This is a genomic window from Aggregatibacter sp. HK296 (assembly GCF_980469475.1).
Window position 1 is genome coordinate 287,145 of sequence record NZ_OZ413142.1, and the last position, 230,686, is coordinate 517,830.

The following is a 230,686-nucleotide window of genomic DNA, read 5'->3' on the forward strand; positions in this document are numbered from 1 at the left end:
CAAACTATTATGTATTTTCATGGTTTGTTTGATTTTCCAATGTCGGCGATTATTGAGGCACTCTAATTGACCGCACTTCCATCCCCATTGTTGGGTCAGCTTGAGCAGTTCGTCCAAACGCCAGTTAGTTTCCCCGGGGGCCACCTCATTTTCATGTACTTTGATATAAAAACAGCAACGTACAAAGTCCAACCGTTTGAATTCTTTTTGACGGGTTAAATAATCGGTAACCCGCTGTAACATGGCTAAATAAGCATCAAATTGGTGTTCGACGTTCATATCGCCATTCAGTAAGGCGTGCTTAAATTCGCGAGAAATCAAGAAGGTGTTTGGGTAATCCCAAGAATAAGCTTCGAGTAATAAAATTTTGAGCAGTGATTTATACGGATAATCAATGCCTTTATAAAGCTGCCACAAGCTTGCGCCAAAATATTCGTTTGCTGAGAACGAGCCTAAACCACCAAAGTCCACCCAATCGTTTAAATCCAGTTGTCCTTCTTGAGTTAAACGCTCAATTTCTGCTTCATAATTTTCTTCACGTTCAACCAATAAATGTAGCCATAACAAAGGTTTGCCGGCAAGGCGTATGGCAGAGCGGTAAAACTCGTCCAGCAGTAACATGTATTGTGTGGAACCACAATTTTCACCATCCATCGGTTCGGCATAACGAAAACAACGGAAACGTTTTTGATCCATTAAGTAGAAGTTAATTTCTACTTGAAAGCGTTTTGCCCATTGCTGAATTGCATTAGTTTTTTGTTGTAATAGGTCGAGCGCGCTTTGGCTTAAATCTTCTTGATGACAAATCCAAATATCCAAATCGGAAGATGGTGTTTGGGCGATGGAGGCAATACTGCCCATCACATATACGCCCAGTATGGCTTCTTGCTCAAAAGTGCGGTGTTTTTCTTGAATGTTTTGGCTTTGTTCTGCAGAAAGTGTTCGCGCAAGATAATCTTGTTGAAAACCTGTGAGAGAAAAACGAGCAATTCCGGTCGGCGCGTTAGCAACATAGCCAGGAAGATCAGGATGGTTAAAATGAAGTAATAAAGGAATGAGTTTAAAGACAAGTTGAAAGGATTCAGTCGTATCGGATAAAGCGCGATCAAGGCGTAATTTATCTAGAAAGTCCACGCGTTTTTTGGCTTCATTGACATCAAACTTCAATTCGTATCCTAACTTTTTTACAACAGTCATACTTGGCTGGTGGGTACTCTATCACCAGTACTTCAGGAAAGCAAAAAAATTAAATGGAAACTGACAATACGGGCTAACAATGGTAGGATAAAGCACATAAGATCACTTTCATATCTCGTTATTATGTTTAAAAAAACTTTAAAAATTGCCACTCGTCAAAGCCCATTAGCATTGTGGCAGGCAAACTTTGTGAAAGCGCGTTTACAACAACTGTATCCCGATTTATCAATCGAATTGGTGACGATGGTCACTAAAGGCGATGTGATTTTAGATTCGCCGTTGGCGAAAATCGGCGGTAAAGGTTTGTTTGTGAAAGAATTGGAAAATGCGTTGTTGAATAATGAAGCGGACATCGCTGTGCATTCTATGAAAGACGTGCCGATGCAATTTCCTGAGGGGCTAGGTTTATCCGTCATTTGTAAGCGTGAAGATCCGCGTGATGCATTCGTTTCAAATACTTACCGCACTTTAGCCGAGTTGCCTCCGGGAGCCATCGTTGGTACATCCAGTTTGCGTCGTCAGTGTCAGCTAAAAGCCTTACGTCCGGATTTGGAAATTCGCTCTCTGCGAGGCAATGTGGGAACGCGTTTGAGCAAACTGGATAACGGTGATTTTGATGCGATTATTTTGGCTTCTGCCGGTTTAATCCGTTTGGGATTGGCAGATCGAATTACTTCTTTTATTGAGGTAGAACAGTCACTTCCTGCTGCTGGGCAAGGCGCCGTAGGGATTGAATGCCGTACGAATGACGAACAGGTGAAACAATTATTAGCACCGTTGGCTGATGTCGAAACGACTTATTGTGTGTTGGCGGAACGCGCGATGAATAATCGCCTACAAGGCGGTTGCCAAGTGCCTATTGGTGGTTATGCCGTGTTGTGTGAGAGCATGTTGTACTTGCGAGCCTTGGTGGGGAGTGTTGACGGTTCAACGATTATTCGTGCGGAAGGTCAAAGTGCGGTAGAAAATGCTGAGGTTTTGGGCGTGCAAATTGCCGAGCAACTTTTGGCACAAGGTGCTGACAAGATTTTGCAAAATATTTACGCATAAGAGTTGAATATGGCTGTTTTGGTGACACGCCCTGACGAACGTGGAGAACAACTGGTTGAGATGTTGGTGAAAGCCGGCATCGTTGCGTTGCATTTACCCCTATTTCAAATTACTCGCGGGGCGGAACTGAACGAATTGCCAGCGAGATTAGCGAAGCTGAAACCTGGGGATTATGTCTTTGCTGTTTCTAAAAATGCGGTAGATTTTGCGGATAAAGCCATTAAAAACACCGGTTTCAAGTGGCGTGATGACTTATCCTATTTTGCCGTCGGGAAAAGTACGGCTCAGTATTTTGCTGCTATGACAGAAATGGCTGTTCACTATCCGACTACGCAAGAAAATAGTGAAGGATTATTGCAGTTATCCATGATGCAGGATTTGTCTGAGAAAACGGTATTAATTTTGCGCGGCAATGGTGGTCGCGAGTTTTTTGCCGAACAGGCACAACAACGTGGCGGTCGTATTGAAATTGTGGAATGCTATCGACGTGAACCTTTCGTTTACAATCAAGCGGAGCAAACCAGTTTGTGCAAACGAGCTGGCGTACAAACGATAGTCGTGACCAGTGCTGAAATACTCACCCAATTAGTGGATTTTGTTCCGCAAAGCGAACATAATTGGCTAAAAAGTTGTCACCTTATTACAATCAGTGAGCGTATTGCCCATTTGGCGCAAGCGTTAGGTTGGCAACAAGTGACGGTTTGTCCGTGTTCAGACAATAGAACGTTATTACAAACCTTATTACAATGTCGTTAAACCACATTTTTTCTTTATAGGTAAATATTATGGCTAACAAGAAATCTCACCCGTCGAAACGGAATGCAGAAGTGGAACAGAAAATTGATATCAGTGAAGATCTTGATTTAGCGACACAAGATGAGGCATTAACTGAACAAATTGAGGCTCCAATAGAGGATAAAGTAAACACTATGCAACAAGAACACAATGAAAAGACGATCTCTTCGGAACAGCAATCTGCTGCAGCGGAAATTGTTGCTAACGCTTCTACAATGAAAGAAACGCCTGTAAAAGAAACGGTAGTTGTAAAAAAAGGCGGTTCAGCATTGGGTTTGTTAGCAATTTTACTTGCGCTAGGTTTGGGGGGCGCGGGCTATTATTTTGGTCAGTTACAGGTTGAGGAAATACAACAAAAATTGACCGCACTTTCAGGGAAAGTACAACAGTCAGTGCCTGCAGTGGTAGCCGAAGGACAAAATTTTGAAGCCGAAAGAGCACAGCTTCAACAGCTTATTGCATTTTCAAAAACGGTCAGTGAACAAATTGGCGCATTACATCAGGAAATTGCTGTTAAAGAACAAAGCTTATCAGCGTTGAAACAAGAAGTTCAACGTTTGGCGAACCAAGCAAAAGCAGAGCAACCCAATGATTGGTTGCTTACCGAGGCGGACTTTCTACTCAATAATGCGTTGCGTAAATTGGTGTTAGATAATGACGTGGACACCAGCATCGCGTTGTTAAAAGTAGCCGATGAAACTTTATCGAAAGTTGCATTGCCAGAGGTAGCTTCGGTACGTAACGCCATTCACGCAGATTTGAAAAACCTATTATCGCTTAATAACGTAGACCAAAATGCCATCATGCAGGATCTATCGGAGCTTGCGAACAATGTTGACGAATTAACGGTGTTAAACGTGAATTTTGATGAAGATCCGAACAACGATAAATTGACGGATTCTTTGGATGATTGGAAAGAAAATGCAGAAAAAAGTGCGGTGAGTTTTTTAAATCATTTTATTCGTGTGACCCCAAAGAAAGCGAATGACAAAGCGTTATTAGCGCCAAATCAAGATATTTATTTACGTGAGAATATTCGTTTACGTTTACAAATTGCCATTTTGTCTGTGCCGCGCCAACAAGACGATTTATACAAACAATCTTTACAAACTGTGGCTTCTTGGATTCGGACGTATTTTGATACCAACACCGATGTAGCTCAAAACTTCTTGAAGAATTTGGATGAATTAGCGGAACAATCAATTTACGTGGATGTGCCGACTCAGTTAAGTGGGTTAAATGCCTTAGATAAATTGTTGAATAAGCCAACACAAGAAGTACAAAAAATCACCCTTTCTGTGGATAAAGAACTCGAGTCGCACAGCAATTCGGGAACGGAGTCGGCAGTAAAAGAAAATGAGGCTGCCACCGCGCCGGCGAATGAAACAAAGCCGGAAGTTAATCAAGGACAACAACAATAGGAGAAATAGATTATGTTACGAGTGCTATTTTTAATGTTGTTGTTACTGGCAAGCTTAATTGCCGGGCCGTATTTAGCCGGTAAGCAAGGTTATGTGCGGATTGAAACGACAGGTCATATCATCGAAATGTCCATTACCACTTTAGTGATCTTCTTCGTGCTCGCTTTAGCTTTGGTGTACAGCATTGAAGTCGTCATTAGCCGTTTTTTCCGTTTAAGCAACAATACATACAGCTGGTTCTCTCGTCGTAAACGCACGAAAGCGCAAAAGCAAACATTGGAAGGCTTAATGCGTATGGATGAAGGGGATTATTCTAAAGCGGAAAAATTAATTGGTAAAAATGCGAAGCATTCTGATGAGCCGGTGCTGAATTTCATTAAAGCAGCAGAAGCAGCACAACAGCGTGGTGATGAATTCAGTGCAAACCGTTATTTAATGGAAGCAACGGAAATTGCTGGTTCTGATAGCTTGGTTTTAGAAATTGCACGTACCCGCATTTTATTACAACAAAATAAATTACCGGCAGCGCGCAGTTCAGTTGACAGCTTATTGTTGATGGCGGGGAAAAATAAGGAAGTACTTAAATTAGCTGTTGAGATTTATTTAAAATCAAAAGCTTACCAGGCATTAGATAATATTTTAGAACAAATCGAAAAATCCGGTTTGTATGCCTCACAGGAATTTGTTGCATTACAAACCCAAGTGGAAGATGGATTGCTTGATGAGAAAATGAACGAAGAAGGCGTCGATGGTTTGTTGGATTGGTGGGATGAACAATCTCGTAAACGCCGCAATGATGCCCGTGTGAAACTGGCGTTAATTACGCGTTTAATTGATGCCAATGATCATGAGTCTGCTTATGAATTCATGTTGGAGTTAGTGAAAAAATTAGATAGTGACAATAGCCCGTTAACGCAAGAATTGTTTAAACAAATCAGCCGTTTGCAACCAGAAGATAATAGCAAGTTGGTGAAATTTATCAGCAAATGGTTAAAAGGCGCAAACACATCGGCACAATGTTGTGCTCATCGTGCACTCGGTTATTTATATGTGCGTAATAATGATTTTGCTAAAGCCAATGAGGTGTTTAAAGCGTTAATTGCCAATAAAGAAAAATTGGAACCGGCAGACATTACTATGGCGTCTTACGTATTTGAGCAAGTTGGCGATAAAGCAGCAGCACAACAATTACGTGAAGACGGTTTGAAGTCTGTGATGGCAGTGGAAAATCTCAACTTATCGGAAGAAACATCAGAAAATCCGACCGCACTTTTAGCGCAAAAATAATCTCTTCAAAAAACAAAATGCCCTGATGATTCAGGGCATTTTTTTATTCTTTCTTTTTTAAGAATTTTGGGGTAATTCCATGTCATTTTCGAGCGCTGCAGTCAGTTGCTGAATCTTACGCAGAATCATATTTAAGAACACACCGTAAGCCGGTACGAACAACAGTAACCCAATGAATAATTTAAATAAATAATCGACGAAACCGATTTCCATCCAATGTTCTGCCATAAAAGGATCGCTGCTGGCATAGAAGGCAATCGCGAAGAACAAATAAGTGTCTGCCATAGAGCCAAATACCATAGAGCTGGTTGGCGCTATCCACCAAGTTTTGAGTTGGCGTAAGCGATTGAATACCAAAACATCCAAGAGTTGTCCGAATACATAGGCGAAGAAGCTTGCGACAGCAATGCGGAACACAAACATATTAAATTCGCTTAATGCTTGTAGACCTTGATATTGGGTATCTGAAAAGAGGGTTGAGACCACATAGCTGATGATTAATGCCGGAATCATTACCACGAAAATGATCCAACGGGCTTCTTTTGCTCCAAAGATACGCACAGTTAAATCCGTCGACAAGAAAATAAATGGGAAGGTAATTGCACCCCATGTGCTATGGAACATAAAGTCTTCTTGTGCGCCGAAGAATGTCAGTGGCACATGAACTTCAAAAGGAAGCTGTACTAAATAGTTACTGACAGCAATGATAAAAATGTGAAAGAAACTGAGCAAAACTAATGCTCGACGTTTTTGGCGATCACTAAAGATCGAAAATGCGTGTGTCATTTGAATACCTTTTTAGTTTAAATTGGGGTTAGGGAACCCAGAACAGATTGTGAGTCTGCAAAAATGCAGGGCGCAAATAATACTGCATCAAAAAAATAATTCAACCAGAATTAAGTATTGAAACATAATCACAATATAAAAATACCAACCAAACAGAATGCCCTATAAATAGAATTAATTCGTATTTGCAATAGTGGGTGTTGTTTCGTTAGAATAAGCGCCCTATATATTACATATTTTTATCTAGGAGCATTTTATGCAAAAACAATCTATTTTCATGTTGAGTTTGCTCAGTACTGCATTATTTGTAAATAATGCAAACGCTGCGATGGCTACACAACAGTTGGATGAAATTCGTGTTACAGCGGAAAGTCAAGTAAAACAGTCGCTTGGTGTTTCAATAGTGAGTGAAAAAGATTTAGCAAAACGCCCCGTCACCAATGATATTTCTGATGTGTTACGAACAATGCCAGGGGTAAACTTAACTGGCAACTCTGCTACAGGGCAACGTGGAAATAAACGCCAAATTGATATTCGTGGAATGGGACCTGAAAATACGCTTATTTTAGTCGATGGAAAACCTGTGACTTCACGTAATGCGGAGCGTTATGGGGTGAGAGGAGAGCGAAATTCTCGCGGTGATAGTAACTGGATACCGATAGAGGCCATTGAATCCGTTGAGGTGTTGCGTGGTCCGGCAGCTGCACGTTATGGTTCGGGAGCAATGGGTGGTGTAGTAAATATTATTACCAAACCTGTCACCAATGATTTGCATGGGAGCGTAAGCTATTATACGAATCAACCGGAAGATAGAAAAGAAGGTGCGACGAATCGTGTAGGTTTCAATTTAAGCGGTGCACTAATTAAAGACATATTGCAATTCCGTTTATATGGTAACTGGAATAAGACTCAAGCAGACGATGTGGGCATTAATGGCGATCCGGCTATTGCAGGTCGTGAAGGCGTACGTAACAAAGATATTAACGGTCGTTTAGTATGGAATGTCAACAAAGATCACAAGTTAACTTTAGACAGTGGTTTTAGCCGTCAAGGCAATATTTATAATGGTGATACGCAAAATAGTTCTGGCGGACTTTATAATAATGCCAATTATCCTGCAACTAAAACATTGGCCGCCAATAAAGCAGAAACAGCGCGTTTGTACCGTCAAAATTATGCCTTAATTTATGAAGGTAAATTTGATCATTTTGATAATAAAACGTATCTCACCTTTGATAAAACGAAAAACAGTCGTTTGCCGGAATTTTTAGCCGGCGGTCCGGAAGGCAGTTATGCCAGCACCTCTGATTTTAAAGATTCCGTTTTAAAAAATACCCGTTTTAGTTCTGAATTTTATATTCCGTTTACTTTCGGCGTCGAGCATATGCTGACGGTTGGTTTTGAGGGAGCACACAGTAGCTTAGACGATGCTTCCTCTATGACACAATTGCTCGGGGGAAGACGTGTTGGCGGTAAAGTCGTTTATGATCTTCCAGAAACCTTACCGAGCGGCGTACAGAATGTTCGCGGTGGGCATTCTAGTCAAAGTGAATGGGCTTTCTTTATTGAAGACAATATTTCAGCTACTAAGTCAATGGTTTTAACGCCATCGCTACGTTACGATTACAATACTTATTCCGGTTCAAATATCAGTGGAGGATTAAACTTTTTACAAGGTTTAACCGAACATTGGAAAATAAAAGGTGGCATTGCTCGCGCTTATAAAGCACCGAACCTCTATCAAACCAATCCGAACTATCTTTTATTTACCCTAGGCCAAGGTTGTCCAACCTATGTGCCGAATAATAAGAGTTGTTATTTTCAAGGAAACAGTGAGATTAAACCGGAAACTAGCTGGAACAAGGAAATTGGTATTGAATATGATAAAGATGGTCTATTAGCCTCCATTGCCTATTTCCGCAACGATTACCGTAACAAAATTGTATCTGATGGCAAGTTCGTTGGTCTTAGTACTCGTGGAAACTATGTGTATAAATGGGGCAATGCAAACCGTGCGGTAATTGAAGGTTTGGAAGGAAACCTAACCTTGCCATTAATTGAAGATAAATTATCTTGGGTGAATAATTTCACCTATATGCACAAAACCAAAAATAAAGATACCGGCAACCCGCTTTCTATCGTGCCAAAATATACATTGAATTCCAGTTTGAACTATCAAATTACAGAGGCGTTAGATACCATGTTGACCTATACGCAATACGGCAAGCAAACTTCTCGTAAGAATCCGGAGAATCGAATGGAAAATGGTAAGTTAGCAAATTCTTCTGATATCGGTAGCTATGCAGTTTGGGGATTAAGTGCTGGTTATAACTGGAAAAATACCGTGAGTGTTCGAGTTGGTGTAAATAACTTATTTGATAAACGACTTTATCGCTCTTCGAGTAGTACCAATTATAATGCGCATACTTACAATGAGCCGGGTCGTGCTTATTATGCGACGTTGAAATATACGTTTTAATTTTTTCCCTTGATAAATAAAAGTGCGGTTAAAAATGACCGCACTTTTTTCATGAAACAGATTAAAAATGAAATTATCCGTTAATCCATACTACCGATGCCATTCTTCCTGTGACATTCTCTCGGCGATAAGAAAAGAATTTGTCTGCTTCAAGATAAGTACAGTATTCGCCACCGCTAATTTGGGTAATGCCGAGGGCATTGAGACGTTGCGTAGCGATTTGGTAAAGGTTGCCGAGGAATTTGTCTTTCGCTTTCGGATCTGCGATAAAGGCGGATGTGGCTTTGGGATCTTGGGCAACAAATTGATCGATAACCTCTTGTCCCACTTGGAATGCCGTTGGACCAATGGCTGGTCCGAACCAAGCCAAGATATCTTCATTTTTGCACTGAAATTTAGCGACAGTTTGCTCTAACACGCCATCGCATAATCCACGCCAACCGGCATGCGCTGCGGCCACTTCAGAGCCCTGTTTATTGGTAAATAATACGGGCAAACAATCGGCAGTCATCACTAAACACACTTGATTCGGCTGGCTGGTATAAACCGCATCGGCATTAAAATCTTCCCCGTCATAAGGCAGGGTTAATACGCGCGTGCTATGAGTTTGGTTTAAGAACAACGGCATTTGTGGTAAATGGAATTTTTCCACCAATAAAGTGCGGTTGATTTTCACAGCGTTTTTATCGTCCCCTACATGATCGCCCAAATTAAAACTGTCATAAGGCTCAAGGCTCACACCGCCATGGCGAAGCGTGGTGAATGCCCTCACGTTTTGAGGGGCTTTCCAGTTCGGTTTAATGGATTGCATATTAATAATCCAATTCGTCTTTGTGGAGGACATAATCTGTTTTTAAAGCCGTAACCAATTCCACAAAATCCTCGGGTAATGGTGCATACCACTCCATCATTTCGCCATTAATTGGGTGTTGTAAACGTAACATCACAGCATGTAGTGCCTGACGCTTAAAATTGCGTAGTACCGCCATGAGTTCTTCACTGGCATTTTTTGGGGGACGTGGACGACCACCATAGGTTTGATCGCCTAATAACGGGTGAGCGATATGTGCCATGTGGACACGGATTTGGTGGGTTCGGCCGGTTTCTAAACGCAAACGTAGGCGGGTGTAATCGCGGAAACGTTCCATAATACGATAGTGAGTGACTGCAGGTTTACCCATCGGATGCACGGCCATGTGGGTGCGTTTGGTTGGGTGGCGTGCCATCGGCTCATCCACTGTGCCGCCTTTGGTCATGATGCCACAAGCAACTGCTTCATATTCACGGGTAATCTTGCGTTTTTGTAAATTACGTACTAACTGAGTCTGTGCAGGTATGGTTTTGGCAATCACCATCAAACCCGTGGTGTCTTTATCTAAACGGTGCACGATACCTGCGCGTGGTACTTCAGCGATTTGTGGATAATGATAGAGTAACGCATTGAGAACGGTGCCTTTAGGATTGCCTGCGCCAGGGTGAACGACAAGATCTTTCGGTTTGTTGATAACGAGAATATCATCGTCTTCATAAACAATATTTAACGGAATGTTTTCCGGCTCGAAACGGGTTTCATCTTCAATTTCTACGATAATCTCAATCTGTTCGTCACCGTAAACCTTGGTGCGTGGTACATTTTGCACAGCGCCATTGACCAACACCAAATCCTCCTCAATCCATGTTTTTAAACGGGAGCGGGAATAGTCGGGGAACAATTCCGCCAGGGTTTGGTCTAAGCGCTGTCCCATTTGTTGCGGTTGCACGGTTGCCGAGAGAGTAATTTGTGCCATAAATAAAAAATCCGTTAATCAAGTTTGCTTATTTAGCAATGTTCTATACAATATCGGGCAATTGTAACTCATTTCTCATTTTTCGTAAAAATAAGGATTCTATTCAATGCGTAAACTTAAATCCTTTGCATTGCTTACCGCTATGGCGTTGGCGGTGACCGCATGTTCAAGTTCTAAACAAGATGTAGAACAAGCACCGGAACAAACCTTATACAGCACAGGGCAAACCTATTTACAGGACGGTGATTATTCTCAGGCAATCCGTTATTTAAATGCTGTGAGTAGTCGTTTCCCGGGGAGTTCTTATAGCGAACAAGTACAATTAAACTTGATTTATGCCTACTATAAAACGCAGGACTACTCCGAAACCTTAGTCACCATTGATCGTTTTATTCAACGTTTCCCAAACAGTAGTCACTTAGACTATGCCCTTTATATGGCGGGTTTAACTAATTCTGCATTGGGTGATAATTTCTTCCAAGATTTCTTTGGTGTGGATCGCGCAACCCGTGAAAATACATCCATTAAAACGGCCTTTGCTAACTTCCAAAATTTAGTGCAACATTTCCCTAATAGTCCTTATACGCCGGATGCCTTGGCGCGTATGACTTACATTAAAGCGAGTCTTGCTCGTCATGAGTTAGCGATTGCGAAGTTCTATTTCAAACGGGATGCTTATGTGGCAACGGCAAATCGCGTGGTTTCTATGTTGAAACTGTATCCGGATACGCAAGCGACTTTGGATGCGTTACCGTTGATGAAAGCATCTTATGAAAAGATGAACTTGACTCATTTAGCAGAGCAAACCGCAAAAATTATTGCGGCCAACGAAGGCAAGAAATTTGATGAACCGGAAAAACCAAAAGAACCGGAATTAAAAGCGCCACAATAATCCATAAAAAAACCTCCGAATTTTCGGAGGTTTTTTTATCCCGCTAAAATGTGTTCTAAGGGAATATCCCAGCTTTCGATTGGGAGTGCTTCTACTTGTTGGCATTGATGTGCTAAACCTACTGTGATGAAACGGCGTTGTGAGTTTTGTAACGTACGATCGTAAAATCCTCCCCCCATGCCTAGACGGTTTCCCTGCTTATCAAAGGCGACCAATGGCGTGAAGATAACATCTAATTGCTCAAGTGGAATTACATTTTGTACATTTAAGTGCGGTTCAAAAATGCCGAATTTATTGGCTTTCATCGGTGTATCGGGTAAATAGCGTAAAAATAATAAATGACCACGAACAAAAGGATGCAGCACCGGCAAATAAACATTTTTATCTTGTTGCCATAATTGCTCAATAAGTGGTTTTGTTGAAATTTCTCCGTCAAAGGCAAGATAGAGCGCAATGTTTTTCGCCTGTTGTTGTTCGATAAGTTTTAGCGCCTGCTCAGTAATATGTTGTGCAGCTTGTTGCTGTTGAAGTGTGGTCAGTTTTTGCCGAGTTTCTCGCATTTGCTGACGAAGTTGTTGACGAATAGAGGCTGTTGAGGGAAATGGGCACATAGTTATTGTTTGAGAGGACCCGAGGTGCCGTTGTGGATGGTCGGTCCTTGAACCCGACGGTTCAAGGGAATTAGTTGAAATCATTTTTAGGCTTCTTAGCGGAGCTAAGCCTGCACACCAATGACAGGAAACCAATTCATAAGATTAAAAGTATCGGCTCAGGGACATAACCCACTGGCGAACACCTCAGGAATTTCTTTTATTCAATACTACTCGAAATTAGGTTTAATGACTAGCATTAATTCTTTTTCTCAGATGACATTTAGTTATCTGAAATTATCAGGAATTGAGCTTTTGTGCCCCGATATTTTCAAGAGAATGATCGAGCGGACGCAAAATTCTGTTTTTTAGCACATCCTCAATGAGATGCGTTTTTTGTTGCTCTTGCATGAGTTCAAAACTTAAATTTAAGGCGACAATGGAAAGGACCTTTTCAACTTGTAACATGCCGGTACGCTCTTTCATTTCCAAGACGCGTTGATCTAATTCGCGGGCAGCGTTGCGTAAAGCTTCATGTTGTTCTTCCGGACAATTTAAACGTAATACCTGCCCCAAGACGGAAATTTCAATACTTTTTGATGACATTTTAGCCTCAAATTCCTTAATCAAAACTGCCTGTATTATGCCACAGGCGAAAAAACTTGCCAATTTCTAAACTGGTTGCCTGCGGTGTAGAATGATAAACTAAGCGCAATTTCAACAAGGATAATTTCAATGACAACAATTTCTTATCAACACCTGAATCAACAACTTCAACAAGCCTCTATTCCACTTTCTGCTGCTGAATTACACGGTTTTTTAAGCGGCTTAATTTGCGGAGGGATTCAAGATCAAAGTTGGCAGCCATTGCTCTATCAATTTACCAATGATAATCATGCCTATCCTACCGCACTTTTAACGCAAGTTAGCAACATTTATCAACAAGTTCATCGCCAATTGGCGGACAATGAAGCGTTTGATTTTGAGCTTTGTTTGCCTGATACGGAAAATGTCTTTGAACAGGCGGATGGCTTAGCGGAATGGTCGAATCACTTTTTGCTCGGTTTAGGCTTGGCTCAACCGCATTTGGATAAAGAAAAAGGCGACATCGGCGAAGCGGTGGACGATTTACATGATATTTGCCAGTTAGGTTACGAAGAAGACGATGATCCCGAGGAACTGGCACAAGCGGTGGAAGAGATCGTGGAATATGTGCGCACCATCGCCACCTTGTTTTTTACCCATTTCACCAAACAAGAAGACAAACAGCCAACGTTACACTAAGGATAAATGATGGATCTCGCATACATAGCAGCGTTACCGATAGAAGAATTTGCCCAACGCCGTGCCAAGGTTTTTGAACAAATGCAGGAAGATTCCTTATTTTTGGTATTTTCCGACATTGAACGTCGTCGCAATGACGGCTGTGATTATCCTTTCCGTCAGGACAGCTATTTCTGGTATTTGACCGGTTTTAATGAGCCGAATTCGGCATTGTTATTGCGTAAACAGCAAGGTGAACTGCAGGCGATCATTTTTGTACGTCCGTCCGATAAATTACTGGAAATTTGGAATGGCCGCCGTCTTGGCGTGGACAATGCACCGCAAACCTTGTTGGTGGATACCGCTTATGCCATCGACGAGTTTGTACCGCAGTTTAACAATTTAGCGCAAAAACAGACCGCACTTTATTATGCACCGAAGCAACAGCCTTGGGGCGATGCCTTGCTGGAACAAAGTGCGGTGGAATTTTTGAGTGTTTTTAATTGGAAGCCGATACTCGGTGAGATGCGCCTGTTCAAATCGGAAAATGAAATTGCGCTCATGCAACAAGCGGGGCAAATCAGCGCGCTTGCACACATTAAAGCCATGCAACAAACCCGCCCGAACCGTTTGGAATATGAGGTGGAAAGCGATATTTTGCATGAATTTAATCGCTTTGGTGCGCGTTATCCTTCCTATAACAGCATTATTGCCAGTGGTGAAAATGCCTGCATTTTGCATTATTCGGAAAATGATATGCCGTTGCGCGACGGCGATTTGGTGCTTATTGATGCGGGCTGTGAATTTGCCATGTATGCAGGTGATATTACCCGCACATTTCCAGTGAATGGTCAATTTACTGAAGCGCAAAAAGCGATCTATGAAATTGTCCTACAAGCACAAAAACGCGCCATTGAATTGCTGGTACCGGGCGGCTCCATTGCGAAAGCAAACGAAGAAGTTATTCGTATTAAAACCGAAGGTTTAGTGCGTTTAGGTATTCTGAAAGGCGACGTAAATCAATTAATCGAACAAAAAGCCTATCGTGAGTTTTATATGCACGGGTTAGGACATTGGCTCGGGTTGGATGTGCATGATGTGGGCGAATATGGTGAAAATCGCGACCGCACTTTGGAACCCGGCATGGTACTCACCGTAGAGCCTGGGTTATATTTATCTAAAGACGCGGATATTCCGGAGCAATACAAAGGCATTGGCATTCGGATTGAAGACAATTTGTTGATTACCGATTACGGCAATAAAAATCTGACGTCTGCTGCACCGAAAGAAATTGCCGATATTGAGAAATTAATGGCAGATGCGCAATCTTTTGAAGGGTAAAAGAGATCTTAAAAACGTTCTGAAAAACGACCGCACTTTATCTTGAATTTATCTGAGAAATTCCCGTTTTAACAAAGCCCAAACATGGATTTTAACTTGCTTTTTATGCGAAAAAGAGTACAATCCACGGGCTTTTTGTCTATATATACAGAGAAAAAAGTAAGTTTAACTCTCATTTAACTTTCGATATTTGAGGGTTTTCTTTTTGTAATCAAATAATTAGAGGAAGGTTATGGTAACCATTCGTTTATCTCGTGGCGGAGCTAAAAAACGCCCATTTTACCAAATCGTAGTTGCTGACAGCCGTTCACCACGTGACGGTCGTTTTATTGAGCGTGTTGGTTTCTTCAATCCAATCGCACAAGGCAATGCAGAACGTGTTCGTATCAATTTAGACCGTGTTAACCACTGGGTTAGCCAAGGTGCTTCATTGTCTGATCGCGTTGCGACTTTAGTAAAAGAAGCGCAAAAAGCTGCGTAATTTTACTTTTTTGAGGTGATGAATATGCAACAACAAAGAATCGAAACTGTCGGCAAATTAGGTTCGACTTATGGTATTCGCGGTTGGTTACGTATTTACTCATCCACAGAACAAGCTAAAAGTATCTTTGATTATCAACCTTGGTTTTTGAAAATCAAAGGGCAGTGGCAGCCAACCGAACTGGAAAACTGGCGTCATCATAATCACGAACTGATCGTTAAATTAAAAGGCGTAGATGATCGTGAAGCGGCGCAAATCCTTGCCAATGTGGAAATCGGTGTCGATTTATCGGTATTTCCAACCTTGGAAGAAGGGGATTACTACTGGCACGATTTAATTGGTTGTGCGGTGGTGAATCTGGAAGGTTATGCCATGGGAACCGTGACTGAAATGATGGAAACCGGTTCTAATGATGTATTGGTAGTAAAAGCCAATGTAAAAGATGCTTTCGGGAAACAAGAGCGGTTAATTCCGTTTTTGTATGAACAAGTAGTTAAAAGAGTCGATCCCGCCACTAAGACGATTACAGTGGATTGGGACGCTGGTTTCTAATCTCAGGTATGCCGTAGCGCTTTGCGGTAACATTAACATAAGGCTCAAAAGTTAAGGCTAAATTATGTGGATTGGGGTAATAAGTCTGTTCCCTGAAATGTTTAAAGCAATTACGGAATATGGGGTAACCGGCAGGGCTGTTAAGCAAAACCTGTTACAAGTGCGGTGCTGGAATCCAAGGGATTTTACGCACGATAAGCATAAAACCGTAGATGACCGTCCTTATGGCGGAGGTCCGGGAATGCTGATGATGGTGCAACCATTAAAGGATGCTATCGATTCAGCAAAAGAAGTAGCAGGCGAAGGCGCAAAAGTGATTTATCTCTCACCGCAAGGTCGTAAACTCGATCAACAAGGCGTAGAGGAATTAGCGCAGAATCACAAATTGATTTTGTTATGCGGCCGATATGAAGGCATTGACGAACGTTTGATTGAAACGGTCGTTGATGAAGAATGGTCCGTAGGTGATTATGTCCTCACCGGCGGTGAATTGCCGGCAATGACGTTAATTGACGCAGTTGCCCGTTTTATCCCCGGTGTGCTTGGTAAACAAGCTTCCGCAGAGGAAGATTCGTTTGCTGACGGATTACTGGATTGTCCGCATTATACGCGTCCTGAAGTGCTTGATGGATTAACCGTGCCACCCGTGCTGATGTCGGGACACCATGAGGAAATTCGCAAATGGCGGTTAAAACAATCGTTATTGAGAACATGGTTACGACGCCCTGAGCTACTGGAAGGCCTAGCTCTGACTGACGAACAACGTAAGCTGTTAAAACAGGCGAAAGCCGAATATGACAGTAAACTCAGTTAAATCTAGGATCAAAAAGGATCAAAAATGTCTAACATCATTAAACAACTTGAACAAGAACAATTAAAACAAAACGTACCTAGCTTCCGTCCGGGTGATACCTTAGAAGTTAAAGTATGGGTTGTTGAAGGTAGCAAACGTCGTTTGCAAGCATTCGAAGGCGTGGTTATTGCAATTCGTAACCGTGGCTTGCATTCTGCATTTACTGTACGCAAAATCTCCAACGGTGTTGGCGTTGAGCGTGTATTCCAAACTCACTCTCCGGCAGTTGATAGCATCGTAGTGAAACGTAAAGGTGCGGTACGTAAAGCGAAACTTTACTACTTACGTGCACTTTCCGGTAAAGCGGCTCGTATCAAAGAGCGTTTGGGCGAATAATTTCGCAAACCAGAAAAAAGAAAAGGCTTGGATTTCCAAGCCTTTTTTATTTGTGTTAATAAGCAATTAAATTTGCTTAATCCACATATTTGATTCGTACATTATTTGTGTTTTTTTAAAAACTCTACACCCGTATCCGGGAAGTCGGTAAAGACACCCGTTGCGCCTGATTTGTTTAACAAGGCATCATACATTTGGTTTACGTCAGTAAAGAATTCCGGTAAAGCATCTTTACGTACCGTGTATGGATGCAACTCAATGTTATATTGCGCGAGTTCTTTTACTAGAGGTGTATATTCAATTTTACCCGGTTTGGATTTTTCTTTATCGACTAACATATACCAGCCTGGACCAACACCATCAGCATATTTGACGACTTCTGCCATGGCTCCTGGTTTGAACATCCAATCATAGTCATAATTTACCCATTTGCCTTTGGCATTTTTTTCTTCCGTTTCATGCCAATCGGTATATGCCACTAACTGGACAAGTTTTAAATCCATGTCCATTTTCGGTAGTAATTCCGTTTTAATACGTTTTAACTCATTGAAATCGAAAGTTTGCAAATAAATTAGATCACTTTTCTTGTCATAGCCGTATTTTTTCAACACTTTGAGGGTTTCTACAGCAATATCTTTGCCATTTTGGTGGTGGAACCAAGGCGCTTTTATTTCAGGGTAGATACCCACTTTTTTACCGGTAGATTTTTCTAACCCTTGGATAAATTCGATTTCATCTTCAAAGGTATGTATTTTGAAATGAGATTGCCACAGAGGGAAACGTCCAGGGTAAACAGCGACCTGTTTTCCTTCCTTCGTTTCAAAGTTTTCTGTCATATTCAAACTTTGAATTTCTTTTAATGTAAAGTCGATAACGTAGTAACGACCGTCTTTACGATGACGATTTGGGAATTTTTTCGCAACATCGGTTAAACCGTCTAAGAAATGATCATGAATGACGACTAAGCGACCGTCTTTTGTCATCGCCAAATCTTGTTCTAAATAATCGGCTTGTTGTGCAAAAGCAAGCGCTTTAGATTCCAATGTATGCTCCGGTAAATAACCGCTTGCACCACGGTGGGCAATAATAATTTTGTCTGATTTCATCTTGTTTATGGAGGGTTGGTGACTACAACCGGCTAATACGCCTGCTGTAATTAATGTGACTGCTAAGGTTTTTAATTTCATCAGCATTTCTCCTTGAAAGTGCGGTTGATTTTTGAGGTGTTTTTAATTTCATCCAAAGACAGAGACAAAAACTTACGTTGGATAAAATCATTTAACTTATAAAATTTGGGTACAAAAAAGGCGCTAAGCTTTCGCTTGCGCCTTTGAATTGTTCAATTATTTGGTGCCGTAGGTGTCACCTAATTTCGCTTTGTGTTTGCCTTCTTCAATCATGACGATAAAGAGCAAGATCACGGCGAGAATACCACCACCGATCATGACGTAGAAACCGCCGTCCCAACCGTAGTGTTGTGCAGCCCAACCAATAACGGCAGACGCTGATACTGTACCACCTAAGTAACCGAATAAACCGGTAAATCCTGCTGCCGTACCTGCCGCTTTTTTCGGTGCAAGTTCAAGCGCATGTAGACCGATAAGCATAACCGGACCGTAGATTAAGAAACCGATTAAGGTCATTAAGATGAAGTCGGTTAATTGATATGGGTTTTCATACCATGCAGCATAATTTGCTAACTCTGCTTCCGGTGTAGCTGGGTTCATCCAGTAAGCAGCAACTGCTGCAGTGGTTAAGATCATGAAGATGAAACCGGTTAAACCACGTTTACCTTTGAATACATGGTCAGAAACCCAACCACATAATAATGTGCCCGGTACTGCGGCCAATTCATAGATCGTGTATGCCCAAGCGGTACCTTTAATGTTGAAGTGTTTCACTTCACTTAAGTAAACCGGTGACCATTTCAATACGCCATAACGGATTAAGTAAACGAATACGTTAGCAATCGCGATGTACCATAACAATTTATTTTTCAAAACATAGGTAACAAAGATTTCTTTTGCCGTTAAGTCGTTTTCATAGGTTTTTTCGTTATAGTCATCCGGATAGTCGTTGCGCCATTTTTCAATAGAAGGCAAACCACAAGATTGTGGTGTGTCACGCATCACAAAATATACCGGAATTGCACAGAGCATTGCCGCAATACCCGGATAGTAAAGGGATTGTTGCCAAATGTCTTTTGCTTGTGCTTCAACACCGTGAGTGCTGAAGAAGATTGCGCTGGCTAATAACACCATGGCGCCCGGCATCATACCACCGATATTGTGAGCGGTGTTCCAGATGGACACGATAGTTCCACGTTCGGATTTAGACCACCAGTGCACCATAGTACGACCACATGGAGGCCAACCCATACCTTGGAACCAACCGTTTAAGAAAATCATGACCCACATAATCGCGATACCGGAAGTTGCCCACGGGAACAAGCCCATTAGGGTCATACAAAGACCAGAAAGCAACAAACCGAATGGTAAGAATACACGTGGGTTAGAACGGTCGGACATCCCAGCCATGACGAATTTGGATAGACCATAAGCCAAACCTGCAGCAGAACCGATAACCCCTAATTCGGCTTTAGAGTATAAGCCGGCTTGAATTAAGCCCGGTTGTGCCAAGTCAAAGTTTGCACGTACGAAATAATAAGCGGCATAACCGAAAAAGATCCCTGCGAATACTTGCCAACGTAGGCGTTTGTAGGTGGAATCGATTTTGTCAGCCGGCAGCTCAGCAATATGTGGAGCTGGTTTAAATGGACCAAACATAAAATTCTCCAAGAGTTAAATAAGTAATATTGTCTTTATATGAAAAGAACGCAGGAATGATAAAGCAAATATAAAAACAGGAAAGCAAAATTATGAGGTTTTGTGAGAAATATCACAAAAATAAGCACTCTTTTGATTGAATGCGAAATATTTATTATTGATAAATGAACATCCACTGTTCATTTTCGCTCATAAATTGTAGGGGTAAATAAAAAATAAGCGCTGTTCTACGCGCTTATTTTTATCTGAATGAGAAAAAGTGCGGTTAAAAATTGCCTCACTTTTCCATGTGGAAACTGATAAATTAACCCAGTCGTTGTCGCACGATTTCAAATAAGCAAACGCCGGTGGCAACGGAGACATTGAGAGAAGAAACCGAACCGGCCATTGGAATGCTGATGAGTTGATCGCAATGTTCGCGGGTTAAGCGGCGCATGCCTTCTCCTTCTGCCCCCATGACCAACGCCAACGCCCCCGTGAGTTTGGTTTGATAGAGGGTTTCGGTGGCTTCACCGGCGGTGCCTACAACCCATACATTGTGTCGCTTTTGTAGATCACGCAGGGTACGGGCAAGGTTAGTCACTCGAATAAGCGGGACATTTTCTGCTGCGCCACAGGCGACCTTTCGTGCAGTAGAATTGAGTTGCGCAGATTTATCTTTCGGCACAATCACCGCACTTACACCCGCTGCATCTGCCGTTCGCAAACAAGCACCAAGGTTATGTGGATCCGTGACGCCATCTAAAACCAATAATAAAGGCGCATTTTGAGTTTCTAATAAGCGATCCAAATCATGCTCATTTAATTCCGGTAATGAGTGCACTCGCGCAATAATGCCTTGATGTACTTCGCCTTCTGCTTTTTTATCCAAGGTTTGACGATTTAAAAATTGAACGGAAATGCCCAACCGTTGAATTTCATTAATTAAGGGTTGTAAACGTTGGTCGTCTCGGCCTTTTAACGCCGACACTTCAATTAAACGTTCCGGGTAATTGGTCACAAACGCTTTTACTGCGTGGATGCCATAAATTGTTTCACTCATGTTTTTTCTTTACCTTTTTCGTTTTGGAGGCGGCGTTGGATTTCATTTTAGAAACGTGACTTTTTTTGACCGCACTTTTGTTTATTTTTGCCTTTTTGTTTGTCGTTGTTTTCTTAGGCGCTTTGACTTCCGATTTTTTCGCCTTGGTTCGCGCTGTTTTACCACTACGTTTCGGCTTGCGTTCACTTGAAATTAAAGAAAAATCAATTTGTTTTTGCTCTAAACTCACCGCTTCTATGCGCACTTTTACCGCATCACCGAGACGGAAAATCATGCCGCTGTTTTCACCGATCAGACGTTGTTTCGGCATATCGAATAAGTAGTAGTCATTCGCCAAACCGGAAATATGCACCAAGCCGTCGATAAACAGATCATTCAAACGGACAAAGAAGCCGAAACCGGTCACGGAAGAAATGACACCGTCAAATTCTTCGCCCACATGATCCTGCATATATTCACATTTCAGCCAATCGGCGACTTCACGGGTGGCATCATCAGCACGACGTTCTGTGGAAGAACAATGCGCGCCAAAGACATCCATTTCCTCAAGTGGATAATGATATCCACCGGTGTCGGTCGTTTTACGTTTAGAGCCCTTTTGTTTCGCCAATAAATATTTGATGCCACGATGTAACGTCAAATCGGGATAACGGCGAATCGGCGAGGTGAAATGGGCGTATTCTTCTAGCGCCAAACCAAAGTGACCGATGTTGTCGGCGCTGTAAACTGCTTGGCTCATAGAACGTAGCAACATGGTTTGGATCAATTCGTGATCCGGGCGTTGTTTAATCTGTTCAAGTAACTGTGCGTAATCCATCGGTGTCGGTTTATTACCACCGGATAGGCTCAAGCCACATTCAGCCAAGAAACTGCGAAATGCCATGAGTTTTTCTTCACCGGGCACGGCATGAATACGGTACAGCACCGGTTCTTGATGTTTCTCCATGAAGTTGGCAGACGCAATATTTGCCAAAATCATGCATTCTTCAATGATTTTATGGGCATCATTACGCACGACCGGCTCAATCCGCTCAATGCGACCTAAGGCATTGAAAATAAATTTGCTTTCAATGGTTTCAAATTCGATAGCGCCACGTTGTTGGCGAGCTTTTACTAACGCTTGATACATTTCATACAGGTCTTGTAAGTGAGGGACTAAGGATGCATAACGATCACAAAGTGCGGTGTCTTTTTCCAGTATTTTTGCCACTTTGTTATAGGTTAAACGGGCATGGGAATTCATCACTGCTTCGTAAAATTGATAGTCTGTCATTTTGCCTTTGGCAGAGATCGTCATTTCACATACCATACACAGGCGATCCACTTGCGGATTTAACGAACATAAACCATTGGAGAGTTTTTCCGGCAACATTGGCACGACGCGGTTTGGGAAATAGACGGAATTGCCTCGATTATAGGCTTCCGTGTCCAAGGCGCTTTTCGGTCGAACGTAATAGCTCACATCGGCAATCGCCACCCAAAGCTTCCAGCCTTTGCCTTGTTTTTGGCAAAATACCGCATCATCAAAATCGCGTGCATCTTCGCCATCAATGGTCACTAACGGCAAGCCACGTAAATCTACACGGCCACGTTTAGCCTCTTCAGGCACGTCTTCAGCCCATTTTTTAAGTTGTTTTTCCACCGCACTTGGGAAACTGTGGGGAATATCATGCTTACGAATGGCAATTTCCACTTCCATACCTTTCGCCATATTGTCCCCAAGTACCTCGGTGATTTTGCCGATAGGTTGGAAAAATGGCGCTGTGCGCGGATGGAGTTCCACCACGACGACTTGCCCCATGCGGGCACCAAGACGGGCGTTATCAGGAATTAAAATATCGCGTGTAATACGGCTGTCATCCGGCACTACATAACCGATGCCTTGCTCAAGGAAAAAACGACCGACAATTTGTTTTTTGTTCGCTTCCAACACCCGCACAATACGGACTTCTGGACGACCTTTGCGGTCAAAACCGTTTGCTTGTGCCAACACGTAATCGCCATGCATGACTTTCTGCATTTGCACGTTAGGAATGAAAAAATCTTCTTTTTTTCCTTCGACTTGTAAAAAACCGAATCCTTCTCGATGGCCTATCACCATGCCTTTGAGTAAATCGAGTTTTTCCGGTAGGGCATAGCATTTCCGTTTCGTGAACACCAACTGTCCGTCATTTTCCATGGCGCGTAAACGACGGCGCATAGCTTCTTGTTGTTCTTCATTTACGATGGCAAGGGTTTTAAAAATCTCCTCTTTGCTCATAGGAGAATTCTGTTTGCGAATCACTTGCAGAATAAAGTCACGACTCGGAACCGGGTTGTCATATTTTGCCAATTCCTTCGCATAATTCGGATCTTGCAATATCGCTTTGTGTGTTTTTTTCGCCATAATTTTCTTTTCATCAAATAAAGTGCGGTCAGTTTACACGCTGTTTTGCCTAAAGCAAGGGAAATTGAGGCTCAACAGCTTATGGAAAAGCATCAATGGCACCGATAAATTGTAATTTTTTGCGATTGAAACATAAAATTTTCTGTTATAGGCGCGCATTTTTTGGTACATTTAGCGCAATTTTTTAACGCTCGAAAATGAGCTTGTTTTATTCAATTTAGTTCAGTGGAATACGTATGTTATTTAAAAAAATTCGCGGTTTATTTTCTAACGATCTTTCAATCGATCTTGGTACAGCAAATACATTAATTTATGTGAAAGGACAGGGCATTGTTCTTGATGAGCCTTCAGTTGTAGCGATTCGTCGCGATCGTAGCGGCTCACTAAAAAGCATTGCGGCGGTAGGTAAAGAAGCGAAACAAATGTTAGGACGTACACCGAAAAGTATCGAAGCGATTCGTCCGATGAAAGATGGCGTGATTGCCGACTTTTTCGTGACCGAAAAAATGTTACAGTACTTTATTAAACAGGTACACAGCGGCAACTTCATGCGTCCAAGTCCTCGTGTGTTGATTTGTGTGCCGGCAGGTGCAACTCAAGTAGAACGTCGTGCCATTAAAGAATCTGCCATGGGGGCCGGTGCTCGCGAAGTGTATTTAATTGAAGAGCCAATGGCAGCAGCCATTGGAGCAAAACTACCGGTTTCGACTGCAACAGGTTCCATGGTCATTGATATCGGTGGTGGTACGACAGAAGTCGCGGTAATTTCTTTAAACGGCATCGTTTATTCTTCTTCTGTGCGCATCGGTGGTGACAGTTTCGACGAAGCTATCGTGTCTTATGTGCGTAAAAATTTCGGTTCCATTATTGGTGAACCAACGGCTGAACGTATTAAACAAGAAATTGGTATTGCTTACATTCAAGAAGGCGATGAAGTGAAACAAATGGAAGTGCATTGTTCCAATATTGCAGAAGGCGCACCACGTTCCATTACCTTAACCTCTCAAGATGTTTTAGAAGCGATTCGCCAACCGTTGAGTGGCATTGTTGCGGCAGTGCGCACCGCATTAGAGGAGTGCCAACCGGAGCATGCTGCGGATATTTTTGAGCGCGGTATGGTGTTGACCGGTGGTGGTGCCTTGTTGCGCAATATTGATATGTTGTTAGCGAAAGAATCCGGCGTGCCGACCATTGTGGCGGAAGACCCGTTGACTTGTGTTGCTCGTGGCGGCGGTGAGGCCTTGGATATGATTGATATGCACGGCGGCGATATTTTCAGCGACGAAATTTAAGCCTGATGAACAAGAAAAAGTGCGGTTAAAAATGACCGCACTTTTATTTAGTCGGAATTGACGACAATGAAACCTATCTTCGGTAAAACCCCTCCCTTAGGATTGAAACTCTTTTTAGCGGTTACCGCTTCTGTCGGTTTAATCCTATCTGACGGACAAACAAACGCGATAATTCAAGCCCGCGGCTTTCTGGAAACGGCGGTCGGTAGTCTCTATTATTTAGCTAATACACCGCGTGCGGTGTTAGATGGTGTTTCTGATAATTTGGTGGATACCAATAAACTGCAAATTGAAAATCGCGTGTTAAAAGAGCAACTGCGTGAAAAAAATGCTGATTTACTGTTGCTTGATCAGTTAAGAGTTGAAAACCAACGTTTACGTTTATTGCTAAATTCACCATTACGAACCGACGAATACAAAAAAATTGCAGAAGTGTTGACTGCTGAAACAGATGTTTATCGTCAACAAATCGTGATTAATCAAGGTGAAAAAGACGGGGCTTATGCCGGTCAGCCGGTGATTGATGAGAAAGGCGTCGTTGGACAAATTATTTCGGTGGGGGAAAACACCAGCCGTATTTTGTTGATTACCGATGTGACGCATGCGGTTCCGGTTCAAGTATTGCGTAATGACGTACGTTTAATCGCTAACGGAACGGGTCATAGTGATGAATTGACGTTAGATAATGTGCCGCGTTCCGTTGATATTCAAAAAGGCGATTTATTAGTGACATCCGGTTTAGGTGGGCGTTTCTTGGAAGGGTATCCAGTGGCGATCGTGGAATCAGTTTCCAGAAACGGAAAAAATTATTTTGCGACGGTCACAGCAAAACCGTTGGCTTCTATTGATAAATTGCGTTATGTGCTTTTATTGTGGCCAACGAACGAAGATATGCGTAAAGCGAAAACCATTACACCGGAAGAAGTGCGTAAAGTGGTCCAACAACGTCTTGATAATCAAGGGGCCGAAGCCAATAAAGTGAAGAAAACCGTTGTCCCGGTAGAGAATGACCCGAGCAATAATATGACATCACCATTACCAAGTGAATACATGCCGGCAGAAGCACCAACGGATTCACAAAATGAGATGAATCATCCACCGTTACCAAACCAATCTCACAGAGAGGAAGATTAATGCAAGGTCGATTTTTCTTTCAATGTTTTGTGCTGACGGCAATTTTTGCGATTGCTTTAGTGATGGAATTGGCGCCATGGCCGTCCGGTTTCCAGAGTTTTAAACCAGCATGGATTGTTTTGGTGTTTGCCTATTGGGCGTTGTCAATTCCACATAAAGTCAGCATTGGCTGGGCGTTTATTATCGGTATTATCTGGGATATGGTGCTTGGCTCAACACTCGGGGTACATGGCTTAGTGATGTCTTTATTCGCGTATCTTATTACTCGACATCATTTACGGTTGCGCAACCTTTCCTTATGGATGCAAAGTTTGTTACTGGTGGGCTTTATTTTTGCTATTCGAGTCAGTATTTTCTTGATTGAATCTGTTTTGCATAGCGCCAATTTTAACTGGCAAGAAATTTTCGGGGCGTTAGCCAGTGGTGTGCTTTGGCCTTGGATTTTCTTACTTCTCAGAAAAATCCGTCGTTATTTAAGTTTGAGTTAATGTGCGCAGAAAATTCACTGAATTTTCTGACCGCACTTTACCTTGGCTACCCCTTTTCATACCAAATACGATTTACATATAACTGGATTTTACCGGAAGGCGTTTCTACGGTAATTTCGTCGTCTTCTTCTTTACCAATTAAGGCACGCGCCACCGGTGAATCAATAGAAATCCAGTTTTTCGCTGGGTCAAATTCATCACAGCCCACAATACGATATTGTTTAACTTCTCCATCTTCGTTTTCTAGCTCCACCCACGCACCAAAAAACACTTTACCTTCTTGCTTCGGTGAATAATCCACGATTTGTAGCACTTCTAGCCGTTTAGTGAGAAAGCGTACACGGCGATCAATTTCCCGCAATCGGCGTTTACCGTAAATATATTCTGCATTTTCACTGCGATCGCCTAATGCGGCAGCGTCAGATACGGCTTGGGTGACTTGTGGGCGTTCTTCTTTCCATAAAAATTTTAATTCCCGATCCAGCACATTCCAGCCTTGTCGGGTGATGTAATTTGACTTTGCCATAATCCTGTCCTCAATTGCCGTAAAATTATACCGAAAAAGGAACAAACATTTGAGCCTCTTGCGCAAAAACAGTATGCTATGCCCGTTTTTTCATTCTTAAGAAAGAAGTACATATCATGTTAAATCAGCAAATTAGCCAACTTATTGCACAAGAGTTAAATGTTCGCGATAGTCAAATTCTTGCCGCTATTCAATTATTAGACGATGGCAACACCATTCCTTTTATTGCCCGTTATCGTAAAGAAGCCACAGGAGGTTTGGATGACACGCAATTACGTCATTTTGAAACCCGCTTAATTTATTTGCGTGAATTGGAAGACCGCCGCCAAACCATTCTGAAATCCATTGAAGAACAAGGCAAATTAACGGATGAATTACGCGATAAAATTCAAGCAACGCAAAGCAAAACCGAATTGGAAGATCTCTATTTGCCGTTTAAACCAAAACGTCGTACCAAAGGCCAAATTGCCATTGAAGCTGGGCTTGAGCCATTGGCAGATTTACTTTGGAACGAGCCAAAAACAGTGCCGGAAACCACCGCACTTGATTATGTGAATGCGGAGAAAGGCGTCGCTGACGTTAAGGCTGCATTAGATGGTGCACGCTATATTTTGATGGAGCGTTTTGCCGAAGATGCAGGATTGTTGGCAAAAGTGCGCGATTATTTAAGCAAAAATGCACTTATCGTTTCTAAGGTGATTGAGGGCAAAGAGGCAGAAGGCGCAAAATTCCAAGATTATTTTGATCACCAAGAACTGCTTAAAAATGTGCCGTCTCACCGTGCTTTGGCGATGTTCCGTGGTCGTAATGAAGGCATTTTACAATTAAGTTTGAATGCGGACCCGGAAGCGGAAGAGGGCAGTCGCCAAAGCTATTGTGAAGAGATTATTCGTGATTATTTAGGTGTTCGTTTTAATGGTCAACCTACCGATAAATGGCGTGAACAAGTGATTTCGTGGACATGGAAAATTAAAGTGGCCTTGCACTTGGAAACGGAACTCATGGCGACCTTACGTGAGAAAGCGGAAGATGAAGCCATTGATGTGTTTGCACGAAATCTGACCGCACTTTTAATGGCTGCTCCGGCGGGCGCTAAGAACACGATGGGGTTAGACCCGGGTCTGCGTACCGGGGTGAAAGTGGCAGTGGTGGATAACACCGGTAAGTTATTGGCAACCGATACCATTTATCCGCACACCGGGCAGATGGAGCGTGCGATGTTGTCTGTTTTCCAATTAATTAAACAACATAACGTAGAATTGATTGCCATTGGGAATGGGACAGCCTCTCGTGAGACAGAACGTTTTGCCAAAGACGTGATTAAGGAAATTAAAGAACATAAACCACAAACAGTGGTGGTGAGCGAAGCGGGTGCTTCCGTCTATTCCGCTTCCGAATTGGCTGCGCAGGAATTTCCTGATTTGGATGTGTCCTTGCGTGGCGCAGTATCTATTGCTCGTCGTTTGCAGGATCCGTTGGCGGAATTGGTGAAAATCGAGCCGAAAGCCATTGGTGTGGGCCAATACCAACATGACGTGAATCAAAGTCAATTAGCGCGTAAACTAGATGCGGTGGTGGAAGACTGTGTAAACGCTGTTGGTGTGGACTTAAACACCGCCTCTGTGCCGTTATTGGCGAGAGTAGCGGGGATGACCAAAACGATAGCGCAGAATATTGTGACATACCGTGATGAAAACGGGCGTTTTGACAGCCGTGAGCAACTGAAAAAAGTTCCTCGTTTAGGCCCTAAAGCCTTTGAACAATGTGCCGGATTTATGCGTATCGCCGCAGGCAACAATCCATTAGATGCGTCAGGAGTGCATCCGGAAGCCTATCCGGTGGTGGAAAAAATCCTGCAAGCAACAGAGCAGTCTATTCAGGATTTAATGGGCAATGCCGGTTTAGTGCGCCAGCTTGATGCAAAACAGTTTACCGATGAGCAATTTGGTTTGCCGACGGTTCAAGATATTTTCAAAGAATTGGAAAAACCGGGGCGCGACCCGCGCGGTGAATTTAAAACCGCCACCTTCGCTGAGGGCGTGGAAGAAATTACGGATTTGAAAGCCGGCATGATCTTAGAAGGTACGGTAACTAACGTGACCAATTTCGGTGCTTTTGTAGATATCGGGGTGCACCAAGATGGCTTGGTTCATATTTCTTCTCTCAGCGATAAATTCGTGGAAGATCCGCATCAAGTGGTGAAAACCGGTGATGTCGTGAAAGTGAAAGTATTGGAAGTGGATGTGGCGCGTCGTCGTATTGCATTAACAATGCGTTTAGATGAAAGTGCGGTGAAAAATGACGGAAAATCTGACCGCACTTTATCCGCAAAACCGCGTTCTGATAATGCTCGCCAAGATCGTAGCAATCCGCGAGCAAATAATACGATGGGCAATGCCTTTGCGGATGCGTTGAAGAATTGGAAGAAATAGTAAATGCTAGTTTACTAAAAATATTTAAAATTATGACCGCACTTTAATGCACTAAAGTGCGGTCATTTTTTATTGTATTTTCATCAGATTCGTTTTATCAACATGATGAAAACAAAAAGGCGTATCATTCGATACGCCTTTCTAATCAGGTTGATTATCAATTATTTGATGATTTTAGCTACCACGCCGGCACCTACAGTACGGCCACCTTCACGGATAGCGAAACGTAAACCTTGGTCCATCGCGATTGGGTGGATTAAGGATACGGTCATTTTGATGTTATCGCCAGGCATAACCATTTCCACGCCTTCTGGTAACTCGATTGTACCGGTTACGTCAGTTGTACGGAAATAGAATTGTGGACGGTAACCTTTGAAGAATGGAGTATGACGACCACCTTCTTCTTTGGATAATACGTACACTTCAGATTCGAAATCAGTGTGTGGAGTGATTGAACCCGGTTTAGCCAATACTTGACCACGTTCGATTTCTTCACGTTTAGTACCACGTAATAATGCACCGATGTTTTCACCTGCACGACCTTCGTCAAGTAATTTACGGAACATTTCAACACCGGTTACAGTTGTTTTTGCAGTTGGTTTGATACCAACGATTTCAACTTCATCACCGGTACGGATGATACCACGCTCAACACGACCTGTTACTACTGTACCACGACCGGAGATTGAGAATACGTCTTCAATTGGAAGAAGGAACGGTTGGTCGATAGCACGCTCAGGCTCAGGAATGTAAGTATCTAAGTGGCTTGCTAATTCAAGGATTTTTTCTTCCCATTCTGCTACGCCGTTTAACGCTTGTAATGCAGAACCACGTACGATTGGTGTATCGTCACCCGGGAAGTCATATTGAGAAAGAAGTTCACGAACTTCCATTTCAACTAATTCTAATAACTCTTCGTCATCTACCATGTCGCATTTGTTTAAGAATACGATGATGTAAGGAACACCTACTTGGCGACCTAATAAGATGTGTTCACGAGTTTGTGGCATAGGACCATCAGTTGCTGCTACTACTAAGATAGCACCATCCATTTGCGCCGCACCGGTAATCATGTTTTTAACATAGTCGGCGTGTCCCGGACAGTCAACGTGTGCGTAGTGACGAGTTGGAGTGTCGTATTCAACGTGGGATGTGTTGATGGTGATACCACGTGCTTTTTCTTCCGGCGCGTTATCGATTTGGTCGAATGCACGAGCTGCACCACCGTAGTGTTTTGCTAATACGGTTGTGATAGCTGCAGTTAAAGTGGTTTTACCATGGTCAACGTGGCCGATTGTACCCACGTTAACGTGCGGTTTTGTACGTTCAAATTTTTCTTTAGACACGATTAAGTTTCCTCAATGTATAAGTCCACAAGCCGGAATGGCTTGTGGATTTAGTTAAACAAAATTATTTTTTACGAGCTTCAATAACTGCTTCAGCCACGTTTTTCGGAGCTTCAGCATATTTCAATGGTTCCATTGAGTAGGAAGCACGACCTTGAGTTTGGGAGCGTAAGTCAGTTGCATAGCCAAACATTTCAGAAAGCGGAACTTCAGCGTCGATTTTAACAACGAATTCATTTGCTTCTTGACCGTTCACCATTGCACGACGACGGCTCAAGTCACCGATTACGTCACCCACATACTCAGGTGGAGTTTCTACTTCAACTTTCATGATTGGTTCAAGTAAAACTGGGTTTGCTTTTGCGAATGCTGCTTTAAATGCTAAAGAGGCTGCAAGTTTAAACGCCAATTCAGAGGAGTCCACATCATGGTATGAACCGAAGTGTAAACGAACACCGAGATCAACTACCGGATAACCTGCTAATGGACCAGATTTAAGTTGTTCTTGGATACCTTTGTCAACAGCCGGGATGTATTCACCAGGGATAACACCACCTTTGATTTCGTTAACAAATTCATAGCCTGGGCCTTCTGGCTCTAGTGGGTATAAGTCGATAACCACGTGACCATATTGACCACGACCACCAGATTGTTTTGCGTGTTTACCTTCCACATCGTTAACACGAGAGCGGATTGTTTCACGGTAAGATACTTGTGGTTTACCAATGTTAGCTTCCACTTTGAATTCACGTTTCATACGGTCAACGATGATATCCAAGTGTAACTCACCCATACCGGAAATAATGGTTTCGCCAGATTCTTCATCAGTATGAACACGGAATGAAGGGTCTTCTTGTGCAAGACGACCTAATGCAAGACCCATTTTTTCTTGGTCTGCTTTCGTTTTTGGTTCTACCGCAACAGAGATTACCGGCTCTGGGAATTCCATGCGCTCAAGGATAATTGGTGCTTCAATAGCACATAATGTATCACCTGTCGTTACATCTTTTAAGCCGATCGCAGCAGCGATATCGCCTGCACGAACTTCTTTAATTTCTTCACGTTTGTTAGCATGCATTTGAACGATACGACCGAAACGTTCACGTTTTTGACGTACGGAGTTCAACACGGTATCACCAGAGTTAATTACACCGGAATATACACGGAAGAAAGTTAAGTTACCTACGAATGGGTCAGTTGCAATTTTGAATGCTAATGAAGAGAATGGTTCTTCATCACTTGCATGACGTTCACCTTCTGTTTCATCTGGATTGATACCTTTAATTGCAGGAATATCCGTTGGAGCAGGTAAGTATTCAACAACAGCATCAAGCATTGCTTGAACACCTTTATTTTTGAATGCGGAACCACAAGTAACTAAGATGATTTCATTCGCTAATACGCGTTGACGAAGAGCTACTTTGATTTCTTCTTCAGTTAATTCTTCACCACCAAGGTATTTTTCCATTAGCTCTTCAGAAGCTTCTGCAGCTGCTTCAACAAGGTTTTGACGCCATTCTTCACAAGCTGCTTGCATATCTGCAGGAATGTCTTCATAAGTGAAGGTCATACCTTGGTCAGCTTCATTCCAGTTAATTGCTTTCATTTTGATCAAATCAACAACACCGGTAAAGTTTTCCTCTGAACCAACAGGTAGTTGAAGAGGAACTGCGTTTGCACCTAAGCGGGTTTTTAACTGATCAACTACGCGTAAGAAGTTTGCACCGGTACGGTCCATTTTGTTAACGAATGCGATACGTGGAACTTTATATTTGTTCGCTTGACGCCATACAGTTTCAGATTGTGGTTGAACACCACCAACTGCACAGTAAACCATTACTGCACCATCAAGAACACGCATAGAACGTTCTACTTCAACAGTAAAGTCAACGTGTCCCGGGGTGTCGATAACGTTAATACGATGTTGTGGGAATTGTTGTGACATACCGGACCAGAATGCGGTTGTTGCCGCAGAGGTAATGGTAATACCACGTTCTTGTTCCTGTTCCATCCAGTCCATGGTTGCTGCACCATCGTGTACTTCACCAATTTTGTGACTTACACCAGTGTAGAATAAGATACGTTCAGTGGTAGTAGTTTTACCAGCATCAATGTGCGCACTAATACCGATATTACGATATCTTTCAATAGGGGTTGTACGAGCCATTATTATTTCCTTGACGATTTCTTATTTAAAATTAAATACGAAATTTTATAAATGAATGAGGCTTCATCGCATAAAAAATGAGATGAAGCCTAAAAACGTAAGTGCTAACCGAATATTACCAACGGTAGTGAGCAAACGCTTTGTTAGCTTCAGCCATACGGTGAACGTCTTCACGTTTCTTAACTGCTGCACCTTTGTTTTCGGATGCATCAGATAATTCATTAGCTAAACGTAAAGCCATGGATTTATCACCACGTTTACGAGCGGCTTCAACGATCCAACGCATACCTAATGCGTTACGACGCACAGGGCGAACTTCAACCGGAACTTGGTAAGTAGAACCACCAACACGGCGGGATTTTACTTCTACAGTTGGACGTACGTTTTCTAATGCCGCTTCGAAAGCTTCTAAAGCTTCTTTACCGGTACGTTGAGCTAAAGTGTCTAACGCGTTATAAACGATAGATTCTGCGATAGATTTTTTACCATCTACCATGATGACATTGATAAATTTAGCAAGTAATTCTGAACCGAACTTCGGATCCGGTAAAATCTTGCGTTGTTCAATACTACGACGACGTGGCATTGCGAATTTCTCCGTTTTTATAATCTTCAGGGTATCCCAAAACTCGATAAAAATTAACCGCACTTTTAATTGAAGGGGCTAATTAGATACTGGAGTTTGCGATTTAAATAAGTTTTACTAATTTAGCGTTTGGCCTTACTTAACGGAGAACCATTAAGCTTTAGGACGTTTAACGCCGTATTTAGAACGACCTTGTTTACGATCTTTTACGCCTGCGCAGTCTAATGCGCCGCGTACAGTGTGATAACGCACACCCGGTAAGTCTTTAACACGACCGCCACGGATAAGCACAACACTGTGCTCTTGAAGGTTGTGACCTTCACCGCCGATGTATGAGGTTACTTCGAAACCATTGGTTAAACGAATACGGCATACTTTACGTAATGCAGAGTTCGGTTTTTTAGGTGTAGTTGTGTATACACGGGTGCATACACCACGTTTCTGCGGGCAAGCCTCTAATGCAGGAACGTTACTTTTTACAACCTTTTTCACACGCGGTTTGCGTACTAGCTGGTTGATTGTTGCCATTAAAAAACTCCAGTTTAATAAAAATTCATTAAAGAATGTTGTTTTACAAAATCTGTCCATACAAGAACAGACCGAAGATTTTAATCTTCAAAGCGTGTTCTGTCAACTGATTCTAGGTTTCCTATTTTGTTTTGACTGCGTAAAATTTTTTTTAAAAATGGCCTTGTTAACTTAGACTTTATTGTTGTTCTGTGTAGGTATTTAAAGTGGCACGATAATCATCAATATTAATTTCTTAAGAAATAAAAGCTATTAAATAATAAAGAATGTGTGCTTTTCTCAAATTATCTGGGGAGCTTACTAAAATGTAAGGGGAAACAGTGGATTTGTGAGGGCGTGGATATGATGGTTTATCAGTGAAGTGGGTAAGATTAGTACATAAGTAATGAGTTAATCTAAAAAAGAAAAATGCGCTTAAAATTAAGCGCATTTTTTATTTATTTTAAACTACCATTGGAAACGATAGACGGCTTGTACGCCAAATGGTTGCTTGATGTGTTTGCCGTCGGTGCGATTCACTTCTAAACCAATGCGGTGATTGCCCAAACCGGCATTAAAACCGACCGCACTTGTGAAACGACCGCGATAACTTTCTACATTGAGTTGGCTACCATTGTAGTTAATATTGCTATGGCGTGTGCGTGTCGTGATTGCATTCGCTTCGGCATAAGGTTGAAGTTTCCATCCTTGGCTCAACTCGAAGGTTTTGGCAAGGCGTAAACCGATTCGAGAAGAAATGGCAGATAAGCTATCTTCTTTTTCTTTACCGTTAATATGCGTCCAAGCCAATTGCGCTTGTGGGGTCACGGTCCATGCGCCGGCTAATTGGAATTGTTTGCCGATTTCACTACTTAACGTGTAAGCGTTGTAACGGTGTTTTTCCGTATGATTCGAGTTTGCGGTTAAGCGACTATATTGTGCGATGTTATCTAAATAGACACCATTTTCAGCCATGTAAGTCCCGTAAACCCCAATGGCTTGTCCTTTCACTTTTCCGTTGCCATAATGATTGTTGAAGTCAATATTGGCTTGGCTGTGTCCGACAAATCCGCCTAAACGTACCTTATCCGTTACCGCTGCATCCGCACCGATTTGTAAGCTATGTACGTTTTGCTTAAAGCCGGAAGTTTGACTTTCACCCGTTGAAAGTGCGGTGAGTTTTTGATGTGAATTGACGTTTCTCACCCAAATATTGCCTTTTTCACCAGTTCTGATTTCACCTAAACGTTGGTGAATGCCGTTTAATTCATTTTCGACCATCAGTAATTCCGCTTGGCGAAGAGACACTTGTGCGTTTGCGCTCTCAAGTAGTTGTGCAGTCACCGGTAACGATGGTGTAATACTTGGCTGTGGCTGTGGCTGTGGCTGTGGCTGTGGCTGTGGCTGTGGCTGTGGCTGTGGCTGTGGCTGTGGCTGTGGCTGTGGCTGTGGCTGTGGCTGTGGCTGTGGCTGTGGCTGTGGCTGTGGCTGTGGCTGTGGCTGTGGCTGTGGTGTGACTGTGCTTTGTGAGTGCGCTAACACCCAATTTTTTCCTTCAGGGGTTAAGAAGTATTTATAAGCACCGAGCGCCACATAACCATTGGCATTCGCTAAGTGAAATTTTGCATTTCCGCTATTGGTTTCAACTAAGGTTACTTTACCATTTGCTACATGAGCGCCGTGATCCGTCACATTAAGTTTATGATCACCTTCCGCTTTTCCTTTCACAACGATTTTATCGGCTTTATTTTCAGCGATATTGGTATTGAGATCAAATGTGGTGGAGCCGGAAAGATCACCTTTAATCGTTAACGTTTTATATTCCGATGTCGGTTCAAATTTGACCGTTGAATTTTGCGTATTCAAGTGATGAAGAATACTCGATAGATTAAAATTCCACTGGCTGTTGGCTAATGTGACGTTTACTTCGGTTTTTGCCGGTCTTTGTGGATTTTCAATAATTGCGCCAGTCAGTTTTGAGTTGTTATCAGCACTAAGGTGCAAATGGAATTTGCTTGCTGAATTTGCATCAATTTCTTCCTCGTCTTCCTCGTCAAGTGGGAAATTCGGATCATTGATGGAAATGAGTGCTCGAGTGGTATTTAATTCGCTATTATGTAAGTTCAGAGTAACGGTATGTTCGTCCCCAAACGGTACAGCATGCAATCCATAACCGGCTTTAATCTTAGAATCGCTTAAGGTAACCGTCTGTGTGCCGCTGTCATGGAGGTTCATGAAGATACTTTTATCGTTTAACGTAGCGTTTAACTTTTTAGCATTGACGATTTGTGTTTCAGAGAGATCATTTCCAATATCAAAAACAGATTGTAAATCTTTATTTCCAGTAATAGTGACGTTTTTAATATTTACAATGTCTTTTCCGAAAAGCGTGTATGCCCCGTTGTTTTCACCATTCATGGTGATTTGATGGTTAGAAGAGTTAATGGTAGATGTTTCTTGCGATTCAATTGCATTTGAACCGTCATTATTGAGCTCAATATCTGCTTCAGTATTGATTGTTGAATTACGGGATTCAATGGCAGCATTGCCATCAAAATGACCATTAGCATCAGGAATGTTGTGAATTTGAGAATAGTTTTTGTCAACGATGAGTTTTACACCCTGTTCTAAATTTGCTGTTGCACCATTGACATGAACTAATTGGCTGGACGTATAATCTTCTTTAAGCGTTGCTTTAACGCCTGATTTTAGTGTAATGACATTATCTTGTTTTGTTAGATCGAAAATATGAAATAAAGCATCAGATGATTGACTTGGTCGGCCTAGGTTATAACTAGCACCCGTTTCTGTTTTTGCTTTGTTTTGGTAATTTCCTGCTTCAACGGTGACATTTACAGCATCGGCGAGTTGAGTCGCTGTATTGTTGATATACCACGTATTGCCAGGTCCTTGAATATATTTACAACCTGTTGTTGTATTACAAGTGAGATCCGTTGCCCATCCCAAATTTGCTAAACTTAATGTTGTTGCAACCAAACTTAACTGAAAAGTGCGGTTAAATTTTTTATTGTTTTTCATACTGATTCCTTAATTTTTCCTATAAAAAAGCCGATCTAAAAAATCGGCTTAATATAATGATGTTTAATTAACCTTTCAATGAAACGCGTTTCATATCTTTCATGTAACCACGCAATTCTTGACCGATTAATTCTACCGGATGATTGCGGATTGCATCATTCACATCGCGTAAAGTGATGTTGTCGATTTCCACGGTTGGTGTTGGTTCACCGATATCGCCTTTGCGTAAAGTCGGCACCAATGCTTTTTGCATAATCGGGCCAGCAACGTTAGCGAATAAGTAGTTACCGTATTCCGCCGTGTCGGAAATCACTACGTTCATTTCATATAAACGTTTACGCGCAATCGTGTTGGCGATTAACGGCAATTCGTGTAAGGATTCGTAGTAAGCGGATTCTTCGTAAATGCCACTGGCCACCATGGTATCGAATGCCAATTCCACACCGGCTTTCACCATCGCAATCATTAACACGCCATGGTCGAAATATTCTTGCTCGCTGATTTTGCCCTCATATTTCGGTGCGTTTTCAAAAGCGGTTTTGCCGGTTTCTTCACGCCATTTTAAGAGGTTGGCATCGCCGTTTGCCCAGTCTTCCATCATCACACGAGAGAATTCGCCGCTGATGATATCGTCCATGTGTTTAGCAAATAAGAACGCCAATTCTTCTTTGATTTGTTCTGCCAACTCGAATGCACGCAATTTTGCGCTGTTGGACAAGCGATCCATCATCAATGTAATACCGCCTTGTTTTAAGGCTTCAGTGATGGTTTCCCAACCGTATTGTACTAATTTGCCTGCATAAGCCGGATCTTTGCCGTCAGCCACTAATTTATCGTAGCAAATGAGAGAACCTGCTTGCAACATGCCGCAAAGGATGGTTTGTTCGCCCATTAAGTCGGATTTGACTTCCGCCACGAAAGAGGATTCCAACACGCCTGCACGATGACCACCGGTTGCCGCTGCCCAAGCTTTGGCAATTTCTAAACCTTCGTCTTGTGGGTCATTTTCCGGGTGCACAGCGATTAACGTCGGCACGCCAAAACCACGTTTATATTCTTCACGAACTTCTGTACCCGGGCATTTTGGTGCCACCATCACGACGGTGATGTCTGGACGAATTTGCTCGCCCACTTCAACAATGTTTAAACCATGGGAATAGCCCAATGCCGCGCCTTTTTTCATCAACGGCATCACATCAGCAACGACCTTGGAATGTTGTTTGTCCGGGGTGAGGTTAATGACTAGGTCGGCTTTTGGAATCAGTTCTTCATAAGTGCCCACTTTAAAACCATTTTCACTGGCACGTTGGAATGACACACGTTTTTCTGCGATGGCTTCAGGACGTAATGCGTAGCTGATGTCTAGACCTGAATCACGCATATTTAACCCTTGGTTTAACCCTTGAGCACCACAACCTACGATCACGATTTTCTTGCCTTTCAAGAAATCCGCTTCCGTTGCGAACTCACTGCGATCCATAAAACGGCAACGACCGAGTTGGTCTAATTGTTGGCGTAAGTTTAAGGTATTGAAATAATTAGCCATGATGTTTTCCTTTTGTGTGGGAGTGTTTGTAGAGGTTTAAACGATTATAGGGTGTTGGTATGTTGCGTAAAGTGATATTATTGAAATGTTGCATTGCGTTTTTTGCAATTAAAATCCCCTTGCTTGCTTATGAATGGGTAAATTTAAACTCACCTTTATAAAATAAACCGCTATGACGTTTAACGATCTTAAAATCTTCATCACTCTCACCCAAACCCAAAACTTCGCCAAAACGGCAGCATTGCACCATATGTCGCCATCAACCTTGTCCCGTCAAATTCAAAAAATCGAAGAGGAACTGGGGCAGCAGCTTTTGTGGCGGGATAATCGACAGGTGTCGTTAACGCCGAATGGTGAGGCGTTTTTGGCGTTTGCACAGCAGCAGTGGCAGAATTGGATGCTATTTCAACAACAACTACATACCCAAGAGGAAGAGCTTAGCGGGGAGCTCAAGCTGTATTGCTCGGTGACGGCGGCGTATAGCCATTTGCCGGGGATTTTGGAGAAATTCCGTGCGCATTATCCGAAAGTGGAAATTCAACTGACCACAGGCGATCCGGCGCAGGCGGTACATTTGGTGCAGGCGCAACAGGTGGATTTGGCGTTGGCAGGGAAACCGCCGGTATTACCGAGTGCGGTGACGTTTCATTATATCGATGATATTGCGTTGTCGATGATTGCGCCCCGTGTGGCATGTTCGGCAACACAATTATTGCAACAAGAACCAATTAATTGGCAGCAGGTTCCTTTTATCTTGCCGTTAGACGGCATGGCACGGCAACGGATCGAAGAATGGTTTAAACAAAAAGGCATTAAACACCCGAAAATCTATGGCACCGTGGCGGGGCATGAGGGCATTGTGTCCATGGTGGCACTGGGCTGTGGTTTGGCATTATTGCCCGATGTGGTGATTAAAAACAGCCCGTTGAACAGCCAAATTTCCACCTTGCAGTTAGAGGAACCGATAACACCTTTTGAACTTGGTGTGTGTGCGTTGAAACCTGTCTTAGAGCGCCCTTTAGTACGTGCATTTTGGCAGTTATTAGCGTAAAGTGCGGTCATGATTTAAGGAGTTTTTATGCTAAAAGGCGTTGCGTTTTCATTATTTGCCTCTCTGCTGTTTGGCTACATGTATTATTTTTCTACGCTGTTGCTGCCTTTGAGTGGCACAGATATTTTCGGTTATCGCATTGTATTTACCTTGCCTTTTGTGGCGGTGGCTGTGTTTTTGTTTAAACAAAAAATGGCATTGATTGCCCATTTAAAACGGATTCAAAGACAACCGCACTTTGCGTTGGCTTTTCTCTTTACCGGCGCGTTGATGGGGTTTCAAATGTGGCTATTTTTGTGGGCACCTAATAACGGCAGCTCGCTCAGCGTTTCTTTCGGTTATTTATTATTGCCCTTGGTGATTGTGGCGGCGGCGCGAATAATCTTTAAAGAACGGATTTCTCGCATTAAGTTTTTAGCCGTATTGATTGCTGCCGTGGGGGTAATTTCCAACATCGCCTTAAAAGGGGAAATTTCTTGGGAAGCGTTGGTAATTTGCGTGGGATATACCACTTACTTTGTGGTTCGTCGAATGTGGAAAATAACCGATCTTGCGGCATTCTTCTTAGAAATGTTGACCCTTTTGCCATTTTGTATTTATTTCGCTTGGCAAGTGGATATTGCCCAAGTACAACAAAGTAATCCGAATATTTTGGTTTTATTGCTGCTGCTTGGCTTGATTAGCGGGACGGCGCTCAATTCTTACATTCTTGCCAGCAATCATTTGCCGATGAATTTGTTGGGCTTACTTGGTTATGTAGAGCCTTGCCTGATGGTGGGGGTTTCTTTGTTAATCGGTGAAGAAATTGATGCGCAAAGTTATCCGCTGTTTATTTGTTTGGTCCTTGCCATGCTTTTGATTATCACGGATGGCATTCTACAAGCGAAAACGCGACAATAGCTTTTTTATAACTGTTCAAATAACGGTGTAATGTTTGGCATTACGCCTCGCCATAAATAAAATGAATGCGCCGCTTGCGCCAATAACATCCCGAAACCATCACATCGATTTTGTACACCTAACGCACCACAGCGTGCTAAAAACGGCGTGTCTTTTTGTCGATCATATTGCATGTCGTAAACCGCTTTTGCTGCATGTAGAATCTCATCGTTAATTTGTATCGTACCGCCGTGCAGACCTGAGGAGGTCGCATTGATAATCACATCAAAGGATTGCGCGGGAAGTTGACTCAGTTCTACGGCACGAATATTGCCGTAAGGCGAAAATTTCTCTGCCAGCTGTTGCGCTTTGGCTAAAGTGCGGTTGGCAATCACAATGTTTTGTTGTGCTTGTAAAAGCGGTAACAACACGCCTTTTGTGGCACCGCCTGCCCCTAAAATGAGTAGGGTTTGATTCGGCTTAAGCCAATTCAATCGTTGCAAATCCGTCACCAATCCTGCGCCGTCAGTATTATCCGCATACAGCGTGCCATCGTCTAATTTCTTCAACGTATTGCAGGCTTCCGCCATCAGACAACGCTCACTGTGCGCATCTGCCAGCTTGAACGCCCGTTCTTTGAAAGGCGAGGTGATATTACATCCCGCCGCTCCCTGCGCAAAAAACGCCAATAATTGCCGTTCAAAATTCTGTTCGTCGCCTAACATGGCATCGTATTGCACGTCTTGGGGGGTTTGTTCGGCAAAAATACGGTGAATTTGCGGCGATTTGCTTTGAGCGATAGGATTGCCCCAAACGGCATATAACATGATTTATCCTTGACGAAAAACTTGGTTGGTGAAAATGTCGCGAATTTCGGATGGATTTACCGCACCGCCCACAGGCATATCCAGCACCGGAAAATCCGTGCCGAATTGCTGTGTCACTTCTTGTGCTGTGCGGCAAGGCGGCAGTCCGGTTAAGTTGGCGCTGGTGGAGGTGAGAGCAAAGCCCGCTTGTTCGCATAACAGCTTAACGGCAGGGTGTTGGCTGATGCGCACCGCAATACTGTCAAAATCGCCGGTAAGAAATTTGGGTGTCGTTGTTTTGGCCGGTACGACCCACGTCGTTGGTCGATCATATTGCGTAGTTAAGCGTTGCCAATGTTCTTCCATCAAACGGCTTTCATCCATAAAAGGCAACAAAAAATCCAAGCTCGGCGCAATTAAAATTAGCCCTTTTGACATCGGGCGCTGTTTTAAAATAAGTAAATTTTCCACCGCACTTTGGCTGTTTGGATTACAACCTAAGCCAAAAACCGCTTCGGTGGGGTAGGCAACGACTTGCTGATTTTTTAAATGGTTAACAATCTCTTGTAAATTCATGAGGTTACTCGGTCGTAAAAATATGGCGACAGGTTTTATTCACACATTGCCAAGTGCGTTGTTCGCCCTGTTGTTTTTTTAATAAGGCTAAATTGCCATAGCATTGTGGACAGTCCACTAAATAGGGTTTAGTTGGCACGGAAAACTTACAATGCGGAAAACGGTTGCAGGCGAAAAATAGCTTGCCGGCACGTCCACGCCGCGCCACTAACTGTCCTTCTTGACATTCCGGGCAAGGTACGTGTTCTTCCGTTTCCTCTTCTGTTTCCTCATGTACCACAAAATGACACTCAGGATAATTGCTACAACCGATAAACATGCCGAAATGCCCTTGTTTTAGCGCCAATAAATGTCCGCATTGAGGGCAGTTTTGTTCCAATATTTTAAGGATTTTTACTTCGTTGGAAGCCTGTAACGGTTTTAAATAATCACATTGCGGATAGGCAGAACAGCCGAGAAACAGCCCTTTTTTGCCTTGTTTTATTTGCAACAACGCACCGCACTGTGGGCAGTGTTCCTCGTGTTTGGTAGGCTGAAATAAAGGTTGGTTCATGGCATGCCCTAAAAGTGCGGTGATTTTTCTCGACAAATATGAAAATGCTTCAAGCGCCATTCTACCGCAAGTTTTGCGCCTTTTACCACCCACGAAATGAAAAAGCAAAAGGTCGGCAAAGGCTACGGATTTCCTTTATACTAACGCCCAATATTAGGAGGGAACATGTTTGCATTGGATATTGATTTAAATGTGTTATTGGGCGTTTGCGCCGCATTGGGCGTGCTTTGCCTTATTTTGCTTTTTGTCAGCGCGCGCCGGAAGCGGGATAGCCTGGAATTACAACAGGATTTAAATAAAAACATTGAGGATTTTAATCGCTTATTAGAAAAATTTGATGCCGTTACTGCCCGTAAAAATCAATTAGAACAAGAGGTGGTGAAAGCGCAAACCACGGCCGATGGGCTACAAATTCGCTTAAACGAACGGGATGAAAAAGTACAGTATTTGCAAACGGAACTGAACGAAGAACAGGCTCGCCATTCCGCCATCGCAGAACAAATAACGACGCTGAAAGAACGTTTTGGTGTGGCATCGGCACAGGCGGACAGCTTGCGCGGACAACTTGTGCAAAGCCAAGCACAGATTGTCCGCAAAGAAGAATCGCTGGCAAATTTAATGGAAAAACACACCGCACTTTCGCAGGAACTCGCGGAATTGAAAACCACGTTAACGGAAAAAGAAAAGTATTTTGTTGAGCAGCAACAACATGTTGAACAAACCAAACAGCAGCTCAATACGGAATTTCAAAACCTCGCCAATCGTATTTTGGAAGAAAAAAGCCAGCGTTTTCAGCAAACGAACCAAGCGTCCATGGACAGCTTGTTAAAGCCATTCCGTGAGCAAATTGAGAGTTTCCAAAAACGAGTGAATGAAATTCACTCGGAATCCCTCAAAGGCAACGCGGGCTTGGAAGCGGAAATTAAGAAAGTGTTAGAAATCGGTTTAAGTATGTCGCAACAAGCGAACAATTTGACTTCCGCTCTGAAAGGAGAAAAGAAAACTCTAGGCAACTGGGGCGAAATGCAGTTGGAGCGGGCGCTGCAATCTGCCGGCTTGGTGGAAGATGAACATTACACGGCACAGGCGCATTTTAAAAACGAAGAGGGCAAACGCAATTATCCCGACTTTATTCTTAACCTACCGGATGAGAAACATTTGATTATCGACAGCAAAATGTCGCTTAACGCCTATGAAAGTGCGGTCAGTGCTGAAGATGAAATAGAGCGGCAGGCGTTTCTGCGCGAGCACATTAAGGCGTTGCGTAATCACATCGACGACTTATCCCGTAAAGATTACAGCAACCTTATCGGCGTACGTAGCCCGAATTTCGTGTTGATGTTTATTGCCGTGGAACCCGCTTACATTGAAGCCTTAAAAATGGATCCGAGTTTATTCGGTTACGGTTATGACAAAAATGTCATTATGGTGTCACATACCACGCTGATGCCGATTTTACGTACGGTGGCGAACCTGTGGCGGGTGGAACGCGGTAATGCCGAAGCGCGTGAAATCAGCGAAAAAGCCGGCGACATTTACAACCAAATCTGCTTACTCGCAGAGCGTTTGGCGAAAGTGGGGAATAGCCTTTCCACTGTCAGTTCGCACTACAACAGCGCTGTTACTGCACTCGTGGGGCAACAGGGCTTGATAGGCAAAGTTGAACGCTTTAAAGCACTTTCTGCCAAAGCCAATAAAACCATGCCCGATATTGAGCCGTTACATCATGATTTTGAAACAGAACGGTTGTTGCTGAATAAAGAACAACAGTAATAAAAAAGTGCGGTAGAAAAACCGCACTTTTTGTTAACAGGGTAGATTCGAAAAATACTTACAAGATTGAACTATTTATATAATTTTTTAACTTGTTCAGGGGAGAGCAATCTTTGGTGTTTGGTAAATTCTTTCCCTAAATAGTAAGCACCAAAGTTTGTTAAATGGTCCTGATCTCCATAGAGATATTTTCCTTCCGCCATTACACTGTCTTTAGGAAGATATTGCTGTGCATCAACCCAATGTGCATTCGGGATATCTTTAATTAAATCATGAATGATTTGATTACTTGCATCAATATCGCCCATTCTACGAATTGGCTCGAGGTATTTATCTAGCCCATATTTAGCGAGAAGATGTCCTCGAATAGGGGAACGGTTAATCGAGCTGTTATTGGCAAAAACATAAACAGGTTTTTCTGTTGCGAGTTTTTCCACCATTTTTCTGAATCTGATTTCAAAGTCAGGGACTAAATAAGATTCAGCTTCAAATCGCGGAACCGGTTGACCTTCCATTCGAAGATCATAAAACTCAGAAATGAAAACGGCATCGTATTTGGCTATTTCATTCCATTGTGATTGGCATTCCGGTGTCACTTCTCCATTTTTATCTACCAATACTTGGCAATCTGGACCTGTATTTAGAATATCCGCCTTCCAGCCTTCTTGCGCACCGACATAATTTAAGAAATAAGCTAAATGGCCGGCATGTGAATCGCCAATTGTTAAGATTTTTGCTGGGAGGTGCGTATTCGTCTCTGCTAATGGCACTTCTTGCTCAATTTGTTCTTTCTCATTTTTGATCTGTTTTCTTTCATAGGTGTTATATCCAATCACTAAAACAGAAGGGATCACATAGAGATATAAAAATGCCTGTTTGAAACTTAATTTTGATTTTCTAATTGGCTGCTCAATTAGGTAATAACTCAAGATAGAGAAAAGTACGGTTAACGCCGTGACTAACAATACAATCTGATTATCTATTTGTTTGGTGCCCGTAATATAGTAGGCAAAAGAGATAAATATCCAATGGTATAAATAGAGTGAATAAGATATTTTTCCAATAAATACCATTGGTTTGGTGGAAAGCAGTTTTTTGACAATACTCTCTTGCGTTGTGGTGTAAATGACAAGGGCTGCAAGTAAACAAGGTAAAACTAAGCTTACTCCGGGAATAAAGACTAACTTGTTATGATAAAAATATAGGCAAGCTAGCAATAATAAAAAACTGAAATTCCCAATCAGCTTTTTATTAAATGTGTGATTTGCCGATAGATTAATATTATAAATGGCTAATAAAGATCCAATAAGCAATTCCGGAAAGCGTAAATTGGAAAGATAATAAGTATTCGGTTGATGTAATACATCTTTATAAAAAGTGTTAGAAATAAATGAGGTTAATAACAACAGGACAAAGAGTATTAGTGTAAACCTAAAAATAGATTTTAAATTCCCTGCTTTTTTGTAAACAAATAATAAAAATAAAGGGAAAATTAAGTAGTATTGTTCCTCAACGGCTAATGACCAAATATGTAAAACAGGGTTTTCTGTCGCATTAAGGTCAAAATAACCTTGTTTAAACCCTAGATAAAAGTTGGAGGAAAATACAGCGGCAAGCTCAATGGTCTTTCTGAGTTGGTTAAAATCATTATAGATAAATAATGCGGAAGCAACCAAAGACACAAGAGCCATGACGGCAATGAATGCCGGGTAAATTCGCTTTATACGGCGAGTATAGAAGTCTTTAAAAGAGAAACTATTTTCTTGAATCTCATTAATGATGATGCCGGTAATGAGAAAGCCAGAAATAACAAAGAAAATATCTACGCCAAGAAAACCACCCGGTAGCCAATTTGCATTGAGGTGATAGATGATCACTGAAATGACCGCAATGGCACGAAGTCCATCTATTTCAGCACGATATTTAATTGAAGAAGACATGTAAATTCCTTAAAAAAGAGATAAAAAAATCGCACTTTAGTTGCTTAAAGTGCGGTTCATTTTTTGATTGTTTTACACGTTGAAGCGGAAGTGCATGACATCGCCGTCTTGTACGATGTAATCTTTCCCTTCTAAACGCCATTTTCCGGCATCTTTGGCACCGTTTTCACCTTTGAATTGGATGAAATCTTCGTAGGCAATCACTTCAGCACGGATAAAGCCTTTTTCAAAATCGGTATGGATCACGGCAGCCGCTTTCGGTGCAGTGGCACCCACGGAAACTGTCCATGCGCGAACTTCTTTTACGCCCGCGGTAAAGTAGGTTTGTAGATTGAGAAGCGCATAACCGGCGCGAATGACACGGTTTAGGCCCGGTTCTTCAATGCCGAGATCTTGTAAGAATTCAAGTTTTTCATCATCATCCAACTCGGCGATTTCCGCTTCAATTGCGGCACATACCGGCACCACGACAGAGCCTTCTTTTTCAGCAAATTCGCGGACTTTGTCGAGGTAAGGATTATTTTCAAAACCGTCTTCGTTCACGTTCGCAATGTACATGGTCGGTTTTAAGGTTAAGAAATTGTAGCTTTTGATTGCCAATAACTCGTCTTTGTCTAACGGCACGGAACGAATCATACCTGCTTCAGAAAGTACCGGTAAGATTTTTTCCATCACAGACAGCTCGAATTTCGCATCTTTGTCACCGCCTTTAGCACGTTTTTGTAAACGTTGAATCGCACGTTCACAGCTGTCTAAATCGGCTAACGCTAGTTCGGTGTTGATGGTTTCAATATCGTTTAACGGATCAATTTTGCCCGCAACGTGTACGATGTCATCGTTTTCAAAACAACGTACGACATGGCCAATGGCGTCCGTTTCACGGATATTAGCTAAGAATTTGTTACCCAAGCCTTCACCTTTACTCGCACCGGCCACCAAACCTGCGATATCCACAAATTCCATGGTGGTTGGCAATACGCGTTCAGGTTTGACGATTTCTGCTAAGGCGTCTAAACGCGGATCCGGCATTGGCACCACACCGGTATTTGGCTCAATGGTGCAAAACGGATAGTTTGCCGCCTCAATGCCGGCTTTGGTTAAGGCGTTGAAAAGTGTGGATTTGCCCACATTTGGCAGACCCACGATACCACATTTGAATCCCATAATTTTTCCTTATTGGTGAAGAAAAGTGCGGTTGAAATTTACCCTGTTTTTTTACCGCACTTTTCGGTTAAATTTTAAAGCTATTCAGTCGATTAGTGGCTTTGACGATGCCGTCTTTGAAAAGCAGTTCCACACAATTTGCCGCTTCATCCAGGGCTTTTTCAAGCGCTTCACGCTCACTGGGTGACGGTTTGTTTAACACATAACCTGCCACTAAATCACGATGTCCCGGGTGGCCGATTCCAATACGCAGACGATAGAAATTGTTGTTATTGCCCAATGCGGCAACAATGTCTTTTAAGCCGTTGTGTCCGCCATGTCCACCGCCTAATTTCAGTTTAACGCTGCCGGGCGGTAAATCTAGTTCATCATGTAAGACTAAAATTTCTTCGGGTTTGATACGATAAAAATTCGCCAATGCGCCAACCGCTTTACCGCTTAAATTCATAAAGGTTGTTGGCACCAAAAAACGGATTTCTTTGCCGTTCATCAGCGTTTTTCCCACGTTCCCGAAAAACTTATTTTCCGCATTTAATGTGACATTAAACCGCCGTGCTAAACGCGCAATTAACCATTCTCCGGCATTGTGGCGGGTGTCTGTGTATTTATCGCCGGGATTGCCAAGCCCAACAATTAACTTAATTTCTGACATAGTCTGTTTACGTGAATAAAAATAGTGGCGTATTGTAGCGGAAAGTCGGTTTTTTCTCAATGAAGGGAAAAGGAAACCGCACTTTAATTATCCAAAGTGCGGTCGTTTTTGAACGCGTTTTTAATCGCGGAAATTATTGAATTGGAATGGTTGCCCCAGTTCCGCTGTTTTGACGAGTTGAATCACGGCTTGTAAATCATCGCGGGATTTTCCGGTAACACGGACTTGCTCGCCTTGGATTTGGCTTTGCACTTTGATTTTGGAATCTTTGATAAGCTTAGTGAGCTTTTTCGCCATGTCGGTTTCAATGCCTTGTTTCAGCTTGATTTCTTTGCTGTACGTTTTGCCGCTGTGTTCATAGTCAGCAGGGATGTCTAAGGAAGTGGATTCGATGTTACGTTTAATACAAGCGTTACGTAAGATGTCGATGAGTTGCTCCACTTGGAAATCCGATTCGCTGCTCACTTTAATGCTTTCGTTTTTTTCGTTAAATTCGATCGCAGCTTGTACGTTACGGAAATCCCAACGATTAGTGAGTTCGCGGTTGGCGTTTTCCACGGCGTTGCGGATTTCGTGTCCGCTGATTTCGGAAACAATGTCGAATGATGGCATGGTTTTCTCCTTATTTCATTTTGTCGTTTGCACTTAAAATACATAAAAGTGCGGTTAAATCGGTGAAGTTGATGATAACTTGCGCCAATTGTTGTACTTTTGGTTTGGCGTGATAAGCCACGCCGACATCGGCAACTTGCATCATGGCGAGATCGTTGGCGCCGTCGCCGATGGCAACGGTGTTTTCAGTGGCAATGTTAAATTGTTGTGCTAACTGTTGTAAGGTTTGCGCTTTGTATTGTGCATCCACAATGGCGCCTTGTACGTTGCCTGTAAGTTTGCCGTCAATAATCTCGAATTGATTGGCTGCAATGAAATCTAAGCCGAGTTTTTGTTGTAATACTTCGGCAAAATAGGTAAATCCACCGGAAGCAATGGCCACTTTCCAACCGTGATTTTTGAGTTCTTTGACTGTTTCGACTAATCCCGGCATCAGCGGTAAATGCTGTTTGACCTCTTGCAAAATGCCTTCCGGCGCATCTTTTAAGGTGGCAACCCGTTGGCGCAGGCTTTGGCTAAAATCGAGTTCACCACGCATGGCGCGTTCCGTAATGGCGGAAACCATCTCACCGGTGCCGGCAAGCTTGGCGATTTCATCGATACATTCAATTTGGATGGCGGTGGAATCCATGTCCATCACCAATAATCCCGCTTGCTTCAAACTGGCGTGAAAGTTTAGCGGCGCAATATCCAGAGCTAATTCATGGGCAATACCAATCCACTCCGCTTTCCACTCGCCTTTGAGCAATACCACGGTGTTATGCAACACATTCCACGCGGAAAAACACAAAAAATTTTCACCGCACTTTTGCTGAAAGGTTTGTAACTTTGTGAGATTTAGGCTGTTGGAATAGAGAATAAACGCCTGATCCGAATGATAGGGCTTGTCAGCAATAAATGGTGCAGGAAGTTCAGAAAAATGCGCCATAATGGCGTTAAGATTTTGTGTTTGCATAAAAATCCTGTAAATTGTGGCGGTTTTTAAAAGCACTGTATTCTAGCTTACTTATTAAACTTTGGGGAAAATAACTTGCATTTAACAAAAGAAAAAGTGATTAAATTTATGATGTTCTTTGGCATTGTTTTGTTATGCGCGGGCATCATGGCAGTCATTTTATTTGGCGTACAACAATTTAAAATCGGCTCACAGCTAGCCAGTGTAAATCAGGTCGCTAATATTTCTCATTTATTGGCACGCCAGCAAGCGAATCTATTTTCGATGTTGTTGGTGAATAATGCGAAAACAGAACGGTTAGTGGAGAATTTGGATAATTTCACCAAAGAAGAATTTGTACTGGATGCGGCAGTGTATGCGCGTAATGGTGAATTATTAGCACAAAGCACCAACTCGTCAGATATACGCAGTTTGTTGGGCTTGGATAAAGAAGAAAAGGAAGCGGATTCTCAGCAAATTGTGGAACCTATTTATTCCCCAAACGGCCTGGAAGGCTTTTTACGCGTCACTTTTGATGCCAAATACGGACAAACGACCCAAAGTAAAATCAATCAAATTTTTTATCGATTATATGGTGAAATTGTCATTGTTTTTCTCGTTGGAATTCTGTTTGCCAGCAGTTTTCATTATTTCCTCAGCCACTATCGCCGCAGCCGTAAGCATGTTCATGTTGTGGAAAAAACACCTACGCCAAGTAACAAAACAATGCCATCCACGAGCAAAGCGTTTCATCAGCGTCGAAGACGAATGCGATAGGGAAGTGCGGTGGCTTTTATGATTGTTTTCTCTTTGGGAAGAATCAAAAAAACACGAAAACAAAAAACCGCTCGTTTGAGCGGTTTTTTTATGATAAGGCAAAAATTAGGCTAATTTTTTGATTTGAGCAGCTAATTTAGATTTGTGGTTTGCTGCTTTGTTAGCGTGGATTAAGCCTTTAGAAGCCATGCGGTCAACAACTTTTTGCATTTCAACGAATGCTGCTTCAGCTGCTGCTTTCTCACCCGCTGCTACTTGAGCATAAACTTTTTTGATGTAAGTACGCATCATAGAGCGTTGGCTTGCGTTGTGTTGACGGCGTTTTTCAGATTGAACCGCACGTTTTTTTGCTGACTTGATATTAGCCAAGGTCAAACTCCTAAAAATTTCTGTTAGTTAATAGTGACAAAATAGGGGCGTAAATATGCCGATTTCTTATACTTTTGTCAACGGGAATTTTGTGTTGATTTCGGTGAGACACAACCGAACGTTGGCATCGTTATACTTAACAAGCTCTTTCTAAACGGGCTCACCAAACGATGTGCGCGGGATTTTAACAGTTTTTTCCCTTAGAATATAGCGTAAAAACGAAATTTCTATACAATTAGGCAAATTTTATCATTCAGAGTAATTCGTTTTGAGCAAAAGATTATTAAAATCCGGCATGATCGTGAGCGGTATGACGCTCGTTTCGCGTGTGTTAGGCTTGGTGCGCGATGTAGTGATTGCTAATTTAATCGGTGCCGGTGCGGCGGCAGACGTATTTTTATTCGCCAACCGTATTCCTAATTTCCTCCGCCGATTATTCGCCGAAGGGGCGTTTTCACAAGCGTTTGTGCCGGTGTTGGCGGAGTATCAAAAATCCGGTGATTTATCCAAAACCCGCGAGTTTATCGGCAAGGTGTCGGGCACCTTGGGGGGCTTGGTTACCGTCGTTACGTTATTGGCGATGATCGGCTCGCCGGTGGTGGCGGCAATTTTCGGAACAGGTTGGTTTGTCGATTGGCTGAATGACGGGCCGAATGCGGAAAAATTCACGCAAGCCTCGTTGCTACTCAAAATCACTTTTCCTTATTTATGGTTTGTGACCTTCGTTGCGCTGTCCGGTGCGATTCTAAATACCATCGGTAAATTCGGCGTGATGTCGTTCTCGCCGGTGTTGCTCAATATTGCCATGATTGCCACCGCACTTTGGTTGGCACCGCAGTTGGAAAATCCGGATTTAGGCTTGGCTATCGGGATCTTTCTCGGCGGGTTATTACAATTTCTGTTTCAACTGCCTTTCTTATATCAAGCTAAATTATTAGTAAAACCCAAATGGGCGTGGCATGACGAAGGCGTGAAGAAAATCCGCACACTGATGATTCCTGCTTTATTTGGCGTTTCCGTGAGCCAAATCAACTTGCTACTTGATACCTTTATCGCCAGTTTTTTAATGACGGGTTCCATCAGCTGGCTATATTATTCCGACCGCTTGTTAGAGTTTCCTCTTGGATTGTTCGGTATCGCCATTTCTACGGTGATTTTGCCGACCCTTGCCCGCCATCATGTAAACCGCGATGATAACGCCAAAAGTGCGGTGGATTTTCGCAACACAATGGACTGGGGCGTACGCATGATTTTATTGCTCGGCGTGCCAGCAATGATTGGTATCGCTGTGTTGGCGCAACCGATGTTGCTCGTGCTGTTTATGCGCGGCAGCTTTACCTTTAGCGATGTGCAGTCAGCCTCTTATTCCCTCTGGGGCTTTAACGCAGGGCTTCTGAGCTTCATGTTAATCAAGATTTTGGCGAATGGTTATTACGCCCGCCAAGACACCAAAACGCCGGTGAAAATCGGCATTATTGCCATGGTAAGCAACATGGCGTTCAATTTATTAGCGATTCCTTTCAGTTACGTAGGCTTGGCGATGGCGTCTGCCATGTCGGCAACATTGAACGCGTATCTGCTTTATCGTGGTTTGGCAAAAGCGGACGTTTATCATTTTAGCCGTCAAAGTGCGGTGTTTTTTCTGAAAGTTTTTTGTGCCGCTGCCATGATGGGACTGTTGGTTTGGTATAACAGCCCAACACTCATTGAATGGAATGCCATGAGTTTTCTTACCCGCGTGCATTGGCTAGCGTGGTTGATCGTTTTAGCCGCAATGGTTTATGGTGGAATATTAGTGTTGTTAGGTATTCGTAAACGGGATTTGATGGGCGTGCACACCACATGAAATTCGCTTTTGTGACGCCTTAATTTATGCGTATAATACCGAAATCTTTTTTCACTGAAATTAAATGGAACAAATTTAATAATGCAGCTGATTCGTGGCTTGGGAAATTTACCGCAAAATTTGCACGCTTGCGCGTTGACTATCGGCAATTTTGACGGAGTGCATTTGGGACATCAAGCCATTCTGCGTCATTTGCGGACAAAAGCCGATGAGTTGCATTTACCCATGGTGGTGATGTTGTTTGAACCGCAGCCACGCGAGTATTTCTGTGCTGAAAATGCGCCTGCACGCTTGATGCGTTTACGTGATAAATTGCGTTATCTCAAACAGGCAGGCGTGGACATGGTGATTGTGGCAAAATTCGACCGCACTTTTGCCAATTTACCCGCGCAACAATTTATTGAAGATTGTCTGGTGCGCAAATTAAATGTGAAGTTTTTAAGCATTGGTGATGATTTTAAATTTGGTGCTAAGCGCCAAGGCAATTTTGCACTGTTGCAACAAGCCGGTGAAAAGTTTGGTTTTACCGTAGAGGATAACCGTAGCTTTTGCTTAGATGAATTGAGAATCAGTAGTACAGCGATTCGCGAGGCGTTGGCAAACGACGATTTAACGTTGGCGGAAAAATTACTTGGACGTCCTTATCGTATTTTAGGTCGCGTGATTCATGGCAATGAGCTTGGTCGCACCATCGGCTTTCCGACCGCGAATATTCGCTTGCATCGTCAGGTGAATCCGGTCAAAGGCGTGTATGCCGTCAAAGTGCGGTTAAAATCCGGCGCGTTTTTTAATGGGGTCGCGAATATCGGCACCCGCCCGACCATCAATGGTGTGAATCAATTACTAGAAGCACATTTATTTGATTTTCAAGGCGATCTTTATGCCCAATGGTTGGATGTAGAACTCTGTCATAAAATCCGCAATGAAATGAAATTTCCCTCTTTTGACGATTTAAAAGCACAAATTGCGAAGGATGTAGAAACGGCAAAAAACGTTTTCAAAACTGACCGCACTTTATAGAACACAAATTTTAATTTTTACATAACACTGGAATATAAAATGACTGATTATAAAAATACCCTTAACCTCCCTGAAACGGGCTTTCCAATGCGCGGCGATTTAGCCAAACGCGAGCCTGTGATGTTGAAAAACTGGTATGAGAAAAATCTCTATCAAAAAATTCGTGAAACTTCAAAAGGCAAAAAATCCTTTATTTTGCATGATGGCCCTCCGTATGCGAACGGCAACATTCATATCGGTCATGCGGTGAATAAAATTCTGAAAGATATTATCGTGAAATCCAAAACCGCGTTAGGTTTTGACTCGCCTTATATTCCGGGTTGGGACTGTCACGGTTTGCCGATTGAATTAAAAGTAGAAGGCTTAGTGGGCAAACCAAACGAGAAAATTTCTGCGGCCGAATTCCGGGCGAAATGCCGTGAATATGCAGCGGAACAAGTGGAAGGACAGAAAAAAGACTTTATCCGTTTAGGCGTGTTGGGCGATTGGGATAACCCTTATTTGACCATGAACTTTGATACCGAAGCACACATTATTCGTACGCTTGGCAAAGTGATTGCTAACGGCCACTTATACAAAGGATCTAAACCGGTGCACTGGTGTTTGGATTGCGGTTCTTCTTTGGCTGAAGCGGAAGTGGAATACGAAGACAAAGTTTCTCCGTCCATTTATGTGCGTTTCCCTGCAGTAAGTGCGGTAGAAATTGAAGAGAAATTTAACGCAGTAGGCAAAGGCCATGGCAAATTATCTGCAGTCATTTGGACAACAACACCTTGGACAATGCCATCTAACCGTGCGATTGCGGTAAATGCAGAATTAGAATACAACCTAGTCCAACTTGGTGATGAGCGTGTGATCTTAGCCGCTGAATTAGTGGAATCGGTGGCGAAAGCCGTGGGTGTAGAACAAGTTGAAATTTTAGGGGCCGTAAAAGGTCAAGCGCTTGAGTTAGTACGCTTTAACCATCCGTTCTATGATTTCACTGTGCCGGTGATTTTAGGCGATCACGTGACTACCGATGGCGGTACAGGTTTAGTACACACTGCACCGGATCATGGTTTGGACGACTTTATTGTAGGACAAAAATATAATTTACCAATGGCGGGTCTTGTATCGAATGACGGTAAATTTATTTCAACCACTGAATTCTTTGCAGGTAAAGGCGTATTTGAAGCGAATCCATTGGTTGTTGAAAAATTGCAAGAAGTGGGCAACTTATTAAAAGTTGAGAAAATCAAACACAGCTACCCACACTGCTGGCGCCATAAAACCCCAATTATTTTCCGTGCGACACCACAATGGTTTATTGGCATGGAAACACAAGGTTTACGCCAACAAGCCTTAGGTGAAATCAAACAAGTTCGCTGGATTCCGGATTGGGGTCAAGCGCGTATCGAAAAAATGGTGGAAAACCGCCCGGACTGGTGTATTTCCCGTCAGCGTACTTGGGGCGTGCCGATGACGTTATTCGTGCACAAAGAAACCGAAGAACTTCACCCACGCACCTTAGAATTACTTGAAGAAGTGGCTAAACGCGTAGAGAAAGCCGGTATTCAAGCATGGTGGGATTTAGACGAAAAAGAATTATTAGGCGCCGATGCAGAAACCTATCGTAAAGTGCCTGATACCCTTGACGTATGGTTTGACTCAGGATCAACCTATTCTTCTGTGGTGGCGAATCGTCCGGAATTTAATGGTCAAGATATCGATATGTATTTGGAAGGTTCCGACCAACACCGTGGTTGGTTTATGTCTTCTTTAATGCTTTCTACCGCAACAGACAGCAAAGCACCATACAAACAAGTATTAACTCACGGCTTCACCGTGGATGGTCAAGGCCGCAAAATGTCAAAATCCATCGGCAACATCGTGACGCCACAAGAAGTGATGGATAAATTCGGTGGCGACATTTTACGTTTATGGGTGGCTTCTACCGACTATACCGGTGAAATGACCGTTTCTGATGAAATCTTAAAACGTGCGGCGGACAGCTATCGTCGTATTCGTAACACGGCACGTTTCTTATTAGCTAACTTAAATGGTTTCGATCCGCAACGTGATGCAGTTAAACCGGAAGAAATGATGAGCTTGGATCGTTGGGCGGTGGCTTGTGCATTAGAAGCACAAAACGAAATCAAAGATGCTTATGATAACTATCAATTCCACGCCGTGGTGCAACGCTTAATGCGTTTCTGTTCGGTGGAAATGGGCTCGTTCTACCTTGATATTATCAAAGATCGTCAATACACCACCAAAGCAGACAGCCTTGCGCGCCGTAGTTGCCAAACCGTTTTATGGCACATCGCGGAAGCATTGGTACGTTGGATGGCACCGATCCTTTCCTTCACCGCAGATGAAGTGTGGGGCTACTTGCCACAAACGGCAACTGCACGTGCAGAATTCGTCTTCACTGAAGAATTCTATGAAGGCTTATTCGGCTTGGGTGCGAACGAAAAATTAGATGATGCTTACTGGCAGCAACTGATCAAAGTACGTTCTGAAGTGAACCGTGTGTTAGAAATCGCCCGTAACGACAAAGTGATCGGTGGCGGTTTGGAAGCGGAAGTGACCGTTTATGCTAACGATGAATATCGTGCCTTGTTAGAACAATTAGGCAATGAATTACGTTTCGTGTTAATTACCTCAAAAGCGGAAGTGAAAGCATTAGCAGACAAACCGGCAGATGTGGCTGTTGGCGAGTTAGAGGGGATTGCAGTAAGTGTTGTACGTTCTAACGGTGAAAAATGTCCACGTTGCTGGCATTATTCCGACAAAATCGGCGTGAATCCGGAACATCCGACACTTTGCCCGCGTTGCGTAGAAAACGTTGCAGGTAACGGCGAAGTGAGACGTTTCGCTTAATCATGCAGTAAAGTCTAAATAAAAGTGCGGTCAAAATTGACCGCACTTTTTGATCGTAAAGCATTTATTTATTTTTTCAGTTCCGTGGCGTAATGTTCTACCGCCGTTTTCGATTTCAATAATCCTTGTTGCAACATAAAGTCCGCCATTTTTTCATAGTTCGCTTTATTAAAGCTACCCGGTTGTTTACTCAAATAAGGCAGCGTGTCTTTCCAGGCGCGGCGGTTAAGCTCGTTATCCAATTCTGTCGGTTTATAGCTGACAAAAAGCTGCCAACTTTCTTCCGGGTGTGCATAAAGGTAATCGGTGGCTTGTTGTAGCGCGCTGATAAAATCTTTGTATTTCGCTTCATGAATCTTGTCTTTATTGGCGACGATAATTAATTCATCATAGGTCGGCACGCCATGCTGTTCAGGGAAAAACGCCTTACCTTGATAACCTTCAATGGCTAATTGATTCAATTCAAAATTGCGGAATGAACCTATAACCACATCCACTTGTTTGCTAATTAAAGAAGGGGAGAGAGACCAATTCACGTTAATCAGTTGGACATCTTTATTACTTAAATTGGCCGACTTCAACATGGCATCCAGCAGTGCTGTTTCAAAACCGCTAACGGAATAGCCAATTTTCTTTCCTTTCAAATCCGCTAAGGTTTTGATGCCGCTGTTTTCTAACGTGACCAAGCTGTTTAGCGGAGAATCTGCCAATGTCGCAATACGCACTAAAGGTAGTTTTTCATCTATTTGAATATGCAGTTGCGGTTGATAATCTACGGCTAAATCTGTTTTGCCGGCGGCGACCAATTTAGGCGGTAGCGATGGATCGGCAGGCTCAATAATATCCACTTCCAGATTATGTTCGGCAAAAAAGCCTTTTTGCTGTGCAACGATCAACGCCGCGTGATCCGGGTTGACAAACCAATCCAGCATTAAAGATAGTTTTTGTTTTTCAGCGGCTTGAACGCTAAGTGAAAGCGCGCCGATAATCAATGTTGAAAGAATATGTTTTTTCATAGTAGCTCCTTTTTGTGGTTAAGCGAGATCCAACCCCATTTGCCAGAAGGCAATTTCCATGCGGGTGGCCGTCGTAAAGATGTGTTGAATCTGGTTTTGTTGGGATGGCGTAAATTCAGCACAAAGTGCGGTCAAAAAGTTAGACGTTTCTTCCGCTTCTTGTTGAAAAGCCTCCGAAGCATAGGTGTCGATCCAAGTTTGATACGGATTATTGGCTAAGCGCGGGTAGTTTTCTGTGATATAGCGTGCGATTTGTGCGTAGCCTACGGCACAAGGCGTAATGGCCGCATAAATTTCAGCTAAACCGCCGCTGGCACCGCAATCTAATAAATAGCGAGTATAGGCAATACAAGCGGCGCTTTCTTGGGTGGCAAATATTTCCGCTTCACTGATGCCCCATTGTCGGCAATAGGCCAAATGTAATTGAATTTCCTGACAAATACTTTCAAGGCTTTTTCGAGGTATTTCCATTTGGCTAAAGTTTTTGGCTTTAAAGATACCCAAGGCAAATGCACGACTGTAATGAAACAGGTAAAGGTAATCCTGTTTTAAATAATGACGAAAGCACTCTGCCGGCAAGGTGCCATTTGCCAACTGTTTGACAAAGTCATGTTCTACATATTGTTGCCAATAAGGCTGGGCGTTTTTAATCAGTTGGTTGAGCATTTTTCCTCCTAATGCACATAGCTTACCCACGGCAGGGCTTTGCGCAGTAATTTATCCACGATGAAATACAGGCAAAGCGCCATGAGTAAAAGTAAAAATAGCGCCGCAAACATTAAGTCGATTTGTATTCGGGCATTGGCTTGTAACATTAAATAGCCCAATCCTTCCGAAGAACCGACCCATTCCCCCACAATGGCGCCAATGGGCGCAATGGAGACGGCAATGCGTAATCCTGATGCTAATGCGGGCAATGCCGCCGGTAAACGCACTTTAAATAGCATTGCCGCAGGTGAAATACGCAAGGTTTGGGCAAGTTGAAGCCAGGGTTTCGGTGTGTTGCGTAGGCCGTCATAGCAGGCTGCCGTGACGGGAAAATAGATAATCAAAATCGCCATGGTGATTTTGGATGCCATGCCATAACCAAGCCACAACACCAGTAATGGCGCGATAGCAAACACCGGAATAGCTTGTGAAATCACTAATAATGGCATTAAGAAAGCCGAGATTTTGCGGGAAAGAGTAAGTAGTAGCGCAGAGGATAGCCCGAATAGAAAACCGAAAAATAAGCCTAACAAAATTTCCAGCAACGTAATTTGGGCATGCATGAAGAGCAAGTCCGCTTGCGTCATTAATCGTTGCCATACAGCAAGCGGGGTAGGCAATAAGTAGGGCGGCACATCAAACAGACTGATAATGCCTTGCCAGAACGCAATGAACAGGGCGCTTAATAAGATAAGACGGGCTATTTTTTTCATGTTGGCTCCGCCATTAATTGTTCGATAAGCTTATTTTGTAGCGACCACAGCGCCTCTTGGTGAAGCTGATGGGGCTTTATGGGATCTAATTGAGCAACCTGTTTTATTTGCACCGGTTGTCCTTGCAATACATAAATTTTTTCGCCTAAACGAATGGCTTCTTGCGGATCATGGGTTACCAAAATCACCGTTTTCCCTTGCAACAGTTCGCAGGCAAGATTTTGTAACTGTAAACGGGTGACCGCATCCAGGGCGGAAAAGGGTTCGTCCATTAAAATTAAATCGGCATCTTGCATTAAGGTGCGGGCCAGTGCCACCCGTTGACGTTGTCCGCCGGAAAGTTGATAACAAGGTTTATGCCAATGAGCCGCCATGCCGACGGCATGTAATAGTTCTTTGGCTTTCTCTTGGGTTTTGGCATTTTTCTGACCGCTAAGGTGCTGCGCCAACTGCACGTTATTCAACACAGAAAGCCATGGGAATAAACTGTCTTGCTGTGCTAACCAAGCCGCTTTGGTATGAGGGGCAAATTGGATATGCCCTTGTGTAATCGCTGCATTTTCCAATCCTGCAATGGCGCGAAGTAAGGTGGATTTCCCTACACCGGAACGCCCAAGTAGCACAACCCATTCCCCTTGTTCTACACGAAAATGAAGATCGACAAACAGCGGCTTGTGATCGAATTGCAAGCATAGATGTTGGATATCGAGACAATGCATCGCAGGCTAACTTAGCGAGGGAGGCAGAAAAGTGCGGTGGATTTTAAGAATGTTTTTAAAAAGAATGGCAATATAGACATGATTTAGTTTCCTACGTCAGTGTTAACTGTTTCAGGTTCACGGGTATTATCTCAGCCAATGGCACCCCGACTAATAATGGCGCAGAGTCTATCGAAAAAGAGCAGGAAAAACAAATTGCGCTGTTAAATTTTGTGATCCCCGTCATAGAGAAATTCTGTTCTTTCATGATGTTCCAAATCAGTTTTTCTGTATAAAACCTTGCCTTGTGCTAGAATGGCAACCTAATTTTGATAATGATTTTATTTAGGAAAAACTATGTCCCAACAAAAATCCGGACTCTCTTTTCTCTGGCTAAGTGCGGTCGCTTTTTTGCTTGATTTGCTGACGAAATATATCGTGGTACAAAAATTTGATTTGTATGAAAGCGTGAATGTTCTGCCGGTGTTTAATCTCACTTATGTACGAAATTATGGCGCGGCATTCAGCTTTTTGGCGGATCACGATGGTTGGCAAAAATATTTCTTTATTCTGTTGGCGATTAGTATTTCTCTGATGCTGGCGTATTTCATGAAGAAAAATCGTGCCGACCAAAAATTACAAAATTCAGCTTATGCCCTGATTATTGGTGGTGCACTTGCTAATATGGTGGATCGTGCCTACAACGGTTTTGTGGTGGATTTCTTTGATTTTTATTGGGACATTTATCATTACCCGGTGTTTAATGTGGCAGATATTGCCATTTGTATCGGCGCCGGTTTACTGGCATTAGATGCCTTTAAAGGTGATAAGAATAAACAAAAGAGCGGTCAAAAATGAAGATAATTTTAGCCAACCCACGCGGTTTTTGTGCCGGCGTCGATCGTGCCATCAGTATTGTTGAATTGGCGTTGGAAATTCATGGTGCGCCCATTTATGTACGTCACGAAGTGGTGCATAACCGTTTTGTGGTGAACGGCTTGCGTGAGCGTGGGGCTATTTTTGTAGAAGAACTGAGCGAAGTGCCGGATGGTGCCATTGTAATTTTCTCCGCTCATGGCGTATCCCAAGCAGTACGCCAAGAAGCCAAAGATCGTCGCTTGAAAGTCTTTGATGCAACTTGTCCGTTGGTGACCAAAGTACATATGCAAGTGGCGCGTGCCAGTAAAAAAGGCACGAAAGCGATTCTCATCGGGCACAAAGGCCATCCGGAAGTGGAAGGCACCATGGGGCAATACGGCAACCAAGAGGGCGGCATTTATCTCATTGAAAGTATTGAGGATATTGCTAACCTCCCGGTGAGCCACAACGATGATTTAACCTTTATGACGCAAACCACGCTGTCTTTAGATGACACGGCGGAAACCATCAGCGCGTTAAAAGAAAAATATCCTGCGATTCAAGGCCCGCATAAAAACGACATTTGTTATGCCACAACCAATCGTCAACAGGCGGTGCGTGAACTGGCAAAACAATCGGATTTAGTGGTCGTGGTAGGCTCCAAAAACTCCTCTAACTCTAACCGTTTGGCGGAGTTGGCTTCTCGAATGGGGGTGGCGTCCAAGTTAATTGATGATCCCAATGATATTCAGCCGGATTGGTTTAATGGCGTGCAAACCATTGGTGTCACCGCGGGTGCTTCCGCGCCGGAAGAATTAGTGCAATCGGTGATTGCGCGTATGAAAGAATTTGGCGTCACGGATGTAGAAGAATTGCAGGGGCTAGAAGAAAATATGTTCTTTGAAGTGCCAAAAGAATTGCGCGTAAAAGAGGTGAGTTAATTCTCTCCAACACTTGCTAAAGATGAAAAGAAAGTACGGTCAATATTTGAAACGTTTTGAATATTGACCGCACTTTTTCTTTGTTAAAAAGCGTAAAGAGACAAGCTGAAATAAAAAGCGGATAAATGTTATTGTCATTTATCCGCTTTAAATTAAGAGTAACTTACGTTAATTCACACTTGGATTACCAAGAATATTTAATGCCGACAGAGCCTTTATAGCCTTGACGTTTTGCGCCACTTAAAGAGTGTTCGTAGCGAACATCTGCATAAATATGTGAGTTAGCACTAGTTGCAAGTTGAGTACCTACACCAAATTCCCCCCAAGTTTTCGCAAATTTTTCATTGATATTATCTGCACCAATGTTGCTACCGGCAGTATTTCTGAAGTCATGCCATAAGTTTGCAGTGAAATAAAGGGTTCTGACTTTTTCACGAGCGGTTAGATCGTTGTAAGCAAGACGTGCACCTACGCGACCACGTAAACCGTGTTGTTTGTCTTGGTGTACAGAACGTAGATCATCGTTGAAGCGGCTTAATCCTAGGTATTGATAGATTAACTGTGCTTGCGGTTCAATGATCCAGCTGTCACCGTTATTCATTTTTTCTTTACCTAAAGCAAATGGATGACCAACTTCGCTTGATAATGCAACGCCGAAACCGTGGTTTTTAGCTTGTGAATCAAGAGCGTAATATTTATTTTTCACCCAAGAAAGTTGACCCACTAAGTCTAAGTAGCTGCCATTTTCAGCATAACGCGTATGTGTTACGCCGGCATGGAAGTTTTCGGTTTTCGCTTTGCCGGTGTATTTGTCATTAAGGACAACACCATTTTCAGCACGATATTCGTCATAGAATTTTGAATTTGCGTGCGTGTAACCCGCATAAATACCGGTTAAACGTTTTCCGCCGTTTTCAGTAGAAGTAACATCAAAGTCGTGACCGAATTGGAAACCGGAAAGGTTAGCCGTTAGGTTCAAACGCTCTTTACCATCCAAAGCAAGGTGTTTACCGATAATACGTCCCCAAGTTTGGTTGTTTGCTTGAGATTTTTCCCAAGAAAGCGCCTGATTTTCACCGCGACGTTGGTGTAATGTGCCGACTGTTTCATAGCCCACTTCTAAGTTCAATTTTGGCGCAAGTGTGTAGCCCGGTACGGAAGGTACATAAATTGCGTCACCATTTGTTGAAGTCACTGTCCAGAAATATTCGGTTGCGTTACCGACTCGTTTAGAAGCTAATTGTAGTTCACCTGCACCGGTGGTTCTTGTCATACCGGTAAAGTTATGTAAATTGCTTGAGCCTTGGACACGAATAACTGCGGTACTGTTTTTGCCTAAATCTGAAGCGATAGAGCCAATAGAACCGTCAACTAAGTTTTCCGCACCATTTGCTTTTAGGCTCACAACTTTTGTTACACCTTCTACATTGCCGGTGACTTCTAACAAGTCAGATTTGCCGTTATTCGGATCATTGGTATTCCACTGAGTATTCACTTTTAGAACGCCGTTATTCGCTGTGTAGTTGCCTTCCACAGTGAATTTGTCTCCGTAAGAACCATTGGCAAGTGTGATTTCACTATTATTATTGGTTAATGTGCCGTCAGAACCGTCTTGTTTAACCAGTTTGACTTTATAATCTGTTCCGGCAGAGCCTGTAGGGATGTGTTTAGAAGCATCCAATACACTACCATTATTTAGCGTTAACGCATTAATGGTAGAACGTTGTTCAGCTTCATCTTCTTTTTGGGCCAGTTCCCAAGTAGCTTGATTGTCTAATTTAACATCTAATTTAGAGTTCTCGTTGGCATTAGAACCTTGATGCATTAAACCAATAACTTTTGCTTGATTATCGATAGCAACACTGAGGTTAGATGTTCTCAATTGACCGGCTTTTGCTTCTACTAACCAACCATTTTTAGCAGCTTTCGCTTCACTTTCTTTACCCTTGAGGAGGAATTTAGCATCACCGTCTTTTGCATCGTCTAAATTTTCTTGTGCAACAATGAGGGAAGCGTCATCTGAAACCGTTTTGATTTTAGTATTATTTAAACGAACTTCTTGTTCTCTATATTTTTCTCCACGTAGGAGGACATCCATTGTGTCAAATACGATAGCCGAGCTGCCTGATTTAATTTCACCACTACTTGTGTCTGAATCAGCAATTAAGCGGGATTTTGTGCCAAAGAGACGAACGGCTGCAGAATCTTTCGTTGCTGTCGTATCAAGCACCATTTTTCCGGTAGAGTTGACTACAGCACCTTTATAATCGGCAGGTATATTATCACCAGGTTTGCCGATTTTTATAGCGGCGGAAGAAGTACCATTAGCTTTGATTGTAATCTCTGAATCTTTTAAATTGGCTTCTGCACCATTACCATTAATGTAAATGCCGACTAAATAACTGCCATTTTTGGCGGTTGTTTTATCTTCCACATTGATGGTGAGTTTTTTCTTGGAATTAAAAATTGGAACAGCCCCATTTTTTTGGAAAACTCTTACTCCGGATAATTGGTGACCAAATAAAGGTCTAGTACCTGGCCCGTTATCAACGTTGATTTCAGCATCATCATGTAAAGTCAATTTTGCTGTATCGGTTGGTGCACCACCACGCCAATCATAACCGACTGCAATGCCATAAGCTGCATTGGTATCAGCTGAGGCTAAATCAAGCCAGTTTTCATTGACAAAGGTGACATCAACATTGGTTTTACCTTGAATATCTAATGTTCTATCACCACGGACAATAATGCCTTTAGGACGAGTTTTGTCATGTTTGTTCTTATCTGCTGTGATATCAATCTTAACATCGTTGGTAATAACCGTGTTTTTATCTGTCGGTTCATATCCTACAGGCTCTCCCGTTTCTTGGGTTTTATCAATAGGAGCCAACGTGATATCAGCAGCAACGGCCAGTGTAGGAATTGATAAAGAAGAGACAATCAATGTGCTCAGAAATGTCTTTCTGAATTTTTCCTTGGTATTAAGTAACATAATGTGTTTCCTCCTGTTATGTTATATAGAAATAGAAAAGAACATTTTGTTGGTATAAAAATTATGCTAATTGTAGCAGGAAAATCAATTTAATGCATATGGAATGTTGATGTATAATTAATTGAAATCAAAAGAATAAATTAATTTTTAATTTTTTTATTATATTTAAAAAATGCAACAACCTTTAAACTCAATTTATTTGTTATGCAAACTGAAAATCATTTTCGTATTGTAAAAATGCAAATTCTCCGCCGTATTCAATATGGTTTACAGGTGACGGAAGAATATTTCAAACAAGTTTTTATACCTCCGCAAATTCATTATGAATTAAAAGGTGTCAAGGCAGGTGTTGCCTATTTGCAACGAAATACCATCAATTTTAACCGCACTTTATTGTTGGAAAATTCGGAAGAATTTATTCAGCAAGTGGTATTGCATGAGTTGGCCCATATTGTGGTTTATCAGCATTATGGCCATGTGCAACCTCATGGCAAAGAATGGCAATTTGTGATGCAAGAGATATTCCATTTGCCCGCAGAAACCTACCACCAATTTGATTTATCTTCCGTGCAGGGAAAAACCTTTACATATCACTGTGCTTGTCAAACTCATAAGCTCAGCGTCCGCCGTCATAATAAAATTCAGCGTGAAAGTGCGGTGTATTTCTGTCGCAAATGTAAAACCCAATTAAATTGGATTGGGGTGGAAAATGAAGAAAACTAACCGCTCCGTTTATTGCTTCGTTTCGGCTTATTTCCCATAAAAAAACACCTTCTTTTTTCTCGTTTCTCGATCTGCTTCACAAAAAAGTGCGGTCATTTTTCTGAACGTTTGTGCGGTGCATACAAAATCGCTAGATTAATGAAACCGAAATCAGTACAATCGCACCCTTATTTTTTCTATTGTTTAAAATGTAACCAAGAAATTTCGGTATCCGCCGTAATGTGTAATAACGAGGCTCCATGTCAGAACAAACAGTATCAGCGCAAGCTGTTGCCGAACCGGCAAAAAAAGTCAATTTAATGAATTTAACCCGTGCGCAGATGCGTGAATTTTTTGCCGAATTAGGTGAAAAACCGTTCCGCGCCGATCAGTTGGTGAAATGGATTTACCATTTTGGTGAAGACAATTTCGACAATATGACCAATTTAAACAAAAAATTACGGGAAAAATTAAAGTCCGTGGCAGAAATTAAAGCCCCGGAAGTGGCGGTGGAACAGCGTTCTGCTGACGGCACCATTAAATGGGCGATGCAGGTCGGCGATCAGCAAGTAGAAACCGTGTACATTCCGGAAGCGGATCGCGCCACGTTATGCGTTTCTTCACAGGTTGGTTGCGCATTGGCTTGTACTTTTTGTTCTACCGCGCAACAAGGTTTTAACCGTAATTTAACGGTGTCGGAAATTATTGGGCAAGTATGGCGCGCATCGAAAATCATCGGCAATTTTGGTGTGACAGGCGTGCGCCCGATTACCAATGTGGTAATGATGGGCATGGGCGAACCGCTATTGAATGTGGCGAATGTGGTGCCGGCGATGGAAATTATGTTGGACGATTTTGCCTACGGACTATCCAAACGCCGTGTGACATTATCCACTTCAGGTGTGGTACCGGCGCTCGATAATTTAAGCAAAATGATTGATGTGGCATTAGCGATTTCCTTGCACGCACCAAACGATGAATTGCGTGATGAAATCGTGCCACTAAACAAAAAATACAATATCAAAACCTTGATTGATTCGGTGAATCGCTATTTAAGCGTTTCCAACGCCAACCATGGCAAAGTGACCATCGAATATGTCATGTTGGATCATGTGAATGATCATGTGGAACACGCGCATCAATTAGCAGAAGTGTTAAAAAATACGCCATGTAAAATCAATTTGATTCCATGGAATCCGTTCCCGGAAGCACCTTATGCGAAAAGTTCTAATACGCGTATTGACCGATTCCAAAAAACCTTGATGGAATACGGTTTAACCGTGATTGTGCGCAAAACCCGTGGCGACGACATTGATGCTGCCTGCGGACAATTAGCCGGCGATGTCATTGACCGGACTAAACGTACTGCACAGAAAAAACGTTTTGGCGAGGCGATTGCCGTTCAAGTTCAGTAACCATTCAAACTCGGAGGAAAATAAATGGTTCATTTCTCGTTCTTTACTCGAATCATACCGTTTATTTTCCCCTTTCTGTTTTCTGCCTGTGTTTCCCAACAGGTATCATCTGATTTTGATAAACAACAGGCGGCAAAAGCTCGTGTTGAATTAGCGCTGGGCTATTTGCAGCAACGAGATTACAATCAAGCCAAGGCAAATTTAGATCGCGCGCTTTCTTATGCGCCCGATGACTATTTAGTGCATGCGGTGCGCGCTTATTTTTATCAGCAACAGGGCGATGTGATTCAAGCAGAGAAAGCCTATTTGACTGCTATTAAGTTAGACAAAAAGCAAGGTGATGTTTTCAATAATTTCGGTACCTTTCTTTGTTTGCAAGGTAAATATTCTGCCGCCTATGAGCAATTCCATAAAGCATTAAAGGCGCCTAATTATTATCGGCAGACTGATACTTACGAAAATCTTGCACTCTGTGCTTTATCAGCAAAGGATTTAACGGTTTATCAGGAAAATCTGTTAATGCTTGAAAAAATGGATCCGGAAAGAGCAAAAAAATTAGCTTTGCGGGCACAATAGTCGATCAAAGTGCGGTCATTTTTGCCAGTGTTTTTAGCCAATTATTTTGTGATTGCTTTTGTTCTCCGAAAATAGGTGAAAATGCCATTTAAAATTGATTTTGTACAGTGTGACAATTTCCATGTCAGATAACAATAACGCCATATAACTGTTGCAAAACCTGCCTTACCACCTTAAACTTTAGCACTTAATTTTTAGCTAAAAATACCATTCCTATGAATACATCTAAAACAACTCAAGAATCACAACATAGTGCACAAGAAATCACCATTGGTGATAAATTTCGTTTGGCAAGAGAAGCTTTAAATCTTTCATTGGAAGCCGTTTCTCAAGCCATTTCATTACGTCCTTCAATTCTGCAAGATATTGAAAATAATCGATTTATTCATGGCTCAACGCCTGCAACTTTTGTACGTGGCTATGTGCGTAGCTATGCAAAATTTCTCAAGATTGCAGACAGCGAATGGCTGAATGTGATTGATTTTGGTGACGAGCAACAAAATGACTTAGGTAAAAATGCTCGTGCGACCAGCTCTGTTAATCAATATTCCTCTCATAATCGTTGGGTAGGTTATTTGACCACCTTAGTTGTGCTTGTGGTGCTTGGCATGACAGGCATGTGGTGGTGGGAAAGCCATCAGCAATCCAATGCAGAGCGTGATAATTTAGTGAATTCTTATACCCAATTCTCAACAGAAACGCCAGCGACAGTAACCAATGTTGATAATGTGTCTGTGGTGACACAGCCGATTAGTCAGGCAGAAAATCATCTTGTTGAACCAGTATCGACTGAGGCTACTGTTGAAGTTAAGCCGCAAGAGAATGTGGTTGCTACACCAGTAGTTGTTGAAACAGAAGTCACACCGGCAAATGTGTTGCAATCGGAAATGACCAAAATCAACGGTGCAGAGCAAACGGCAGCCATGCCTGAAAGTTCACCAATGGAAACCGCCGCTACAACTACAACATCTTCTGTAACTGAAAGTGCGGTGGAAAATCCAAATGTTTCTGCGGTCGCGACAAATGATAATTTATACATTGAAGTGATCGGTAATTGCTGGATTAGTGTAAAAGACAAAAATCGTAAGGTGTTAGCACAAAAAGAATATAAGCAAGGCGATGTGTTAAGTTTTAACGAAGAAGAGCCTTATTCTTTAATTATCGGTGCGCCGGGGAATGTCAAAATTATTTATAGAGGCGAAGCTTTCCCATTAACACTTGACGGGCGTGTCGCAAAATTTAAATTACCTCAATAATGGGCGAACAATGTTAGAAAAGCCAAAAATTCAGCGTAGAGAATCCACGAAAATTTATGTGGGGAATGTACCTATCGGTGGTGATGCACCGATTGCGGTACAGTCTATGACCAACACAAGAACTACCGATGTTGAGGCCACGGTCGCGCAAATCAAATCGTTAGAGCGCGTAGGTGCCGATATTGTACGGGTGTCCGTGCCAACCATGGAAGCGGCGGAAGCCTTCAAATTAATTAAACAGCAAGTGAGCGTGCCATTAGTCGCTGATATTCATTTTGATTACCGCATTGCGTTGAAAGTCGCCGAATATGGTGTGGACTGTTTGCGTATCAATCCGGGTAATATCGGACGTGAAGATCGTATTCGCGCCGTGGTGGATTGCGCTAAAGATAAAAATATCCCAATTCGTATTGGGGTGAATGCCGGTTCACTGGAAAAAGACATTCAGGAAAAATACGGTGAACCGACGCCACAAGCCTTGTTGGAATCGGCATTGCGCCATGTTGAAATTTTAGATCGTTTGAACTTCGATCAATTTAAAGTGAGTGTTAAAGCCTCCGATGTGTATTTGGCGGTGGAATCCTATCGTTTACTTGCCAAGGCGATTAAACAGCCCTTGCATTTAGGTATTACTGAAGCCGGTGGTGCGCGTGCCGGTGCAGTGAAATCTGCCATCGGATTAGGTATGTTATTGGCTGAAGGGATCGGTGACACGTTGCGGGTGTCTTTAGCTGCGGATCCTGTAGAAGAAATCAAAGTGGGCTTTGATATTTTAAAATCACTGCGTATTCGTTCTCGTGGCATTAACTTTATTGCTTGCCCAACCTGTTCTCGTCAGGAATTTGATGTGATTGGCACGGTAAATGCGCTGGAACAACGTTTGGAAGATATTATTACGCCGATGGATGTGTCAATTATCGGCTGTGTCGTCAATGGTCCGGGAGAGGCGTTGGTGTCTGATTTAGGTGTCACCGGCGGCAATAAGAAAAGCGGCTATTATCTTGACGGTGAGCGCCAGAAAGAACGTTTTGATAACGATGATTTGATTAATCAATTAGAAGCAAAAATCCGCGCTCGTGTTGCGCAGCAAGATCCTAAAAATCGTATTCTTTAATTTTTAATAAACACAGGAAGTTATTGTGGCAAAAACTATTCAGGCAATTCGTGGAATGAACGATTGCTTACCAACAGAAACTCCCCTATGGCAATGGGTTGAGAATAAAGTGCGGTCTGTTTTAAGTGCGTATGGTTACGCGGAAATCCGTATGCCAATTGTGGAAAGCACACCGTTATTCGCCCGCGCTATCGGTGAAGTCACCGATGTGGTGGAAAAAGAAATGTTTACGTTTGATGACCGTGATGAAGAAAGTTTGACTTTGCGTCCGGAAGGCACGGCAGGTTGTGTTCGCGCCGGTATCGAGCACGGTTTGTTGTACAACCAAGAACAACGTTTATGGTATATGGGGCCGATGTTCCGTTATGAACGTCCGCAAAAAGGTCGTTATCGTCAGTTCCATCAAGTGGGCGTGGAGATTTTCGGGATTCCTAATCCGGAAATTGATGCGGAGCTTATCGCCTTAACCGCCCGTTTATGGAAGGATTTAGGCATTTTTGACCATGTTACGCTTCAACTTAACTCCATCGGTTCATTAGAGGCGCGTAAAAATTATCGTCAAGCCTTAGTCGATTTTTTACAAAATCACATCGATATTTTAGATGAAGACAGCAAACGTCGTTTAACCACCAATCCGTTACGGATTTTGGACAGTAAAGATCAACGTGTTCAAGAAGTGCTAAATGATGCACCGAAATTACACGATTATCTTGACGATGATTCCCGCGAACATTTTGCGCAATTATGCGCCTTGCTTGATAATTTAGGGATTCAATACGAAATCAATCAAAAATTAGTGCGCGGCTTGGATTATTACAACAAAACCGTATTTGAATGGGTGACATCCGCTTTAGGCGCGCAAGGTACCGTCTGCGGTGGTGGTCGTTACGATGGGTTGGTTGAACAGCTAGGCGGTCATGCCACAAGTGGTGTTGGCTTTGCTATGGGCTTGGAGCGTTTAGTCCTGTTGGTACAGGAAGTGAATACACAGATTACCTTGCCAAGTGCGGTGGATATTTACATCGTTTATCAAGGCGAAGGCACTACCGTAGCAGCCTTTAATTTGGCGGAAAAACTTCGTTCAGAATTACCGCACTTACGTACGCTTTTACACTGCAGTGGTGGGAATTTCAAAAAACAATTTAAACGAGCCGATAAAAGTGGAGCGAAGTTAGCCTTGGTCATCGGCGAAGATGAAGTGAAAAACCAACAAGTGGTGGTAAAAAACTTGTTGCAACATAGTGAACAAGCGGTTGTGGCATTAGGCGACATCATTAATCACATTCAAAACACATTCAAATAAGGAAAAAATATGGCGTATACCATTGAAGAAGAACAAGAACTCAGTGCTATTAAAGCGTGGTGGCAAGAAAACTATAAGTTTATTATTGTTTGTTTTGTCATTGCATTTGGTGGCGTATTCGGTTGGAACTACTGGCAATCTCATCAGTTACAGAAAATCCACAATGCCTCTGCCGAGTATGAGCAAGTGTTGTTTAACTATGCAAAAGATCCGAAAGCACAAGAAGAGCAGTTTTCTCAATTTATCAAAAATAATGAGAAAACCGGCTATGCGGTGTTAGCGTTGTTAGATAAAGCAAAGATTGCGGTAGAGAATCAAGATTTTGCACAGGCTGAAGACGCGTTAAAACAGGCAGTAGCACAATCAACGGATGATGTTTTATCTTCTGTCAGTGCATTACGTTTGGCTGCGGTGCAATTCCAACTTGGGCAATTTGATCCTGCGTTGGAAAGTTTGAAGTTAGTGAAAGATCAAGCTTGGAATGGCGCTAAGAATATGTTGGTCGGCGATATTCAGTTGGCGAAAGGTGATAAGGACGCAGCGAAAAGCGCTTATCAGCAAGCTCAACAGAATGCTACGCCGTTAGAGCAACAACTCATTCAAGTGCGGTTAAATAATTTATAGTTTTTGAGGCTTGGTTTTCCCAAGCCTTTCTTTTGTCCTGAATAAGGTATGCCTATGTCATTGAATAAATGTCACATCCCCGTTCCACCGCCATTAATTTTTGTTTTTTGTGCATTGTTGATGAAATTCCTTCCGCCTGTTTTGCAATTTCCCTCTTCTTTGTGGTTGGTGATTGTATTCGGCGGAATGGGTTGCGTCATTGGAGCAGCCAGTGTTTTGCAGTTTTTATTGGCGAAAACAACCTTGAATCCCTTTCAACTTGAAACGGCTTCTCAATTAGTCACCGGTGGTATTTATCGTTTGAGCAGAAATCCGATGTATCTCAGCCTTGTTTTTATTTTATTGGCTTGGATGGTTTATCTCGGTTCACTGTCGGCGTTGTTTGGTGTAGGGTTATTTATTTGGTATGTCACCAAATTCCAAATTAAACCGGAAGAAGAGGGACTCAAGCGTTTATTTGGGGCTGAGTTTACAGACTATTGCCAGCGTACGCGTAGATGGTTATAACAGCAATTATAAAGATAAAATTTCTTTAACGAAGGGAATCGTTAGTTTACGTTGCGCCTGTAATGAAGCTTGATCGAGTTTTTCTAACGCATTAAATAAGGTTTTCATATCCCGTTCTAAACGTTTGAAGAGAAAATTAGCCGTTTCGTCAGGTAATTCAATGCCGCGTTGATGTGCCGCCAGTTGTAAGACCGCTATCTTTTGTTGATCATTTACCGGCATTAATTGATACACTTCGCCCCATGTAAGACGAGACGCCAAATCCGGTAAATGGGCTGATAAATTGGTCGGAGATTGATCCGCGCTGATCACTAAAAGCGTTTTTCCGGTTTCTCGGATTCGATTAATTAAATCGAAAATAGCCACTTCCCAATCCGGATTGCCAATCACTTCTTGTAAATCATCCAAACACACTAATTCTTGTTGCTCTAGATTTTCCAGTACTGCCGGAGAGAAATATTGTGCTTTATTCAAAGGCACGTATAGCGCAGGTCGTTGATGCGTTAAGTAATGATGACAAATAGCTTTTAATAGATGGCTTTTCCCGTAACCACGCTGACCCCAAAGATAGAAAAAAGGTTGGCTGAGATGGGAAAAGTTTTTTTGTAGAGAGCTGAGCAGAAGCTGATTGTTTTCCGCGTAGAAATTTTCCAGGGTGTCATTATCAAATTGATGAATAGGGAGAGGAAGTTGGAAATATGGCTCGCTCAAATCAAATACCGAAAATGCTGAAAAGTCTGGTAAGAATAAACGAAATTTTTAAAATTAGAAAGTCATTAGCGGATATTTTTCCTTTCCGCTAATGACTGTTACATATGCCTTTTATGCGGCTTCGTTTTTCGCTTTAGGTAATACCAAGTTCAAAATGATGGCAACCACGGCACAAAGGCTGATTCCTTTTAAGGACACACCACCGACGTCAACGAACATGTTACCGATACCAAATGTCATGACCACCGCAATGATGCAAAGGTTACGTGCCTCGGTGACATCGACTTTGGCGCGGATCAAGGTGCTCATGCCCACAACGGCAATGGAACCAAACACCAACATCATGATACCGCCCATCACGATGGTTGGGATGGTAGATAAAAAGGCACCGACTTTTCCACAGAAGGAAATGGCAATTGCCCAGACCGCCGCCCAAGTCATGATATTTGGATTGAAATTACGGGTGAGCATGACTGCACCGGTGACTTCTGCATAGGTTGTATTTGGTGGACCGCCTAATAATGATGCTGCGCTCGTTGCGATACCATCACCCAACAAAGTACGATGTAAGCCCGGTTTTTTGATGAAGTCTTTGCCGGTGACGGAACTAATCGCCATAATGCCGCCTACGTGTTCCACGGCGGGCGCAATGGCAATTGGCAGTAAATATAAAATGGCTTCCAATTTAAATTCAGGTGTGGTGATGTTTGGCAGACTAAACCAAGGCGCCTCTAAAACCGGTTGGAAATTAATGAGCCCCATGAAAAGGCATAGAACATAACCGACGGTGATACCGAACATAATTGGGATAAGTTTCATTAGCCCTTTGGAGAAGACCGCCACGCACAAGGTTGTGATGAGGGTTACCATAGACACTAAAACAGCATCATTGTATTGGTAAGCGCTATTTTTACCGAGTGCCATATCGACAGCGACCGGCGCTAAGCCCATACCGATGATAATAATGACCGGACCCACGACTACTGGAGGGAAAATGCGTTCTAATGCTGCAGCACCACGTAATTTGACTAATGTACTCAGCGCTAAATAAACCAAGCCTGCACAGGCTAAACCGCCCATTGTGGCAGGAATACCCCAAGTGGCGACACCATATTGAATCGGGGCAATAAAGGCAAAAGAAGAGGCCAAGAAAATCGGCACTTGTTTGCCGGTACAAAGTTGGAATAATAAAGTACCGATACCAGCGGTGAGCAAGGCTGTATTGGCATCTAATCCGGTAATTAACGGTACTAAAACCAATGCACCAAAGGCAACGAATAGCATTTGTAAACCCACAAATGCTTGTTTAATGGAGCTCTGTTGCTCCGTGATTGCAGCTTGTGTTGTATGTGCCATGTAAGTTTCAACTCTCTGTCTGAATTAACTTAAAAAGTGCGGTCATTTTTCGAAACATTTTCATTTCTTTTGACCGCAAAAGAGGCGGATAAAAATCCGCCTAACGTGTTAATAAAATTTCCGGTTTCAGGATTATTTCGTACCGAAAATTTTATCTCCTGCATCACCTAAACCCGGAATGATATAACCGTTTTCGTTTAAGTGATCATCAATTGCCGCGGTGTATAATTCAATGTCCGGATGCGCTTTTTCTAATGCAGCAAGACCTTCTGGTGCGGCAACTAATACTAAAACTTTAATGTGTTTGCACCCTTTTTGTTTGAGCAAATCGATGGTTGCAATCATGGAACCACCGGTTGCTAGCATCGGGTCAACAACGATAGCTAAACGTTCATCTAAATCGCTGGCTAATTTTTGGAAATAAGGCACCGGCTCAAGGGTTTCTTCATTACGGTACATACCGACAACGCTGATACGCGCACTTGGAACGTGCTCTAACACACCGTCCATCATGCCAAGGCCTGCACGTAGAATCGGTACAACAGTGACTTTTTTACCTTTGATTTGGTCAATCTCAACCGGACCGCACCAACCGTCAATAATGACTTTTTCCGTTTCTAAATCGGATGTCGCTTCATAAGTTAATAGACTTCCGACTTCTGTTGCCAATTCACGGAATTTTTTCGTGTTAATTTCTGCTGCGCGCATTAAACCCAATTTGTGTTTCACTAAAGGGTGTTTGACTTCAACTAATTTCATTTTTATCTCCTTAATATTAGACGGTTCGCTGCGAAAAATAAATCGCGGAATAATATATCAAAGCCTGTTGCTTCTCAAATTTAGCTCAAAAATAATGCCTATGACATCATAGGCATTACGCTTGATTATTGCTCTTGGTTAATAAATGAGTCGTTTATCTCAATTTTCGCTTTAGTGCGTAGTGCATTTAATAAACTGTTTTGTAAGCTCACTTGAGAGAGTTGCTCAATTTGCACGGCAAATTGCTTTTGCTCTTGTTCGGTTAATTCGCCATCAACCACTTTATCTAATGCAATGATAACGACATCACCATTTGCATTGCTAGCGGCTTTATAGGTAGTTTTACCTTCTTCCGGCTTCGCCATGGAAAATACCGTATTGTTTAACACAGGATCTTTATTTTCGGCAAAGACCCAAGTTTGTTCTGCACCAAATTTTACGCCTTCAACAGACTTGCCTTCAGATAAATTTTGGACAATTTGTTCTGCTTGAGCTAATACGACTGCTTCTGCTTTTTGATGTTTTAAATGTGCGGTAATGTCAGCTTTGGCTTCATCTAATGTTTTGATGCTTTGAGGTTTATGATCAAGCACACGAACGACGACAGAATGTTGTTCACCCACGTTCATCGGTTCAGAGTTGCTACCGCCTTGGGAAAGATCAGAATCGAAAACCGCAGAAACGACATTAGGATAATTCAGTTCAGCAGGAATATCATCACGAGAAAAATATGCCGTTTCTTGTACTTTGACACCGCCTACTTCTGCAGCCGCATTCAATGAAGAAGGATCTTCAAATGCTTTTTCTGCAACACGTTTTTCAACGGAATAAAATTGTGTATTGACTAAGTTTTGACGGATTTGTGCCGCGATCTGCGCTTTTACGCTTTCTAATGGTTGTAACTGTGGCTCTTTGCGTTCTTCCACCAAAATAATATGGTAGTGATTGTCAAGATTTACCGGTTGGCTATATTGACCAACAGCTAAGGCATTTGCAGCATCTTCAAAAACTTTTGGAAATTCACCCGCACTTACCCAGCTTAAATCCCCACCGCGCTCTGCACTGGTTGGATCAATCGAGTGATTTTTTGCCAAATCTGCAAAATTTGCTCCATTTTGTAGCTGTTGGTATAGCTCTTGTGCTTGCTGTTCTGTTTTTACTTGAATATGGGCTAAGCGTTGTTGTCCTTGGGTTGTGAATTGGGGTTTATTATCTTGATAATATTGTGCAATTTCTACATCAGTAATGTTGATATTGTTCTCCATCGCCGCGCCGGATAAGTCGAGGTATTGTACTTTTACAGTTTCCGGAATGGTAAACTCAGCTTTGTGTGCATCGTAGTAAGCTTGAATTTCTTCATCGCTAACTTCTTGTTTGGCAATTTCATTGGCTAAAGGTAAATTTGCTAAACGAATTTGACGGCTTTGGAAGAAAAGTTTTGCTAATTTTTCTTGTTGAGCAGGGACGCTAAAGGTAGTAGTGCCTAAACCGCTTTGTAATTGTTCTAGGCGTAATGCTTCGCGAACATAACCGGCATAGGTTTCAGCAGAAATCCCATTATTTTGTAGTGTTTGTTGATATAGCGTATTGTCAAATTTGCCATTATTTTGGAAAGTTGGCGTGGTGACGATTTCTTGTTTAATACGTGCATCGCTAACACCTAATTTAAGTTCGTTAGCGTATTGGCGTAGTAGTTCTTGATCAATTAAAGAGGCAAGTACTTGACGTTTAAGATTGGCCACTTGTGCCGGTGAATCGATTTCTTGAGGCGTTAAATTACGTGATGCAATATTGTATTGATTTTGAAACGCTTGTTGTGAAATTTCTTCTCCGTTCACTTTTGCTGCTGAGTTATCCACTCGGGTATAAAGATAACCTGCCATCGAGCTGATAACAAATGTGACAGTAATAAAACCAAAAAGAAACTTGGAGGCCCAGTTAGTTGAGGCTCCGTGTAGTTTTTCCATTACCATGAAACGTATCCTATAAAAATAAAGCAAAAGTTTGCACGATTATAATCTAAAGCGCCTTTACACGCACTAGCAAAATAAAAAAAGCCAAATTATTCGATGATAATTTGGCTTTTTAAAAACGTTTAATTAATTGACCGCACTTGGAGAAATACTTTTCTTACGACGACTGCTTTTCACCGCAGAAATCGGTTCAAGCTTTACGAACTCAACACCGCTTGGTGGGTTTTCCAACGCAATGGTTAACACTTCATCGATGGTTTCTACCGCATGAATGTTCAAATCACGTTTGGCGTTTTCCGGAATATCTTCCAAATCTTTCACATTGTCTTTTGGAATAATCACTGTTTTAATGCCGCCACGGTGGGCTGCCAATAATTTTTCTTTTAAACCGCCAATTGGTAATACTTTGCCACGTAGGCTGATTTCACCGGTCATCGCCACTTCCGATTTCACCGGATTACCGGTTAAGCAGGATACCAATGCGGTGCACATGGCAATCCCTGCGCTCGGACCGTCTTTTGGTGTCGCACCGTCCGGAACGTGAATATGAATATCGCGTTTTTCGTGGAATTCCGGATTAATGCCTAATTTATCTGCACGGGCGCGTACGACAGTCATTGCCGCTTGAATGGATTCTTTCATTACATCGCCCAAGGAGCCTGTGTAACTGAGTTTACCTTTCCCTAGCACTGAGGCGGTTTCAATCGTCAGTAAATCGCCGCCGACTTCCGTCCATGCCAAACCGGTGACTTCGCCAACACGATTTTGCGTATCTGCACGACCAAATTCAAAGCGTTTCACGCCAAGGTAATCGTGTAGATTTTTCGCCGTCACTTTGATGGATTTTAATTTCTTATCTAACAGTAACGTTTTTACGGCTTTACGGCATATTTTTGAAATTTCACGTTCTAAATTACGCACACCGGCTTCGCGAGTGTAATAGCGGATAATATCCACGATCGCACTGTCATCAATGGTTAATTCACCAGCTTTTAACCCGTTGCGTTCCATTTGTTTGTTGATCAAATGGCGAGTGGCGATATTCAGTTTTTCATCTTCTGTATAACCGGATAAACGAATCACTTCCATACGATCTAATAATGGCGTTGGAATGTGCATGGAGTTTGAGGTCGCCACAAACATGACATCGGATAAATCGTAGTCCACTTCCAAATAATGATCGTTGAAATGGGCGTTTTGTTCCGGATCCAATACCTCTAATAAAGCAGAAGCTGGATCGCCACGCATATCAGAAGACATTTTGTCGATTTCATCTAACAAAAAGAGTGGGTTTTTTACACCGACTTTTGCCATTTTTTGAATCAATTTGCCTGGCAAGGAACCAATATAGGTTTTACGGTGACCACGAATTTCTGCTTCATCACGCACGCCGCCTAATGCCATACGCACATATTTACGCCCTGTTGCATTGGCAATAGATTGTCCTAAAGAGGTTTTACCGACACCAGGAGGGCCTACCAAGCAAAGAATTGGCCCTTTTAATTGATTTAAACGGGTTTGCACGGCAAGGTATTCCAAAATACGCTCTTTCACGCGCTCCAAACCATAGTGATCGGCATCTAAAATTTCTTGTGCTTTAGCGAGATCTTTTTTCACTTTGGTGCGTTTATGCCAAGGCACTTGAATCATCCAGTCAATATAACTGCGCACAACAGTGGCTTCAGCCGACATTGGCGACATCATTTTCAGTTTTTGCAATTCAGCTTCGGCTTTTTCACGTGCTTCCAAAGGCATTCTTGCCTCTTCAATTTTTTGACGAAGCTGTTCAATTTCACTTATCGCATTTTCTTCTTCGCCAAGTTCTTTTTGAATGGCTTTAATTTGTTCGTTTAAGTAATAATCGCGCTGACTTTTTTCCATTTGTTTTTTCACGCGACTACGAATGCGTTTTTCCACCTGTAATAGATCCGCTTCGGACTGCATTAAACCCAGCAAATACTCAAAACGTTCCACTACATTGGTCATTTCTAGTACGGTTTGTTTTTGGGCAACGGAAACCGGTAAATGGGAGGCTAAGGTGTCACTAACTTGTTCCAAATTTTCAATTTGTTGAAGTGCGGAAAGGATATCCGGCTGTACTTTCTTATTCAAATTCACATAGTTTTGGAATTCATCTAAGGCTGCTTTGTGAACAACTTGTAATTCTTTTTTATTACCAAGCGTGCTATTAAGCGGCTCTACCTGTGCTTGAAAATGTTCACCGGAATCTTCAATTTGATGAATTTTGGCGCGCTGTTGTCCTTCCACTAACACTTTCACGGTGCCATCAGGAAGTTTGAGCAACTGGATAATATTGGCAATGGTGCCGACATCATATAAATCGTCAATGGACGGTTCTTCTAATTCTGCCTGTTTTTGCGAAACCAATAACAGCTGTTTGCCATTATTCATGGCATCATCAAGGCTGCTAATGGATCTTGGTCTGCCTACAAATAACGGCATGACCATAAAAGGAAACACGACGACATCGCGCAATGGCAATACCGGTATGGTTTGTAATTCTGATTTTTTTGCTCTCATCATGTACTCTCTTATCTAAATTCCGTTGATTTCGCCTAATATTGGGGTGGATTCCGTAAATTCAAGCATCAAAAGGATATGCCAACACATAAAAGTGCGGTGATTTTTTAACGTGTTTTTATTGTTGAAAATGTTGCTCAGTATAACTGAAATAGATTGGAACAAATAAAGATTAAAAAAGAAAATTCATTAAGAATGGCGGTGAGAGAGGGATTCGAACCCTCGATGCAGTTTCCCACATACACGCTTTCCAGGCGTGCTCCTTCAACCACTCGGACATCTCACCGTGATTAGGACGTGCGAACTATAAGGATTTCATTGAGCCTCGTCAAGTATTTTTGTGATTTGCCCCATCAGACGATAAAAATTTCGCCAATAATCAGGTAAAATAAGCATCCACTCATGGTTATTCCATTCAATTTCTCATCTACGATTATGAATTATGTTAAAAAAATGGTTTCTTTCTAAAAATGTGTTTCTTGCGGTGAAACCTTTCAGTGCGTTGAAAGACAGCTTTCACGCGGGCTATAGCTCCCGTCATTTGGTTAAAGATATTATTGCCGGTTTGACTGTGGGGATTATTGCTATTCCGCTTTCCATGGCATTGGCGATTGCCAGTGGTGTGCCGCCGCAACATGGTTTGTACACGGCAATTATTGCGGGAATGATTATTGCGTTAACGGGGGGATCCCGTTTTAATATTTCGGGGCCTACCGCCGCATTTGTAGTCATTTTATATCCTGTGACGCAACAATTCGGACTAAGTGGCTTGTTGATGGCGACATTATTGTCAGGCATTATTTTAGTATTAATGGCGCTGTTCCGTTTAGGGCGACTAATTGAATATATCCCGTTGCCGGTGACACTCGGTTTTACATCGGGGATCGGTATTGTGATTGCCACGTTGCAAATTAAGGATTTTCTCGGTTTAAGTATTGAAAAGATGCCTTCTCATTACCTTGAAAAAGTACAAGTTATTTTGACCGCACTTTCAAGTATCAGCTGGGCGGATACCGCAGTAGGCATTATCACACTCATCGTATTAACCCAATGGCATAAACTTCGTTTACCGATTCCGGGTCATTTACCGGCAGTCATTATTGCGACTTTATTATCTTTAGGCTTAACTCATTTTGGCTTTTCTGTGGCGACGATCGGAACCGAATTCCAATATACGCTTTCCGATGGCAGCACAGGTTTTGGTATTCCAAATGTTTTGCCTGAATTTGTACTGCCGTGGAATATTCCTGATCTTCATGGCAACGTAATTGACTGGAATTTCGATACCATTCAACGACTGCTTCCTGCAGGGTTCTCAATGGCGGTTTTAGGTGCCATTGAATCTCTCTTATGTGCTGTTGTGTTAGATAACATGACGGACACCAAGCACCATTCCAATAACGAATTATTGGCGCAAGGATTAGGCAATATCGCATCACCGTTCTTCGGTGGTATTACCGCCACTGCGGCAATTGCCCGTTCAGCCGTTAACGTTAAATCTGGTGCGGTGTCACCACTTTCCGGCGTGGTGCATGCGCTATTAGTGCTGTTTGCCTTGTTATTTTTTGCGCCGGCGCTTTCTTATTTGCCGTTGTCGTCTATGGCAGCATTATTGCTGGTGGTGGCTTGGCACATGGCGGACTTGCCACAAATTATTCAGTTAATTCGTCGCTCCGGGCGTAATGAAATCACCGTGTTATTGGTTTGCTTGGTATTGACCGTGTTATTCGACATGGTGATCGCCATTTCTGTGGGCGTGTTGTTGGCAAGCTTGCTGTTTATTCGCACCATCGCTGAAATGACCAAATCCATCAGCATTGCTGTGCCGGAGGATTTAGATGATGTCTTAATTTATCGTATTAGCGGACCGCTCTTTTTCGCTGCAGCAGATAATTTATTTGCTGATTTACATGATAAGACCGTGCACACCGACCACGAAATTAAACACATTGTTTTACAATGCGATGCGGTGACGGTATTGGATACTGGGGGTATTCACGCACTTACACGTTTTGTGCAACATATGCTCCCACATCAACAGCTTTATATGTGCAATATGCAATTCCAACCGTTACGTACTATCGTGAAATCCGGTAGCTTGCCGGAAATTAAACAAATTAATTTCACGGCGGATTTGGCAGATGCGCTAAATAAAATTCGGGAGTTCGAAGGCATTGAAATTAAACAATAGCCGGTAATAAAAGATAAAAAAGGAGAGAGTATGTCTTTGACGTTAGCCCAAATTACCGAGCAACTTCGCGAACTTAAAGTCGTACCGGTGATTGCTTTGGATCGAGCAGAAGATATTTTGCCTTTGGCAGATACGTTAGCAAACAATGGTTTACCGGTAGCGGAAATTACATTTCGTTCATCTGCTGCTGCAGAAGCGATTTGTTTATTACGTCAACAGCGACCGGACTTTTTGATTGCTGCTGGAACAGTGTTAAACGCTGAGCAGGTTGTCGCCGCGAAAAACAGTGGGGCTGATTTTGTGGTTACACCAGGGTTGAATCCGAAAATTGTGCAATTATGCCAAGATTTAGACTTGCCGATCACACCGGGAGTGAATAATCCGATGGCTATTGAAGCAGCATTAGACATGGGGATCGAAACCGTGAAGTTCTTTCCTGCGGAAGCCTCGGGTGGGGTGAAAATGATCAAAGCCTTGTTGGGGCCTTATTCTCAGTTAGACATCATGCCTACAGGTGGCATCGGGATGCAGAATGTTAAGGCGTATTTGGCGATTCCAAATGTATTGGCGTGTGGTGGTTCTTGGTTTGTTGAGAAGAATCTGATTAATGCGAAAAATTGGCAGGAAATTGGGCGATTAACAAAAGATGTTGTGGAATGGGTTAATTCCTAGTTAAAGGCAACAAAAAAGTGCGGTGGATTTTAAATATGTTTTTAAATCCACCGCACTTTTTTATTTTTAGAACAATACGCGAGTGCGAATTGTGCCCTCAATATGACGCAATTTATCGATCAATGGTGCGGAATCGTCGGTTTCCACATCAATGACAACATAGCCGATTTTCGGATCGGTCTGTAAATATTGCGCAGCGATATTGACATTGGCTTCAACGAAAATTTGGTTAATTTTGGTCAAGATACCTGGGCGGTTTTCATGAATGTGCAACAAGCGTTTAGAGCCTTCGTGTTCCGGTAGAGACACTTCCGGGAAGTTAACGGAAGACAAGGTTGAGCCGTTGTCGGAATATTTCACAAATTTGCCGGCGACTTCAAATCCGATATTTTCTTGTGCTTCCGCGGTAGAACCACCGATGTGCGGCGTTAAGATCACATTATCGAATTTGCGTAATGGGGAAATAAATTCTTCGTTAATGGATGCCGGTTCTTCCGGGAATACATCGATTGCCGCACCGCGTATTTTGCCTTCTTCTAATGCTTTAGCTAATGCATCAATGTCTACGACGGTGCCACGTGCTGCGTTAATTAAAATGGCACCTTGTTTTAATTGGGCAATACGTTCTGCGCTGATTAAATTGCGGGTAGATGGCAATTCAGGTACGTGCAGGGAAATGACATCACAAGAACCAAGTAATTCTTCCAAGCTACGAACTTGTTTGGCGTTGCCAAGAGGCAGTTTGTTTTCAATGTCATAGAAGTGAACATCCATGCCCATGGATTCGGCAATAATACTCAGTTGTGAACCAATATGGCCGTAACCCACGATCCCTAATTTTTTGCCACGTACTTCGTGTGAACCTACAGCCGATTTATTCCATAAACCGCGGTGTACGTCCGCATTGGCTTGCGGAATGTTGCGCATTAATAATAGGATTTCACCTAACACTAATTCTGCCACAGAACGCGTATTGGAGAACGGCGCATTAAAGACCGGAATGCCGCGTACTTTCGCCGCATTTAAATCCACTTGGTTGGTGCCGATACAGAAACAGCCGATGGCGATCAATTTTGGTGCGGCTGCAATCATTTCTTCGGTTAAATGGGTGCGCGAACGTAAGCCGATAAAGTGGGCATCTTTGATGGCTTCTTTTAATTCATCGCCGTCCAACGCTTTTTTGTAATAATCAATGTTGGTGTAACCTGCGGCGTGCAAGGTGTCTAGTGTGCTTTGGTGAACACCTTCCAACAACACAAATTTGATTTTATTTTTATCTAATGAAACTTTTGATGTCATATTTGTCTCCAATTATTTTTTAAATGATTTTTGCACCGTCCGGTGTGCCGATAATCACGGTGTCTGCAGGGCGTAAAGCAAACACCCCGTTAGTGACGACGCCTGCAATGTTATTTAATTTTTTTTCCATTTCCACCGGATTCATAATGGCAAAATTATGCACATCTAAAATGATGTTGCCGTTATCGGTCACGACGCCTTCGCGGTATTCCGGTGCGCCGCCAAGTGTGACTAATTGACGTGCCACCTGTGAACGTGCCATTGGAATGACTTCAATCGGTAATGGGAAGGTTGAGCCTAACACATCAACTTGTTTGCTGCTATCCACGATGCAGATGAAATTTTTTGCAAGTGCAGCCACAATTTTTTCACGGGTCAATGCCGCGCCGCCGCCTTTGATCATCATTTTTTGCGGATTGATTTCATCAGCGCCATCCACATAAATATCTAAACCGGAGACATCATTTGTGCTGAAAACTTCAATGCCTTGCTGGCGGAGTAATGCTTCTGAATTTTTCGATGCTGCCACCGCGCCCTTAATTTGATCTTTTAATGTTCCCAAGGCTTTGATAAAGCAATTCACGGTCGAACCGCTCCCCACGCCCACGATCATATCCGGCTTCACAAATTGCAAAGCCGCTTGCGCGGCGATTTTTTTCATTTCAAGTTGATTCATTTTTTCTCCTTACATCACAAAATTACGCAGTTAAATCGCGTAAACGATTGCGTTTACTTTAATCAGTTTCCTTGGCATAAACAAGTAGAGATATGTTATTCCGGCAAAAAGGCTTCTAATAGCTCGTTTAAGAACAGTTTTCCGTGCTCGGTGACTTGCCAAGTGCGGTCGGTTTCCGTGATGAATTTTTGATCCAGCGCCCAAGCCATCGTCTTATCTACCGCACTTAATGACAAGCCGGTGAATTGTTCAAATTCGTTTTTTGGCACGGCCTCCAACAAGCGGAAACGGTTCATAAAGAATTCAAACGGGCGATCTTCGGCGCGGACTTCCCGTTCTTCATATAAATATTCGCCGCGCATGTAGCCTTTCGGGTGTTTGGTTTTGCTGTAACGCAAAATTTTCCCGTTTGGAAAACTGAGTTTGCCGTGTGCACCGCAACCAATGGCAAGATAATCGCCGAAGCGCCAATAATTTAAATTGTGTTGGCACTGAAAGCCCGGTTTGGCGTAGGCTGAAGTTTCATATTGTTGATAGCCCGCAGCCGTTAATAACTGATGGCCTTGCTCAAAAATATCCCACAATTCATCGTCATCAGGCAATTTCGGTGGATGGTAGGCAAACATCGTATTCGGCTCGATAGTGAGTTGATACCAAGATAAATGGGGTGGCGCCAGTTCAACGGCTTGACGCAAATCCGCTAAGGCTTCGTTTAAGGTTTGATTGGGTAAACCGTGCATTAAATCTAAATTAAAACTGCGCAGAGAAGAAACACGGGCAAAACTTACCGCACTTTTCGCCTCGGCGGCATTATGAATACGCCCCAATTTTTGCAATTTTTCATCAGAAAAACTTTGAATGCCCATAGAAATACGATTGACGCCGGCTTGTACGTAACCTAAAAAACGTTCGGCTTCAGCCGTACCGGGATTCGCTTCGAGGGTAATTTCAATATGAGGTGCAAAAGGAATGTGTTGCTCGATTTGATGTAATAAAAACGCGATATTTTCTGCGCTAAATAGGCTCGGTGTGCCGCCACCGATAAAAATTGAGTGCAGCGGACGCTGTTGTATGCTTTCCTGATAACGCGATAAATCCGCTGCTAAGTCAGCAAGTAAATGGCGCACATACGCCTGTTCGGGAATAGTGCCTTTTTGCGCATGCGAGTTGAAATCGCAATACGGGCATTTTTGCACACACCAGGGAATATGAATGTATAAACTCAGCGGTGGTAACCGCAACGGATTTAACGGCGGTGTTATCATTAGTGAACGACCACCGCAGTACCGCTTGCCACAATCATAAACATGCTTTTGGCATCGGAGGTGATGGTGGTGTAATTAACTTCTACGCCCACAACGGCATTAGCGCCTAATGCTTGAGCATTTTTTTGCATTTCATCTAACGCTTCTTTGCGCGATTTGGTAATGCGTGATTCATACATGCCTGAGCGTCCACCGATAATGTCGGTAATGCCGGCAAAAAAGTCGCGGATAAAATTCGAACCGGCAACCACTTCGCCGAACACCAGTTGTTTATATTCGACAATTTGTTTGCCTTCGATGTGAGGCGTAGTGGTAATAATCATCTTTTACTTTCCTTAAAATTCATTGTGAAAACTGACCGCACTTTAGGCGCCCAATTTGGCTTTAAGTACGGCTAATGCACGGGCACGGTGGGAAATTTTCTTTTTCTCGGCAGTTTCCAGTTCGGCAAAGGTGCAACCTGTCTCCGGGCTGAAAAAGAGTGAGTCATAACCAAAGCCATTGTCGCCTTTTTCTTCAAAAGTAATGACACCGTGACATGCGCCTTGCGCAATAATCGGGGACGGATCGGTTGGATGTTGTAATAACACGATGGTGCTAACAAATTGCGCACTGCGGTGCTCGGTTGGCACATTCGCCAATTCCGCTAACAATTTTTCACGATTTTTCGCATCAGCCTGTTCACCATCTACGCCGGCATAACGTGCGGAATATAAGCCCGGCGCGCCGTTTAACGCTTCAACCACTAAGCCGGAATCGTCAGCAATCGCCGGTAAACCGGATTTTTCCGCTGCATAGCGGGCTTTTAAAATGGCGTTTTCTACAAAGGTTAGGCCGGTTTCTTCCGGGCTGTCGATGCCTAAGTCGGTTTGGGCGATAACCTCAAAACCGAAATCTGCTAACACATCTGCCATTTCTCTGACTTTACCCTGATTGCCGGTGGCTAAAACAATTTTTTGTTTCATGCTTGCTCTCTTACTTGTTTTGTGAAGTGCATTTTGAAAAATGCCTCGTATTATAACGCACCCAATAAAAAAGACGAGGCGCATTGCCTCGTCTTACATAAAAACAAAGTAGAGGAGAGAGATTACAGTGCGATGCGATCGCGATTTTTTTCGAGCGTAGCTTTGCCGATGCCTTGCACTTCTAATAATTGCTCGATAGCACTAAACGCGCCGTGTTTTTCACGGTATTGCACAACGGCTTCCGCTTTTTTCGCCCCGATACCCACAAGCGCTTTTTGAATTTCAGCGGCGGAGGCGGTGTTGATGTTGACTTTCTGGCTAACGGTGGTCGTTGCGGCAGTTTGCTCTGTTTGTGCTGCAGGTTCTGCCGCCTTTTCTGTTGCCATGGCAGTGCCGGTAAACACCGTTCCTAACACGAACAGAGAAGCCAAAAGATGTTTCATTACTTTCATAGTGATTCCTTTTCAGACTAAAGTTAAATACACGTTGAATTAATCAACGGGCGTACTTTGCCGAAAATCGAAAAAATGCACGAGAAAACGACCGCACTTTTGGGAGCTTGATCGCAAAACAAAAAAAAGTGCGGTAGAAATAGGGGCGGTTTTGTCAGAGGTGATGATTTTGAATGCTGTTTTATTTGTTAAAAAAACGTTGAGTTTTTGGCTGAAAAAGGTTAATTTTGCCCACCTTTTATACTGATATTTGGAAGAAAATCGTTTATTCGTAAGTCAATCGTTACTATTTTTACTTTATGTTGAAAGGTAGTGCTTAAACATCGTTGTTGATATATACGGCTAAATACCTTACGACATAAGCTTCAATACGTATTAATGAATAAAATGTTATGACAGATTTTATTGAAATCACGCCACAACAAGCGTGGGAAATGTTACAAAAGGATGAAAATGCTGTGTTGGCGGATGTGCGGGATTCGGCGTGCTTCAGTTATTCTCATGCTCAAGGTGCGGTGAATTTAACAGAACACACTTGGCCGGATTTTGAAGCGGAATATGACTACGATCAGCCGATTCTGGTGAGTTGCTATCATGGCGTGAGCAGTCGCAGTGTTGCCACGTTTTTACTGCAACGTGGCTATGAAAAGGTTTACAGTGTGCAAGGCGGATTCGCCGCTTGGGTGGGCGCTAACTTACCGCTGGAAACGGCATATTAATTAAATCCAACGGCGATGATATAACCTAAAACGCCGTAAAATATGACCGCACTTAAGGCTAAACCTCGACGTGCAAAAGCTGGTTTACGTTGATGTAGTCGATAAAAAATCCGCGCTAGGATGACTAATGCCAATGGATAACACCAGAGAAAAATCGACATGACGCGGACTTGAATGTCGCTGAGGTGCGGATTGTTCAATAAATGCGGTGAAACCAATTGTGCCAAAGGCCAAAGTAAAATTGGCAAACAAAAGAGAGCAATTGCCCAACTGAACGGGCTAAATCCTTGAGGCAAATTTGAATTTCTCATTTTTTCTCCATCGGTTAAATTTTGGAAAAGGAATATAGCAAATGCAGCATTTGTTTGGTAGTGAAATCCCTGACTTAGTGCGTGATTTTCAGGCGCATATTCGTACGAAATATCACGCGGAAGTGCTTGTTGAAGAAAACCGAAATGCGCAGGGCAAGATCGTCTATGATGTTTTTCTATCGGAAAACACACCGCACTTTTTTGCGATTGAACAGGAAACCGACGTTTTTTTAATGGAATGGCTGGGCCGAAAAAATGCGCAAGCGTGGCAAAACGGCACCAGTCCACTCAATGTTTTTCATGAAGTGCCTTCCGCTAACTCTCAGGCAAATAGTCGCTTTTCTTTTTTATCTTATTTCCAACAGCAAAAAATAACCGTCTTTCTGACCGCACTTTGTGCCTTGATTTACCTTTTGATGTTTTTAGGTTTTGCCGAACCTATTTTATTACTCTCCCATTTCCCGGCTGAACTGGGGCAAGAAGACGAGATTTGGCGTTATCTCAGCCATACGTTAGTGCATTTATCCAATATGCATATTCTGTTTAATCTCACCTGGTGGTGGATTTTTGGTGGAGCGATTGAACGGCAGTTAGGGAGCATTAAATTACTTCAGATTTATCTACTTGCCGGGGTGGTCAGTGGCGTGGCGCAAAATATCGCAAGCGGACCGGCATTTTTCGGTTTGTCTGGCGTGGTGTACGCCGTATTGGGCTATGTGTTTGTATTGGACAAACTGAATAAACAGACCGATTTTGAAGTGCCGGATGGCTTTTTTTATATGTTAGTGGTGGGGATTTTGCTCGGTTTTGCCGGCCCGTTAGTGGATATCAATATTGGGAACACAGCGCATATTTCCGGTTTATTGGTGGGAATGTTAGTGGCGTTTTTGGATCGAAATATTCGCGTAAAGTCGTGATCTTCGAGTAAAAATAAGATAAATTAACAGTCCGAAGTGTTATTTTAACAACTAAGGAATACACATGAGACAATCTCTTCGTCATCAAAAAATTGTCGAATTGGTTAAACAAAAAGGATATTTAAGTACAGATGAGTTGGTGGCGTTATTTGATGTGAGCCCCCAAACAATTCGACGTGATTTAAATGAACTGGCAGAAGCGAACGTGATTCGCCGTCATCATGGTGGCGCGGCCTCACCTTCTACCGCAGAAAATAGCGATTATCACGATCGCAAACACTTTTTCTCTCAAGAAAAAAATCGCATTGCGAATCAAGTGGTGCAACTTATTCCTAACGGCGCTTCACTCTTTATTGATATCGGTACGACCTCTGAAGCGGTTGCCTTTGCCTTATTAGCCCATCAAAAACTGCGTATTGTGACCAATAACCTCAACGCGGCACATATTCTCATGCAAAATGACTCTTTTGATATCACCATCGCCAGTGGGTCTTTGCGTCAAGACGGCGGCATTATCGGTGAGTCAACGGTGGAGTTTTTATCACAGTTCCGTTTGGATTTCGGGATCTTAGGTATCAGCGCCATTGATTTGGACGGTACGTTGTTGGATTACGATTATCATGAAGTACAAGTAAAACGGGCGATCATTGAAAATTCCCGTAATACCTTGTTGGTAACAGACCATTCTAAGTTTAGTCGACGCGCGATGGTCAAACTGGGCTCCATTACAGATGTAGAGTATGTGTTCACCGATTCGGATGTCCCGCCAAGCATTGATGAGTTATTAAAAAATAAGAACGTCAATCTTGTTGTTTGCTAGCGTTTAACTCGCTTTCCTTTCATTTTCAGTAAAAAGTGCGGTGGATTTTCACCGCACTTTTTTTATTTCTCTTTCCTCTCCTTTTATTTTTTATTTGCTTATATCTTATTTTTCAACTTAAAATAAGTCCATCATCAAAAATGGATAAATATACGTAGTCATAAATTTTTATGTATGTCATTGCTTGTTTATTTGTGATGTTGTTTTTTATTGGATAAAAACTTTTATTAGGATCTTGAGGAGAAAAATGCGTAACGCCATCAAATTTAATGTAATAACACTTTGTGTGTTTAATGTGATCAACATTGCCTATGCTGAAGAGCAATTAGATCAAATTGACGTGGTTGAAAGAATCATTGCTAATGAGAAAAAACCGTTTACTGAAGCGAAAGCGAAAAGCACGCGAGAACATGTTTTTAAAGAAACACAAAACATTGATAACGTTGTTCGTAGTATGCCGGGCGCATTTACCCAACAAGATAAAGGCTCCGGCGTCTTGTCGTTAAATATTCGTGGAGAAACTGGTTTTGGGCGGGCAAATACTATGGTGGATGGTGTTACACAAACATTTTATTCCACTTCAATGGATTCCGGGCAAGCTGGTGGTAATTCTCAATTTGGCGCATCCTTAGATCCGAATTTTATTGCCGGCATTGATTTAACGAAGGGAAACTTTAGTGGTACAAACGGTGTGAATTCTTTGTATGGCTCGGCAAATTTCAGAACATTGGGCGTCAATGATGTGATTGTAGGGGATAAGAATATTGGTTTTATTATCAAAGGGATGACCGGCACCAATGCAACAAAATCCAACTATATGGCGATGGCAGCTACCCGAAAATGGTTGGATAACGGCGGTTATATGGGCATGTTATATGGATATAGTCGCCGAGAAGTCTCGCAAGATTATAAAATCGGCGGAGGTGGTCAGAAAATCGCGGATGTAGGCGATGATTTTTTACAACAACAAAAAAAGAAAGAATTTACCGAAGCCGGGTTTGTGTTTGATCACGCTAAAGGCCGTTGGATGCCGGATATGAATAAAAATATGTGGGCTTGTAATGCCCCCACACCATCTCAACCGGAGGCCTATCCTTGCAGTTATTATCGTAATGCGGAGCGAAGACGAATTTTACAGGATCCGGAACACTCTCCTGAATTACAAAAACAAATTGATGAAACTAACGCGGCTTTTGAGCGCAATAACGACCAATATCGTTTGGCGCCATTGGATCCAAGCAGTATTCGTCAAAGCGCTCATAGTCATTTAGTCAAGTTTGAATATGCTGACGATCGCCATACGTTAAATCTACAATTACGTGCTTTGGATAATGCTATTGGTACTCGCAAAATTGAAAACCGTAATTATCAACTTAACTATAACTTCAATGATAATGGCTATGTTGATATGAATGTGTTGTTAGCGCATAACGTGGGCAAATCCAAATATCCGCAAGGTTCACGGTTTACCGGCTGGGAAGTATTGAAATATTTAGAAACGAAAAATACAGCTAATATTTTTGACATCAGTAACAGTTACAGATTTACCTTGCCAAAAGACGTTGATTTAAAAACTATCTTAGGTTTTAACTTCTTCAAAAATGAATATAGCAAAAATCGATTCCCTGAAGAGCTTAGCTTATTTTATGACGGTTCTTCGCAGCAGGGTGGTTTATACGATTTCCTTGGACGTTATAAAGGTTCAAAAGGGCTTTTGCCACAAAAATCGAGTATCTTGCAGCCTTCCGGTGAACAAAAGTTTCAGACCTTTTATTTAGATACGTCACTGACTCGTGATATCTATCAGCTGGATTACAGTGTGAATTTGATTAAGTATAAATTTAATGGCGAATACGCGGGTTACTATAATTCTCCGGAAGATTTTGAAAAAGCTTTTGGCAAGGATTCTCAAATTTATAAAAAATATTGTGATCCTAACGGCGGTTGTCAAATTTATGAACCCTTAGAAAGAAGAGCCGGCCACAAAACAGCAATAAACCATTCTGCGATTTTCAGTGCGCGTCTTCATGACTACTTTATGCCTTTCGTGGGCTATGCCAGAACGAACCGTATGCCAAATATTCAGGAAATGTATTTTTCTCAAGTCTCCGATGCGGGTGTTAATACTCATTTAAAACCGGAGCGTGCTTCGACTTATCAATTGGGTTTTAATACCTTTAAGGAAGGTGTTTGGAGAAATGATGATGTGCTAGGAATAAAAGTCGTCGGGTATCGTAGTGACATTAAAAATTATATTCATAATGTTTGGGGCGAATGGTGGCAAGGCGGTGCGCCTACTTGGGCAGAAAGTAACGGTTTTCAATTTACCATTGCACACCGTAATTATGCTAAAACGGTGAAAAAGAGCGGTGTGGAATTAGAGTTAAATTATGATATGGGTAGATTCTTTACGAATCTCTCGTACGCTTATCAAAGAACCAATCAGCCAACCAATTATAGTGATGCCAGCCCTCGTCCGAATAATGCGTCAAAAGAAGATATTTTAAAACAAGGTTACGGTTTGACTCGAATTTCTGCGTTACCAAGAGATTATGGTCGCCTTGAGCTTGGTAGCCGTTGGTTTGATCGGAAATTAACGGTCGGCGGTGCAGTTCGCTATTACGGTGAAAGTAAACGTGCTTCCATTGAGGAACGGTATATTGATGGTACCGCATTTGAGAAGAATGCCTTAAGACGTGGCCATCATGCAATTAAAGAAACGGAAACCATTGAAAAACAGCCGTTGATTTTTGATTTATATGTCAGTTATGAGCCGATTGAAAATCTGGTTTTAAAAACAGAAATTCAGAATCTGTTTGATAAGAAGTATATTGATCCGCTGGATGCCGGTAACGATGCGGCAACACAACGTTATTACAGTAGCGTAAGTAGCGCACCATCACAGCCTTGCTCACCGGGAGAATTATGCCATACGGATGACCATGGCGGAAAAACACAATCCATTTTAAATAACTATGCTAGAGGACGAACCATCGTGTTCAGCTTGAGTTATCAATTTTAGAGGAAATTTAGGGTGGTGCCCCCAACAGGACTTGAACCTGTGACCAATCGATTATGAGTCGACTGCTCTAACCGACTGAGCTATGGGGGCGGTAAGAGTTGCGGTGGGATTATAGGGAAATATCGGGTTAAAGTCTAGCCACGCCATCTTGTGTGTGTTTAATTTAAACAAAAAAGGATAAGCCTTTTGACTTATCCTTTTTTCTTGTATTAAAAATTACTCGTCCAAGAAACTGCGTAAAGTTTCGGAACGGCTCGGGTGGCGTAATTTGCGTAGTGCTTTTGCTTCGATTTGACGAATACGCTCACGGGTCACGTCAAATTGTTTGCCGACTTCTTCTAATGTGTGATCGGTGTTCATGTCGATACCGAAACGCATACGAAGCACTTTCGCTTCACGCGGCGTTAAGCCTTCCAACACTTCGTGTGTCGCGGCTTTTAAGCTTTGTGCGGTGGCAGAGTCCAGAGGAAGCTCTAAGGTAGAGTCCTCGATGAAATCACCTAAATGGGAATCATCGTCATCACCGATTGGGGTTTCCATGGAAATCGGTTCTTTGGCAATTTTCAGCACTTTACGGATTTTGTCTTCCGGCATGCCCATGCGTTCCGCTAATTCTTCCGGTGTAGCTTCGCGTCCCATCTCTTGTAACATTTGGCGAGAAATACGATTGAGTTTGTTGATGGTCTCAATCATATGCACCGGAATACGAATAGTACGTGCTTGGTCTGCGATAGAACGGGTAATTGCCTGACGAATCCACCAAGTGGCATAAGTTGAGAATTTGTAACCACGACGGTATTCAAATTTATCTACGGCTTTCATTAAACCGATGTTGCCTTCTTGAATTAAATCAAGGAATTGTAAGCCACGGTTGGTGTATTTTTTGGCAATGGAAATCACCAAACGAAGGTTTGCTTCCACCATTTCTTTTTTCGCACGGCGGGCTTTGAGTTCACCTTGTGAGATACGTTCACCAATTTCTCGAATTTGCGGAATAGTCAACTGCGTGTCTTGTTCAATTTGAACTAAATGAGCAATCGCTTGGCGCAATTCATTTTCATACTGGGCGAGTTTTTCAGACCAAGACTTCCCGGCGGAAAGGGCTTTTACCAACCATACATCGCTGGTTTCGTGGCCGATAAAGCTTTTTTGGAAATTGGATTTTGGCATTTTAGCGTTATCCACCACAAGGCGTTGAATCAGACGCTCTTGATGACGAACACGTTTCATCACATCTCTCATGGAGAGCACTAACGTATCGAATTGTTTCGGCACTAAGCGGAACTGAGTGAATATATCAGATAATGCCTGAATTTCATCTTTCGCTTTTTTGCCGGTTCGACCGTGTTTTGCAATGATTTCTAGGGTTTTTTGATGTTGTTGTCTAAGTGCGGTGAATTTTTCACGTGCTACTTCAGGATCAATGCTGTTATCGCTATCGCTGTCGTCACTGGCGCTTTCTTCGCTATCTTCTTCGTCTTCGCTTTCATCATCAATTTCAGCTGCAGCAACGTTTTCTTCGCCTTCTTCTGACTGGAATTCATCTAATTCTGCGGTTTCTGATTCGCTTAATACGTTTGGATCCACGAAACCGGTAATTAGGTCAGCTAAACGAACGCCACCACTTTCTACCAAATCATATTGTTCAATGAGATAGGTAATGGCTTCAGGGTAAGCGGCAATAGCGCTTTGAACTTCGTTGATGCCTTCTTCAATTCGTTTAGCAATATCAATTTCACCTTCACGGGTGAGCAATTCTACGCTACCCATTTCGCGCATATACATACGTACCGGGTCAGTCGTGCGACCGAGTTCTGCTTCTACGCTGGATAATACTTGGGTCGCTTCTTCAACGACATCTTCATCGGTGATATTTTCATTGAGCATTAGATCATCCGCATCCGGTGCGGTTTCCAACACTTGAATCCCCATGTCGTTGATCATCTGAATAATATCTTCAATTTGATCCGCATCGACTAATTCTTCAGGGAGGCTGTCATTCACCTCAGCATAGGTTAAATAACCTTGCTCTTTCCCTTGAGCGATGAGTAGTTTCAATTGAGATTGTGGATTTTGATCCATATTTGATATCCGCCTTGCTTACTTATTTGGAGAAGATAAAATGCTAGGGATTCTAACATTCTTACTCAGGTTTAACTATTTCTTTTCTTGTTTTTTTACCAACAAATGTGAAAGCTCTTTTTTCTCGTTGAGATCCAATCCTTCCGCACGATCTTTAGCGATGAGCCAATGGATGCGTTTATCAACCAGTTGCAGGTAAAAGTAACGTAATGTTTCGCGGAACGTGTCCTCGATCTTATCGTCTTCAATCAAGTGGTTCCACGCCAGTAGTTTTTCAAGTGTTTTTTGTTGTTTTGTATCACGCCAGTGCTCCAGTAACTGCCCTGCACTGATGCCCACTTTTTCGCGGCAAAGTGCGGTCAATTCTGCAAGTAAATCGTAGCCCGGCTCGTCCAAATTTTTGAGCGGCTCCAAATCTGGTACGAATTTCACCAGCTCTGGGTTTTGTAACAATAACGCGATTAAAATACGCATGGGGGTGGGCTTAAATTGAATCCCTTGTGTTACAGGTTCATTTTCCTGTTTTGCCTGCTTAGGCATCAAACTTTCAAGTTGTGCGGGATCTAGAATACCTAATTTCTTGGCAAGCATATTGCGTAAATCCAAACGTAACACATCGCCCGGAATTTGTTTAATCAGCGGAATTGCCAGTGCGGCAAGTTTCGCTTTGCCTTCTTTGGAGGAAAAATCCACTTTTGGAGTTAAGTGAGCGAACAAAAATTCACTTAAAGATTGTGCGTTCTCAATGTATTCCTCGAAGCCTTGCTTACCGTATTGACGAATGAAACTATCCGGGTCTTCGTCATCAGGTAAAAAGATAAATTTCAGTTGGCGACCATCTTCCATATAAGGCAACGCATTTTCCAGTGCACGCCATGCTGCATCACGCCCGGCGCGATCGCCGTCATAACAACAAATGACTTGTTCCGTGGAGCGAAAAAGTAATTGAATTTGTTCCGAGGTAGTGGAGGTGCCAAGCGAGGCCACAGCGTAATTCACCCCGAATTGGGCGAGTGCCACCACATCCATATAGCCCTCTACAACCAGTAATTTTTGTGGTGAATCATCCGCTTGTAGCGCTTCAAATAAACCGTAGAGCTCGCTGCCTTTGTGATAGGTGACGGTTTCCGGTGAGTTTAAGTATTTTGGTTTTTCATCGGTTAACACGCGTCCGCCGAAAGCCACGGTGCGCCCGCGACGATCGCGAATTGGGAACATAATTCGATTGCGGAATTTGTCGTACACATTGCCGCGATCATTGCGCGACAACATGCCTAAATCGAACAGTTTTTGTTGCTCTTCACGTGTTTTACCAAATTGACGATAAACGGTATCCATGGCGTTTGGCACATAACCGATTTGAAAACGTTCAATGATTTCCGCAGATAAACCACGCTGTTGCAGATAACTTTGTGCAGGAATATTTAACGGCAATTGTTGCTGATAAAACTTAGCAATCTCCTGCATAAGTTCGTACAGATTACGCTTGGTTTGATAGCCAACTTGCTTGCCGTTATCGTTAAAGTGCGGTCGTTTTTCGTAGGGAATTTCCAAGCCGAGAAAGCCTGCCAGTTCTTCCACCGCTTCCACAAATTCCAGCTTGTCGTATTCCATCAAAAAGGAAATAGCATTGCCATGCGCACCACAACCGAAACAATGATAAAACTGCTTTTTATCGCTGACGGTAAAAGAAGGCGTTTTTTCATGGTGAAACGGGCAACAGGCTTGATAATCACGGCCGGCTTTTTTCAGTTTTACGCGGGAATTAATTAAATCGACGATGTTAATTTTGGTTAAAATATCGTCTATAAATATGCGGGGAATGGAACCTTTCATCGAGTATTTTGCCTCTTATTGTGAACGAAATATGAGCCTAACTGATGAGATTGAGAGAAAATAAAACCGTGAGCCTTGGAAGATTCACGGTTTTTATAACTCGAGTTAAAAATACTGCTAATTAGTATAAACGTGTATTGCGAGCGTTTTCACGAGCAACGCGTTTTGCGTGACGTTTTGCGCGAGTTGCATTTTCACGTTTACGAATTGTCGTTGGTTTTTCGTAGAATTCACGAGCACGAACTTCCGCTAAGATACCAGCTTTTTCGCAAGAGCGTTTGAAACGACGTAATGCTACGTCAAAGGATTCATTTTCACGAACTTTAATTACAGGCATAAGCCAATCACCTCAATGAGTTTAATTAATTTAATTGCAATTTAAATTTTACTTGTTGCCACAAGTCGTGGCAGATTCAATAAAGGTCGCAATTTTAATCCAACTTAACAGGAAAAGTAAAGGGAAGATTCACCTTTTCCTGAAATCCGTTTTGATAAACTGGTTAAACCCTTGTAAAAAAGGTAAAATTCGCCCTAATTAAATCCCATATAAAGAGAACACAAATGCGAATTTTAGGCATTGAAACGTCTTGTGATGAAACGGGCGTTGCCATTTATGACGAAGAAAAAGGCTTGATTGCTAATCAACTTCATACGCAAATTGCGCTACATGCCGATTACGGCGGCGTGGTGCCGGAACTGGCTTCGCGTGATCATATCCGAAAATTAGCACCATTATTACAAGCTGCCTTACAAGAAGCCAATCTTACTGCGAAAGACATTGACGGCGTGGCCTATACAAGCGGCCCCGGTTTAGTCGGCGCATTGTTAGTGGGTTCTACCGTAGCACGTTCTTTAGCGTACGCATGGAATATCCCTGCCATCGGTGTACATCATATGGAAGGGCATTTACTGGCACCCATGCTGGAAGAAAATCCACCGCACTTTCCTTTTGTAGCGTTGTTGGTGTCTGGCGGGCATACTCAATTAGTGCGTGTGGATGGTGTTGGACGCTACGAATTATTAGGCGAATCTATTGATGACGCTGCAGGTGAGGCGTTTGATAAAACGGCAAAATTACTCGGATTAGATTATCCTGGCGGTGCGGCACTAGCTCGTTTAGCGCTAAATGGCACGCCAAATCGTTTTGCTTTTCCTCGCCCGATGACTGACCGCCCTGGTTTGGATTTTAGTTTTTCCGGTTTAAAAACCTTTGCCGCCAATACGCTTCATCAAGTGATGCAAGAAGAAGGGGAGTTAACCGAGCAAAGCAAAGCGGATATTGCCTATGCGTTCCAAGAGGCGGTGGTGGACACGCTCGCCATCAAATGTAAGCGTGCGTTAAAGCAAACAGGCTTGAAGCGTTTAGTGATTGCCGGTGGCGTGAGCGCCAATAAACAGTTGCGCCAAACCTTGGCGGAGCTGATGCAACAATTAGGGGGAGAAGTGTTTTACCCACAACCGCAATTTTGTACCGATAACGGCGCCATGATTGCCTATGCCGGTTTTCTACGTTTAAAACAAGGACAGCAGCAAGATCTTACCATCGAAGTGCATCCCCGCTGGGCAATGACCGAATTAACTGCTGTTTAATTCGATATCAAATCAAAGTGCGGTCAAAAATTTAAACGTTTTTTGACCGCACTTCAGTTAAGGAAACATTATGGACAACATTAAATTTAGAGCAATGCGAGCCGCCGGCATCGGCTGTTTTGTTATGTTAGCGATTATCGGTTTCTTTGTGTTTACCACACCGACAAATGAGCTGATTGATTTCTTAACAGAGATTGGCCAAATGGCAGGTGGGCGAACCACTATCGGTGTCTTTATTCTTGCCTCGTTACCGCCCTTCACCGGTTTTATCTGCTATTACTTTTGGAAATGGGTGCTCAAATAATGGCTAAGTTGTATTTTTATTATTCCACTATGAATGCAGGAAAATCGACAACTTTGCTGCAATCTTCCTATAACTACCGTGAACGCAATATGAACACGCTGGTTTATACGGCGGCGATAGATGATCGTTTCGGCGCCGGGCGCGTGACTTCGCGTATTGGGATCAGTGAACAGGCGAATACCTTCGCACGTGAGACGGATTTATTTGCAGAAATTCAACAACACGTAACGAAAGAGCCGTTGCATTGTATTTTGGTGGATGAAGCACAGTTTTTAACCAAAGAACAGGTTTATCAACTGAGCGATGTAGTGGATAAACTGAATATTCCTGTTTTATGTTATGGCTTGCGCACCGACTTTCAAGCAGAACTTTTTGAAGGGAGTCGCTATTTGTTGGCATGGGCGGATCAGTTGGAAGAACTTAAGACTATTTGTTATTGCGGACGTAAAGCCAATTTCGTATTGCGTTTAAATGAACAAGGCGAGGTCGTCAAACAAGGGGATCAAATTCAAATTGGCGGCAACGACAGCTATTTATCGGTCTGCCGATTGCATTATAAAGAACGCATGGCTGAATAGATGGTTTCAAAGTGCGGTTGTTTTTTTAGTTTTTTTTGTAGGGACAGGCTTTATGCCTGTCCTTATTTTTTGCTTTGGGATAAATGGATTTCTGTCCTTACACTTTATCCATTAACCCACGCCAAGAACTCCTCCTCACTCAATACCTGCACGCCTAATTCTGCCGCTTTGCTGAGTTTGGAACCTGCCGCTTCACCGGCGATAACATAGTCGGTTTTGGCTGAAACACTACCACTGACTTTGGCGCCGAGTTGTTGTAGCAGTGCTTTGGCGTCGTTGCGTCCCATTTGGGAAAGGGTGCCGGTGAGCACCACGGTTTTGTCTTTGAACGGATTTTCTTTCACATCCTGCACTTCAACAGTTTCCCAATGTACGCCTTGAGCGATGAGATCATTCACCACGGCAACATTGTGTTCTTCACGCCAGAACACAAAAATGCGATTCGCGACCACTTCGCCCACATCAGGCACTTGTTGTAGCTGTTCTAAATCGGCATTTTGTAAGGCTTCTAAGGTTTTGAAATGGTTTGCCAGATTTAATGCCGTGGCTTCACCCACATCACGAATACCCAACGCAAAGATAAAACGGGCGAGGGTCGTGTGTTTGGCTTTTTCTAAGCTGGCTAACGCATTTTCAGCCGATTTCGGCCCCATGCGTTCTAAGCGGGTGAGTGTGGTTAAATCCAACTTGAACAAATCTGCCGGGGTATGAACCAATTCGCGATCTACCAGCTGCTCAATCAGTTTGGCACCTACGCCGTCAATGTCCATGGCTTTGCGTGAGACGAAATGTTTTAGCGCTTCTTTGCGCTGTGCTGCGCAGAATAAACCGCCTGTGCAACGTGCCACCGCTTCGCCTTCAATGCGCACGATTAAGGAATCGCACACCGGACAGTGCGTTGGAAAGACAATTTGGCGCGCATTGGCCGGGCGGCGCTCATGTACGACGCCAATAATTTGTGGGATCACATCGCCGGCACGGCGAATAATCACCGTGTCGCCGATAGCAATGTTGAGACGCTCGATCTCGTCGCCGTTATGTAAGGTCGCGTTACTTACCGTTACGCCGGCAACGAACACCGGTTGTAGTTTAGCCACAGGCGTGATGGCACCGGTGCGACCGACTTGGAATTCCACGTCATTTAATACTGTTAGTTCTTCTTGTGCAGGAAATTTGTAAGCGATTGCCCAACGCGGTGCTTTGGAAATAAAGCCCAGTCTTTGTTGCAATTCGATGTCATTGACTTTTAATACCGTACCGTCAATGTCATAACCCAAGGAACTACGTTTTTCCATCATAGTGCGGTAGAAATTTAAAACGTTTTCAACGCCATCACATAAACGGATTTCGCTATTTACCGGCACACCGACGGATTTCAACCATTGCAAACGTTCATAGTGTGTTGGTGGCAAATCGATGCCTTCAGCAATACCAATGCTGTACGCGTTGAGCATTAACGGACGTTGGCTAGTGATTTTGGGATCCAATTGGCGTAAGGAACCTGCTGCTGCATTACGCGGGTTAGCAAAGGTTTTTTCTCCCTGTTCCAAGGCGCGTTCATTTAGGCGCTCGAACCCCTCGTGCGGCATAAACACCTCACCGCGCACTTCCAAGCGTGCTGGCGGATTGTCCGTCAATAGCTGCAAGGGAATGTTACGAATGGTACGAATGTTTTGTGTGATGTCTTCGCCCGTTGTACCATCGCCGCGAGTTGCCGCTTGGGTCAGCACGCCATTCACATATAAAATGCTGACTGCCAATCCGTCCAATTTAGGTTCGCAACAAAAGGTCAATGGTTCTGGCACAAGTCCTAAACGATCCTGAATACGTTTCACGAACGCCAAAAATTCCTCATCAGAAAAGGCGTTATCCAACGAGAGCATCGGAAGTTCATGTTTAATTTGCGCAAATTCTGACAACGGCCGCGCGCCTACACGTTGGGTCGGCGAATCGGCGGTGATCAGTTCGGGATGTTGTTGTTCTAAGGTTTTGAGCTGATGAAAAAGGCGATCGTACTCGCTGTCGGGAATCTGCGGATCGTCTAACACATGATATTGATATTCGTGATAACGCAGAGTTTTTCTAAGGTCGTCAATTTGTTGTTGGATTGAAGTTGTCATTGTGATTCCATAAAAATAATCGAAAAAACGACCGCACTTTTTAGGTGCTCAGCGAGCCAAAAGTGCGGTCGTTTTTAAAAACGTTTTTAAGCCGCGTGATGAATTAAGCTACTTTGGCCAAATATTCCTGTTCGGCGTGGTCGTTGAAAATTTCTTGTTTATCCGTGAGGACGAAACCGCCAAGTTCATCCGCCAAACTACGGGCGGCGCGAATCATGGTTTTCAGATTGACGATGTCATTGCCCGGTGAAGGTAATTGCATGAAAATGGCAATACCAACGGTGACCAGATTGTCCATGTCATAAGGATTAAAGGTGCCGGGCTGTTGTAAATTCGCCACGCTGAATAGCACTGGACTGGCAGCAGTTAAATCCAAATGGCGATGATAAATATGCTGATCGCCAAAAATAAAACCTAGGCCATCGAGTGCTTGTGCTAAGCGTCTACCGTTAAATTCACGATTTTCTGGCGCAACTACATATAACATAATGAAGTCAGGCGTACGTTGATTTTCTGAGACCGTCTCCACCGCAGAGGTTGTTGATTGGGTAGTCGTCGTGTGTTGTTCATTTGCCTGGTTTAATGAAACGGTTGGCGTCACATATTCGTTTTCTGTTTGAAGCGAGTTTCTTTCAGATGGGGAAACTGTGCTTGGCTCGGCATAAGACGGTTCATCATAAGATTGAAATGACGTATTAGCTTGTGTCATTACGGGTTGAACAGGTTGCGTCGGTTGTTCATGAAAGGAATAGGACGCCGTTGATTCAACGTTATTCAATGTTGTGTTGGAAGTTCCATTCGGTAAGGTAATTTTAATTTCATCGACGGCACGCTCAATGGAATGAGGCTCGTTTATGCTTGGTGTGGCAGTAGCTTCAAAATCCAATGCTTGTTGTTGTGGAGGCGTTTCTTCGACAAAAGAATGCACCGGTTTGTCGGCAATCGGTGTTTCTGTTATCGGCTGTGCCGGTTGCGGCGCATTAAAACGATTGGGTTGATGATTTTGTGAAAAAGTATTGGCGTTTTTGAAATATTGGGATTTCTCGCGACGGTTTGACCAAATGCCGTGCGCAATCAATGCCAATAGGGCGATAACCCCCAAGATAATCAAAATAGTATTTAAATCCATTGCCGACTCTCCCATCATGTAAAACTCATGTATAAGTGGGCGTAAGCTTATCATATTTTTACAAAATTGATGAGAGACAACGTTTGATTTTTTTCGCCGCACTTTGTATTCTGGGCCTCTTTTCCTTGGGGGAGAACGTGATGTTGAAAGAGCAAGAAATAAAAGCCGGTTTTGAGTATTTTGTGATGGGCTGGCACTTAATTTTACAAAAGGGGTTACGCCGTTTTGTGATCCTGCCGATTTTATTAAACGTACTATTGTTAGGCGGCTTATTTTGGATGTTTGTGAGTCAAATAGGAGGTTATATTGACGGCATTATGTCCTATGTTCCTGATTGGCTTGCGTGGCTGAGCGGCATTTTATTGCTGGCTTCCATTTTGATGATTTTAATCCTGTTTTACTTTATTTTTACGACGTTGTCGGGTTTTATCGCAGCGCCGTTTAATGGCTTATTAGCAGAAAAAGTCGAAAAAATGCTGACAGGGGAAGATTTGCAGGAAATGTCTTTATGGGATTTTCTGAAAGATGTGCCTCGTATGTTAGGGCGTGAATGGCAAAAGTTGGTTTATAGTTTGCCTAAAATTATCGTCTTGTTTTTATTAGGTTTTGTTCCGTTACTCGGGCAAACTGTGGTTCCGATTGCCACTTTTGTATTTACGGCTTGGATGTTTGCAATTCAATATTGTGACTATCCTTTTGATAATCACAAGATTCCTTTTGACGTAATGAAAAATGAGTTGGCCATTAAGCGTAATGTAACCGTTACTTTCGGTGGTTTGGTTTCATTATGCACGTTTGTACCGGTCGTGAATTTAGTGATTATTCCTGTCGCGGTGTGTGGTGCAACGGCAATGTGGGTGAATGAATATCGCCGTTTATTTAAGCGCTCTTCGCAAGACAAAACCGGCACGGAGGTGAGCTTGCATCATGCTCATTCCGTTGGCGGACAAATCGTAAGTAAATAGCTTTTAGTTATTATTTATAAAAAATAGCTATTTTTTTATTGCGAGCTCTCGTGTTAAAACTAGTGCCATAAAATATTCCTTATGCTTTGGAGAACAGTATGACTATTTATAACGACAATTCTTATTCTATCGGTAATACACCGTTGGTGCGTTTAAAACATTTTGGCAACGGCAATATCGTGGTGAAAATTGAAGGGCGTAACCCAAGTTTTAGCGTGAAATGCCGTATCGGCGCGAACATGGTTTGGCAGGCCGAAAAAGACGGTTCTTTGACGAAAGATAAAGAAATCGTGGATGCGACCAGCGGGAACACCGGTATTGCTTTGGCCTATGTAGCAGCGGCACGCGGTTATAAAATTACGCTTACCATGCCGGAAACTATGAGCAATGAGCGTAAGCGTTTATTGCGCGGTTTGGGCGTGAATTTAGTGCTTACCGAAGGTGCTAAAGGCATGAAAGGCGCGATTGCCAAAGCAGAAGAAATTGTGGCATCTGATCCGAGTCGTTATGTGATGTTAAAACAGTTTGAAAATCCGGCAAACCCGGAAATTCACCGTAAAACCACCGGTCCAGAAATCTGGAAAGACACTGAAGGTAAAATTGATGTATTGGTTGCAGGCGTAGGCACTGGTGGTACCATCACCGGGATTTCTCGTGCCATTAAATTAGATCATGGTAAACAAATTATCTCCGTTGCCGTAGAACCGGCTGAATCACCGGTGATTACTCAAACTCTTGCTGGTGAAGAAGTTAAACCTGGTCCACACAAGATTCAAGGTATCGGTGCAGGCTTTATTCCGAAAAACCTCGATCTTTCCTTAATTGATCGAGTGGAAACGATTGATAGTGAAACGGCGATCGTGACTGCCCGTCGTTTGATGGCAGAAGAAGGGATTCTTGCCGGTATTTCTTCCGGTGCGGCTGTCGCTGCGGCTGATCGCTTGGCGAAACTGCCTGAATTTAAAGATAAACTGATTGTGGTGATTTTACCGTCTGCGGCAGAGCGTTATTTAAGTACCGCACTTTTTGACGGCATTGAAGTGTAATAAAGGAAAGCAAAATAATGTTTGGTAAAAAGCCTGTCATTTGACAGGCTTTTTTGTATGCCTTATTTACATCATTTAGCGGGCGAGGATTTGTTTAACCCGTTGTTGCAATGCCGGGATGGCTTCTTGCACAAACCAGGGATTTTTAGCCAACCATAGCTGATTGCGTGGGGATGGATGCACGAGCGGCAAAAAGTGCGGTAGAAATATTCGGTAATTTTTTACGGTTTCTGTCACATTAAGTTTGTTCTGTGGCAGATAATATTTTTGTGCGTATTGTCCGATCAAGATGGTCAGTTCAATATGAGGTAAATTCGCTAGAATCTGTGAATGCCATTTTTCTGCAAAGCCTTTGCGTGGTGGCAGATCGCCTGATTTGCCTTTCCCTGGATAGTAAAAATCCATCGGAATCACCGCAAACAAGCCGGAATGATAAAACACCTCTCGATCGACACCCAACCATTCGCGTAGGCGATCACCGCTTTGGTCATTCCAATACAAACGCGTTTGTTCTGCTTTTGTACCAGGCGCTTGTCCGACAATGTTAATGCGGGCAGTTGTCGGGGCAGCAAATAGCGGCTCAATACCACGTTCAGTGAAGGATTGATTTTGCGGATCGCGCATAATGGCGTTTTTGATTTGGCTCAGAGTTGACATAATGGCGTTTTTAATAAAGTTTTTGTGTGGGATGAAAACTCAATAAGCCAGGGTATCCGGCTTATTGAAGAAAAAGTGCGGTGGTTTTTTGCGGTGTTTTCACGCTATTAACGTGGCACACATTGTTCTGCGAGAACTTCCCCAACACTGGTTTTTAAGGTGGAAACATCTTTGCGTTCTAGCCACACCCAATGAATGTTGGCATAATTTCGCCCATTTTCCGCAATGGTCGGGCTTAGTTTATGGGTCACATTGTTAAACGTTAAACTGATGGAACGCGTTTTGTTTTTTTTGTGCTTGGTAGTGTGAAACACGATACGAACGATTTTGTCGTCCTTACAAAGGTATTCTTTCATCTCTCCTTTTTGAGTGGCTTTTTGTAAAACCGGTTGTTGCGGTTTTTCGGAGGCTTTAGGTTCGATTGGCTTGGAGGTACAAGCAGCAATACCCAGTAACATCAGTAATATAAAGCTCGCTCTTAACATAATGTGTACCCTTCTAAATGGAATAAGCGTAGTTTTGACTACGCTTATTGAATTTTACGGATTATTTTTTAAATTGGTAGCTACCGTCAGCTTGGCGAACAAAGCGTGCGCCATTGGAAAGGCGAAGCTCGTTAACACGACCTTGTGCATTGACAGTTACCTGAACTTTATCGCCCGGTTTGAAACTGCTTAGCGCGTTGCCGGCGCCATTGGCTTTTGTCATGGCATTCACATCGGCAATAGGTAGGTTGTTATTACGAAATACCTGCATTAAAGAAACGCCTTGCGGAACGACTAAGGTTTTGCTTTCTGCACTCGTATTAACTGTTTTAGTCGTTGCCGGTTTCGCTTCTAAAATTTCAACCACTTGTTTTTCGGTTTTCGCACTTTGGGCTTTTACCGATGGATTTTTATGCTCAACTTTTTGTGGTTTTTCAACCGTTTTTGTTTTCACCGGTTCCGGTTTTTTCACTGTTTCATGTGGTGTGCTTTGCGGCTTAACCATTTCTTGTGGTTTAGCCGGTTCCACGGCTTTTGGTTGTTCCGCCGGTTTGTTTTCGGAAACCGAATTCATTGCTTGAGGTTCTGCTACCGGGGTATTTGCCATCGGTTCATTGCTTTGCGCAGGAACAATATTTTCAGCAGTATTTGGCTGTGTACCGGTGCTGGTCGGGTTATCCAACACAGTTGGCTCGTTCACTTGTGATTGATCCAGTTGTTGGAATTGAATTGGTACGTCATTGTTGCTTTGTTGTTCATAAGATTGCACCGTATCTGAACTCGGTTTCATCCATAAAATGAACATAAGCAGTAGCACCAGGGCTAAAATGGTGACAAAAAGACGACGATGTTTTTGCGGTAGCATCGCTAACATCGGCCAGGTTTCAGGGTTTTTAAGGCTGACGACCGGTTTTTCTACGCTTTCTGCTTGCGGTTTTGTTTCATTTGTTGCGGCATTAAGTACAGGCTCGACAACCACATTCGTGGTTTCGATGGATTCTTCAGCAATAATGGTTTCTTCTGCTACATTTGAACTTGCAGCGGCTACATCCGCAGGTGCTGAATCACCGAATACCGGTTCTTTGCGGGTAGCAAATTGATTTTCTGTATTTTTTTGTTCTTTTTTAGCGAACATGCCTTTCGCTTTTTCAAAGAAGGACGGTTCCGGTTTTGTCGGTTTTTTCGGGGTGATTGGTTCCATTTTATTAAAACCTAAATCCAATTCATTTTGCGCCGGATTATTTTCATTTTCCGGGGTTATTTTTTCAGAATCCACAATATACCTCTGATTAACGAATGATGATCTGCCATAAAAGTGCGGTTGTTTTTCTCTGCGTTTTTTCGGTGATGAACGAAATGAGAAATCGAATCTATTACGACATAAATTGATAAGTAAAAAATCGCGCCTATTTTAAAACATCTTTTGCTTTTTTGATACCGTCTTCTCAAGACGAATATAAGGTTTTATTCGGTTCTCCGCCGATTTCACGGGCAAGTTTCGGTACTAAATAACCGGAGCTAATGCGTTGTAGTTCTTTATAAATTTTCAGGGCTTGGGCGTCATCCAGATAAAAATGCGTTGCGCCTTCGACTTTATCCAGCAAATGCAAATAATAAGGCAAAATACCCACTGAAAATAAGCGGTCGCTCAATGTTTTCAGAATTAGTGCGTCATCATTCACATTTTTGAGTAAAACCGATTGGTTTAATAAAACGACACCGCAATTCTTTAATTTCGCCATAGCATGGGCAAAAGCTTCATCAATTTCATTGGCGTGATTGACATGGGTGACCAAAATTTTTTGCAACCGGGTTTGCGCTAAAAGGCGACAAAACGCATCGGTTATCCGTTGCGGAATAACGACCGGTAAACGGGAATGAATACGAAGGCGTTTTAAGTGCGGTATGTTTTCTAAGTGTTTTATCAGCCACTCGAGCTCATGATCTTTTGCCATCAGCGGATCGCCACCGGAAAAAATCACTTCCTCAATTTCAGGACATTCCGCAATATATTGCAACGCTTTTTGCCAATTTTGCTTGGTACCTTTGTTGTCTTCATAAGGAAAATGACGGCGAAAACAATAGCGACAATTTACTGCGCAACCGCCTTTTACCATAAATAACAAGCGATTATGGTATTTGTGCAAAATGTTGGAGACAACGTTTTTATCTTCTTGTTCTTCCAACGGATCTTTGCTAAATCCTTCCGCTTGTAAAAATTCATCCGCAGAAGACATGACTTGTAAAAACAAAGGATCCTTTGGATTGCCCTTTTCCATCTTTTCTACAAAAGGTAGCGGCACGCGCATGGCAAATAATTTGCGCGCTTCAATGTCTTGTTTGAAGGATTCGAGAGGGAGTTCGAGGTGTTGCAATAACATTTTCGGATCGGAAATGCCATTTGCCAAATGGGTTAACCAACTTTGTTCTTCTCTAATCGGGATGTTTTGATGTAGAATAGCCACTTTTAAAAAACAATCTTTTTTGAGGATAATATGGCTACATATACTACCAGTGATTTCAAACCAGGTCTAAAATTTATGCAAGACGGCGAGCCTTGCGTGATCGTTGAAAATGAGTTCGTTAAACCCGGCAAAGGTCAAGCATTCACCCGCACCCGTATTCGTAAATTAATTTCCGGCAAAGTATTGGATGTGAACTTCAAATCCGGTACTTCTGTTGAAGCTGCTGATGTAATGGATTTAAACTTAACTTATTCTTATAAAGACGATGCGTTCTGGTATTTCATGCACCCGGAAACATTTGAACAATATTCTGCGGATGCGAAAGCCGTTGGTGATGCAGAAAAATGGTTGTTAGATCAAGCCGATTGTATCGTGACATTATGGAATGGCGCACCAATTACGGTTACCCCGCCAAACTTCGTTGAGTTAGAAATCGTTGACACCGACCCGGGTCTTAAAGGCGACACCGCAGGTACTGGCGGCAAACCGGCAACCTTAAGCACCGGCGCTGTGGTGAAAGTGCCATTATTCGTACAAATCGGTGAAGTGATTCGTGTTGATACTCGTTCCGGTGAATACGTTTCTCGCGTGAAATAATTTTTTCTTGCATAAAAATAGCCTACATGATGTAGGCTATTTTTTTATCTGAAATTTATCAAACCTGATATTTGCTTTTATCGCCAATATCAAAATGCAATGGCATGCGCCATTTTTGAATACTTAATAACAAAATTAAAAGCCCGGTGACAAAGCACAATAGGCTACTTAACCAAGTGATATTGAATAATAAGGCAAACCATAACACCGCAAAAAATATTGGTTGTAGATTTAAGGCAAAGACACGGAAACAAAAATATTCTTTATAGCTTAAACCACCGAGCACCAAAAATGCTGCACCGAGCGCCAATTGCGGAAAGCCTAACACTTGGCATAGCAAGCCCACCCACATGGCAAACTGAAAAATATAACGGAAGTTTTTCATATATAAATGGACGCAAGCGGCACATAACGTTGCTGCGATAAGCAAACCAAAGTGTGCTGTTGTGGGATACCAAGGCAGCATAAACAACATGGGAGCGGCAAGGACAAAGCCTAAACGATAAATGATTACTGTTGCGTAATCCCAACGATCCATAGGCGATTGAATATGCGGATCAGCCATTTTTTCTCCTTAACGTATCATTAATAAATTCGATTGAATGGGGAGTGACTTCTAAAAGGGAAGAGGTTTCTCCCCAATCACCCAGCACGATGCGATGAAAGTGCGGTAGAATTTCATGGTGTTTTTGGCGATGCGTATGTCCGTGAATCATTTGCGTCACATGAAATTGCGCAAAAATTTGCTGCACAAAAGCGGCATTCACATCCATGATTTCCGTCGATTTTAATTGTTTATCTTGGCGGCTTTTCGCGCGAATTTTCTCTGCGATTTTTAACCGCACTTTTAACGGTAAATGTAAGAACAGCCACTGGCGCCATTTTTGATGAACTTTTTTGCGATATTGTTGATATTTCACATCGTCCACGCAAAGGGTGTCACCGTGGCATAAGAGGGTGGGGGTGCCGTATAAATCGATTAATTGGTAGGTGGGCAATAAACTTAAACCACATGCTTCAGCAAATTTTTTGCCAATCAAAAAATCTCGGTTCCCATGCTGAAAATAACAAGGCACGCCTTGTTCCGTCAGATGTCTGATGAGCTGTTGCACTTCGCTGATGAGATCAGATTTTTCATCATCGCCAATCCAAAAATCAAATAAATCGCCCAGAATATAGAGTTTTTCCGCGTGCGGTGCTTGTTCTTGCATAAATTGACGAAACAGGGCTAATAAGTGCGGTCGATTTTCGGAGAGATGTAAATCCGCAATAAAATAGGTTTTTTGCATAGAAATTCAATTAAAAAATTTTTGATTAGATTAGCACATTTCATCGTTATGAATACACTTAACGGGCTAATTTCGTTATACTTACGCAAATTTTTAAGGGGCTTTATCATGCTAAAAATCGCCAGAATTTTCATCATTGTTATTTGTTGTATTCTTATTTGTATCCTCGGTACGCTTTATTCTTTCATTCGTTTCCGTAATCCGAGTAATGTAGGCATTTTTGCCCGTTGGTTTGGACGGTTACATCCACTCTTTGGTTTGAAAGTGGAGCATCGTTTCCCTGCGAATGCCGATAAAGTTGGTCGTTGTATTTATATTGGCAACCATCAAAATAACTACGATATGGTGACCATTTCTTACATGGTCATGCCTCGTACAGTAAGCGTCGGTAAGAAGAGTCTGATTTGGGTGCCGTTTTTCGGTATTTTATATTGGGCAACGGGCAATATTTTTCTCGATCGTGATAACCGCTCTAAAGCGCATAACACCATGTCGGAATTGGCTCGTCGCATTAATGAAGATAACTTGTCCATTTGGATGTTCCCGGAAGGGACTCGTAGCCGTGGACGCGGGTTATTGCCATTTAAAACCGGTGCATTCCACGCCGCCATTGCTGCGGGGGTACCGATTGTGCCGGTTGTGTGTTCCACAACACACAATAAAATCAATTTAAACCGTTGGGATAATGACACGGTGATTTGTGAAATGCTGGAGCCCATTGATGTGTCCGGCTACAGCCGTGAAAATGTGCGCGAATTAGCGGAATATTGCCATGATGTGATGCAAAATCGCATCGCTGAATTGGACCGTGAGGTGGCACAAAAAGAAGTTGAACAGAAAAACGAGAATAAGCAGGCTTAAATGAAACATTGCTCCCGTCGTCAGCTACTCAAAACAACGTTATTTTCTACCGCACTTTTTGCGGTGCCGTCTCCGCTATTGGCGGCAACACGTCCTGCGTTGAAAATTCCGCCACTCTTTGAAGTTCGACGGGGTAAGCCGATTTTTCTGAATATGCAAAATACCCAAACTTCTCTCGTGTCCGGAAAACGTACCGAAGTGTGGGGCTTTAACGGTAGTTATTTAGGACCAACCATTAAAATTAAGAAAGATGACTTTGCCAAACTGAATTGGAAAAATAATTTACCGCAATTTGTTGCGATGAATATCCAAGGCTTACAGGCATCGGGCGAGCTTATTGGTGGTGTGGGTAAAAATTTACAAAAAGGTGAAACTTGGGCACCGATTATTCCGATCAATCAGGCAGCGGCAACCTGTTGGTATCATGCTTGCACCCTTGCCAATTCAGCGTATCAAACTTATCGTGGCTTGGTCGGCTTGTGGCTGATTGAGGACAAGGAGAGTGTCAAATTGGGATTGCCACAGAAATATGGTGTGGATGACATCCCGTTAATTTTGCAAGATATGCAACTCAATAGTGATGGCACACAACTTTTTCAGCAGAATCAAGGCACTTTTCTTGGTGAACGATTGTTAGTTAACGGGCAGGAAGCTCCTTATTTCAATGTACCGCGTGGTTTGGTGCGTTTACGCATTTTAAATGCGTCTCTTTCCCGCACTTATGAGCTTCGTTTTGAGGATGAGCGAGCGTTTACATTGATTGCACAAGATCTTGGTTTTTTACCACAAGGCAAAACCTTAAATGTGCTCAAAGTCGCACCGAGTGAGCGTGTTGAGCTTTTAGTTGATTTGAATGACGGCGACAATGTTTCTCTCATCGTGGGGAAAAAACGTGATTTTATTGATAACATTCGTTATTTCTTCGGTTCAGAAGGGGAGTTAATTGACAATACGGTTTTGGAACTGCGTCCGGACGGCTTAGCCGGTGCATTCGCACAAAAAGAACAAACATGGCAATTTGTCACCGATGCGCCAAGTCTGTTGTCTGCTAAAGTGCAACAGGAACGAGCATTTCATGTGGATGTCACCAATGCCACCATTAACCGGAACCGTTTTGACCCGCGTCGTTTAGATGTTTCGGCAAAACTAGGCAGCGTTGAGCGTTGGACGTTGACTGCGTCCGCCGCAGTAGGATTTGCGTTACGAGGCGCAAAATTTATTGTGGAATCCATTAACGGTAAAGCGTTGGAAGAAAGTGAAATCGGTTGGAAAGACAGCGTGTTGATTAATGGCACAGTGACTATTTTGGTGAAATTCGATAACACGTCCTCCAATAACTATCCTTTTACTTTTGGTGCTTCTGATTTAATGCTAGCGGATAAAGGCTGCATGGGATTAATGTTGGTGCAGTAAATAACATAAAAATACTCAAAAAAAAGAACCGCACTTTATGCCTAAATATAAAGTGCGGTTCTTTTTTGGGCTGTTTTCAGATTAACTTGCACGGCGTAGCAAACGCGGATAAATACTGGAAATTAGGGTCGTACTGACGACGGCTAAAATGCCTAACCAAGAAAGTGGGCTGATGTTTTCACCGAGTAATAACACGGCCAATATAATGGCAAATACCGGCTCTAAGGAAACTAAAATACCGGCGAGATTAGAGTCAACACTATTAATGCCTTTATTCCATAGATAATAAGCGAGCCAGCTACAACCGATTCCGATATACAGCAGACCGGCGAGCCCCAGCCAGTTCCAATGAATTTCCCAGCTTTGAGTGAGCCATAGGGTGAATGGGAGACAAGTAATGGTACCGAGCACGATGCTGCTGGTGGTATAAACTTGCGCGGTCAGTTGCACAATAATTCTTTGTGTCCAGCGCAGACAAGCTGCAAATACGATGCCGGCGAGTAACACTAAACTGCAACCGAAAAGGCTAATATTGCCGGTTTCTTCTCCCCCATAAATTAATAATACAACACCTAAAAATGCAACGAGTCCAAAGATCCAATGATGGGTTTTGGCTTTGTCGCCGAAGAAAAAGTGTCCGATAAGTACCACGAGGAAAGGTTCTAAACCGAGCATTGTAGAGGCGCTAGACGCCGATGTATGGCTTAATCCGATGAATTGTAAAAGGAAAATAGCCGGATAATTGAGAAACCCAAGCCACCACACTTGTGGGCGAACTGTTTTGGGAACGCGCTTCCAAACTCGTACAAACATAGGGAAAACAATAAAGCTGGCGATGATCAGACGCATTTGTACCATTAACACCGGATCTAGCATGGAATAGGTGTATTTACCAGCAACAAAAGAGCTGCTCCATAAAAACAGCGCAATGAGAATGTAGCGCATAAGAAATCCTTGAAGAAGTAGATTAGAGGTTATTGTAGTGCGCTTTTAGCGTAGCGTAAATGTGAAAGGCGTTTTATTTATGGTTAAAAGTGCGGTCATAAAAAGGAATGTTTTTTGAAGATCGGGTTGCCCCGATCCAACTTAATATTTGACGATATGACCGTAGCCTTCGAGGATGTTTTTGATGTGCTCTAGGGATTCTTTCGTTGGCGGGTTTACTTCTTCCAATTCATATTTTTCCCCCATGGCTGCCCATTTATGTGCGCCAAGACGGTGATAAGGAAGAAGTTCTACTTTTTCAATATTCGTCATGCATTCAATAAATTGGCCGAGCTGATGGATGTCATGGTCAGAGTCCGTGTAACCCGGCACGACAACATAACGAATCCAAACTGGTTGGTTACGTTTTTGTAAATATTTGGCAAATTCGAGCGTACGCTTATTGGAAACGCCAATAAGGTTTTGATGTACTTGATCGTTGAGCTCTTTTAAATCAAGTAAAACGAGATCTGTCGCATCAATGAGTTCATCAATCACATGATCGTAATGACGCACAAAACCGTTGGTGTCTAAGCAGGTGCTGATGCCTTCTTTTTTACAGGCTTGGAACCAATCACGCACGAATTCTGCCTGTAAAATGGCTTCACCACCGGAAGCTGTCACTCCACCGCCTGACGCATTCATAAAATGACGATAACTGACCACTTCTTTCATCAGTTCTTCCACCGTAACTTCTTTGCCACCATGCAAATCCCAAGTATCGCGGTTATGACAATACTTACAGCGCATTAAACAGCCTTGCAAAAACAGAATAAAACGAATGCCCGGGCCGTCAACGGTGCCACAGGATTCATAAGAGTGGATTCTTCCTACAACTGACATGCATTCCTCAATAATTCGTCACATTATTCGTTAAAAGTGCGGTCGTTTTTATAAATGTTTTTAATGACCTAGCTATGTTTACAAAATTGGGATATCCCCAAAAAAATCAGACCGCTTACCTTGCGGTAAGCGGCTGAAATATTAACACAGTTTTATCACGAAATTACATTGATTGTGTAAATGTACGGGTGATAACGTCTTGTTGTTGCTCTTTGGTTAATGAGTTGAAACGTACGGCATAACCAGAAACACGAATGGTTAATTGCGGATATTTCTCCGGATTTTCCATTGCGTCTAATAACATTTCACGGTTCATCACGTTAACGTTCAAGTGTTGACCACCTTCTACTTCCGCTTCGTGGTGGAAGTAACCGTCCATTAAGCCGGCAAGATTGCGTTTTTGTGCTTCGTATTCTTTACCTAACGCATTTGGCACGATAGAGAAGGTATAAGAAATACCATCTTTCGCGTAAGCAAATGGTAATTTAGCCACAGACGTTAAGGAGGCTACCGCACCTTTTTGGTCACGACCGTGCATTGGGTTTGCACCTGGTCCAAATGGCGCTCCTGCACGACGACCGTCCGGTGTATTACCTGTTTTCTTACCATATACCACGTTAGAAGTAATAGTAAGCACAGATTGTGTCGGAGTCGCGTTGCGATATGTTTTGTGGGTTTGAATTTTCTTCATGAAACGTTCAACTAAGTCGCATGCGATATCATCTACACGGGAATCATTGTTACCGAATTGCGGATATTCGCCTTCGATTTCGAAGTCGGTTGCCACGTTAGAAGCCACAACATTGCCGTTTTTGTCTTTAATGTCACCACGAATTGGTTTTACTTTCGCATATTTAATTGCGGCTAAAGAGTCAGCAGCAACGGAAAGTCCAGCGATACCACAAGCCATAGTGCGGTAAACATCACGATCATGGAATGCCATTAATGCGGCTTCATAAGCATATTTATCATGCATGAAGTGGATGATATTCAATGCGGTCACATATTGTGTTGCTAACCAATCCATGAAGCTGTCCATACGGGTCATTACTGTGTCGAAATCAAGCACTTCGTCTTTGATTGGCTCGGTTTTCGGACCAACTTGCATACCGTTTTTCTCATCGATACCACCGTTGATTGCGTATAACAAGGTTTTTGCTAAGTTCGCGCGGGCACCGAAGAATTGCATTTGTTTACCCACCACCATTGGGGATACACAGCAAGCAATTGCATAGTCATCGCTATTGAAATCCGGACGCATTAAGTCATCGTTTTCGTATTGTACGGAAGACGTATCAATAGACACTTTGGCACAGTAACGTTTAAATGCTTCAGGTAATTTTTCGGACCAAAGGATAGTTAAGTTTGGTTCCGGAGATGGGCCCATAGTGTAAAGGGTGTGTAAAATACGGAAGCTGTTTTTGGTCACTAATGTGCGACCATCTAAGCCCATACCGCCTAGGGTTTCGGTTGCCCACATTGGGTCGCCAGAGAACAATTGATCGTATTCAGGAGTACGTAAGAAACGCACCATACGAAGTTTCATCACTAAGTGGTCGATTAATTCTTGTGCTTCTTGTTCGGTGATTTTGCCGTTTTTCAAATCACGTTCGATATAAATATCTAAGAAGGAAGAAATACGACCGAAAGACATTGCCGCACCGTTTTGTGATTTCACCGCTGCTAAGTAAGCAAAGTAAGTCCATTGAACCGCTTCTTGTGCGTTAGTCGCCGGATTAGAAATATCGTAACCATAAGAGGCGGCCATTTCTTTCATTTTGCCTAATGCACGATGTTGTTCAGCAATTTCTTCACGTAATTGAATAGTGGCTTGAATATCTTCACCACGTTCTAATCTTGCTTGGAGTGAATCGAATTGTTTTTTCTTATCGGCCATTAAATAGTCGATACCGTAAACGGCTAAACGACGATAGTCACCGATAATACGACCACGGCCGTAAGCATCCGGTAAACCGGTTAACACGCCTGATTTACGGCAACGAAGGATATCCGGTGTATAAACATCGAACACACCTTGGTTATGTGTTTTACGATATTCAGTGAAAATATGTTCTACTTCTGGATCTAATTGGCGGCCATAAACTTCACAAGAACCTTTAACCATTTTGATACCGCCGTATGGCATAATGGCACGTTTTAGTGGCGCATCAGTTTGAAGACCAACGATTTTTTCTAATTCTTTGTTGATATAGCCAGGTTTGTGAGAAGTGATAGTTGATGGGTTGTCTGTGTCAAAATCTAACGGCTCGTGCGTTTTGTTTTCGATTTTGATGCCTTCCATGACTTTATCCCACAACGCAGTTGTTGCAGGGGTTGCATCGGCTAAGAAAGATTCATCACCTTCATACGGTGTATAGTTTTTTTGGATAAAGTCACGCACGTTGACTTCATTTTGCCAATCACCACCGACAAAACCTTCCCAAGCCTTTTGTTGAGCTTCTGTTAATTGAGTCATAACATTCCTCTTTTAGATTATTGATAAAAATAAACCTGTTTAGGAAGGAAACAAACAACTTGTGTTTCCTTCCTTTTATGAACCGATTAATGAGGTCGGTTGATTGACCATAAGGCCAATCCAATACAACAACCACCACCAACAATGTTCCCCAATGTCACCGGAATTAAATTCTTCACCACAAAATGATAAAGATCTAAATCCGCGAACTGTTGAGGATCGATATTAATTGCTTGCCAAAATTCCGGGGCGCTAAAGTGCGCGGTCATAATTCCCATTGGGATCATAAACATATTCGCTACACTGTGCTCGAATCCTGACGCAACAAACAAAGCAATCGGCAAAATCATAATGAATGATTTATCTGTCAATGTTTTTCCTGCGTAGCTCATCCAAATGGCAATACACACCATCACATTACACAAAATCCCCAAACAAAAAGCTTCAAACCATGTGTGGTGAATCTTATGTTGGGCGGTCGCTAAAATGGTGAGTCCCCACTGCCCATTGGCAGCCATTGTCTGGCCCGCAAACCAAATAAGAAAAACAATAAAAAGTGCGCCGACGAAATTACCGAAATAAACCACAATCCAATTTCGCAGCATTTGAAAAGTACTAATTCGTCCGCTTGCGCGGGCGACCATTGTCATTGTGGAAGATGTAAATAACTCTGAACCACAGACAACAACCATAATCACACCAAGAGAGAATACAATTCCGCCAACCAACTTGGTTAATCCCCACGAAGCACCGACATTTCCTATTTGTGTTGTGGTGTAGAAAACAAATGCTAAAGCGATAAATACGCCCGCCGGAATGGCAGAGAAAAAGGATAAAATTTGTTTCTTAGTGGCCTTATAAACACCGACGTCTTCGCCTATTTGGCTCATTTCTGCCGGAGAGACCATACACGTTGTTTTAGATGTTTCGGTATTCATTTCAGAATTCCCTTTCATTATTTGACCCCTAAATACCGCCGTTCACAACGTTGCATTACAAGGAAAGACCTAAAAACTTAAAAAAATTTGAAAGTTTATAAATTTTGTTAATTATATTTTCTTTCCCCTGCAAAGTAAAAATATTTCTCCTTTTTAATGCGAGAATTTTGTTCTTTGTCAATAATTAGATCGGTGTAATAGAAAGCCTTTCTCGACAACATCAAAGATGGCCTGATAAATTGCTATTTTAGCGGTTTTCTGTTAAAAAGTGCGGTCATAAAACGCAATATTTTTTAAGGAGAAAATCATGGCAGCAGAAACTATTTTCAGCAAAATTATCCGTAAAGAAATTCCAGCGAATATCGTTTATCAAGATGAACTTGTCACTGCATTTCGCGATATTGCACCGCAAGCTAAAACGCATATTTTGATCATTCCGAATAAATTAATTCCAACCGTTAACGATGTGACCGAACAAGATGAAGTGACATTAGGTCGTCTGTTCACGGTTGCAGCTAAACTTGCTTCACAAGAAGGCATTGCACAAGACGGTTATCGTTTGATCGTCAACTGTAACAAGCATGGTGGACAAGAAGTATTCCATTTACATATGCATCTCGTTGGCGGTGAGCCTTTAGGTAAAATGCTGGATAAATAATGAAAAAGTCTATTTCTCTCTTTTTTTTGACCGCACTTTTAGCGGGATGTAGCGCAAAGGCACCGACGTTATTAAATACGCAAAGCCCGATTTTAAACATTGAAGCCCCGGCGGCGGAAAGCGTGGATGCGGGTGTTGATAGCGACACTGCTTGGTTCAAAAATAAAACCGAACAGCCTGTCAACTTGGTTTACCGCCTGTTTTGGTATGACAAACATGGCGTGACAGTGATGGCTGGAGAGCCTGTTGTTTGGCATAGGTTGGCGTTGCAACCACTACAAAAACAACCGCTCACATTGGCTCGACCAACGGCGGATAGCGTCAATTACCGCTTATATCTTCGCTTAAACTAAAATGTCTACACTACTCATTGACTTAGCTGGTTACGAGCTAGAACAAGAAGAAATTGAATTGTTGGAACATCCGCTTGTGGCGGGATTGATTCTCTTTACCCGTAATTTTCACGACCGTGCGCAATTACAAGCATTGATTCAATCTGTGCGACAAAAGGTGAAAAAGCCCTTGTTGATTACGGTGGATCAAGAAGGCGGTCGGGTACAGCGTTTCCGTGACGGCTTCACCCAACTTCCTGCAATGCAGGCGTTTTCTGCACTGATTGAAACTCCGATTGAACAACAAAAAATGGCATTTGAATCCGGCTGGCAAATGGCGGCAGAAATGACCGCACTTGATATCGATTTGAGCTTTGCGCCGGTGTTGGATCTTGGACATCAATGTAAAGCCATCGGTGATCGCAGTTTTGGTTGCGAGATAAAAAGTGCGGTGGATTTGGCCGCCAATTTTATTCGCGGCATGCATCAAGGCGGCATGGCAGCGACAGGAAAACATTTTCCAGGGCATGGTCATGTGATTGCCGATTCTCATTTAGAAACGCCTTATGACGAACGGAGTCAAGAAGACATTTTCAATCAGGATATTCAGCCGTTTCAGCAACTTATCGAACAAAATCTGCTACAAGCCATTATGCCGGCCCATGTGATTTATTCGCAATGTGACAACCAACCGGCGAGTGGTTCTAAATTTTGGTTACAAGACATCTTGCGTGCTCAATTGAATTTCAACGGCGCCATTTTCTCTGATGATCTTGGCATGAAAGGGGCGGGTTTTATGGGGGATTTTGTGGCGCGTAGCGAACAGGCGCTTAACGCAGGTTGCGATTTGTTGTTACTTTGTAATGAGCGGGACGGCGTGATCCAAGTTTTAGACAATTTAAAACTCTCAGAAAAACAATCGTGCTTTTTGTTGCGTCAACAACGCTTACAAAGTCTCTTCAAACGCAAAAATCTTACTTGGACTGAATTAGAGAGAGCTCCCCGTTGGTTGGAAAACCGTCAAAAACTGACCGCACTTCAACAACAATGGCTGGTAACGAAAAACTAATATGATGCAATGTGAACATTATCAACGAGGCGATTGTCGTTCTTGTCAATGGTTGGAACTGCCGTATTCTGTTCAACTAGAACAGAAAACCGTTCACTTGCAACAGCAGCTGCACGGTTTAGATACGTCTCATTTGAGTTGGATTGCGCCTTTTCAATCTTCCCTTGATGGGTTTCGTTATAAAGCCAAAATGGTGGTGAGTGGCGCTGTCGAACGCCCCATTTTGGGGATTCTACCGGATCCACGAGAGCCACAAAGTGCGGTGGATTTATGCGATTGCCCACTTTACCCACAACGTTTTCAAGCTATCTTTCCTCTTCTTAAAGATTTCATTGCACGCGCAGGCCTTGTGCCGTATAACGTGGCAAAGCAAAAAGGCGAATTGAAACATCTTTTATTGACAGAAAGCCAACACAGCCGGCAACTCATGTTGCGCTTTGTATTGCGTTCGGAAGCCAAATTGCCGTTGATTCAACGGGAATTGGCGGGATTACGTCAAAAATTGCCGCAACTTGCCGTCATTAGCGTGAATATTCAGCCGCAAAATGCCGCGATTTTAGAAGGTGAAAAAGAGATTTTCCTGACGGAGCAATACACGTTGCCTGAGACCTTTAACGGCATTCCACTTTTTATTCGCCCTCAGGGCTTCTTTCAAACCAACCCGCAAGTTGCTGAAGGGCTATACGGCACGGCACAACAATGGATAAAAGATCTGCCAGTTCGTCAACTTTGGGATTTGTTCTGTGGTGTGGGCGGTTTCGGGCTGCATTGCTTGAAAGCGTTGCAAATGCAGAACTCGGAACAACAAATTCACCTCACTGGCATTGAAATTTCCGCTTCTGCCATTGCCGCCGCGAAACTATCGGCACAACAACTCGGATTGGAGAAGCAAGTTCATTTTCAATCCTTGGATGCGGCAAATTTTGCCTTGGCTCAAGCAGACAAACCCGATTTGGTTATCGTCAACCCACCTCGTCGAGGCATAGGTCAATCGCTTGCTGAATTTCTCAATAAAATGCAACCGCACTTTATTTTGTATTCCAGTTGCAACGCAGAAACCATGGGGAAAGACTTGCGCTCGCTCACCCATTATCAACTGGAAAAAATCCAACTGTTCGATATGTTCCCACATACGTCGCATTATGAGGTGTTGGTGTTGTTGAGATTGACGTCTTAAAGTAATGTTTTGTTGATTTGGCTATTAGTATTACTGAAAAAATAAACCGTTTTTAGGCTCACAAGTGAAGCTTACAGGTACTTTTAGCTATATTTTTGCTCTATAGGCCATACTGTCCTTTTGTATAAAAAAGATATTTTATAAATAGTCATTTGGTTATCTTTTTTCTTTAATATAAGAATAATAATTGTTATCATTTAATAAAAATAATTCTTATTTAGGAGCCAAAAATGCATCAATCTCATCTTTCACTTCCATCTTATTTTCACCTTAGTCTACTTTCTATTTCTTTATTTTGTACTTGCCAAACCGCATATACGGAGGACAGTTTAGAGCAGATTAATGTTATTGAAGAAACTGATACTAATACCACTGAGGGTAGCCGTGGCTATACAATTAAGTCGATGAAAACAGCTACTGGACTAAAAGTTTCCGGTAAGGATACGCCACAATCTGTTAGTGTGATTACAAAAAAGCAATTAGATGACAAAGCTATTCATACTCTTGAAGAAGCAATGAAGAATACCACAGGTGTTAATGTTGTACGTGATTCAGGGTTACAAACTCGTTTTCTTTCCCGTGGTTTTTATGTAGATCAAATTGGTGAAGATGGTATTACGACTAATGTAGGTGGGCGTTCAGGTTATACCGCCAAAATAGACGTTTCTCCTAGCACTGATCTAGCTATTTATGATCATATTGAAGTTGTGCGTGGTGCGACAGGATTGACCCAGTCTAACTCTGAGCCAGGTGGCACAATTAATTTGATTCGAAAACGACCTACAGACAAATTCCAACACCTAGGAGAAATAACGGTCGATCACCGAGGTAGTACTCGTTCGGTACTAGACGTTTCCGGAGGCGTAAATCAAGATAATAGTATTCGTGCCCGTTTAGTTGGTGTAGGGGAAAAAGCAAAGTCTTTTAAAGATAATGTGCATGGTAAAAAAGGGCTAATTTATGGTGTCGCTGACATGGATTTAGGCAATGTTGGCGTGTTAACTTTAGGTGGTATGTATCAGAAAATTAATGAAGTGCCGGATTTTTCTGGCGTGATATTACCTTGTGAAAATCCTCAAGTTGCTCCTTTTGCCTCCCGCCCGGCATGTAATAATCCAGTAAAACTTCCTCGAAATACCTATTTAGGACAGAGTTGGTCTCGTTTGAAGGGTGATAAATATAACTTATTTGCTAATACCAAATTTGTTTTTGATAACGATTGGGAGCTTAGTATTGAGGCGTCCTATACAAAAAATAATTCAGATGCAAAAGTTGGGCAATTTTTTATCAAAGACGAACATGCTGCCGGTTTGTCCGGTTCTGACGCGAAAGGATTTCTAACCGAGAAAGGTGAAATTATTCCTTTTGAGCCAAAAGACCAAGCACTTAAAAAATTAAAAGAATATCGTGATCAAGCAACGAAAGAATACGAGCAACGTAAGGCAGATTATGCTCAAAATCAATTTAACCAAGGCGACTTTAATCAATATAGAAACGATCGGCTTGCTGCCCGTAAAAAAGGGTTTGATCAATGCATGAATGATATTGGTCTTGATTTTTTATGTAATGACTGGGCAGATCCTGGTATTGATAAAGATAAACAAGAATATATTGACAAAAAACTACAAGAAGCAGGTATTGCTAACGACGCAGAAAACCGTTTTTCAAACTATCTCTATAATAGGGCTTATAACAATAAAGGTACAACTAATCGAAAATTTACATTCGCACCAATTCGACATATTAAAAAGGACGAACAATACGGGATTAAATTGAATTTAACTGGACACTATAATCTTTTTGAACGAGACCATGATTTTTATGTAGGTTATGCTTATAACCATGAAAATATTCAATCAGATTTTGTTGAAATTTTTCAGAAACGTTATCGTATAAGTACTATTGATGAGGTTGGTCAAGTGCATCAGCATTTAGCCGGTCGTTGTGTTCCTAATGAGCAAGGAAATTATTATTCTCCAATCGATAAAAATCTTCCTGAACCGGATTGGGACAAGCATGATGAAAAAGGTGACCATATGCTTTATACACCAGATTGCCAACATGCTTATAAAATTAAAGTCGATAAAGACGGTAATATTTTGTATGAATTAGATAAAAATGGGCAAAAAATTCCGGAACGTGACAGCAACGGTGACATTAAGTATAAAAATGGTGCTTATGGAAATCCAAATGAAATTGTTTATAAGATGTTGAAGGAGCCGGATGACCATGTTTTAGCTCGTTATAATTATGCTAAATATTTCAATAAAAATGAAACGCATGCAGTTATTTTGAGCACTCGTTTTAATGCAACAGAACGCTTCCATTTATTAGGTGGTGTGCAGTTTACCCATTTTGAGACCTCACAACGTAAAGAAACGCCTGTTTATAATGGTGAGCCAGCGACGCGCTATCAATCGCAATCAAATATTGATAAGGATAATGAGCACTATACTGCCAAAATGAAGGGGCATCATTTTACACCGTATGTCGGTATTACTTATGATTTGACGAATGAGCAGAGCCTTTATGCAAGTTATACTAAGATTTTTAAACAGCAAGACAACGTAGATATTACCAGTAAAACGGTATTACCTCCGTTAATTGGTACAAACTATGAAATAGGTTGGAAAGGCTCTTTCTTTGATAATCAATTAAATAGCTCTTTGGCTTTATTTTCTGTTGAGCAAAAAAATCGTACTGTTGTCGATTTTGGATATATACCGGGCAAAAATGGTGCTGTTGGATCATTCCAGACCATCGCAAAACCAATCGGACGCGTTGTTAGCAAGGGGTTTGAATTGGAGTTGGCTGGAAATATAACAGAAAATTGGCAACTTTTTGCAGGCTATACTTACAATAAAAGTAAATATAAAAATGCAGAAGAAATTAATAATGAACGGGCAAAAGGCGCTAAAGATCCTTACAACTTTAGTAATTTTACTCCTGTTCAGATGTTTCGACTTGCCACCAGTTACCGAATTCCTAGTAGCAAATGGACGATTGGTGCCGGTATCTCTGCACAGAGCCCGACAAGTAGCTTATATGGCATTAAACAAGCAGGCTATACTCTGTTTGATGCCAATATTCAGTACGAGTTTAATCGCCACGCCAAACTCAGTTTGATTGGAACGAATTTAGCGGATAAAACTTACTTTGAAAATAACTATAATCGTACTCGCGGGATGAATAATTTCTACGGACGTCCGCGTACTGTCATGATGAAATTTGATTGGCAGTTCTAGCGAAATAAATAAAAAAGTGCGGTCAAAAAACACAATGGATTTTGACCGCACTTTTGTTTGGGTAAAAAACGATAGCGTTTAGTCTAAGCGTTTGAACATGGTTAACCAGTCTGCTTTAAATTCACGGCGCATGTTGTTGATGGCATCAATGATATCGTGGTGAACTAAGTGTTCATTTTGGATGCCCACACAGTAGCCGCCTTTGCCTTGGAGCAATAAGTCGATAGCATAGACGCCCATGCGGGAACCGAGGATACGGTCGAATGCACATGGTGTACCGCCACGTTGGATGTGACCTAAAATAGTGGCGCGGGTTTCATGATGAACGCGATCTTCAATTTCTTTCGCTAATTCATTTACGTCGCAGATTAATTCAGTAATCGCAATAATCGCATGGCGTTTGCCTTTGATGATGCTGCGTTCAATTTGGCGAATCAGCTCTTCGCGGTTAAATTCTACCTCGGAGGCCACAATGTATTCGCATCCACCGGCAATCCCTGCAGAAATGGTGAGGTCGCTACAGTGGCGGCCCATGATTTCTACGATGGAAATACGTTGGTGGGAGCTGGAGGTGTCACGTAAACGGTCGATGGCTTCAACGGCGGTTTGTAATGCGGTTTGGTAGCCGATGGTATAGTCGGTCCCGGCAACGTCGTTATCGATTGTGCCAGGAATACCAACGCATGGGAAACCGTGTTCTTCGGTCAATAATTTCGCCCCCATGTAGGAACCGTCCCCGCCGATAACGACGAGCGCATCAATGCCGTGAGAACGTAAGATGTCGGCACATTTTGCACGCACTTCCGGATCTTTAAATTCCGGGAAACGTGCTGAGCCTAAACAGGTACCGCCACGGTTGATGATGTCGGATACGCTATAACGGGTTAACTGCTTAATGTTGTTGTGGTATAAGCCATAATAGCCGTCATAGATACCATAAACTTCTAACCCTTCAGACAACCCTGCGCGAACCACTGCGCGAATTGCCGCGTTCATGCCCGGTGCGTCGCCACCACTTGTTAATACTGCAATTTTTTTAATCATAAGTTATCCCTTACATAAAGTTTTAATTTAAAAATCGGTTGTTTAGGTTAAACGTGCTCAAATTATAGCATTTTTTTTATGTGCTGCATTTCTTGTTGTACAACAAATGTGGGTTCCGGATGGATCACAATATCGCTGTGCGGGAACGTTGTTTTTAACCGTGTTTCCAAATGTTCGGTGATATCGTGCGCTTCGATAAAAGACAGCTCATCCGCCAATTCAAGGTGAAATTGAATAAAACGAATCGCACCGGAACGACGGGTGCGTAACGCATGAAACCCGAGGATACGCGGATCTTGGGCGATTTCTTGGTTAAGCACCGCATTAATTTGTTCAATTTCCTCTGCCGGTAACATTTGATCAAGCAATAACTGTGTTGAACTAAACAGCATTTTGGCCGCATTTAATAAAATATAAAGGGAGATTAAAATCGCAAAAACCGCATCTGCCCATAAAATACCGTGCACACTCAAGCCTAAGGAAATCAAAATGGCAAAGTTCATCAGCAAATCTGTTTGATAATGCAACCGATCCGCTTTAATTGCCGGGCTATCCGTTTGTTCAATTACACGTCCTTGATACCACACTAATAATAGTGTCGCAAAAATGGAAAAGACGGTAACCAACAAACCCAATATTGTATTGTTCAAGGCTTGCGGGGAATTAAAACGGTGTATGCCTTGTAGTAACAGGAAAATCGCCGAACCGGAAATAAAGGCGCTTTGCACCAAAGAGGCGAGAGATTCCGCCTTACCATGCCCAAAAGAGTGGTTGTGATCGGCGGGCATTAAAGCAAAACGCAAAATCAGCATGCTCATGAAAGAGGCCAATAAATCCAACATGGAGTCGGTGATTGAGGCGAGCATACTCACTGAGTCTGTTTGCCACCAGGCAATGCCTTTCACGATAATTAACACTAAAGCGGTGATAATGGAAAAATGCGCCGCCTTTTTGACTTGAGCGGAATATTCAGAAGCCGGCATTACGCTTTACATCCCAAAAGCCAATCCGCTTTGCTCAGTTGTTTCATTTCTTTTTCAACCAAATATTTTTTCAGATGGTTGACCACGCGTTTGCTATTCATATTGCCGAGTTTGTAATTTTTCGGAATTTTCAAGGAATACTGATATTGCACAAAGCCACAAAACGGCAATTCTTTACCTTTTGCCATGTCGATTTGCCAATCTTTGTTTTGTTCGGATGGCTCATAAATCACATAGGCGTATAATGTTTCGTTTTGGCGATAAAGCTGGAAATTTTTCACGCCGGTGTTGGTATAAACCCGCTTGCGCAAATCAATGCGTTGTTGCAAGGTGCGCTTTTGAAAGTTTCGATCGAGCAAAATCTCCACCGCACTTTGCCATTCTTTCGGTGTTTCGCCCGGCAATAGATAAACATAACGAGCGACACTGCCCAAATCCTGTTGGGTCGCAAGTTGGTAGGTTTTATCATTGTGTTGAATGCTTTGCGGCACGTCTAATTGTGAGTTGGAAACGCACGCTGTTAGGAAAAGTGCGGTCAAAATAACAAGTGTTTTTTTCATCATGTTTATTCCGCCAAATCCCGTTTAAAGACAAATTCTGTTTTTGTAGATGCCGCGCTATCAAACCAGTAGCCACCAAGGTCGAATTGCTTAAGCTGTTCTACGTCGCTAATGCGATGTTGAATGAGGTAACGACACATTAAGCCGCGTGCTTTTTTGGCATAGAAGCTAATCACTTTGTACTTCCCATTTTTGTTATCTAAAAAGACCGGTTTAATAATGTTACCTTTGAGGTTGTGTTCTTGCACTGATTTGTAGTATTCGTCGGAGGCCAAGTTAATGAGTGTACCGCCTTGTTGATCGATCGCTTGTTGCAATACCGGCGTAATGACATTGTGCCAGAACGCATATAAATCCTTGCCTTTCGGATTAGCGAGTTTTGTTCCCATTTCCAAACGGTATGGCTGGATTAAATCTAATGGCGTTAATAAGCCATATAAGCCGGATAAAATACGCAAGTGTTGCTGTGCATATAACACATCTTCTTCATTGAGAGATTCAATATCTAATCCCGTGTAAACATCGCCTTTGAACGCATAAACCGCCGCTTTGGCATTGTGTTCGTTATGGTTTTGTTGCCATTCAGCAAAACGGGCGGCATTAAGCCCGGCGAGTTTATCGCTGATTGACATTAATGAACCGATGTCTGCCGGTGTCAGTTCACGGCAAATATCGATCAGTTGTTGGCTTTGGGCTAAAAAGTGCGGTTGAAAATGCGGGAGTTTTTGGGGCACTGCATTCTCAAAATCTAATGTTTTTGCGGGAGAAATAATCGCTAACATAAAAATTCCTGTAATGGTTCTGATAACAACGCTAAAGCGCGCTTAATTGCCAATTAATCGGGGAAATACCATGTTGTTGTAAATAGACGTTGGTTTTAGAAAAATGGTGGCAACCGAAAAAGCCACGATGGGCGGATAGCGGCGATGGATGCACGCTGGTTAAAACACAATGTTTTTGGCGATCAATAAATTGCCCTTTTTTCTGCGCCGGGCTACCCCATAATAGAAAGACCAGATTTTCGCGATGTTGATTTAAGGCTTCAATGACTTTATCGGTAAAAATTTCCCAACCCCAATTCGCGTGGGAATGAGCTAAACCTTGTTCTACGGTTAATACCGAGTTAAGCAACAACACACCTTGCTGCGCCCATTCCACTAAATAGCCATGATTTGGCATCTGAAAGTCCTCAATGTCATTGGACAATTCTTTATACATATTTAACAAAGAGGGTGGCGGTTTGACACCGGGTTTAACGGAAAAGGATAAACCATGCGCTTGATTTGGTCCATGGTAAGGATCTTGTCCTAAAATCACCACTTTGACCCGTTCGAATTCTGTTAATTTAAAAGCATTGAACACGTCCGGTGCGGGCGGGTAAATAATTTTCCCCAGTTCCCGTTCTGCATGTACACGTTGCAACACTTGTTGAAAATAAGGCTGTTGTTTTTCCTGCCCAATGACATCTGTCCAGGTTTTCATCATGGGGTTCCCATCTAATTTTGCGTAGCGGGAATTATAATGAAGCCATCGTGAAATTCATAGCAATAAGCGTGATTTGTTTGTTATTAAGATGTAACTAAATAGAGACCATTTTGTTAAATTTCGCATACCTAGAATGGATTATTTTTGATATGTATCAAATATTAAAAATGAATTAAAAAAAGACTTCGGTTCTATATCAAATTAAAGTCAAATTAATTTGAAAACTTCAAAATTTTTGATAAAATCCGCGCAGTTCAATTAATATACAGAAAAGCCAAATTTAGGAGGCATTTTATGATTAAAGGTATCCAAATCACCCAAGCGGCTAATGACAATCTTTTAAACTCTTTCTGGTTGTTAGATAGCGAAAAAGGTGAAGCACGTTGTTTATGTGCAAAAGGTGATTACGCAGAAGATCAAATCGTAGCAGTAAGCGAATTAGGTCAAATCGAATACCGTGAATTACCGGTAAATGTTGCACCAACTGTGAAAGTAGAAGGCGGTCAACACTTAAACGTAAACGTATTACGTCGTGAGACATTAGAAGATGCGGTGAAACACCCTGAAAAATACCCGCAATTAACAATCCGTGTTTCCGGTTACGCTGTGCGTTTCAACTCTTTAACACCGGAACAACAACGCGATGTGATTACTCGTACTTTCACTGAAAGCTTGTAATTTCAAGTAATAAAAAGAACCCCCGATGAATTCGGGGGTTTTGTTTTTTTAAACGAGGTAAAAACAGACCGCACTTTTCCTTTTCTTTTCTAGCGATTTCCGCACTTTTCGGGTACAATCCGCCAGTTAAATTTTATGACTTTTGAATGAGAAAAATTACCAATTTATGAAGAATATTCGCAACTTTTCTATTATTGCCCATATTGACCACGGTAAATCTACCTTATCGGATCGTTTAATCCAAACTTGTGGCGGTTTGTCTGATCGCGAAATGGAGGAGCAAGTATTGGATTCTATGGATCTGGAGCGTGAGCGCGGGATTACCATTAAAGCTCAAAGCGTGACGCTGAACTATAAATCCAAAGATGGCGAGACCTATCAACTGAATTTTATCGACACGCCGGGTCATGTTGACTTTTCTTATGAGGTATCCCGCTCTCTTGCCGCCTGTGAAGGCGCATTATTGGTGGTGGATGCCGGGCAAGGGGTAGAAGCACAAACCTTGGCAAACTGTTATACAGCCATTGAAATGAACTTAGAAGTGGTGCCGATTTTAAACAAAATCGACTTGCCTGCCGCAGAACCTGAACGTGTTGCAGAAGAAATTGAAGACATCGTGGGTATTGATGCGATTGACGCGGTGCGTTGTTCTGCGAAAACCGGCGTGGGCATTGAAGATGTATTAGAAGAAATTGTGGCGAAAATTCCGTCACCGGAAGGTGATCCGAATGCGCCATTACAGGCATTAATTATTGATTCTTGGTTTGATAATTATTTAGGCGTGGTGTCTTTGGTTCGTATTAAAAACGGCACGTTACGCAAAGGCGATAAAATCAAAGTGATGTCCACCGGTCAATCTTATAACGTAGATCGTTTGGGGATTTTTACTCCAAAACAAGTGGATACCACCGTCTTAAATTGTGGCGAAGTAGGTTGGGTGGTCTGTGCCATTAAAGATATTTTAGGCGCTCCGGTGGGGGATACCTTAACTCACTACAACACGCCGGCGAGTTCCGTATTACCGGGATTTAAGAAAGTTAAACCACAGGTTTACGCAGGCTTGTTCCCGATTAGCTCCGATGACTATGAAGCCTTCCGTGATGCGCTTGGTAAGTTAAGTTTAAATGACGCCTCCCTGTTCTATGAACCGGAAAATTCCACCGCACTTGGCTTCGGTTTCCGTTGTGGTTTCCTTGGCTTGTTGCACATGGAAATTATTCAGGAACGTTTGGAGCGGGAATATGATTTAGATTTAATCACGACCGCGCCAACTGTAGTCTATGAAGTGGAATTGACTAATGGCGAGGTGATTTATGTTGATAGCCCGTCAAAACTGCCTCCGCTGAACAATATTGCAGAAATTCGCGAGCCGATTGCAGAATGTAACATGTTGTTGCCACAGGCCTATTTGGGTAACGTGATTACGTTGTGTGTGGAAAAACGTGGGGTGCAAACACACATGGTGTACCACGGCAATCAGGTGGCGCTGACTTATGAAATTCCGATGGGCGAAGTGGTGTTGGATTTCTTTGACCGCCTCAAATCCACTTCTCGTGGTTATGCTTCTTTAGATTACGGCTTCAAACGTTTCCAAACGGCAGATATGGTGCGCGTGGATATTATGATCAATGGTGATCGTGTAGATGCGTTAGCGTTAATTGTACATAAAGACAATGCGCCGTATCGCGGTCGAGAGTTGGTAGAAAAAATGCGTGAATTAATTCCGCGCCAACAATTTGACATTGCGATTCAAGCCGCGATTGGTAACCACATTATTGCCCGTTCCACCGTGAAACAATTGCGTAAAAACGTGTTGGCAAAATGTTATGGTGGTGACGTCAGCCGTAAGAAGAAATTATTGCAAAAACAAAAAGAAGGTAAGAAACGGATGAAACAGCTCGGTAACGTGGAAGTGCCGCAGGAAGCGTTCTTAGCCATCTTACATGTAGGAAAAGATAAATAAGGAAGTAGCAATGTCGAACTTATTTACGATTATTTTAATCGCGATTGGATACGGTTTATGGAAAGTGTTGGATCATTTTCAGTTGCCTAATACGTTTTCTATTTTACTGATTATTTTCACCGCACTTTCCGGTGCCGTCTGGTGTTATTTACGTTTTGGGGTGTTACCAAAACGCGCCAGACAAATTGCGCGCTTGGAGCAACGCGGTGGCAAACCGCTAAACGAAGAGGAAAAAACTCAAATTGAACCGATTTCAGAAAGTTCTGAATTTGTCGCGTCTTTGTTTCCGGTATTAGCTTTTGTATTGATTGTGCGCTCATTTATTTTCGAGCCATTTCAAATTCCCTCTTCTTCCATGGAACCCACATTGCGTATTGGCGACTTCATCTTAGTCAATAAATTTGATTACGGTATTAAAGATCCTATTTTTCAAAATACCCTTTTGAAAATGGGCGAGCCGCAACGAGGTGATGTTATTGTGTTCAAGGCGCCGGAATCACCAAGCACAGACTATATAAAACGTATTGTCGGCAAACCGGGTGATCGCGTGATTTATAATGAAGCCAATCGTCATTTAACCCTGGTTTACGCTAAAGATGGTAAAGAGTGTTTAGTAGATTGCGATATCAAAGAATTCATCTATACCCAACCTGAACCTAATGACAATTTCCGTTTTATTTTAGGTAGAGATCACAGTGGGAAAGTGCAATATGGCCCTGCACCATTAGAAACTATTGAAACCGGTGATGTGACACACGCCATTCATTGGTATCCACAGCCGATTAACGAAGGATATCGTTATAAAGCCTTTAGCAAACAAGAAAATTATGTAACAGAATGGGTTGTGCCGGAAGGGCAGTATTTTGTCATGGGCGATAACCGTAACAACAGTGAAGATAGCCGTTTCTGGGGATTTGTGCCGTCACAAAATATTGTGGGTAAAGCAACCTATATTTGGCTGAGTTTAAAGAAAGAACAGGATGAATGGCCAACCGGCGTTCGCACCGAGCGTTTGTTCCAGAAAATTCAATAATATGCGAGAAGATAATTTAGATCGTTTACAACGAAAAATTGACTATCATTTCCAAGATGTTGCCTTGCTTAAGCAAGCACTTACCCATCGTAGTGCTGGGCATAATCATAATGAACGCTTAGAGTTTCTAGGCGATGCCATTTTGAATTTAACCATCGCGGAAGCGTTGTTTCATCAGTTTCCAAAATGCAATGAGGGTGAGTTGAGCCGGATGCGCGCGACTTTAGTGCGTGAGCCGACCTTAGCCATTCTTGCCCGTGATTTTCAATTGGGTGATTATTTATCACTTGGGCAAGGCGAGTTAAAAAGTGGCGGTTTTCGCCGTGAATCTATTTTGGCGGATTGTGTTGAAGCGATTATCGGGGCCATTTCACTGGATAGTAGCTTAAGTCATGCGACACAGATCGTGAATCGTTGGTATCAAACGCTCCTTGAAACGATTAAACCGGGCGACAATCAAAAAGATGCTAAAACCCGTTTACAGGAATATTTACAAGGTAATCGCCAACCGTTACCCACTTATCATGTAGTAAGTATTCAAGGGGAAGCCCATAACCAATTATTTATCGTGGAGTGTTCCATTTCAGATAATGACCGCACTTTTATCGGTAAAGGTTCCAGCCGTCGTAAAGCGGAACAAGCTGCGGCAGAACAAATTCTTCAAGAGTTAAATATCAAATGACAGAACAACTTGAAACGTATTGTGGCTTTATTGCCATTGTAGGTCGTCCGAACGTAGGGAAATCCACCTTGCTGAATAAAATTCTCGGACAAAAAATTTCTATCACATCGCGCAAAGCGCAAACAACCCGTCATCGTATTGTGGGCATTAAAACCGAAGGCCCGTATCAGGAAATTTATGTAGATACGCCGGGGCTACACATTGAGGAAAAACGGGCCATCAACCGCTTAATGAACCGAGCTGCCAGCAGTGCGATTACTGATGTGGATTTAGTCATTTTTGTGGTGGATGGCACCCATTGGAACGATGACGATGAAATGGTGCTGAATAAACTGCGTAAAACGAAAGTGCCGGTTGTGCTTGCCATTAATAAAATCGATAACATTAAAAATAAAGATGATTTATTGCCGTTTATTACGGAAATCAGTAGTAAATTTACGTTTATCGATATCGTGCCGATTTCCGCTGAAAAAGGGAATAATTTAGAGGTGATTGAGAACATCGTGCGTAAGTCTTTGCGCCCAGGTGTGCACCATTTCCCGGAAGATTATGTGACCGATCGTTCTCAACGTTTCATGGCATCGGAAATTATTCGTGAAAAATTAATGCGCTTTATGGGAGAAGAATTACCTTATTCTGTTACTGTAGAAATTGAGCAATTTAAGGTGAATGAGCGCGGTACGTATGAAATTAATGCCCTGATTTTGGTTGAACGAGACGGACAGAAAAAAATCGTTATCGGTCACAAAGGCGAAAAATTGAAAAAAATCGGTACAGAAGCCCGTTTAGACATGGAGCGTTTATTTGATAATAAAGTCCATTTGGAACTTTGGGTGAAAGTGAAATCCGGCTGGGCGGACGATGAGCGTGCCTTACGTAGCCTAGGATATATGGAAGAGTAATGTAAAAAAGGTGAGCAACGGGCTCACCTTTTTGATCTTTAAAGTGCGGTGGAAAATCAAATTGTTTTTTGACCGCACTTTTATTTTAGATATTTCTTAATTTATTGGAATAGAGTACTAAGCATAACGCGATTACCATAATTAAAATGGCACAGGCGAAGAGAAGGGTATCTACCGAACTTTCGTGATTTACGATGATCAAACGCAGCATGGCGGTGATACCGGCGTAAATAAAATAACGCAGAGGAAAATGGTAACCACTTTTGAAATATTGCACGATAAGACCGATAAAACCGAAATAGAGGAAAAACATAACGGCTTGTTCGGCAACGTCATAAGGCACAATGGATGAGGTATTGAAGACCATCATTGCCAAAGAATACGTAATTTTGACGAGGGCGATAATGAGTACCAGTGCCAATGCGATTAATGCAGAGCTTAAAACGATTTTTAATATTCCGGTGACCACTTGGGGGAGTTTTTCTAATTGTTGAGATTCTTCCATAGTTTACTTTCCTTCATTTTATAACGAGATTCAAAGGGTGCGTATTCTAAAACAAGAGAGGATAAGGGTAAATAGATTTGATTAGCGAGAAATATCGGATTTTTTAACCGCACTTTTATAAAAAGAAAGGCTGACATTTGTCAGCCTTTTGTTTTCATTATTAATTATTTGATTACACCGCAGGCCATACGTGCACCGCCACCACCAAGTGGAGCAGGGTGATCAGAGTGGTTATCGCCACCCACGTGGATCATGATGGAATGACCACGAACGTCATCAAGGTGTTTGATACGTGGTGCAAGCACAGGGTTAGTCGCTGTGCCATCATGTAATACGGTTAATGCCGGTAAATCGCCTAAGTGTGCGTCATCTTGCCATGGGAAGCCGTGTTTTTTAGTCTCTTTTGGATCCCAGTGACCGCCTGCGCCTAAGCCTGCAGTAAGTTTACCGTCTTTTTCTTTCGGATCACAGCTTGGGTTTTGGTGAATATGGAAACCATGTAAACCGGCTTCTAATCCGTTTAAGTTTGGTGTAAAGACCAAACCGTAGTTGGATTCGGTAATGGTGACGGTACCTACATCTTTGTTGCCGTTAACCGGATCAAGTTGTTGTACTTTTACTTCAATAGAAGCACCGGCAGGCGCCATGTGATCGTGTTTGTGTTCATGGGCATTCGCCATACTTGCAGCACAGATTGCGCCGATGCTTACAGCTAAGAGAGTTTTAAATTTCATTGGTTTACTCCTTTTATGTTAAAAATCTTTTATATTCTAACCAAAATAAGGCATAAATCGAGCATTTTTAGAATGTTATTGACTATCAACGACATTTGAATTTTTTTATCTTTTTTCTTTAATCGAAATGAGATTTATTTATAATATAAATCATTGCTATTTTATTTAGGAGAAATCAGATGGCTAAAGAAGAAGTCGGCCATAATTTTTTGGCACGTTTAGGTAAAACCCGTTTGCGCCCGGGTGGTCGGAAGGCGACTGATTGGTTGATTGCAAGCGGTGATTTTAATAAAGATAAAAAAGTCCTCGAAGTGGCATGCAATATGTGCACCACCGCCATTGGTTTGGCAAAGCAATATGGTTGCCAAATTGAAGGTGTCGATTTAGATGAAAACGCCTTGGAAAAAGCCAAGGCCAATATTGCGGCGAATAACTTGCAGGACAAAATTCATGTGCAACGCGCCAATGCGATGAAATTGCCTTTTGAAGATAATACCTTTGATATTGTAATTAATGAGGCAATGCTCACCATGCTGCCTGTTGAGGCCAAAATGAAAGCCGTTGGTGAATATTTTCGCGTATTGAAACCGGGTGGCTTTTTGCTGACTCACGATGTGATGTTAGTGGGGGATGATCATAAAACCATTTTGGAAAATATGCGCAATGCCATCAATGTGACGGTAACGCCATTAACCAAAGAGGGGTGGAAGCAGGTGTTTTTAGACAGTGGTTTTCGTAATATCGAAACCTTTTCCGGTGAGATGACACTGTTGTCGCCAAAAGGCATGATTTATGACGAAGGCGTGTTAGGCACACTGAAAATCATTAAAAATGCCATGAAAGCGGAAAATCGTGAGCAGTTTAAGCGAATGTTTAGCACTTTTAATGACCCTGAACGTAAATTGCATTTTATTGCGGTTTGTAGTCAAAAATAACCGATTTTCTTATGATTAGCCTCCAAATTGGAGGCTAATTTTTTTACAACAATTCGATTTTGCCCGAATCGATTTTAAAAGTGCGGTGCTTTTTCGGTTGCATTTCTTTGAGCTGGTTTTGTGTAATGGCGGTGACAAAAACTTGTGAGCCACTGTTTTGTAAGCGTTCAGCAAGAAGACTACGCTTAGTTTGATCCAACTCGGAGGCAAAGTCGTCAATGAGGAAAATACAATGGCGTTGTTTTTGTTGCATCAAATGCTCGCCCTGAGCCAAACGCAATGCGCACATTAATAATTTCAGCTGACCGCGTGATAAAATATCTTCCACCGGTAATCCATTGGCTTTAAAACGAAAATCGGATTTTTGCGGGCCTGAAACTGTATAGCCTAATGCACGATCCCGTTCGAAATTACGCTCTAGCAATTCTGCGTAGTTTTGTTCTTTTTCCCAGCCTTGATGAAAACTCACGCCAATGTCGAGTTCAGGCAGAAATAAACGGCAGGTTTGTTCAATTTCCGGTTGCAAGGCTTGTGCATATTCGGCTCTTAGCAGGCTTACCTGCTCGGCAAGTTTCACCAATTCCACGTCCCAAATTTTCATTTGTTGATAACCGGAAACTTGCTGTAAGGCCGCATTTCGTTGTTTGAGTAAATGACTTAAGCTCGCCCACAGATTATAAAAACTCACGTGATGATGAAATAAGCCCCAATCCAGAAAGGCGCGACGATAGCTTGGGCCGCCATTGAGCAAATTTAAACCTTCCGGCGTGATGATTTGCATGGGCAACAGGTGTGCGAGGTCAGAAATTTTATTACCGTCTTCGCCGTTGATTTTCACGAGCGTATTGCCTTGGCGTAGTTTTTGCAAACCTACCGACCATTGATGTTGCTGTTCTTGAATTTGCCCAAAGAGGGTAAAGTGCGGTTGATCGTAAGAAATAATCCGATTACTGACCGCACTTTTAAAAGAGCGTCCGTGACCTAAATAGAAAATGGCTTCCAATAAGCTGGTTTTGCCACTGCCGTTGTTGCCAACCAAAAAGTTAAAGCCGTGATCTAATTCCAGATCTACGGCTTGTAAATTACGAAAATTTTCAACGGTTAAACGTGAAATCGCCATACATTATAAGCGCATCGGCATAATCACATATTCTGCGCTGGCATCTTCACAATCTTCAATTAAGCAGCTGGAAGAGGCATCAGTTAAGCGCATACGCACTCGATTGCATTTCAACGCATTCAACACGTCAAGAATATAGCTGACGTTAAAGCCCACTTCCATTTCTTCTCCGCTGTAAGAGACATCGATAATTTCTTCTGCCACCTCTTGTTCCGGGTTAGTGGCGGTGATTTTCAGTTGATTTTCACTAAGTTGTAAGCGTACGCTACGGAAACGTTCGTTAGATAAAATTGCTGCGCGTACAAAGGCTTGTTTTAAGGTTTCCCAACCGGCTTCAACGATGCGGGTTGCATTGCGTGGCAACACACGACGATAATCAGGGAAACGACCATCAATAAGTTTTGATGTGAATGTGATGTTATTTAATTGAATACGTAGGTTATTTGTGCCGATTTGTAAACGCGCCGGTTGCTCGCTTGGCTCCAACAAACGTGCCAGTTCTAATACACCTTTACGCGGTAAAATCACTGAATGAGTCTGTAAATCTTGTTCTAATGGAATAGTACAAACCGCTAAACGGTGGCCATCGGTTGCGACGGTGCGTAATAAATTACCTTCCGTTTCAAATTTCATACCATTTAAGAAATAGCGCGCGTCTTGATTTGCCATGGAAAATTGAGTGGCTTCAATTAAACGGCGTAGTGTCGCTTGCTCAAGGGTGAAATCGACTTCTGATTGCCAATCTGTGAGGTTCGGATAATCTTCCGCCGGCAAGGTGGATAAATTAAATTTACTGCGATCGGAGCGCACAATGGCGCGATCTTCTTCAAATGTGACGGTAATTTCCGCATTTTCCGGCAAACTACGGCAAATATCTAAGAATTTTTTAGCCGGAATTGTGAATTTGCCATCTTGTTCCGCATGAAGTAATGGCGTTTGGGTTGAAAGTTCGACTTCTAAATCCGTACCGGTAATGCTTAATTGATTATTCTCAATTTGCAATAAGACGTTATTTAATACCGGAATATTCGGGCGACTATTCAATACGCCACACACTTGTTGCAACGGTTTTAATAAATTTTCTCGGGAAATAATAAATTGCATCTGGTGACTCCTATACGGATAAAGTTCGGATTAAGTTAGCCCAATCTTCTTGAATATTCGGATCGGTGTCGCGGAAACTGGCAATCGTGCGACAGGCGTGTAAAACAGTGGTGTGATCGCGGTCACCGAAGGATTTGCCAATTTCCGGTAGGCTGCGGTTGGTTAATTCTTTTGCCAGCGCCATTGCCACTTGGCGTGGGCGAGCCACTGAGCGAGAGCGATTTTTGGATTTTAAATCGGATACTTTAATGCGGTAATATTCAGCGACTACTTTTTGAATATTGTCTACGGTTACCAGTTTGTCTTGTAACGCCAACATGTCTTTTAACGTTTCACGCACAAAATCAATGGTGATCGGTTCGCCTTTAAATTCCTGCATGGCTTTTACTCGGTTTAAGGCACCTTCCAATTCACGCACGTTGGTGCGTAATTTTTGACCGATGAAAAATGCCACCTCATGAGGTAAATCCACGTTATTTTCTTCCGCTTTTTTCATCAAAATGGCAACACGGGTTTCAAGATCCGGCGGTTCAATGGCTGTCGTGAGCCCCCAACCAAAGCGCGATTTTAGACGTTCTTCAATTTTTTCAATTTCACGTGGATAGCGGTCGGAAGTGAGAATAATTTGGCGTCCACGTTCAAATAAGGTATTGAAAATATGGAAAAATTCCTCTTGGGTTTTTTCTTTGTCGCTGAAAAATTGAATATCATCCACTAACAATGCATCTAAAGAGCGGTAGAATTTTTTAAATTCTTCCATTTTGTTATCGCGAATATAAGCGACAACCTGTTGAACGAAACGCTCGGAATGAATATACACGACGCGCGCCTCTGGATTATTGGCAATAATGCCGTTGCCAATCGCATGCAATAAGTGGGTTTTACCTAAGCCCGTACCGCCATATAAAAAGAGCGGGTTAGCGGTTTGTTCACCGGGATTATCAGCTACTTTTTGAGCCACAGCACGAGCCAGTTGGTTGGATTTACCCTCAACGAAATTTTCGAAAACTAATTTGGTATTTAGATTGGAATGATAAGGTGTTTTACTTGTACTTTTTTCTTCCGAAAAACTGACCGCGCTTTGTTTCTTCGCTGGTTTTTCTACTTTGGGTGCGGTAGGTTTAATACCTTCAATAACCGATATGCTAAGGTTGGGATTCGCACTGGTTTGGCGAGCAATATCAGTAATTAAAGGAAGATAGTTATCAATTACCCATTTTTGCACAAAAGCATTTGATGCATAAAGTAAGATACCGCTTGAGCTAGCCTCAGCTTGCAACGGATAGAGCCAGATTTTGAAATCGTCCGTAGGAATTTTATCTTGTAGTTGCAACAGGCAATTTTGCCACAGAGAATTCGGCTGGTGTTCCACGTTAATATATCCCTTGTTAATTGGTTTATAGTTTTCCTTCGATTACCTTGCCAACCTTTTATCTTATTGTTTTATATAGGTATTACTTATTGAACGGCCAAATTTTCGGCAATAAAGTGCGGTTGGAAAGGTGATTATTTTACAATAACAGAGGAAAAAGATCTGCTATCTGGCTCTAAAAAAAGCAAAAAAGGTTGCTTGCCATTTTTAGCCAAAACCGTATAATCGCCTCGCTTTTAAATGCTGTGAGTGATGGAAAAATGAACGAGTTAAGGTGTTTTTTCCTAATCTCATTTGACGAACGCTGAATTTATGATTACAATTCCGTTCCTTATTTTTTGATAATCTTTGTTTATTTAAACGTTTCCCAGCGTTTAAAGTAGAAACAGTTACTGAAACTATTTGACTTAGGTACATTATAATGAAACGCACATTTCAACCTTCTGTATTAAAACGTAGCCGTACTCACGGTTTCCGTGCTCGTATGGCAACTAAAAATGGCCGTCAAGTTTTAGCTCGTCGTCGTGCTAAAGGTCGTAAAAGTTTATCTGCCTAATCGCATATCAATGTGGTTAAGCTAAACTTTCCTAGGGAGTTACGTTTGTTAACTCCCGAACATTTTAAATACGTCTTCCAACAGCCGTTCCGCGCTAGTTCACCTGAAATCACCATTCTTGCCCGCACAAATCGACTCGAACATCCTCGCTTAGGTTTAACTGTGGCCAAAAAACACCTCAAACGAGCCCATGATCGTAATCGTATTAAACGGTTATGTCGTGAATCTTTTCGTTTAGCACAGCATAGCTTACCGAATTATGATTTTGTTGTTGTAGCAAAACAGGGAATCGGCCGTTTAGACAACCGCACTTTATGGCAAACCCTGGATAAATTATGGCAAAGACACATTCGTTTGGCGCAAAAATCCTTATCGGATTAATTCGTTTTTATCAGATTGTTATTAGCCCATTAATTGGTCCCCGTTGTCGTTTCACACCAACTTGTTCTTGCTACGGGATTGATGCGGTAAAAACGCATGGGGTGGTAAAAGGTGGTTGGCTTACGCTTAAACGTATATTAAAATGTCATCCTTTAAACGCGGGTGGATACGATCCCGTTCCACCCAAGATCAATAATAACAAAACAGAGAATAAATAATGGATTCAAGACGCGGCCTGTTGGTCATTGCACTACTTTTTATGTCTTTTATTGTTTATCAGCAATGGCAACTTGATTATCACACGCCAAAACCTGTGGCAACTGAGCAAACTGTAACATCCACTTCGGATGTGCCGGCTTCTTCTACTGGGAGCAATACAGTCATCGCAACGGATACCCAAGTAAAAGGTAAAGTGATTACCTTAGAAAATGATGTATTCCGTTTGAAAATTAATACCTTAGGTGGGGATGTTATTAGTTCTGAATTGTTGAAATATGATGCTGAACTAGATTCCAACATGCCATTTGTATTGTTACAAAATACACCGGAACACGTTTATATCGCTCAAAGCGGTTTAATCGGTAAAGATGGTATTGATACGAAAGCAGGTCGTGCTGATTATCAAGTTGAGGGTGAAAACTTCAAATTAGCCGATGGTCAAAACGAATTAATTGTTCCTTTGGTTTATCAAAAAGAGGGCGTGACTTATCGTAAAATTTTTGTATTGAAACGCGGTGAATATGACATTGCGGTCAATTATGAAATTAATAACCAAAGCGATAAAACGATTGAAGTTGAGCCTTATGGTCAGTTAAGACATACTTTAGTTGATAGCTCTGGTAACGTGGCGATGCCAACTTATACCGGTGGTGCTTATTCTTCTTCTGAAACTAATTATAAAAAATACAGTTTTAGTGACATGGAAAATGCCAATTTATCAGTGAATACTAAAGCCGGTTGGGTTGCTGTGTTGCAACACTATTTCGTTTCTGCTTGGATTCCAAATCAAGATGCCGATAACCAACTTTATACTTTAACGGATAAAGCCAACAACATCGGCTCAATTGGGTATCGCGGTCCGGTTGTTGCGATTCAACCGAATACAACTGAGAAATTAACCAGCAAATTATGGACCGGTCCAAAATTACAAAATGAAATGGGGCAAGTCGCAGATCATTTAGATTTAACAGTGGACTATGGTTGGGCCTGGTTTATTGCAAAACCATTATTCTGGTTGCTGACATTCATTCAACAGTTAGTTCACAACTGGGGTGTTGCGATTATTTGTGTTACGTTAGTGGTTAAAGCGATTTTATATCCGCTGACAAAAGCACAATATACCTCAATGGCTAAAATGCGCATGTTGCAACCAAAATTGCAAGAAATGCGCGAGCGTTTCGGTGAAGACCGTCAACGTATGAGCCAAGAGATGATGAAACTCTACAAAGACGAGAAAGTAAACCCATTAGGTGGTTGTTTACCGCTCTTATTACAAATGCCGATTTTCATCGCATTGTACTGGACATTCATGGAAGCTGTTGAATTACGTCATGCGCCATTCTTTGGTTGGATTCAAGACTTGTCTGCGCAAGATCCGTATTACATCCTGCCGATCTTAATGGGTGCTTCCATGTTCTTGTTACAAAAAATGTCTCCGACACCGGTTGCCGATCCGATGCAGCAAAAAATCATGAACTTCATGCCGTTAATCTTCATGGTGTTCTTCCTTTGGTTCCCGGCAGGTTTGGTACTTTATTGGTTGGTGTCTAACTTGATCACGATTATCCAACAACAACTGATTTATCGTGGTTTAGAGAAAAAAGGGTTACATACCCGTCATAAAAAATAGTGAAATCTAGAGAATTAAAAGGCACGTATTGTGCCTTTTATTTTAATTAAAAAATGCACGAAAAAATGACCGCACTTTTGCATCATAAAGTGCGGTTACAAAACGCAATGCTTTTTGACTGTTGGTTCTGTCAACGACCCAATTAGGGGAAACAAGCGACCTTATAAAGAAAAAATTAAACGTTTTGAGAGCAGACTTATGAAAGAAACAATCGTAGCTCAAGCCACAGCCCCGGGGCGAGGTGGTATTGGCATTTTACGTGTATCAGGCCCCAAAGCTATTGACGTAGCGCAAGCGGTGTTAGGGAAATGTCCAAAACCGAGAATGGCAGATTATTTGCCCTTTAAAGATGCTGATGGCACCGTGTTAGATCAAGGGATTGCATTGTATTTTAAAGGGCCAAATTCCTTTACCGGTGAAGACGTACTTGAACTTCAAGGACACGGTGGACAGGTCGTATTAGATTTATTGCTAAAGCGTATTTTACTTATTGATGGCATTCGACTCGCGCGTCCAGGCGAGTTTTCTGAGCAGGCATTTTTGAACGATAAATTGGATTTAGCCCAAGCGGAAGCGATTGCCGATTTAATTGATGCCAGCTCCGAACAGGCAGCACGTTCAGCACTGAAATCGTTGCAAGGCGAGTTTTCCAATAAAGTGAATCAGCTTGTGGATTCGGTTATTTATTTACGTACTTATGTCGAGGCGGCGATTGATTTTCCGGATGAAGAAATCGATTTTCTTGCCGATGGCAAAATTGAAGGACATTTGAATAGCATTATTGCGCAGTTGGATCAGGTGCGTGCCGAAGCGAAACAAGGTTCTATTTTGCGTGAAGGGATGAAAGTGGTCATTGCCGGTCGCCCTAACGCCGGGAAATCCAGTTTATTGAATGCCCTTGCCGGACGTGAAGCGGCCATTGTCACTGATATTGCCGGTACTACGCGGGATGTGTTGCGCGAGCATATCCACTTAGATGGCATGCCATTACATATTATTGATACTGCAGGCTTACGTGATGCGACAGATGAGGTGGAGCGCATTGGTATTTCGCGTGCATGGAATGAAATTGAACAGGCGGATCGTATTTTATTGATGCTAGACAGCAGTGATGCCGAACAAGATTTAATTAAAGTGCGGTCGGAATTTCTGGCAAAATTACCGAACACTATTCCGGTTACCCTTATTCGCAACAAAGCGGATTTAACCGGTGAAACGGAATGTTTATATGAGCAAGACGGTTATACGGTCGTCAATTTGTCCGCAAAAACTCAGCAAGGCGTGGGTTTATTGCGTGAGCATTTAAAACAAGCGATGGGGTATCAAACGGGTATCGAAGGGGGCTTCTTAGCCCGCCGTCGCCACTTGGAAGCCTTAGAACAGGCAGCACAACACTTACAGACAGGACACATTCAATTAACCCAATTCCATGCCGGTGAATTGTTGGCGGAAGAGTTGCGTATGGTGCAAGATGCCTTAAGTGAAATTACCGGCCAGTTTACCTCTGATGATTTGCTCACGAATATTTTTAGTTCGTTTTGTATCGGGAAATAGAGGCAAAGTGCGGTCAGTTTCGACCGTGTTTTCAGGTATAAAAATACCGATGGTTTTCCATCGGTATTTTTGTTTATGTTGACTAGAGTAAGAGCGCAGAGCCCCATTTGATAATATCAAAGAAGAATTTATTTTGGTTAGTTGCCACGCCATCAGCGGATTTTGTGGTGCCATCAGGATTTTTCTGAACTTCGATCATGCCATTTTTATATTGACCTTTTACCACTTCTAAATCATCAGCGGCATTTTTTCTTAACAGCTCACATTGTGCTTTATCCATCTCTTCCACTTTATCCTGTCTAAATTTCTTATATTGATAAGTGGCGTAATTCATGGATTTTTCATCGTCTTGAATAATTTTTACATACTTCTCGCCAATGACGTTTTCTAATGGGTAGAAGAAAATATATTGTGAATGAATGTAAGCATCTTCTTTTGGAAAGTGCTGTTGCAAAATGCGGGTTAAATTTGGATAGATACATTGTTCTGCTTGTTTGCTGGCGAATACCCAACGTTGTGCATTATCGTCGGATAACAAATAATCTGCGCCGGCATATTCACCGGGAATTGGATCCTGCTTGGTGCCAAATAATGAGCAACCGGTTAGGAATAAAATGACACCCGAAAAAATAAATTTCTTTAACATGGTTAAACCTTTATAACTTGATACATTACAAAAAACGTTGCGTATTCTAGCAATAAGCGTGTCATTTAGAAATGATTTGTTTAGTGGAAAGTAAAAAGTGCGGTGGATCTTCCAACATAATTTATGTTGGAAGATCCACCGCACTTTTATAAGAGGAAAAACTATCGGCAAATCACCTGTTCAATCATACGACCTTTTTCAGCAGCGTTAGCGTTAGGCAATTTATCGCCATTTTGTTTGATGGAGTCGGTGTATTTTTCCACAAAGGCCTTGTCTTCACTGATGACACCCGCAGAGTATTCATCAATGCTAAACGTGCCTTTTGCATATATTCCGTTGAGTTGATACGTGAGGTAATTATCAACAGAGGAGGTGTTTTTCTCTAGATCATAATAATTGCTAGACATGTTGAAATGCACGCCTTGTTGTGTTTTGAAATCCTGACAAATACCGTTCTTCGCTGTAAAAACAGCATGGCTTAAACGTCCTTGACCAAATTCATAATATTCAAATTTTTTAGCATTGGCTAATTTCTTCAGATCTTGTTCGTTACTTGGATTCATTGATTTTCCATTGTGTAAATACATCACCGGAATCAGCCTGTTGCCACTGAATTCTTGTTGATAAATTTCGCCAAGAATTTTGCTTCCTTGCCGTGCTTTTAAGACGGGCTTTTTCATATCGCTATCGAATGCGCCGGCAAATTTCTCAAAGGAAATCGATTTAATTTGACTGTCTAAATCCACGTAGTGACGTTCATGTACACCGGTAGAAATATCTTTAAACGCATTCCAGCCATCGTTATTTTTTCCTGGGGCATTGGCGTGAGCGCAGGCGATTAATGTCATGATCGAGCAGGCGAGTGTACTGAATTTTAAGATTTCCATTTTTTCTCCTAAAATTTGATTATTGATAATCAAAAAAACCGCACTCTTTTAAAAGTGCGGTCATTTTTACGGGTGTTTTTTTATTCGTTAAACGAATCTTTCAAACGTTCATCAGCGCGACGGGCTTCGCCTTTGTGTTGTAATTTATTGAGCTGTTTCTCAAGTTTTTCTTCAACGTCGTTGATAGCTTTATACATATCTTCTGCCTCAGCGCTGGCAATGAGGTTACCAAATGGGGTGCCGATAGAGGCATCAACGGAAAAGCCTTTAGGCGTTTTGTTTAAAATAAAGTGAGGATTGATCAGTTGGGTATGCCATTTATTCAGTTTGACAAGTCGTTCTTCAACATGAGCACGGATTGCAGGGGTGATATCCATTTGTTTACTGGTAATATTTAATGTCATAGCATTTACCTCTTATGTGAATGGGGTCTGAGACCCAGTTGAAATCCTTAGTTACAACATAGTAACCTTGCCTTTAATTTTCAAGCGCTTTTTAGGTTGTTTAAAAAGAAAAGTTTAAAAATATGATCCAGGTCTGAAAATTGGGAAAAGATGCTTTTTTTGGGGAGAGAAGTTGCTATGATGGGTAAGTTAAAGAAAGCGGATATTATATTTAATATCCGCTTTCTTTTTTATTATTGGGTCATTTCGTCTTGGTCAAACTGATTGGCATTGAGGCGTGAAAAATAGTCTTTCGTTTCTTCAATGATCACTTTGCGTAACCCGATTAAGGCAATTAAGTTTGGAATCGCCATTAAGCCGTTGACGATATCCGCTAAAATCCAAATGAGGTTTAAATGAATAAATGCGCCACAGCCGACTAATGCGATAAATGCGATACGGTAGAGTTTAATACCTCGGATGCCCACCAAATAAACAAAGCAACGTTCACCGTAATAGCACCAGCCAAGAATGGTCGTAAAGGCGAAAAACAGGAGTCCAATGGTGACAATCGTAGCGCCAATAGAAGAGCCTAAACCTTGAGAGAATGCATAGTTGGTCACGACAGCACCTTCCATGCCTGGCGTTTGCCACGCGCCGGTTAGGACTAAAACAATCCCCGTCATAGTACAGACGATAATCGTATCTAAGAATGTACCGGTCATGGAAATCAGGCCTTGGCGTACCGGCTCTTTGGTTTGCGCGGCAGCCGCAGCAATCGGAGCGCTCCCTAAACCGGATTCATTGGAGAAAATCCCGCGAGCTACACCGGATTGGATGGCTTTCATCACGGTAAAACCTAATGCACCGCCCAATGCGGCTTCTGGATTGAATGCACTGTGAATGATTAACTGAAGTGCGGTCGGAATTTTGTCTAAATTTAACAGAATGATAATGATGGATGTCGCAACATAAAAGACTGCCATAAATGGCACGATGTAGGATGACACCAACGCGATACGTTTTACTCCACCAAGAATAATTAAGCCTACTAACAGAGTGATGATAGCCGCGGTGATACTGACGGGAATGCTAAAAGTATCTTGCATCGCATGGGTGATGGCGTTGACTTGCGGGAACGTGCCGATACCAAAGAATGCGACGAGTACGCCAAATAGGGCAAAGAGTTTTGCTAGCCATCCCAAACCAAGGCCGCGTTCGATGTAATACATCGGACCGCCCGCCATAAAACCGTTTTTGTCGCGTACACGATATTTAACGGCTAACAAACATTCGGCGTATTTGGTCGCCATGCCAAGCAATGCGACTAACCACATCCAGAAGATAGCACCTGGACCACCGGCTTGTACTGCTGTTGCAACGCCCACGATGTTCCCTGTGCCGATGGTGGCGGCAAGTGCGGTACACAAGGCGGCAAAAGAAGATACATCCCCTTTTTGTTGTAAGCCCGAATCGCGTTTAAACAAATAGCGTAAGGCACGAGGCAATTGAACGATTTGAATAAAGCCTAAGCGAAGGGTTAAATATAATCCGGTACCGGATAATAAAATGAGTAGAGGCGGACCCCATATAAAAGAGTCTATTGCAGATAAAATATTTTCGAATGTCATTGATGGTTCCTCGTAAATAACCTGATTACAAGGAGGCGGAAAGAATTTTACGGATAGATAAGATAGGAAATAACTCAATAAATTGAGTACGTTATATTCACCGAAATCTTCTGCCCCTGTCCTTTTGCCTGAGCGTTTGAAAAGCGGTGAACATTCCGCTTCTTTGCGCCTTCGGCGTCCATGAGTACTTTCAAGTCGAACTTGAAAAGTACCTTGGATCTCTCCAAGGGTTCGTCCAGTAACAGTCCCTGCCATCGCGCCTGAAAGATTTTACCTCGTCGGCGTGGGGTCAATTCCCCGCTCTCCAGCTACCTTCGTCCGAACAATTTATGCTTGCACATAAAGTGCGATAAATTCTAGCAATATAATTTTAAGATCTCAATCATGCCGTTGGTTGCGTTGCCATTTTTTTGCAATATAACTGCATGTGGGCAGCAATTTGAGCTGATTTTCTCGAATAAACGTGATTAAGGCTTGATATAACTTGTCTGCAACGCCTTGCCCACGTAATGTTTCCGACACATAAGTGTGATTGGCATTGATGGTGTGGTCGTCAATGAAAAAATAAGTGAGTTTGGCAACAGGTTGTTGTTTTTCGTCTAACACAAAAAAGCTACCTTGCTCGGCATTTTGCTCGTGCTGAATTTTCATGAGTGGTTTACCCAGTCATTGTCTTCATTTAATAGGCCGTTAGCCGCAAAATCGGCGGTTTCGCATGGAATCGCCTTTTCTTCTGCCGCCCATTCTCCTAAATCAATAAGCTGGCAGCGCTTGCTACAAAAAGGGCGGTAAGGGCTTTGTTCCGACCATTCAACCTGTTTATAGCAAATAGGGCAAGGAACAGTAAAGATATCATCGCTCATTGAATTTCTCCGCGAGTTGTAAATAAAGGTGGTGCAAGTCTAGCACTTTTTGTTTTAACTGTGGCAGGCTTTCGCTTAAATCCGCATCGTTATTGATGACATCATCGGCGTGTTGTAGGCGCTCCGATCGGCTGACTTGCGATTGCATGATATTTTTGATTAACGCTAATTGGTTGTTATCGCGTTGACTTGCCCGCGTCATTTGGGTTTGTTCGCTCACATCCACTATCAATACCCGTTGGCAAAGTGCGATCAAATTATTCTCAATTAATAACGGCACCATAAAAATGCAATAAGGCGCTTGTTGTGCGGCGAGTTGTCGCAACATTTCATGCCGAATGGCTGGGTGTAATAACTGATTGAGCCATTGCTTCTCACTTTCATGATTAAACACCTTTTCCCGCAAGGCTGCGCGATTGAGTGCACCGTCTTCAAGTAAAATTTCCGGTCCGAAATGAGCTGCGATTTCTGCCAATAACGGTGAGCCTTTTTCTACCACTTGGCGAGCAATGAGATCGGCATCAACGATCGATATGCCAAGCTCTGCGAATAATTCGGCGATGGTGCTTTTGCCGCTACCGATTCCGCCTGTTAGCCCAACCACATATGTCATGTTATGTCCTTTGTATAATCAACAGTGGCGCGATCATACGTTCATATGTTCAATTAAGCAATAAACAGACGAGCCCGGAAAAAGAGAGAAATGGGCCGAATGGGACCGCGTTGAGTGTACGGTTTCGATACTTGGCGTAGGTCGCGTAAGTTAAGCCGAAGAGGCAGGCGAGGAATAAAAAGGCGGGGAGTTGCTGTGTTGGCATAAAAGCCCCTAACCCGAGAGCCAGCCAGTAGTCGCCTCGTCCTAACGCTTCTTGTCGGTAGTACCCTTTGGCAGCATGATAGATAGCATAAAAAACGCCTCCAAAGAGGACCGCACTTTGTAGGCTTTGTTCAAGGGATAATGCTCCGATTTGCCAATATGCCGCTCCTAAGCCGAGGGCAAGTAAGGCTTGGCACAATGTGGGCGAGATCAGGCGATAGTGCCAATCCACCAAAGAAATTGCGCTCAAAATGGTGATATAAAGCGCAAGGCAAAGTCCCTTTGATGGCTCGTCATTGGTGGCATAGCAAAGTAAAAACAACAGTGCGAACAGCATGCCGTAAGTCATTGCGGAAGCTTGTCTTTGGAGTGGCTTGAGAACGGATTTTTCCGGCATAAAGTGCGGTGGATTTTCCGGGTAAATTTCAATGTATGCGCTGTAAACCTCATGGCTTAATTTGCGGGCAAAGTGCACTATATAATTATGTACCAACCCGCCACAGACAACACCAGCAAGCAGAAAGAATAACCACATCATTGTACTAGCGAACCCATATTGAAAATCGGTAGGTACATGCCGAGCATAATTAAACCGATAAGTCCGCCGATAATCACCATTAATAAAGGTTCAAGCATTTGTGACAGGAGATCAATTTGATGATCTAGCTGTTGTTGATGATCGTTGGCGATAAATTGCAGCATCTTGGGCAATTGTCCGCTTTGTTCTCCTACTTGTAGCATTTGTTGGGCCGCAGGGGGAAAAATTTGTCCACTCACGCTGGCGGAAAACGGATAGCCTTGTTGAATCCAATGGAGTGCCGATTGCACCTCTGCAATTAATACTAAATCACCTTGTAATTGAGGTTTGGTTTGCCAACTTTGTTGTTTCGGCAGGAAAGATTGAAGTGCCTGATTTAGTGGAATGCCAGCCTGTAACATCAAAAATAAACTGCGGCTGAATCTCACCAAACGGGAAAGCTGAATGATGTGATTAAGCAACGGAATACTATTGATCAGGCGCGTTTTTTGTCGATGAAACCAAGGGGACCGTTTTAATCGAAAACGAATCAATATGCCGGTGAGTACACCAACGATGAGTAGAGCCAACCAATAATTTTGTAACCCTTGGGAGAGCGTAAGCAGAAGTTGTGTAAAGGTGGGGAGTTGGGCGCTGTTGTTGTCATACATTGCGGCAAACTGTGGCACGATGAATAACAATAAAAGGATGGTCAAGATTAATGAAATACCGAGTACCAACACAGGATAAAGCAGGATTTTTTGTATTTTACGCTGCAACGCCAGTGTTTGTTGTTTATGTTGGGCTATTTCATGACAAACCGCAGCAAGTTTGCCGGTCATTTCACCTACTTGAATAAGTTGGCGTTCTTGATAGGTAAGGTATAACCCTTGTTGTTCTAAGGCTTGAGAAAAGGCTAAACCCCTTTCAATGTCTCGTAATAAGAGACGGAGCCATTGATTCAGTGCGATATTGGTGCAGTTTTGCAACAGAATTTGCAGACTATGTTTTAAGGGGACCGCGGCTTGTAATAATGTCGCGAGCTGTGAAAGTAAGGCGCAGATCTCGGCATTTTTCGGCTTATTGCTCAGTTGCCAGTTTTGTTGCAATGTAATGCTTTGCAAACCTCGCGCCATTAACTGCTGCCGTGCCTTTGCTTCGCTTTCTGCTACGATGAGTCCTTTTTGTTTTTGTTGTAACCGATTGAAGGCTCGCCAACGAAACAGTTTTAATTTAGTCATATGTTTGTCCTAATACCCGTTGAATTTCAGCCAAATCAGTTATGCCGTTTTTGATTTTTTCTAAGGCGCTTTGACGTAAATCATCGAAATCCATTGTATAGCCTTGTGGATGGTGCGACTGAGGCTGTAGAAATTGATATACCCCGATACGTCCTTTGTAGCCTTGATGACAGTCACAAAAACACGCGGGATTTCCACCGCACTTTAGGCAACGTTTACGCACCAACCGTTGCGCAATGACGAGCAGCAAACTGCTGTCGATTTCATGGCGCTGAATGCCCAACTGTTGCAAGCGGGAAATGGCGGAAGGAGCATCATTGGTGTGTAAGGTAGAAAGGACTAAGTGTCCTGTTTGTGCGGCGCGTAGTGCCATGGCGGCACTTTCTTCATCACGAATTTCACCTAGCATAATGATGTCGGGATCTTGGCGTAAGAAGGTGCGAAGGAGACGGCTGAAATCCAAGCCAATAGGATTATTTACTTGAGTTTGAATAATGCCTGGCAACTGAATTTCAATGGGATCCTCTGCCGTCATAATGTGTTTTTCCGGTGTATTTAAATACTGTAATGCCGTATACAAAGAAATACTTTTGCCGCTACCTGTCGGGCCGGTTACTAAAATCAACCCTTGGGGTTGGCTTAATGCATGACGGAAAAGTTGTTGCTGCGATTCGGTCATGCCCAATTCACTGAATTCCAACTGAACGGGTCGATTTTGCTGTAAACGCAACACAGCTTTTTCGCCAAATTGGGTCGCAAGGGTCGAGAGACGAAAATCTAAAATATCGGAAAAGGTGGTTTTAAACTGAAAGCGGCCGTCTTGCGGTAAACGTGTCTCGCTAATATCCAATTTCGCCAATAATTTCAGACGGGAAATTAAGCGGTTTGCCAAAGAACGTGAAATTTGTTCTTGTACTTGCAATACGCCATCAATACGAAAACGCACTTGTAATCCGTCGGCTTGCGGTTCCAAATGAATATCGGATGCTTTTTTCTGTGTAGCGTTTTCAAAAATCTGATTGAGTTGTTGAATGATCGGCTCATCAATTTGCTGGGTATCAGGCTGTTCTTGTAGTTCAGTTGAATAAAAGAGCGGTTGATTTTCCTCGACTTTTTCAGATTTTGTTAAATCCTGTAGTGCGCTTTTGAGTACATGGCTAGGCAATAACACCGGCTCAATGTGCTTTCCACTGAGAAAGGAAAAGGTTTCGCAAGCAGCAAGATTGGTTAACGAATCTAATCCCAGCCACAGCGTTTGGGCATCTTCTTTTAACGGTAACGCCAAATAACGTAAGAGGGCGGTTTGTTGTTGCTGATTTCTAAGCCAAAGCTCAGGCGTAATACAAAATTCTTCGCCCTGTTGATTGACGACCGAATAATGCCGTTCCATCGGATGTTGCATCCCCTTTATCGCCCTATTGGATTAGCACTTAAGAGCAAAAGCCAGCTGGGAAAATCTCTGCATTATTACCGCAGGAAGCCGTCCAACTTACCCCCGTGGCAGCGGTGCCGGAGGCACTGAGGGTGTAGCTAATATTTTCGAGACTGCTTTTCCCGGTTACAGTGATAGCGCCGCTTTTCACCTTGGTGGATTTTACGTATTTTTGTTTTGTGGCATCGGTAACGTCTGCTTGAATGCCATTTTGTCCTCCGCTGCAGTTATCGGTTTTGCCGGTGTTGTAAATACACAGTTCTACTTCGGCACGAAGCGGCGCTGAAGCCTGTAACAACTCGGAAATAGCCGCTTTTTTCGTGTAATTTTGGTAAGATGGCACGGCGACGGTTGCGAGAATTGCGACGATCGCAATCACAATCATCAATTCGATTAATGTAAACCCTTTTTTAACGGATTTCAGAGAGATAAAAACGGATTGAATTGTCATAAAAAATACCTTGTTCAATGAAAAATAATATGGCTGATTTGAAGCAGAGGTATTTTGGCTTAGTGGAAAAACTACGTGAAATTACACCGCACTTTTCTGGGATCTTGATCGCAAAATAAAAATCTTATGATAGAAAAACAGTTACAAATTAAAGACGGATGGTTAGTCAACGAAAGAAGAGTGTTGTCACCGCATTTTGATCAACGTCCTGAGCCACAGGATATTTCCTTGTTGATTATTCATTACATCAGTTTGCCTCCGGAGCAATTTGGGGGCGGCTATATTGATGACTTTTTTCAAGGGAAACTAGATGCACAGATACATCCTTATTTTAAAGAAATTAGCGCATTGCGAGTGTCTGCGCATTGTTTGATTGAGCGAACAGGACAAATTACCCAATATGTGAATTTTGCTGATCGCGCTTGGCATGCCGGTTTATCTTGTTTTGAAGGTCGGGATAAATGCAATGATTTTGCCATTGGTATTGAGTTGGAAGGCAGTAACGAACAGCCGTTTACCGATGCACAATATGCGGCATTACAAGCACTTACGCAGGAAATTATGCGGACATATCCGCATATTACCAAAGAGCGTATTGTGGGGCATTGCGATGTGTCGCCGGGGAGGAAAATCGACCCGGGACAATATTTCGATTGGCAACGGTATTTACAGAATATTTAAATTGAACAATAAATAGACAGCATAAGGCGGCATTTTTCATTAACAGGAAAATGCCGTTTGTTTTTTATTATTTTATTGATAAATAAGGATAAATTTTTTTATGGTTATTTGGTGAATTGAATTTCTCAAGGTTATTTTTAGTTATTCTGTGGTTGAAACACAATTTTACCCACAGAAATACTGAATAACTCACAGGAGGAGGGGAAATCGTAAAACCCGAAATAGACAAAAGAAATCGTGCTCATTTATTCGACATAACTTGTTGAAAAAATCGTAAAAAACGGATGAGGTATAAATCACTGAAAATTTGTGAGGAGAATTTAAACAAGCCAGTAAAAAATTGAGTAGGAATTGGTTTGGAAGGAAAATAAATGACAGCTTATTTCCTGTTTTTAGCTCGCTATTCACAGGGTTATCCACATCATCAAAAATTCCGCTCAAGAATAACATAAAAATTCGACGTATTTTGGGACCGCACTTTATAACTTTTTAATCTACAGCATAACCTTTATTTCTTTTTCAATATCCAGAATTCTAAGTACCATTGATACCAATTTATCACTCATTTTATTTATAGGAGCTTTATATGTCACAATTTCCCATTCATACCATCGAAACCGCACCGGAAGCCGCAAAAGAAGCCTTAAAAGCCGTGCAAAATGCTAACGGATTTATTCCAAATTTAATTGGTGTTCTTGCGAATGCACCGACAGCACTAGAAACCTATCGTACGGTGGGCGGAATTAATGGACGAAACAGTTTAACTGCAGCAGAGCGAGAAGTGGTTCAAATTACGGCAGCGGTGGTCAATGGTTGCGGTTTCTGTGTGGCTGGGCATACTAAAATTGCCTTAAAGCTATTGAAACTTGAAGAGCCACTGGTTAACCAAATTCGTTCGACTGCGCGCATTGAACAAGATGCTAAACTGGATGCTCTTGCCCGTTTTACACTGACAGTCATCTTGCAAAAAGCAAAATTGACCCAAGCGCAACAGCAAGCCTTTTATGATGCAGGTTACACAAAGGAGAATGCCCTTGATGTGGTGTTAGGGGTAAGTCTAGCGACGTTATGTAATTATGCAAATAATCTTGCGGATACACCGATTAATCCGGAGTTGCAGCCTTTCGCTTAAGGTTCTTTTTATATGTAAGGCAGCTCTTGTGGGCTGCCTTTTTTATGCCTTACTTTTGTTATAACTGATGGTTTTTAAATATAGTCACTAATTCTTTTCTTTTTAAAATTCCCTTTGTTAGATTTTAAATAGTAGCAACGTATTAATAAAAAAGGAGAAAAATATGCAACAGCGTGATCTTTATCCCCATGAAATCTTGCAAGATGTCATCGACAAAAGTTATGCAAAATCACTTGGTAGCGTAAAAACCTTGGCCATTCTTAGCTTTCTAGGGGGCGGTTATGTAAGTTTCGGTTATATGGCATATTTAAAAGTTGTCAGCGGCATACCGGCGGAATGGGCTGGCTTGGCAACCTTATTGGGGGCCGCTGTCTTTCCTATTTGCTTAATTTGTATTCTTATCGGAGGCGGCGAATTGGCAACGGGGAACATGATGATGATGGCTTTGGGGCGATTGAGCAAACAGGTAAGCTTTAAGAAATTATTACGTAACTGGGTAATTGTGAGTTTAGGTAACCTTGCCGGCGCATTATTTATGGCGTTTTTTCTTGGACATTATGTGGGGTTAGCCGAAGGGGCGGCAGCCGGTAAAACCATTGCTATTGCAGAAGCGAAAGTGAATATGGATTTCTTGCGCGCCTTTGTTTCAGCGATTGCCTGTAACTGGATGGTATGTATGGGGATTTGGTTTTATTTTGGTGCAAAGCAAACATCTGGACGTATTCTTGCCATGTGGTTCCCCGTGATGATTTTTGTGTTGATTGGTCTACAGCATTTTGTGGCAAATATGTTTATTATTCCGGCAGGGATTTTTGCCGGAGCAAATGTAACATGGGGAGAATTTTTCTTAAATATGCTTCCCGTGTTCTTGGGTAATGTGACAGGTGGGGCGGCATTTGTTGGGGCTTCTTATCTTTACGCCTATCGTCATTTGCTCAAAGAGGATTATCAAATTTAGCGCATAAAAGTGCGGTGGCGTTTTTCTGCGTTTTGAGTGAAAAATAGGGAATCATGTAGATTCCCTATTTGGCTCTTGAATGTGATTGAGTGAAGTTTATTTAATTAACTCAACCGGCACTTTTACCACGAGTTTTTTGATTTTGGCAGATTGACCATTCACGTTACAACAAGGTTTATGGGGTTCATAAGGATAGAACACCGCAAACATATTTGGCACTAATGTAATCGTACTTTTGTTGTCGATTTCTTGAGTGAGCTGGTAATCGTCATCTTCGTGATAAGCTTCGTATTTATTTAAGTCAGGGTAGGTTGCACCGACTTCGATGTTTTCTACGCCACGAATTAATACTTGAACGTCTAAATATTTGTGGTGCAATTCTGCTTTTTTGCTCGCGGCTTCAGCAAGCTCAGGTTCCATCACATTCATATAAATTTGGTCAGTGATGTCATGACGACCAACCTCTAATTTTTCTAAGTCCAACCCCTTTAAATATTCACAGGTTTCGGCAATGATTTTCGGTAAGCCGAGTTTAAAATCGGCGCGGGTTAAATCTCCAATTAACATGGTTCCTCCTTTTTTGTTTTAAAACTGGAGTGATTTTATCATTAACCTTATTTTTCAGGTAGTCATAAATCGCAATTGTGCAAAAAAGTTACCCATCAAGGCAAAAGCCTTGTATAATGCCCGAGTTTTATTTTCTGAATTAGCGTGCGGCTAACAAAAATGATTTTCCGCGAAGTCGCCAAGAAAAGTGCGGTCGGTTTTAAGATTATTTTTGCTAGTCGCAAATTGGAAAATAAAACATTGTTATTATTCACTTTAGATAAAGGAAAAACATTGTGAATCCAATTGTTAAGCAATTTAAATACGGTCAACATACCGTTACTTTAGAAACGGGTGCGATTGCACGTCAAGCTACCGCTGCTGTGATGGCAAGCATGGACGATACGACGGTATTTGTTACTGTGGTTGCAAAAAAAGATGTGAAAGAAGGGCAAGATTTCTTTCCATTAACCGTTAACTATCAAGAACGTACTTATGCCGCCGGTCGTATTCCGGGCGGTTTCTTCAAACGCGAGGGGCGTCCGTCTGAAGGCGAAACCTTAATTGCCCGTTTAATCGACCGTCCGATTCGTCCGTTATTCCCAGAAGGTTTCTTTAATGAAATCCAAGTGGTTGCGACGGTTGTTTCTGTGAATCCGCAAATCAGCCCGGATTTAGTGGCCATGATCGGTGCGTCAGCTGCGTTGTCTTTATCCGGTGTGCCGTTTAATGGCCCAATCGGTGCTGCGCGTGTTGGTTTTATCAACGATCAATTCGTATTAAACCCAACCATTAACGAACAAAAACAAAGCCGTTTAGATTTAGTGGTTGCAGGTACTGACAAAGCCGTATTAATGGTGGAATCTGAAGCAGATATTCTCACTGAAGAACAAATGTTGGCTGCAGTAGTTTATGGCCATCAGCAACAACAAGTGGTGATTGAAGCCATTAAAGAATTGGTTGCAGAAGTCGGTAAACCACGTTGGGATTGGGTTGCACCTGAACCAAATACTGATTTAATCAATAAAGTGAAAGCAATTGCCGAAGCGCGTTTAGGTGATGCATATCGTATTACTGAAAAACAAGCCCGTTATGAGCAAATTGATGCGATTAAAGCTGACGTTGTTGCAAAAATTACCGCGGAAGATGAAGAAGTCAGCGAAGGCAAAATTATTGATATTTTCACCGCACTTGAAAGCCAAATCGTGCGTGGACGTATTCTTGCCGGTGAACCGCGTATTGACGGACGTACTGTTGATACCATTCGTGCATTAGATATTTGCACCGGTGTATTACCGCGTACTCACGGTTCTGCGATCTTTACTCGCGGTGAAACCCAAGCATTGGCTGTTGCCACTTTAGGGACTGAACGCGATGCGCAAATCATTGATGAATTAACCGGTGAGCGTCAAGATCACTTCTTGTTCCACTATAACTTCCCTCCGTATTCTGTGGGTGAAACCGGTATGATTGGTTCACCAAAACGTCGTGAAATTGGTCACGGTCGTTTGGCGAAACGCGGTGTGGCAGCAGTGATGCCAACATTAGCAGAATTCCCGTATGTAGTACGTGTAGTATCAGAAATCACCGAATCCAACGGTTCTTCTTCTATGGCTTCTGTGTGTGGTGCTTCTCTTGCGTTAATGGATGCCGGTGTGCCGATTAAAGCGGCTGTCGCAGGTATCGCAATGGGCTTAGTGAAAGAAGATGACAAATTTGTCGTGCTTTCCGATATTCTTGGTGATGAAGATCATCTAGGTGATATGGACTTTAAAGTGGCTGGTACCCGTCAAGGTGTTACTGCGCTTCAAATGGACATCAAAATCGAAGGTATCACCGCTGAAATCATGCAAATTGCATTAAATCAAGCGAAAAGTGCACGTATGCATATTCTTGGTGTCATGGAACAAGCCATTCCGGCGCCGCGTGCCGATATTTCTGATTTTGCACCACGTATCTACACCATGAAAATTGATCCGAAGAAAATCAAAGATGTGATCGGTAAAGGTGGTGCAGTGATTCGTGCATTGACCGAAGAAACCGGTACTTCAATTGATATTGATGATGACGGTACAGTGAAAATCGCTGCAGTGGATAAGAATGCCGTACAAGATGTGATGGCACGTATCGAAGACATCACTGCTGAAGTCGAAGCGGGTGCCATTTACAAAGGTAAAGTGACTCGTTTAGCCGATTTCGGTGCATTCGTTTCTATCGTAGGTAACAAAGAAGGCTTGGTTCACATTTCTCAAATTGCTGAAGAACGTGTGGAAAAAGTCAGCGACTATCTACAAGTAGGACAAGAAGTGATGGTTAAAGTAGTGGAAATCGATCGTCAAGGTCGTATCCGTTTAACCATGAAAGAACTTGCGCCTAAACAGGACACTGTTCAAGAATCCTTTGATGACGTTATTGAACAGGAATAATTAAATTTAGGATTAATGTTACGGGACGAATGTTCCGTAACATTTCTTTTTCAATAAGCAATACCTCTGCTTTAAGGCTTACAAAGAAATGACACAACGCAATGGGTTGTTTAATTTCGCGGTGTTTTTACCCATTTTATTTTTTACTTTTTTATTGTCGGGCTGTGTCGGCTTGAACAATAGTTTCGTGTCTAAAAATAAAGTGGTACTAGCCGATCAAAATCCAAGCCAGCATTTTGAACAGGAAGTAATGATTGTTCGGATTAGCCAGGTATTGCTCGTTGGGAAAATGAGTAATGAAGAACGTGCTTCTCTCCATTTTGAACGGGGCGTGCTTTACGATAGTTTGGGGCTTTGGGCTTTAGCGCGTTATGACTTTACTCAAGCTCTTGCATTGCAACCGAAAATGGCGGCAGTGTATAACTATCTAGGGCTTTATTTATTACTTGATGAAGACTATGACGGGGCATTAGAGGCCTTTAATACGGTTTTCAGCCTCGATCCTGACTATGAATATACCTTCCTTAATCGAGCATTAGACTTCTATTATGTGGGACGGTATAACCTCGCTGAACAGGATTTCTTGGCATTTTATCAACGTAATAAATCAGATCCTTACCGTGTTTTATGGCTCTATTTGAATGAATTAAAATTCAAACCAGCCGAAGCACAAAAAAATCTGGCTCAACGTGCTGTTGGGCTTTCTCAGGATTATTGGGGTACCTACATTGTCCAATATTATTTGGGCAAATTGTCAGTTCAGGAACTACAGGCTAAAGCGCAACAGTTTGCAACAAAAACTGCGACGCAATACGCAGAAGTGCTGACTGAAACCTACTTTTATCTAGCAAAACAAAAACTCAATATGGGACAGATTTATGAGGCAGAGACCTTATTCAAACTGGCTGTTGCAAATCAGGTGTATAACTTTGTGGAGTATCGTTTTGCGGTGTTTGAGCTATCGAAATTAGGACAACAGGCTCAAGCAGAATAACGGTGAGCATGGCTCAACCAGCGATGCGTTGTAAGACGCAAAACGACACATTGTGATTAACCTGAAAGCTTTTATTGAGCTTTCCTTTTATACATTCGAGTATTTTTAATGACTGAAACTAAAATGACTTTCAAGGATTTAGGCTTGCCTGAATTCATCCTTAATGCTGTTTCCGATCTTGGCTTTGAAACACCATCTCCAATTCAACAAATTTGTATACCGCACTTATTAGAAGGCCGTGATGTACTGGGCATGGCGCAAACCGGTAGCGGAAAAACCGCAGCGTTTTCTTTACCTATTTTGGCGCAAATCGATCCGAAAGAAAAACATCCGCAATTATTAGTGATGGCGCCGACCCGTGAATTAGCTATTCAAGTTGCCGATGCATGTGAACAATTCGTGAAATATGCCAAAGGCATCAATATTGTGACTTTATATGGTGGCCAACGTTATGACATCCAATTACGTGCGTTAAAACAAGGTGCACAAGTTGTGGTGGGGACACCAGGACGTATTTTGGATCACCTATGTCGTGGTACCTTAAGCCTTGCTGAACTTAAAGCCATTGTATTAGACGAAGCGGATGAAATGTTGCGCATGGGCTTTATTGATGATGTGGAAACTGTGATGGCGGAATTACCTGAGCATCACCAAACTGCACTTTTCTCTGCCACCATGCCGGAGCCGATTCGTCGAATCACCAAACGCTTCATGAAAGATCCGCAAGAAGTCAAAATTAAAGCCACCCAACAAAGTGCGCCGGATATTGCGCAAAGTTGTTGGTATGTTCATGGCTTCCACAAAAATGATGCCTTGTTGCGTTTCTTGGAAGTGGAAGATTTTGATGCGGCCATTATTTTCACCCGTACCAAAACCGGCACGTTAGACGTGACCGAATTATTAGAAAAACACGGTTTCCGTGCGGCAGCATTGAATGGGGATATGACTCAACAGTTACGTGAGCAAACCTTAGATCGCTTGCGTAGTGGTAGCTTAGATATCGTAGTGGCGACAGACGTTGCGGCACGTGGTATTGATATTGAGCGTATTAGTCTTGTGGTGAACTATGATATTCCACTTGATGCTGAATCTTATGTACACCGTATCGGTCGTACCGGCCGTGCAGGACGTTCCGGTCGTGCGTTATTGTTCGTTGAACCGCGCGAACGTCGTTTGTTGCGTAATGTTGAACACCTTATCAAGAAAAATATTGAAGAGGTGGAATTGCCGAATCATGAAGTTTTACAAGCCTGCCGTCGTAAGAAATTCAAAGATAAAATTACCTCGCAGTTGGAACATCATGATTTAGAGCTTTATCGTGAATTGTTGGAAGATATGTTTACTGCCGACCAATCACAAGAAGACATTGCTGCCGCTATGATGATGTTGTTACAGGGCAAACAAAAACTGATTCTTCCCCCGGATCCGGTGGTAGATAAAAAAGCACGTCGTGATCGTAATGAGCGTGGAGACCGTCGTGAGAATCCTCGTTCAGCAGAACGTCGTGGTGAACGTAAAGGCTATGGCAATCCACAACCAATGGATTTATATCGTATTGAAGTGGGCCGCGGAGATGGCGTGGAAGTTCGCCATATTGTTGGCGCTATTGCGAATGAAGGCGATATTAATAGTCGCTACATCGGTCACATCAAGTTGTATGATGATTATTCCACCATTGAATTGCCACAAGGTATGCCGAAAGAATTGCTACAACAATTTGCGAAAACGCGTGTGTTGAATAAACAAATGCGTATGTCCTTTATCGGCGAAGCAAAAGGCGAGCGTGGCGGTGATAATTTTGGTGGAAAACGCCGTGGCGGTCGTTTTGAAGACAAAGGTTTCAAAGGCGATCGTAAATTTAAAGAAAAATCTCACCGCACTTTTAAAGAGAAACGTGAGTTTAGAAAATAAAAAAGAAGACCGCACATAAAGTGCGGTCGTTTTTTTTGATAAATTGACGGCTTATCATGTGATAAGCCGTTTTTCTTATTCTTCTAAAATAACTTTGCCGATATAGCCGAGGTTGCGATGTTGTTGTGCATAGTCAATGCCATAGCCCACCACGAATTCATCAGGAATAGTGAAGCCAACCCAGTCTACCGGTACATTCACTTCACGACGGGATGGTTTGTCCAACAAAGTACAAATTGTTAACGAGGCGGGATCGCGTAAATTGAGAATTTCACGCACTTTTTCTAGTGTGTAGCCTGTGTCAATAATGTCTTCTACGATCAGCACGTCTCTATCGCGAATGTCGCTTTCAATATCTTTTGTAATGCGTACATCATGGTTAGTTGTCATGCCACTACCGTAGCTTGATGTGGTCATAAATTCGATTTCCACCGGCAAATGCAATTCGCGTACTAAATCCGCCATAAACATAAAGGAACCACGCAACAAGCCTATTACCACAAGGCGATTAACTTTCTTTTGTTGATAGAATGCGGTGATTTCTTTGCCGAGTTCAGCAATACGGGAACGAACTTCTTGTTCGGAAATAAGAATATCGACGTGGTGTTTTTTCATTTCAAGGTTACCTTTGGCAGATGATGAGGGCGCTATTCTAACAAAAAAAAGACTGAAGTTTAAACTTCAGTCTTTTTAAGTACCCTAACGAATTTACTTTCTACTCTACCTGTTTGGCGTGCTATGCAGACTTCCAATAACAACCATTCATCTTCATTGCAATACTTAACAGATGCGGCTTATGTTAGCAGAGTTTTTATTATTGTCAATAAGAATTATTCTCATTTTTATTTTTTAGTTTCCTGAAATTTTCATCTTTTCCAACAAAATGGAACCTGTCTGAATATTGGAGCGATGTTCAATATCATCAGCCACGGCAACAATATTACGTAACATGTCCGGCAGTTGTCCTGCAATGGTGATTTCTGCAACCGGATATTGAATTTCACCGTTTTCTACCCAAAAACCGGCTGCACCTCGTGAATAATCACCGGTAACCAAATTCACACCTTGTCCCATCACTTCCGTTACAAGCAATCCTCGATTCATTTGGCGTAAAAGTGCGGTCAGTTTTCCGGATGAATTTGGTTTGACCAGCCAGTTATGAATGCCACCGGCATGCCCGGTGCTTTGCATACCGAGCTTGCGTCCGCTGTAACTGGTGAGCAAATAGGTTTGTAAAATCCCGTTGCGAATAATCTCCATGTCCTGCGTTCTAACCCCTTCACTATCAAACGGGGTTGAGGCTAATTGACCGATAAGATGCGGTCTTTCAACGATTTCAAACCAATCAGGCAATACTTGTTTTCCTAAGTGATCCAATAAAAAGCTGGCTTTGCGGTATAAGCTGCCACCGCTGATGGCGGCAGCTAAATGGCTGATTAAACCCGTTGCGACATCGTTTAAGAAAATGACGGGTGCCTCTTGTGTGGCAAGTTTTTGCGGTTGTAAGCGGGCAATGGCTTTTTGCGCTGCATATTCACCGACCCAATTTGGTTGGGCTAATTGATTAATATCACGAGCCACCGTGTATTCATAATCCCGTTCTAACTGCTCTTGATGTTCGGCAATGACCGAGCAGGAAAGCGAGTAGCGACTAGACAAATAACTTTGCAACATGCCGTGGCTGTTACCATAAACACGCACGCCAGTATGGGCGTTGAAAGAGGCGCCTTCACTGTTTACGATACGTTCATCGTGTTCTAAGGCTGCTTTTTCGGTATCCAAAGCAAGTTGCACCGCTTTATCAACGTCAATTTCAGCAGCGTGATACAAATCCAAATCCGGCGCATCAAATGCCATCAATTCTTTATCGGCTAATCCTGCACAATCATCCGGTGAAGTGTACTTGGCAATAGCAAGAGCCGCTTCTACGGTATTTTTAATAGCTTCCGGTGTTAAATCTGAGGTGGAGGCGTTGCCTTTTTGCTGTCCTACATAGACGGAAATACCTAGTGCGCCATCGTTGTTAAATTCAACGTTTTCAATTTCCTGTAAGCGGGTGGAGACGGAGAGACCGCCAGATTTAGTCACCCCTACTTCGGCGATTGCACCTGTTTTTTGTGCAATTTCAATGGCAAGGCTGACAGCATCGCGCAGTTGTTGTTCTTGTTGACGCAAAAGTGCGGTGGTATTTTCAGATGTTTTTTGTGGCATTGTGCTTTTCTCAATAATGAAATTTCGCCAATTTTAGCGTATTTTTCTTTTTAAGGCGAACCACGGATTCTGTGCTAAAATGCACCGCACTTTTAAGTAGAACGATGGAAAAGAAGATGGCAAAACGTAAAAAAGAAGATTTTGACTGGCAGGACGAAGAGCAAGAAGAAATTATTTGGGTCAGCAAAAGTGAAATTAAACGGGATGCGGAAGCATTAAAAAAACTAGGTGAAAAACTGGTTGATCTAACGAAAGCAAAATTAGATAAAATTCCTTTGGAAGACGCTTTATTGGAAGCGGTAAATTTAGCGCAACGTCTGCAAAAAGAAGCCCGTCGCCGCCAACTGCAATATATCGGTAAATTATTGCGTGGAATGGATGTTGAGCCCATTCAGGCTGCGTTGGAGAAATTGGAGAACAAACATCAGCAACAGCAAGCGATGTTGCACAAATTGGAATTATTGCGTGATGAATTGGTGGCAAAAGGCGACGATGCGTTAACGGATTTTCTAACGGATTATCCGCAGGCAGACCGACAACATCTGCGAAATTTGATTCGTACCGCGAGTAAAGAAAAAGAACAAAATAAACCGGCAAAAGCTTACCGTGAAATTTTCCAGTATTTGAAGGAAATTGTGTTGGAAGATTAACCTGATGTGAAATAATTCAGCCCCTTAATAAGCGATTTATTAAGGGGCTGTTTTTTATGGGCAAATTAATTTAGCCAGAAGAAGTAGCCAATGGTTGCAATCACGAAAATGCAGACGATATTCAACACAAAGCCGGCGCGCACCATCTCGCTTTGTTTCACTTCGCCCGTACCGAAAACAATAGCGTTCGGCGGGGTGGCAACCGGTAGCATGAAGGCGCAAGATGCCCCTAAGCCGATGATCAAGGCGAGACCGATTTCCGGCATGCCTAAAGATTGTGCGATGGAAATAAAGATCGGCACTAATAAGGCTGCACTGGCGGTATTGGATGTAAATTCTGTTAAGAAAATGATGAAGGTAGCAACCAGTAAGCCAATAAGATAGAAGTGACCTCCTTCAATTAAGAATACGATGCCGTCGGCTAAGATTTTGCTGGCACCTGAATTTTTTAATACGGCACTTAAGGTTAAACCGCCACCGAAGAGCATTAATACGCCCCAATCGGTGTTGTCTTGAATTTGCTTCCAGTTTGTTACGCCGGCAACACAAAGGATAACGGCGGCAGATAAAGCAATAACGCTATCGAAACTGGCAATTTTCCCCTCTAATCCTAATGCGCCTGCAAGAATCGGGTTGATTTGGCTACTGAAAACCCAGCTCAATGCAATAAAGACGAAGATGGCTAAGGTAATCCAACGTTGTTTATTCATTGGAACAGCTTCAAATTGTTGGTCAAAACGAATATTGAGTTTTGGCTTGAAGACAATATAAAGTGTTCCAATCATGATTGGCATTAAGATAATCATGATAGGCAAGCCATACCACAACCAATCAGCAAAGGTAAGGTGCAATTGTGTTGCAACGATGTTGTTTGGCGGGCTTCCGACTAAGGTTCCCATACCGCCGATACTGGCGCTATACGCAATCCCTAAAAGCACAAAAACATAGGTGTTATGTTCTGAATTACGATCTAACCGGCTGAGCACGCCCATGGCAAGGGGTAACATCATGGCTGCTGTCGCTGTGTTACTTACCCACATGGACAAAAATGCGGTAACGGAGAATAAATACATGATCGCGACAAATAAATTGCCTTTTGCCAAAGCCATAATTTTGTTGGCGATCATTTTATCTAACTGTTGAATATGAAGCGCTGTCGCTAAAGCAAAGCCTCCGAAGAATAAGAAAATATTCGGATCAGCAAAGGTGGCCAGCGCAGTACTTGTTTTCACTAATCCCAAGAAAATGGCGAGAAGTGGAACAATTAATGCAGTGATGGTGACGTGTAAGGCTTCTGTTAACCATAAAACGGCCACTAAAGCTAATAATGCCAACCCACTATTGGCGTTTTTATCAAAAGGTAGTGTATTGAGTAAGACAAAAAATAGAACGACGGCAAAGATAAAGATAATTGCACTCCTATAATTCTTACTTTGATTTTGAGTTGTGTCTTTCATAATTTTAATTCCTGTCAATAAAATCAAAGATCAACATATTGCCAAAATAGGCAATATGCTAAGAAAACTAACACTTCGTTAACAAAAAGCAATTAGTTTTTTATGGATTTGTGACATCGCGCAAAAAAAGTGCGGTGAAAATTTTCTATATTTTCACCGCACTTTTAGAAGAATAATGACGCAGCTAGGATTAGTCTTGCTCGAAATCTGCGAGGTCTAAGGCTTCTTGTGACAGAATAATGCCGGTGAGATCTGCATAAACAAAGTCTTCCGGGAAGAAGGTTACGCCACCAAAGTTGACCGGAACATCTGTTTCGCCGTGGTTGTTTTCATCTGCGCCTACCGGAATTGGGGCTAACGCATGGATGCCGATGTCGATATTTTCCAGCTGCTGGATTTGACGAACCGCACCATACACGATGATGCCTTCCCAATGGTTGTCTGCCGCTAATTGTGCGAGTTCCGCATCAATTAACGCACGGCGTACTGCACCGCCGCCATCAACGACTAATACGCGTCCTTCACCGTTTTCTTCTAAAATTTCAGCTATTAACCCGTTATTTTCAAAGCATTTTACGGTGGTGACTTTGCCATAAAAAGAACTTAGTCCGCCGAAACTTGAGAAAACAGGTTCGACAACATCGACTTGGTCGAGATAAATATCGCAAAGTTCAGAAGTATCAATGTACATAAAAGACCCTATTTTTTTAAGATGAATACTGCGAGCTAGTATAGTCCGTTTCAGCCTAGAAGCAAGCCAAAACTAAATAGCCCATTGATAAGTAACGCAATCAGCGACATTTGCGCTAGCATCGGGCGCAAGGCTACCGGCTCTTTATGAGAGAAAACAAAATAAGCATGTTTGAACAAGAGCGGATAAGTGAGCAAAAAGACGAAACTCAACGGATTACGCAAATTCATGAGGGCAAACAAGAGATAAAACAACGCCGCAATGGAAAGCAGCAAGCAATGATAAACCCGCCCATTATGCGGTCCTAAGCGCACGGCAAGGGTGTTTTTACCTGCTTTGCGATCTTGTTCAATATCACGCAAGTTATTGATATTTAAAACCGCTGTCGCAAGTAATCCGCTAGCAATGGCAGGCAGTAAAATGACAGCAGAGAAGTCATGTACTTGCAGATAATAGGTGCCGCCGATGCCTAATAATCCAAAGAAAATTAACACGGAAATATCGCCCAAACCTAAATAACCGTAAGGCTTGCTGCCCACGGTGTAGGTGATGGCGGCAACAATGGCCAATACGCCGAGCATGGAAAACGCAATTAAATCACTGACATTTTGGTAAGCAATGCCGATTAAGACCGCGCCACAAAGGAAACTTAAGGCGATCATTACATAAAGCCCTTTTTTCAGTTGTGCCGCAGAAATGGCGCCTTGTTGAATGCCGCGTAATGGCCCGATACGTTCTGCCGTATCGGAGCCTTTTTGATGATCACCGTAATCATTGGCGAAGTTGGAAAGAATTTGCAGAAATAACGTGGTGAGTAAACATAACACCGTGATTCCCCAATGGAAACTGCCCGCCCAATAGGCAAGCGCGGAACCGGTTAAAATCGTTGCTAAGGCTAACGGCAAGGTTTTCGGACGTGCCGTTTCAATCCACATTTTTATTGTATTTTTTGTCATAATGGCTACTCGAATAACGAAAAATAAGGCGATTTTTTACCGCACTTTTAGCTAAAATAGGCGCCATTCTACAAGGTTATTTTGCAGATTTTAACTGTTTTAAGGAAAATATGTCCGATTCTCTCACATTGCAGCCCGTGGCTGTGATTCACACGCCTTACAAAGAAAAATTTTCTGTGCCGCGTCAACCCAATTTAGTGCAGGACGGCACAGGCATTGTCGAACTGTTGCCGCCCTATAATCAAGCGGAAGCCGTCCGCGGTTTAGAACAATTCAGCCACCTTTGGCTGATTTTTCAATTTGATCACATTCCGCAAGGCAAGTGGCATCCTACCGTGCGCCCACCACGTTTAGGCGGCAATCAACGGGTCGGCGTGTTTGCCTCGCGCTCGACACATCGCCCGAATCCTATTGGGTTATCCAAAGTGGAATTGCGCCATGTGGAATGTAAAAACGGCAAGGTGTTGTTACATCTCGGTGCCGTGGATTTAGTGGACGGCACACCGATTCTCGACATCAAACCTTATCTGGCCTACGCCGACAGTGAACCTAACGCAATTTCAGGTTTCGCCCAAAGCGAGCCCAAGCCGTTGTTACAAGTGGAATTTACTTTGGAAGCGGAAAGTGCGGTCAAAAAACACAGTAAAAATCGACCGCACTTACAACGTTTTATTATTGAAGTTATCCAACAAGATCCCCGCCCAGCCTACCAACAAGGCAAAGCCACCGATCGCCTTTACGGCATTTCGTTGTATGACTTGAATGTGAAATGGCGGATTAAAGCGGATACGGTGGATGTGGCGGAAATCGTGCAAATTGAAACCTTAGTAAATCATCAGGAAGATTAACCAGCGGACTTTTTGAAGTGTATTTCAGATGAGAAAATATTTTAAATTCTCACCGCACTTTTCACGCTTTCTTATTCACTCAACCCCGCCAAAATCGAACATTCCGGGTAATCGTTGCCTTGGCAATTGTCGTGCCAACGTTGGAGTTCAGCCACCATGTTTTGTAGCGCCTGAATTTGTGCGTTGAGGGTTTCGATATGTTGTGCCGTAAGTTGTTTCACTTCACGGCAGTTGCGATTCGGGTTGTCTTGTAATTGAAGTAATTGGGCGATTTGTTGCAGGGAGAAACCCACGCCTCGCGAGTGGCGGATAAAACGCAAACGGGCGAGATCGTTTTCTTCATAATAGCGGTAACCTGAAAGTGTACGTGTGCCGGCTTTGAGTAAGCCCCGTTTTTCGTAATCACGGATTTGTTTGGCAGATAAGCCGGTGAGTTTGGCTGCTTGACTGATGTTCATAAAAAGTGTTTGACCTTAACCTAACGTTAAGGTTTATATTAATCTCGCCGACCAAGGTCGGCAAGGTTTAACTTAACAAAGGAGCAAATAATGCAAAACGTAACCCTAAAAATTGATGGCATGACCTGTGGTTGTTGTGTGAAAAACGTGACTCGCGTATTGAGTGAATTGGACGGTGTGGCGCAAGCTGACGTCAGTTTGGAAAAAGCGCAAGCGGTCGTAAGTTTTGATGAAAATAAAGTGCAACCGGCAGCGTTGGTGGAAGCCGTGGAAGATGCCGGGTTTGATGCCGAAGTGGTGTAATTTTTCTGCTTGTTAACGCGGCATTAAAACACTGTCTTATTTGACAGCGTAAAAACGAGTTGAAAACTCACCGCACTTTTCTGTGAAAGGAAATAAAAAGAGGATGTTATGCAAAAAGTCTCCATTCAAATTGGCGGTATGACGTGCCAGTCGTGCGCCAGTCGGATTGAAAAGGTGTTGAATAAAAAGGATTTCGTGCAGCAGGCGGGCGTGAATTTTGCCAGTGAAGAAGCGCAGATCACTTTTAATGAAAAGCAAACTTCCGTTGAACAGCTGATCCAAATTATTCAGAAGACCGGTTTCACGGCACAATTAAAGCAAGAAAAGGCAGCGTTGCCGCAAGAACAAAACATTTCGTGGCGGTTGATGTTGTTATGGCTGATTAACGTGCCGTTTTTAATCGGTATGCTCGGCATGATGCTGGGGCGGCATGATTGGATGTTGCCGCCGACGTGGCAAATGGTATTAGCCACGATTGTACAATTCGGCTTGGCGATTCCCTTCTATAAAAGCGCTTGGGGTAGCATTAAAGGCGGGTTGGCGAATATGGATGTATTGGTCAGTCTTGGCACCTTAACTATTTATTTTTATTCCGTCTTTATGCTGTTTTATATGCCATACATGCCTCACGACCACGGTTCGGCGAATATTTATTTTGAAGCGTCCGTCATGGTGTTGGGCTTTGTGAGTTTGGGAAAATTCTTAGAAGATCGCACCAAAAAACACAGCCTAAATAGCCTGGGTTTATTGTTACAGCTGACGCCAAAACAGGTGCGCGTGCAACGTAACGGCGAATGGCAAACCGTGCCGTTAAATCAAATCCAAGTGGGCGAGCTATTGCGTGCTAACCAAGGCGAACGCATTGCGGCGGATGGCGTGGTGGAAGAGGGAACGGGCTGGTGTGATGAGAGCCATTTAACCGGCGAATCGCTGCCTGAAATGAAAAAATCAGGAAGCCAAGTGTTGGCAGGGGCGATGGTGACGGACGGCAGTTTGGTTTATCGCACGCAACAGCTTGGCAGCCAAACGTTGCTTGGCGATATGATGAACGCCCTTTCTGAAGCGCAAGGCAGCAAAGCGCCCATTGCCCGTTTTGCCGACAAAGTGGCGGCGGTGTTCGTGCCAACGGTAATCGGCATTTCCTTGCTGACGTTTTTACTCACTTGGTGGCTTCAACAAGATGTGGTGACGGCTTTGATTCATGGGGTTGCGGTATTGGTGATTGCCTGCCCTTGTGCGTTGGGCTTGGCAACGCCAGCAGCGATCATGGTAGGTATGGGCAAAGCCGTGAAGCAGGGCATCTGGTTTAAAGATGCCGCTGCCATGGAAGAAGCTGCCCATGTGAACGCAGTGGTGTTGGATAAAACCGGCACGCTCACAGAAGGCAAACCACAAGTGGTCGCTTTTTGGCAGGTGCAAAGTGCGGTCTATTCTGAAGATGAAATTTATGCGTTGGCGGCCGCCATTGAACAAAGCGCGACACATCCGTTGGCAAAAGCGCTTGTGCAAGCCGCGATGGCAAAAAATGTGGCGTTGCCTGCGGCGCAACATATTCAGGCTGATGTGGGGCAGGGGATTCAAGGCGAGATTGAACATCTCGGCACAGTAAAAGTGGGGAAACCTGCCTATTGCGGTTTGACGTTACCGACCGATCTTGATCTGGTGTGGCAGATCGCCAGCATTGTGGCAGTCGCTGTAAATGACCAACCTATCGCCGCGTTTGCCTTAGCAGACGCCTTGAAACCGGACAGTCAAAAGGCGATTCAGCGTTTGCAGGCACATAATATCAATGTGTATATCATGAGCGGCGATAATTCGAACGTGGTGCAATACATTGCCGATCAGCTTGGGATTCAGCATGCGCAGGGCAATATGTCGCCGCGAGATAAAGCAAGTGCGGTCAAACTTCTCCAAGAAAATGGCAACGTGGTCGCCATGGTGGGGGATGGGGTGAATGACGCGCCGGCATTGGCTGCGGCGAATGTGAGTTTCGCCATGCATGATGGTGCGGATGTGGCGCAACACAGTGCGTCGGCAACCCTGATGCAGCATTCGGTCAATCAGTTGGTGGATGCTTTATTGATTTCCCGCGCTACCTTGAAAAACATTAAACAAAATTTATTTTTTGCCTTTATTTATAACGTCTTGGGCATTCCGTTAGCTGCATTGGGGTTGCTCAGCCCGGTGGTTGCCGGCGCGGCGATGGCGATGAGTTCGATTTCCGTGTTAAGCAATGCGTTACGTTTAAAGAAAGTGAAAATTGAATAGTCGTGGAAAAGAAAAGTGCGGTTAAAATTCATTGTGTTTTTTAACCGCACTTTTTTATTAGTTGGAATAAATCAATTCCGGAGATTGGTTGTCGTTGATGACTTTTTCATTGACTACCACTTTTTCCAATCCTTCTAAAGAAGGCAAGTCGTACATGGTGTCAAGCAGGATGCCTTCGATGATGGAGCGTAAGCCGCGGGCGCCGGTTTTACGGGCAAGGGCTTTTTTCGCCATGGCGATTAAGGCGTCTTGGGTGAATTCCAGTTTCACGTCTTCTAACCCAAATAACGCTTGATATTGTTTACACAGGGCGTTTTTCGGCTCGGTCAGAATGCGCACGAGGGCTTCTTCATCTAATTCGCTTAACGGTGCAACCACCGGTAAACGTCCGATAAATTCCGGGATTAAACCGTATTTCATTAAATCGTCCGGTTCCACTTGTTTGAACAAGTCGGTCAATGTGGCTTTGTCTTTTTCGCTCTTGATTTCAGCGCCGAAACCAATGGCAGTGGCCACGCTGGTGCGTTTTTCAATGACTTTATCTAAGCCGGCAAAAGCACCGCCGCAAATAAACAGAATTTTTGACGTATCGATACGCAACATTTCTTGTTGTGGGTGCTTGCGTCCGCCTTGAGGAGGAATAGACGCAACTGTACCCTCAATGAGTTTTAGCAAGGCTTGTTGTACCCCTTCGCCGGAAACGTCACGGGTAATGGACGGATTTTCCGATTTGCGGGTGATTTTGTCGATTTCGTCGATATAAATAATGCCTTGTTCCGCACGTTCAATGTCGTAATCGCAGTTTTGTAGTAATTTTTGCAACACGTTTTCCACGTCTTCGCCCACGTAACCTGCTTCTGTCAAGGTGGTGGCATCCGCCATGGCGAAAGGCACGTTTAACATACGCGCCATGGTCTCTGCTAACAGGGTTTTACCGCTACCGGTCGGGCCGATAAGTAAAATATTACTTTTACCCAATTCCACATCGTTGGTTTGATGTTTGGTGCGTAGGCGTTTGTAGTGGTTATACACTGCCACCGCCAACACTTTTTTCGCGTAATCTTGGCCGATGACATAATCGTCTAAATGGGCGCGGATTTTGTGCGGTGTGGGTAATTCCTGTTCTTTTTGCGCTTCTGCGTCTTCGCTTTCGGTTTCTTTGTCATGCTCTTCATTGAGCAACATATCGTGACATAATTCGATACATTCATTACAAATGTAACCGGAGGTGCCGGCGATGAGTTTATTGACTTCGTCTTGTTCTTTGCCACAGAAAGAACAATGTAATTCTTTATCTTTTGCCATGTTTATCTCTTAACGTTTGGTAAACACTTCATCGATTAAGCCGTAGTTTTTGGCTTCTTCGGCAGACATAAAGTTGTCGCGGTCAGTGTCTTTTTCGATGGTTTCAATGGGTTGTCCGGTGTGGAATGCCAAGCGTTCGTTTAACGTACCTTTGATTTTTAAAATCTCTTGGGCATGAATTTGAATATCCGATGCTTGTCCACGGAAACCGCCTAACGGTTGGTGAATCATCACACGAGCGTGAGGTAATGCGCCACGTTTGCCCGGTGCGCCGCCGGCCAATAAAAAGGCGCCCATAGAGCAAGCTTGTCCAACGCACAAAGTGCGCACATCGGGCTTAATGAATTGCATAGTGTCGTAAATTGCCATACCGGCAGTCACAGAACCGCCCGGTGAGTTGATATATAAATTGATGTCTTTATCGGGGTCTTCTGATTCTAGGAAAAGCAATTGTGCCACAATCAGATTGGCCATGTTGTCTTCCACTTCACCGCTTAGGAAAATCACACGATCTTTTAGTAAGCGAGAATAAATGTCATAGGCGCGTTCGCCGCGGGAAGTTTGGTCAACGACCATAGGAATTACACTCATATGTTCCTCGATTTAGTCAGGATAGGGTGAAAAGTGCGGTCAGAAAAAACGGAGTTTTTTGATATTGGACGAGCCAACAGCACCGCAAGAACAAAATTCTTTCATAAAAAACGGCGGCTATTTTACCTGAAAAATTGGGTTTGCTGAATGACTATTCCGGCAAAAATAAAAATGCGGTCATTCGTTTGAAAAAATGACCGCACTTTTAGGTGTTGGAGCCTGTTATTACGGTTCTTGTTTTGCCGGATCCTCTTTTAACGACTGATAGTCTACCAAGGCTCGCCAGTTAAAGACTTTGATCGGCTGCGGTTTCGGGTTGAAAAAATCTTCTTGGCTTAAATGACTTTCTTTAATGCCTAACCATTGGGCAAAGCCGTGAATAAAATTAAAAGCGCTTTGCGGGTTTTTAACGAGGGTTCTTTTGGTATCGTCACTGGAAAAACGAATAAACGGCACTTCGTAACTTTGTTTGTATTCTTTGTTATTTAGCATAGACAGATTTTTTCCTGCGCCTAAATGCGCCAAGCCATGATCTGAGAAATAAATGACGGAATAGCTTTGTCCTTGGTCTTTTAGAATTTGATTCACTTCAGACAATAAACTGTCCGTTTGTTTTAACGTATCTAAATAACAAGACATTTCTCGGCTAATTAAATGGAATTTCGGTTCTTCGCCATTTAAATGGGCGCAAAAGGTCGCGTGCGAACCAATTAAATGTAAAACGATTAATTTGGTTTGATCTTTATCTTTCGCCAAAAGTTGTTTTAATGGCTCCAATAATGCCGTGTCCGAGATATTGTCCGAATCATACCCGCCTTTTTTGGTAAAGAACGATTCATCTGCTTGAATGCCGATACGTGATGCCATGGTGTCCCATTCGCCCACTTTGCCTTGGTTAGACAGCCAATAAGTTTTGTAATGGGCAAGTTTGGCGAGTGAAATAATGTTATCGGTGTAAACCGTTTCTTCATTGTTATTAATGGAACGATACAGCGTGCGCTGTAAAGACGGTTGCGTATTTGGGCCAGCAGCCACATATAAATTGAAAATTAAGCCGTTCACTTGTTCTAAAAACGGCGTGGTTTTTTGTGGGTAGCCGTATAAAGAGGTGTAATCCCGTCGCATACTTTCGCCGATCACTAAGACATAGTTTTGATATTTTGGCTCCACGGAAAGGATTTGCCACTCCGGTGTTTTGGTCAAGGCATCATTTAATAATGCCCGTTGCGTTAAATAGGTGTTATTCACTTTGATGGCGTTGGAAAGAAAACTCACCGGATAAAATTTTGAGGCTTTAAAAAATTCGGAGAGCTTGAATTCTTTCTCGGGATCCGTATTTTTTACTTCTTTTGCAATGGGCTTATAAAGTGAAAAGGCGAGAAGAGCAAGGTAAACGGTAGCATAGATTTTCTTCTGAGATTTATTTGAGGTTTTATGTCGTTGAATCAATAAGATAACGATAAATAAAAGAAGATAGAAAAAGGTAAAAATATAAATAGAGAGCGGAATCGCTTTAAAAAAACCGATAGTTTCACTGAAATTGGTTTCATAAACCGAGGCAATTACCCCAATCGACACCGGACCATATAATAAGCCGGAAGGAAGATAGCCGAGAGAGAGGGCGAAAATAAAAAGAAAGCCAATTAAAAATAAGATCTTGCTGTGTTTCCGTAAGGTGAAAAGCAGCAAACCTAATGCAAAAATGCTCACCAGATTAGTCCGATAATTATCCAAAATGCCCAAAGCAATGTGGGAAAGAAAGGAAAAAATCAATAATGACAACGCAAAAGTGATATCATTATTGATGAGATTGTTTTTTTTGAATTGACTCATTTTATGTGCCTCAGGTGTTTTTCATGTGCTTTTCTAAGGGCGGAAATTTTAGACCCTTTATTTCCTAAAATGAAGTATTTTCGTTTCAATACATTAAGTTATAACCATTCCTTATGGGGGATGCGATTTTTTTATTTGCATTTAAGGGGATTAATTTTAATAATGTGGCAATTTTTGAAAAGGTATTGAGGCAGTAAGGCTTGAGCGAATTGAGCCTTACGCAAATAAAGGAAATTTTATGAATATTCAGCAGGTTATAAAAGAAAATCACTTGGAGCTGTTGTTCCAGCAAGGGTCATTTGGTCTTGAAAAAGAAAGCCAACGCGTGCATGCGGACGGGGCGGTTGTGGTGACGGAGCATCCAAAATGCTTCGGTAATCGTTCTTATCATCCTTATATCCAAACGGATTTTGCGGAAAGTCAGCTTGAGTTAATCACCCCGCCCAATAAAAAAATTGAAGATACATTACGTTGGTTATCCGCCATTCACGAAGTGGTGTTACGCTCTTTGCCGGAAGACGAATATGTCTTTCCGTTGAGTATGCCGGCCGGCTTGCCACCGGAGGATCAAATTAAAGTGGCACAACTGGACAATCCGGTGGATGTGGCGTACCGCGAGCATTTAGTGAAATCTTACGGTAAAAGCAAGCAAATGGTGAGTGGTATTCACTACAACTTCCAGCTTGAGCCAGCGTTCATTCAACAGCTGTTTGCGCGACAAAATGACTACCAAAGTGCGGTGGATTTTCAGAACGATTTATATTTGAAAATTGCCCGTAATTTTTTGCGTTATCAATGGATTCTCGTCTATTTATTAGCGGCCACGCCAACGGTTGACGCCAATTATTTTCGCCACGGCACGCCATTAAAAGCGGGGCAGTATGTCCGTAGTTTACGTTCTGGCCAATATGGTTATGTGAATGACCCGAGTGTGAAAGTATCTTATGACAGCCTGAACGATTATGTGACAACCTTGGAGCAGGCGGTCAACAGCGGACAGCTTATTGCCGAAAAAGAATTTTATTCCAACGTGCGCTTGCGTGGTGCGAAACAGGCGCGTGAATTGCTACAAAACGGCATTCAATATTTGGAATTCCGCCTGTTCGACCTAAACCCCTTTGAGGCTTATGGTATCGCCTTAAATGACGCCAAATTCGTGCATTATTTTATTTTATTAATGGTGTGGCTAGATGAAGAATCCTTAGCAAGTGCGGTGGAATTAGGCAAAGAAAAATTAGCGCAAGTGGCGTGGGAAAATCCGCTGTCGGCAACGGCTTTCCAAGCAGAAGGGGAGCGTGTTTTACAGCAATTACTGGCGATGTTGGCGGAAATTCATGCTGACGCAGAGATGACCGAGATCGTCAAAGAGAAACTGGCGCAATTCGCTGATCCAAGCCAAACGCTTGGTGCACGCTTAGTCAATGCCATCGAAGCACATGGCGGTTATCAAAAACTGGGCGCGGAACTGGCGGTTCGTTACAAAAAACAAGCCTTTGAACGTTTTTATGCGTTGTCAGCTTTCGACAACATGGAGCTTTCCACCCAAGCCCTGATGTTTGATGCTATCCAAAAAGGTCTGAAAATGGAGATTTTAGACGAGCGCGATCAGTTCTTAAGTCTGCAATTCGGCGACCATTTGGAATATGTCAAAAACGGCAACATGACTTCCCATGACAGCTACATTTCGCCACTCATCATGGAAAATAAAGTGGTGACCAAAAAAGTGTTGGCGAAAGCCGGCTTTAACGTGCCGCAAAGTGTGGAATTTACCAGCGTAGAACAAGCGGTAGCTAATTATGCTTTATTTGCTGGGCGTGCCGTTGTGATTAAACCGAAATCCACTAATTACGGTTTGGGCATCAGTATTTTCCAACAGGGCGTGCACGATCGTGAGGATTTTGCCAAAGCCATTGAAATTGCTTTCCGTGAAGACAAAGAAGTGATGGTAGAAGATTATCTCACCGGCACCGAATATCGTTTCTTCGTGTTAGGTGATGAAACCCTTGCCGTGTTATTGCGCGTGCCGGCAAATGTGATTGGCGATGGCGTGCATACGGTGGCGGAATTAGTGGCACAGAAAAACGAACATCCGTTGCGTGGCGATGGCAGTCGTACGCCATTGAAGAAAATTGCGTTAGGTGATATCGAACAGTTACAGTTAAAAGAACAAGGCTTAACCGTGGACAGCGTGCCGGCGAAAGATCAGCTGGTGCAGTTACGTGCCAATTCCAACATCAGTACCGGTGGCGATTCCATTGATATGACCGACCAAATGCATCCAAGCTACAAAGCTTTGGCGGTCGGTATTACCAAAGCCATGGGTGCCGCCGTATGTGGTGTGGATTTAATCATTCCCGATTTAACCAAAGCGGCTGAACCAAATTTGCAATCTTGGGGCGTCATTGAAGCCAACTTTAATCCAATGATGATGATGCACATCTTCCCGTATGCAGGGAAATCCCGCCGAGTAACACAAAACGTGTTGAACATGCTCTTCCCAGAGCTGAAATAACGTTCCCATAGCGCAAAAGGCGAACTTAAAGGTTCGCCTTTTTGTTTGCTTGAAGTGCGGTTGGTTTTACAACCGTTTTTTGCCACATTCGATACTTGCGATCATGGCAAAAGACACACGTTTCAATGTAATTTATGCTATATTGTTCCTCACTTTTTGTGCATTTATTGAGGCTGAATTTTGACCGAACAAGTTACTCAAATCTTTACCTTGGAACCGCAAGATAACGAGCGTTTGCGTTCGTTGTGTGGTGCGGGAGACGAACACCTTGCTTTAATCGAAAAATATTTCAATCTTGCCATTGCCCGCCGAGGTTTTACTTTTACATTGCAACCGCAAGGGGAAAATCCATCGGCACATGTTCAGCATATCGTGCAAAGTGCGGTGGATTTAATTCGCGATTTATATGCGCAAACCGCGCCGGTGCGTGGGCAGATCAAAGAGTTAGATTTGGAAGATGTGCACATCGCGTTGGTGGAAAGCCGTATTTTAGAACAAGATGCCGAACCAACCCGTTCTGAAAGCAAGGTGTACAGCACAACGATTAAAACCAAACGGGGCTTAATTAAACCGCGCGGGCCAAATCAAATTCAGTATTTGCACAATATTTTGCGTTATGACATCAGTTTCGGTATTGGGCCTGCGGGGACGGGGAAAACCTTTTTAGCGGTCGCCGCCGCGGTAGAAGCCTTAGAACGGCAGGAAATTCGTCGTATCTTGTTGACCCGCCCTGCGGTGGAAGCCGGTGAAAAACTGGGTTTTCTGCCGGGCGATTTAGGGCAAAAAATCGAGCCGTATTTGCGACCGCTCTATGATGCATTGTTTGAAATGTTAGGTTTTGAGCGCGTGCAAAAACTCATGGAGCGCAATGTCATTGAAATTGCGCCGTTGGCGTATATGCGCGGGCGCACTTTAAACGACAGTTTTATTATTTTGGATGAAAGTCAAAACACCACCGTCGAACAAATGAAAATGTTTTTGACCCGTATTGGCTTTAATTCGAAAGCAGTGATTACCGGCGACATTACGCAAATAGACTTGCCTCGTTCACAAAAATCCGGTTTGCGTCATGTCATTGAAGTGTTGTCCGGCGTGGAAGAATTAAGTTTTAATTACTTTGACAGCAAAGACATTGTGCGCCATCCGGTGGTGGCGAAAGTGGTGCAAGCGTATGACGCTTGGGATGCGCAGGAAGAAATTCGTCGTCGCGAATTGGCGGAGCAACGTAAAGCAGAACGTGAAGAAAAAGCCGAGCGCGAAGAATAAACTGAGAGAGAAGAAAAAGTGCGGTCAGAAATGACAACGAATTTAGGAGAGCAACATGGGTAAGATGATCATTGATTTACAAATTGCTTGCGAACAAGAAAGCGGCTTGCCAACCGCAGAACAAATCGAACAATGGGCGACAGCCGCAGTACAACCGCAGAGTGACGAAGTGGAAATGACGGTGCGGATTGTGGATGAAGCGGAAAGCCATGAATTAAATTTGAATTATCGCGGCAAAGATCGCCCGACCAATGTGTTGTCTTTCCCTTTTGAATGCCCTGATGAAGTGGAACTGCCGTTACTCGGCGATTTGGTGATTTGCCGCCAAGTGGTGGAGCGTGAAGCGCAGGAACAAGAAAAACCTCTCATGGCGCATTGGGCGCACATGGTAGTACATGGCAGCTTGCATTTGCTTGGTTATGATCACATTGAAGATGATGAAGCGGAAGAAATGGAAAGCCTGGAAACCCAAATCATGACAGGGCTGGGCTTTGCGGATCCGTATTTGAGCGAGAAATGAGCCGAGCACTCCTCATTTTAGTGGGCGAGGATGACTTTCTTGCCCACCAATTAAACCACAACCTTTCACTTAAAAGTGCGGTCTGGATTGGCGATGTTTCGCCGCACTTTGCCACCCAATCCTATTTTCCTTTTAGCAAAACGAAAAATCTGCTCGGTAGTGAATTTCCTGCCATCATTTACGACGCACGCCAAGGCATTCATTTGGATGCCCTTGCTATTGCGGCGGGCACGTTGCAGGACGGCGGCCTGCTATTATTGTTGTTGAATCATTGGGCGGATTTAGCCAACCAGCCCGACAGTGACAGCCTGCGTTGGTCCGGCGAAAAACACGCTATAAACACACCGCACTTTATCGCCTTTTTACAGGAAAAAATCGGAAAATATGGTTTTCCTGTTTATCAAAATACGCCCTTAACGCTTGCCTTGCCGATGCTTCAAAAAGACCGTTCAACCCATTGTCAGCCAACCTTAGAACAGGCCCGTTTATTGCAACAAATGGCGGAAGCTGAGGAAGCGATTTTGATCATCACGGCAAAACGTGGACGCGGAAAATCGGCGTTGGCGGGACTCTTTACCAAACAGCAAGTGGCACAAAACCAACCAGTGATTCTCACTGCGCCGAATAAAAGTGCGGTCAATATTTTCAATGCATTTGCCGGGGCGGAAATCACCTTTATGTCGCCTGATGAACTCAGCCAAAACCTCAGCGAAACGCCACAGCAATTTGCCGATCATTGGTTGTTTGTGGACGAAGCGGCGATGATTCCGCTAGACATCTTATTTCGTTTAACCAATGCTTTTAAACGGGTTGTGTTGACGACCACCATTCACAGCTATGAAGGCACGGGCAGAGGCTTCTTATTAAAATTCATGGCGAAAACCGACCGCACTTTGCGTCATTTTGAACTGTTTACGCCGTTACGTTGGCAGGCGGATGACAAACTGGAAGCGTTTATTGACGACCTGTTGCTGTGCGATTGCGAAGATCGTCTGCCACAACCGCTCTATAATGAGGCGCTTGCGGAGCAGATTGAAATTTCTCATTGTGAACGGATTCCTCATGATCAAATTGAATCTATTTACGGCTTGCTGACCTTGGCGCATTATCGAACCTCGCCTTTGGATTTACGCCGTTTATTGGATGCGCCACAGCAGCAATTTTATCTTGCTCACGCGCAGGATGCCTTGCTTGGTTGCGTATGGGCGGCGCCGGAAGGTGGGATGGCAGACAACACGTTAATTTGCCAAATTCGACGTGGCGAACGTCGCCCACGTGGCAATTTAGTGGCGCAAATGCTGTGTTTTCAAGCCGGGTTGGAAGATGCGTGTGCATTGCGCTCTTTGCGGATTTCCCGTATCGCCGTGCAACCCAACTGGCAACAACAGGGGCTTGGACAACGTTTAATTGCGCAGATGAAACAACAGATAAAACAACAGAATTTGGTGGATTTTCTTTCCGTCAGTTTCGGTTACACGCCGGAACTACTGGTATTCTGGCAAAAGTGCGGTTTTGTTTTGGTGCATTTTAGTGAAAGCAAAGAAGCCAGTAGTAGTTGTTATTCGGTGGTGGCGTTGTGCCCCTTGAGTGAGGAAGGGCAAGTATTCGTGCAACGGGCGGAAAAACAGTTTCAACGTAATTTGCCCTTTTCTTTCCATCCGCTCGCGACACAGTTTGCTCGAACAGAAATAGATTGGACGCTGGATAGCATGGATTGGCAATCGTTAACCGATTTTGCCGATTTTTACCTGCCGTTATCTTCTGCCTTGCCGTCGATTCGGCGTTTAATCAAATTGGCAAGTGAATCGCCTTTCCCGTTGTTAGCGGATTATTGCAAACAGCCGGAAAAAAGACCGAATAAAAAAACGTGGCTAGAAAATTGTCGCTTGGAAGTGAAGAAATGGTTGCAAAAAAATGCCGTCCTTTTATGATAACAATCTCTTAACAATTTAAAAGAAAAACGCAAAACCAAGGAGACAAAAATGAGCGAAGAAGGCAAAAAAAGTTGGGTGAAACGCGCGTGGGAAGCCTATTCTGATTTCTGTAAAGAAGCGGGTATTGAACAAGGCACTTGCCGTGGCTGTGTGCCGGTGGTGAAGTTTGACGAAGATGCCGAACCGAAAGACAAAAAAGAACAGAAAGAGGAAAGCGCTAGCTAAGATTAGTATGCCTAGGGGATGAATTCCCCTAAGCATGACACTGTTTTTTTATACAGACTTTTATTGGAAATCCCCCCTGTTTGAGCTAAACTAGCGACAATTTTTTTTAATACATTGTCGTTTTATGCAAACTCCATTTTTTCACATCGAAATTCCAACCCAAGCACAAGATCATAAAATTTTAGCCAATATTTTGCCCGGCGCGGATAGTCTTGCCGTGAGTGAAATTGCGGCGCAGTTTAATGGGCTAACCGTCGTGGTGACGAACGATACCCGAAGTGCGGTGCGTTTAGAAAAAGAATTAGCGCAACTGAGCCTACTTAATGTCACCTTTTTCCCCGATTGGGAAACCTTGCCTTACGACAGTTTTTCGCCTCATCAAGATATTATTTCTGCCCGCTTGAGTGCCTTATTTCACTTACAGCAATGCAAGCAAGGCATTTTCATTTTGCCGATTGCCACCTTAATGCAACGCGTTTGCCCGCCCTCTTATTTACAACATCGGGTGCTACTGATTAACAAAGGCGACCGTTTTGTTATTGAAACACTTCGTTTGCAATTGGAAAAATCGGGTTATCGTGCGGTGGAGCAAGTGTTGGAACATGGAGAATATGCTGTGCGCGGCGCCTTGTTGGATCTTTTCCCAATGGGAAGTGCGGTGCCTTTTCGCTTAGATTTCTTTGATGATGAAATTGATTCCATTCGCACTTTTGATGTGGATACACAACGCACGTTGCAGGAAATCGATCAAATCAATTTATTGCCGGCGCACGAATTTCCAACCGATAACCAAGGCATTGAATTTTTCCGTAGCCAATTCCGCACGGCGTTTGGTGAAATTCGACGGGATCCGGAACATATTTATCAACAAATCAGCAAAGGCACGTTGGCGGCAGGGATTGAATATTGGCAGCCCTTGTTCTTTGAAGAAATGGCAACCTTATTTGATTATTTCCCGGCGAATACGCTGTTTATTACCGGCGAGCAAAATCAAACGCAAGGTGAACGTTTTTATGTGGATGCGGAACAACGTTTTGACAGCCGCCGCGTGGATCCGATGCGTCCGTTATTGTCGCCCGATAAACTTTGGTTGCGCATTGACGAGGTAAATCGTCAGTTAAAAAATTACCCTGCCATTGCGTTAAAAACGGAAAAAGTGCGGTCGTCCGCACGGCAGAAAAATTTGCCCATTACGCCCTTACCGCCACTGACCATTCAATCGCAACAAAAAGAACCGTTACATCAGTTACGCCAATTTATTGAGCATTTTAAAGGCAATATTTTATTTATAGTAGAAACGGAAGGTCGCCGTGAAACCTTGTTAAGCCTGCTTTCTCCGCTAAAACTGAAACCAAAACAGATTCATAGCTTGGCACAAGCGACGAAAGAAAAACTGGCTTTAATGGTGAGCCCGTTGGAGCATGGTTTTATTATTGAGCAGGATGTGCCCCTTGCCATTATTTGTGAATCGGAATTGCTTGGCGAACGTGTGCAGCAACGGCAGCGGGATAAATCCCGCACGGTGAACCCTGATACCTTGATTCGTAACCTTGCTGAATTGCAAATCGGTCAGCCGGTCGTGCATTTGGATCATGGTGTGGGGCGCTACGGCGGCTTAGTGAGTTTAGAAAATGGCGGTATCAAAGCGGAATATTTGTTGCTCAATTATGCTAACGACTCGAAATTGTATGTGCCGGTGGCATCGTTACATTTAATCAGCCGTTATGTGGGCGGTGCCGATGAAACCGCGCCGTTGCACAAGTTAGGCTCCGAAGCCTGGGGCAAAGCGCGCAGTAAAGCGGCGGAGAAAATTCGTGATGTGGCAGCAGAGTTATTGGATGTGTATGCGCAACGTGAAGCGCAGAAAGGCTTTGCGTTCCAATATGATCGTGAGGAATTCCAACAATTCACTGCTACGTTCCCATTTGAAGAAACCCATGACCAACTCATGGCAATTAATGCAGTGATTTCCGACATGACTCAACCGAAAGCCATGGATCGCCTTGTGTGTGGCGATGTGGGCTTTGGTAAAACGGAAGTGGCGATGCGTGCCGCCTTTTTAGCGGTGATGAACCACAAACAGGTTGCCGTGTTGGTGCCGACTACATTATTGGCGCAACAACATTTCGATAATTTCAAAGACCGTTTCGCTAACTTGCCTATAAACGTGGAAATGTTATCTCGCTTTAAAACGGCGAAAGAGCAGAAACAGGTGATTCAGGATTTAGCCGAAGGTAAAGTGGATATTCTGATTGGCACCCATAAAATTATTCAAGGTGACGTGCAATTCCATGATCTGGGTTTGTTGATTATTGACGAAGAACACCGTTTTGGCGTGCGCCAAAAAGAAAAAATGAAACAGCTGCGCGCGAACATAGATATTCTTACTCTGACGGCAACGCCAATTCCACGTACCTTAAACATGGCGATGAATGGTATTCGCGATCTTTCCATTATTTCTACACCACCGGCACGCCGTTTAACCATTAAAACGTTTGTGCGTCAAACGGATGAGTTAGTGATTCGTGAAGCCATTTTGCGTGAAATTTTGCGTGGCGGGCAGGTGTATTATTTGCATAACGATGTGGCGAGCATCGAAAATACGGCAGAAAAACTGACCGCACTTGTGCCGGAAGCACGCGTGATTGTGGGACACGGGCAAATGCGCGAACGTGAATTGGAACGCGTGATGTCGGATTTTTATCATCAACGTTATAACGTGTTGGTGTGTTCTACGATTATTGAAACCGGTATCGATGTGCCGACGGCCAATACCATTATTATCGAGCGTGCCGACAATTTCGGTCTGGCACAGTTGCATCAGTTGCGCGGACGGGTTGGGCGTTCTCACCATCAAGCCTATGCTTATTTGCTCACACCGCCACCAAAACTGATGACGAAGGATGCGCAAAAACGCTTGGAAGCCTTGGAAAGCCTAGACAACCTCGGTGCCGGCTTTATTTTAGCCACCCACGATTTGGAAATTCGTGGCGCAGGGGAATTGCTGGGCAACGAGCAAAGCGGACAAATTGAAAGTATCGGTTTTTCTCTTTACATGGAATTATTGGAACGTGCGGTGAAAGCCTTAAAAGAAGGCCGCGAGCCGTCATTGGACGAGCTGACACAACAACAAACAGAAATTGATTTACGGATGCCATCGCTATTGCCGGAAGATTATTTGGGCGATGTGAATATGCGCTTGTCTTTCTATAAACGTATTGCCGGCGCGGAAAATACCGACGCGTTGGATGAGTTAAAAGTGGAGCTTATCGACCGTTTCGGAACCTTGCCACAAGCCACGCGGAATCTGTTGCAAATTGCGCAATTACGACTGGATTTAAAACCGCTCAATGTCATTCGTTTAGATGCCAATGCGCAGGGTGGATTCATCGAATTTGCCCCAAATGCTGATTTAGACCCGATGATCTTTTTACAGCTAATCCAAAGCAATCCGGCGGTTTATCGCTTTGATGGCCCACATAAATTTCGCTTTACCAAAGATTTAACGGATTACAAAGTGCGGTTAGAATTTGTGACGGATTTGGTCAAAGAATTAATTAAGAAAGAAGGGTGATAAATTCATCTCGATGAGTTCTTATTATTGGCAAAGCGAAGGTTGAGTTTTGCCAATTTAAGAAGTAAATCTAACGCGAGATAAATGCTAAGTAAAAGACATGTAAAAAGGCGCTAAGTTTTCACTTAGCGCCTTTTCTGAATATGGCGGAGGAATAGGGATTCGAACCCTAGGAGGGCGTAAACCCTCGCCGGTTTTCAAGACCGGTGCCTTCAACCACTCGACCATTCCTCCGTGTTTTGAGCGAGGTGAATAATACGGACTTTGCTATATCAAGTCAAGCAGTTAAATAAAAGATTCTATTTAACTGCTTTATTTTCAAACGACTAGTTTTCAGACTCGGCTTTTGTTGGTTCTGCGTAGACATGGCTGATTGCCGTATGATGTCCTGCAGCGCCTTTACCGTAGAAATAATAGCGGGATTCTTGCCATTCTTGCACCGGATATGTTGTGATTGGCTCATCCGAGGCTTTCGCTAATGTCGCTTCCGCTTTAGTGTGAGCTACCGCAGAGAAGGTTCCAACACGTCCATTGAACACATAAGTGCGGTCAATTTCGGCCATAAATTTCACATCATGCTCGGCTTTCGGTTCAAGCTGTTCTGCGATTGCCGCAGTTGGTTCTGACGTCACGTTATTGTTTAAACGTTCTAAAGACGCCTGAATTTTTTTCTCAACAGACTCATTTGCCGGTTGGGTAATAAATTCAGTTAACGGCTGAACTTCATTTTTTGCTTTCTCAACGATCATGTCTAAGGCAGGCACAGTAATGCTTTTCTCAGTTTCAGCACTAGATTGATTTTGCTGTTCAAGTAGTTCATCAACAGATAAGAATGGTGTTTCTTTCGGTTGATTTACTTGCGACATATCGATCCAAACTTTACCGCTGGCTAACTCAGGAGAAGCGACCGCAGCAAATAATGGCATTGGTGATTTTTCCTGTTGGTTGCGACGACGGCGTTGATTATTCACGCGTAAATGGCGTGGTAAACGACGTTGACGGGAATTATCACGACTGCGTTCAGTTTCGTTTGGCATTTCAACTACTTCTGCTGACGTAACAGCTTCTTCGGCATCGCGCACAACATGTGTATTTTCAGCAAAGGAAATGTTTTCTGTTTGAGAAACCGGAAGCTCATTTGTTTCATCATAAAGGCGGACTTTTTTGCGTAAGTCGCGACGTTGACGACGTTGTGCAGGTTCAGCCTTTTCTTCGGTAACCGGGGTAGAAGATTCAGGTTTAATGATTTCTTCAATCACTTCAGGTTTACGATTACGTTTAGCGTTGCGCTCTTGGTAACGATTTCTCGCTTCCGCTTTATCCGCACTTTGTTCTTCAACAACGTTTTCCACGTTTTCGTTGCGAACACGACGGTTGTTACGACGATCTTGATTGCGACGATTACGGTTGTTACCGTTTCTATTATTCGAACGTGCTTTCTTATTTTTTTCTTCTTGTTTCGGCTCAGAAGCAAATAAACCTTTTAACGCAGCGAATAAACGGCTTAACAAAGATGGCGCTTTCGGCGCTTTACGTTCAACCGGCTCCGGTGCAGGCATTGTAATGGCCAAAGAAACTGCCGCACTTTCCACCGCAGGTATTTCTGCCGGTGTTGCGTCAATATTGCGGGAAACCAAAGATTCCTCTGCTGCAAAGGTTTCATCTTGATCTTGATGTAATTTTGCCAAATTGTAGCTTAACTCATTCACTTCTTCGCCGTCACGAACACGGAACACACTGAAGTTAGGTGTTTCCATGGCTTCGTTTGGCACCACGATAATATCGACATCATGGCGTTTTTCGATGCTATGAATAGCTTTACGTTTTTCGTTTAATAAGTAAGAAGCAATTTGTACCGGAACGATGGTGTGAACCTGTTTGGTATTTTCTTTTAACGCTTCTTCTTCCAATAAACGCAAGATAGAAAGTGAAAGTGATTCATTATCACGGATTTTACCGGTGCCTTGGCAACGCGGGCAGACGTGATGAGAGGATTCACCTAATGACGGACTCAAACGTTGGCGTGACATTTCCAACAAACCGAAGCGGGAAATACGACTAATTTGAATACGTGCGCGATCTTGGCGTACGGCATCACGGATGCGGTTTTCCACTTCACGCTGATGGCGCACCGGCGTCATGTCAATGAAGTCGATAACGATTAAACCGCCTAAGTCACGTAAGCGCAGTTGACGAGCAATTTCATCTGCAGCTTCAAGGTTAGTGTTTAATGCGGTTTCTTCAATATCGCCGCCACGGGTAGAACGCGCGGAGTTAATATCAATGGCTGTTAAGGCTTCAGTGGCGTCAATGACAATAGAACCGCCGGAAGGTAAACGCACTTCACGTTGGAAAGCGGATTCAATTTGGGATTCGATTTGATAATGACTGAACAGCGGTACTTCGCCTTGATATAATTTCACTCGATTAATGAAATCCGGACGCACTAATTTGATGTGTGCTTTCGCTTTTTCATAGACTTTCGGGCTATCAATCAGAATTTCGCCGATGTCACGACGCAAATAGTCGCGAATCGCACGAACGATAACGTCACTTTCTTGATGAATTAAGAAAGGAGCCGGACGACTTTGTGACGCCTGTTTAATAGCTTCCCAGTGATGTAACAGAACTTTTAAGTCCCATTGTAATTCTTCCGGGGATTTACCTACACCGGCGGTGCGCACGATTAAACCGACACCCTCAGGCACATCCAAAGAACTCAAGGCATCTTTTAATTCCAAACGTTCATCGCCTTCAATGCGGCGGGAAATACCACCGGCACGCGGGTTATTTGGCATGATCACCAAATAACTTCCGGCTAAGGAAACAAAGGTTGTCAACGCAGCACCTTTATTGCCGCGCTCTTCTTTGTTCACTTGAACAATAACTTCTTGTCCTTCAGAAATAATATCGCGAATATTCGGACGACCTTGATAGACATAGTCAGCCGGGAAATATTCACGTGCAATTTCTTTTAACGGTAAAAAACCGTGACGTTCTGCGCCATAATCCACAAAAGCAGCTTCTAAACTCGGTTCAACACGAGTGATTTTCCCTTTGTAAATATTAGCTTTTTTCTGTTCGTGACCAGGACTTTCAATATCCAAGTCAAATAAGCGTTGTCCATCGACTAACGCAACGCGCAACTCTTCTTTTTGAGTCGCGTTGATTAACATTCTTTTCATTCGTTTTCTCTTTTATCGAAAGGGGTTTATACCCTAAAAATACGTCATCAAAAATGACCGCACTTTGCTTAGTCGCCGACCTCGTGTCTGTCGCAGAATGTCCGTCTTCCCGACTGTCATCTGCTGGGCGCATTGGCAACCTTATTCACACTCATATCATCTTGATATGTGAATAAAAACAAAACCGGTTAAAAAATGGTTTGCAAGCTGTCGCTCATATTGATGGTTAAAAATCATTGTAATAACAACGTCTTATGCCGGATGCTGCATTGTATTCTATCAATGATAACGTGTTTATTTTAAAGCCTTTTTTATGACTCAAAAAGGCGCATTATTATCGCTTGAATGGGGATTTTTAGCAAGGCGTTTCAGCCTTTTGGGACGATTCTTTGCAACATTCAAACTCGCCGTGCAATATGCTATGATGCACGCCAATTTTTCTGTAAAAGATCGTAATAAACACAAGATGAATGAAAAAGTAGTTAACCCGAACGTGCAATTTCTTACCATAAGCGATGATGAAGCCGGTCAGCGATTGGATAATTTTCTCCTTGCGCGCTTAAAAGGCGTACCTAAAAGTCTGATTTATCGCATTGTACGCAAAGGCGAAGTGCGGGTGAATAAAGGCAGAAGCAAGCCGGAATATAAATTGCAAGCCGAGGATGTGGTACGAATTCCGCCTGTGCGTGTGGCAGAAAAAGCACAGGACACCGTTTCTCAGAAACTCACTAAAGTCGCCCAATTAGAACAACACATTATTTTTGAAGACAATTACTTATTGGTGCTTAATAAACCTTCCGGTATCGCCGTGCATGGGGGAAGTGGGCTAGATTTTGGTGTGATTGAGGCATTACGCGCACTTCGTCCGGAGGCGCGTTTCTTGGAATTGGTTCATCGTTTGGATCGCGATACCTCGGGGATTTTATTGGTAGCGAAAAAGCGTTCTGCTTTACGTCATTTACATGAACAGTTGCGTGAAAAAACGATCCAAAAGGATTATTTGGCGTTGGTACGTGGGCAGTGGCAATCACACTGTAAAGTGGTGCAGGCACCGCTGTTGAAAAATGAGCTGTCGAGCGGCGAGCGCATTGTGAAAGTCAGTGAACAAGGTAAACCGTCGGAAACCCGTTTTTCTGTGGAAGAGCGTTATGTTAATGCCACGTTGGTTAAAGCGTCACCGGTCACCGGGCGAACCCATCAAATCCGCGTGCATACGCAATATGCAGGACATCCCATTGCTTTAGATAGTAAATATGGCGACAAAGTATTCGATCAACAAATGGTCGAATTAGGTTTGAATCGTTTATTCTTGCATGCGTATTCTATTCGTTTTGAACATCCGCACAGTGGTGAAACGTTGCGTTTGACAGCGCAGTTGGATGATAAAATGAAAGGTATTTTAAAACGGTTGCGTGAAATGAAGTAAAGTGCGGTGGATTTTCCGTGCATTTTGAAAATACTGAAAAAAATGACTGCACTTTAAACGGCAGAAAACAAAAACGCCAAGCAAAAGCTTGGCGTTTTTTTATGTTTCAATTAAATATTTTGGTTGATAAATGCAGCCAATTGATTTTTTGGTAATGCACCCACTTGAGTGGCAACTGGTTTACCGTCTTTAAATAAAAGTAATGTTGGGATACTGCGCACACCGAATTGCATTGGGGTCGTTTGGTTGTCATCAATATTGATTTTCACAATTTTCACTTTACCATCAAATTCGGCTGCTAAATCGTCAAGGATTGGGGCAATCATTTTGCAAGGACCACACCATGGTGCCCAGAAATCTAATAATACCGGCACGTCTGAATTTAATACGTCTGCAACGAAAGTCGCATCGCTGGAATGTAATACTTCACTCATATTCTTTCCTTAATTTGTTAATGTCTTGTTATTTAAAACTTGCGCATAATAACATAGCGCATAGCGAATAACATGTATTAGTTTAATCGCTAAAAGCTAAGAAGGCAAAACTACATTGTCGCAAGGCTTGCCTTTACCGATGTTGTAAATATTCGATAAGGTAACGTCAGCAATGCTGGTGAGTGCTTCTTCCGTTAAAAACGCTTGGTGTCCGGTTAACAATACGTTGTGACAGGAGGATAAACGACGGAAAACATCATCTTGAATCACTTCGTTTGATTTATCCTCAAAGAATAAATCCCGTTCATTTTCATAGACATCCATGCCCAATGCACCGATTTTACGTTGTTTTAACGCATCAATAGCTGCTTGCGTATCAATGAGCGTGCCACGACTGGTGTTGATGATCATGACACCGTCTTTCATTTTGGCAAAGGCGTCACGATTGAGCAGATGGTAGTTTTCCGGTGTCGCCGGGCAATGTAATGTGATCACGTGGGAACGATGATACAGCTCATCTAAGGTGACATATTCCACGCCTAACTCCTCTGCTAGGGGATTTTTAAACGGATCGTAGGCTAAAATTTGCATGCCAAAACCTTTGAGAATGCGAATCACGGCAAGGCCGATTTTCCCTGTGCCGACTACGCCGACGGTTCGGCCATGCATGTTAAAACCAATCAAACCTTCCAGAGAAAAGTTGGCTTCACGAGTGCGCTGGTAAGCACGATGGATGCGGCGATTTAATGTCATCATCAAGCCGACAGTATGTTCTGCCACGGCTTCTGGAGAATAGGCTGGTACGCGAACGACCGTTAAGCCAAGTTCTTGAGCTGCTTTTAAGTCCACGTTGTTAAATCCGGCGCAACGTAAAGCAATAATTTTTACCCCAAGTGCGGCGAGTTTTTCCAACACTTTTCGGCTGCCGTCATCATTCACGAAAATACATACGGCTTCACAGTGTTCCGCCATTTTTGCCGTGCGTTCACTGAGCATGAAATCATAAAATTCTAATTCCAAACCATACTTAGCATTAATTAACTCTAAATATTTTCGGTCGTAACTTTTCGTACTATATACTGCAACTTTCATTTTGCCCTCCCAATACGTTGAGTTTATTTTAATTGAGCGAATGCCTGCGCTAAATCTGCTTTAATATCTTCTATATTTTCTAAACCAACGGAAAAACGTAACAGATCATTCGTGATCCCACGTGCAATGCGTTCGGCTTCCGGAATATCCATGTGTGTTTGAGTTGCCGGATAGGTGATGAAACTTTCTGTGCCTCCAAGGCTTTCGGCAAAGGTGATGAGTTTAATTGCTTTCAAGAACGTATTTACCCAAGCTTCATTTTGTAAACGGAAAGACAACATGCCGCCTTTATTTGGGTACAACACATCTTTTACTTGTGGCTGTTGACGTAAAAAGTCGGCAACGGCGGTCGCATTTTCTTGATGACGTTGCATACGAAGAGCCAAGGTTTTCATGCCACGAATGGTTAACCAAGAGTCAAACGGTGATAACACAGGGCCGGCGCCGTTCTGAATATAAAACAGTCGATCGCAAAGTTCTTTTCCTTTGGCTACGATTAAACCGACTAAAACATCATTATGTCCTGCAAGGTATTTTGTGCCGCTGTGAACCACAATATCCGCACCATGTTCCATCGGGCGGAACAGCATCGGTGTTAAAAATGTATTATCAACGATCAGTAATAAATTATGCTTTTTCGCTACCTTTGCAATGGCATCCACATCGCATTCTTCCATTAATGGATTGGAGGGTGTTTCAATAAAAATCGCTTTTGTATTCGGGGTAATTGCGGCTTCAATATCTTGCACAGAAGCTGTGTTCACATAAACCGGTTTAACACCGTGGGTGTTTTTATAGTAAAAATCCAATAAGCGATAAGTACCGCCATAGACGTCACTGGAAACAATCCATTCATCCGGTGCGGTAAATAACGACATCAATAATTGAATAGCCGCCATGCCGGAAGAGCAGGCAAATCCACGTTCACCTTTTTCTAACTGAGCAATGGTTTCTTCGAGTACGGCACGCGTTGGATTTTTGGTTCGGGTATAGTCAAATCCCGTGCTTTCACCAATACCGTGATGGCCGTAGGCGGTAGAAAGAAAAATCGGGGTGGAAACAGCGCCTGTACGTTCGTCAGTGCGATTTCCTGCTTGGGCTAATAAGGTATCAATTGCATATTTTTGCGTCATAAATCTCTCCGAGAAAATAAAAAAATTTTGCACCGCACTTTAAGAAAAAGCGGATTTCATTTTGGCATAAAGTTCTTTTTGATAAAAGGAGATTTTCTAACACCTTGATTGCAAAAATTAAAATGAAATGCCGTTAAATTTTAATATTTTGCAGTTTTTTTCAACAAACTCACTGATTTCTGAAATTGTTTGTTGACAGTTTTAGAGAAGTCAGTAAAATGCAGCGCACTAACAGCAGATGCGGGAATAGCTCAGTTGGTAGAGCACGACCTTGCCAAGGTCGGGGTCGCGAGTTCGAGCCTCGTTTCCCGCTCCAAACTAACGGCGTGTTAGCAAAGCGGTTATGCACTGGATTGCAAATCCATGTAGCTCGGTTCGACTCCGGGACACGCCTCCATAACCATCCAACGCAGTTAGTAAATCACTCAGCCCGAGTGGTGGAATCGGTAGACACAAGGGATTTAAAATCCCTCGCCTTTCGAGGCGTGCCAGTTCAAGTCTGGCCTCGGGCACCATTTTATGGTAGAGAAAATAACAGTAAGAAACAGTCGCGAGAGCGGCTTTTTTTGTGCCTGAAATTTGTTACCGTTCTAATTGTTGTAAAAAAATTCCTAAAAAAAGACCGCACTTTAAGTTTTTATTGATACTTAAAAGTGCGGTCCTTTTTTCAAATGTTTTTATTCAAATAATGCCTTATGTAGCAAACGAACAATGTCATCGGCTTTATCGCTGTCTGCCAACAAGCAAATATTGTTGGTGCTGGCGCCGTAGCTGATCATGCGGATGTTGTACGCATCCAATGTTTCAAAAATACGTTTAGCAACACCGGAAGCCGTATGGAGTTCGTTACCGATTAAGGCGACTAAAGATAAGCCGGTATCCACTTTCACTGTGCAGAATTGGCTTAATTCGTCTATTAACTCCTGGGAGAGTAAGCCGGTGCCGGAAGAGGCTGAACCCATTTTATCCAAGGTTAAGGCAACGCTCACTTCTGATGTTGTGATGGTGTCTACGGAGATTTTATGTTTGGCTAAAATCGTGAAAATATTGGCTAAGAAACCTTGTGCATACAGCATATTTAAGCTGGAGAGTGTGAGCAAGGTTTGGTCACGACGTAAGGCGATTGCACGGAACGTCGGGCGAGGTTGAGGATTGCGGGTCACCCAAGTGCCGCCTTCTTGTGGCGCTTTGCTGGAACCGACATAGACTGGGATATTGCTACGCACGGCAGGGAGTAAGGTTGCCGGGTGCAATACTTTCGCACCGAAGGTTGCCATTTCCGCAGCTTCGGAAAAACTCATGGTATCAATGCGTTGTGCGTTTGACACGATGCGAGGATCGGTGGTGTAAATACCGGCAACATCGGTCCAAATTAACACATCTTGCGCATTGAGCACTTCAGCGAGTAGGGCGGCAGAATAGTCGCTACCGCCACGCCCTAATGTGGTGGTTTTACCTTGCTCATCACGACCGATAAAACCTTGGGTAATGACTAATTCTCCACGCTCGATTAAGGGCTTCAATAGGTTATCGCAGTTTTGGCGCGTTTGTTCATCGTTTGGTGCGGCCTTGCCGAAATGGCTGTTGGTGGCAACAATAGTACGCACATCCAACCAAGTGGCTTCAATTTGTAATTCGCGCAACACTTCCACAAAAATCAAGGAAGACATCATTTCACCGTGGCTGATTAATTCATCGGTTAATGCCAAGGAGGTGGCTAAATTAGCAGCTTCCGCTAATGAGGTGATGTTCGCCAGTAAGGCTTCAATTTTCGGACGCACACGACTGTCGTCTTTTAATTCTGTCAAAATGTTTTCTTGAATTTGACGCACTTCATTCAGCAATTTATTGCGTTCCGGTTCTTCGCAACCGTTTGCTAAGGCGACCAATAAGTTGGTGACGCCTGCGGAAGCAGACAGGACAACAACGCGAGTATTGGGATCAGCAATCACGATATTGGCGCAAGATTGCATGGCGGGGTAGTTGGCGACACTGGTGCCACCGAATTTAGCGACTGAAAGATGAGACATAAAAAAACTCCGATAAATAAGTATGATTTGTGTGTTTACTCTACAAATACTGATTTACCGGAGTTTTGTCAAACAATTAATTTTGATTTTTAAATAATATCTAAAAAATTCCTATATTTTTAAGAACGGATCGAATAATCGCCTACGCACACCCATTTATAGGTGGTGAGCGCCTCTAATCCCATTGGGCCGCGTGCGTGTAATTTTTGTGTGCTTACCGCCACTTCTGCGCCTAAACCAAATTGTCCGCCGTCAGTAAAGCGGGTACTTGCGTTGACATAAACCGCTGCCGAATCCATTTGTGCGATAAATTGCTGGGCCTGCTTTTGCGAAGAGGTCAAAATACTGTCGGAGTGTTGACTGCCATATTGACGAATATGGGCGACGGCTTGTGTTAAATCTTCGACGATAACTACATTTAAATCCAATGACAGCCATTCTTGTTTCAGTTCGGCTTCCACTAATGGCACCACATTGGCACCGGCTTTTTGCAACAAGAAAAGTGCGGTCGGATCTGCGTGTAATTTTACGTCTTTCTCTTTCAACGTTTCTGCCAGTTTAGGTAAAAAGTCATTTGCAATGCTGCGTTGTACCAACAGCGTTTCCAAGGTGTTACAGGTGCTTGGACGTTGTGTTTTTGCATTGAAAATTACCGGCAGTGCTTTTTCCAAATCGGCGGTTTCCTCAATGAACATATGGCAAACGCCGATACCGCCGACAATCACCGGAATGGTTGAATGTTCTTTTGCCAATTGATGCAATGCTGCACCGCCACGAGGGATGACCATGTCGACATATTGGTCTAATTTCAGTAATTCCATGACCAGAGCGCGATCGGGATCAGTAATGGCTTGAACTGCCGCTTTAGGTAAGCCGGCACGCGCTAAGGCGGTTTGCACCACGTCCACCAAGATTTTATTAGAATGTTGTGTTTCTTTGCCGCCGCGTAGAATAACGGCGTTGCCGGTTTTTAAACAAAGACTTGCTACATCAATCGTCACATTCGGACGCGCTTCGTAGATCGTACCGATAACCCCTAAAGGCACGCGAATACGTTCAATCTTGATCCCGCTATCCAACACACCACCGTCAATAAGTTGCCCAACGGGATCCGCCAAAGAAATCACATGGCGCACGTCATTAGCGATGCCCTGTAAACGCTCAGGCGTTAACAATAAACGATCAATAATGGCGTCGGATAAACCGTTTTGTTTAGCGGCTTCAATGTCCTGTGCATTGGCGGCTAAGATACGAGCTTGTTCTTGTTCTAATTGCTCGGCGATAAACGCTAAGGCTTGATTTTTTTCGTGTTGGGAAAGTTGGGAAAGCACAAAGGCTGCCTCTTTCGCCTGTTTTCCCATTTCAATTAAATTGACGGACATCTTTTCTCCTATTTCATTTTTTGCGGTAATTTGTCGTCTTTATGATGCGTTGAAATATCTTGTTCTTGATAATCAAAAATCGGCAGGCCCCATTCAAAGTAAATTGCCAGTAAGCGGGTAATAAAGCCGACAATCAAGGTAATGATAATGACGATGTTTTGATCTACCTGTAGATGTTGTAGACCGATGTAAATAGCTGTCGCCAATAATGCCACGCTGGCGTATAGCTCTTTCTGGAACACGAGTGGAATACGATTACACAATAAATCACGCAACACCCCGCCGAATGCGCCGGTAATAATGGCGGCAATTACGGCGATTGTCGTGCCGTGCCCCATATCTAACGCGATTTGGGCACCAATAATGGAAAATACGATAAGCCCAACGGCATCCAGCACCAAGAAAATGGTGTGAAAATAACGCATGAAATGGCGAATAAAAGGCGCGATAAATACCGTTAACACCGCAGCCGAGGCCACGATAATAAAATATTCGGGATGTTTTACCCACCCAAGCGGATAATGCCCTAAGAGCACATCGCGCACAGAGCCCCCTCCGATAGCGGTCATGCTGGCAATAATAACGACGCCGAAGATATCCATTTTCTCTCGACCTGCGGCAAGGGCGCCGGTAATGGCTTCGGCGGTGATACCAATGATGTAAAGAATGCTGAGCAGCATAAGGTTCCTTAAAGTGCGGTGAATTTTTGCGTTATTTTAGAGAGAGAAAGGGCAAAATACCATGTTTTAGATCATAACTTTATTTTGCCTTGTGAGAATTGAAAAAACGTTGTGTTTTTCAACCGCACTTTTGTCCTCGCTTTTGACCGTTTTGGGGAATTCTTGCATAATGCACGGCAATTTTTGTCTTTGTTTATCACAAGGAAATCGTATGTCTGAAGAACAACCTAAATTTTTAACCGCACTTTTGTCTTTCTTCCCCATTTTTTTGTTACTCGTTATTGATTTTTTTGCTTTCGGGTTGCAGCAACAGCCTAACGTGATGTCGCATTTGGCGCTTGGTGTATTAACAGCACAGCTGATTTGTCTGATCGCCTTTATTAAAGGTGAGATTTGTAATGGACAACGTTCCCGTTTAGGGCTGGCAAACCTTTATTTTGGGCTTTTTTGGTTGGTTTGGCTTTTGCTTAGTGTGGGAATGAATGAGCATAATGTGCCCATGGATTTAGTTTGCCTTTGTGGCTTGGCAATGGCCATCATCACATGGAAGCAACCATTTGAGGATAAATTACGTCATCTCTTATTAAAAATCGCCGGTTTCATCGGTATGTTGGGTGTCATTGGCTATGGCTTGATGCTGGTTGATGAAGCAAACTTCATTCAATTTAATCCTGTAGCACAAATCCTGTTAGGAATTATTTTGGCGAATTTAGCCTTAGTGATTTCCCGCAACCGCTTAAAAGGATTTATCGCGTTGTTAATGTTGGCGGCAATTGCGTTCCTCGCACTGAATGCGCTTTTTGTATTAGCAAATTTATTCATTCTTTCCCAACAAAGTGCGGTGGTTTTTAGCAACGAATTTGCTTTACTGCTTTATCTCTTATTGCATTTAGTGATGGCTGCCATGTTGGCAATCCATGTTTTCAAAAAATGGGCGTTGTCTTATAACAGTCTTCTTATTCTCTTACTCATGACAGCTAGTTTGCCGTTGTGGGCGAGTTTTGCGTATTTGGTGTAATGCGTTATTTAGGTAAGAAAAAACCTCCTCAATTCTGAGGAGGTTTTTTTATGAAAGTTTATCTAAATGCGTTATTTTTTCTGACCGCACTTAATGGACTACTCTTTAAAATCACGCATTAATTGTTCGGCTTTTTTCACCATTTCTCTAGAACCGATGAAAAGCGGAACGCGTTGGTGTAATGCAGTCGGTTGAATATCCAAAATACGGTTATAACCGTCACTTGCCACGCCGCCGGCTTGTTCTGCCAAGAATGCCATTGGGTTGCCTTCATAGAGTAAACGCAATTTGCCGTTCGGGTAGTTTGTTGCGCTTGGATAAATATAGATACCGCCTTTAAGCATGTTGCGGTGGAAGTCGGACACCAAAGAACCGATATAACGAGAAGTATAAGGACGTTGGGTTTCTTTATCTTCTTCTTGGCAATATTTTAGGTATTTTTTCACGCCCACCGGAAATTTGAGGTATTGCCCTTCGTTAATGGAATAAATTTTACCGGTTTTTGGAATTTGAATGTTTTCATGAGATAGGCAGAACACACCGAGTGACGGGTCGTAAGTAAAGCCGTTTACGCCATTCCCTGTGGTATAAACCAACATGGTGGAGGAACCATACACGATATAACCTGCAGCCACTTGGCGATTGCCCGGTTGCATGAAGTCTTCTAAGGTGACTGGCGTGCCTACCGGTGAAATGCGGCGATAAATGGAGAAGATGGTACCGACGGCAACGTTCACATCAATGTTGGAGGAGCCGTCCAGAGGGTCGGTTAAAATGACGTATTTTGCGTTGCGACCACGCTCTGTATCAAAGGCAATAAAATTTTCCTCTTCTTCGGAAGCAAAACCGGCGACTTCTTCGCGGCTCATAAGGGCTTGTTTCATCGTGTTGTGAGCGAACAAGTCTAATTTCATTTGCGCTTCGCCTTGCACATTTTCTACACCGGAGTTACCGATAATATTGTTAGTTAAGCCGGCTTTGTTGATATCCCGGTGAATCACTTTTGCCACTAAGCGAATGGAGGACAAAATGCCACTTAATTCCCCTTTAGCATTTGGGTATTCCGCTTGTTTTTCTACAATAAATTCGCCTAACGTTTTCATACTTTTTCCTTATTTGATGAATAAATTTACTCAAATCGTAACTTGCCTTATTATAACACCCTCGTTTTCAGATGATTAAAAAGATTCCTATTTCTGTGATTCACAACACATTTTTCGCCTTTACATCAGAAATTGGAATGAATAAGGACTCCAAATGACAACCAAACATGTTCATATTTTAGGTATTTGCGGCACGTTTATGGGCGGTATTGCCATGATCGCCAAACAAATGGGCTATCACGTCACCGGCTCTGACACCAACGTTTATCCGCCGATGAGCACGTTCCTTGTGGAAAACAATATTGAAATCATACCGCACTTTGACCCAAGCCAACTGCAACCGGCACCGGATATGGTGATTGTGGGCAATGCCATGAAACGCGGTAATCCTTGTATTGAATATATGTTGGCAAACAACCTGCCTTATACCTCAGGGCCACAGTGGTTGCATGATCATTTATTACGTGATCGCTGGGTTCTGGCGGTATCAGGAACCCATGGAAAAACCACCACTACCGGGATGCTGACGTGGATCTTGGAACAAAACGGTTTGCAACCGGGCTTTTTAATCGGTGGCATTGCAGGTAATTTCGGGATTTCTGCCCGTTTAGGTAATAGCCCGTATTTCGTCATTGAAGCGGATGAATATGACACGGCATTTTTTGATAAACGTTCTAAATTTGTCCATTACAACCCGCGCACGTTGATTATTAATAATATAGGCTTTGATCACGCAGATATTTTTGACGATTTGAAAGCCATTCAACGCCAGTTCCACCATATGATTCGCACCATTCCAAACAATGGGCGAATTCTGTCTTTTGCAAACGAAGAAAGCGTACAACAAACTTTATCAATGGGCTGTTGGTCTGAATGCCAATATGTCGGTCGCGATCAGGAATGGTATGCGGAACGCATTAAACACGATTGCACGGAATTTGCCGTGTTCCATAACGGTGAAAAAGTGGCGGAAGTGCATTGGAATATTGTAGGCGAGCACAATATGCGGAACGGTTTAATGGCGATTGCGGCGGCGCATCATGCGGGCGTGAGTATTGAAAATGCCTGTGCGGCACTTGGGACATTTATTAACGCAAAACGCCGTTTGGAAGTGAAGGGCAATGTTCAGGGCGTGACGGTTTACGATGATTTCGCCCATCATCCAACAGAAATACAAGCTACATTGACTGCACTTCGCGATAAAGTGGGGCAAAATGAACGTATTTTGGCGGTATTGGAACCGCGTTCTAACACCATGAAAATGGGCGTACATAAAGAGGATATCGCGCCGGCATTAGAGAAAGCGGACGCCGTATTTTTATTTCAACCAGACACCATTCCATGGAAAGTGGCGGAAATTGCAGCGCATTTAACGCAGCCGGCGTATGACAGCGATAATTTGGATGACTTTGTTCATCTCATTGTTGCTGAAGCCAAACCGACGGATCATATTTTGGTGATGTCGAACGGCAGCTTTGGTGGCATTCATCAGAAACTGCTAGATGCATTACAAAAGAAATCGGTTTAGGTGATAAGAAAAAAGGCATTCGTAAAAACGAATGCCTTTCTTTTTGTATCTGGTTGCGGGGGCCGGATTTGAACCGACGACCTTCGGGTTATGAGCCCGACGAGCTACCAAGCTGCTCCACCCCGCGTTAGAGGGCGCTAAATATACCTGTTTAAAAATGAATTGCAAGTTTAAACATAAAAATAATGTGTGTTTGTTATAAAAATAGCCGATATGTTGTTTTTTTAAACATGAAATCTCTTTTCGTCGGGCTAAATGTGAAAAAATATGTCGAAAATCTACCGCACTTTATTGTTATCGCTCACCCGAGGCGCATATTCATTCAGCATAAATTGGTGTAAAATTCGCCCCTCATTTATTTTGTTTATTTTCATTTAGGATTTTGTATGCGCCTTAATCAAACTGTTTGGTCTAAATTGTTAACATTATCCGCCATTGTACTTTTGGCTTCTTGTTCCTCCAATGGCGGCAAAACGTCGCGTAATTCGGGAGCATCCGATGTTGATCCACAAAAATTCGGGGCTGTTTATCAGGGCAGAAGCTATCAACAAGCGATTTTGGCGCCCGTAAATCAAGTGGAGAACAAAAGTGCGGTCATCAACCAAGGTGATTTTTTAGCGCAGTTATCCAATATTCATAGTTATTCCGGCAAATTAAGTAGTAACTTTGCACCAATTTACGACAAGGTTACCGCCTGGGTGCTCGCTGGGGCAAACGTCAACGAATTGAATAATTTTGGGATTCATTCGCAAGTGATGAAAGGCTTTGACGGCTATCAAAACGTGTTAATGACGGGCTATTATTCCCCGGTGATTCATGCTCGCCGCACACAGCAAGGCAAATATAATCAACCGATTTATGCGCTTCCGACACAAAAACGTTTTTCTCGTGCTGAAATTTATGCCGGTGCATTGAAGGGCAAAGGATTAGAACTGGCGTATAGTGATTCCATGATCGATAACTTCCTGCTTGGCGTACAAGGCAGTGGTTACGTCGATTTTGGTGAAGGCAATTTGAATTATTTTGCGTATGCCGGTCAAAATGGTTATCCGTATGCCGCCGTGGGTCGTTTATTGGTGGAAGACGGTGAGATTCCGAAAGAAAAAATGTCTATTCAGGCGATTCGTGATTGGGCGAATGCAAATCCGTCACGGGTTCAAAGTTTGCTTGAACGTAACCCGTCTTATGTCTTCTTTAAAAATGATCCGCACGGCAAAGTGAAGGGCGCGGCAGGTGTGCCGTTAGTGCCAATGGCTTCAGTGGCCTCTGACCGTGGTGTGATTCCGTTAGGCAGCGTATTGCTCGTCGAAGTGCCGCAAATTGACAATAGCGGCAACTGGACGGGAGAACATAAACTGCATTTGATGGTGGCATTAGATGTGGGCGGTGCGGTGAACGGACACCATTTCGATTTATATCGTGGGATCGGTGATCAGGCTGGTCATATTGCCGGTCTGTCAAAACATTATGGTCGCGTTTGGGTGTTGCGCTAATGGCACGCGTGGATAATTACGAACAACGTTTCGGCGGTATCGGTCGTTTATATGGCGCCGAGGCTTTATCCCGTTTACGCCAAGCACATATTTGTGTTATTGGTATCGGTGGCGTGGGCTCTTGGGCGGTGGAAGCGCTTGCTCGCTCAGGCGTGGGAAAAATCACGATGATTGATATGGATGATATTTGTGTGACGAATATTAACCGCCAAATTCATGCCTTGACAGGCAATATCGGTCAGCTCAAAACAGAGGTTATGCAACAACGGGTGAAATTGATTAACCCCGAATGCGATGTCAATGTCATTGATGATTTTATTTCTGCTGAGAATTTATCCCAATATCTTCATGCAGGCTACGATTATGTCATTGATGCTATTGATAATGTCAAAACAAAAGCGGCGTTAATTGCCTACTGTAAACGCCATAAAATCAAAATTATCACCGTGGGTGGTGCAGGTGGGCAAACGGATCCAAGCCAAATTCAAATTGCCGATTTAAGCCGCACCATTCAAGATCCACTGCTGGCAAAAGTGCGGTCGGTTTTACGCAAGGATTATCATTTCACGCAAAATCCAAAACGTAAATTTTCCATCGAGGCAGTCTTTTCTACTCAACCACTGATTTTTCCTCAAATGGGGGAAAACTGCTCTGCGTCAGCCTCCATGAATTGCGCCAATGGTTTTGGTGCAGCAACGATGATTACGGCGACGTTTGGATTTTTTGCAGTTTCCCGTGTCATTGACAAGTTATTACAGAAAAAAGGTTGACTTATTTTTTTTAATAAAAAAAGATGGTCATCTAAACAAAAAAAGAGTAACCTAGCTGCGTTTTGTTCAACTTACCTATCTCATCATAAAAGGAAATACAATGACTCAATTAGTACAAGGTTGGAAAAAAACGGCGATTGCCGCAGCGATTCTTTCTTTCTCTGCCGTGGCTTCCGCTACGATTGTCACTTCCATTAAACCGCTTGGGTTTATTGCTAGCGCGATTGCAAATGAGGTAACAGATGTGGATGTATTAGTGCCGACAGGCGCTTCTCCACACGATTACAATTTGAAACCCTCCGATGCACAAAAATTAAAATCTGCTGAAATGGTCGTTTGGATTGGCGAAGACGTAGATCTATTTTTGGATAAATCTATTGATGATCTGGATTATAAAAAAGTCTTAACCATCAAAGACATCGCAGCGATTGAACCTTTCCTCATGAAAGGCGAACATCACCATCATCACGGTGAAGGCGATGCCCATGAACACAGTCATGAAGGTCATCATCATGCGCACGAAGGGCATGACCACAAACATGCACACGGCGATCACGATCATAAACACGACCATGCACATGAAGGACATGAACATCATCATGACGATGACGCGTCAATTAACTGGCACGTATGGTATTCACCGGATATCAGTAAAGTTGTGGCACAACGTATTGCTTCGAAACTGGTAAAACAATATCCGGAGAAAAAAGCGCTGATTGAAAAAAACGTCGCGGAATTCGACCGCACTTTAGCTGAAACCAGTGTAAAAATTAAAGCGCAATTAGAAAGCGTAAAAGACAAAGGCTTCTATGTCTTCCACGATGCTTATGGCTATTTCAACCAGGCCTATGGTTTAAATCAAACCGGTTATTTCACCATTAATCCGTTGGTGGCGCCGGGCGCAAAAACCTTAGCAAAAATCAAAGAAGAAATTGCCGAACACAAAGTAAGCTGCTTATTTGCTGAGCCGCAGTTCACGCCAAAAGTGATTGAAAGTTTAAGCAAAGCGACACAAGTAAAAGTCGGACGCCTTGACCCGATGGGCGATAGCGTCAAAGCGGAAGGCAACCCTTATGCCGCTTTCTTGCAGTTTACCGCAGACAGCTATAGCCAATGTTTAGCGAAATAAATGTATCAATAAAAGGCATGTGTTAAACATGCCTTTTTTTGTTTTTATGGCTATTGAATAAAATAGTCCCCTGATTCAAAATAGGGGCGCTATTGTTTTTAGCGATTTATCAAACCCAAAGGAGAATTTCATGAAAAAAACATTAAAAATGACCGCACTTGCCGTGGTTTCTGCGTTTGTATTAGCCGGTTGTACTCATAATGCGACACAAGGTGATGCTCAATTACAACAACAAGCGGTGTTAGGCATTAACTGGATGCAAGAATCCGGTGAATACGATGCGTTGGCGTATCAAGCTTTTAATACGGCGAAAGTTGCATTTGATCACGCTAAAGTGAAAAAAGGCAAGAAAAAAGCGGTTGTAGTGGATTTGGATGAAACCATGATTGATAACAGCCCATATGCAGGTTGGCAAATTCAAAACAACAAACCATTTGATGGCAAAGATTGGACTCGCTGGGTTGATGCGAGAGAATCAGGCGCGATTGCCGGTGCGGTAGAATTTAATAATTACGTCAATTCACACAAAGGCAAAATGTTCTATGTGTCTAATCGTAAAGACAAAAATGAAAAAGCCGGCACCATTGATGACATGAAACGTTTAGGTTTTACGGGTGTTGATGAATCTTCTCTTTACCTCAAAAAAGATAAATCTGCCAAATCCGCTCGTTTTGCTGAAATCGAAAGCCAAGGCTATGACATCGTGCTTTATGTCGGTGATAACTTAGATGATTTCGGTGATGCAACACACGGTAAATTAAATGCAGATCGTCGTGATTTTGTGGCGAAAAACCAAGCAAAATTCGGCAAAACTTACATTGTGTTACCTAACCCGAACTATGGTGGCTGGGAAGGCGGTTTAGCCAAAGATTATTTCAAAGGTGATTCCCAAAGCAAAGTGAAAGCGCGTTTAGATGCTATTAAAGCATGGAGCGGTAAATAATTTCCTTGCGAAAAACGCCGATAAAAATCACCGCACTTGAAGTAAACCTCAAGTGCGGTTTTTTTATTGTTTCATTTGATATAGAAAAAAGGATGAGGTGTGTCCTCATCCTTTTTATCTTCCATCGGAGAGATTATTTTTTACTGATTTTGTTATCTAATGCGAATGCACCTGCACCGGCAAATACAAAGTATAAGAAGATAAAGCAGTATAAAAATGCGGTTTCACCGCCATTGGCTAATGGAAATAAGAAACCTTTAGGCGCATGGAACATGAAGTAAGCGACCGCCATTTGACCACTTAGTAAGAAAGCGGAGACGCGAGTAAATAAACCTAAAATTAAGAGAATACCCAATACAAGCTCAATGATGCCGCCTACGCCCATTAATGAAGCCAATTCCACAGCGCCATTGCCGCCAGTCATGGAAACAGGGAATTCCCAGAATTTTGCAGTTGCGTGCAACACAAAAGCATAGCCTGAAACGATACGTAATAAACCTAAAAAGTAGTTGCTGTATTTGTTTAAAAACATTTTTCCTTTCCTTAAATAGAAGTAATCAAAATTGAGGTTGTATATGCTAACAATCAATTTTGAAGAAAAAAACAACATAAAAGGAAAAGGATTTTTTCTTAACTGTTAATAATCGCTGTTTTTGGCCGCTTGGAGTGTTTGCAAAAATGTCTCACTTTCCATAAAACCGGTAATGCGCTGGGCTGCGATTTCTTTGCCTTCAGCATTAAAGAAAATCAGTGTCGGCAAGCCGGTTACCGATAACTGTTTCATTAAAGTGCGGTTATTTTCGCTGTTATTCGTCATATCGATTCTTAACAATAAAACGTCTTTTAACGCAGCCTGCACCTTTGAATCGGCAAAGGTTTTATGATCAAACTCTTTACAGGCGATACACCAATCTGCATAGAGATCCAGCATTGCCATGGCTTTGGGATTTTGTGCTAATGCTTGTTGAAGTTCGTCGTAGCTGTGTACTTGTTGAAATTCAAGTGAATTTTGAACCGCACTTTGGGTTTCTGCCGGTTGTGCATGATTCTGCCATAGCCATGTTTGTAACGGCTGAGCGAGTGCCATGGCTGCTATGAGGGATACAATGCGGAAGAATAATCCGATGCCGGTGGAACGCATTTGCATAGTAAGCCAGACAAAGAAACTGACACCAAGTAATGCCCACAAACGCGGTTCCCAAACGGCAGGAAGAATACGGGAAAGTAAAAACACCGGTAACGCTAGCATGACAAAACCAAATGCGGTTTTCACGTTTTCCATCCAAGCACCGGATTTCGGTAGGATTTTGTTACCGAATACGGTAATCAGAATGAGCGGTAACCCCATGCCAAGGGCTAATAAATACAAGGTTAATGCACCAATCACAAAATCCCCAGATTGAGCCACATACAGCAATGCTCCGGATAGTGGAGCGGAGGTGCAAGGGGATGCCACTAAACCGGCGATTGCGCCCATGGCGAATACACCGAAAAAGGCACCGCTCTTTTGTTGTTGACTCAGCTGAGTCAGCTTGGTTTGTAACGAGGAGGGCAGTTGTAAAGTAAAGACACCGAACATTGAAAGGGCCAGCAAGGTGAAAACAAGTGACAATCCAATTAAAACATAGGGGCTTTGTAACGCCACTTGGAACGGTAAACCGATGAGTACAACCAATAAACCCAATAAAGTATAAGTTAATGCCATGCCTTGCACATACACGAAACTTAACGCCACGGCTCGCCATGTATTACTCTGTTCTGTTCGACTACCGATTACAATGGCCGATAACAAAGGAAGCATTGGGAGTACGCAAGGCGTAAAGGCTAAACCGATACCAAGCACAAAAAACCACAACATGGCATACTTGCTCTGAAATAGGCTGTCAGCAAGTTGATTTTGTTGTGATGATAAAACATCTGAATTTCCTGCCGCACTTTGCTGTCTTTTGGCTTCCATTGGGGCTGTCATCGCATTTTGTGGGATGTCGCTGAGCGTAAATTGCTTGGTTTCCGGCGGATAGCAAAAGCCTTGGGTACAACCTTGGTAGGTAACGTCTAAAAGATCTTGCACGCCTTTATTTGGCAACGGTAACTTAAGGGCAAGCTGGTGTTTGAAAATATTTACTGTGCCGAAATAAGGATCTTGATACTGTTCCGCTGTAGTTAAAAATTGCGGTTGAACGTCAATTGGCTGACCGTTAAGTGAAAATTCCAGTTTGTCTTGGTAAAGATAGTAATTGTCGATAATTTGCCAATTCAACAAAATATTTTCATGCTGCTGTTCTGCATGTAGCTGAAATGCTTGATCCACCGGTAAAAATTTCGGTTTATTATTGAAGAGATCCGCAGCTTGTAGGCTCAATGTTGTGAGTAAACAGAACGCGAGAAGAAGATATTTTTTCATAAGATACAGTGATGATTTTCCATAAAATGGGGCACATTCTAGCACTACAGAAAACAAATTGCTGTAAAATATCATCCTTTATGGTCGCGTTTTTTGTGAAATAAATTCGCAGTGAGCCGACTTTATTAGAAGTCATATTATTGAGGGAATAAAATGAATATCACCGTTTATTGTGGTGCGGCATTGGGAAATGTACCGGCATATCAGCAGGCAACAATTGAGTTAGGTAAATGGCTTGCACAACATCATCATCGATTGATTTATGGTGGTGGCAAAGCAGGACTCATGGGATTGTTAGCAGATACCGTATTATCTCATGGTGGGGAAGTGATAGGCGTGATTCCCGCATTTTTACGAGAAAGGGAAGTTGCGCACAGTGGCTGTACAGAAATTATCGTGGTCAATTCTATGGCGGAACGGAAAGCAAAGATGTTGGCATTTGCTGATGCTTGTATTGCGTTGCCTGGTGGACCGGGAACACTAGAAGAAATCTGTGAAGTGTATTCTTGGTCGCGTATTGGACAAAATCCGCATCCTTGTATTTTATTTAACCAAAATGGTTTTTATGAACCGCTCAGAAACATGTATCAAAGCATGGTAAATGAGGGATTCTTGAGTCAAACACATTTTGACAAATTGTTATTCAGTACAGATCTTCTTGAAATAGAACAGTTTATTAAGTCCTATCAAGCACCTGAAATAAGAACTTATTAGGTTTTTATTAAAGTGCGGTCGAAAATAACATTGTTTTTTATAAAAATTAATTAGGCATCTTGGGTGTTTTTTTAAGTTATTTTTGCTTATGTAAAGCTTGATTCAACACTTTTTTCTACCCTCTTATTTTTTTAATTAAAATAAGTTTGCTTGGGTGGCGTTTTTTGTGTAACATGGTGCGCATTGTTATTTTTCATCAAGAAATAAGGTTGTATAAAATGAAAAAAGGGATTCATCCGGAAAATTATCGTACCGTTCTTTTTTATGATTCTAATGCTAAGCAAGGCTTTTTAATTCGCTCTTGTGCCAGAACCACAAACACCATGAAGTGGGAAGATGGCAAAGAATATCCGGTGTTTATGTGTGATACATCCTCGGCATCACATCCATTTTATACCGGTAAAGTTAGACAAGTTGCTAATGAAGGTCGTGCCAGCGATTTTGCTAATCGTTATGGCAAGTTCGGCATTTTCAAATCGAAATAAGGAATGTTTATGCAAGTTTTATCTTCATTAAAAACAGCAAAAACTCGCCATCCTGGTTGCAAAGTTGTGCGTCGTCATGGCGTCGTATATGTGATCTGTAAAGAAAACCCGCGTTTTAAAGCGCGTCAGGGTGGTAAGAAAAAACGTTGATTTCTCTCGTACTTTAGCTTTGTGTGTAACTTTAGCTAGTCCTTCAATAACGTTGTTTATTGAAGGATTTTTTATTTGTCGAATCCTGTTGATTTTGTGATATAGATCATAAAATCAAAGGCGAATAAATTCTCATTTAATTGTTTTTGTTGTTACAATAATGTTGCAATTATAAAATTCAGGTTATGTGTTGTCGAATAACTGAATACCGATGTAATAACTAAGAAAATGAAGGATTTGCTAATGCAAACACCACAAATTTTAATTGTTGAAGATGAAACGATTACCAGAAATACATTAAAAAGCATTTTTGAAGCCGAAGGATATGATGTTTTTGAAGCGGCTGACGGTTCCCAAATGCACCGAATTCTAGAAACAGAAGACATTAATTTGGTCATTATGGATATTAATTTGCCGGGGAAAAATGGTTTAATGCTTGCCCGCGAATTGCGTGAGAATGCAGACATCGCATTGATGTTTTTAACCGGTCGGGATAATGAAGTGGATAAAATTCTCGGCTTGGAAATTGGGGCTGATGATTACATTACTAAACCGTTTAATCCACGTGAATTAACGATTCGTGCACGTAATTTATTACAGCGTACAATGCAGGAAAATCAGCGTGCTCATCAAATTGAACAATATAAATTTAATGGTTGGACATTAGATTTAAATAGCCGTACTTTGGTTACGCCGGAAGGCGAAGAGCGTAAGCTACCGCGCAGTGAATTTCGTGCTATGTTGCATTTCTGCGAAAATCCGGGAAAAATTCAAACCCGTGAAGAATTGTTGAAAAAAATGACGGGGCGTGAGCTTAAGCCACAAGATCGTACTGTGGACGTCACGATTCGCCGTATTCGAAAACATTTTGAAGATCATCCGGATACACCGGAAATCATCACGACTATTCACGGAGAAGGTTATCGTTTCTGTGGTGAGTTAGAATAAAGAGAATCAGCGCATTAGGCGCTGATTTTTTTATCTCGAAAGAAAAAGTGCGGTGAGTTTTTCTGTCGTTTTACGTAAAAGGAAGTGATTAGATACATTTCATTTCCGAATGGTATCAAAATATCGACAAGTCGCCCTTATTGCTAAAGAGGAGCAAGTTATCCTTATTGTGCGCTTTTGCTATCTTTGCCTGGATTCGGTAGAATGTGCGCCAATTTGTATTTAATTTCCAATAATATATGACCAAGAAAAAAGTAAAACCCGGTTCTAATACGATTGCGCTAAATAAGCGTGCGAGACACGATTATTTTATTGAAGATGAAATTGAGGCAGGTCTTGAATTACAAGGCTGGGAAGTGAAATCTATGCGCGCCGGCAAAGCAAATTTAAGTGATAGCTATGTTATTTTCAAAAACGGTGAAGCTTTTTTATTTGGCGCGAGCATTCAACCTTTAAGTGTTGCATCAACCCATGTGGTGTGTGACCCAACCCGAACCCGTAAATTATTGCTGAAACAATGTGAATTGGATTCTTTGTTCGGCAAAGCAAACCGTGATGGATTTACGCTAATTGCCCTTTCTTTATATTGGAAAGGTGCATGGGCAAAAGTCAAAATTGGTTTAGCGAAGGGTAAGAAACAACAGGATAAGCGAGAAGATATTAAAGAACGTGAGTGGAAAGTAGCAAAAGAACGAATCATGAAAAATGCGCGAAAAGGCTAGTTTTCTCTGCGGTAATTCATAAAAAAGTGCGGTCAAAAAACACGTAGATTTTTGACCGCACTTTTTTATATCTGATTAAGGCTTGTAGATGATTTCTACGCCTTCCTCATCTTCTTCTGACCAGTCATCCCAGTCATCATCTTCATCATCAAAATCAGCATTTTCTAATTGCTCTTGATGGTAATCTTCCCACTTGAATTTCACTTCTTCATTTTCTACCAGCGTTTCTTCCGTTTCACGTGGATGCGCTTCTAGGAAATCCATGATGTCGCGACACAGTTGAGGAACATTTTTGCCAGCCGCAGCAGAGATCAAATAATAATCTTCTTCCCAGCCTAAGCGTTTAGCAATTTCTTCTGCACGTTCATGAGCTTCTTCGTCGCTCATCGTATCGATTTTGTTGAACACCAACCAACGTGGTTTATCCGCTAAGGATTCACTGTATTGGAATAGCTCAGATTCGATAATTGCTACGTTATCTGCAGGATCAGAATCGTCAATCGGGTTGATATCCACTAAGTGAATTAATACGCGACAACGTTCTAAGTGTTTCAAGAAACGAATACCTAATCCGGCACCTTCTGATGCCCCCTCAATTAACCCGGGAATATCCGCGATAACGAAACTGCGATTGTCATCTACTTTCACCACGCCAAGGCTTGGCACTAAGGTGGTAAACGGATAGTCAGCGACTTTCGGTTTAGCTGCAGAAACCGCACGGATAAAAGTAGATTTGCCGGCATTCGGCAGACCAAGCATCCCGACATCGGCGAGCAACATTAATTCTAATAATAAATCGCGTTTTTCTCCCGGTGTCCCCATGGTTTTTTGACGTGGCGCACGGTTAATGGAGGATTTGAAACGAGTATTACCTAATCCATGATAACCACCTTTGGCAACTAATAATCTCATGCCATTTTGGGTTAAATCACCGATAATTTCTTGAGTGTCGTTATCAATAGCGCGCGTTCCTACCGGTACACGTAAAGTAATATCTTTGCCTCGATGTCCGGTACAGTTTGCACTGCGTCCGTTTTCACCGCGTTCGGCGGCAAAGCGTTTTTCAAAACGGTAATCGATAAGCGTGTTGAGGTTTTCGTCAGCGATTAAATAAACGTCACCACCGTCACCACCATCACCCCCATCCGGACCGCCTTTGGGAATATATTTTTCACGACGGAAACTGGCACAACCGTTGCCCCCGTCACCGGCTTCGACACGAATCAAAGCTTCATCAATAAATTTCATTCAATTTCTCCAAAATACTGAAAATTACTACCGCACTTTTGGGCGAGCAGGGAATAACTTGTGCCCGATGGCGGATAAAATTGCCCCGCATACTACAATAAACGCACCGATATAGCTAATAGTATTTAGTTCAGGGGCGGCAAAATCTGTTGGGTCGATATAGTGGGCAAGGTGCGCAAATAAAATAGTAAACAACGGAACCAAGGTAATGACCACGCTGACTTTTGACACTTCCCAACGATTTAATGCTTCAGCATAAGCACCATAACCAAATAGCGTATTTAAACAACAGTAAATTAAGCAACCAAGGCTGATAGGCGTTAAGCCTTGTACTTGTGAAAATTTAGCAAAGGGCGTAAAGACAAGGGCGCAACCAAAATAGATCATCAGCAAAATTTGTTGTGAGCTGAATTTTCTTAGCATGAGTTTTTGTGCCATGCCGTAAGCAACCCATATTAAAGATGCGCTAATACTGAGAAAAACGCCGGTGGAGTAGGCATTTAGTCCGCTGAAGATTGCTAAGCGATCATTAAAAAAGAAGCCTAAGCCGATGGTTAATAAGACCAAACCGATTTTTTGGTGTAACCCTAATTTTTCTTTAAAAATCACAACACCGCAAATGAGCATACCAAAAGAGGATAAATGGATAAAAATTTGTGCAATGGAAGGTTCAATGTAATTGAGTGAGCTATTAAATAAGAAAAAGTTACCGGCTAATCCTAGTACGCCAATCATAACTAAACTGCTGTAGTAACCCAGTTTTGATGTGTTGGGCAATGCTTTTTTGTAGCCAAGGAGTAAAAATAAAACAATACTGGCAACAATAAAGCGATACCAAACAATGGTTTCCACATTCATGGCTGAAACCACTTGCTTTAACGCAATAGGCAAAGAGCCCCATGCCATTGCGGTAATGAGGGCAAAAAGAAAACCTAACATGGGTTGTTGTTTCATGATTTTACCTACAAAAAAGCCCTGCATGAGCAGGGCGTTTTATTCTGTTTTATAAAATTATTCAGTAACAATACTTACGTATTTACGGCTTTTCTCGCCTTTTACTTCAAATTTTACTTTACCATCGGCTGTCGCGAATAAGGTGTGGTCACGTCCCATTCCAACGTTGTTGCCCGCGTGGAATTTAGTACCACGTTGACGAACGATGATGCTACCTGCTAATACAGATTCACCACCGAAACGTTTAACACCAAGACGTTTAGCTTCAGAATCACGACCGTTACGAGTTGAACCACCAGCTTTTTTAGTTGCCATCTACTTGATCTCCTCTGAAATTATGCTTGAATCCCAGTGATTTTCACTTCTGTGAACCACTGACGATGACCTTGTTGTTTACGGCTGTGTTTGCGACGACGGAATTTAACGATTTTAATTTTATCGCCACGACCTTGCGCTACAACTTCAGCCACTACTTTTGCACCAGCAACTACTGGGGCACCGATTTTAACATCTTCACCATTAACGACCATCAACACTGAATCGAATTCAACTGTTGCGCCAGTTGCAAGTTCAAGTTTTTCTAAACGAACGACTTGACCTTCGCTTACTCGGTGTTGTTTACCGCCACTTTGGAAAACTGCGTACATAAATACTCCGCTATAAATTGTGCTCTAATGTTATTTCATTTCGCACATAAAATTCATATAAATAGGGCGCAAATTCTACGTAAAAATTTAGGGGATAGCAAGAACTTATTTACGATAAAATAAAAAAATTGGCAATTTAGGTAGTTTAATTTCAGAAAGGTGGAAAAATCGGGTAGAATCAACCGCACTTTCGTTTTCAATTTCATTTACTTCCTAATCTTAAGTGGCCTAATTATAGAAATGAATACAACAAACTTTATGGATATGAATGCAATCCAGGCGTTAAGCCAAGCGGATATGCAAAAAGTGAACGAATCGATTTTAGCCCAACTTAACTCAGATGTGGTGCTGATTAATCAATTAGGATTCTACATTGTGCAAGGCGGTGGCAAGCGCATTCGTCCCTTAATTGCTGTGTTGGCGGCAAGAGCTTTAGGTTTTGAAGGACAAAAAGCCATTACCTGTGCCACCTTTGTGGAATTTATTCATACAGCGTCTTTGCTGCACGATGATGTTGTGGATGAATCAGATATGCGTCGTGGGCGTGCTACGGCAAATGCAGAATTTGGTAATGCCGCAAGCGTGTTGGTGGGGGATTTTATTTATACCCGCGCCTTCCAATTGGTTGCTCAGCTGGAATCCTTAAAAATTTTGCGCATTATGGCGGATGCCACTAATGTGTTGGCAGAAGGCGAAGTACAACAGCTAATGAACGTTAATGATCCGCAAACCAGTGAAGAGAATTACATGCGGGTGATTTACAGCAAAACCGCCCGTTTATTTGAAGTGGCAGCACAGGCAGCGGCAATTATTGCTGGCGGCAGTGAGGCGCAGGAACAGGTGCTGCAAAGTTATGGACGTTATCTCGGCACGGCATTCCAGTTAGTGGATGATGTGTTAGATTACAGCGCTAATGCTAAGGCCTTAGGGAAAAATGTGGGCGATGATTTAGCCGAAGGCAAACCGACCCTTCCTTTATTACATGCGATGCACCACGGCAATGAACAACAAGCCGCGTTAATTCGCGAAGCCATCGAACAAGGTGGGAAACGTGAGGCCATTGATGAGGTGTTAGCTATTATGGCAGAACATAAATCCCTTGATTACGCGATGGATCGCGCTAAACAAGAAGCACAAAAAGCCGTTGATGCGATTCAGATTCTGCCGGAAAGCGAGTATAAACAAGCGTTGATTTCCTTAGCGTATTTATCCGTGGATAGAGCATATTAATGAAAAAGCGACTCCTAACATGTTTGTTGTGCTTTTTTAACCAGTCAGTTTTATCAGCCGATTTTTCCTGCGCAGAACCAAATGGCGCATCTAAAATGGTGACGTTTTTCAACCAAATTGATAAGCATCATATGGAAAGCGGTTTGCTACCGCCCAACGAAAAACTCGTTCGAACCGATAATTCACAGATGTGGGAATATACAAATAAGGCGAATACAAAGGCTGTACTTGAAGTAAAGTCTGCCGATACGCCAAAGTTTTTTGTGTTTTCACTTTATAATCCAAAAGGTTCAACAATATTTGTTTATAAATGTATCGAAATTCTTCAAGCTAAATAGTTATGACAGAACAACAATCTCAAAGTGCGGTCGGTTTTCAACATAAAACGCGCAAACAAAAACTGCGCAAAGATCCGAACGCACCTTTTATTCGTGAAAAACTGGAATTGCCCGAAGGGCACAATAAACTGCTTTTGCATTCCTGTTGCGCTCCTTGCTCGGGTGAGGTGATGGAAGCCATTTTGGCGTCCGGTATTGAATTTACGATTTATTTCTACAACCCGAATATCCATCCGTTAAAAGAATATTTGATCCGCAAGGAAGAAAATATTCGTTTTGCACAGAAATTTGGTATCCCGTTTATTGATGCCGACTATGATCGTCAAGAATGGTTTGATCGAGCTAAGGGGATGGAATGGGAGCCGGAGCGCGGTATTCGTTGTACTATGTGTTTTGATATGCGTTTTGAAAAAGCCGCTGAATATGCTCATGAGCACGGTTTCCCAGTGTTCACCAGTTGCCTTGGCATTTCCCGCTGGAAAGACATGGAGCAAATTAACGGTTGTGGTCATCGTGCGGCAGAAAAATATGATGATGTAATCTATTGGGATTATAACTGGCGTAAAGAAGGTGGCTCACAACGGATGATTGAAATCAGTAAACGTGAGCGTTTTTATCAGCAAGAATATTGCGGTTGCGTTTATTCTTTGCGTGATAGTAATAAATGGCGCGAACAAACCGGCCGTCAAAAAATTGAAATCGGTAAACTTTATTACTCACCGAATCAGTAAGTCATTCCATGTATTGATTCATGGCAGATAAATTTCAGGCTAAATTTACTTGTCTACGGTGTTTTATCTGCCTTTTCTTTTTTCACCTTCTTTATCCATTTTTATGCACGTTAGGGCGCACTGTTCCTACCTCCAACAGGTAAAAATCTCCGAAAAATCTGCTTTTTTACTAGCGATGAAAAGCGCAACTCGGTAGAATAGCCAGTCAATTTTTATGAACCATTAGAGTAAATTTTAGCCAGTATGACGCAAAAACTACATATTAAAACTTGGGGCTGCCAGATGAATGAATACGATTCATCTAAAATGGCGGATTTATTACACAGTACGCACGGTTTAGAACTTACCGAGGTGCCGGAAGAAGCGGATGTTCTATTGTTGAATACCTGTTCCATTCGTGAAAAAGCACAGGAAAAAGTCTTCCATCAATTAGGTCGTTGGAAAGAATTAAAGAAAAATAACCCGAATTTATTGATTGGTGTCGGTGGTTGTGTGGCATCGCAGGAAGGCGAGCATATTCGCACCCGGGCACCTTATGTGGACATTGTTTTTGGGCCGCAAACGTTGCATCGCTTGCCGGAAATGATTAACCAAATCCGTGGCGGCAAAAGCTCCGTCGTGGACATTAGTTTCCCGGAAATCGAAAAATTTGACTGTCTGCCGGAGCCTCGTGCAGAGGGACCAACTGCCTTCGTTTCTATTATGGAAGGCTGTAATAAATATTGTACTTATTGTGTGGTGCCTTATACCCGTGGTGAGGAAGTAAGCCGTCCGGTAGATGATATTTTATTTGAAATTGCGCAGTTAGCCGCACAGGGCGTGCGTGAAGTGAACTTGCTTGGTCAGAACGTGAACGCTTATCGTGGGCCGACATTTGACGGTGAAATTTGTACTTTTGCAGAATTATTGCGTTTAGTCGCCGCCATTGATGGTATTGACCGTTTACGTTTTACCACGAGTCATCCGATCGAATTCACCGACGATATTATCGATGTCTATCGTGATACGCCGGAGCTCGTGAGTTTCCTTCATTTGCCGGTGCAATCCGGTTCAGACCGTGTGTTAACCATGATGAAACGCGGACATACAGCGCTTGAATACAAATCCATTATTCGCAAACTAAAAGCGGTACGTCCGAATATTCAAATCAGTTCTGACTTCATTGTGGGCTTCCCGGGGGAAACCAATGAAGATTTCGAGCAGACCATGAATTTGATCGCTCAAGTGAATTTCGACATGAGTTTCAGCTTTATTTATTCTGCCCGTCCTGGTACACCGGCGGCAGATTACCCAGATGATGTGACTGAAGACGAGAAAAAACAACGTTTGTATTTGTTGCAACAACGCATCAACAATCAAGCGGCTCAATTCAGTCGCGCGATGTTAGGTACGGAGCAACGCGTGTTGGTAGAAGGCCCATCGAAGAAAGATATTATGGAATTAACCGGTCGTACGGAAACCAACCGTATTGTGAATTTCCAAGGTACGCCGGAAATGATCGGGAAATTTGTCGATATTAAAATCACCGACGTATTCACAAACTCCCTACGTGGTGAAGTGGTACGCACCGAAGCCCAAATGGGCTTGCGTGTGTTGCAATCGCCACAAATGGTAATTAACCGCACCCGTAAAGAAGATGAACTGGGTGTAGGCCGTTACACCGGCTAATTTATCGGATAAACATGAAAAAAACCTCGCGATGTTTGCGAGGTTTTTTATTGCGACTATTTCTGCTTTTCGAGGAAAATTAAATATTCCTCTAACATTTCGATGGCTTCCAAACAACGGGCGCGACGTTGTTCTAGTTGTTCCAGTTTTAATCGGTTAAATGGAAGTCCCTCTCTCTGCGCTTCACTTAAACTGTCTTGCTCATGCTGAATTTTTTCATTAAAAGACGCTAAATATTCATAATATTTTGCCAAGCGTTCGCGCGGTGGCAGGCTGTGTACGGGATGCTGACGTTTATTTTGCGGTTTATTTTCTTCTTTATCTTTAACGGGAAAGAATTGAGCATTTTGCTGTTGACGCGTTAAGGCATCCGAAAGTGCGGTGCATTGTGCGGATAGTTTTTGCGTGTAAAACTGCCATGCTCCAATGTTATTGCTTTCAATCTGTTCAAGCTGTACGAGAGTGAGCGCTATTTGCTCAAAATAAAATGCCGTTTTTTGCCAATTTTCCGTAAACAGATTGGGGGAAAATTTGGCGTAAACAATCTCTTCTTTTTGCGTGGCGTAACGCGCGAAGAAATCCTGGAGACTTTGTTTTAGGCGTTGAGTGGAAATGTTGTTCATAGACATAAAAAAGCAAAAGTGCGGTGGAAAATTTAGGTGTTTTTCCGACCGCACTTTTAGGATTAGAGAGTCATTGCTGCAAGCCAACCGAAGGCTAACAACGGAATGTTATAGTGAATGAAGGTGGGTACAACAGAATCCCAAATGTGGTCGTGTTTACCATCCATATTCAAACCGGATGTCGGCCCTAAGGTTGAGTCGGAAGCCGGTGAGCCCGCATCACCTAATGCTGCAGCAACGCCCACGATAGACACGGTGGCAAGTGGGGAGAAGCCGAAAGACAAACAAAGCGGTACGTAAATCGAGGTGATGATTGGCACCGTAGAGAAGGAAGAACCGATCCCCATGGTGATCAACAAGCCGACGAATAACATTAAGAACGCTGCAAGTCCTTTACTTTGTAAGCCTTGCCCTAAGGTTTGCACTAAGTCAGTTACACCGGTAGTTGTGTTAATCACATTGGCGAAACCGGAGGCAGCGATCATCACAAAGCCGATCATGGCCATTAGGCGTAAGCCTTGTTGGAAAATGTCGTTGCTTTCTTTGAGCTTGAAGATACCGAACACGGCAAAAATGACTAAACCGACTAAACCACCGATGATAGTAGAGCTTGTCACTAATTGCGTGGTGAAGGTTGCTACAATCGCGACAAGGCTTGCGGTGATTTGTTTTGGTGTAATGTTAGCAATGTGTTGCTCAATGTCTTGCGTTGTTGGTTCTGCTGTGGTGACGGCATATTCACGCGGTTTGCGATAAGTGATAAATACGGCAGTCAATAAACCTAAAATCATCCCAGTTACCGGAATCATCATAGCGAGAGAGACTTCACCTACTGTTGTTTGTAACCCTAATGATGCACCGACATTATTAATATTTTTCACTAAAATGCTTTCGATAAAGATTTTACCGAAACCCACCGGCAATAACATATAGGTGGCGGTTAAACCGAAAGTGAGGACGCAAGCAACGGCGCGACGGTCAATTTTTAGTTTGTTGAACACAGCAAGTAGCGGTGGAACAACAATTGGAATAAACGCAATGTGCACCGGTAACAAGTTTTGTGAGGAAATCGAGAACAAGACCAAAATCCCCAATAAGGCATATTTGAACATGGCAATCCCATTGGCAGAGGGGGTTTTATTCATGCGGGTAATCACTTTATAGGCGAGCAAATCGGTGATACCCGATTTGGAGATGGCAATGGCAAATGCACCGAGCATGGCGTAGTTCATTGCCACTTCAGCACCGCCGCCGAGGCCGCCGGTAAAGGCTTCAATAGTTTTTGTTAGGCCTAAATCACCGATTAAACCTGCTGTGAGGGCAGAAATAACCAAGGCAACGACCACGTTAATTCGCAGCAAGCTGAGAATCAGCAAGACCGCGATGGAAATAACAACTGGATTGGTTAGCATTTTTTTGTCCTTATGAGTTAAGTGATTGATAATTTACTAGAGAAATAAAATTTGTCTAATAAAATCATCGGCTAATTTCTGAGGAATTTATTTTTACGTAAAAAAACAAACCCCTCGAAAGTCAACTTCCGAGGGGTTTTAAAGGATAACGTTTTATTCGTGCCTGCTCGGAAGTCATCTTCCAAGCACACCAAATACCTGAAAGATCATTCAGTTACGTGGTGATGATGGTGACGACGAATAAAGCGCATTTGGGAATCTCCTATGTGAATTGCTTTTTAAACTACTGGAAAATATTTTTTATCGCAAGTGTTTTTTCAAAAAAAATGTAAAGTGCGGTCGATATTCTTGATGTTTTTTAATTTTCCGCCACGATGTGCGGAAATCCGCCCAAATGTTTTAAATGATTCACCATATAACAAAATAGCTCTGCTGTACGTTCCGTATCATATAGCGCAGAATGGGCTTGTTGGTTGTCAAAAGGAATTTTTGCCGCTTGGCAGGCTTTAACTAATACCGTTTGCCCGAACATAAAACCGCTTAATGTGGCGGTGTCAAAAGTGGAAAACGGATGGAAAGGGTTGCGTTTGGCATTCATGCGTTGTGCCGCAGCCATCACAAATCCATGATCGAATGCTGCATTATGCGCCACGATGATTGAACGTTGGCAGTCTGCGTCCTTTTGTGCCTTGCGTACCATTTTAAACATCTCGCTGATGGCGATATTTTCACTCACGGCTCCACGTAATGGGTTGTCGATGTCGATGCCGTTAAATTTGATGGACTCAGGATCTATATTGGCGCCTTCAAAAGGTTGAATGTGAAAATGGCATTTCTGATCCGGAATTAAATTGCCTGCGTCATCCATTTTTAGGGTAATGGCTGCCAGTTCTAATAGCGCATCGGTTTTGGCGTTCAAGCCGGCGGTTTCTACATCGATTACCACCGGTAAATAACCGCGAAATCGGTGTTTTAGTAAGTTGTAATTAATTGCTTCTTGGGCTTCAGACATAGCTTATCCTAAAAATAAAACGTGGATTATCGCTCATAATCCACGTTAAAAAATCTTTGAATTTCCTACCGCACTTGAGAGGTGAATTTAGTTACCTAAGCCGGCTTGTGCGCTTTGGTTTTCGATGAATTCAATTTTGTAACCGTCCGGATCTTCTACAAAAGCAATCACGGTTTTGCCACCTTTTACAGGGCCCGGTTCGCGAGTAACATTACCACCGGCTTGACGAACCGCTTCGCAAGTAGCGTAAATATCATCCACACCAATGGCGATATGGCCGTAAGCGTTACCTAAATCGTATTTTTCTACACCCCAGTTATAAGTTAATTCTAACACAGAGGCGCGGTCTTCATCATCGTAACCTAAAAAAGCCAGAGAATATTTGTATTCAGGGTTTTCACTGGTGCGCAATAGACGCATGCCCAACACATCTTGATAAAACTGAATAGAACGTTGTAAATCGCCTACGCGCAACATGGTATGTAAAATTCGCATGATATTCTCCATCAAATAAATAAAATCGCACTAATTATGCCACAGAATCATGGCGTTTTCTTTGGAAAATAAAAAGGATTAAGCTCGATTGAACTTAATCCTTCAAAATGAATTTAAAAAACGCAGTAAAATCTTACCGCACTTTTCAGGTTTAGAACGTGTAGTTTACACTTAAACGAACGTCACGACCCGGCTCAGGCAAGGTGGATACGCCTGCGCGTTGGCTGTGGCTGCGATAGTATTTGTTGAACGCATTGTTTAACGCTAAGTTAATGTTTACGTTTTTAACCGGTTTCCAAGTCACATAGAAATCGTTTACGCCATAGCCCGGACGTTTTGTGGTAGTTGCACCGCCGCCACGGTTTTGGGTGGTGGAATCGTAGCTGGTATGTTGTACAAAACGGCCTTTCCAACCGATTTCAACGTCAGGTTGTTCGAAGTGGTAAGACACACCTGTAGTCCAAGTACGACCGATCGGAATGGCGGTTACAGTGCTATCCACGGTTCTGCCGTTTAATTCCGGTTTACTGTAAGCCACGCCGGCGCGCAAGGTTAAGCCTTCGTATTTATAGGCTGCACCTAATTCATAACCATGATTTCTTAATTTGCCTGCATTTTGGATTTCATAATAACCCGGTCTGATTTGCGTAAAGGCGTGCGTATCTTGGATCGTTTGCCAGAAATAACTTCCGTTCAAAGAAAGGCTGTCAGCTAATTTATAGTTGAAACCCACTTCAGCGTTGCGCGATCTTTCCGGTTTAATGTTATTGGCAATGGAATACACTGCTGTTTTTCCTCGAGTCGATCCTGAAGAAAGCATGACTTCAAAGAAACGAGGACTTCGGGTAGCGTAGTTTAAGCTGGTATTTAAACTTAAATCATTGGTCACTTCATAAATTAAGCCGACACTTGGGTTTAGGTTTCCTTTACTGGATTTTGATCCATCCATTGCACGGAATGAGAAATGATCATAACGTAAGCCGGTGGTTAAGGTGAATGCGCCTAAGCCCCAGATACCTTCCGTATAAATACCCACATCACGTTTCTTTTGGGTCTTCATTTGGACGCCGTTTTGAACGGTGAGTGAGTTAGGCTTACCTTCTTGATCGCGGTAGTTAATACCGTATTTGATTAAGTGAGATTCACCGATGGGAGAATCCAAGTTTACGTTTGCGCCATTAGCAATTAAACGGGTTCTGGAATGTTCGCTCGGCTCTTCACGGCTAATCACACTACGCCATACATTAGCCTTAGCATTGCTAATAAAGCCCATGTTTTTTCCGATCCATTCAATCTTGCTAGTATCGTTTGTGGTGATGCGATAGCGAGGGGCATTATTGGCAGTGTTTATAATTTTGTTTCCATTACGATCTAAAACATACCAAGTATTCCCTTCTTGGCTTAATGTATAGCCGTTTGCACGCTGTTCTCTTGTTAGAGTCGGTGGATTGCCGTTTTGCGCACTGGCGGTTAACCAATCTTGCGAAAAGTCAAACTCTTCACGAAGTGCGCGAACGCCGTAATGACGCTCTTGACGGTGGCTTAATTCGATACGTTGATCTTCAGTAATATCAACCCCAACTTTGGCGAGTAAACCACGTTGATGTAATGAACTGTTTTGAACTTTTGTACCACCTTCCAAATTACGGAAATTATGGCCGCCTTTATAGTCGCTTTCATTTACCCAATTGCCGGAAAGTAATACGTCCATCGCTTGGGCGCGTGAATAAACGGTTGCACCTTTGCTCCAACCTTTGTTTGAGCTAACACCTGCATTTACCTTAAAACCAATGTCTTGACCTTCTTTCAGAAGATCTTTTGCGCTCACGGTTTCCGCAACGATAGCTCCGCTGGTTGCACCAATGCCGGCACTGGCTGACCCAGTCCCTTTTTGCACGCTCACTTTCTTGAATAGTGCCGGGTCAAACATGAAACGTCCTTGGTGGTGGAAGAGTTGGGCATCGGTATAAGCATCATCCACTTTTACATCCACTTGATCTTGCCCCATCCCGCGAATGGTAAACCATTGTGATGTTCCGCGACCACCACCGAAGTTAATCGCCGGTTCGTCTTTTAATAAACCCTTTAATTCAGTTTCCGTGCTGCGATTAATCGATTCAGTTGTAATTACATTGGTTTTACTTTTGGCACCGGTATTTTCAGACACCACGTTAATGATCTCTAAATTTTCTGCATAAACTGCAGTGGTAACTAACATTGCGAGGGGAAGCAATGAAAAATGTTTGCGCATAAATGCTCCTCTAAAGGTTGATGAAAGGTGAAATTTACAGCGTGGCAATTTAACGTATTTGCTTAATTTATGCAAATGATAATTATTATTAATTCTAGATTGTTTCTAATGGCATTTTATGGATGAAAATGTATGTGGTTTTTGTTAAAAGAGACGGAAACCGTAAGCACGATTAGTATGAGGAAAAAATGAATGTGAGAAGGAAAATACCGCAAAATCTCACCGCACTTTTGCTTTTTCTCCTAAAAATTGACTAAAATTCTTTAACTTTTCACTGCTTATTGAAAGGAAATGAAAATATGAATCGAACAGGATTATTCAATTTATCTTGGGAACGTTATCTTAATTTATTGTTTCTCTTGTTAACGGTTGGTTTTCTTAGTAGCGGCATCGTCACATTCATTGCCGCTAACTGGGATTATCTTTCCGATTTAACGAAGATTTACGGGTTGCAAACGTTGTTCGTTTTTTCCGTGATTACAGGCGGTTATTTTTTTATGCGCGAAAGTCGTCAGTTGGCAGCGGAGAAATTAAAACTCGTGTCGGTTGCGTTCTTCTTTTGCATTGCCGTGCTGATTGGCGCTACCTTAGCCCTCGTCGGACAAACTTATCAAACAGGCGCGAATACATGGGAATTATTTGCTATTTGGTCGGTGTGCCAAATTCCATGGTTGCTCTTGTTGCCTAATGTTGCGTCTGCCTTATTGCTGATTGTTACGGCAAATTTAACGTTGTATTTACTTCAGATAGCTGGTTATGACTATGCTGCTGTTTATGGCGCATTTCTCAACGCTGTTGGCTTGGTATTGAGTGAGGTTTTTACACGACGATTGCATGATGAACGTTGGCGAATCTTACCCAAAATCTTGCTTGGTTTTGTGGTAATACAGCTCTTCGGCATTCGTTTTATAGTCGATGACGCGATATTTGATACCGATTTTGGTTGGTTTACGGTGCTAAATTTCTTGACCGTGAGTGTGCCTTCTGCCGCATTATTTTATTTTTATAAGCAATATCGTTTTGATTTCACCAATTTAATTGCAAGTGCATTGGGGATAATTGTTGCTTTTAGCATGTTGCTCTTTTCTCATATCAATTCTGCGGATGCCGTTTTTTCGAGTGGTTTGTTGATTTTTGTGCTGACGATCTTGGCAATGAAATATCTGTACAAGCTTTATCAAGCCCGTTATCCGCAACATAAGAAAATGCCTTGGGCATTATCTGTTCTGTTTATTTTTGCCATTCTCATCGGTATGGTCATCGCCATTATTTGGGCGGCGTTTATTCTTGATATATCAGACCCGTTGCCCTCTGTGCTTGCTTTGGCAATCGCAATGTTGCTTACCGCACTGGGATTACATCGTGCTTATCCGCAAGCAAGTAATGAAATGTCGCTAGTGGTCGGTATTTGTTTTTTGATGGGATATGGCTTACTTGGTGGCTATTTATGGTTTGATCATTTGGGTGAGTCTAGCGAAACGACGCAGGTTTTTGTGCCGTTGTTGTTTTCTTGTGTGGTCGGTGCTTTTTATTTCGTCCGTAAAGAAGTTTGGCTACAAACTTTAACGGTAGTGAGTATCTTAAGCATGTGGCACCTCAGTTACTTGGAGGACATTGCATCCGGTTCCTTGTCTTTGACTTATCTTTCTATGTTGTGCTGTATTTGTGTTTTTGTAGGGCAGTTCTTATGGATGATAAAACACCAACAGAGCGAGGCAGTGACACCGCTTGCTTGGGGGCTTTTATTTTTTAGTCTCGGCTCTTGGAGCTATTCCGCATCCCAAACCTTCTTTCCTTGGTTTCATCATTTCAGCGAGGTCGCCGATGAGTTACCGTCCATTGACACGTTCTCAGACTTTTTCAGCGTCATTACCTATGGCATTTTTTCACGAGCGACATTGACATTTTCATGGTGGGTGCCGTTTTTTGTTTGTCTTACACCTTTCTGTGTTTATTGGGTTATCAGCTTCTTTTTTAAATCTGCGCCGGCGGAAAAGTGGTTTATTGCCATTGTTTTCACGCTCTTTACGATTGGTTTTGTGGCTCAACCGTCTATTTTGTTTTTTGTTGCCCTGTGGTTGATTGCCTATGTTTCGGCAAGCCGAACTTTATTTTTTATCGCTTTATTGGCGCTCATCACGAATTTGGCGCTTTACTATTATATGCTCTTTATCCCATTGCTTTATAAGTCGTTTTTACTCTTATGCTTTGGCGCATTATTTTCCTTTGTTGTATTTTTCTTGCATCGGAAATCTAAAGTGACGACACAAAGTGCGGTGGATTTTTCCGGTGTTTCTAAAAGAAAACCGTTGATAGCACTGCTTATCGCGTTACTGATGTTATCGCCATTAAATTATAAGGTATGGCAATTTGAGAATGTGTTGGCGACCGGCAAACCGGTCGTGCTAAAAATTGCGCCGATGGATCCGCGTTCGTTAATGCAAGGGGATTACATGTCCTTGAATTACGCCATTTTGCAGGATATTGAAGCGCAACTTAATGATGAGCCCGACCAACTAAATGACGAGCAAGCCAGTGAAAATGACATTTGGCAGACAACGAGCAAACGACAACCTAAATGGGTTTATGCCTTAATTCATCAAAATGAGCAGGGCGTTGCTACCTTGTGTCGCGTGGAAAAAACTAAACCGACGGATTTCACGGGGTGCGAACCAAACCTGTATTTACCGATTAATAACACAGGCTGGTCGCCCGCATTGCCAAGCCAAGAATATTTCTTTGCGGAGGGGAAAGGGCAATATTATGCGCAGGCAGAGTATGCCGAATATCGTTTTAAAGACGGCATTTTATTGCTTGCCCGTTTGCTGGATCAGGATTTAAAACCGTTATAAAAGCAAGAATAAGATCGTTGATAGATAAGAAAAAAGTGCGGTGGATTTTTAAAACGTTTTATATCCACCGCACTTTTTGTTTTGAGCTTTGCGTTTATTTCATCGCAATCATGGAGCCGAAGTTAAAGCATTGGAACCACAGTTCTACATGAGAAAAACCGACATTTTTTAACCGTGCTTTATGGGTTTCAATGCTGTCTGTACGCATCACATTTTCAAGTGCGGTGCGTTTTTGGCTCACCTCTAATTCGCTATAACCGTTGGCGCGTTTAAATTGATGGTGGAGATCAATCAGTAAGTCGTTGGTGTGTTCGTCTTCAAAACGGAATTTTTCTGACAGCACCAATACGCCGTTTGGATTTAATCCTTGATGAATTTTTTCCAACAACGCCACGCGATCTTGTGGTGGCAGAAATTGCAGGGTGAAATTCAAAATCACCATCGATGCGTTTTTGATCTCAATGTGGCGAATGTCATCACAGAGAATCTCGACCGGAATGTCACTGTGGTAGGCGGAAACATGTTGGCGACAACGTTCCACCATCGGTTGGGAATTGTCTACCCCGATAATTTTCACATTCGGTTGGTTAATATGACGACGAGCGGAAAGGGTTGCTGCCCCACGGGAACAACCTAAATCATAAATGTTGCTGTTTGCCGTCACAAAACGTTCGGCAAGCATACCGATGGCAGTGATGATGTTGGAATAGCCCGGCACGGAGCGCTGGATCATGTCGGGAAACACTTCCGCGACGCTTTCGTCAAAGGTAAAATCGCCCAATTTTTCAATAGGCGCAGAGAATAGGGTGTCTTTCATGTTTTTGCGATGCAATGATTTGAAATAAAAAGTGCGGTTATTTTAGAGAAAGTTTTTAACGGCGCAAATAAATTTCGCTTTCCAATTCAAAAGGCCAGGCAATTTACGTATAATCGCACGGTTAATTTATCTTTAATGACTCAGATTATAAAAAGGAATAGAAAATGATGCGTTCACATTATTGCGGTGCGTTAAACCGCGCAAATATCGGTCAGGAAGTGACATTAAGCGGTTGGGTTCATCGCCGCCGCGATTTAGGTGGGTTGATCTTTATTGATATGCGCGATCGGGATGGCATCGTGCAAGTGTGTTTCGACCCGAAATACCAAGACGCCTTGACCGCGGCTGCCGGTTTGCGTAACGAATTTTGTATTCAAATCAAAGGTGAAGTGATTGCTCGCCCGGATAACCAAATCAATAAAAACATGGCAACCGGTGAAGTGGAAGTATTGGCGAAAGCATTGAAAATTTACAACGCTTCCGATGTGTTGCCGTTAGACTTCAACCAAAACAATACGGAAGAACAACGCTTAAAATACCGTTATTTGGATTTACGCCGTCCGGAAATGGCGCAACGTTTGAAAACACGTGCGAAAATCACCAGTTTTGTACGTCGTTTCATGGATGACAATGGTTTCTTAGATATTGAAACGCCAATGCTAACCAAAGCCACACCGGAAGGTGCGCGCGACTATTTAGTACCGAGTCGCGTGCATAAAGGCAAATTCTATGCATTGCCACAATCACCACAGCTTTTCAAACAGTTACTCATGATGTCCGGTTTTGATCGTTATTATCAAATCGTGAAATGTTTCCGTGATGAAGATTTGCGTGCGGATCGTCAACCGGAATTTACCCAAATCGATGTAGAAACCTCTTTCCTGACAGCGCCTGAAGTGCGTGAGATTATGGAACGCATGGTGCACGGTTTATGGCAAAACATCATTGGTGTGGATTTAGGCAAATTCCCGGTGATGACTTGGCATGAAGCGATGAATCGCTTTGGTTCCGATAAGCCGGATTTGCGTAACCCGCTTGAACTAGTCGATGTGGCAGATCTCGTTAAAGAGGTGGATTTCAAAGTGTTCCAAGGCCCGGCCAATGATTCGAACGGTCGTGTGGCGGTCATTCGCGTACCAAATGGCAGCGAAATTACGCGTAAACAAATTGATGAATACACCCAATTTGTGGGCATTTACGGTGCGAAAGGTTTAGCTTGGGCGAAAGTTAATGATATCAATGCCGGCCTTGAAGGCGTTCAAAGCCCGATTGCGAAATTCTTAAATGAAGACGTATGGAAAGCGTTAGCAGAACGTGTAAAAGCACAAAACGGCGATATCTTGTTCTTCGGCGCAGACAAATGGCAAACCACCACCGATGCTATGGGTGCATTGCGTTTGAAACTGGGTCGTGATCTCGGCTTAACCCGTTTAGACGAATGGCAACCGCTTTGGGTCATTGATTTCCCAATGTTTGAACGTGATGATGAAGGCAATTTGGCGGCAATGCACCACCCATTCACATCTCCACGTGATTTCACACCGGAACAATTGGAAGCGGATCCAACAATCGCTGTGGCAAATGCTTACGATATGGTGATCAATGGTTACGAGGTTGGCGGCGGTTCTGTGCGTATTTTCGATCCGAAAATGCAACAAACCGTATTCCGCATTCTTGGTATCAACGAACAAGAACAACGCGAGAAATTTGGTTTCTTGTTGGATGCATTGAAATTCGGCACACCGCCACACGCAGGTTTAGCGTTCGGTTTAGACCGCTTAACCATGCTCTTAACCGGTACTGAAAATATCCGTGATGTTATCGCCTTCCCGAAAACGACGGCAGCGGCTTGTTTAATGACAGAGGCGCCAAGTTTTGCGAATCTGCAGGCATTAGGTGAGTTGAGCATTCAGGTTGTAAAAGCTGAGTAATGTTGAAATTTGGATAATAAAGTGCGGTCAAAATTGACCGCACTTTCTTTTTTAGATAAAAAATTTTATCTACTAAAATAAATTGCTTTTTTGGTGTGATAACTTGCCTTACTTCTTAGTTTTGAAGTTATTAACTAAAATTTTCAATAAATCGAAATTTTATTCTTTTATTTCTTCTTGGATAGAATTTTATTTTCTTTACTGGGTTGTGAAATTCTATTATAAATGAGTCCTTTCCCGCATTTATGGTCAATTTATAAGAGAGAATTTTATGAGTGAAGTTTCAAATTCAGTAGAAAAATCCACGTGGGCGACTAAATTCGCTGCGTTAGGTCCGGGCATCGTCATGGCATCGGCTGCCGTTGGTGGTTCGCATATTATCGCTTCCACCCAAGCCGGTGCGATTTATGGCTGGGAGTTAGTGAGCATTGTGATACTCGCTAATTTATTTAAATACCCGTTTTTCCGTTTTGGCGTGCAATATACCTTAGATACCGGCAATACCTTGTTGGAAGGTTATCGCCAAAAAGGGCAATTCTATTTGTGGTTGTTCCTTGCGTTGAACGTCTTTGCTACGGTGATTAATACGGCAGCGGTGGGCTTATTAACCGCCGCGATCTTAACCTTTATTATCCCTATTCCGTTGCCAATGCCGGTGTTGAGTTCATTGGTGATTGTGGTGATTACCGGCATTTTATTGTTAGGGAAATACCGCTTATTAGACAGCTTATCCAAAATCATCATGATCGCGTTAACCGTGACAACAGTCAGTGCCGTGGTGATTGCGTTTATGCGTAATGGCATGCAAGGTGTCGCACCGGCAGATTTCGTTGCGCCTTCCCCGTGGGAATTAAGCAAATTGGCATTTTTGGTGGCATTAATGGGCTGGATGCCGGCACCGATTGAAATTTCTGCCATTAACTCCATGTGGGTGGTGGCAAAACGTCGCTTGACCAAAGTGTCTTATCAAGACGGTTTGTTTGACTTCAACGTAGGTTACATTGGTACGGCGATTTTAGCGGTTGTATTCTTGGCGCTTGGCGCATTGGTACAATTCGGTTCACCTGAAACTGTAGAAATGGTGGGCGGTAAATATATCGCGCAATTAATCAATATGTATGCCAGCACCATCGGTGAATGGGCGCGTTTATTGATCGCGGTGATCGCTTTCATGTGTATGTTCGGCACGACCATTACCGTTATCGACGGTTATTCCCGTACCAACGTTGAGTCCTTGCGTTTATTACTTGGTAAACGCGAAAGCTCGGTAAGAACCTTGAACATTGCCATGGTGCTTGCCGCCGCCTCCGGTTTGGCGATTATTTTCTACTTTAATAACGCCGTTGGTCCGATGTTGAAATTCGCAATGATCGCTTCCTTTGTTTCTGCGCCGGTCTTTGCATGGTTGAACTTGTCCTTAACCATGAAAGCGAAACACAGCGTGAAAGGCGGATTATTATGGTTGTCCTTTATCGGCTTATTTTATTTAACCGCGTTTGCCGCACTCTTTATTACACAGCAAGCCGGTTGGTTAGGCTAAAAATTTCTCTAAAAACGACCGCACTTTAAAGGTTTCTTTAAAGTGCGGTTCTTTTTTACGTTATTTTGCGTGAAAATACATGGCGAACTTTTTATTTGCGTGGATATCCAATTGAAATACAAAAACAACCAATCTGTCCTTGTTGTCATTTATGCCAAAGAGAGCGGCAGAGTACTCATGCTACAACGGGGAGACGATGCGGATTTCTGGCAATCTGTAACCGGTTCCCTCGAGGAAAATGAAACGCCGTATGAGGCAGCAGTACGTGAAATTTGGGAAGAAGTGCGGTTAAAAACGCCGTCAAAAAGCACCGCACTTTTGGATTGTCATGAAAGCGTAGCATTTGAAATTTTTCCGCATTTCCGCTATAAATACGCACCGAATGTTACCCACTGCCGAGAGCACTGGTTTTTGTTGGCTGTGGAGCAGGAATTTACCCCTGAATTAACCGAACATCTCGCTTTTCAATGGGTTTCGCCGGCACAAGCGATTCAAATGACGAAATCCCCTAATAACGCAGAAGCGATAAGAAAATATTTATTTGATTTGACAAAATAGAAGGAAAACAACATGGCAGGCCATAGTAAGTGGGCAAATATTAAACACCGTAAAGCGGCACAAGATGCGCAACGTGGCAAAATTTTTACTAAATTAATTCGTGAATTGGTGACCGCAGCAAAAATCGGTGGTGGTGACGTGAGTGCTAACCCGCGTTTACGTGCAGCGGTAGATAAAGCCTTAAGTAATAATATGACCCGCGATACCATTAACCGTGCCATTGAGCGTGGTGTCGGTGGTGGCGATGATACTAATATGGAAACCAAAATCTATGAAGGTTATGGTCCGGGCGGTACGGCTGTCATGGTGGAATGTTTGAGCGATAACGCCAACCGTACCATTTCCCAAGTTCGTCCAAGTTTTACCAAATGTGGCGGTAACTTAGGCACAGAAGGCTCTGTTGGTTATTTGTTCAGTAAAAAAGGATTGATTTTAGTGCTCCAAGCGGATGAAGATGCGTTAATGGAAGCGGCAATCGAAGCGGGCGCAGATGATGTTCAACCACAAGATGACGGTTCTTTTGAAATTTATACCGCTTGGGAAGACTTAGGTGCAGTGCGTGACGGTATTGAAGCTGCAGGTTTTAAAATTGAAAGCGCCGAAGTGACAATGATTCCATCAACAACCGTAGATTTGGATGCGGAAAATGCACCGAAACTATTGCGTTTAATTGATATGTTGGAAGACTGTGATGACGTACAAAACGTTTATCACAACGGTGAAATCAGCGATGAAGTCGCTGCAATGCTATAAGGAGCATTTATGAAATTTGTTAAAGTATTATCCGCGGTTGCAACCGTTGCTATTTTGAGCGCTTGCTCTACTACAACGGCAAAAATGGAAGATAAAGGACCTGCGCTTAGCATTACGGATAAAACCGTAGTGTATTCTTGCAACAAGAAAACCGTGACTGCCGTGTATCAATTTGAAGGTCAAGAACCTACTGGTGCAATGGTGATGGTCGGCAATAAAGTGATCGCTAAAGACTTTGCTCGTGATGCCGCTCAAAAAGATTTTACCGCATTTACTTCCGGCAACTATGTGTGGAATGTTGACAGCGGTTTAACCTTGGATAAATTTGATTCTGTCGTGCCGGTAAATCTTTTGCAAAAAGGCAAAAAATCCGACAAGATTATTGTGAAAAACTGTGATGTGAACGCGAAAGCGACCGCAAAAGCAAATCAATAAACTTTCACTTCAAATAAAAACGGCTAGGTCTTCTAGCCGTTTGTTTTATACCTGATTATGACAATTATTTTAGGCATTGATCCCGGTTCTCGCGTGACAGGTTATGGTGTTATCCGACAAAACGGACGACAGTTGGAATACCTTGGCAGTGGCGCCATTCGCACTCAAGTAGATGATTTGCCAACCCGTTTAAAACGTATTTATGCTGGTGTGACGGAAATCATCACGCAATTTCAACCGGATATGTTTGCGATTGAACAAGTGTTTATGGCGAAAAATGCGGATTCGGCGTTGAAACTTGGTCAGGCGCGTGGCACGGCGATTGTTGCAGCGGTGAATCATGATTTGCCGGTGTTTGAATATGCCGCGCGTTTAGTCAAACAAACCGTGGTCGGTATTGGTTCGGCAGATAAGGTTCAGGTGCAAGAGATGGTGACCCGAATTCTGAAACT

211 protein-coding genes, 7 tRNA genes, 1 other RNA gene, 2 riboswitches and 1 other annotated feature (2 of these 222 only partly in view) are annotated in these 230,686 nt (G+C 42.7%); of the genes, 105 read left to right on the forward strand and 114 right to left on the reverse strand.

Annotated features, from left to right (window positions below; all coding sequences use genetic code 11):
• Positions 1 to 1,167, reverse strand: partial view of a class I adenylate cyclase gene (locus tag AC30SH_RS01495; protein WP_489582390.1) — the start only. 1,335 nt of this gene lie to the left of the window's left edge; the window shows 1,167 of its 2,502 coding nt (coding positions 1-1,167); the start codon lies at positions 1,165 to 1,167; the stop codon falls past the left edge of the window.
• A 153-nt stretch (positions 1,168 to 1,320) separates the two neighbouring features.
• On the opposite strand from AC30SH_RS01495, the gene hemC reads away from it, so the two are divergent.
• From hemC to AC30SH_RS01515, 4 genes are read left to right on the forward strand one after another with little or no spacing between them, the layout of a single operon-like run.
• Complete coding sequence (gene hemC / locus AC30SH_RS01500; RefSeq protein WP_109859891.1) at positions 1,321 to 2,247, forward strand: hydroxymethylbilane synthase; 927 nt, start codon at positions 1,321 to 1,323, stop codon at positions 2,245 to 2,247.
• A 9-nt stretch (positions 2,248 to 2,256) separates the two neighbouring features.
• Complete coding sequence (locus AC30SH_RS01505) at positions 2,257 to 3,003, forward strand: uroporphyrinogen-III synthase (protein ID WP_109128888.1); 747 nt, start codon at positions 2,257 to 2,259, stop codon at positions 3,001 to 3,003.
• 29 nt (positions 3,004 to 3,032) lie between these two features.
• A complete protein-coding gene (locus tag AC30SH_RS01510) occupies positions 3,033 to 4,463 on the forward strand; it encodes a uroporphyrinogen-III C-methyltransferase (protein ID WP_489582016.1) in 1,431 nt (476 codons plus the stop codon).
• Between the two features lie 12 nt (positions 4,464 to 4,475).
• On the forward strand, positions 4,476 to 5,750 hold the full coding sequence (locus AC30SH_RS01515) for a heme biosynthesis protein HemY (RefSeq protein WP_489582017.1): 1,275 nt from the start codon (positions 4,476 to 4,478) through the stop codon (positions 5,748 to 5,750).
• Positions 5,751 to 5,807: 57 nt separating this feature from the next.
• On the opposite strand, the gene AC30SH_RS01520 is transcribed toward AC30SH_RS01515, so the two are convergent.
• The gene (locus AC30SH_RS01520; protein WP_489582018.1) at positions 5,808 to 6,536 is read right to left on the reverse strand and encodes a 7-cyano-7-deazaguanine/7-aminomethyl-7-deazaguanine transporter; all 729 of its coding nucleotides are present in this window, start codon (positions 6,534 to 6,536) and stop codon (positions 5,808 to 5,810) included.
• Between the two features lie 256 nt (positions 6,537 to 6,792).
• Between AC30SH_RS01520 and AC30SH_RS01525 the strand changes: the two genes are divergently transcribed.
• Positions 6,793 to 9,015, forward strand: coding sequence for a FepA family TonB-dependent siderophore receptor (locus AC30SH_RS01525; RefSeq protein ID WP_489582019.1), 2,223 nt, complete (start codon positions 6,793 to 6,795; stop codon positions 9,013 to 9,015).
• A gap of 73 nt (positions 9,016 to 9,088) precedes the next feature.
• Here the strand turns inward: AC30SH_RS01525 and pgeF are convergent, their stop codons facing one another.
• Entirely contained in the window at positions 9,089 to 9,826 is a 738-nt protein-coding gene (pgeF, locus tag AC30SH_RS01530) for a peptidoglycan editing factor PgeF (protein WP_489582020.1), read from the reverse strand.
• 1 nt (position 9,827) lies between these two features.
• Positions 9,828 to 10,802 (reverse strand): 23S rRNA pseudouridine(1911/1915/1917) synthase RluD, encoded by a 975-nt coding sequence (rluD, locus tag AC30SH_RS01535; protein ID WP_489582021.1) that lies wholly within the window; start codon positions 10,800 to 10,802, stop codon positions 9,828 to 9,830.
• A gap of 106 nt (positions 10,803 to 10,908) precedes the next feature.
• Between rluD and AC30SH_RS01540 the strand changes: the two genes are divergently transcribed.
• On the forward strand, positions 10,909 to 11,694 hold the full coding sequence (locus tag AC30SH_RS01540; RefSeq protein WP_489582022.1) for an outer membrane protein assembly factor BamD: 786 nt from the start codon (positions 10,909 to 10,911) through the stop codon (positions 11,692 to 11,694).
• Positions 11,695 to 11,729: 35 nt separating this feature from the next.
• Here the strand turns inward: AC30SH_RS01540 and AC30SH_RS01545 are convergent, their stop codons facing one another.
• The 3 genes from AC30SH_RS01545 to AC30SH_RS01555 form a co-directional block, all read right to left on the reverse strand.
• Positions 11,730 to 12,305, reverse strand: a complete 576-nt coding sequence (locus tag AC30SH_RS01545) for a 5-formyltetrahydrofolate cyclo-ligase (protein ID WP_489582023.1) — start codon at positions 12,303 to 12,305, stop codon at positions 11,730 to 11,732.
• Positions 12,306 to 12,317: 12 nt separating this feature from the next.
• Positions 12,318 to 12,501, reverse strand: a non-coding RNA gene (gene ssrS / locus AC30SH_RS01550) — 6S RNA.
• Positions 12,502 to 12,584: 83 nt separating this feature from the next.
• Complete coding sequence (locus AC30SH_RS01555) at positions 12,585 to 12,890, reverse strand: cell division protein ZapA (protein ID WP_032997987.1); 306 nt, start codon at positions 12,888 to 12,890, stop codon at positions 12,585 to 12,587.
• Positions 12,891 to 13,019: 129 nt separating this feature from the next.
• Between AC30SH_RS01555 and AC30SH_RS01560 the strand changes: the two genes are divergently transcribed.
• The 6 genes from AC30SH_RS01560 to rplS all read left to right on the forward strand — a co-directional run bounded on the left by AC30SH_RS01560 (position 13,020) and on the right by rplS (position 17,110).
• Positions 13,020 to 13,568 carry a YecA/YgfB family protein gene (locus AC30SH_RS01560; protein ID WP_489582024.1) on the forward strand — a complete coding sequence of 183 codons (549 nt, stop codon included), beginning with the start codon at positions 13,020 to 13,022 and terminating at the stop codon, positions 13,566 to 13,568.
• 9 nt (positions 13,569 to 13,577) lie between these two features.
• Positions 13,578 to 14,888 carry a Xaa-Pro aminopeptidase gene (pepP, locus tag AC30SH_RS01565; protein WP_212510761.1) on the forward strand — a complete coding sequence of 437 codons (1,311 nt, stop codon included), beginning with the start codon at positions 13,578 to 13,580 and terminating at the stop codon, positions 14,886 to 14,888.
• Between the two features lie 232 nt (positions 14,889 to 15,120).
• Complete coding sequence (gene rpsP, locus AC30SH_RS01570; protein ID WP_006719370.1) at positions 15,121 to 15,369, forward strand: 30S ribosomal protein S16; 249 nt, start codon at positions 15,121 to 15,123, stop codon at positions 15,367 to 15,369.
• A 24-nt stretch (positions 15,370 to 15,393) separates the two neighbouring features.
• Positions 15,394 to 15,921, forward strand: a complete 528-nt coding sequence (rimM, locus tag AC30SH_RS01575) for a ribosome maturation factor RimM (RefSeq protein ID WP_212509971.1) — start codon at positions 15,394 to 15,396, stop codon at positions 15,919 to 15,921.
• Between the two features lie 64 nt (positions 15,922 to 15,985).
• Positions 15,986 to 16,735 (forward strand): tRNA (guanosine(37)-N1)-methyltransferase TrmD, encoded by a 750-nt coding sequence (gene trmD / locus AC30SH_RS01580; protein WP_048750746.1) that lies wholly within the window; start codon positions 15,986 to 15,988, stop codon positions 16,733 to 16,735.
• 24 nt (positions 16,736 to 16,759) lie between these two features.
• Positions 16,760 to 17,110 (forward strand): 50S ribosomal protein L19, encoded by a 351-nt coding sequence (rplS, locus tag AC30SH_RS01585; RefSeq protein WP_006719364.1) that lies wholly within the window; start codon positions 16,760 to 16,762, stop codon positions 17,108 to 17,110.
• Between the two features lie 101 nt (positions 17,111 to 17,211).
• Here the strand turns inward: rplS and glpQ are convergent, their stop codons facing one another.
• From glpQ to rnr, 4 genes are all read right to left on the reverse strand, one after another.
• On the reverse strand, positions 17,212 to 18,297 hold the full coding sequence (gene glpQ, locus AC30SH_RS01590; RefSeq protein WP_212509970.1) for a glycerophosphodiester phosphodiesterase: 1,086 nt from the start codon (positions 18,295 to 18,297) through the stop codon (positions 17,212 to 17,214).
• 156 nt (positions 18,298 to 18,453) lie between these two features.
• A complete protein-coding gene (gene glpT, locus AC30SH_RS01595; protein WP_315027974.1) occupies positions 18,454 to 19,896 on the reverse strand; it encodes a glycerol-3-phosphate transporter in 1,443 nt (480 codons plus the stop codon).
• Positions 19,897 to 20,200: 304 nt separating this feature from the next.
• Positions 20,201 to 20,938, reverse strand: a complete 738-nt coding sequence (rlmB, locus tag AC30SH_RS01600; protein WP_212509968.1) for a 23S rRNA (guanosine(2251)-2'-O)-methyltransferase RlmB — start codon at positions 20,936 to 20,938, stop codon at positions 20,201 to 20,203.
• Positions 20,931 to 23,324 (reverse strand): ribonuclease R, encoded by a 2,394-nt coding sequence (gene rnr, locus AC30SH_RS01605; protein ID WP_489582025.1) that lies wholly within the window; start codon positions 23,322 to 23,324, stop codon positions 20,931 to 20,933. The genes rlmB and rnr overlap by 8 nt, the downstream gene beginning before the upstream one ends.
• A gap of 236 nt (positions 23,325 to 23,560) precedes the next feature.
• Between rnr and AC30SH_RS01610 the strand changes: the two genes are divergently transcribed.
• The 3 genes from AC30SH_RS01610 (at position 23,561) to mreD (ending at position 26,238) form a co-directional block, all read left to right on the forward strand.
• Entirely contained in the window at positions 23,561 to 24,616 is a 1,056-nt protein-coding gene (locus AC30SH_RS01610) for a rod shape-determining protein (RefSeq protein ID WP_048750741.1), read from the forward strand.
• Between the two features lie 66 nt (positions 24,617 to 24,682).
• Positions 24,683 to 25,750: a rod shape-determining protein MreC gene (gene mreC, locus AC30SH_RS01615; protein WP_212509966.1), complete on the forward strand. Its 1,068-nt coding sequence runs from the start codon at positions 24,683 to 24,685 to the stop codon at positions 25,748 to 25,750.
• Entirely contained in the window at positions 25,750 to 26,238 is a 489-nt protein-coding gene (gene mreD / locus AC30SH_RS01620; RefSeq protein ID WP_212509965.1) for a rod shape-determining protein MreD, read from the forward strand. Before mreC ends, mreD begins: the two co-directional genes overlap by 1 nt.
• Before the next feature lie 46 nt (positions 26,239 to 26,284).
• Here the strand turns inward: mreD and greB are convergent, their stop codons facing one another.
• Positions 26,285 to 26,764 (reverse strand): transcription elongation factor GreB, encoded by a 480-nt coding sequence (gene greB, locus AC30SH_RS01625; RefSeq protein WP_212509964.1) that lies wholly within the window; start codon positions 26,762 to 26,764, stop codon positions 26,285 to 26,287.
• 116 nt (positions 26,765 to 26,880) lie between these two features.
• Between greB and AC30SH_RS01630 the strand changes: the two genes are divergently transcribed.
• The gene (locus AC30SH_RS01630) at positions 26,881 to 29,196 is read left to right on the forward strand and encodes a Tex family protein (protein WP_489582026.1); all 2,316 of its coding nucleotides are present in this window, start codon (positions 26,881 to 26,883) and stop codon (positions 29,194 to 29,196) included.
• Between the two features lie 161 nt (positions 29,197 to 29,357).
• Here AC30SH_RS01630 and tuf read toward each other — a convergent pair whose 3' ends face one another.
• The 6 genes from tuf to ilvC all read right to left on the reverse strand — a co-directional run bounded on the left by tuf (position 29,358) and on the right by ilvC (position 38,387).
• Positions 29,358 to 30,542: an elongation factor Tu gene (tuf, locus tag AC30SH_RS01635; protein WP_314885774.1), complete on the reverse strand. Its 1,185-nt coding sequence runs from the start codon at positions 30,540 to 30,542 to the stop codon at positions 29,358 to 29,360.
• A 64-nt stretch (positions 30,543 to 30,606) separates the two neighbouring features.
• Positions 30,607 to 32,709 carry an elongation factor G gene (gene fusA / locus AC30SH_RS01640; RefSeq protein WP_212509962.1) on the reverse strand — a complete coding sequence of 701 codons (2,103 nt, stop codon included), beginning with the start codon at positions 32,707 to 32,709 and terminating at the stop codon, positions 30,607 to 30,609.
• Positions 32,710 to 32,824: 115 nt separating this feature from the next.
• Positions 32,825 to 33,295 carry a 30S ribosomal protein S7 gene (rpsG, locus tag AC30SH_RS01645; RefSeq protein ID WP_005555497.1) on the reverse strand — a complete coding sequence of 157 codons (471 nt, stop codon included), beginning with the start codon at positions 33,293 to 33,295 and terminating at the stop codon, positions 32,825 to 32,827.
• Between the two features lie 153 nt (positions 33,296 to 33,448).
• The gene (rpsL, locus tag AC30SH_RS01650) at positions 33,449 to 33,823 is read right to left on the reverse strand and encodes a 30S ribosomal protein S12 (RefSeq protein WP_005543325.1); all 375 of its coding nucleotides are present in this window, start codon (positions 33,821 to 33,823) and stop codon (positions 33,449 to 33,451) included.
• Positions 33,824 to 34,270: 447 nt separating this feature from the next.
• The gene (locus AC30SH_RS01655; protein WP_489582027.1) at positions 34,271 to 36,841 is read right to left on the reverse strand and encodes an autotransporter outer membrane beta-barrel domain-containing protein; all 2,571 of its coding nucleotides are present in this window, start codon (positions 36,839 to 36,841) and stop codon (positions 34,271 to 34,273) included.
• Positions 36,842 to 36,908: 67 nt separating this feature from the next.
• Positions 36,909 to 38,387: a ketol-acid reductoisomerase gene (gene ilvC, locus AC30SH_RS01660; protein ID WP_212509960.1), complete on the reverse strand. Its 1,479-nt coding sequence runs from the start codon at positions 38,385 to 38,387 to the stop codon at positions 36,909 to 36,911.
• A 172-nt stretch (positions 38,388 to 38,559) separates the two neighbouring features.
• On the opposite strand from ilvC, the gene ilvY reads away from it, so the two are divergent.
• A complete protein-coding gene (gene ilvY, locus AC30SH_RS01665; protein WP_314885167.1) occupies positions 38,560 to 39,438 on the forward strand; it encodes an HTH-type transcriptional activator IlvY in 879 nt (292 codons plus the stop codon).
• A gap of 27 nt (positions 39,439 to 39,465) precedes the next feature.
• Complete coding sequence (gene rarD, locus AC30SH_RS01670) at positions 39,466 to 40,338, forward strand: EamA family transporter RarD (protein ID WP_314885168.1); 873 nt, start codon at positions 39,466 to 39,468, stop codon at positions 40,336 to 40,338.
• Between the two features lie 5 nt (positions 40,339 to 40,343).
• Here rarD and aroE read toward each other — a convergent pair whose 3' ends face one another.
• The 3 genes from aroE to AC30SH_RS01685 are packed head-to-tail and all read right to left on the reverse strand — an operon-like array spanning position 40,344 to position 42,252.
• On the reverse strand, positions 40,344 to 41,144 hold the full coding sequence (aroE, locus tag AC30SH_RS01675; protein WP_390882329.1) for a shikimate dehydrogenase: 801 nt from the start codon (positions 41,142 to 41,144) through the stop codon (positions 40,344 to 40,346).
• Between the two features lie 3 nt (positions 41,145 to 41,147).
• On the reverse strand, positions 41,148 to 41,699 hold the full coding sequence (gene tsaC, locus AC30SH_RS01680; protein WP_212509957.1) for an L-threonylcarbamoyladenylate synthase type 1 TsaC: 552 nt from the start codon (positions 41,697 to 41,699) through the stop codon (positions 41,148 to 41,150).
• Positions 41,700 to 41,703: 4 nt separating this feature from the next.
• Positions 41,704 to 42,252 carry a DNA topoisomerase family protein gene (locus tag AC30SH_RS01685; protein WP_212510759.1) on the reverse strand — a complete coding sequence of 183 codons (549 nt, stop codon included), beginning with the start codon at positions 42,250 to 42,252 and terminating at the stop codon, positions 41,704 to 41,706.
• Positions 42,253 to 42,417: 165 nt separating this feature from the next.
• Between AC30SH_RS01685 and AC30SH_RS01690 the strand changes: the two genes are divergently transcribed.
• Complete coding sequence (locus tag AC30SH_RS01690) at positions 42,418 to 44,025, forward strand: DNA recombination protein RmuC (RefSeq protein WP_212509956.1); 1,608 nt, start codon at positions 42,418 to 42,420, stop codon at positions 44,023 to 44,025.
• A gap of 71 nt (positions 44,026 to 44,096) precedes the next feature.
• Here AC30SH_RS01690 and AC30SH_RS01695 read toward each other — a convergent pair whose 3' ends face one another.
• The 5 genes from AC30SH_RS01695 to serB form a co-directional block, all read right to left on the reverse strand.
• On the reverse strand, positions 44,097 to 45,965 hold the full coding sequence (locus AC30SH_RS01695; RefSeq protein ID WP_212509955.1) for an acyltransferase family protein: 1,869 nt from the start codon (positions 45,963 to 45,965) through the stop codon (positions 44,097 to 44,099).
• Between the two features lie 72 nt (positions 45,966 to 46,037).
• The gene (gene ychF, locus AC30SH_RS01700; protein WP_109431906.1) at positions 46,038 to 47,129 is read right to left on the reverse strand and encodes a redox-regulated ATPase YchF; all 1,092 of its coding nucleotides are present in this window, start codon (positions 47,127 to 47,129) and stop codon (positions 46,038 to 46,040) included.
• 67 nt (positions 47,130 to 47,196) lie between these two features.
• A complete protein-coding gene (pth, locus tag AC30SH_RS01705) occupies positions 47,197 to 47,781 on the reverse strand; it encodes an aminoacyl-tRNA hydrolase (protein WP_212509953.1) in 585 nt (194 codons plus the stop codon).
• 120 nt (positions 47,782 to 47,901) lie between these two features.
• A complete protein-coding gene (locus tag AC30SH_RS01710) occupies positions 47,902 to 48,393 on the reverse strand; it encodes a YajQ family cyclic di-GMP-binding protein (protein WP_006719311.1) in 492 nt (163 codons plus the stop codon).
• A 10-nt stretch (positions 48,394 to 48,403) separates the two neighbouring features.
• On the reverse strand, positions 48,404 to 49,348 hold the full coding sequence (gene serB / locus AC30SH_RS01715; RefSeq protein ID WP_212509952.1) for a phosphoserine phosphatase: 945 nt from the start codon (positions 49,346 to 49,348) through the stop codon (positions 48,404 to 48,406).
• A gap of 75 nt (positions 49,349 to 49,423) precedes the next feature.
• On the opposite strand from serB, the gene AC30SH_RS01720 reads away from it, so the two are divergent.
• On the forward strand, positions 49,424 to 50,104 hold the full coding sequence (locus tag AC30SH_RS01720; RefSeq protein WP_212509951.1) for a YtjB family periplasmic protein: 681 nt from the start codon (positions 49,424 to 49,426) through the stop codon (positions 50,102 to 50,104).
• A 105-nt stretch (positions 50,105 to 50,209) separates the two neighbouring features.
• Here the strand turns inward: AC30SH_RS01720 and rpsT are convergent, their stop codons facing one another.
• On the reverse strand, positions 50,210 to 50,473 hold the full coding sequence (gene rpsT / locus AC30SH_RS01725; protein ID WP_005548279.1) for a 30S ribosomal protein S20: 264 nt from the start codon (positions 50,471 to 50,473) through the stop codon (positions 50,210 to 50,212).
• Positions 50,474 to 50,741: 268 nt separating this feature from the next.
• Between rpsT and murJ the strand changes: the two genes are divergently transcribed.
• The 3 genes from murJ to ileS all read left to right on the forward strand — a co-directional run bounded on the left by murJ (position 50,742) and on the right by ileS (position 56,201).
• Positions 50,742 to 52,319: a murein biosynthesis integral membrane protein MurJ gene (gene murJ / locus AC30SH_RS01730; protein ID WP_212509950.1), complete on the forward strand. Its 1,578-nt coding sequence runs from the start codon at positions 50,742 to 50,744 to the stop codon at positions 52,317 to 52,319.
• Positions 52,320 to 52,400: 81 nt separating this feature from the next.
• Positions 52,401 to 53,339 carry a bifunctional riboflavin kinase/FAD synthetase gene (gene ribF, locus AC30SH_RS01735; RefSeq protein WP_212509949.1) on the forward strand — a complete coding sequence of 313 codons (939 nt, stop codon included), beginning with the start codon at positions 52,401 to 52,403 and terminating at the stop codon, positions 53,337 to 53,339.
• 39 nt (positions 53,340 to 53,378) lie between these two features.
• A complete protein-coding gene (gene ileS / locus AC30SH_RS01740) occupies positions 53,379 to 56,201 on the forward strand; it encodes an isoleucine--tRNA ligase (RefSeq protein ID WP_489582028.1) in 2,823 nt (940 codons plus the stop codon).
• A 68-nt stretch (positions 56,202 to 56,269) separates the two neighbouring features.
• On the opposite strand, the gene AC30SH_RS01745 is transcribed toward ileS, so the two are convergent.
• From AC30SH_RS01745 to AC30SH_RS01760, 4 genes are read right to left on the reverse strand one after another with little or no spacing between them, the layout of a single operon-like run.
• Positions 56,270 to 57,217 (reverse strand): ABC transporter substrate-binding protein, encoded by a 948-nt coding sequence (locus AC30SH_RS01745; protein ID WP_109104063.1) that lies wholly within the window; start codon positions 57,215 to 57,217, stop codon positions 56,270 to 56,272.
• Between the two features lie 18 nt (positions 57,218 to 57,235).
• Positions 57,236 to 57,883, reverse strand: a complete 648-nt coding sequence (gene tenA, locus AC30SH_RS01750) for a thiaminase II (RefSeq protein ID WP_109104062.1) — start codon at positions 57,881 to 57,883, stop codon at positions 57,236 to 57,238.
• 8 nt (positions 57,884 to 57,891) lie between these two features.
• Entirely contained in the window at positions 57,892 to 58,638 is a 747-nt protein-coding gene (locus tag AC30SH_RS01755; RefSeq protein ID WP_212509946.1) for an ABC transporter permease, read from the reverse strand.
• Positions 58,635 to 59,357, reverse strand: a complete 723-nt coding sequence (locus tag AC30SH_RS01760) for an ABC transporter ATP-binding protein (RefSeq protein WP_109104060.1) — start codon at positions 59,355 to 59,357, stop codon at positions 58,635 to 58,637. Before AC30SH_RS01760 ends, AC30SH_RS01755 begins: the two co-directional genes overlap by 4 nt.
• Positions 59,358 to 59,428: 71 nt before the next feature.
• Positions 59,429 to 59,516, reverse strand: a riboswitch (TPP riboswitch).
• 177 nt (positions 59,517 to 59,693) lie between these two features.
• Here AC30SH_RS01760 and lspA point away from each other — a divergent pair.
• Both lspA and ispH read left to right on the forward strand, forming a co-directional pair.
• A complete protein-coding gene (gene lspA / locus AC30SH_RS01765) occupies positions 59,694 to 60,194 on the forward strand; it encodes a signal peptidase II (protein WP_006719296.1) in 501 nt (166 codons plus the stop codon).
• A complete protein-coding gene (gene ispH, locus AC30SH_RS01770; RefSeq protein WP_109104059.1) occupies positions 60,191 to 61,135 on the forward strand; it encodes a 4-hydroxy-3-methylbut-2-enyl diphosphate reductase in 945 nt (314 codons plus the stop codon). The genes lspA and ispH overlap by 4 nt, the downstream gene beginning before the upstream one ends.
• Positions 61,136 to 61,319: 184 nt before the next feature.
• On the opposite strand, the gene AC30SH_RS01775 is transcribed toward ispH, so the two are convergent.
• Positions 61,320 to 64,127 (reverse strand): autotransporter family protein, encoded by a 2,808-nt coding sequence (locus AC30SH_RS01775; RefSeq protein ID WP_109104058.1) that lies wholly within the window; start codon positions 64,125 to 64,127, stop codon positions 61,320 to 61,322.
• A gap of 204 nt (positions 64,128 to 64,331) precedes the next feature.
• Between AC30SH_RS01775 and AC30SH_RS01780 the strand changes: the two genes are divergently transcribed.
• From AC30SH_RS01780 to AC30SH_RS01815, 8 genes are all read left to right on the forward strand, one after another.
• Positions 64,332 to 64,850 carry a SprT family zinc-dependent metalloprotease gene (locus AC30SH_RS01780; protein ID WP_109104057.1) on the forward strand — a complete coding sequence of 173 codons (519 nt, stop codon included), beginning with the start codon at positions 64,332 to 64,334 and terminating at the stop codon, positions 64,848 to 64,850.
• A 239-nt stretch (positions 64,851 to 65,089) separates the two neighbouring features.
• On the forward strand, positions 65,090 to 66,244 hold the full coding sequence (gene rlmN / locus AC30SH_RS01785) for a dual-specificity RNA methyltransferase RlmN (RefSeq protein ID WP_006719285.1): 1,155 nt from the start codon (positions 65,090 to 65,092) through the stop codon (positions 66,242 to 66,244).
• Positions 66,245 to 66,268: 24 nt separating this feature from the next.
• Positions 66,269 to 66,820, forward strand: coding sequence for a type IV pilus biogenesis/stability protein PilW (gene pilW, locus AC30SH_RS01790; protein ID WP_212509945.1), 552 nt, complete (start codon positions 66,269 to 66,271; stop codon positions 66,818 to 66,820).
• Positions 66,821 to 67,035: 215 nt separating this feature from the next.
• Complete coding sequence (locus AC30SH_RS01795) at positions 67,036 to 68,076, forward strand: RodZ domain-containing protein (RefSeq protein WP_109104055.1); 1,041 nt, start codon at positions 67,036 to 67,038, stop codon at positions 68,074 to 68,076.
• Positions 68,077 to 68,086: 10 nt separating this feature from the next.
• Positions 68,087 to 69,190 (forward strand): flavodoxin-dependent (E)-4-hydroxy-3-methylbut-2-enyl-diphosphate synthase, encoded by a 1,104-nt coding sequence (gene ispG / locus AC30SH_RS01800; protein ID WP_021615982.1) that lies wholly within the window; start codon positions 68,087 to 68,089, stop codon positions 69,188 to 69,190.
• A gap of 25 nt (positions 69,191 to 69,215) precedes the next feature.
• Entirely contained in the window at positions 69,216 to 70,493 is a 1,278-nt protein-coding gene (hisS, locus tag AC30SH_RS01805) for a histidine--tRNA ligase (RefSeq protein ID WP_006719281.1), read from the forward strand.
• A 9-nt stretch (positions 70,494 to 70,502) separates the two neighbouring features.
• Positions 70,503 to 71,117 (forward strand): YfgM family protein, encoded by a 615-nt coding sequence (locus AC30SH_RS01810; RefSeq protein ID WP_048749277.1) that lies wholly within the window; start codon positions 70,503 to 70,505, stop codon positions 71,115 to 71,117.
• Between the two features lie 54 nt (positions 71,118 to 71,171).
• On the forward strand, positions 71,172 to 71,624 hold the full coding sequence (locus AC30SH_RS01815) for a methyltransferase family protein (RefSeq protein ID WP_315027986.1): 453 nt from the start codon (positions 71,172 to 71,174) through the stop codon (positions 71,622 to 71,624).
• Positions 71,625 to 71,630: 6 nt separating this feature from the next.
• On the opposite strand, the gene hda is transcribed toward AC30SH_RS01815, so the two are convergent.
• The 6 genes from hda to AC30SH_RS01845 all read right to left on the reverse strand — a co-directional run bounded on the left by hda (position 71,631) and on the right by AC30SH_RS01845 (position 79,250).
• On the reverse strand, positions 71,631 to 72,335 hold the full coding sequence (hda, locus tag AC30SH_RS01820) for a DnaA inactivator Hda (protein ID WP_212509943.1): 705 nt from the start codon (positions 72,333 to 72,335) through the stop codon (positions 71,631 to 71,633).
• A gap of 111 nt (positions 72,336 to 72,446) precedes the next feature.
• A complete protein-coding gene (locus AC30SH_RS01825) occupies positions 72,447 to 73,691 on the reverse strand; it encodes a nucleobase:cation symporter-2 family protein (protein ID WP_212509942.1) in 1,245 nt (414 codons plus the stop codon).
• A 132-nt stretch (positions 73,692 to 73,823) separates the two neighbouring features.
• Positions 73,824 to 74,450: a uracil phosphoribosyltransferase gene (upp, locus tag AC30SH_RS01830; RefSeq protein ID WP_006719274.1), complete on the reverse strand. Its 627-nt coding sequence runs from the start codon at positions 74,448 to 74,450 to the stop codon at positions 73,824 to 73,826.
• Positions 74,451 to 74,575: 125 nt separating this feature from the next.
• Complete coding sequence (gene ppiD / locus AC30SH_RS01835; RefSeq protein ID WP_489582029.1) at positions 74,576 to 76,423, reverse strand: peptidylprolyl isomerase; 1,848 nt, start codon at positions 76,421 to 76,423, stop codon at positions 74,576 to 74,578.
• A 126-nt stretch (positions 76,424 to 76,549) separates the two neighbouring features.
• The gene (gene lon / locus AC30SH_RS01840; protein WP_315027990.1) at positions 76,550 to 78,967 is read right to left on the reverse strand and encodes an endopeptidase La; all 2,418 of its coding nucleotides are present in this window, start codon (positions 78,965 to 78,967) and stop codon (positions 76,550 to 76,552) included.
• A 193-nt stretch (positions 78,968 to 79,160) separates the two neighbouring features.
• Positions 79,161 to 79,250: transfer RNA gene (locus AC30SH_RS01845), tRNA-Ser, on the reverse strand.
• A gap of 156 nt (positions 79,251 to 79,406) precedes the next feature.
• Between AC30SH_RS01845 and dauA the strand changes: the two genes are divergently transcribed.
• Both dauA and AC30SH_RS01855 read left to right on the forward strand, forming a co-directional pair.
• On the forward strand, positions 79,407 to 81,155 hold the full coding sequence (dauA, locus tag AC30SH_RS01850) for a C4-dicarboxylic acid transporter DauA (RefSeq protein ID WP_489582030.1): 1,749 nt from the start codon (positions 79,407 to 79,409) through the stop codon (positions 81,153 to 81,155).
• A gap of 30 nt (positions 81,156 to 81,185) precedes the next feature.
• Positions 81,186 to 81,827, forward strand: coding sequence for a bifunctional 4-hydroxy-2-oxoglutarate aldolase/2-dehydro-3-deoxy-phosphogluconate aldolase (locus AC30SH_RS01855; protein ID WP_489582031.1), 642 nt, complete (start codon positions 81,186 to 81,188; stop codon positions 81,825 to 81,827).
• Between the two features lie 66 nt (positions 81,828 to 81,893).
• Here the strand turns inward: AC30SH_RS01855 and serA are convergent, their stop codons facing one another.
• The 6 genes from serA to AC30SH_RS01885 form a co-directional block, all read right to left on the reverse strand.
• Positions 81,894 to 83,126, reverse strand: coding sequence for a phosphoglycerate dehydrogenase (gene serA, locus AC30SH_RS01860; protein WP_489582032.1), 1,233 nt, complete (start codon positions 83,124 to 83,126; stop codon positions 81,894 to 81,896).
• Positions 83,127 to 83,145: 19 nt separating this feature from the next.
• Positions 83,146 to 83,802, reverse strand: coding sequence for a ribose-5-phosphate isomerase RpiA (rpiA, locus tag AC30SH_RS01865; protein WP_489582033.1), 657 nt, complete (start codon positions 83,800 to 83,802; stop codon positions 83,146 to 83,148).
• Positions 83,803 to 83,897: 95 nt separating this feature from the next.
• Positions 83,898 to 85,067 carry a radical SAM family heme chaperone HemW gene (hemW, locus tag AC30SH_RS01870; protein ID WP_489582034.1) on the reverse strand — a complete coding sequence of 390 codons (1,170 nt, stop codon included), beginning with the start codon at positions 85,065 to 85,067 and terminating at the stop codon, positions 83,898 to 83,900.
• The gene (locus AC30SH_RS01875) at positions 85,067 to 85,390 is read right to left on the reverse strand and encodes a YbjQ family protein (protein WP_212509934.1); all 324 of its coding nucleotides are present in this window, start codon (positions 85,388 to 85,390) and stop codon (positions 85,067 to 85,069) included. Before AC30SH_RS01875 ends, hemW begins: the two co-directional genes overlap by 1 nt.
• A 42-nt stretch (positions 85,391 to 85,432) precedes the next feature.
• Positions 85,433 to 86,032: an RdgB/HAM1 family non-canonical purine NTP pyrophosphatase gene (gene rdgB / locus AC30SH_RS01880; protein ID WP_212509933.1), complete on the reverse strand. Its 600-nt coding sequence runs from the start codon at positions 86,030 to 86,032 to the stop codon at positions 85,433 to 85,435.
• Positions 86,033 to 86,154: 122 nt separating this feature from the next.
• Positions 86,155 to 86,484, reverse strand: a complete 330-nt coding sequence (locus tag AC30SH_RS01885) for a ComEA family DNA-binding protein (RefSeq protein WP_212509932.1) — start codon at positions 86,482 to 86,484, stop codon at positions 86,155 to 86,157.
• 392 nt (positions 86,485 to 86,876) lie between these two features.
• On the opposite strand from AC30SH_RS01885, the gene glpE reads away from it, so the two are divergent.
• A complete protein-coding gene (glpE, locus tag AC30SH_RS01890; RefSeq protein ID WP_212509931.1) occupies positions 86,877 to 87,203 on the forward strand; it encodes a thiosulfate sulfurtransferase GlpE in 327 nt (108 codons plus the stop codon).
• On the opposite strand, the gene AC30SH_RS01895 is transcribed toward glpE, so the two are convergent.
• Positions 87,200 to 87,514 carry a DUF5389 domain-containing protein gene (locus AC30SH_RS01895; protein WP_109128229.1) on the reverse strand — a complete coding sequence of 105 codons (315 nt, stop codon included), beginning with the start codon at positions 87,512 to 87,514 and terminating at the stop codon, positions 87,200 to 87,202. The genes glpE and AC30SH_RS01895 overlap by 4 nt on opposite strands.
• A gap of 41 nt (positions 87,515 to 87,555) precedes the next feature.
• Between AC30SH_RS01895 and AC30SH_RS01900 the strand changes: the two genes are divergently transcribed.
• The 3 genes from AC30SH_RS01900 (at position 87,556) to AC30SH_RS01910 (ending at position 92,273) form a co-directional block, all read left to right on the forward strand.
• The gene (locus AC30SH_RS01900) at positions 87,556 to 88,431 is read left to right on the forward strand and encodes a rhomboid family intramembrane serine protease (protein WP_212509930.1); all 876 of its coding nucleotides are present in this window, start codon (positions 87,556 to 87,558) and stop codon (positions 88,429 to 88,431) included.
• Between the two features lie 64 nt (positions 88,432 to 88,495).
• Positions 88,496 to 89,251: a DeoR/GlpR family transcriptional regulator gene (locus AC30SH_RS01905; protein ID WP_109431940.1), complete on the forward strand. Its 756-nt coding sequence runs from the start codon at positions 88,496 to 88,498 to the stop codon at positions 89,249 to 89,251.
• Between the two features lie 247 nt (positions 89,252 to 89,498).
• Positions 89,499 to 92,273: a TonB-dependent receptor domain-containing protein gene (locus AC30SH_RS01910; RefSeq protein ID WP_212509929.1), complete on the forward strand. Its 2,775-nt coding sequence runs from the start codon at positions 89,499 to 89,501 to the stop codon at positions 92,271 to 92,273.
• A gap of 13 nt (positions 92,274 to 92,286) precedes the next feature.
• Here AC30SH_RS01910 and AC30SH_RS01915 read toward each other — a convergent pair.
• The 4 genes from AC30SH_RS01915 to rpsU form a co-directional block, all read right to left on the reverse strand.
• Positions 92,287 to 92,363, reverse strand: a tRNA-Ile gene (locus AC30SH_RS01915).
• 126 nt (positions 92,364 to 92,489) lie between these two features.
• Positions 92,490 to 94,355 carry an RNA polymerase sigma factor RpoD gene (gene rpoD / locus AC30SH_RS01920; RefSeq protein WP_109859617.1) on the reverse strand — a complete coding sequence of 622 codons (1,866 nt, stop codon included), beginning with the start codon at positions 94,353 to 94,355 and terminating at the stop codon, positions 92,490 to 92,492.
• A gap of 75 nt (positions 94,356 to 94,430) precedes the next feature.
• A complete protein-coding gene (gene dnaG, locus AC30SH_RS01925) occupies positions 94,431 to 96,191 on the reverse strand; it encodes a DNA primase (RefSeq protein WP_109859618.1) in 1,761 nt (586 codons plus the stop codon).
• Between the two features lie 121 nt (positions 96,192 to 96,312).
• Positions 96,313 to 96,528 (reverse strand): 30S ribosomal protein S21, encoded by a 216-nt coding sequence (gene rpsU, locus AC30SH_RS01930; protein WP_005701713.1) that lies wholly within the window; start codon positions 96,526 to 96,528, stop codon positions 96,313 to 96,315.
• A 224-nt stretch (positions 96,529 to 96,752) separates the two neighbouring features.
• Here rpsU and tsaD point away from each other — a divergent pair, with 224 nt between their 5' ends.
• The 3 genes from tsaD to AC30SH_RS01945 all read left to right on the forward strand — a co-directional run bounded on the left by tsaD (position 96,753) and on the right by AC30SH_RS01945 (position 98,663).
• Positions 96,753 to 97,781, forward strand: a complete 1,029-nt coding sequence (tsaD, locus tag AC30SH_RS01935) for a tRNA (adenosine(37)-N6)-threonylcarbamoyltransferase complex transferase subunit TsaD (protein ID WP_212509928.1) — start codon at positions 96,753 to 96,755, stop codon at positions 97,779 to 97,781.
• 70 nt (positions 97,782 to 97,851) lie between these two features.
• Positions 97,852 to 98,085: a hypothetical protein gene (locus AC30SH_RS01940; protein WP_111305210.1), complete on the forward strand. Its 234-nt coding sequence runs from the start codon at positions 97,852 to 97,854 to the stop codon at positions 98,083 to 98,085.
• A complete protein-coding gene (locus AC30SH_RS01945) occupies positions 98,085 to 98,663 on the forward strand; it encodes a thymidine kinase (RefSeq protein ID WP_212509927.1) in 579 nt (192 codons plus the stop codon). The genes AC30SH_RS01940 and AC30SH_RS01945 overlap by 1 nt, the downstream gene beginning before the upstream one ends.
• Positions 98,664 to 98,767: 104 nt before the next feature.
• On the opposite strand, the gene ligA is transcribed toward AC30SH_RS01945, so the two are convergent.
• Together ligA and zipA are read right to left on the reverse strand one after the other, a co-directional pair.
• On the reverse strand, positions 98,768 to 100,783 hold the full coding sequence (ligA, locus tag AC30SH_RS01950; protein ID WP_315027567.1) for an NAD-dependent DNA ligase LigA: 2,016 nt from the start codon (positions 100,781 to 100,783) through the stop codon (positions 98,768 to 98,770).
• Positions 100,784 to 100,886: 103 nt separating this feature from the next.
• Positions 100,887 to 101,912 carry a cell division protein ZipA gene (zipA, locus tag AC30SH_RS01955; RefSeq protein WP_212509925.1) on the reverse strand — a complete coding sequence of 342 codons (1,026 nt, stop codon included), beginning with the start codon at positions 101,910 to 101,912 and terminating at the stop codon, positions 100,887 to 100,889.
• A 140-nt stretch (positions 101,913 to 102,052) separates the two neighbouring features.
• Here zipA and cysZ point away from each other — a divergent pair, with 140 nt between their 5' ends.
• Together cysZ and cysK are read left to right on the forward strand one after the other, a co-directional pair.
• Positions 102,053 to 102,877: a sulfate transporter CysZ gene (gene cysZ / locus AC30SH_RS01960; RefSeq protein WP_212509924.1), complete on the forward strand. Its 825-nt coding sequence runs from the start codon at positions 102,053 to 102,055 to the stop codon at positions 102,875 to 102,877.
• A 98-nt stretch (positions 102,878 to 102,975) separates the two neighbouring features.
• A complete protein-coding gene (gene cysK / locus AC30SH_RS01965; RefSeq protein WP_048749326.1) occupies positions 102,976 to 103,923 on the forward strand; it encodes a cysteine synthase A in 948 nt (315 codons plus the stop codon).
• Between the two features lie 75 nt (positions 103,924 to 103,998).
• On the opposite strand, the gene AC30SH_RS01970 is transcribed toward cysK, so the two are convergent.
• The 4 genes from AC30SH_RS01970 to epmB all read right to left on the reverse strand — a co-directional run bounded on the left by AC30SH_RS01970 (position 103,999) and on the right by epmB (position 107,530).
• Positions 103,999 to 104,580: a uracil-DNA glycosylase family protein gene (locus AC30SH_RS01970; protein WP_212509923.1), complete on the reverse strand. Its 582-nt coding sequence runs from the start codon at positions 104,578 to 104,580 to the stop codon at positions 103,999 to 104,001.
• Between the two features lie 107 nt (positions 104,581 to 104,687).
• Positions 104,688 to 105,065 (reverse strand): MliC family protein, encoded by a 378-nt coding sequence (locus AC30SH_RS01975; RefSeq protein WP_212509922.1) that lies wholly within the window; start codon positions 105,063 to 105,065, stop codon positions 104,688 to 104,690.
• 61 nt (positions 105,066 to 105,126) lie between these two features.
• On the reverse strand, positions 105,127 to 106,341 hold the full coding sequence (gene oapA / locus AC30SH_RS01980) for an opacity-associated protein OapA (protein WP_489582035.1): 1,215 nt from the start codon (positions 106,339 to 106,341) through the stop codon (positions 105,127 to 105,129).
• Positions 106,342 to 106,510: 169 nt separating this feature from the next.
• Positions 106,511 to 107,530: an EF-P beta-lysylation protein EpmB gene (gene epmB, locus AC30SH_RS01985; RefSeq protein WP_314885203.1), complete on the reverse strand. Its 1,020-nt coding sequence runs from the start codon at positions 107,528 to 107,530 to the stop codon at positions 106,511 to 106,513.
• A gap of 30 nt (positions 107,531 to 107,560) precedes the next feature.
• On the opposite strand from epmB, the gene efp reads away from it, so the two are divergent.
• Positions 107,561 to 108,127: an elongation factor P gene (gene efp / locus AC30SH_RS01990; protein WP_005544066.1), complete on the forward strand. Its 567-nt coding sequence runs from the start codon at positions 107,561 to 107,563 to the stop codon at positions 108,125 to 108,127.
• Positions 108,128 to 108,185: 58 nt separating this feature from the next.
• Here efp and AC30SH_RS01995 read toward each other — a convergent pair whose 3' ends face one another.
• Both AC30SH_RS01995 and lpxH read right to left on the reverse strand, forming a co-directional pair.
• The gene (locus AC30SH_RS01995) at positions 108,186 to 108,692 is read right to left on the reverse strand and encodes a DUF2301 domain-containing membrane protein (RefSeq protein WP_048749338.1); all 507 of its coding nucleotides are present in this window, start codon (positions 108,690 to 108,692) and stop codon (positions 108,186 to 108,188) included.
• Positions 108,685 to 109,416, reverse strand: a complete 732-nt coding sequence (gene lpxH, locus AC30SH_RS02000) for a UDP-2,3-diacylglucosamine diphosphatase (RefSeq protein WP_314885206.1) — start codon at positions 109,414 to 109,416, stop codon at positions 108,685 to 108,687. The genes AC30SH_RS01995 and lpxH overlap by 8 nt, the downstream gene beginning before the upstream one ends.
• 108 nt (positions 109,417 to 109,524) lie before the next feature.
• Between lpxH and AC30SH_RS02005 the strand changes: the two genes are divergently transcribed.
• Together AC30SH_RS02005 and AC30SH_RS02010 are read left to right on the forward strand one after the other, a co-directional pair.
• Positions 109,525 to 110,277: a 1-acylglycerol-3-phosphate O-acyltransferase gene (locus AC30SH_RS02005; RefSeq protein ID WP_212509917.1), complete on the forward strand. Its 753-nt coding sequence runs from the start codon at positions 109,525 to 109,527 to the stop codon at positions 110,275 to 110,277.
• Complete coding sequence (locus AC30SH_RS02010; protein WP_212509916.1) at positions 110,278 to 111,690, forward strand: multicopper oxidase domain-containing protein; 1,413 nt, start codon at positions 110,278 to 110,280, stop codon at positions 111,688 to 111,690. It abuts the gene before it with no gap.
• Between the two features lie 81 nt (positions 111,691 to 111,771).
• Here the strand turns inward: AC30SH_RS02010 and AC30SH_RS02015 are convergent, their stop codons facing one another.
• From AC30SH_RS02015 to focA, 4 genes are all read right to left on the reverse strand, one after another.
• Positions 111,772 to 112,635 carry a DMT family transporter gene (locus AC30SH_RS02015; protein ID WP_006719208.1) on the reverse strand — a complete coding sequence of 288 codons (864 nt, stop codon included), beginning with the start codon at positions 112,633 to 112,635 and terminating at the stop codon, positions 111,772 to 111,774.
• A gap of 141 nt (positions 112,636 to 112,776) precedes the next feature.
• Complete coding sequence (gene pflA / locus AC30SH_RS02020) at positions 112,777 to 113,517, reverse strand: pyruvate formate lyase 1-activating protein (RefSeq protein WP_212509915.1); 741 nt, start codon at positions 113,515 to 113,517, stop codon at positions 112,777 to 112,779.
• Between the two features lie 163 nt (positions 113,518 to 113,680).
• Complete coding sequence (gene pflB / locus AC30SH_RS02025; protein ID WP_048749346.1) at positions 113,681 to 115,993, reverse strand: formate C-acetyltransferase; 2,313 nt, start codon at positions 115,991 to 115,993, stop codon at positions 113,681 to 113,683.
• 86 nt (positions 115,994 to 116,079) lie between these two features.
• Positions 116,080 to 116,931: a formate transporter FocA gene (gene focA / locus AC30SH_RS02030; protein ID WP_489582036.1), complete on the reverse strand. Its 852-nt coding sequence runs from the start codon at positions 116,929 to 116,931 to the stop codon at positions 116,080 to 116,082.
• Between the two features lie 307 nt (positions 116,932 to 117,238).
• On the opposite strand from focA, the gene hinT reads away from it, so the two are divergent.
• From hinT to AC30SH_RS02055, 5 genes are all read left to right on the forward strand, one after another.
• Entirely contained in the window at positions 117,239 to 117,589 is a 351-nt protein-coding gene (gene hinT, locus AC30SH_RS02035) for a purine nucleoside phosphoramidase (protein ID WP_489582037.1), read from the forward strand.
• A complete protein-coding gene (locus AC30SH_RS02040; RefSeq protein WP_489582038.1) occupies positions 117,589 to 117,942 on the forward strand; it encodes a YcfL family putative periplasmic lipoprotein in 354 nt (117 codons plus the stop codon). Before hinT ends, AC30SH_RS02040 begins: the two co-directional genes overlap by 1 nt.
• 1 nt (position 117,943) lies before the next feature.
• The gene (gene nagZ / locus AC30SH_RS02045) at positions 117,944 to 118,990 is read left to right on the forward strand and encodes a beta-N-acetylhexosaminidase (protein WP_489582039.1); all 1,047 of its coding nucleotides are present in this window, start codon (positions 117,944 to 117,946) and stop codon (positions 118,988 to 118,990) included.
• 1 nt (position 118,991) lies between these two features.
• A complete protein-coding gene (gene rlmC / locus AC30SH_RS02050; protein WP_489582040.1) occupies positions 118,992 to 120,167 on the forward strand; it encodes a 23S rRNA (uracil(747)-C(5))-methyltransferase RlmC in 1,176 nt (391 codons plus the stop codon).
• A 230-nt stretch (positions 120,168 to 120,397) separates the two neighbouring features.
• Positions 120,398 to 123,412 (forward strand): TonB-dependent siderophore receptor, encoded by a 3,015-nt coding sequence (locus AC30SH_RS02055; RefSeq protein ID WP_489582041.1) that lies wholly within the window; start codon positions 120,398 to 120,400, stop codon positions 123,410 to 123,412.
• Between the two features lie 78 nt (positions 123,413 to 123,490).
• Here the strand turns inward: AC30SH_RS02055 and pfkA are convergent, their stop codons facing one another.
• From pfkA to ung, 5 genes are all read right to left on the reverse strand, one after another.
• Positions 123,491 to 124,456, reverse strand: a complete 966-nt coding sequence (pfkA, locus tag AC30SH_RS02060; RefSeq protein ID WP_048749355.1) for a 6-phosphofructokinase — start codon at positions 124,454 to 124,456, stop codon at positions 123,491 to 123,493.
• 62 nt (positions 124,457 to 124,518) lie between these two features.
• Positions 124,519 to 125,439, reverse strand: a complete 921-nt coding sequence (locus AC30SH_RS02065) for a cation diffusion facilitator family transporter (protein WP_489582042.1) — start codon at positions 125,437 to 125,439, stop codon at positions 124,519 to 124,521.
• A complete protein-coding gene (locus AC30SH_RS02070; RefSeq protein WP_489582391.1) occupies positions 125,439 to 125,999 on the reverse strand; it encodes a hypothetical protein in 561 nt (186 codons plus the stop codon). Before AC30SH_RS02070 ends, AC30SH_RS02065 begins: the two co-directional genes overlap by 1 nt.
• A 5-nt stretch (positions 126,000 to 126,004) precedes the next feature.
• Complete coding sequence (gene yaaA, locus AC30SH_RS02075) at positions 126,005 to 126,781, reverse strand: peroxide stress protein YaaA (RefSeq protein ID WP_489582043.1); 777 nt, start codon at positions 126,779 to 126,781, stop codon at positions 126,005 to 126,007.
• Between the two features lie 31 nt (positions 126,782 to 126,812).
• Positions 126,813 to 127,481: a uracil-DNA glycosylase gene (gene ung, locus AC30SH_RS02080; RefSeq protein WP_489582392.1), complete on the reverse strand. Its 669-nt coding sequence runs from the start codon at positions 127,479 to 127,481 to the stop codon at positions 126,813 to 126,815.
• A gap of 297 nt (positions 127,482 to 127,778) precedes the next feature.
• Between ung and grcA the strand changes: the two genes are divergently transcribed.
• The 5 genes from grcA to era all read left to right on the forward strand — a co-directional run bounded on the left by grcA (position 127,779) and on the right by era (position 132,742).
• The gene (gene grcA, locus AC30SH_RS02085) at positions 127,779 to 128,162 is read left to right on the forward strand and encodes an autonomous glycyl radical cofactor GrcA (protein WP_006719191.1); all 384 of its coding nucleotides are present in this window, start codon (positions 127,779 to 127,781) and stop codon (positions 128,160 to 128,162) included.
• Between the two features lie 166 nt (positions 128,163 to 128,328).
• Positions 128,329 to 130,125 (forward strand): translation elongation factor 4, encoded by a 1,797-nt coding sequence (gene lepA, locus AC30SH_RS02090; RefSeq protein WP_489582044.1) that lies wholly within the window; start codon positions 128,329 to 128,331, stop codon positions 130,123 to 130,125.
• A 10-nt stretch (positions 130,126 to 130,135) separates the two neighbouring features.
• The gene (gene lepB / locus AC30SH_RS02095; protein ID WP_489582045.1) at positions 130,136 to 131,158 is read left to right on the forward strand and encodes a signal peptidase I; all 1,023 of its coding nucleotides are present in this window, start codon (positions 130,136 to 130,138) and stop codon (positions 131,156 to 131,158) included.
• A 1-nt stretch (position 131,159) separates the two neighbouring features.
• Positions 131,160 to 131,840, forward strand: a complete 681-nt coding sequence (gene rnc, locus AC30SH_RS02100; protein ID WP_454906030.1) for a ribonuclease III — start codon at positions 131,160 to 131,162, stop codon at positions 131,838 to 131,840.
• Positions 131,837 to 132,742 carry a GTPase Era gene (era, locus tag AC30SH_RS02105; protein ID WP_109128198.1) on the forward strand — a complete coding sequence of 302 codons (906 nt, stop codon included), beginning with the start codon at positions 131,837 to 131,839 and terminating at the stop codon, positions 132,740 to 132,742. Before rnc ends, era begins: the two co-directional genes overlap by 4 nt.
• A gap of 85 nt (positions 132,743 to 132,827) precedes the next feature.
• Here the strand turns inward: era and psiE are convergent, their stop codons facing one another.
• Both psiE and sodC read right to left on the reverse strand, forming a co-directional pair.
• Positions 132,828 to 133,247 (reverse strand): phosphate-starvation-inducible protein PsiE, encoded by a 420-nt coding sequence (psiE, locus tag AC30SH_RS02110; protein WP_048749371.1) that lies wholly within the window; start codon positions 133,245 to 133,247, stop codon positions 132,828 to 132,830.
• Positions 133,248 to 133,411: 164 nt separating this feature from the next.
• Positions 133,412 to 133,981 (reverse strand): superoxide dismutase family protein, encoded by a 570-nt coding sequence (gene sodC, locus AC30SH_RS02115; RefSeq protein WP_212509908.1) that lies wholly within the window; start codon positions 133,979 to 133,981, stop codon positions 133,412 to 133,414.
• Positions 133,982 to 134,160: 179 nt separating this feature from the next.
• Between sodC and AC30SH_RS02120 the strand changes: the two genes are divergently transcribed.
• Positions 134,161 to 134,916: a class I SAM-dependent methyltransferase gene (locus AC30SH_RS02120; protein WP_212509907.1), complete on the forward strand. Its 756-nt coding sequence runs from the start codon at positions 134,161 to 134,163 to the stop codon at positions 134,914 to 134,916.
• A gap of 43 nt (positions 134,917 to 134,959) precedes the next feature.
• On the opposite strand, the gene recF is transcribed toward AC30SH_RS02120, so the two are convergent.
• The 3 genes from recF to dnaA are packed head-to-tail and all read right to left on the reverse strand — an operon-like array spanning position 134,960 to position 138,512.
• Positions 134,960 to 136,036, reverse strand: a complete 1,077-nt coding sequence (gene recF, locus AC30SH_RS02125) for a DNA replication/repair protein RecF (RefSeq protein ID WP_212509906.1) — start codon at positions 136,034 to 136,036, stop codon at positions 134,960 to 134,962.
• A 3-nt stretch (positions 136,037 to 136,039) separates the two neighbouring features.
• Positions 136,040 to 137,140 (reverse strand): DNA polymerase III subunit beta, encoded by a 1,101-nt coding sequence (gene dnaN, locus AC30SH_RS02130; RefSeq protein WP_314885224.1) that lies wholly within the window; start codon positions 137,138 to 137,140, stop codon positions 136,040 to 136,042.
• Positions 137,141 to 137,150: 10 nt separating this feature from the next.
• A complete protein-coding gene (dnaA, locus tag AC30SH_RS02135) occupies positions 137,151 to 138,512 on the reverse strand; it encodes a chromosomal replication initiator protein DnaA (RefSeq protein WP_212509904.1) in 1,362 nt (453 codons plus the stop codon).
• A gap of 421 nt (positions 138,513 to 138,933) precedes the next feature.
• On the opposite strand from dnaA, the gene rpmH reads away from it, so the two are divergent.
• The 5 genes from rpmH to mnmE all read left to right on the forward strand — a co-directional run bounded on the left by rpmH (position 138,934) and on the right by mnmE (position 142,852).
• Positions 138,934 to 139,068 (forward strand): 50S ribosomal protein L34, encoded by a 135-nt coding sequence (gene rpmH, locus AC30SH_RS02140; protein WP_005539760.1) that lies wholly within the window; start codon positions 138,934 to 138,936, stop codon positions 139,066 to 139,068.
• A 12-nt stretch (positions 139,069 to 139,080) separates the two neighbouring features.
• On the forward strand, positions 139,081 to 139,449 hold the full coding sequence (gene rnpA, locus AC30SH_RS02145) for a ribonuclease P protein component (RefSeq protein WP_048749382.1): 369 nt from the start codon (positions 139,081 to 139,083) through the stop codon (positions 139,447 to 139,449).
• On the forward strand, positions 139,404 to 139,667 hold the full coding sequence (yidD, locus tag AC30SH_RS02150) for a membrane protein insertion efficiency factor YidD (protein ID WP_082161918.1): 264 nt from the start codon (positions 139,404 to 139,406) through the stop codon (positions 139,665 to 139,667). Before rnpA ends, yidD begins: the two co-directional genes overlap by 46 nt.
• Positions 139,667 to 141,298, forward strand: coding sequence for a membrane protein insertase YidC (gene yidC / locus AC30SH_RS02155; RefSeq protein ID WP_048749384.1), 1,632 nt, complete (start codon positions 139,667 to 139,669; stop codon positions 141,296 to 141,298). Before yidD ends, yidC begins: the two co-directional genes overlap by 1 nt.
• Before the next feature lie 198 nt (positions 141,299 to 141,496).
• Positions 141,497 to 142,852: a tRNA uridine-5-carboxymethylaminomethyl(34) synthesis GTPase MnmE gene (gene mnmE / locus AC30SH_RS02160; RefSeq protein WP_489582046.1), complete on the forward strand. Its 1,356-nt coding sequence runs from the start codon at positions 141,497 to 141,499 to the stop codon at positions 142,850 to 142,852.
• A gap of 82 nt (positions 142,853 to 142,934) precedes the next feature.
• On the opposite strand, the gene AC30SH_RS02165 is transcribed toward mnmE, so the two are convergent.
• The 11 genes from AC30SH_RS02165 to AC30SH_RS02215 all read right to left on the reverse strand — a co-directional run bounded on the left by AC30SH_RS02165 (position 142,935) and on the right by AC30SH_RS02215 (position 151,720).
• The gene (locus AC30SH_RS02165) at positions 142,935 to 143,498 is read right to left on the reverse strand and encodes a DUF5358 domain-containing protein (RefSeq protein WP_109431999.1); all 564 of its coding nucleotides are present in this window, start codon (positions 143,496 to 143,498) and stop codon (positions 142,935 to 142,937) included.
• Between the two features lie 161 nt (positions 143,499 to 143,659).
• Positions 143,660 to 144,385: a DUF8095 domain-containing protein gene (locus AC30SH_RS02170; protein ID WP_489582047.1), complete on the reverse strand. Its 726-nt coding sequence runs from the start codon at positions 144,383 to 144,385 to the stop codon at positions 143,660 to 143,662.
• Positions 144,386 to 144,465: 80 nt separating this feature from the next.
• A complete protein-coding gene (gene raiA / locus AC30SH_RS02175) occupies positions 144,466 to 144,789 on the reverse strand; it encodes a ribosome-associated translation inhibitor RaiA (RefSeq protein WP_006719151.1) in 324 nt (107 codons plus the stop codon).
• A gap of 233 nt (positions 144,790 to 145,022) precedes the next feature.
• Positions 145,023 to 146,399 (reverse strand): alanine/glycine:cation symporter family protein, encoded by a 1,377-nt coding sequence (locus AC30SH_RS02180; protein WP_111305248.1) that lies wholly within the window; start codon positions 146,397 to 146,399, stop codon positions 145,023 to 145,025.
• Between the two features lie 106 nt (positions 146,400 to 146,505).
• A riboswitch (glycine riboswitch) is annotated at positions 146,506 to 146,636 on the reverse strand.
• A 141-nt stretch (positions 146,637 to 146,777) separates the two neighbouring features.
• A complete protein-coding gene (locus AC30SH_RS02185; protein WP_489582048.1) occupies positions 146,778 to 147,050 on the reverse strand; it encodes a GNAT family N-acetyltransferase in 273 nt (90 codons plus the stop codon).
• Positions 147,047 to 147,262, reverse strand: a complete 216-nt coding sequence (gene yacG, locus AC30SH_RS02190) for a DNA gyrase inhibitor YacG (protein WP_489582049.1) — start codon at positions 147,260 to 147,262, stop codon at positions 147,047 to 147,049. Before yacG ends, AC30SH_RS02185 begins: the two co-directional genes overlap by 4 nt.
• Positions 147,252 to 147,875 (reverse strand): dephospho-CoA kinase, encoded by a 624-nt coding sequence (gene coaE / locus AC30SH_RS02195; protein WP_489582050.1) that lies wholly within the window; start codon positions 147,873 to 147,875, stop codon positions 147,252 to 147,254. Before coaE ends, yacG begins: the two co-directional genes overlap by 11 nt.
• A gap of 49 nt (positions 147,876 to 147,924) precedes the next feature.
• Complete coding sequence (locus AC30SH_RS02200; RefSeq protein ID WP_489582051.1) at positions 147,925 to 148,617, reverse strand: prepilin peptidase; 693 nt, start codon at positions 148,615 to 148,617, stop codon at positions 147,925 to 147,927.
• Positions 148,614 to 149,837, reverse strand: coding sequence for a type II secretion system F family protein (locus AC30SH_RS02205; RefSeq protein WP_489582052.1), 1,224 nt, complete (start codon positions 149,835 to 149,837; stop codon positions 148,614 to 148,616). The genes AC30SH_RS02200 and AC30SH_RS02205 overlap by 4 nt, the downstream gene beginning before the upstream one ends.
• Complete coding sequence (locus AC30SH_RS02210) at positions 149,830 to 151,239, reverse strand: GspE/PulE family protein (protein ID WP_489582053.1); 1,410 nt, start codon at positions 151,237 to 151,239, stop codon at positions 149,830 to 149,832. The genes AC30SH_RS02205 and AC30SH_RS02210 overlap by 8 nt, the downstream gene beginning before the upstream one ends.
• Before the next feature lie 28 nt (positions 151,240 to 151,267).
• Positions 151,268 to 151,720: a pilin gene (locus AC30SH_RS02215; protein ID WP_109128146.1), complete on the reverse strand. Its 453-nt coding sequence runs from the start codon at positions 151,718 to 151,720 to the stop codon at positions 151,268 to 151,270.
• A 126-nt stretch (positions 151,721 to 151,846) separates the two neighbouring features.
• Between AC30SH_RS02215 and ampD the strand changes: the two genes are divergently transcribed.
• The 3 genes from ampD to AC30SH_RS02230 all read left to right on the forward strand — a co-directional run bounded on the left by ampD (position 151,847) and on the right by AC30SH_RS02230 (position 154,491).
• Complete coding sequence (gene ampD / locus AC30SH_RS02220) at positions 151,847 to 152,401, forward strand: 1,6-anhydro-N-acetylmuramyl-L-alanine amidase AmpD (protein WP_489582054.1); 555 nt, start codon at positions 151,847 to 151,849, stop codon at positions 152,399 to 152,401.
• Positions 152,402 to 152,987: 586 nt separating this feature from the next.
• The gene (locus AC30SH_RS02225; protein WP_489582055.1) at positions 152,988 to 153,533 is read left to right on the forward strand and encodes a carboxymuconolactone decarboxylase family protein; all 546 of its coding nucleotides are present in this window, start codon (positions 152,988 to 152,990) and stop codon (positions 153,531 to 153,533) included.
• Positions 153,534 to 153,696: 163 nt separating this feature from the next.
• The gene (locus tag AC30SH_RS02230) at positions 153,697 to 154,491 is read left to right on the forward strand and encodes a formate/nitrite transporter family protein (RefSeq protein WP_489582056.1); all 795 of its coding nucleotides are present in this window, start codon (positions 153,697 to 153,699) and stop codon (positions 154,489 to 154,491) included.
• Positions 154,492 to 154,587: 96 nt separating this feature from the next.
• Here the strand turns inward: AC30SH_RS02230 and nanQ are convergent, their stop codons facing one another.
• A complete protein-coding gene (nanQ, locus tag AC30SH_RS02235; RefSeq protein ID WP_489582057.1) occupies positions 154,588 to 155,058 on the reverse strand; it encodes an N-acetylneuraminate anomerase in 471 nt (156 codons plus the stop codon).
• A gap of 275 nt (positions 155,059 to 155,333) precedes the next feature.
• On the opposite strand from nanQ, the gene pnp reads away from it, so the two are divergent.
• The 3 genes from pnp (at position 155,334) to AC30SH_RS02250 (ending at position 160,368) form a co-directional block, all read left to right on the forward strand.
• Positions 155,334 to 157,463 (forward strand): polyribonucleotide nucleotidyltransferase, encoded by a 2,130-nt coding sequence (gene pnp, locus AC30SH_RS02240; protein ID WP_314885237.1) that lies wholly within the window; start codon positions 155,334 to 155,336, stop codon positions 157,461 to 157,463.
• A gap of 88 nt (positions 157,464 to 157,551) precedes the next feature.
• Entirely contained in the window at positions 157,552 to 158,457 is a 906-nt protein-coding gene (nlpI, locus tag AC30SH_RS02245) for a lipoprotein NlpI (RefSeq protein ID WP_489582058.1), read from the forward strand.
• A gap of 108 nt (positions 158,458 to 158,565) precedes the next feature.
• Positions 158,566 to 160,368: a DEAD/DEAH box helicase gene (locus AC30SH_RS02250; protein ID WP_314885239.1), complete on the forward strand. Its 1,803-nt coding sequence runs from the start codon at positions 158,566 to 158,568 to the stop codon at positions 160,366 to 160,368.
• A gap of 75 nt (positions 160,369 to 160,443) precedes the next feature.
• Here AC30SH_RS02250 and hpt read toward each other — a convergent pair whose 3' ends face one another.
• Both hpt and pmbA read right to left on the reverse strand, forming a co-directional pair.
• Positions 160,444 to 160,983, reverse strand: a complete 540-nt coding sequence (gene hpt / locus AC30SH_RS02255) for a hypoxanthine phosphoribosyltransferase (RefSeq protein ID WP_048749419.1) — start codon at positions 160,981 to 160,983, stop codon at positions 160,444 to 160,446.
• A gap of 234 nt (positions 160,984 to 161,217) precedes the next feature.
• Positions 161,218 to 162,579 carry a metalloprotease PmbA gene (pmbA, locus tag AC30SH_RS02260; RefSeq protein ID WP_315027573.1) on the reverse strand — a complete coding sequence of 454 codons (1,362 nt, stop codon included), beginning with the start codon at positions 162,577 to 162,579 and terminating at the stop codon, positions 161,218 to 161,220.
• A 116-nt stretch (positions 162,580 to 162,695) separates the two neighbouring features.
• On the opposite strand from pmbA, the gene yjgA reads away from it, so the two are divergent.
• Positions 162,696 to 163,229: a ribosome biogenesis factor YjgA gene (gene yjgA / locus AC30SH_RS02265; protein ID WP_314885242.1), complete on the forward strand. Its 534-nt coding sequence runs from the start codon at positions 162,696 to 162,698 to the stop codon at positions 163,227 to 163,229.
• A 65-nt stretch (positions 163,230 to 163,294) separates the two neighbouring features.
• Here the strand turns inward: yjgA and AC30SH_RS02270 are convergent, their stop codons facing one another.
• The 3 genes from AC30SH_RS02270 to AC30SH_RS02280 form a co-directional block, all read right to left on the reverse strand.
• The gene (locus tag AC30SH_RS02270) at positions 163,295 to 164,686 is read right to left on the reverse strand and encodes a DASS family sodium-coupled anion symporter (protein WP_314885243.1); all 1,392 of its coding nucleotides are present in this window, start codon (positions 164,684 to 164,686) and stop codon (positions 163,295 to 163,297) included.
• 190 nt (positions 164,687 to 164,876) lie between these two features.
• Positions 164,877 to 165,377, reverse strand: coding sequence for a ribonuclease E activity regulator RraA (rraA, locus tag AC30SH_RS02275; RefSeq protein ID WP_109128135.1), 501 nt, complete (start codon positions 165,375 to 165,377; stop codon positions 164,877 to 164,879).
• Between the two features lie 50 nt (positions 165,378 to 165,427).
• Positions 165,428 to 166,333, reverse strand: a complete 906-nt coding sequence (locus AC30SH_RS02280; RefSeq protein WP_314885245.1) for a 1,4-dihydroxy-2-naphthoate polyprenyltransferase — start codon at positions 166,331 to 166,333, stop codon at positions 165,428 to 165,430.
• 110 nt (positions 166,334 to 166,443) lie between these two features.
• Between AC30SH_RS02280 and tsaA the strand changes: the two genes are divergently transcribed.
• Complete coding sequence (tsaA, locus tag AC30SH_RS02285) at positions 166,444 to 167,181, forward strand: tRNA (N6-threonylcarbamoyladenosine(37)-N6)-methyltransferase TrmO (RefSeq protein ID WP_489582059.1); 738 nt, start codon at positions 166,444 to 166,446, stop codon at positions 167,179 to 167,181.
• Positions 167,182 to 167,252: 71 nt separating this feature from the next.
• On the opposite strand, the gene AC30SH_RS02290 is transcribed toward tsaA, so the two are convergent.
• On the reverse strand, positions 167,253 to 167,639 hold the full coding sequence (locus tag AC30SH_RS02290) for a MerR family DNA-binding protein (RefSeq protein WP_111302753.1): 387 nt from the start codon (positions 167,637 to 167,639) through the stop codon (positions 167,253 to 167,255).
• A 90-nt stretch (positions 167,640 to 167,729) separates the two neighbouring features.
• On the opposite strand from AC30SH_RS02290, the gene AC30SH_RS02295 reads away from it, so the two are divergent.
• Both AC30SH_RS02295 and AC30SH_RS02300 read left to right on the forward strand, forming a co-directional pair.
• On the forward strand, positions 167,730 to 167,942 hold the full coding sequence (locus AC30SH_RS02295) for a heavy-metal-associated domain-containing protein (protein ID WP_489582060.1): 213 nt from the start codon (positions 167,730 to 167,732) through the stop codon (positions 167,940 to 167,942).
• A gap of 108 nt (positions 167,943 to 168,050) precedes the next feature.
• Positions 168,051 to 170,210 (forward strand): heavy metal translocating P-type ATPase, encoded by a 2,160-nt coding sequence (locus AC30SH_RS02300; protein WP_489582061.1) that lies wholly within the window; start codon positions 168,051 to 168,053, stop codon positions 170,208 to 170,210.
• Between the two features lie 57 nt (positions 170,211 to 170,267).
• Here the strand turns inward: AC30SH_RS02300 and clpX are convergent, their stop codons facing one another.
• The 3 genes from clpX to AC30SH_RS02315 all read right to left on the reverse strand — a co-directional run bounded on the left by clpX (position 170,268) and on the right by AC30SH_RS02315 (position 173,939).
• Positions 170,268 to 171,515: an ATP-dependent protease ATP-binding subunit ClpX gene (gene clpX / locus AC30SH_RS02305; RefSeq protein WP_489582062.1), complete on the reverse strand. Its 1,248-nt coding sequence runs from the start codon at positions 171,513 to 171,515 to the stop codon at positions 170,268 to 170,270.
• Positions 171,516 to 171,524: 9 nt separating this feature from the next.
• Positions 171,525 to 172,106 carry an ATP-dependent Clp endopeptidase proteolytic subunit ClpP gene (gene clpP, locus AC30SH_RS02310; RefSeq protein ID WP_006719109.1) on the reverse strand — a complete coding sequence of 194 codons (582 nt, stop codon included), beginning with the start codon at positions 172,104 to 172,106 and terminating at the stop codon, positions 171,525 to 171,527.
• A 225-nt stretch (positions 172,107 to 172,331) separates the two neighbouring features.
• On the reverse strand, positions 172,332 to 173,939 hold the full coding sequence (locus tag AC30SH_RS02315) for a phosphoethanolamine transferase (protein WP_212509885.1): 1,608 nt from the start codon (positions 173,937 to 173,939) through the stop codon (positions 172,332 to 172,334).
• Between the two features lie 238 nt (positions 173,940 to 174,177).
• Here AC30SH_RS02315 and gshAB point away from each other — a divergent pair, with 238 nt between their 5' ends.
• The 6 genes from gshAB (at position 174,178) to mfd (ending at position 183,970) form a co-directional block, all read left to right on the forward strand.
• Positions 174,178 to 176,451 carry a bifunctional glutamate--cysteine ligase GshA/glutathione synthetase GshB gene (gene gshAB / locus AC30SH_RS02320; RefSeq protein WP_489582063.1) on the forward strand — a complete coding sequence of 758 codons (2,274 nt, stop codon included), beginning with the start codon at positions 174,178 to 174,180 and terminating at the stop codon, positions 176,449 to 176,451.
• Between the two features lie 180 nt (positions 176,452 to 176,631).
• Positions 176,632 to 177,717 (forward strand): PhoH family protein, encoded by a 1,086-nt coding sequence (locus AC30SH_RS02325; RefSeq protein ID WP_048749453.1) that lies wholly within the window; start codon positions 176,632 to 176,634, stop codon positions 177,715 to 177,717.
• Positions 177,718 to 177,772: 55 nt separating this feature from the next.
• The gene (gene ybeY, locus AC30SH_RS02330) at positions 177,773 to 178,237 is read left to right on the forward strand and encodes an rRNA maturation RNase YbeY (RefSeq protein ID WP_048749456.1); all 465 of its coding nucleotides are present in this window, start codon (positions 177,773 to 177,775) and stop codon (positions 178,235 to 178,237) included.
• The gene (locus tag AC30SH_RS02335; RefSeq protein ID WP_489582064.1) at positions 178,234 to 180,168 is read left to right on the forward strand and encodes a tRNA(Met) cytidine acetyltransferase TmcA; all 1,935 of its coding nucleotides are present in this window, start codon (positions 178,234 to 178,236) and stop codon (positions 180,166 to 180,168) included. The genes ybeY and AC30SH_RS02335 overlap by 4 nt, the downstream gene beginning before the upstream one ends.
• 51 nt (positions 180,169 to 180,219) lie before the next feature.
• Positions 180,220 to 180,396: a DUF5363 domain-containing protein gene (locus tag AC30SH_RS02340; protein ID WP_489582065.1), complete on the forward strand. Its 177-nt coding sequence runs from the start codon at positions 180,220 to 180,222 to the stop codon at positions 180,394 to 180,396.
• A gap of 124 nt (positions 180,397 to 180,520) precedes the next feature.
• Positions 180,521 to 183,970 carry a transcription-repair coupling factor gene (gene mfd, locus AC30SH_RS02345; RefSeq protein WP_489582066.1) on the forward strand — a complete coding sequence of 1,150 codons (3,450 nt, stop codon included), beginning with the start codon at positions 180,521 to 180,523 and terminating at the stop codon, positions 183,968 to 183,970.
• A gap of 144 nt (positions 183,971 to 184,114) precedes the next feature.
• Here the strand turns inward: mfd and AC30SH_RS02350 are convergent.
• Both AC30SH_RS02350 and rne read right to left on the reverse strand, forming a co-directional pair.
• A tRNA-Ser gene (locus tag AC30SH_RS02350) sits at positions 184,115 to 184,204 on the reverse strand.
• Between the two features lie 92 nt (positions 184,205 to 184,296).
• Entirely contained in the window at positions 184,297 to 187,155 is a 2,859-nt protein-coding gene (gene rne, locus AC30SH_RS02355; RefSeq protein ID WP_489582067.1) for a ribonuclease E, read from the reverse strand.
• A 466-nt stretch (positions 187,156 to 187,621) separates the two neighbouring features.
• On the opposite strand from rne, the gene rluC reads away from it, so the two are divergent.
• Entirely contained in the window at positions 187,622 to 188,581 is a 960-nt protein-coding gene (rluC, locus tag AC30SH_RS02360) for a 23S rRNA pseudouridine(955/2504/2580) synthase RluC (RefSeq protein WP_489582393.1), read from the forward strand.
• Positions 188,582 to 188,691: 110 nt separating this feature from the next.
• Here rluC and trxA read toward each other — a convergent pair whose 3' ends face one another.
• The 3 genes from trxA to AC30SH_RS02375 all read right to left on the reverse strand — a co-directional run bounded on the left by trxA (position 188,692) and on the right by AC30SH_RS02375 (position 191,240).
• Positions 188,692 to 189,015: a thioredoxin gene (gene trxA / locus AC30SH_RS02365; protein WP_489582068.1), complete on the reverse strand. Its 324-nt coding sequence runs from the start codon at positions 189,013 to 189,015 to the stop codon at positions 188,692 to 188,694.
• 96 nt (positions 189,016 to 189,111) lie between these two features.
• Positions 189,112 to 190,107 carry a 2-hydroxyacid dehydrogenase gene (locus AC30SH_RS02370; RefSeq protein WP_489582069.1) on the reverse strand — a complete coding sequence of 332 codons (996 nt, stop codon included), beginning with the start codon at positions 190,105 to 190,107 and terminating at the stop codon, positions 189,112 to 189,114.
• A gap of 23 nt (positions 190,108 to 190,130) precedes the next feature.
• The gene (locus AC30SH_RS02375; protein ID WP_489582070.1) at positions 190,131 to 191,240 is read right to left on the reverse strand and encodes a methionine biosynthesis PLP-dependent protein; all 1,110 of its coding nucleotides are present in this window, start codon (positions 191,238 to 191,240) and stop codon (positions 190,131 to 190,133) included.
• Between the two features lie 240 nt (positions 191,241 to 191,480).
• Between AC30SH_RS02375 and AC30SH_RS02380 the strand changes: the two genes are divergently transcribed.
• From AC30SH_RS02380 to AC30SH_RS02390, 3 genes are all read left to right on the forward strand, one after another.
• Positions 191,481 to 191,556, forward strand: a tRNA-Gly gene (locus AC30SH_RS02380).
• A gap of 7 nt (positions 191,557 to 191,563) precedes the next feature.
• Positions 191,564 to 191,637: transfer RNA gene (locus AC30SH_RS02385), tRNA-Cys, on the forward strand.
• Between the two features lie 31 nt (positions 191,638 to 191,668).
• A tRNA-Leu gene (locus AC30SH_RS02390) sits at positions 191,669 to 191,755 on the forward strand.
• 162 nt (positions 191,756 to 191,917) lie between these two features.
• On the opposite strand, the gene lysC is transcribed toward AC30SH_RS02390, so the two are convergent.
• From lysC to AC30SH_RS02405, 3 genes are all read right to left on the reverse strand, one after another.
• Positions 191,918 to 193,270 carry a lysine-sensitive aspartokinase 3 gene (gene lysC / locus AC30SH_RS02395; protein ID WP_489582071.1) on the reverse strand — a complete coding sequence of 451 codons (1,353 nt, stop codon included), beginning with the start codon at positions 193,268 to 193,270 and terminating at the stop codon, positions 191,918 to 191,920.
• 119 nt (positions 193,271 to 193,389) lie between these two features.
• A complete protein-coding gene (gene proA, locus AC30SH_RS02400) occupies positions 193,390 to 194,652 on the reverse strand; it encodes a glutamate-5-semialdehyde dehydrogenase (protein WP_489582072.1) in 1,263 nt (420 codons plus the stop codon).
• 8 nt (positions 194,653 to 194,660) lie between these two features.
• Positions 194,661 to 195,332 carry a trimeric intracellular cation channel family protein gene (locus AC30SH_RS02405; protein ID WP_111305298.1) on the reverse strand — a complete coding sequence of 224 codons (672 nt, stop codon included), beginning with the start codon at positions 195,330 to 195,332 and terminating at the stop codon, positions 194,661 to 194,663.
• A gap of 211 nt (positions 195,333 to 195,543) precedes the next feature.
• On the opposite strand from AC30SH_RS02405, the gene AC30SH_RS02410 reads away from it, so the two are divergent.
• Positions 195,544 to 196,350 carry a hypothetical protein gene (locus tag AC30SH_RS02410; protein ID WP_489582073.1) on the forward strand — a complete coding sequence of 269 codons (807 nt, stop codon included), beginning with the start codon at positions 195,544 to 195,546 and terminating at the stop codon, positions 196,348 to 196,350.
• 98 nt (positions 196,351 to 196,448) lie between these two features.
• Here the strand turns inward: AC30SH_RS02410 and fbp are convergent, their stop codons facing one another.
• Positions 196,449 to 197,453 (reverse strand): class 1 fructose-bisphosphatase, encoded by a 1,005-nt coding sequence (gene fbp, locus AC30SH_RS02415; RefSeq protein WP_006719080.1) that lies wholly within the window; start codon positions 197,451 to 197,453, stop codon positions 196,449 to 196,451.
• A gap of 154 nt (positions 197,454 to 197,607) precedes the next feature.
• Here fbp and mpl point away from each other — a divergent pair, with 154 nt between their 5' ends.
• Positions 197,608 to 198,981, forward strand: coding sequence for a UDP-N-acetylmuramate:L-alanyl-gamma-D-glutamyl-meso-diaminopimelate ligase (mpl, locus tag AC30SH_RS02420; RefSeq protein WP_489582074.1), 1,374 nt, complete (start codon positions 197,608 to 197,610; stop codon positions 198,979 to 198,981).
• A 50-nt stretch (positions 198,982 to 199,031) separates the two neighbouring features.
• Here the strand turns inward: mpl and AC30SH_RS02425 are convergent.
• Positions 199,032 to 199,108 (reverse strand) — tRNA-Met (locus AC30SH_RS02425).
• A 259-nt stretch (positions 199,109 to 199,367) separates the two neighbouring features.
• Between AC30SH_RS02425 and mltA the strand changes: the two genes are divergently transcribed.
• The 4 genes from mltA to AC30SH_RS02445 all read left to right on the forward strand — a co-directional run bounded on the left by mltA (position 199,368) and on the right by AC30SH_RS02445 (position 203,316).
• A complete protein-coding gene (gene mltA / locus AC30SH_RS02430; protein ID WP_489582075.1) occupies positions 199,368 to 200,474 on the forward strand; it encodes a murein transglycosylase A in 1,107 nt (368 codons plus the stop codon).
• Positions 200,474 to 201,244, forward strand: coding sequence for a tRNA cyclic N6-threonylcarbamoyladenosine(37) synthase TcdA (gene tcdA, locus AC30SH_RS02435; RefSeq protein WP_489582076.1), 771 nt, complete (start codon positions 200,474 to 200,476; stop codon positions 201,242 to 201,244). Before mltA ends, tcdA begins: the two co-directional genes overlap by 1 nt.
• A gap of 100 nt (positions 201,245 to 201,344) precedes the next feature.
• Positions 201,345 to 202,373 carry a zinc ABC transporter substrate-binding protein ZnuA gene (gene znuA / locus AC30SH_RS02440; protein WP_212509870.1) on the forward strand — a complete coding sequence of 343 codons (1,029 nt, stop codon included), beginning with the start codon at positions 201,345 to 201,347 and terminating at the stop codon, positions 202,371 to 202,373.
• A 130-nt stretch (positions 202,374 to 202,503) separates the two neighbouring features.
• Positions 202,504 to 203,316: a 5'-nucleotidase, lipoprotein e(P4) family gene (locus AC30SH_RS02445; RefSeq protein ID WP_212509869.1), complete on the forward strand. Its 813-nt coding sequence runs from the start codon at positions 202,504 to 202,506 to the stop codon at positions 203,314 to 203,316.
• 133 nt (positions 203,317 to 203,449) lie between these two features.
• Here AC30SH_RS02445 and AC30SH_RS02450 read toward each other — a convergent pair whose 3' ends face one another.
• The gene (locus AC30SH_RS02450) at positions 203,450 to 203,848 is read right to left on the reverse strand and encodes a DoxX family protein (RefSeq protein WP_212509868.1); all 399 of its coding nucleotides are present in this window, start codon (positions 203,846 to 203,848) and stop codon (positions 203,450 to 203,452) included.
• A 105-nt stretch (positions 203,849 to 203,953) separates the two neighbouring features.
• Positions 203,954 to 205,720 carry a protein-disulfide reductase DsbD gene (locus tag AC30SH_RS02455; RefSeq protein ID WP_212509867.1) on the reverse strand — a complete coding sequence of 589 codons (1,767 nt, stop codon included), beginning with the start codon at positions 205,718 to 205,720 and terminating at the stop codon, positions 203,954 to 203,956.
• A gap of 153 nt (positions 205,721 to 205,873) precedes the next feature.
• On the opposite strand from AC30SH_RS02455, the gene AC30SH_RS02460 reads away from it, so the two are divergent.
• The 5 genes from AC30SH_RS02460 (at position 205,874) to smpB (ending at position 208,739) form a co-directional block, all read left to right on the forward strand.
• Positions 205,874 to 206,434: an LOG family protein gene (locus AC30SH_RS02460; RefSeq protein ID WP_212509866.1), complete on the forward strand. Its 561-nt coding sequence runs from the start codon at positions 205,874 to 205,876 to the stop codon at positions 206,432 to 206,434.
• 218 nt (positions 206,435 to 206,652) lie between these two features.
• Positions 206,653 to 206,919, forward strand: coding sequence for a type B 50S ribosomal protein L31 (locus tag AC30SH_RS02465; RefSeq protein WP_032997949.1), 267 nt, complete (start codon positions 206,653 to 206,655; stop codon positions 206,917 to 206,919).
• A gap of 9 nt (positions 206,920 to 206,928) precedes the next feature.
• Positions 206,929 to 207,069: a type B 50S ribosomal protein L36 gene (ykgO, locus tag AC30SH_RS02470; protein ID WP_006719061.1), complete on the forward strand. Its 141-nt coding sequence runs from the start codon at positions 206,929 to 206,931 to the stop codon at positions 207,067 to 207,069.
• 243 nt (positions 207,070 to 207,312) lie between these two features.
• Positions 207,313 to 208,017: a two-component system response regulator ArcA gene (gene arcA, locus AC30SH_RS02475; protein ID WP_032997947.1), complete on the forward strand. Its 705-nt coding sequence runs from the start codon at positions 207,313 to 207,315 to the stop codon at positions 208,015 to 208,017.
• A 239-nt stretch (positions 208,018 to 208,256) separates the two neighbouring features.
• Complete coding sequence (gene smpB / locus AC30SH_RS02480) at positions 208,257 to 208,739, forward strand: SsrA-binding protein SmpB (RefSeq protein WP_212509865.1); 483 nt, start codon at positions 208,257 to 208,259, stop codon at positions 208,737 to 208,739.
• Positions 208,740 to 208,814: 75 nt separating this feature from the next.
• Here smpB and cgtA read toward each other — a convergent pair whose 3' ends face one another.
• From cgtA to rplU, 4 genes are read right to left on the reverse strand one after another with little or no spacing between them, the layout of a single operon-like run.
• Positions 208,815 to 209,987: an Obg family GTPase CgtA gene (cgtA, locus tag AC30SH_RS02485; protein WP_212509864.1), complete on the reverse strand. Its 1,173-nt coding sequence runs from the start codon at positions 209,985 to 209,987 to the stop codon at positions 208,815 to 208,817.
• Between the two features lie 27 nt (positions 209,988 to 210,014).
• A complete protein-coding gene (locus tag AC30SH_RS02490) occupies positions 210,015 to 210,941 on the reverse strand; it encodes a DMT family transporter (RefSeq protein ID WP_212509863.1) in 927 nt (308 codons plus the stop codon).
• 57 nt (positions 210,942 to 210,998) lie between these two features.
• Positions 210,999 to 211,256: a 50S ribosomal protein L27 gene (rpmA, locus tag AC30SH_RS02495; RefSeq protein ID WP_005539872.1), complete on the reverse strand. Its 258-nt coding sequence runs from the start codon at positions 211,254 to 211,256 to the stop codon at positions 210,999 to 211,001.
• A 20-nt stretch (positions 211,257 to 211,276) separates the two neighbouring features.
• Entirely contained in the window at positions 211,277 to 211,588 is a 312-nt protein-coding gene (gene rplU, locus AC30SH_RS02500) for a 50S ribosomal protein L21 (RefSeq protein WP_006719042.1), read from the reverse strand.
• Between the two features lie 258 nt (positions 211,589 to 211,846).
• Here rplU and ispB point away from each other — a divergent pair, with 258 nt between their 5' ends.
• The 4 genes from ispB (at position 211,847) to miaB (ending at position 215,555) form a co-directional block, all read left to right on the forward strand.
• Positions 211,847 to 212,818 carry an octaprenyl diphosphate synthase gene (gene ispB, locus AC30SH_RS02505; RefSeq protein WP_371817624.1) on the forward strand — a complete coding sequence of 324 codons (972 nt, stop codon included), beginning with the start codon at positions 211,847 to 211,849 and terminating at the stop codon, positions 212,816 to 212,818.
• Positions 212,818 to 213,156, forward strand: a complete 339-nt coding sequence (locus AC30SH_RS02510; RefSeq protein ID WP_212509861.1) for a hypothetical protein — start codon at positions 212,818 to 212,820, stop codon at positions 213,154 to 213,156. Before ispB ends, AC30SH_RS02510 begins: the two co-directional genes overlap by 1 nt.
• A 2-nt stretch (positions 213,157 to 213,158) precedes the next feature.
• Complete coding sequence (locus AC30SH_RS02515; RefSeq protein WP_048749023.1) at positions 213,159 to 213,887, forward strand: epoxyqueuosine reductase QueH; 729 nt, start codon at positions 213,159 to 213,161, stop codon at positions 213,885 to 213,887.
• 243 nt (positions 213,888 to 214,130) lie between these two features.
• Positions 214,131 to 215,555 carry a tRNA (N6-isopentenyl adenosine(37)-C2)-methylthiotransferase MiaB gene (gene miaB / locus AC30SH_RS02520; RefSeq protein ID WP_212509860.1) on the forward strand — a complete coding sequence of 475 codons (1,425 nt, stop codon included), beginning with the start codon at positions 214,131 to 214,133 and terminating at the stop codon, positions 215,553 to 215,555.
• 56 nt (positions 215,556 to 215,611) lie between these two features.
• Here miaB and priC read toward each other — a convergent pair whose 3' ends face one another.
• The 5 genes from priC to AC30SH_RS02545 all read right to left on the reverse strand — a co-directional run bounded on the left by priC (position 215,612) and on the right by AC30SH_RS02545 (position 221,348).
• Complete coding sequence (gene priC, locus AC30SH_RS02525; RefSeq protein ID WP_212510756.1) at positions 215,612 to 216,178, reverse strand: primosomal replication protein PriC; 567 nt, start codon at positions 216,176 to 216,178, stop codon at positions 215,612 to 215,614.
• A 62-nt stretch (positions 216,179 to 216,240) separates the two neighbouring features.
• Positions 216,241 to 217,590 carry a Na+/H+ antiporter family protein gene (locus AC30SH_RS02530; protein ID WP_109432053.1) on the reverse strand — a complete coding sequence of 450 codons (1,350 nt, stop codon included), beginning with the start codon at positions 217,588 to 217,590 and terminating at the stop codon, positions 216,241 to 216,243.
• A 102-nt stretch (positions 217,591 to 217,692) separates the two neighbouring features.
• Positions 217,693 to 217,821 (reverse strand) — a sequence feature (His leader region).
• Positions 217,822 to 217,948: 127 nt separating this feature from the next.
• Positions 217,949 to 218,602 carry a ribonuclease T gene (gene rnt, locus AC30SH_RS02535; protein ID WP_109860021.1) on the reverse strand — a complete coding sequence of 218 codons (654 nt, stop codon included), beginning with the start codon at positions 218,600 to 218,602 and terminating at the stop codon, positions 217,949 to 217,951.
• Between the two features lie 87 nt (positions 218,603 to 218,689).
• Positions 218,690 to 219,097 carry a lactoylglutathione lyase gene (gene gloA / locus AC30SH_RS02540; protein ID WP_048749033.1) on the reverse strand — a complete coding sequence of 136 codons (408 nt, stop codon included), beginning with the start codon at positions 219,095 to 219,097 and terminating at the stop codon, positions 218,690 to 218,692.
• Between the two features lie 151 nt (positions 219,098 to 219,248).
• The gene (locus tag AC30SH_RS02545) at positions 219,249 to 221,348 is read right to left on the reverse strand and encodes a TonB-dependent receptor domain-containing protein (protein ID WP_314312110.1); all 2,100 of its coding nucleotides are present in this window, start codon (positions 221,346 to 221,348) and stop codon (positions 219,249 to 219,251) included.
• Positions 221,349 to 221,647: 299 nt separating this feature from the next.
• Between AC30SH_RS02545 and AC30SH_RS02550 the strand changes: the two genes are divergently transcribed.
• Positions 221,648 to 224,200, forward strand: a complete 2,553-nt coding sequence (locus AC30SH_RS02550) for a GDYXXLXY domain-containing protein (protein WP_212509858.1) — start codon at positions 221,648 to 221,650, stop codon at positions 224,198 to 224,200.
• A 94-nt stretch (positions 224,201 to 224,294) separates the two neighbouring features.
• Here the strand turns inward: AC30SH_RS02550 and cmoA are convergent, their stop codons facing one another.
• Entirely contained in the window at positions 224,295 to 225,017 is a 723-nt protein-coding gene (gene cmoA / locus AC30SH_RS02555) for a carboxy-S-adenosyl-L-methionine synthase CmoA (RefSeq protein WP_212509857.1), read from the reverse strand.
• Positions 225,018 to 225,181: 164 nt separating this feature from the next.
• On the opposite strand from cmoA, the gene aspS reads away from it, so the two are divergent.
• From aspS to ruvC, 6 genes are all read left to right on the forward strand, one after another.
• Entirely contained in the window at positions 225,182 to 226,948 is a 1,767-nt protein-coding gene (gene aspS, locus AC30SH_RS02560) for an aspartate--tRNA ligase (protein WP_212509856.1), read from the forward strand.
• Between the two features lie 271 nt (positions 226,949 to 227,219).
• Complete coding sequence (locus AC30SH_RS02565; protein WP_479747452.1) at positions 227,220 to 228,488, forward strand: NRAMP family divalent metal transporter; 1,269 nt, start codon at positions 227,220 to 227,222, stop codon at positions 228,486 to 228,488.
• Between the two features lie 111 nt (positions 228,489 to 228,599).
• A complete protein-coding gene (gene nudB, locus AC30SH_RS02570) occupies positions 228,600 to 229,046 on the forward strand; it encodes a dihydroneopterin triphosphate diphosphatase (RefSeq protein WP_212509854.1) in 447 nt (148 codons plus the stop codon).
• Between the two features lie 12 nt (positions 229,047 to 229,058).
• Positions 229,059 to 229,799, forward strand: a complete 741-nt coding sequence (locus tag AC30SH_RS02575) for a YebC/PmpR family DNA-binding transcriptional regulator (RefSeq protein ID WP_212509853.1) — start codon at positions 229,059 to 229,061, stop codon at positions 229,797 to 229,799.
• A gap of 9 nt (positions 229,800 to 229,808) precedes the next feature.
• Entirely contained in the window at positions 229,809 to 230,234 is a 426-nt protein-coding gene (locus AC30SH_RS02580; RefSeq protein WP_212509852.1) for an ACP-like domain-containing protein, read from the forward strand.
• Between the two features lie 57 nt (positions 230,235 to 230,291).
• Positions 230,292 to 230,686 carry the 5' portion of a crossover junction endodeoxyribonuclease RuvC gene (gene ruvC, locus AC30SH_RS02585; protein ID WP_212509851.1) on the forward strand. The gene runs 178 nt beyond the window's last position, so only the first 395 of its 573 coding nucleotides appear in the window; the start codon lies at positions 230,292 to 230,294; its stop codon lies off the right edge, out of view.

Coding starts and splice junctions, on each gene's coding strand:
- raiA (WP_006719151.1), bottom strand. CDS start 144,789: ATGACATTAAATATTACCAGTAAACAAATGGATATCACCCCTGCAATC.
- yacG (WP_489582049.1), bottom strand. CDS start 147,262: ATGAGCGATGATATCTTTACTGTTCCTTGCCCTATTTGCTATAAACAG.
- lon (WP_315027990.1), bottom strand. CDS start 78,967: ATGATGAGAGCAAAAAAATCAGAATTACAAACCATACCGGTATTGCCA.
- AC30SH_RS01775 (WP_109104058.1), bottom strand. CDS start 64,127: ATGTTACTTAATACCAAGGAAAAATTCAGAAAGACATTTCTGAGCACA.
- hemW (WP_489582034.1), bottom strand. CDS start 85,067: ATGATAACACCGCCGTTAAATCCGTTGCGGTTACCACCGCTGAGTTTA.
- AC30SH_RS01745 (WP_109104063.1), bottom strand. CDS start 57,217: ATGAAAAAACATATTCTTTCAACATTGATTATCGGCGCGCTTTCACTT.
- clpX (WP_489582062.1), bottom strand. CDS start 171,515: ATGGCAAAAGATAAAGAATTACATTGTTCTTTCTGTGGCAAAGAACAA.
- AC30SH_RS02040 (WP_489582038.1), top strand. CDS start 117,589: ATGAAAAAGTCTATTTCTCTCTTTTTTTTGACCGCACTTTTAGCGGGA.
- mreD (WP_212509965.1), top strand. CDS start 25,750: ATGCAAGGTCGATTTTTCTTTCAATGTTTTGTGCTGACGGCAATTTTT.
- serA (WP_489582032.1), bottom strand. CDS start 83,126: ATGACATCAAAAGTTTCATTAGATAAAAATAAAATCAAATTTGTGTTG.
- pth (WP_212509953.1), bottom strand. CDS start 47,781: ATGTCAGAAATTAAGTTAATTGTTGGGCTTGGCAATCCCGGCGATAAA.
- AC30SH_RS02230 (WP_489582056.1), top strand. CDS start 153,697: ATGCAACAGCGTGATCTTTATCCCCATGAAATCTTGCAAGATGTCATC.
- AC30SH_RS01540 (WP_489582022.1), top strand. CDS start 10,909: ATGCGTAAACTTAAATCCTTTGCATTGCTTACCGCTATGGCGTTGGCG.
- ykgO (WP_006719061.1), top strand. CDS start 206,929: ATGCAAGTTTTATCTTCATTAAAAACAGCAAAAACTCGCCATCCTGGT.
- gloA (WP_048749033.1), bottom strand. CDS start 219,097: ATGCGAATTTTACATACCATGTTGCGCGTAGGCGATTTACAACGTTCT.
- rpsL (WP_005543325.1), bottom strand. CDS start 33,823: ATGGCAACAATCAACCAGCTAGTACGCAAACCGCGTGTGAAAAAGGTT.
- AC30SH_RS02465 (WP_032997949.1), top strand. CDS start 206,653: ATGAAAAAAGGGATTCATCCGGAAAATTATCGTACCGTTCTTTTTTAT.
- AC30SH_RS02315 (WP_212509885.1), bottom strand. CDS start 173,939: ATGAGTCAATTCAAAAAAAACAATCTCATCAATAATGATATCACTTTT.
- mfd (WP_489582066.1), top strand. CDS start 180,521: ATGCAAACTCCATTTTTTCACATCGAAATTCCAACCCAAGCACAAGAT.
- AC30SH_RS02575 (WP_212509853.1), top strand. CDS start 229,059: ATGGCAGGCCATAGTAAGTGGGCAAATATTAAACACCGTAAAGCGGCA.
- tsaC (WP_212509957.1), bottom strand. CDS start 41,699: ATGAATTTACAAGAGATTGTTAACCATTTAAAAAATCAGCAAGTCGTT.
- rnt (WP_109860021.1), bottom strand. CDS start 218,602: ATGTCTGAAGCCCAAGAAGCAATTAATTACAACTTACTAAAACACCGA.
- tenA (WP_109104062.1), bottom strand. CDS start 57,883: ATGCTCAACCAACTGATTAAAAACGCCCAGCCTTATTGGCAACAATAT.
- ispG (WP_021615982.1), top strand. CDS start 68,087: ATGTTAGAAAAGCCAAAAATTCAGCGTAGAGAATCCACGAAAATTTAT.
- mltA (WP_489582075.1), top strand. CDS start 199,368: ATGCGCCTTAATCAAACTGTTTGGTCTAAATTGTTAACATTATCCGCC.
- dnaN (WP_314885224.1), bottom strand. CDS start 137,140: ATGCAATTTATTATTTCCCGAGAAAATTTATTAAAACCGTTGCAACAA.
- hpt (WP_048749419.1), bottom strand. CDS start 160,983: ATGAAAAAACACCACGTCGATATTCTTATTTCCGAACAAGAAGTTCGT.
- yjgA (WP_314885242.1), top strand. CDS start 162,696: ATGGCAAAACGTAAAAAAGAAGATTTTGACTGGCAGGACGAAGAGCAA.
- AC30SH_RS02375 (WP_489582070.1), bottom strand. CDS start 191,240: ATGACGCAAAAATATGCAATTGATACCTTATTAGCCCAAGCAGGAAAT.
- rluD (WP_489582021.1), bottom strand. CDS start 10,802: ATGGCACAAATTACTCTCTCGGCAACCGTGCAACCGCAACAAATGGGA.
- ychF (WP_109431906.1), bottom strand. CDS start 47,129: ATGGGATTCAAATGTGGTATCGTGGGTCTGCCAAATGTGGGCAAATCC.
- ispH (WP_109104059.1), top strand. CDS start 60,191: ATGAAGATAATTTTAGCCAACCCACGCGGTTTTTGTGCCGGCGTCGAT.
- AC30SH_RS01940 (WP_111305210.1), top strand. CDS start 97,852: ATGGACAACATTAAATTTAGAGCAATGCGAGCCGCCGGCATCGGCTGT.
- yidC (WP_048749384.1), top strand. CDS start 139,667: ATGGATTCAAGACGCGGCCTGTTGGTCATTGCACTACTTTTTATGTCT.
- AC30SH_RS01885 (WP_212509932.1), bottom strand. CDS start 86,484: ATGAAAGTAATGAAACATCTTTTGGCTTCTCTGTTCGTGTTAGGAACG.
- AC30SH_RS02005 (WP_212509917.1), top strand. CDS start 109,525: ATGCTAAAAATCGCCAGAATTTTCATCATTGTTATTTGTTGTATTCTT.
- upp (WP_006719274.1), bottom strand. CDS start 74,450: ATGAAATTAGTTGAAGTCAAACACCCTTTAGTGAAACACAAATTGGGT.
- mpl (WP_489582074.1), top strand. CDS start 197,608: ATGACAACCAAACATGTTCATATTTTAGGTATTTGCGGCACGTTTATG.
- cgtA (WP_212509864.1), bottom strand. CDS start 209,987: ATGAAATTTATTGATGAAGCTTTGATTCGTGTCGAAGCCGGTGACGGG.
- gshAB (WP_489582063.1), top strand. CDS start 174,178: ATGAATATTCAGCAGGTTATAAAAGAAAATCACTTGGAGCTGTTGTTC.
- AC30SH_RS01555 (WP_032997987.1), bottom strand. CDS start 12,890: ATGTCATCAAAAAGTATTGAAATTTCCGTCTTGGGGCAGGTATTACGT.
- AC30SH_RS02445 (WP_212509869.1), top strand. CDS start 202,504: ATGAAAAAAACATTAAAAATGACCGCACTTGCCGTGGTTTCTGCGTTT.
- AC30SH_RS01945 (WP_212509927.1), top strand. CDS start 98,085: ATGGCTAAGTTGTATTTTTATTATTCCACTATGAATGCAGGAAAATCG.
- rpsU (WP_005701713.1), bottom strand. CDS start 96,528: ATGCCTGTAATTAAAGTTCGTGAAAATGAATCCTTTGACGTAGCATTA.
- AC30SH_RS02185 (WP_489582048.1), bottom strand. CDS start 147,050: ATGAAAATTCAGCACGAGCAAAATGCCGAGCAAGGTAGCTTTTTTGTG.
- AC30SH_RS02295 (WP_489582060.1), top strand. CDS start 167,730: ATGCAAAACGTAACCCTAAAAATTGATGGCATGACCTGTGGTTGTTGT.
- tsaD (WP_212509928.1), top strand. CDS start 96,753: ATGCGAATTTTAGGCATTGAAACGTCTTGTGATGAAACGGGCGTTGCC.
- glpT (WP_315027974.1), bottom strand. CDS start 19,896: ATGTTTGGTCCATTTAAACCAGCTCCACATATTGCTGAGCTGCCGGCT.
- AC30SH_RS02515 (WP_048749023.1), top strand. CDS start 213,159: ATGACAGAACAACAATCTCAAAGTGCGGTCGGTTTTCAACATAAAACG.
- AC30SH_RS01825 (WP_212509942.1), bottom strand. CDS start 73,691: ATGGCACATACAACACAAGCTGCAATCACGGAGCAACAGAGCTCCATT.
- rplU (WP_006719042.1), bottom strand. CDS start 211,588: ATGTACGCAGTTTTCCAAAGTGGCGGTAAACAACACCGAGTAAGCGAA.
- AC30SH_RS02280 (WP_314885245.1), bottom strand. CDS start 166,333: ATGACAAAAAATACAATAAAAATGTGGATTGAAACGGCACGTCCGAAA.
- AC30SH_RS02225 (WP_489582055.1), top strand. CDS start 152,988: ATGTCACAATTTCCCATTCATACCATCGAAACCGCACCGGAAGCCGCA.
- lepA (WP_489582044.1), top strand. CDS start 128,329: ATGAAGAATATTCGCAACTTTTCTATTATTGCCCATATTGACCACGGT.
- trmD (WP_048750746.1), top strand. CDS start 15,986: ATGTGGATTGGGGTAATAAGTCTGTTCCCTGAAATGTTTAAAGCAATT.
- tsaA (WP_489582059.1), top strand. CDS start 166,444: ATGTCCGATTCTCTCACATTGCAGCCCGTGGCTGTGATTCACACGCCT.
- AC30SH_RS02300 (WP_489582061.1), top strand. CDS start 168,051: ATGCAAAAAGTCTCCATTCAAATTGGCGGTATGACGTGCCAGTCGTGC.
- AC30SH_RS01755 (WP_212509946.1), bottom strand. CDS start 58,638: ATGAAAAAAATAGCCCGTCTTATCTTATTAAGCGCCCTGTTCATTGCG.
- pfkA (WP_048749355.1), bottom strand. CDS start 124,456: ATGATTAAAAAAATTGCAGTATTAACAAGTGGTGGCGACGCACCGGGC.
- rimM (WP_212509971.1), top strand. CDS start 15,394: ATGCAACAACAAAGAATCGAAACTGTCGGCAAATTAGGTTCGACTTAT.
- pepP (WP_212510761.1), top strand. CDS start 13,578: ATGGATCTCGCATACATAGCAGCGTTACCGATAGAAGAATTTGCCCAA.
- aspS (WP_212509856.1), top strand. CDS start 225,182: ATGATGCGTTCACATTATTGCGGTGCGTTAAACCGCGCAAATATCGGT.
- ybeY (WP_048749456.1), top strand. CDS start 177,773: ATGGGTAAGATGATCATTGATTTACAAATTGCTTGCGAACAAGAAAGC.
- AC30SH_RS01795 (WP_109104055.1), top strand. CDS start 67,036: ATGAATACATCTAAAACAACTCAAGAATCACAACATAGTGCACAAGAA.
- AC30SH_RS01525 (WP_489582019.1), top strand. CDS start 6,793: ATGCAAAAACAATCTATTTTCATGTTGAGTTTGCTCAGTACTGCATTA.
- AC30SH_RS01910 (WP_212509929.1), top strand. CDS start 89,499: ATGCGTAACGCCATCAAATTTAATGTAATAACACTTTGTGTGTTTAAT.
- AC30SH_RS01545 (WP_489582023.1), bottom strand. CDS start 12,305: ATGTGCCCATTTCCCTCAACAGCCTCTATTCGTCAACAACTTCGTCAG.
- AC30SH_RS02215 (WP_109128146.1), bottom strand. CDS start 151,720: ATGACAATTCAATCCGTTTTTATCTCTCTGAAATCCGTTAAAAAAGGG.
- AC30SH_RS02510 (WP_212509861.1), top strand. CDS start 212,818: ATGAAAAAGCGACTCCTAACATGTTTGTTGTGCTTTTTTAACCAGTCA.
- ung (WP_489582392.1), bottom strand. CDS start 127,481: ATGAAAACCTGGACAGATGTCATTGGGCAGGAAAAACAACAGCCTTAT.
- AC30SH_RS02070 (WP_489582391.1), bottom strand. CDS start 125,999: ATGAAAAAAACACTTGTTATTTTGACCGCACTTTTCCTAACAGCGTGC.
- AC30SH_RS01810 (WP_048749277.1), top strand. CDS start 70,503: ATGGCGTATACCATTGAAGAAGAACAAGAACTCAGTGCTATTAAAGCG.
- cysZ (WP_212509924.1), top strand. CDS start 102,053: ATGTTGAAAGAGCAAGAAATAAAAGCCGGTTTTGAGTATTTTGTGATG.
- psiE (WP_048749371.1), bottom strand. CDS start 133,247: ATGGAAGAATCTCAACAATTAGAAAAACTCCCCCAAGTGGTCACCGGA.
- fbp (WP_006719080.1), bottom strand. CDS start 197,453: ATGAAAACGTTAGGCGAATTTATTGTAGAAAAACAAGCGGAATACCCA.
- dauA (WP_489582030.1), top strand. CDS start 79,407: ATGTTAAAAAAATGGTTTCTTTCTAAAAATGTGTTTCTTGCGGTGAAA.
- pilW (WP_212509945.1), top strand. CDS start 66,269: ATGGTTCATTTCTCGTTCTTTACTCGAATCATACCGTTTATTTTCCCC.
- AC30SH_RS01505 (WP_109128888.1), top strand. CDS start 2,257: ATGGCTGTTTTGGTGACACGCCCTGACGAACGTGGAGAACAACTGGTT.
- AC30SH_RS01905 (WP_109431940.1), top strand. CDS start 88,496: ATGAGACAATCTCTTCGTCATCAAAAAATTGTCGAATTGGTTAAACAA.
- AC30SH_RS01710 (WP_006719311.1), bottom strand. CDS start 48,393: ATGCCATCATTCGACATTGTTTCCGAAATCAGCGGACACGAAATCCGC.
- AC30SH_RS02550 (WP_212509858.1), top strand. CDS start 221,648: ATGAATCGAACAGGATTATTCAATTTATCTTGGGAACGTTATCTTAAT.
- AC30SH_RS02370 (WP_489582069.1), bottom strand. CDS start 190,107: ATGAAAGTTGCAGTATATAGTACGAAAAGTTACGACCGAAAATATTTA.
- recF (WP_212509906.1), bottom strand. CDS start 136,036: ATGGCGATTTCACGTTTAACCGTTGAAAATTTTCGTAATTTACAAGCC.
- nlpI (WP_489582058.1), top strand. CDS start 157,552: ATGACACAACGCAATGGGTTGTTTAATTTCGCGGTGTTTTTACCCATT.
- pflA (WP_212509915.1), bottom strand. CDS start 113,517: ATGTCAGTTGTAGGAAGAATCCACTCTTATGAATCCTGTGGCACCGTT.
- miaB (WP_212509860.1), top strand. CDS start 214,131: ATGACGCAAAAACTACATATTAAAACTTGGGGCTGCCAGATGAATGAA.
- AC30SH_RS01510 (WP_489582016.1), top strand. CDS start 3,033: ATGGCTAACAAGAAATCTCACCCGTCGAAACGGAATGCAGAAGTGGAA.
- lspA (WP_006719296.1), top strand. CDS start 59,694: ATGTCCCAACAAAAATCCGGACTCTCTTTTCTCTGGCTAAGTGCGGTC.
- AC30SH_RS01875 (WP_212509934.1), bottom strand. CDS start 85,390: ATGATTATTACCACTACGCCTCACATCGAAGGCAAACAAATTGTCGAA.
- cysK (WP_048749326.1), top strand. CDS start 102,976: ATGACTATTTATAACGACAATTCTTATTCTATCGGTAATACACCGTTG.
- ilvC (WP_212509960.1), bottom strand. CDS start 38,387: ATGGCTAATTATTTCAATACCTTAAACTTACGCCAACAATTAGACCAA.
- AC30SH_RS02165 (WP_109431999.1), bottom strand. CDS start 143,498: ATGTTAAAGAAATTTATTTTTTCGGGTGTCATTTTATTCCTAACCGGT.
- lepB (WP_489582045.1), top strand. CDS start 130,136: ATGTCGAACTTATTTACGATTATTTTAATCGCGATTGGATACGGTTTA.
- rlmN (WP_006719285.1), top strand. CDS start 65,090: ATGTCAGAACAAACAGTATCAGCGCAAGCTGTTGCCGAACCGGCAAAA.
- smpB (WP_212509865.1), top strand. CDS start 208,257: ATGACCAAGAAAAAAGTAAAACCCGGTTCTAATACGATTGCGCTAAAT.
- AC30SH_RS02530 (WP_109432053.1), bottom strand. CDS start 217,590: ATGCTAACCAATCCAGTTGTTATTTCCATCGCGGTCTTGCTGATTCTC.
- AC30SH_RS01970 (WP_212509923.1), bottom strand. CDS start 104,580: ATGTCAACTCTGAGCCAAATCAAAAACGCCATTATGCGCGATCCGCAA.
- rpmH (WP_005539760.1), top strand. CDS start 138,934: ATGAAACGCACATTTCAACCTTCTGTATTAAAACGTAGCCGTACTCAC.
- focA (WP_489582036.1), bottom strand. CDS start 116,931: ATGAATACCGAAACATCTAAAACAACGTGTATGGTCTCTCCGGCAGAA.
- lpxH (WP_314885206.1), bottom strand. CDS start 109,416: ATGCAAAAAACCTATTTTATTGCGGATTTACATCTCTCCGAAAATCGA.
- rdgB (WP_212509933.1), bottom strand. CDS start 86,032: ATGAAACAAAAAATTGTTTTAGCCACCGGCAATCAGGGTAAAGTCAGA.
- AC30SH_RS01895 (WP_109128229.1), bottom strand. CDS start 87,514: ATGAGAAATTCAAATTTGCCTCAAGGATTTAGCCCGTTCAGTTGGGCA.
- rpsP (WP_006719370.1), top strand. CDS start 15,121: ATGGTAACCATTCGTTTATCTCGTGGCGGAGCTAAAAAACGCCCATTT.
- grcA (WP_006719191.1), top strand. CDS start 127,779: ATGATTAAAGGTATCCAAATCACCCAAGCGGCTAATGACAATCTTTTA.
- pgeF (WP_489582020.1), bottom strand. CDS start 9,826: ATGCAATCCATTAAACCGAACTGGAAAGCCCCTCAAAACGTGAGGGCA.
- hinT (WP_489582037.1), top strand. CDS start 117,239: ATGGCAGCAGAAACTATTTTCAGCAAAATTATCCGTAAAGAAATTCCA.
- ligA (WP_315027567.1), bottom strand. CDS start 100,783: ATGACAACTTCAATCCAACAACAAATTGACGACCTTAGAAAAACTCTG.
- AC30SH_RS02460 (WP_212509866.1), top strand. CDS start 205,874: ATGAATATCACCGTTTATTGTGGTGCGGCATTGGGAAATGTACCGGCA.
- AC30SH_RS01630 (WP_489582026.1), top strand. CDS start 26,881: ATGTTAAATCAGCAAATTAGCCAACTTATTGCACAAGAGTTAAATGTT.
- mnmE (WP_489582046.1), top strand. CDS start 141,497: ATGAAAGAAACAATCGTAGCTCAAGCCACAGCCCCGGGGCGAGGTGGT.
- AC30SH_RS02250 (WP_314885239.1), top strand. CDS start 158,566: ATGACTGAAACTAAAATGACTTTCAAGGATTTAGGCTTGCCTGAATTC.
- tcdA (WP_489582076.1), top strand. CDS start 200,474: ATGGCACGCGTGGATAATTACGAACAACGTTTCGGCGGTATCGGTCGT.
- AC30SH_RS01780 (WP_109104057.1), top strand. CDS start 64,332: ATGCAAACTGAAAATCATTTTCGTATTGTAAAAATGCAAATTCTCCGC.
- ampD (WP_489582054.1), top strand. CDS start 151,847: ATGATAGAAAAACAGTTACAAATTAAAGACGGATGGTTAGTCAACGAA.
- ribF (WP_212509949.1), top strand. CDS start 52,401: ATGCAGCTGATTCGTGGCTTGGGAAATTTACCGCAAAATTTGCACGCT.
- era (WP_109128198.1), top strand. CDS start 131,837: ATGACAGAACAACTTGAAACGTATTGTGGCTTTATTGCCATTGTAGGT.
- zipA (WP_212509925.1), bottom strand. CDS start 101,912: ATGGATTTAAATACTATTTTGATTATCTTGGGGGTTATCGCCCTATTG.
- pmbA (WP_315027573.1), bottom strand. CDS start 162,579: ATGCCACAAAAAACATCTGAAAATACCACCGCACTTTTGCGTCAACAA.
- AC30SH_RS02490 (WP_212509863.1), bottom strand. CDS start 210,941: ATGAAACAACAACCCATGTTAGGTTTTCTTTTTGCCCTCATTACCGCA.
- AC30SH_RS01760 (WP_109104060.1), bottom strand. CDS start 59,357: ATGCATTGTCTCGATATCCAACATCTATGCTTGCAATTCGATCACAAG.
- AC30SH_RS02010 (WP_212509916.1), top strand. CDS start 110,278: ATGAAACATTGCTCCCGTCGTCAGCTACTCAAAACAACGTTATTTTCT.
- AC30SH_RS02290 (WP_111302753.1), bottom strand. CDS start 167,639: ATGAACATCAGTCAAGCAGCCAAACTCACCGGCTTATCTGCCAAACAA.
- AC30SH_RS01515 (WP_489582017.1), top strand. CDS start 4,476: ATGTTACGAGTGCTATTTTTAATGTTGTTGTTACTGGCAAGCTTAATT.
- AC30SH_RS01655 (WP_489582027.1), bottom strand. CDS start 36,841: ATGAAAAACAATAAAAAATTTAACCGCACTTTTCAGTTAAGTTTGGTT.
- rne (WP_489582067.1), bottom strand. CDS start 187,155: ATGAAAAGAATGTTAATCAACGCGACTCAAAAAGAAGAGTTGCGCGTT.
- nagZ (WP_489582039.1), top strand. CDS start 117,944: ATGTCTACACTACTCATTGACTTAGCTGGTTACGAGCTAGAACAAGAA.
- rpiA (WP_489582033.1), bottom strand. CDS start 83,802: ATGAATCAACTTGAAATGAAAAAAATCGCCGCGCAAGCGGCTTTGCAA.
- AC30SH_RS02545 (WP_314312110.1), bottom strand. CDS start 221,348: ATGCGCAAACATTTTTCATTGCTTCCCCTCGCAATGTTAGTTACCACT.
- AC30SH_RS01815 (WP_315027986.1), top strand. CDS start 71,172: ATGTCATTGAATAAATGTCACATCCCCGTTCCACCGCCATTAATTTTT.
- rlmB (WP_212509968.1), bottom strand. CDS start 20,938: ATGAGTGAAACAATTTATGGCATCCACGCAGTAAAAGCGTTTGTGACC.
- rlmC (WP_489582040.1), top strand. CDS start 118,992: ATGATGCAATGTGAACATTATCAACGAGGCGATTGTCGTTCTTGTCAA.
- rplS (WP_006719364.1), top strand. CDS start 16,760: ATGTCTAACATCATTAAACAACTTGAACAAGAACAATTAAAACAAAAC.
- fusA (WP_212509962.1), bottom strand. CDS start 32,709: ATGGCTCGTACAACCCCTATTGAAAGATATCGTAATATCGGTATTAGT.
- AC30SH_RS02580 (WP_212509852.1), top strand. CDS start 229,809: ATGAAATTTGTTAAAGTATTATCCGCGGTTGCAACCGTTGCTATTTTG.
- arcA (WP_032997947.1), top strand. CDS start 207,313: ATGCAAACACCACAAATTTTAATTGTTGAAGATGAAACGATTACCAGA.
- AC30SH_RS02450 (WP_212509868.1), bottom strand. CDS start 203,848: ATGTTTTTAAACAAATACAGCAACTACTTTTTAGGTTTATTACGTATC.
- rluC (WP_489582393.1), top strand. CDS start 187,622: ATGAATGAAAAAGTAGTTAACCCGAACGTGCAATTTCTTACCATAAGC.
- ispB (WP_371817624.1), top strand. CDS start 211,847: ATGGATATGAATGCAATCCAGGCGTTAAGCCAAGCGGATATGCAAAAA.
- AC30SH_RS01560 (WP_489582024.1), top strand. CDS start 13,020: ATGACAACAATTTCTTATCAACACCTGAATCAACAACTTCAACAAGCC.
- AC30SH_RS02180 (WP_111305248.1), bottom strand. CDS start 146,399: ATGACATTCGAAAATATTTTATCTGCAATAGACTCTTTTATATGGGGT.
- rnr (WP_489582025.1), bottom strand. CDS start 23,324: ATGGCGAAAAAAACACACAAAGCGATATTGCAAGATCCGAATTATGCG.
- AC30SH_RS02405 (WP_111305298.1), bottom strand. CDS start 195,332: ATGCTGCTCAGCATTCTTTACATCATTGGTATCACCGCCGAAGCCATT.
- AC30SH_RS01995 (WP_048749338.1), bottom strand. CDS start 108,692: ATGGCTGATCCGCATATTCAATCGCCTATGGATCGTTGGGATTACGCA.
- aroE (WP_390882329.1), bottom strand. CDS start 41,144: ATGTTATATGCCGTTTGGGGCAATCCTATCGCTCAAAGCAAATCGCCG.
- glpQ (WP_212509970.1), bottom strand. CDS start 18,297: ATGAAATTAAAAACCTTAGCAGTCACATTAATTACAGCAGGCGTATTA.
- AC30SH_RS02270 (WP_314885243.1), bottom strand. CDS start 164,686: ATGAAAGACACAACTCAAAATCAAAGTAAGAATTATAGGAGTGCAATT.
- AC30SH_RS02170 (WP_489582047.1), bottom strand. CDS start 144,385: ATGGAAATCTTAAAATTCAGTACACTCGCCTGCTCGATCATGACATTA.
- AC30SH_RS02055 (WP_489582041.1), top strand. CDS start 120,398: ATGCATCAATCTCATCTTTCACTTCCATCTTATTTTCACCTTAGTCTA.
- AC30SH_RS02210 (WP_489582053.1), bottom strand. CDS start 151,239: ATGCAACATCCGATGGAACGGCATTATTCGGTCGTCAATCAACAGGGC.
- AC30SH_RS01690 (WP_212509956.1), top strand. CDS start 42,418: ATGTTTGCATTGGATATTGATTTAAATGTGTTATTGGGCGTTTGCGCC.
- AC30SH_RS02015 (WP_006719208.1), bottom strand. CDS start 112,635: ATGCGCTACATTCTCATTGCGCTGTTTTTATGGAGCAGCTCTTTTGTT.
- AC30SH_RS02200 (WP_489582051.1), bottom strand. CDS start 148,617: ATGATGTGGTTATTCTTTCTGCTTGCTGGTGTTGTCTGTGGCGGGTTG.
- hemC (WP_109859891.1), top strand. CDS start 1,321: ATGTTTAAAAAAACTTTAAAAATTGCCACTCGTCAAAGCCCATTAGCA.
- yidD (WP_082161918.1), top strand. CDS start 139,404: ATGGCAAAGACACATTCGTTTGGCGCAAAAATCCTTATCGGATTAATT.
- AC30SH_RS02205 (WP_489582052.1), bottom strand. CDS start 149,837: ATGACTAAATTAAAACTGTTTCGTTGGCGAGCCTTCAATCGGTTACAA.
- trxA (WP_489582068.1), bottom strand. CDS start 189,015: ATGAGTGAAGTATTACATTCCAGCGATGCGACTTTCGTTGCAGACGTA.
- yaaA (WP_489582043.1), bottom strand. CDS start 126,781: ATGTTAGCGATTATTTCTCCCGCAAAAACATTAGATTTTGAGAATGCA.
- AC30SH_RS02410 (WP_489582073.1), top strand. CDS start 195,544: ATGTCTGAAGAACAACCTAAATTTTTAACCGCACTTTTGTCTTTCTTC.
- rarD (WP_314885168.1), top strand. CDS start 39,466: ATGCTAAAAGGCGTTGCGTTTTCATTATTTGCCTCTCTGCTGTTTGGC.
- AC30SH_RS02565 (WP_479747452.1), top strand. CDS start 227,220: ATGAGTGAAGTTTCAAATTCAGTAGAAAAATCCACGTGGGCGACTAAA.
- rpsG (WP_005555497.1), bottom strand. CDS start 33,295: ATGCCACGTCGTCGTAGTATTGAACAACGCAAGATTTTACCGGATCCG.
- AC30SH_RS02065 (WP_489582042.1), bottom strand. CDS start 125,439: ATGCCGGCTTCTGAATATTCCGCTCAAGTCAAAAAGGCGGCGCATTTT.
- greB (WP_212509964.1), bottom strand. CDS start 26,764: ATGGCAAAGTCAAATTACATCACCCGACAAGGCTGGAATGTGCTGGAT.
- ileS (WP_489582028.1), top strand. CDS start 53,379: ATGACTGATTATAAAAATACCCTTAACCTCCCTGAAACGGGCTTTCCA.
- znuA (WP_212509870.1), top strand. CDS start 201,345: ATGACTCAATTAGTACAAGGTTGGAAAAAAACGGCGATTGCCGCAGCG.
- AC30SH_RS02335 (WP_489582064.1), top strand. CDS start 178,234: ATGAGCCGAGCACTCCTCATTTTAGTGGGCGAGGATGACTTTCTTGCC.
- AC30SH_RS02120 (WP_212509907.1), top strand. CDS start 134,161: ATGGCTAAAGAAGAAGTCGGCCATAATTTTTTGGCACGTTTAGGTAAA.
- lysC (WP_489582071.1), bottom strand. CDS start 193,270: ATGTCTCATCTTTCAGTCGCTAAATTCGGTGGCACCAGTGTCGCCAAC.
- pflB (WP_048749346.1), bottom strand. CDS start 115,993: ATGACTCAATTAACAGAAGCTCAACAAAAGGCTTGGGAAGGTTTTGTC.
- AC30SH_RS01685 (WP_212510759.1), bottom strand. CDS start 42,252: ATGAACCAACCTTTATTTCAGCCTACCAAACACGAGGAACACTGCCCA.
- dnaG (WP_109859618.1), bottom strand. CDS start 96,191: ATGAAAGGTTCCATTCCCCGCATATTTATAGACGATATTTTAACCAAA.
- glpE (WP_212509931.1), top strand. CDS start 86,877: ATGACAGATTTTATTGAAATCACGCCACAACAAGCGTGGGAAATGTTA.
- rpmA (WP_005539872.1), bottom strand. CDS start 211,256: ATGGCAACTAAAAAAGCTGGTGGTTCAACTCGTAACGGTCGTGATTCT.
- efp (WP_005544066.1), top strand. CDS start 107,561: ATGGCTACATATACTACCAGTGATTTCAAACCAGGTCTAAAATTTATG.
- rpoD (WP_109859617.1), bottom strand. CDS start 94,355: ATGGATCAAAATCCACAATCTCAATTGAAACTACTCATCGCTCAAGGG.
- AC30SH_RS01975 (WP_212509922.1), bottom strand. CDS start 105,065: ATGTTAAGAGCGAGCTTTATATTACTGATGTTACTGGGTATTGCTGCT.
- AC30SH_RS02340 (WP_489582065.1), top strand. CDS start 180,220: ATGAGCGAAGAAGGCAAAAAAAGTTGGGTGAAACGCGCGTGGGAAGCC.
- coaE (WP_489582050.1), bottom strand. CDS start 147,875: ATGACATATGTGGTTGGGCTAACAGGCGGAATCGGTAGCGGCAAAAGC.
- cmoA (WP_212509857.1), bottom strand. CDS start 225,017: ATGAAAGACACCCTATTCTCTGCGCCTATTGAAAAATTGGGCGATTTT.
- AC30SH_RS01900 (WP_212509930.1), top strand. CDS start 87,556: ATGCAGCATTTGTTTGGTAGTGAAATCCCTGACTTAGTGCGTGATTTT.
- rnc (WP_454906030.1), top strand. CDS start 131,160: ATGCGAGAAGATAATTTAGATCGTTTACAACGAAAAATTGACTATCAT.
- serB (WP_212509952.1), bottom strand. CDS start 49,348: ATGCAAACACAAAATCTTAACGCCATTATGGCGCATTTTTCTGAACTT.
- AC30SH_RS01520 (WP_489582018.1), bottom strand. CDS start 6,536: ATGACACACGCATTTTCGATCTTTAGTGATCGCCAAAAACGTCGAGCA.
- rraA (WP_109128135.1), bottom strand. CDS start 165,377: ATGTACATTGATACTTCTGAACTTTGCGATATTTATCTCGACCAAGTC.
- AC30SH_RS01610 (WP_048750741.1), top strand. CDS start 23,561: ATGTTATTTAAAAAAATTCGCGGTTTATTTTCTAACGATCTTTCAATC.
- nanQ (WP_489582057.1), bottom strand. CDS start 155,058: ATGTTAATTGGAGATTTAACCCGCGCCGATTTTAAACTCGGCTTACCG.
- clpP (WP_006719109.1), bottom strand. CDS start 172,106: ATGAGTGTAATTCCTATGGTCGTTGACCAAACTTCCCGCGGCGAACGC.
- ilvY (WP_314885167.1), top strand. CDS start 38,560: ATGACGTTTAACGATCTTAAAATCTTCATCACTCTCACCCAAACCCAA.
- priC (WP_212510756.1), bottom strand. CDS start 216,178: ATGAACAACATTTCCACTCAACGCCTAAAACAAAGTCTCCAGGATTTC.
- AC30SH_RS01855 (WP_489582031.1), top strand. CDS start 81,186: ATGTCTTTGACGTTAGCCCAAATTACCGAGCAACTTCGCGAACTTAAA.
- AC30SH_RS02455 (WP_212509867.1), bottom strand. CDS start 205,720: ATGAAAAAATATCTTCTTCTCGCGTTCTGTTTACTCACAACATTGAGC.
- ppiD (WP_489582029.1), bottom strand. CDS start 76,423: ATGGTAATGGAAAAACTACACGGAGCCTCAACTAACTGGGCCTCCAAG.
- mreC (WP_212509966.1), top strand. CDS start 24,683: ATGAAACCTATCTTCGGTAAAACCCCTCCCTTAGGATTGAAACTCTTT.
- proA (WP_489582072.1), bottom strand. CDS start 194,652: ATGTCCGTCAATTTAATTGAAATGGGAAAACAGGCGAAAGAGGCAGCC.
- sodC (WP_212509908.1), bottom strand. CDS start 133,981: ATGAAATTTAAAACTCTCTTAGCTGTAAGCATCGGCGCAATCTGTGCT.
- AC30SH_RS01695 (WP_212509955.1), bottom strand. CDS start 45,965: ATGTCTTCTTCAATTAAATATCGTGCTGAAATAGATGGACTTCGTGCC.